This window comes from Paenarthrobacter sp. A20, assembly GCF_024168825.1.
Taxonomy (GTDB): domain Bacteria; phylum Actinomycetota; class Actinomycetes; order Actinomycetales; family Micrococcaceae; genus Arthrobacter.
In genome coordinates, this window is sequence record NZ_JALJWH010000001.1 from 3,948,586 (window position 1) to 4,178,017 (window position 229,432).

The 229,432-nt window shown below is 62.7% G+C and carries 213 protein-coding genes, 8 tRNA genes, 1 other RNA gene and 1 riboswitch (2 of these 223 running past the window's edge); of the genes, 69 read left to right on the forward strand and 153 right to left on the reverse strand.

Annotated elements, in window-relative coordinates; translation table 11 throughout:
• A protein-coding gene (locus tag J3D46_RS18305; RefSeq protein WP_253468406.1) for a DUF6270 domain-containing protein crosses the window boundary here: on the forward strand, positions 1-268 show its final stretch. It extends 455 nt beyond the left edge of the window; 268 of the gene's 723 nt are visible here — the last part of the coding sequence; the start codon falls outside the window, past its left edge; it ends in the stop codon at positions 266-268.
• 10 nt (positions 269-278) lie between these two features.
• Here J3D46_RS18305 and J3D46_RS18310 read toward each other — a convergent pair whose 3' ends face one another.
• Both J3D46_RS18310 and J3D46_RS18315 read right to left on the reverse strand, forming a co-directional pair.
• Positions 279-1,013 carry a hypothetical protein gene (locus J3D46_RS18310; RefSeq protein WP_253468408.1) on the reverse strand — a complete coding sequence of 245 codons (735 nt, stop codon included), beginning with the start codon at positions 1,011-1,013 and terminating at the stop codon, positions 279-281.
• On the reverse strand, positions 1,010-1,162 hold the full coding sequence (locus tag J3D46_RS18315) for a hypothetical protein (RefSeq protein WP_253468409.1): 153 nt from the start codon (positions 1,160-1,162) through the stop codon (positions 1,010-1,012). The genes J3D46_RS18310 and J3D46_RS18315 overlap by 4 nt, the downstream gene beginning before the upstream one ends.
• A 32-nt stretch (positions 1,163-1,194) precedes the next feature.
• On the opposite strand from J3D46_RS18315, the gene J3D46_RS18320 reads away from it, so the two are divergent.
• Positions 1,195-1,581: a hypothetical protein gene (locus J3D46_RS18320; protein ID WP_253468411.1), complete on the forward strand. Its 387-nt coding sequence runs from the start codon at positions 1,195-1,197 to the stop codon at positions 1,579-1,581.
• A 90-nt stretch (positions 1,582-1,671) separates the two neighbouring features.
• On the opposite strand, the gene J3D46_RS18325 is transcribed toward J3D46_RS18320, so the two are convergent.
• Positions 1,672-1,744, reverse strand: a tRNA-Arg gene (locus J3D46_RS18325).
• Between the two features lie 220 nt (positions 1,745-1,964).
• On the opposite strand from J3D46_RS18325, the gene ssb reads away from it, so the two are divergent.
• Together ssb and J3D46_RS18335 are read left to right on the forward strand one after the other, a co-directional pair.
• On the forward strand, positions 1,965-2,534 hold the full coding sequence (ssb, locus tag J3D46_RS18330) for a single-stranded DNA-binding protein (protein WP_231343369.1): 570 nt from the start codon (positions 1,965-1,967) through the stop codon (positions 2,532-2,534).
• Between the two features lie 63 nt (positions 2,535-2,597).
• Positions 2,598-3,203, forward strand: coding sequence for a GNAT family N-acetyltransferase (locus J3D46_RS18335; protein ID WP_231343370.1), 606 nt, complete (start codon positions 2,598-2,600; stop codon positions 3,201-3,203).
• Here the strand turns inward: J3D46_RS18335 and map are convergent.
• Positions 3,200-3,967 carry a type I methionyl aminopeptidase gene (gene map, locus J3D46_RS18340; RefSeq protein WP_231343371.1) on the reverse strand — a complete coding sequence of 256 codons (768 nt, stop codon included), beginning with the start codon at positions 3,965-3,967 and terminating at the stop codon, positions 3,200-3,202. The two genes, J3D46_RS18335 and map, sit on opposite strands and share 4 nt — an antisense overlap.
• 158 nt (positions 3,968-4,125) lie before the next feature.
• Here map and J3D46_RS18345 point away from each other — a divergent pair, with 158 nt between their 5' ends.
• Positions 4,126-4,809: a DNA alkylation repair protein gene (locus J3D46_RS18345; RefSeq protein WP_231343373.1), complete on the forward strand. Its 684-nt coding sequence runs from the start codon at positions 4,126-4,128 to the stop codon at positions 4,807-4,809.
• Between the two features lie 6 nt (positions 4,810-4,815).
• On the opposite strand, the gene mptB is transcribed toward J3D46_RS18345, so the two are convergent.
• A complete protein-coding gene (gene mptB / locus J3D46_RS18350; RefSeq protein ID WP_231343375.1) occupies positions 4,816-6,372 on the reverse strand; it encodes a polyprenol phosphomannose-dependent alpha 1,6 mannosyltransferase MptB in 1,557 nt (518 codons plus the stop codon).
• 147 nt (positions 6,373-6,519) lie between these two features.
• Here mptB and orn point away from each other — a divergent pair, with 147 nt between their 5' ends.
• The 4 genes from orn to J3D46_RS18370 all read left to right on the forward strand — a co-directional run bounded on the left by orn (position 6,520) and on the right by J3D46_RS18370 (position 8,904).
• Positions 6,520-7,155, forward strand: a complete 636-nt coding sequence (orn, locus tag J3D46_RS18355) for an oligoribonuclease (RefSeq protein WP_308102757.1) — start codon at positions 6,520-6,522, stop codon at positions 7,153-7,155.
• A gap of 132 nt (positions 7,156-7,287) precedes the next feature.
• Positions 7,288-7,363: transfer RNA gene (locus J3D46_RS18360), tRNA-His, on the forward strand.
• Positions 7,364-7,489: 126 nt separating this feature from the next.
• Positions 7,490-8,062: a peptide deformylase gene (def, locus tag J3D46_RS18365; protein ID WP_231342737.1), complete on the forward strand. Its 573-nt coding sequence runs from the start codon at positions 7,490-7,492 to the stop codon at positions 8,060-8,062.
• Positions 8,063-8,064: 2 nt separating this feature from the next.
• Complete coding sequence (locus tag J3D46_RS18370) at positions 8,065-8,904, forward strand: acyltransferase domain-containing protein (protein ID WP_253468413.1); 840 nt, start codon at positions 8,065-8,067, stop codon at positions 8,902-8,904.
• Here the strand turns inward: J3D46_RS18370 and J3D46_RS18375 are convergent.
• From J3D46_RS18375 to rnpB, 4 genes are all read right to left on the reverse strand, one after another.
• On the reverse strand, positions 8,889-9,689 hold the full coding sequence (locus tag J3D46_RS18375) for an HNH endonuclease family protein (protein ID WP_253468415.1): 801 nt from the start codon (positions 9,687-9,689) through the stop codon (positions 8,889-8,891). The genes J3D46_RS18370 and J3D46_RS18375 overlap by 16 nt on opposite strands.
• 120 nt (positions 9,690-9,809) lie before the next feature.
• Positions 9,810-10,019, reverse strand: a complete 210-nt coding sequence (locus tag J3D46_RS18380) for a hypothetical protein (RefSeq protein ID WP_159708846.1) — start codon at positions 10,017-10,019, stop codon at positions 9,810-9,812.
• A 73-nt stretch (positions 10,020-10,092) separates the two neighbouring features.
• On the reverse strand, positions 10,093-11,580 hold the full coding sequence (locus J3D46_RS18385; RefSeq protein ID WP_308292031.1) for a glyceraldehyde-3-phosphate dehydrogenase: 1,488 nt from the start codon (positions 11,578-11,580) through the stop codon (positions 10,093-10,095).
• 264 nt (positions 11,581-11,844) lie between these two features.
• An RNA gene (gene rnpB / locus J3D46_RS18390) (RNase P RNA component class A) lies at positions 11,845-12,236 on the reverse strand.
• 57 nt (positions 12,237-12,293) lie between these two features.
• Between rnpB and J3D46_RS18395 the strand changes: the two genes are divergently transcribed.
• Positions 12,294-13,058 carry a YaaA family protein gene (locus J3D46_RS18395; RefSeq protein WP_231342745.1) on the forward strand — a complete coding sequence of 255 codons (765 nt, stop codon included), beginning with the start codon at positions 12,294-12,296 and terminating at the stop codon, positions 13,056-13,058.
• A gap of 12 nt (positions 13,059-13,070) precedes the next feature.
• On the opposite strand, the gene J3D46_RS18400 is transcribed toward J3D46_RS18395, so the two are convergent.
• Together J3D46_RS18400 and J3D46_RS18405 are read right to left on the reverse strand one after the other, a co-directional pair.
• On the reverse strand, positions 13,071-13,808 hold the full coding sequence (locus J3D46_RS18400; RefSeq protein ID WP_253468417.1) for a zinc ribbon domain-containing protein: 738 nt from the start codon (positions 13,806-13,808) through the stop codon (positions 13,071-13,073).
• Between the two features lie 89 nt (positions 13,809-13,897).
• Positions 13,898-14,809 (reverse strand): Nif3-like dinuclear metal center hexameric protein, encoded by a 912-nt coding sequence (locus J3D46_RS18405; protein WP_231342751.1) that lies wholly within the window; start codon positions 14,807-14,809, stop codon positions 13,898-13,900.
• Between the two features lie 115 nt (positions 14,810-14,924).
• Here J3D46_RS18405 and msrA point away from each other — a divergent pair, with 115 nt between their 5' ends.
• From msrA to epsC, 3 genes are all read left to right on the forward strand, one after another.
• Positions 14,925-15,449, forward strand: coding sequence for a peptide-methionine (S)-S-oxide reductase MsrA (gene msrA, locus J3D46_RS18410; RefSeq protein ID WP_231342758.1), 525 nt, complete (start codon positions 14,925-14,927; stop codon positions 15,447-15,449).
• A gap of 66 nt (positions 15,450-15,515) precedes the next feature.
• On the forward strand, positions 15,516-16,451 hold the full coding sequence (gene cysK / locus J3D46_RS18415; RefSeq protein WP_231342759.1) for a cysteine synthase A: 936 nt from the start codon (positions 15,516-15,518) through the stop codon (positions 16,449-16,451).
• Between the two features lie 40 nt (positions 16,452-16,491).
• On the forward strand, positions 16,492-17,076 hold the full coding sequence (epsC, locus tag J3D46_RS18420; RefSeq protein ID WP_231342761.1) for a serine O-acetyltransferase EpsC: 585 nt from the start codon (positions 16,492-16,494) through the stop codon (positions 17,074-17,076).
• On the opposite strand, the gene J3D46_RS18425 is transcribed toward epsC, so the two are convergent.
• Positions 17,073-17,912: an oxidoreductase gene (locus tag J3D46_RS18425; protein ID WP_253468419.1), complete on the reverse strand. Its 840-nt coding sequence runs from the start codon at positions 17,910-17,912 to the stop codon at positions 17,073-17,075. The two genes, epsC and J3D46_RS18425, sit on opposite strands and share 4 nt — an antisense overlap.
• Positions 17,913-18,018: 106 nt before the next feature.
• Positions 18,019-19,455, reverse strand: coding sequence for an NADP-dependent phosphogluconate dehydrogenase (gndA, locus tag J3D46_RS18430; RefSeq protein ID WP_159708828.1), 1,437 nt, complete (start codon positions 19,453-19,455; stop codon positions 18,019-18,021).
• A gap of 253 nt (positions 19,456-19,708) precedes the next feature.
• Between gndA and J3D46_RS18435 the strand changes: the two genes are divergently transcribed.
• Positions 19,709-20,437, forward strand: a complete 729-nt coding sequence (locus J3D46_RS18435; RefSeq protein WP_231342765.1) for a FadR/GntR family transcriptional regulator — start codon at positions 19,709-19,711, stop codon at positions 20,435-20,437.
• 3 nt (positions 20,438-20,440) lie between these two features.
• Here J3D46_RS18435 and J3D46_RS18440 read toward each other — a convergent pair whose 3' ends face one another.
• From J3D46_RS18440 to J3D46_RS18450, 3 genes are read right to left on the reverse strand one after another with little or no spacing between them, the layout of a single operon-like run.
• Positions 20,441-21,487, reverse strand: coding sequence for an L-idonate 5-dehydrogenase (locus tag J3D46_RS18440; RefSeq protein ID WP_253468421.1), 1,047 nt, complete (start codon positions 21,485-21,487; stop codon positions 20,441-20,443).
• Positions 21,487-22,257 (reverse strand): SDR family oxidoreductase, encoded by a 771-nt coding sequence (locus J3D46_RS18445; RefSeq protein ID WP_231342768.1) that lies wholly within the window; start codon positions 22,255-22,257, stop codon positions 21,487-21,489. Before J3D46_RS18445 ends, J3D46_RS18440 begins: the two co-directional genes overlap by 1 nt.
• A 35-nt stretch (positions 22,258-22,292) precedes the next feature.
• Positions 22,293-23,204: an NAD(P)-dependent oxidoreductase gene (locus J3D46_RS18450; RefSeq protein WP_231342769.1), complete on the reverse strand. Its 912-nt coding sequence runs from the start codon at positions 23,202-23,204 to the stop codon at positions 22,293-22,295.
• Between the two features lie 70 nt (positions 23,205-23,274).
• Between J3D46_RS18450 and J3D46_RS18455 the strand changes: the two genes are divergently transcribed.
• Together J3D46_RS18455 and J3D46_RS18460 are read left to right on the forward strand one after the other, a co-directional pair.
• Positions 23,275-24,342 (forward strand): D-2-hydroxyacid dehydrogenase, encoded by a 1,068-nt coding sequence (locus J3D46_RS18455; protein WP_253468423.1) that lies wholly within the window; start codon positions 23,275-23,277, stop codon positions 24,340-24,342.
• A 94-nt stretch (positions 24,343-24,436) separates the two neighbouring features.
• On the forward strand, positions 24,437-24,940 hold the full coding sequence (locus tag J3D46_RS18460; RefSeq protein ID WP_253468425.1) for a hypothetical protein: 504 nt from the start codon (positions 24,437-24,439) through the stop codon (positions 24,938-24,940).
• A 99-nt stretch (positions 24,941-25,039) separates the two neighbouring features.
• Here J3D46_RS18460 and J3D46_RS18465 read toward each other — a convergent pair whose 3' ends face one another.
• The 7 genes from J3D46_RS18465 to J3D46_RS18495 form a co-directional block, all read right to left on the reverse strand.
• Entirely contained in the window at positions 25,040-26,398 is a 1,359-nt protein-coding gene (locus J3D46_RS18465; RefSeq protein ID WP_253468427.1) for an MFS transporter, read from the reverse strand.
• A 158-nt stretch (positions 26,399-26,556) separates the two neighbouring features.
• Positions 26,557-27,351 (reverse strand): IclR family transcriptional regulator, encoded by a 795-nt coding sequence (locus J3D46_RS18470; protein WP_231343456.1) that lies wholly within the window; start codon positions 27,349-27,351, stop codon positions 26,557-26,559.
• A 232-nt stretch (positions 27,352-27,583) separates the two neighbouring features.
• Positions 27,584-27,874 carry a hypothetical protein gene (locus J3D46_RS18475; RefSeq protein WP_231343457.1) on the reverse strand — a complete coding sequence of 97 codons (291 nt, stop codon included), beginning with the start codon at positions 27,872-27,874 and terminating at the stop codon, positions 27,584-27,586.
• A 117-nt stretch (positions 27,875-27,991) separates the two neighbouring features.
• A tRNA-Val gene (locus J3D46_RS18480) sits at positions 27,992-28,067 on the reverse strand.
• A gap of 52 nt (positions 28,068-28,119) precedes the next feature.
• Positions 28,120-29,079, reverse strand: a complete 960-nt coding sequence (locus J3D46_RS18485) for a Sir2 family NAD-dependent protein deacetylase (protein WP_253468429.1) — start codon at positions 29,077-29,079, stop codon at positions 28,120-28,122.
• Between the two features lie 2 nt (positions 29,080-29,081).
• Entirely contained in the window at positions 29,082-29,579 is a 498-nt protein-coding gene (locus J3D46_RS18490) for a peroxiredoxin (protein WP_253468430.1), read from the reverse strand.
• Positions 29,576-29,995 (reverse strand): DUF3052 domain-containing protein, encoded by a 420-nt coding sequence (locus J3D46_RS18495; protein WP_026542347.1) that lies wholly within the window; start codon positions 29,993-29,995, stop codon positions 29,576-29,578. Before J3D46_RS18495 ends, J3D46_RS18490 begins: the two co-directional genes overlap by 4 nt.
• 381 nt (positions 29,996-30,376) lie before the next feature.
• Between J3D46_RS18495 and aceE the strand changes: the two genes are divergently transcribed.
• The 6 genes from aceE to J3D46_RS18525 all read left to right on the forward strand — a co-directional run bounded on the left by aceE (position 30,377) and on the right by J3D46_RS18525 (position 38,426).
• Entirely contained in the window at positions 30,377-33,178 is a 2,802-nt protein-coding gene (gene aceE, locus J3D46_RS18500) for a pyruvate dehydrogenase (acetyl-transferring), homodimeric type (RefSeq protein WP_253468432.1), read from the forward strand.
• Between the two features lie 196 nt (positions 33,179-33,374).
• Positions 33,375-34,619 carry a CdaR family transcriptional regulator gene (locus J3D46_RS18505; protein ID WP_231343251.1) on the forward strand — a complete coding sequence of 415 codons (1,245 nt, stop codon included), beginning with the start codon at positions 33,375-33,377 and terminating at the stop codon, positions 34,617-34,619.
• An 88-nt stretch (positions 34,620-34,707) separates the two neighbouring features.
• A complete protein-coding gene (locus J3D46_RS18510) occupies positions 34,708-35,637 on the forward strand; it encodes an ACP S-malonyltransferase (RefSeq protein WP_231343253.1) in 930 nt (309 codons plus the stop codon).
• Complete coding sequence (locus J3D46_RS18515) at positions 35,634-36,695, forward strand: beta-ketoacyl-ACP synthase III (RefSeq protein ID WP_253468434.1); 1,062 nt, start codon at positions 35,634-35,636, stop codon at positions 36,693-36,695. The genes J3D46_RS18510 and J3D46_RS18515 overlap by 4 nt, the downstream gene beginning before the upstream one ends.
• A gap of 115 nt (positions 36,696-36,810) precedes the next feature.
• Complete coding sequence (locus J3D46_RS18520; protein WP_011692310.1) at positions 36,811-37,056, forward strand: acyl carrier protein; 246 nt, start codon at positions 36,811-36,813, stop codon at positions 37,054-37,056.
• 134 nt (positions 37,057-37,190) lie between these two features.
• Complete coding sequence (locus tag J3D46_RS18525) at positions 37,191-38,426, forward strand: beta-ketoacyl synthase (RefSeq protein WP_231343257.1); 1,236 nt, start codon at positions 37,191-37,193, stop codon at positions 38,424-38,426.
• Positions 38,427-38,521: 95 nt separating this feature from the next.
• Here the strand turns inward: J3D46_RS18525 and J3D46_RS18530 are convergent, their stop codons facing one another.
• The 17 genes from J3D46_RS18530 to J3D46_RS18610 all read right to left on the reverse strand — a co-directional run bounded on the left by J3D46_RS18530 (position 38,522) and on the right by J3D46_RS18610 (position 51,900).
• Positions 38,522-39,025 (reverse strand): DUF3145 domain-containing protein, encoded by a 504-nt coding sequence (locus J3D46_RS18530; protein WP_026005636.1) that lies wholly within the window; start codon positions 39,023-39,025, stop codon positions 38,522-38,524.
• Between the two features lie 237 nt (positions 39,026-39,262).
• On the reverse strand, positions 39,263-40,162 hold the full coding sequence (locus J3D46_RS18535) for a tyrosine recombinase XerC (RefSeq protein WP_256492582.1): 900 nt from the start codon (positions 40,160-40,162) through the stop codon (positions 39,263-39,265).
• Between the two features lie 88 nt (positions 40,163-40,250).
• Positions 40,251-41,483, reverse strand: a complete 1,233-nt coding sequence (gene dprA, locus J3D46_RS18540; protein ID WP_253468436.1) for a DNA-processing protein DprA — start codon at positions 41,481-41,483, stop codon at positions 40,251-40,253.
• On the reverse strand, positions 41,480-43,021 hold the full coding sequence (locus tag J3D46_RS18545) for a YifB family Mg chelatase-like AAA ATPase (protein WP_231343160.1): 1,542 nt from the start codon (positions 43,019-43,021) through the stop codon (positions 41,480-41,482). Before J3D46_RS18545 ends, dprA begins: the two co-directional genes overlap by 4 nt.
• On the reverse strand, positions 43,022-43,387 hold the full coding sequence (locus J3D46_RS18550; RefSeq protein WP_253468438.1) for a YraN family protein: 366 nt from the start codon (positions 43,385-43,387) through the stop codon (positions 43,022-43,024).
• Between the two features lie 103 nt (positions 43,388-43,490).
• Positions 43,491-43,835, reverse strand: coding sequence for a DUF2469 domain-containing protein (locus tag J3D46_RS18555; protein ID WP_090818960.1), 345 nt, complete (start codon positions 43,833-43,835; stop codon positions 43,491-43,493).
• A 78-nt stretch (positions 43,836-43,913) separates the two neighbouring features.
• Entirely contained in the window at positions 43,914-44,684 is a 771-nt protein-coding gene (locus J3D46_RS18560; RefSeq protein ID WP_253468439.1) for a ribonuclease HII, read from the reverse strand.
• Positions 44,684-45,562: a signal peptidase I gene (gene lepB, locus J3D46_RS18565; RefSeq protein WP_253468441.1), complete on the reverse strand. Its 879-nt coding sequence runs from the start codon at positions 45,560-45,562 to the stop codon at positions 44,684-44,686. The genes J3D46_RS18560 and lepB (J3D46_RS18565) overlap by 1 nt, the downstream gene beginning before the upstream one ends.
• Positions 45,563-46,237, reverse strand: a complete 675-nt coding sequence (gene lepB, locus J3D46_RS18570) for a signal peptidase I (protein WP_231343169.1) — start codon at positions 46,235-46,237, stop codon at positions 45,563-45,565.
• An 80-nt stretch (positions 46,238-46,317) separates the two neighbouring features.
• Entirely contained in the window at positions 46,318-46,671 is a 354-nt protein-coding gene (rplS, locus tag J3D46_RS18575) for a 50S ribosomal protein L19 (protein ID WP_090818948.1), read from the reverse strand.
• 265 nt (positions 46,672-46,936) lie between these two features.
• Positions 46,937-47,737, reverse strand: a complete 801-nt coding sequence (gene trmD / locus J3D46_RS18580; protein WP_253468444.1) for a tRNA (guanosine(37)-N1)-methyltransferase TrmD — start codon at positions 47,735-47,737, stop codon at positions 46,937-46,939.
• Positions 47,738-48,292: a ribosome maturation factor RimM gene (rimM, locus tag J3D46_RS18585; RefSeq protein ID WP_231343175.1), complete on the reverse strand. Its 555-nt coding sequence runs from the start codon at positions 48,290-48,292 to the stop codon at positions 47,738-47,740.
• Between the two features lie 129 nt (positions 48,293-48,421).
• Positions 48,422-48,664 (reverse strand): RNA-binding protein, encoded by a 243-nt coding sequence (locus J3D46_RS18590; protein WP_011775119.1) that lies wholly within the window; start codon positions 48,662-48,664, stop codon positions 48,422-48,424.
• Between the two features lies 1 nt (position 48,665).
• Positions 48,666-49,085: a 30S ribosomal protein S16 gene (rpsP, locus tag J3D46_RS18595; protein ID WP_017199647.1), complete on the reverse strand. Its 420-nt coding sequence runs from the start codon at positions 49,083-49,085 to the stop codon at positions 48,666-48,668.
• A 237-nt stretch (positions 49,086-49,322) separates the two neighbouring features.
• The gene (locus J3D46_RS18600; protein ID WP_253468446.1) at positions 49,323-49,760 is read right to left on the reverse strand and encodes a hypothetical protein; all 438 of its coding nucleotides are present in this window, start codon (positions 49,758-49,760) and stop codon (positions 49,323-49,325) included.
• A 107-nt stretch (positions 49,761-49,867) separates the two neighbouring features.
• Positions 49,868-50,740, reverse strand: coding sequence for a VOC family protein (locus J3D46_RS18605; RefSeq protein ID WP_253468448.1), 873 nt, complete (start codon positions 50,738-50,740; stop codon positions 49,868-49,870).
• A gap of 77 nt (positions 50,741-50,817) precedes the next feature.
• Complete coding sequence (locus J3D46_RS18610) at positions 50,818-51,900, reverse strand: amidohydrolase family protein (protein WP_253468450.1); 1,083 nt, start codon at positions 51,898-51,900, stop codon at positions 50,818-50,820.
• Between the two features lie 84 nt (positions 51,901-51,984).
• A riboswitch (TPP riboswitch) is annotated at positions 51,985-52,092 on the forward strand.
• On the opposite strand from J3D46_RS18610, the gene thiC reads away from it, so the two are divergent.
• Positions 52,088-53,977 carry a phosphomethylpyrimidine synthase ThiC gene (gene thiC, locus J3D46_RS18615; protein ID WP_253468451.1) on the forward strand — a complete coding sequence of 630 codons (1,890 nt, stop codon included), beginning with the start codon at positions 52,088-52,090 and terminating at the stop codon, positions 53,975-53,977. Its footprint overlaps the riboswitch before it by 5 nt.
• Here thiC and J3D46_RS18620 read toward each other — a convergent pair.
• Both J3D46_RS18620 and ffh read right to left on the reverse strand, forming a co-directional pair.
• A complete protein-coding gene (locus tag J3D46_RS18620) occupies positions 53,960-54,682 on the reverse strand; it encodes an alpha/beta fold hydrolase (RefSeq protein WP_231343444.1) in 723 nt (240 codons plus the stop codon). The two genes, thiC and J3D46_RS18620, sit on opposite strands and share 18 nt — an antisense overlap.
• Before the next feature lie 69 nt (positions 54,683-54,751).
• Positions 54,752-56,332, reverse strand: a complete 1,581-nt coding sequence (gene ffh / locus J3D46_RS18625; protein WP_231343445.1) for a signal recognition particle protein — start codon at positions 56,330-56,332, stop codon at positions 54,752-54,754.
• A 30-nt stretch (positions 56,333-56,362) separates the two neighbouring features.
• On the opposite strand from ffh, the gene J3D46_RS18630 reads away from it, so the two are divergent.
• The gene (locus J3D46_RS18630) at positions 56,363-57,883 is read left to right on the forward strand and encodes a glucose-6-phosphate dehydrogenase (RefSeq protein ID WP_231343446.1); all 1,521 of its coding nucleotides are present in this window, start codon (positions 56,363-56,365) and stop codon (positions 57,881-57,883) included.
• A 137-nt stretch (positions 57,884-58,020) separates the two neighbouring features.
• Here J3D46_RS18630 and J3D46_RS18635 read toward each other — a convergent pair whose 3' ends face one another.
• Both J3D46_RS18635 and J3D46_RS18640 read right to left on the reverse strand, forming a co-directional pair.
• A complete protein-coding gene (locus J3D46_RS18635; RefSeq protein WP_017199639.1) occupies positions 58,021-58,359 on the reverse strand; it encodes a P-II family nitrogen regulator in 339 nt (112 codons plus the stop codon).
• Positions 58,356-59,684, reverse strand: coding sequence for an ammonium transporter (locus J3D46_RS18640; RefSeq protein ID WP_253468452.1), 1,329 nt, complete (start codon positions 59,682-59,684; stop codon positions 58,356-58,358). Before J3D46_RS18640 ends, J3D46_RS18635 begins: the two co-directional genes overlap by 4 nt.
• Positions 59,685-59,936: 252 nt before the next feature.
• On the opposite strand from J3D46_RS18640, the gene J3D46_RS18645 reads away from it, so the two are divergent.
• On the forward strand, positions 59,937-61,157 hold the full coding sequence (locus J3D46_RS18645) for an MFS transporter (RefSeq protein ID WP_253468453.1): 1,221 nt from the start codon (positions 59,937-59,939) through the stop codon (positions 61,155-61,157).
• A gap of 66 nt (positions 61,158-61,223) precedes the next feature.
• Here the strand turns inward: J3D46_RS18645 and ftsY are convergent, their stop codons facing one another.
• Both ftsY and smc read right to left on the reverse strand, forming a co-directional pair.
• Positions 61,224-62,429, reverse strand: a complete 1,206-nt coding sequence (gene ftsY / locus J3D46_RS18650; protein WP_159702305.1) for a signal recognition particle-docking protein FtsY — start codon at positions 62,427-62,429, stop codon at positions 61,224-61,226.
• Between the two features lie 20 nt (positions 62,430-62,449).
• A complete protein-coding gene (gene smc, locus J3D46_RS18655) occupies positions 62,450-66,028 on the reverse strand; it encodes a chromosome segregation protein SMC (RefSeq protein WP_253468454.1) in 3,579 nt (1,192 codons plus the stop codon).
• 358 nt (positions 66,029-66,386) lie between these two features.
• Between smc and J3D46_RS18660 the strand changes: the two genes are divergently transcribed.
• The gene (locus J3D46_RS18660; protein WP_253468455.1) at positions 66,387-71,294 is read left to right on the forward strand and encodes a DUF4082 domain-containing protein; all 4,908 of its coding nucleotides are present in this window, start codon (positions 66,387-66,389) and stop codon (positions 71,292-71,294) included.
• 44 nt (positions 71,295-71,338) lie between these two features.
• On the opposite strand, the gene J3D46_RS18665 is transcribed toward J3D46_RS18660, so the two are convergent.
• The 8 genes from J3D46_RS18665 to coaD form a co-directional block, all read right to left on the reverse strand.
• Positions 71,339-72,367, reverse strand: coding sequence for a hypothetical protein (locus tag J3D46_RS18665; protein ID WP_253468457.1), 1,029 nt, complete (start codon positions 72,365-72,367; stop codon positions 71,339-71,341).
• A complete protein-coding gene (locus J3D46_RS18670; protein ID WP_253469258.1) occupies positions 72,364-73,587 on the reverse strand; it encodes an MFS transporter in 1,224 nt (407 codons plus the stop codon). The genes J3D46_RS18665 and J3D46_RS18670 overlap by 4 nt, the downstream gene beginning before the upstream one ends.
• 86 nt (positions 73,588-73,673) lie before the next feature.
• Positions 73,674-74,390 (reverse strand): hypothetical protein, encoded by a 717-nt coding sequence (locus J3D46_RS18675; protein WP_253468459.1) that lies wholly within the window; start codon positions 74,388-74,390, stop codon positions 73,674-73,676.
• Positions 74,391-74,564: 174 nt separating this feature from the next.
• Positions 74,565-75,524, reverse strand: coding sequence for a bifunctional DNA-formamidopyrimidine glycosylase/DNA-(apurinic or apyrimidinic site) lyase (gene mutM, locus J3D46_RS18680; protein WP_253468460.1), 960 nt, complete (start codon positions 75,522-75,524; stop codon positions 74,565-74,567).
• A gap of 6 nt (positions 75,525-75,530) precedes the next feature.
• Positions 75,531-76,241 carry a ribonuclease III gene (gene rnc, locus J3D46_RS18685; RefSeq protein ID WP_159702290.1) on the reverse strand — a complete coding sequence of 237 codons (711 nt, stop codon included), beginning with the start codon at positions 76,239-76,241 and terminating at the stop codon, positions 75,531-75,533.
• A 23-nt stretch (positions 76,242-76,264) separates the two neighbouring features.
• Positions 76,265-76,468: a 50S ribosomal protein L32 gene (rpmF, locus tag J3D46_RS18690; RefSeq protein ID WP_011775139.1), complete on the reverse strand. Its 204-nt coding sequence runs from the start codon at positions 76,466-76,468 to the stop codon at positions 76,265-76,267.
• A gap of 33 nt (positions 76,469-76,501) precedes the next feature.
• Positions 76,502-77,029, reverse strand: a complete 528-nt coding sequence (locus tag J3D46_RS18695; RefSeq protein WP_231339933.1) for a DUF177 domain-containing protein — start codon at positions 77,027-77,029, stop codon at positions 76,502-76,504.
• A 165-nt stretch (positions 77,030-77,194) separates the two neighbouring features.
• Positions 77,195-77,695, reverse strand: coding sequence for a pantetheine-phosphate adenylyltransferase (coaD, locus tag J3D46_RS18700; RefSeq protein ID WP_231339934.1), 501 nt, complete (start codon positions 77,693-77,695; stop codon positions 77,195-77,197).
• 35 nt (positions 77,696-77,730) lie between these two features.
• Between coaD and J3D46_RS18705 the strand changes: the two genes are divergently transcribed.
• Positions 77,731-78,996: an aminotransferase class I/II-fold pyridoxal phosphate-dependent enzyme gene (locus J3D46_RS18705; RefSeq protein ID WP_253468462.1), complete on the forward strand. Its 1,266-nt coding sequence runs from the start codon at positions 77,731-77,733 to the stop codon at positions 78,994-78,996.
• Between the two features lie 131 nt (positions 78,997-79,127).
• Positions 79,128-79,787 (forward strand): spermidine synthase, encoded by a 660-nt coding sequence (locus J3D46_RS18710; protein WP_253468464.1) that lies wholly within the window; start codon positions 79,128-79,130, stop codon positions 79,785-79,787.
• A 17-nt stretch (positions 79,788-79,804) separates the two neighbouring features.
• On the opposite strand, the gene rsmD is transcribed toward J3D46_RS18710, so the two are convergent.
• From rsmD to J3D46_RS18730, 4 genes are read right to left on the reverse strand one after another with little or no spacing between them, the layout of a single operon-like run.
• Positions 79,805-80,371, reverse strand: coding sequence for a 16S rRNA (guanine(966)-N(2))-methyltransferase RsmD (gene rsmD, locus J3D46_RS18715; protein ID WP_231339937.1), 567 nt, complete (start codon positions 80,369-80,371; stop codon positions 79,805-79,807).
• Between the two features lie 51 nt (positions 80,372-80,422).
• Positions 80,423-82,678, reverse strand: coding sequence for an ATP-dependent DNA helicase RecG (locus tag J3D46_RS18720; RefSeq protein WP_253468466.1), 2,256 nt, complete (start codon positions 82,676-82,678; stop codon positions 80,423-80,425).
• Positions 82,668-83,723, reverse strand: a complete 1,056-nt coding sequence (locus tag J3D46_RS18725; protein WP_253468468.1) for a DAK2 domain-containing protein — start codon at positions 83,721-83,723, stop codon at positions 82,668-82,670. Before J3D46_RS18725 ends, J3D46_RS18720 begins: the two co-directional genes overlap by 11 nt.
• A 22-nt stretch (positions 83,724-83,745) precedes the next feature.
• Positions 83,746-84,783 (reverse strand): thiamine-phosphate kinase, encoded by a 1,038-nt coding sequence (locus J3D46_RS18730; RefSeq protein WP_231339940.1) that lies wholly within the window; start codon positions 84,781-84,783, stop codon positions 83,746-83,748.
• 124 nt (positions 84,784-84,907) lie between these two features.
• On the opposite strand from J3D46_RS18730, the gene J3D46_RS18735 reads away from it, so the two are divergent.
• Complete coding sequence (locus J3D46_RS18735; RefSeq protein WP_231339941.1) at positions 84,908-85,417, forward strand: DUF3515 domain-containing protein; 510 nt, start codon at positions 84,908-84,910, stop codon at positions 85,415-85,417.
• A gap of 26 nt (positions 85,418-85,443) precedes the next feature.
• On the opposite strand, the gene J3D46_RS18740 is transcribed toward J3D46_RS18735, so the two are convergent.
• The 6 genes from J3D46_RS18740 to leuC form a co-directional block, all read right to left on the reverse strand.
• Positions 85,444-86,577, reverse strand: a complete 1,134-nt coding sequence (locus J3D46_RS18740; protein WP_231339942.1) for a D-alanine--D-alanine ligase family protein — start codon at positions 86,575-86,577, stop codon at positions 85,444-85,446.
• On the reverse strand, positions 86,577-87,629 hold the full coding sequence (locus tag J3D46_RS18745; protein WP_231339943.1) for an NAD(P)H-dependent glycerol-3-phosphate dehydrogenase: 1,053 nt from the start codon (positions 87,627-87,629) through the stop codon (positions 86,577-86,579). The genes J3D46_RS18740 and J3D46_RS18745 overlap by 1 nt, the downstream gene beginning before the upstream one ends.
• Positions 87,626-88,396, reverse strand: a complete 771-nt coding sequence (locus tag J3D46_RS18750) for a 1-acyl-sn-glycerol-3-phosphate acyltransferase (protein WP_253468470.1) — start codon at positions 88,394-88,396, stop codon at positions 87,626-87,628. Before J3D46_RS18750 ends, J3D46_RS18745 begins: the two co-directional genes overlap by 4 nt.
• A gap of 11 nt (positions 88,397-88,407) precedes the next feature.
• Complete coding sequence (gene murA, locus J3D46_RS18755; protein WP_159702251.1) at positions 88,408-89,733, reverse strand: UDP-N-acetylglucosamine 1-carboxyvinyltransferase; 1,326 nt, start codon at positions 89,731-89,733, stop codon at positions 88,408-88,410.
• Between the two features lie 209 nt (positions 89,734-89,942).
• Positions 89,943-90,551 carry a 3-isopropylmalate dehydratase small subunit gene (gene leuD, locus J3D46_RS18760; RefSeq protein WP_231339945.1) on the reverse strand — a complete coding sequence of 203 codons (609 nt, stop codon included), beginning with the start codon at positions 90,549-90,551 and terminating at the stop codon, positions 89,943-89,945.
• A gap of 10 nt (positions 90,552-90,561) precedes the next feature.
• A complete protein-coding gene (gene leuC / locus J3D46_RS18765; protein WP_231339946.1) occupies positions 90,562-92,013 on the reverse strand; it encodes a 3-isopropylmalate dehydratase large subunit in 1,452 nt (483 codons plus the stop codon).
• Between the two features lie 134 nt (positions 92,014-92,147).
• On the opposite strand from leuC, the gene J3D46_RS18770 reads away from it, so the two are divergent.
• On the forward strand, positions 92,148-92,867 hold the full coding sequence (locus J3D46_RS18770; protein WP_014922101.1) for an IclR family transcriptional regulator: 720 nt from the start codon (positions 92,148-92,150) through the stop codon (positions 92,865-92,867).
• Positions 92,868-92,874: 7 nt separating this feature from the next.
• Positions 92,875-93,411 (forward strand): DUF1697 domain-containing protein, encoded by a 537-nt coding sequence (locus J3D46_RS18775; RefSeq protein WP_231339947.1) that lies wholly within the window; start codon positions 92,875-92,877, stop codon positions 93,409-93,411.
• On the opposite strand, the gene J3D46_RS18780 is transcribed toward J3D46_RS18775, so the two are convergent.
• The 10 genes from J3D46_RS18780 to J3D46_RS18825 all read right to left on the reverse strand — a co-directional run bounded on the left by J3D46_RS18780 (position 93,408) and on the right by J3D46_RS18825 (position 103,873).
• A complete protein-coding gene (locus J3D46_RS18780; protein ID WP_231339948.1) occupies positions 93,408-95,027 on the reverse strand; it encodes a GTPase in 1,620 nt (539 codons plus the stop codon). The genes J3D46_RS18775 and J3D46_RS18780 overlap by 4 nt on opposite strands.
• Positions 95,024-96,805, reverse strand: a complete 1,782-nt coding sequence (locus J3D46_RS18785; protein WP_231339949.1) for a dynamin family protein — start codon at positions 96,803-96,805, stop codon at positions 95,024-95,026. The genes J3D46_RS18780 and J3D46_RS18785 overlap by 4 nt, the downstream gene beginning before the upstream one ends.
• 106 nt (positions 96,806-96,911) lie before the next feature.
• Positions 96,912-96,987 (reverse strand) — tRNA-Glu (locus tag J3D46_RS18790).
• Positions 96,988-97,114: 127 nt separating this feature from the next.
• A tRNA-Gln gene (locus tag J3D46_RS18795) sits at positions 97,115-97,186 on the reverse strand.
• A 137-nt stretch (positions 97,187-97,323) separates the two neighbouring features.
• Positions 97,324-98,052, reverse strand: a complete 729-nt coding sequence (locus J3D46_RS18800; protein ID WP_231339950.1) for an HAD family hydrolase — start codon at positions 98,050-98,052, stop codon at positions 97,324-97,326.
• Positions 98,053-98,065: 13 nt separating this feature from the next.
• A complete protein-coding gene (gene gltX / locus J3D46_RS18805) occupies positions 98,066-99,586 on the reverse strand; it encodes a glutamate--tRNA ligase (protein ID WP_253468472.1) in 1,521 nt (506 codons plus the stop codon).
• A 131-nt stretch (positions 99,587-99,717) separates the two neighbouring features.
• Positions 99,718-100,494, reverse strand: coding sequence for a fumarylacetoacetate hydrolase family protein (locus J3D46_RS18810; RefSeq protein WP_090818840.1), 777 nt, complete (start codon positions 100,492-100,494; stop codon positions 99,718-99,720).
• Between the two features lie 23 nt (positions 100,495-100,517).
• Positions 100,518-101,315 carry an MBL fold metallo-hydrolase gene (locus J3D46_RS18815; RefSeq protein WP_253468474.1) on the reverse strand — a complete coding sequence of 266 codons (798 nt, stop codon included), beginning with the start codon at positions 101,313-101,315 and terminating at the stop codon, positions 100,518-100,520.
• 275 nt (positions 101,316-101,590) lie between these two features.
• The gene (locus J3D46_RS18820; protein WP_231339953.1) at positions 101,591-102,703 is read right to left on the reverse strand and encodes a branched-chain amino acid aminotransferase; all 1,113 of its coding nucleotides are present in this window, start codon (positions 102,701-102,703) and stop codon (positions 101,591-101,593) included.
• Between the two features lie 117 nt (positions 102,704-102,820).
• Positions 102,821-103,873 (reverse strand): 3-isopropylmalate dehydrogenase, encoded by a 1,053-nt coding sequence (locus tag J3D46_RS18825; protein ID WP_231339954.1) that lies wholly within the window; start codon positions 103,871-103,873, stop codon positions 102,821-102,823.
• 123 nt (positions 103,874-103,996) lie between these two features.
• Here J3D46_RS18825 and J3D46_RS18830 point away from each other — a divergent pair, with 123 nt between their 5' ends.
• The 5 genes from J3D46_RS18830 (at position 103,997) to J3D46_RS18850 (ending at position 110,740) form a co-directional block, all read left to right on the forward strand.
• Positions 103,997-105,181 carry a sensor histidine kinase gene (locus tag J3D46_RS18830; RefSeq protein WP_231339955.1) on the forward strand — a complete coding sequence of 395 codons (1,185 nt, stop codon included), beginning with the start codon at positions 103,997-103,999 and terminating at the stop codon, positions 105,179-105,181.
• Between the two features lie 3 nt (positions 105,182-105,184).
• A complete protein-coding gene (locus J3D46_RS18835) occupies positions 105,185-105,898 on the forward strand; it encodes a response regulator transcription factor (protein WP_231339956.1) in 714 nt (237 codons plus the stop codon).
• Positions 105,899-105,986: 88 nt separating this feature from the next.
• Entirely contained in the window at positions 105,987-106,781 is a 795-nt protein-coding gene (locus J3D46_RS18840; RefSeq protein ID WP_231339957.1) for an ABC transporter ATP-binding protein, read from the forward strand.
• A 27-nt stretch (positions 106,782-106,808) separates the two neighbouring features.
• Positions 106,809-109,253 (forward strand): ABC transporter permease, encoded by a 2,445-nt coding sequence (locus J3D46_RS18845; protein ID WP_253468476.1) that lies wholly within the window; start codon positions 106,809-106,811, stop codon positions 109,251-109,253.
• Between the two features lie 287 nt (positions 109,254-109,540).
• Positions 109,541-110,740 carry an IS110 family transposase gene (locus J3D46_RS18850; protein ID WP_231339521.1) on the forward strand — a complete coding sequence of 400 codons (1,200 nt, stop codon included), beginning with the start codon at positions 109,541-109,543 and terminating at the stop codon, positions 110,738-110,740.
• A gap of 100 nt (positions 110,741-110,840) precedes the next feature.
• Here J3D46_RS18850 and metG read toward each other — a convergent pair whose 3' ends face one another.
• The 9 genes from metG to J3D46_RS18895 form a co-directional block, all read right to left on the reverse strand.
• Entirely contained in the window at positions 110,841-112,400 is a 1,560-nt protein-coding gene (metG, locus tag J3D46_RS18855) for a methionine--tRNA ligase (protein ID WP_231339959.1), read from the reverse strand.
• A gap of 35 nt (positions 112,401-112,435) precedes the next feature.
• Positions 112,436-113,191, reverse strand: a complete 756-nt coding sequence (locus tag J3D46_RS18860; protein ID WP_159702203.1) for an ABC transporter ATP-binding protein — start codon at positions 113,189-113,191, stop codon at positions 112,436-112,438.
• Positions 113,188-115,998: an FtsX-like permease family protein gene (locus tag J3D46_RS18865; RefSeq protein ID WP_231339960.1), complete on the reverse strand. Its 2,811-nt coding sequence runs from the start codon at positions 115,996-115,998 to the stop codon at positions 113,188-113,190. The genes J3D46_RS18860 and J3D46_RS18865 overlap by 4 nt, the downstream gene beginning before the upstream one ends.
• A 215-nt stretch (positions 115,999-116,213) precedes the next feature.
• The gene (gene serA, locus J3D46_RS18870; RefSeq protein WP_159702197.1) at positions 116,214-117,809 is read right to left on the reverse strand and encodes a phosphoglycerate dehydrogenase; all 1,596 of its coding nucleotides are present in this window, start codon (positions 117,807-117,809) and stop codon (positions 116,214-116,216) included.
• Positions 117,810-118,097: 288 nt separating this feature from the next.
• Positions 118,098-119,123, reverse strand: coding sequence for a ketol-acid reductoisomerase (ilvC, locus tag J3D46_RS18875; RefSeq protein WP_159702194.1), 1,026 nt, complete (start codon positions 119,121-119,123; stop codon positions 118,098-118,100).
• A gap of 67 nt (positions 119,124-119,190) precedes the next feature.
• Positions 119,191-119,703, reverse strand: coding sequence for an acetolactate synthase small subunit (gene ilvN, locus J3D46_RS18880; protein ID WP_021470923.1), 513 nt, complete (start codon positions 119,701-119,703; stop codon positions 119,191-119,193).
• A gap of 2 nt (positions 119,704-119,705) precedes the next feature.
• Positions 119,706-121,610: an acetolactate synthase large subunit gene (locus tag J3D46_RS18885; protein ID WP_231339961.1), complete on the reverse strand. Its 1,905-nt coding sequence runs from the start codon at positions 121,608-121,610 to the stop codon at positions 119,706-119,708.
• A 294-nt stretch (positions 121,611-121,904) separates the two neighbouring features.
• Entirely contained in the window at positions 121,905-123,626 is a 1,722-nt protein-coding gene (gene ilvD, locus J3D46_RS18890; protein ID WP_231339962.1) for a dihydroxy-acid dehydratase, read from the reverse strand.
• A 96-nt stretch (positions 123,627-123,722) separates the two neighbouring features.
• Positions 123,723-124,655 (reverse strand): LysR family transcriptional regulator, encoded by a 933-nt coding sequence (locus tag J3D46_RS18895; RefSeq protein ID WP_231339963.1) that lies wholly within the window; start codon positions 124,653-124,655, stop codon positions 123,723-123,725.
• 181 nt (positions 124,656-124,836) lie between these two features.
• On the opposite strand from J3D46_RS18895, the gene J3D46_RS18900 reads away from it, so the two are divergent.
• From J3D46_RS18900 to J3D46_RS18915, 4 genes are all read left to right on the forward strand, one after another.
• Positions 124,837-125,766, forward strand: a complete 930-nt coding sequence (locus J3D46_RS18900) for a hypothetical protein (protein ID WP_231339964.1) — start codon at positions 124,837-124,839, stop codon at positions 125,764-125,766.
• Between the two features lie 38 nt (positions 125,767-125,804).
• The gene (locus tag J3D46_RS18905; RefSeq protein ID WP_231339965.1) at positions 125,805-126,950 is read left to right on the forward strand and encodes a sorbosone dehydrogenase family protein; all 1,146 of its coding nucleotides are present in this window, start codon (positions 125,805-125,807) and stop codon (positions 126,948-126,950) included.
• 117 nt (positions 126,951-127,067) lie between these two features.
• Positions 127,068-127,143 (forward strand) — tRNA-Lys (locus J3D46_RS18910).
• Between the two features lie 193 nt (positions 127,144-127,336).
• A tRNA-Lys gene (locus J3D46_RS18915) sits at positions 127,337-127,412 on the forward strand.
• An 88-nt stretch (positions 127,413-127,500) separates the two neighbouring features.
• Here the strand turns inward: J3D46_RS18915 and J3D46_RS18920 are convergent.
• Positions 127,501-127,968, reverse strand: coding sequence for a MarR family winged helix-turn-helix transcriptional regulator (locus tag J3D46_RS18920; protein WP_231339966.1), 468 nt, complete (start codon positions 127,966-127,968; stop codon positions 127,501-127,503).
• An 85-nt stretch (positions 127,969-128,053) separates the two neighbouring features.
• On the opposite strand from J3D46_RS18920, the gene bcp reads away from it, so the two are divergent.
• The 7 genes from bcp (at position 128,054) to J3D46_RS18955 (ending at position 137,150) form a co-directional block, all read left to right on the forward strand.
• Positions 128,054-128,527, forward strand: a complete 474-nt coding sequence (gene bcp / locus J3D46_RS18925; protein ID WP_231339967.1) for a thioredoxin-dependent thiol peroxidase — start codon at positions 128,054-128,056, stop codon at positions 128,525-128,527.
• Positions 128,528-128,590: 63 nt separating this feature from the next.
• Positions 128,591-128,672 (forward strand) — tRNA-Leu (locus J3D46_RS18930).
• Positions 128,673-128,893: 221 nt separating this feature from the next.
• The gene (locus tag J3D46_RS18935) at positions 128,894-130,546 is read left to right on the forward strand and encodes an ABC transporter substrate-binding protein (protein ID WP_231339989.1); all 1,653 of its coding nucleotides are present in this window, start codon (positions 128,894-128,896) and stop codon (positions 130,544-130,546) included.
• Between the two features lie 79 nt (positions 130,547-130,625).
• Positions 130,626-132,131: a malate:quinone oxidoreductase gene (locus J3D46_RS18940; protein ID WP_231339968.1), complete on the forward strand. Its 1,506-nt coding sequence runs from the start codon at positions 130,626-130,628 to the stop codon at positions 132,129-132,131.
• A gap of 67 nt (positions 132,132-132,198) precedes the next feature.
• A complete protein-coding gene (locus J3D46_RS18945; RefSeq protein ID WP_253468478.1) occupies positions 132,199-135,414 on the forward strand; it encodes an efflux RND transporter permease subunit in 3,216 nt (1,071 codons plus the stop codon).
• A 150-nt stretch (positions 135,415-135,564) separates the two neighbouring features.
• Positions 135,565-136,689 carry an LLM class flavin-dependent oxidoreductase gene (locus J3D46_RS18950; RefSeq protein ID WP_253468480.1) on the forward strand — a complete coding sequence of 375 codons (1,125 nt, stop codon included), beginning with the start codon at positions 135,565-135,567 and terminating at the stop codon, positions 136,687-136,689.
• Positions 136,689-137,150, forward strand: a complete 462-nt coding sequence (locus tag J3D46_RS18955; RefSeq protein WP_231339971.1) for a MarR family winged helix-turn-helix transcriptional regulator — start codon at positions 136,689-136,691, stop codon at positions 137,148-137,150. The genes J3D46_RS18950 and J3D46_RS18955 overlap by 1 nt, the downstream gene beginning before the upstream one ends.
• Here the strand turns inward: J3D46_RS18955 and J3D46_RS18960 are convergent.
• Both J3D46_RS18960 and J3D46_RS18965 read right to left on the reverse strand, forming a co-directional pair.
• Positions 137,147-137,953, reverse strand: a complete 807-nt coding sequence (locus J3D46_RS18960) for a transglutaminase family protein (protein WP_253468483.1) — start codon at positions 137,951-137,953, stop codon at positions 137,147-137,149. The two genes, J3D46_RS18955 and J3D46_RS18960, sit on opposite strands and share 4 nt — an antisense overlap.
• 70 nt (positions 137,954-138,023) lie before the next feature.
• Positions 138,024-138,887, reverse strand: coding sequence for a hypothetical protein (locus J3D46_RS18965; protein ID WP_253468485.1), 864 nt, complete (start codon positions 138,885-138,887; stop codon positions 138,024-138,026).
• A 54-nt stretch (positions 138,888-138,941) separates the two neighbouring features.
• Between J3D46_RS18965 and J3D46_RS18970 the strand changes: the two genes are divergently transcribed.
• Complete coding sequence (locus J3D46_RS18970) at positions 138,942-139,610, forward strand: DUF1684 domain-containing protein (RefSeq protein WP_253468487.1); 669 nt, start codon at positions 138,942-138,944, stop codon at positions 139,608-139,610.
• Here the strand turns inward: J3D46_RS18970 and J3D46_RS18975 are convergent.
• Positions 139,607-140,803, reverse strand: a complete 1,197-nt coding sequence (locus J3D46_RS18975; protein WP_231339975.1) for an SLC13 family permease — start codon at positions 140,801-140,803, stop codon at positions 139,607-139,609. The two genes, J3D46_RS18970 and J3D46_RS18975, sit on opposite strands and share 4 nt — an antisense overlap.
• 117 nt (positions 140,804-140,920) lie before the next feature.
• Between J3D46_RS18975 and J3D46_RS18980 the strand changes: the two genes are divergently transcribed.
• The 3 genes from J3D46_RS18980 to J3D46_RS18990 all read left to right on the forward strand — a co-directional run bounded on the left by J3D46_RS18980 (position 140,921) and on the right by J3D46_RS18990 (position 142,946).
• Complete coding sequence (locus J3D46_RS18980) at positions 140,921-141,478, forward strand: DM13 domain-containing protein (protein WP_253468490.1); 558 nt, start codon at positions 140,921-140,923, stop codon at positions 141,476-141,478.
• Positions 141,479-141,579: 101 nt separating this feature from the next.
• Positions 141,580-142,443 carry a fumarylacetoacetate hydrolase family protein gene (locus J3D46_RS18985; protein WP_231339977.1) on the forward strand — a complete coding sequence of 288 codons (864 nt, stop codon included), beginning with the start codon at positions 141,580-141,582 and terminating at the stop codon, positions 142,441-142,443.
• Between the two features lie 17 nt (positions 142,444-142,460).
• Entirely contained in the window at positions 142,461-142,946 is a 486-nt protein-coding gene (locus J3D46_RS18990) for a GtrA family protein (protein WP_231339978.1), read from the forward strand.
• Here J3D46_RS18990 and J3D46_RS18995 read toward each other — a convergent pair whose 3' ends face one another.
• The 6 genes from J3D46_RS18995 to J3D46_RS19020 all read right to left on the reverse strand — a co-directional run bounded on the left by J3D46_RS18995 (position 142,947) and on the right by J3D46_RS19020 (position 149,379).
• Complete coding sequence (locus J3D46_RS18995) at positions 142,947-144,113, reverse strand: cysteine desulfurase family protein (RefSeq protein ID WP_253468491.1); 1,167 nt, start codon at positions 144,111-144,113, stop codon at positions 142,947-142,949.
• A 7-nt stretch (positions 144,114-144,120) separates the two neighbouring features.
• The gene (gene nadC, locus J3D46_RS19000) at positions 144,121-144,993 is read right to left on the reverse strand and encodes a carboxylating nicotinate-nucleotide diphosphorylase (RefSeq protein WP_231339980.1); all 873 of its coding nucleotides are present in this window, start codon (positions 144,991-144,993) and stop codon (positions 144,121-144,123) included.
• A complete protein-coding gene (locus J3D46_RS19005) occupies positions 144,986-146,725 on the reverse strand; it encodes an L-aspartate oxidase (protein ID WP_253468494.1) in 1,740 nt (579 codons plus the stop codon). Before J3D46_RS19005 ends, nadC begins: the two co-directional genes overlap by 8 nt.
• A 43-nt stretch (positions 146,726-146,768) precedes the next feature.
• Positions 146,769-148,076: a quinolinate synthase NadA gene (gene nadA, locus J3D46_RS19010; protein WP_253468496.1), complete on the reverse strand. Its 1,308-nt coding sequence runs from the start codon at positions 148,074-148,076 to the stop codon at positions 146,769-146,771.
• Positions 148,073-148,792 (reverse strand): NUDIX domain-containing protein, encoded by a 720-nt coding sequence (locus J3D46_RS19015; RefSeq protein ID WP_089595490.1) that lies wholly within the window; start codon positions 148,790-148,792, stop codon positions 148,073-148,075. Before J3D46_RS19015 ends, nadA begins: the two co-directional genes overlap by 4 nt.
• A gap of 113 nt (positions 148,793-148,905) precedes the next feature.
• Entirely contained in the window at positions 148,906-149,379 is a 474-nt protein-coding gene (locus tag J3D46_RS19020; protein WP_231339983.1) for an Lrp/AsnC family transcriptional regulator, read from the reverse strand.
• A 174-nt stretch (positions 149,380-149,553) separates the two neighbouring features.
• Here J3D46_RS19020 and J3D46_RS19025 point away from each other — a divergent pair, with 174 nt between their 5' ends.
• From J3D46_RS19025 to J3D46_RS19045, 5 genes are all read left to right on the forward strand, one after another.
• The gene (locus tag J3D46_RS19025; protein ID WP_253468497.1) at positions 149,554-150,939 is read left to right on the forward strand and encodes an amino acid permease; all 1,386 of its coding nucleotides are present in this window, start codon (positions 149,554-149,556) and stop codon (positions 150,937-150,939) included.
• Between the two features lie 138 nt (positions 150,940-151,077).
• A complete protein-coding gene (locus J3D46_RS19030; protein WP_253468499.1) occupies positions 151,078-152,124 on the forward strand; it encodes a thiamine pyrophosphate-dependent enzyme in 1,047 nt (348 codons plus the stop codon).
• On the forward strand, positions 152,117-153,199 hold the full coding sequence (locus J3D46_RS19035; RefSeq protein WP_253468501.1) for an alpha-ketoacid dehydrogenase subunit beta: 1,083 nt from the start codon (positions 152,117-152,119) through the stop codon (positions 153,197-153,199). Before J3D46_RS19030 ends, J3D46_RS19035 begins: the two co-directional genes overlap by 8 nt.
• Positions 153,192-153,521: a biotin/lipoyl-containing protein gene (locus J3D46_RS19040; RefSeq protein ID WP_017200407.1), complete on the forward strand. Its 330-nt coding sequence runs from the start codon at positions 153,192-153,194 to the stop codon at positions 153,519-153,521. Before J3D46_RS19035 ends, J3D46_RS19040 begins: the two co-directional genes overlap by 8 nt.
• A 1-nt stretch (position 153,522) precedes the next feature.
• Positions 153,523-154,353, forward strand: coding sequence for an alpha/beta fold hydrolase (locus tag J3D46_RS19045; protein WP_231339987.1), 831 nt, complete (start codon positions 153,523-153,525; stop codon positions 154,351-154,353).
• A gap of 56 nt (positions 154,354-154,409) precedes the next feature.
• Here J3D46_RS19045 and J3D46_RS19050 read toward each other — a convergent pair whose 3' ends face one another.
• Positions 154,410-154,823 (reverse strand): MarR family transcriptional regulator, encoded by a 414-nt coding sequence (locus J3D46_RS19050; RefSeq protein ID WP_253468503.1) that lies wholly within the window; start codon positions 154,821-154,823, stop codon positions 154,410-154,412.
• An 86-nt stretch (positions 154,824-154,909) separates the two neighbouring features.
• Between J3D46_RS19050 and J3D46_RS19055 the strand changes: the two genes are divergently transcribed.
• Positions 154,910-155,578 (forward strand): phosphoribosyltransferase, encoded by a 669-nt coding sequence (locus J3D46_RS19055; protein WP_253468505.1) that lies wholly within the window; start codon positions 154,910-154,912, stop codon positions 155,576-155,578.
• Positions 155,579-155,650: 72 nt separating this feature from the next.
• Here the strand turns inward: J3D46_RS19055 and J3D46_RS19060 are convergent, their stop codons facing one another.
• Positions 155,651-156,985 (reverse strand): MFS transporter, encoded by a 1,335-nt coding sequence (locus J3D46_RS19060; RefSeq protein WP_231343467.1) that lies wholly within the window; start codon positions 156,983-156,985, stop codon positions 155,651-155,653.
• A gap of 130 nt (positions 156,986-157,115) precedes the next feature.
• Here J3D46_RS19060 and J3D46_RS19065 point away from each other — a divergent pair, with 130 nt between their 5' ends.
• Both J3D46_RS19065 and J3D46_RS19070 read left to right on the forward strand, forming a co-directional pair.
• Positions 157,116-157,862 (forward strand): IclR family transcriptional regulator, encoded by a 747-nt coding sequence (locus tag J3D46_RS19065; RefSeq protein ID WP_374110806.1) that lies wholly within the window; start codon positions 157,116-157,118, stop codon positions 157,860-157,862.
• Between the two features lie 119 nt (positions 157,863-157,981).
• Positions 157,982-158,773 (forward strand): MoaF C-terminal domain-containing protein, encoded by a 792-nt coding sequence (locus J3D46_RS19070; RefSeq protein ID WP_253468506.1) that lies wholly within the window; start codon positions 157,982-157,984, stop codon positions 158,771-158,773.
• Positions 158,774-158,844: 71 nt separating this feature from the next.
• Here J3D46_RS19070 and J3D46_RS19075 read toward each other — a convergent pair whose 3' ends face one another.
• Positions 158,845-160,320 (reverse strand): APC family permease, encoded by a 1,476-nt coding sequence (locus J3D46_RS19075; RefSeq protein WP_253468507.1) that lies wholly within the window; start codon positions 160,318-160,320, stop codon positions 158,845-158,847.
• 248 nt (positions 160,321-160,568) lie between these two features.
• Between J3D46_RS19075 and J3D46_RS19080 the strand changes: the two genes are divergently transcribed.
• Entirely contained in the window at positions 160,569-161,528 is a 960-nt protein-coding gene (locus J3D46_RS19080; RefSeq protein WP_253468508.1) for a helix-turn-helix domain-containing protein, read from the forward strand.
• 40 nt (positions 161,529-161,568) lie between these two features.
• On the opposite strand, the gene J3D46_RS19085 is transcribed toward J3D46_RS19080, so the two are convergent.
• The 6 genes from J3D46_RS19085 to J3D46_RS19110 are packed head-to-tail and all read right to left on the reverse strand — an operon-like array spanning position 161,569 to position 168,339.
• Positions 161,569-163,179 (reverse strand): sulfatase-like hydrolase/transferase, encoded by a 1,611-nt coding sequence (locus tag J3D46_RS19085; protein ID WP_253468509.1) that lies wholly within the window; start codon positions 163,177-163,179, stop codon positions 161,569-161,571.
• Positions 163,176-164,030 carry an ABC transporter ATP-binding protein gene (locus J3D46_RS19090; protein WP_374110807.1) on the reverse strand — a complete coding sequence of 285 codons (855 nt, stop codon included), beginning with the start codon at positions 164,028-164,030 and terminating at the stop codon, positions 163,176-163,178. The genes J3D46_RS19085 and J3D46_RS19090 overlap by 4 nt, the downstream gene beginning before the upstream one ends.
• Positions 164,027-164,806, reverse strand: a complete 780-nt coding sequence (locus tag J3D46_RS19095; protein ID WP_253468510.1) for an ABC transporter permease — start codon at positions 164,804-164,806, stop codon at positions 164,027-164,029. The genes J3D46_RS19090 and J3D46_RS19095 overlap by 4 nt, the downstream gene beginning before the upstream one ends.
• On the reverse strand, positions 164,806-165,579 hold the full coding sequence (locus tag J3D46_RS19100; RefSeq protein ID WP_253468511.1) for an ABC transporter permease: 774 nt from the start codon (positions 165,577-165,579) through the stop codon (positions 164,806-164,808). Before J3D46_RS19100 ends, J3D46_RS19095 begins: the two co-directional genes overlap by 1 nt.
• A 27-nt stretch (positions 165,580-165,606) precedes the next feature.
• Entirely contained in the window at positions 165,607-166,599 is a 993-nt protein-coding gene (locus tag J3D46_RS19105; RefSeq protein WP_253468512.1) for an ABC transporter substrate-binding protein, read from the reverse strand.
• Between the two features lie 45 nt (positions 166,600-166,644).
• Positions 166,645-168,339, reverse strand: coding sequence for an amidohydrolase (locus J3D46_RS19110; RefSeq protein ID WP_253468513.1), 1,695 nt, complete (start codon positions 168,337-168,339; stop codon positions 166,645-166,647).
• 230 nt (positions 168,340-168,569) lie between these two features.
• Here J3D46_RS19110 and J3D46_RS19115 point away from each other — a divergent pair, with 230 nt between their 5' ends.
• Positions 168,570-169,175 carry a TetR/AcrR family transcriptional regulator gene (locus J3D46_RS19115; RefSeq protein WP_231340895.1) on the forward strand — a complete coding sequence of 202 codons (606 nt, stop codon included), beginning with the start codon at positions 168,570-168,572 and terminating at the stop codon, positions 169,173-169,175.
• Here the strand turns inward: J3D46_RS19115 and J3D46_RS19120 are convergent.
• From J3D46_RS19120 to J3D46_RS19145, 6 genes are all read right to left on the reverse strand, one after another.
• On the reverse strand, positions 169,172-170,536 hold the full coding sequence (locus J3D46_RS19120; RefSeq protein WP_231340896.1) for an MFS transporter: 1,365 nt from the start codon (positions 170,534-170,536) through the stop codon (positions 169,172-169,174). The genes J3D46_RS19115 and J3D46_RS19120 overlap by 4 nt on opposite strands.
• Before the next feature lie 86 nt (positions 170,537-170,622).
• Positions 170,623-173,691, reverse strand: a complete 3,069-nt coding sequence (locus J3D46_RS19125) for an AAA family ATPase (RefSeq protein ID WP_253468515.1) — start codon at positions 173,689-173,691, stop codon at positions 170,623-170,625.
• The gene (locus J3D46_RS19130) at positions 173,688-174,878 is read right to left on the reverse strand and encodes an exonuclease SbcCD subunit D (RefSeq protein ID WP_253468517.1); all 1,191 of its coding nucleotides are present in this window, start codon (positions 174,876-174,878) and stop codon (positions 173,688-173,690) included. The genes J3D46_RS19125 and J3D46_RS19130 overlap by 4 nt, the downstream gene beginning before the upstream one ends.
• Positions 174,879-174,949: 71 nt before the next feature.
• Entirely contained in the window at positions 174,950-175,900 is a 951-nt protein-coding gene (locus J3D46_RS19135) for an aquaporin (RefSeq protein ID WP_253468519.1), read from the reverse strand.
• A 158-nt stretch (positions 175,901-176,058) separates the two neighbouring features.
• Positions 176,059-176,403, reverse strand: coding sequence for a DUF202 domain-containing protein (locus J3D46_RS19140; protein ID WP_253468521.1), 345 nt, complete (start codon positions 176,401-176,403; stop codon positions 176,059-176,061).
• A gap of 19 nt (positions 176,404-176,422) precedes the next feature.
• Complete coding sequence (locus J3D46_RS19145; RefSeq protein ID WP_175538584.1) at positions 176,423-176,779, reverse strand: YidH family protein; 357 nt, start codon at positions 176,777-176,779, stop codon at positions 176,423-176,425.
• 82 nt (positions 176,780-176,861) lie between these two features.
• Here J3D46_RS19145 and J3D46_RS19150 point away from each other — a divergent pair, with 82 nt between their 5' ends.
• Positions 176,862-177,932: an ADP-ribosylglycohydrolase family protein gene (locus J3D46_RS19150; RefSeq protein WP_231340901.1), complete on the forward strand. Its 1,071-nt coding sequence runs from the start codon at positions 176,862-176,864 to the stop codon at positions 177,930-177,932.
• On the opposite strand, the gene J3D46_RS19155 is transcribed toward J3D46_RS19150, so the two are convergent.
• The 5 genes from J3D46_RS19155 to J3D46_RS19175 form a co-directional block, all read right to left on the reverse strand.
• Positions 177,933-178,490, reverse strand: coding sequence for a DUF4395 domain-containing protein (locus J3D46_RS19155; protein ID WP_253468523.1), 558 nt, complete (start codon positions 178,488-178,490; stop codon positions 177,933-177,935). It abuts the gene before it with no gap.
• A 77-nt stretch (positions 178,491-178,567) separates the two neighbouring features.
• Positions 178,568-179,578 (reverse strand): exonuclease domain-containing protein, encoded by a 1,011-nt coding sequence (locus tag J3D46_RS19160; protein WP_231340903.1) that lies wholly within the window; start codon positions 179,576-179,578, stop codon positions 178,568-178,570.
• A gap of 95 nt (positions 179,579-179,673) precedes the next feature.
• Positions 179,674-180,360 carry a hypothetical protein gene (locus J3D46_RS19165; RefSeq protein WP_253468525.1) on the reverse strand — a complete coding sequence of 229 codons (687 nt, stop codon included), beginning with the start codon at positions 180,358-180,360 and terminating at the stop codon, positions 179,674-179,676.
• A complete protein-coding gene (locus tag J3D46_RS19170; RefSeq protein WP_253468528.1) occupies positions 180,357-181,304 on the reverse strand; it encodes an ABC transporter ATP-binding protein in 948 nt (315 codons plus the stop codon). The genes J3D46_RS19165 and J3D46_RS19170 overlap by 4 nt, the downstream gene beginning before the upstream one ends.
• Positions 181,301-181,702 (reverse strand): GntR family transcriptional regulator, encoded by a 402-nt coding sequence (locus J3D46_RS19175; RefSeq protein WP_231340906.1) that lies wholly within the window; start codon positions 181,700-181,702, stop codon positions 181,301-181,303. Before J3D46_RS19175 ends, J3D46_RS19170 begins: the two co-directional genes overlap by 4 nt.
• A gap of 129 nt (positions 181,703-181,831) precedes the next feature.
• Between J3D46_RS19175 and J3D46_RS19180 the strand changes: the two genes are divergently transcribed.
• A complete protein-coding gene (locus J3D46_RS19180) occupies positions 181,832-182,596 on the forward strand; it encodes a DedA family protein (protein WP_231340927.1) in 765 nt (254 codons plus the stop codon).
• A gap of 74 nt (positions 182,597-182,670) precedes the next feature.
• On the opposite strand, the gene rdgB is transcribed toward J3D46_RS19180, so the two are convergent.
• The 6 genes from rdgB to clpS all read right to left on the reverse strand — a co-directional run bounded on the left by rdgB (position 182,671) and on the right by clpS (position 186,985).
• Positions 182,671-183,333: an RdgB/HAM1 family non-canonical purine NTP pyrophosphatase gene (gene rdgB / locus J3D46_RS19185; protein WP_253468530.1), complete on the reverse strand. Its 663-nt coding sequence runs from the start codon at positions 183,331-183,333 to the stop codon at positions 182,671-182,673.
• On the reverse strand, positions 183,330-184,088 hold the full coding sequence (gene rph / locus J3D46_RS19190) for a ribonuclease PH (protein ID WP_256491571.1): 759 nt from the start codon (positions 184,086-184,088) through the stop codon (positions 183,330-183,332). The genes rdgB and rph overlap by 4 nt, the downstream gene beginning before the upstream one ends.
• Positions 184,089-184,134: 46 nt before the next feature.
• A complete protein-coding gene (locus J3D46_RS19195; RefSeq protein ID WP_159702039.1) occupies positions 184,135-184,932 on the reverse strand; it encodes an MBL fold metallo-hydrolase in 798 nt (265 codons plus the stop codon).
• Complete coding sequence (gene murI, locus J3D46_RS19200) at positions 184,929-185,999, reverse strand: glutamate racemase (protein ID WP_253468532.1); 1,071 nt, start codon at positions 185,997-185,999, stop codon at positions 184,929-184,931. The genes J3D46_RS19195 and murI overlap by 4 nt, the downstream gene beginning before the upstream one ends.
• A gap of 64 nt (positions 186,000-186,063) precedes the next feature.
• Complete coding sequence (locus J3D46_RS19205; protein ID WP_231340909.1) at positions 186,064-186,630, reverse strand: DUF2017 domain-containing protein; 567 nt, start codon at positions 186,628-186,630, stop codon at positions 186,064-186,066.
• On the reverse strand, positions 186,623-186,985 hold the full coding sequence (gene clpS / locus J3D46_RS19210; protein WP_231340910.1) for an ATP-dependent Clp protease adapter ClpS: 363 nt from the start codon (positions 186,983-186,985) through the stop codon (positions 186,623-186,625). Before clpS ends, J3D46_RS19205 begins: the two co-directional genes overlap by 8 nt.
• A gap of 37 nt (positions 186,986-187,022) precedes the next feature.
• On the opposite strand from clpS, the gene J3D46_RS19215 reads away from it, so the two are divergent.
• Entirely contained in the window at positions 187,023-188,351 is a 1,329-nt protein-coding gene (locus tag J3D46_RS19215; RefSeq protein WP_253468534.1) for a nicotinate phosphoribosyltransferase, read from the forward strand.
• The gene (locus tag J3D46_RS19220; protein ID WP_253468536.1) at positions 188,351-188,977 is read left to right on the forward strand and encodes an isochorismatase family protein; all 627 of its coding nucleotides are present in this window, start codon (positions 188,351-188,353) and stop codon (positions 188,975-188,977) included. The genes J3D46_RS19215 and J3D46_RS19220 overlap by 1 nt, the downstream gene beginning before the upstream one ends.
• Before the next feature lie 72 nt (positions 188,978-189,049).
• Here J3D46_RS19220 and J3D46_RS19225 read toward each other — a convergent pair whose 3' ends face one another.
• The 8 genes from J3D46_RS19225 to J3D46_RS19260 all read right to left on the reverse strand — a co-directional run bounded on the left by J3D46_RS19225 (position 189,050) and on the right by J3D46_RS19260 (position 198,519).
• Positions 189,050-190,825 (reverse strand): DEAD/DEAH box helicase, encoded by a 1,776-nt coding sequence (locus J3D46_RS19225; protein ID WP_231340913.1) that lies wholly within the window; start codon positions 190,823-190,825, stop codon positions 189,050-189,052.
• Between the two features lie 112 nt (positions 190,826-190,937).
• Positions 190,938-191,276, reverse strand: a complete 339-nt coding sequence (locus tag J3D46_RS19230; RefSeq protein ID WP_089595519.1) for a DUF3039 domain-containing protein — start codon at positions 191,274-191,276, stop codon at positions 190,938-190,940.
• Positions 191,277-191,284: 8 nt separating this feature from the next.
• Entirely contained in the window at positions 191,285-192,067 is a 783-nt protein-coding gene (nagB, locus tag J3D46_RS19235) for a glucosamine-6-phosphate deaminase (RefSeq protein ID WP_159702380.1), read from the reverse strand.
• 86 nt (positions 192,068-192,153) lie between these two features.
• Positions 192,154-193,725 carry a transporter gene (locus tag J3D46_RS19240; RefSeq protein WP_231340914.1) on the reverse strand — a complete coding sequence of 524 codons (1,572 nt, stop codon included), beginning with the start codon at positions 193,723-193,725 and terminating at the stop codon, positions 192,154-192,156.
• Positions 193,707-194,597, reverse strand: coding sequence for an ABC transporter ATP-binding protein (locus J3D46_RS19245; RefSeq protein ID WP_231340915.1), 891 nt, complete (start codon positions 194,595-194,597; stop codon positions 193,707-193,709). Before J3D46_RS19245 ends, J3D46_RS19240 begins: the two co-directional genes overlap by 19 nt.
• A 40-nt stretch (positions 194,598-194,637) precedes the next feature.
• Positions 194,638-195,738 (reverse strand): NADH:flavin oxidoreductase/NADH oxidase, encoded by a 1,101-nt coding sequence (locus tag J3D46_RS19250; RefSeq protein ID WP_253468538.1) that lies wholly within the window; start codon positions 195,736-195,738, stop codon positions 194,638-194,640.
• Positions 195,738-196,724: a tetratricopeptide repeat protein gene (locus tag J3D46_RS19255; RefSeq protein ID WP_253468540.1), complete on the reverse strand. Its 987-nt coding sequence runs from the start codon at positions 196,722-196,724 to the stop codon at positions 195,738-195,740. Before J3D46_RS19255 ends, J3D46_RS19250 begins: the two co-directional genes overlap by 1 nt.
• 37 nt (positions 196,725-196,761) lie before the next feature.
• Entirely contained in the window at positions 196,762-198,519 is a 1,758-nt protein-coding gene (locus J3D46_RS19260; RefSeq protein ID WP_253468542.1) for a hypothetical protein, read from the reverse strand.
• A gap of 202 nt (positions 198,520-198,721) precedes the next feature.
• Between J3D46_RS19260 and J3D46_RS19265 the strand changes: the two genes are divergently transcribed.
• On the forward strand, positions 198,722-200,014 hold the full coding sequence (locus J3D46_RS19265; protein WP_253468544.1) for an AI-2E family transporter: 1,293 nt from the start codon (positions 198,722-198,724) through the stop codon (positions 200,012-200,014).
• 90 nt (positions 200,015-200,104) lie between these two features.
• Here J3D46_RS19265 and J3D46_RS19270 read toward each other — a convergent pair whose 3' ends face one another.
• Positions 200,105-200,899 carry an alpha/beta hydrolase gene (locus tag J3D46_RS19270; protein ID WP_253468545.1) on the reverse strand — a complete coding sequence of 265 codons (795 nt, stop codon included), beginning with the start codon at positions 200,897-200,899 and terminating at the stop codon, positions 200,105-200,107.
• Between the two features lie 18 nt (positions 200,900-200,917).
• The gene (locus tag J3D46_RS19275) at positions 200,918-201,262 is read right to left on the reverse strand and encodes an ATP/GTP-binding protein (RefSeq protein ID WP_231340921.1); all 345 of its coding nucleotides are present in this window, start codon (positions 201,260-201,262) and stop codon (positions 200,918-200,920) included.
• A gap of 57 nt (positions 201,263-201,319) precedes the next feature.
• On the opposite strand from J3D46_RS19275, the gene nucS reads away from it, so the two are divergent.
• From nucS to J3D46_RS19290, 3 genes are all read left to right on the forward strand, one after another.
• The gene (gene nucS / locus J3D46_RS19280) at positions 201,320-202,015 is read left to right on the forward strand and encodes an endonuclease NucS (protein ID WP_090818602.1); all 696 of its coding nucleotides are present in this window, start codon (positions 201,320-201,322) and stop codon (positions 202,013-202,015) included.
• A gap of 44 nt (positions 202,016-202,059) precedes the next feature.
• A complete protein-coding gene (gene nagA / locus J3D46_RS19285; RefSeq protein WP_253468546.1) occupies positions 202,060-203,307 on the forward strand; it encodes an N-acetylglucosamine-6-phosphate deacetylase in 1,248 nt (415 codons plus the stop codon).
• Positions 203,308-203,572: 265 nt separating this feature from the next.
• Positions 203,573-203,776 (forward strand): cold-shock protein, encoded by a 204-nt coding sequence (locus J3D46_RS19290; RefSeq protein WP_018776337.1) that lies wholly within the window; start codon positions 203,573-203,575, stop codon positions 203,774-203,776.
• A 164-nt stretch (positions 203,777-203,940) separates the two neighbouring features.
• Here J3D46_RS19290 and J3D46_RS19295 read toward each other — a convergent pair whose 3' ends face one another.
• From J3D46_RS19295 to lysA, 24 genes are all read right to left on the reverse strand, one after another.
• A complete protein-coding gene (locus J3D46_RS19295) occupies positions 203,941-206,457 on the reverse strand; it encodes a bifunctional lysylphosphatidylglycerol flippase/synthetase MprF (RefSeq protein ID WP_253468547.1) in 2,517 nt (838 codons plus the stop codon).
• Positions 206,439-207,737, reverse strand: coding sequence for an alpha/beta hydrolase family protein (locus tag J3D46_RS19300; RefSeq protein WP_253468548.1), 1,299 nt, complete (start codon positions 207,735-207,737; stop codon positions 206,439-206,441). Before J3D46_RS19300 ends, J3D46_RS19295 begins: the two co-directional genes overlap by 19 nt.
• Positions 207,738-207,742: 5 nt before the next feature.
• Entirely contained in the window at positions 207,743-208,174 is a 432-nt protein-coding gene (locus J3D46_RS19305) for a DUF2550 domain-containing protein (RefSeq protein ID WP_231340925.1), read from the reverse strand.
• Positions 208,175-208,184: 10 nt separating this feature from the next.
• Positions 208,185-208,469, reverse strand: a complete 285-nt coding sequence (locus J3D46_RS19310; protein WP_014922172.1) for a F0F1 ATP synthase subunit epsilon — start codon at positions 208,467-208,469, stop codon at positions 208,185-208,187.
• Between the two features lies 1 nt (position 208,470).
• Positions 208,471-209,922 (reverse strand): F0F1 ATP synthase subunit beta, encoded by a 1,452-nt coding sequence (atpD, locus tag J3D46_RS19315; protein ID WP_231340926.1) that lies wholly within the window; start codon positions 209,920-209,922, stop codon positions 208,471-208,473.
• An 84-nt stretch (positions 209,923-210,006) separates the two neighbouring features.
• The gene (locus J3D46_RS19320; RefSeq protein ID WP_011775258.1) at positions 210,007-210,897 is read right to left on the reverse strand and encodes a F0F1 ATP synthase subunit gamma; all 891 of its coding nucleotides are present in this window, start codon (positions 210,895-210,897) and stop codon (positions 210,007-210,009) included.
• A 76-nt stretch (positions 210,898-210,973) separates the two neighbouring features.
• Entirely contained in the window at positions 210,974-212,611 is a 1,638-nt protein-coding gene (gene atpA / locus J3D46_RS19325) for a F0F1 ATP synthase subunit alpha (protein WP_231343299.1), read from the reverse strand.
• An 85-nt stretch (positions 212,612-212,696) separates the two neighbouring features.
• On the reverse strand, positions 212,697-213,524 hold the full coding sequence (locus J3D46_RS19330; protein WP_231343288.1) for a F0F1 ATP synthase subunit delta: 828 nt from the start codon (positions 213,522-213,524) through the stop codon (positions 212,697-212,699).
• Complete coding sequence (locus tag J3D46_RS19335; protein ID WP_144649789.1) at positions 213,524-214,078, reverse strand: F0F1 ATP synthase subunit B; 555 nt, start codon at positions 214,076-214,078, stop codon at positions 213,524-213,526. Before J3D46_RS19335 ends, J3D46_RS19330 begins: the two co-directional genes overlap by 1 nt.
• Before the next feature lie 56 nt (positions 214,079-214,134).
• On the reverse strand, positions 214,135-214,338 hold the full coding sequence (gene atpE / locus J3D46_RS19340) for an ATP synthase F0 subunit C (RefSeq protein ID WP_009356484.1): 204 nt from the start codon (positions 214,336-214,338) through the stop codon (positions 214,135-214,137).
• Between the two features lie 77 nt (positions 214,339-214,415).
• Positions 214,416-215,216 (reverse strand): F0F1 ATP synthase subunit A, encoded by an 801-nt coding sequence (gene atpB / locus J3D46_RS19345; protein ID WP_017199729.1) that lies wholly within the window; start codon positions 215,214-215,216, stop codon positions 214,416-214,418.
• A gap of 81 nt (positions 215,217-215,297) precedes the next feature.
• Entirely contained in the window at positions 215,298-215,633 is a 336-nt protein-coding gene (locus J3D46_RS19350; RefSeq protein WP_231343289.1) for a hypothetical protein, read from the reverse strand.
• Positions 215,620-216,111, reverse strand: coding sequence for a hypothetical protein (locus J3D46_RS19355; protein WP_231343290.1), 492 nt, complete (start codon positions 216,109-216,111; stop codon positions 215,620-215,622). Before J3D46_RS19355 ends, J3D46_RS19350 begins: the two co-directional genes overlap by 14 nt.
• Positions 216,112-216,230: 119 nt before the next feature.
• Positions 216,231-217,343: an MraY family glycosyltransferase gene (locus tag J3D46_RS19360; protein ID WP_253468549.1), complete on the reverse strand. Its 1,113-nt coding sequence runs from the start codon at positions 217,341-217,343 to the stop codon at positions 216,231-216,233.
• A 282-nt stretch (positions 217,344-217,625) separates the two neighbouring features.
• On the reverse strand, positions 217,626-218,582 hold the full coding sequence (locus tag J3D46_RS19365) for a glycosyltransferase (RefSeq protein ID WP_253468551.1): 957 nt from the start codon (positions 218,580-218,582) through the stop codon (positions 217,626-217,628).
• Positions 218,583-219,368 (reverse strand): WecB/TagA/CpsF family glycosyltransferase, encoded by a 786-nt coding sequence (locus tag J3D46_RS19370; RefSeq protein WP_231343294.1) that lies wholly within the window; start codon positions 219,366-219,368, stop codon positions 218,583-218,585.
• Positions 219,365-220,201 carry an L-threonylcarbamoyladenylate synthase gene (locus J3D46_RS19375; protein WP_231343296.1) on the reverse strand — a complete coding sequence of 279 codons (837 nt, stop codon included), beginning with the start codon at positions 220,199-220,201 and terminating at the stop codon, positions 219,365-219,367. Before J3D46_RS19375 ends, J3D46_RS19370 begins: the two co-directional genes overlap by 4 nt.
• 12 nt (positions 220,202-220,213) lie before the next feature.
• Positions 220,214-221,086 (reverse strand): peptide chain release factor N(5)-glutamine methyltransferase, encoded by an 873-nt coding sequence (gene prmC, locus J3D46_RS19380; RefSeq protein ID WP_231343298.1) that lies wholly within the window; start codon positions 221,084-221,086, stop codon positions 220,214-220,216.
• Between the two features lie 32 nt (positions 221,087-221,118).
• Entirely contained in the window at positions 221,119-222,192 is a 1,074-nt protein-coding gene (gene prfA, locus J3D46_RS19385) for a peptide chain release factor 1 (RefSeq protein WP_014922181.1), read from the reverse strand.
• Between the two features lie 252 nt (positions 222,193-222,444).
• Positions 222,445-224,625, reverse strand: a complete 2,181-nt coding sequence (gene rho / locus J3D46_RS19390) for a transcription termination factor Rho (RefSeq protein ID WP_253468553.1) — start codon at positions 224,623-224,625, stop codon at positions 222,445-222,447.
• 305 nt (positions 224,626-224,930) lie between these two features.
• Positions 224,931-225,905: a homoserine kinase gene (gene thrB, locus J3D46_RS19395; RefSeq protein WP_253468555.1), complete on the reverse strand. Its 975-nt coding sequence runs from the start codon at positions 225,903-225,905 to the stop codon at positions 224,931-224,933.
• 2 nt (positions 225,906-225,907) lie between these two features.
• The gene (thrC, locus tag J3D46_RS19400; protein ID WP_253468557.1) at positions 225,908-227,011 is read right to left on the reverse strand and encodes a threonine synthase; all 1,104 of its coding nucleotides are present in this window, start codon (positions 227,009-227,011) and stop codon (positions 225,908-225,910) included.
• Positions 227,012-228,328 carry a homoserine dehydrogenase gene (locus J3D46_RS19405; protein ID WP_231341872.1) on the reverse strand — a complete coding sequence of 439 codons (1,317 nt, stop codon included), beginning with the start codon at positions 228,326-228,328 and terminating at the stop codon, positions 227,012-227,014. It abuts the gene before it with no gap.
• Positions 228,321-229,432: the 3' portion of a diaminopimelate decarboxylase gene (gene lysA, locus J3D46_RS19410; protein WP_253468558.1), read on the reverse strand. The gene runs 361 nt beyond the window's last position; the window shows 1,112 of its 1,473 coding nt (coding positions 362-1,473); the start codon falls outside the window, past its right edge — the gene reads right to left on this strand; the stop codon is at positions 228,321-228,323. The genes J3D46_RS19405 and lysA overlap by 8 nt, the downstream gene beginning before the upstream one ends.

Here is a 229,432-nt window from a genome sequence, read left to right on the forward strand (position 1 = left end):
CCTAGTGCTGGGGCCTGAGTGGTCAGAGAAGGCTGATGACGGCCAAGCTCCACTGATGTACCGGGGCAAGACGTCTGCAGCCTACAACGACTTGTACCGCCGCTACTACGAGCACCTGCGCAGTCTGGGCGTCACTGTGCTCTCCATCGGACAGGACACTGTTATGGCGTCAGTTAAGCACCAGTGGGGCTTGGCGCCGTACCACTACGTCAAACCGGTCTACGAGCAAATGCGTGACGCGATCACAGGCGCGGCGAAGCACGCATGAACCGGTCCCCTCAGAAAGCCCGCCTCTGGTACCGGACTGGATCCGGAATCTCCAACGGGGTGAGCGTATCCCTTCGGCGTGCGGAGTCCTCCAAGGCGGCCGCCGCGAAATGACTCAAGGATTTTCGTTGGAGCTGGGTTAGCCAGCGTTTGGCGCGGATGTCCGCGTCATCGACTGCGTCAAACAATGGTTGCAGGGCTAGGGACCGGTCAAGTACGGACACTTCGTTCGTCTGGTTGTCCACGAACCTAAGCTGAGGCACTGGGTCCCTGCCATTCCTCATACCACTCCGAGGACCTACGTTCATGTCCCCTGCGATGGTGGGTTTGGTTCCTGCCCGAACTTCCATGAGGAATTGGTCAAGATACTCTTCGAAGTGCTCAAAGGCGTTGCGAACGTCGCGGTCTCCCAAGGGTGAAGTGTCTTTGTCAGGGTTGCCGAGGACTTCACGCAACTGCTCCGAACGTTGAACAGACCATGCATGGCGAAGCTTCTGTTTGGCGTTTGCACGCTTCGAGATGCCGCCTGGCCACAGCAGCCTGTTGATAGCCATAGCCGCGTTGATGACCGACTGGGCCGCTACGATGATGTTCTCGGCACTCCTGGCAGCTTCGAGTTCGGTTTTGTATTGATATCCGGCTAGCCTGACGCTTCGCGCTTGCAGGGTCACCTCTTTGACGTAATAGGAAAGCTCTTCGTCTGTCAGAACAAACTCCGGAAGCTCGTCTTCTGGCAATGAAATCATGAGCTCTCCTTGGTCCTGATGACGATTGCTTTGCAGCCTTCGGGGATCAGCTCCCGTGCTGCTTCATAAGCAGCTGCATAGTCCCTGCCTGCGGCGGACACACTGCCCCGTTCGCCGTTTGCGTCTTCAATGGTCAAGGTAACATCCACCGGACAATCCTATGGCTTGGGATGATGAGTGAATGACAGGATACGACGCAGCCAAGTTCGAAGCTAACGCACTGGCCGGAGACTGGAAGGCAGCTTCTGCGGTCCTGTCCCGCGCCACTGTGAGGCCAGAAGTCCTCCAAGCACTCATGACCCCGGATGCTCACTTGGAGGTCGTCCTGGGCGTACTGGGCCGCCAGAGCGTGACCGTCGAGCACTTGGCGTGGGCGGCCACTTTCGACAATGCTCAGATTCTTGGGCGCGTGGTTTCGAATCCGAAGACTCCGACGTCGCTGGTCCGGGAGATCCGTGACCGCGTGGCTGACCGGGAGGCTGACATTTGGGTGCTGCTGCGGGAGTACGCGGACAGGGTGATTGCTCGTGAAGCCCGTGAGTCCGGTCTTCATGGCGGCCTCCTATAGGTGTCGTTCCAAAGTGTTGAGTAAGTGTTGAGTCAGGACTCTGAAAATGAGGAATCCCCCGGAACTTATTGAAAGTTCCGGGGGATTCTGTGCCCCAGGAGGGAATCGAACCCCCGACCGGCGGATTAGAAGGCCGCTGCTCTATCCCCTGAGCTACTGGGGCGCACTGGCGCCATCACCGACGTGGGTCGCTGGCGCCACAAAGAGTTTACAGTGCCGCGCGCCGGATGCTTGCCATCCCCCCGCCGGTTCTCTCTACTCCTCCACAGCGGCCATTAGCCGGGTTTTATTCACATAGCCGGATGCGACACTCCCTTCCCTGTCTCCGCTGGATGAAGCTGAAGGAGCCGGACAGGCACTTCCCTACATCGAGAAGGACCACAATGAATGACATGATCACCGTCCGGGGCTTCGTGGCCTCGGAGGTCAAGAGTTCCACAACTACGCGGGGTACGGCCACAGCTTCCTTTCGCTTGGGAACCACGGAGCGCCGCTATGACCGCGCCACCAACACCTGGGTGGATGGCAACACCAATTGGTATACGGTGCAGTCGTTCCGCTACCTTGCTGGGCACGTGGGATGCAGCGTGAAAAAGGGACAGCGCGTCCTGGTCGCCGGAAAGCTCAGATTGCGGCAGTGGGAGCATGAAGGCCGCGTTTATCACGTAGCGGAAATCGATGCCGAATCCGTCGGCCATGACCTCATGTGGGGGTCAGCCAACTTCACCCGTATGAACGCCGCCTCGGCTCCTGCCGACTCTGTCTCCGGAGATGCGGCTCCGGCCCATGAGGCGCCCGGCAATCCTGGTGGCAGCAGCGAATGGGATGCCGACGACGAGGAGCAAGCTCCCCCGGAAGACCAGTCTGTAGCATCCGGGGTGGATGATCCTGAGGGTAATGGCCCGTTGATGGTGAACACCACAACGGGAGAACTGGTGGGTGCCGGCGTTTGAACCCTGAGCCAGGTTCTCCGGACACGCAGGACCAGCCCTGCGTGTGAGGCCTATTGTGGGTCCATGGCACAGTACGATGCAGCCTCCACGCTTGATACCGCTCCTGCCTCATGGGCAGCTGTTGAGGAATTGTTCGGAACCAAGGGCGAGCCATCACGGTGTTGGTGCCGCTGGTTCGCCCTTTCCGGCAAGGAGTGGACAACCACGACTCCGGATCATCGCAAGGAATTACTGAAATCGGCCTTCCATGCAGGTCCTGCGCCGGGCGTCCTGGCGTTCAGGGATGGTCATCCAGTTGGCTGGTGCGCCGTGGAACCCCGGGCACGTTACCCGCGGCTGAAGCGGTCACGTGTCCTCGGGACAGAACGTCAGGAGTGCCCGGGCGACCACGGCCTTTGGGCGGTTGGTTGTTTCGTCGTCGCGCCGGGCCATCGGCGTACGGGAGTGTCCTCAGCCTTGTTGGCAGCAGCCGTAAGCCACGCCTTCAACCACGGCGCGGAAGTCATCGAGGCCTACCCCGTCGATACAGAATTGAGGACCAGGGCAACGGCATCGGATCTTTTTCACGGCACTCTTTCCCTTTTCGTTGCTGCCGGATTCAGCCCGGTGTCCGAGTCCGTTCCAGGCCGGCCAGTGGTGCAGCTCAAGAAGGGTCACACTCCCGACTAGGGCAACGTCAGAACCATGGGACCTTCTGCCGTGATCGCAACGGTGTGCTCGCTGTGGGCAGCCCTGCGCCCGTTCGCCGAACGAAGGGTCCACTCGTCCTCATCGTGGTAGTAGTCGTCTTTGCCGCCAAGAATCAACATGGGTTCTATGGCGATGACCAAACCCTCTTCGAGTTTCATACCCCGCCCTGGCCGTCCGATGTTGGGGACAGGTGGTTCTGCGTGCATGGTCCTGCCAATGCCGTGCCCGCCATGGTCGGCCAGCAAACCGTAGCCAGTACGTTTCGCCTCACCGCCGATAGCGTAGGCGAGGTCACCCATTTTGTTGCCCGTACGCGCAGCCTCGATCCCCCGGGCCAACGCGGCTTCCGTCGCGGCGATGAGTTCCAGGTCCAACGCATCGCCCTCCCCCACAACGAAGCTGATGGCCGCGTCGCCGCACCAGCCTTCCAGGAAGGCGCCACAGTCAACGCTGAGGAGGTCGCCGTCTTCAAGGACGTACCCGTTCGGGATTCCGTGCACCACGGCATCGTTGACGCTGGTACAGATCACGCCTGGAAACGGCACGGCCGCCCAGCGCGGGTGATAGTCAAGGAAGGCGGGCTTTGCACCGGCGTCGGAAATCACTGCCGCTGCGACGTCGTCCAGCTCTTTCAGCGAGACGCCCACAGCAGCGCGTTCCTTGACGGCTTCCAGTGCGTTGGCCACCACCCGGCCGGCCTCCCGCATGATTGCAATTTGAGCCGGGGATTTCAGCATTGACATCAGGGGTCCTCCGTTGGACTCGCGTTCAGGGGCGGCGTTGAGCTGGCGCAAGGAAATGCCGCCACCCTGCCCACTCTACGACGCCCCATCGACGCGTGGGAGGGCGTTTCGGCGACTCCTGTATCCCAGCTGCCAAGCAGCGGCCCTAAAGTTGTGGCATGCCCCAGGATCTCGTGCAGTCAATCCGTTCCACGCTCCGCTCGGCGGGGGACGCTGAAAGGGCCAAGGGCGCCCAGGCCTACATGAAGTCCGAGATGCCTTCACTCGGTGTCCGGGTTCCGGAGGTGCGCAGAATCGTCAAAGCCGCAGCAAAAGAGTTCCCGGTTTCATCTCCGGAGGAATTGCGGTATGCCGTCCTCGAGCTATGGCGACAGGCAGAGGCACGGGAGGAGCGATACGCAGCCATTGACCTGACGGGCTTGCGGTTGGTCAAGGAGGATCTGGACATGCTGCCCGTTTACGAGGAAATTATCCGCACGGGCGCGTGGTGGGACCTGGTTGACGGTGTCTCCCACCGGATCTGTGCGCTGCTGCTTGCGCACAGGACCATCATGACCCCCCTGCTGCTTCAGTGGGCCGAGGACAACGACATGTGGGTCCGGCGGGCTGCCATCACTGCCCAGCTTGGTGCTAAGTCCATGACCGACCACAGTTTGCTGGCAGCTGTCATCAAGCCCAACCTGTCGGATAAGGAATTCTTCATCCGCAAGGCCATCGGTTGGGCGCTGCGCGAATTCAGCAAGGCAGACCCTGAATGGGTCCGTTCTTATGCTGCCGACAATGCGACAGCGCTTAGTCCGTTGTCCACACGTGAGGCGACACGATTGTTATCGTCCCCCTGATGCAGCTCAGATGATGGGGCGAAGGCCGGGTTCGTCTCGCTTGCGGAACAAGCTCTTGGTCTTGGGATCGACGAAGATCAGGTACACGGCGAAGAGCAGGGCGATGATCGCGGCCGCATTCCGGGCCAGTGTGAGCGCGAGGCCCAGGTCTTCACTCTGAAGGTAGGGGAAGACATCCAGCTGGTCCGAGATCGCGTAGACCATGAAGAAAGAGACGACGAAGTAGACGGCCTTGACTTGCCAGTCATTGCGGATGCCTGTCACCGCAAAGAGCGGTATCAGCCACACCACGTACCAGGACTGGATCATCGGCGCCAGCAGGACAATGGCCGCAAACGCCAGGGTGAGGCGGCGCATCAGGCGGTCGTAATCGCCCCGGAAGACCTGCCAGGCGATGGCACCCACCATGAGGACCTTACCGGCGTCGTAAACCCACTTGGCCATGCCCCAGCCGTCCAGGCCAAAGACATTGAAAATGGAGGCCACAACCAGGCCGATCAGGCCGATGGGTGCGTACCAGATCCACACACTCCCGGGGGCGGACAGGCCGTTGATCCAACCGAACCCGAAGCCATTGACCATACCCATGGCATACAGCAGTCCAAAACTCAGCCCGGCCGTCAGGAACCAGAAGATGAACTTCCGGGGCCAGGAAGCTCCCTTGCCTGCCCACAAGAGTCCGATGAACGGAAGGAAAACGACAGTGATGGGCTTGACGGAGATGGACAGGGTCACCAACACAATTCCCAGGATCACACGCCTCGTTGCACAGTAGTACAAGCCTGCAAGGGCCAGCCCGATCATGAGTGCGTCATTGTGGACGCTGGCAATGAAGTTGGTCAGGAAGAGCGGGTTTGCAGCTGTCAGCCATAGGGCCCGGTGCGGATTGACTCCGTGAAGTTCCGCCAGCTTCGGCACGTAGATGATGCAGAGAACAATGCCCACGAGGGCTACCAGCCGGAAAAGCATGATGCTTGCTTCGGGTTGAACGTTCGTGACCCAGACGACGAACTGCTCAATCCACAGGAACAGCTGACCGTAGGGCACCGGCGCTTCGGTCCACATCTTGTCTGCGCCCAGTTGGAAGTAGTTGGGAAGTGCAGAGATCCCGTTCTCATAGGGATTGATGCCTTCGACCATTAATCGGCCCTGACCGATGTAGGCGTAAACATCCCTGCTGAAGAGGGGAACCGTGAACATCATGGGCAGCCCCCAAGCCACCACCGCCTGAAGCGTTGCCTTGCGTGCTTCCAGTCCCCACACCCGGACACGCTGGCCTAGACGGAGCCAGGCCCGGACGAGCAGCATGCCTCCTACGGCCAGCAGGACAATCGACACTGCCACGCCAACGCCTTCGGTACGCATCCAGATAAAGAGGGGCAGCCGCCGAAGTTCGGAAACCGGGGCGAGCCAGCCGACACCCAAAGAGCCGAACATCATGAACATTGATCCGATAAAACCGGCGATCAATGGCGAACGTGCGTTATCTACCTCGCTGGCTGCAGCATCCGCCGTCGGCGCTGCTGTCCCTGCCTTCTGGGCGGCGGGTACTGGCACCGTCATGTGGTCGTCATCCAATCGTTCGCCCGGGTGTGTTCGGGACAAATTCAGCGTCTTTGGGGCTTTCCGCAGCAGGAAGAAACGACACTGCCGCGCTCAAAAATCGTACCATCGGAGTACTTGGAAGCGCCTGAAGGATAGGCTGGGCGCGTGCCTATTACTAATGAACGCATCGTGTGGATCGACTGCGAAATGACCGGCTTGGACCTCAAGAACGACGCCCTCATCGAGGTTGCGGCGCTGGTGACGGATTCCGAGCTCAACATCCTGGGTGACGGAGTCGACGTCGTCATCAAGCCGGACGATGCCGCACTGGAACAAATGAACGACTTTGTGCGGGACATGCATACACGCTCCAAGCTCCTTGACGAACTTCCCCAAGGGAAGACCATGGCCGAGGCAGAAGCCCAGGTCCTTGAGTACATCGAGAAGTGGGTGCCGGATCCCCGCAAGGCCCCCCTGGGCGGCAACTCAGTGGGAACGGACCGGATGTTCCTTGCCAGGGACATGCCCAACATCGTCGAGCACCTCCACTACCGCGTGATAGACGTCAGCACCATCAAGGAACTCTCACGCCGCTGGTTCCCGCGCGCCTACTTCCAGTCGCCGGCCAAGCACGGCGGCCACCGCGCCCTGGGCGACATCAAGGACTCGATCGACGAACTTCGCTACTACCGGGAAGCTGTCTTCGTTGCCGCCCCCGGGCCGGACACCGCAACAGCACAGCGCATTTCCAAGGACATCATTGCCACCGCCGAGACCTTGGGATCCAACGAAAAGGTGTGATCTGCACCATTTTTCAAGGTTTTTTCGCCAAAACCGGCAAAAGTGGACTTTGCACCCCAAAACAGCAGGTAAGCTATTTGTCGTTGCCTTGAAGGAAAGCCGGTCAAACGGTTCAGCCCCAAAAGGCACATGGTGGGCTTAGCTCAGTTGGCAGAGCGCCTGGTTGTGGTCCAGGAGGTCGCGGGTTCAACCCCCGTAGCTCACCCCACCGAGATTGGCTCCAGAGCCGGTTTCCACAAAGGCCGCACCGGTTACCCGGTGCGGCCTTTGCTTTTAACCCGAATGCGGACCAACGCCGCTCCGGACTTCAGCGATCGACAAAGGAAGAACTGACATGACCGTCCTGCCAGTCACCATTTGGGGCGAACCTGTTTTGCACCGTCGGGCAAGTGAAGTCGAGGCTTTCGACGACGAACTCCGCACCCTGATCGCGGATATGTTCGAGACCAACGAGGCCGCGAACGGGGTGGGGCTCGCCGCCCCCCAGATCGGTGTGGGCAAGCGGCTCTTCGTCTACAAGTACGCCAATGATGACGACGTCCCGGAGCAGGGTGTCGTGGTCAACCCGATCCTGACTCTCTCCAAAGTCTCAGGAGCACTCCCGGACCCTGACGAGCATGTGGAAGGGTGCCTTTCCTTCCCTGGCGAGTACTACCCCTTGCAGCGGGCTGAATGGACCCGGGTTCAAGGCTTCGATGGCAATGGCAACCCAGTGGACTTTGAAGCGACCGGTTGGTTCGCCAGGATCCTGCAGCATGAGTTCGACCACCTGGATGGCAAGCTTTACGTCAACCGGCTCGTGGACAGGTATTCAAAGAAGGCACTCAAGCAAGCCAAGAAAAACGGTTGGGGTGTGCCCGGCCTGACGTGGATGCCCGGCGTCGACCCCGATCCTTTCGGACACTAAGCATGTCCGCCAACACGCACAGCGAACTTTTCGGGCTCTTGGACATCACTGGCGCCGATGCGGATGAATGCGCCCGCCTTCTGGCTACGCCGCCCGATGAATCCGTGCTGCGGTCCATGGCAGCCCTGCAGCAACGCCTCGGAACCTTTCCGCTGGAGAGCATTAGGGAAGACAACGCCAGCGAGACCGTATGGATCGAAGCACTGCTCCGCTTCGCCCCAGCCGTTTACTCCCACCATCTGGAACGTGGAATCAGTCCGGAGGTATCCGCGGCGTCCTTGGCCGACATGGGCCTGCAGCTCCGGATCAACCGCCGGGTCCACGGACGTTTTGGCCTTGATACCTGGGGTTGGCTGACCCTACACATGGCAGGGAATCTGTTCAGGCTGGGCCGGTTGCAGTTCCATCTGGTCCGCGGCCCGGAGGAAACCGCTCAAGCCGGTACTCCAGCGGAGGACCAGCGCTGGGTACTCGGCGTTCATATTCCCGAAGATGGCGGGCTCTCCCCCGCCTTGGTGGATGCCAGCCTGGCCGAGGCCCGCCTGTTCTTCGCCCGCTATTTCCCGGATAAACCAGCAGCTGTTGCCACCTGTGATTCATGGATGCTGGATCCCTACCTCGCGGACCGGCTCCCGGACAGCAATATTGCGTCCTTTGCCCGGCGCTTCACGCTGGATCGCTGCACGGACGCCCCAACAGATGCCGTGTACTTCACGTTCCGGCAACGCGGGCTACAGGACTTGGACAGGCTCCCCCGGGACACCTCACTCCAGCGTGTGGTCTTGGAGAGGATCGACGACGGCGGCACCTGGCAATTGGGGCACGGTCACCTGGCACTGTAGATGGTCTGCTGCTCCGGGCAGGAGGACAGGACGCCCTTCATGGCGTCCTTCTCTGCTGGTGTCACCCACAGCTTGTAGGCAGCCTTCACCGAAATCTGCCGGGCGACATAGTGGCACCGGAAGTTCTTATTAGCCGGCAGCCAGGTCGCGGCGTCTCCTGCGCCCTTTTTAACGTTCGCGGGGCCATCAGCGGCGATCAGGTTCAGGGGATCGTTTGCGAACATCTGCCGCTGCTGGACAGTAAGCTGCTGTGCACCTTTCTGCCATGCGTCTGCCAAGGCAACCACGTGATCGATTTGAACGGCTGAGCTGGTGTCCTGGCCTCTCCGGAAGGATACCTGCGCTCCGGTGTAGGGTTCGTGAAGGCTGCCGCCTGCTACCTTGCACGATGAGCCTTCCGTGAACTCGACGGCTTTGAGATCCCGACGCAGGATATCGTTCCGGGTATCGCACCCGTTCCTGTCGGCATCGGCCCAGGCCTGCCCGAAGGCAGCCCTGTCATAGTCCGTTTTCGCAGCCCTGCCCTTTACCTGCAGCCTATCCAAGGCCTCGGCCGCTTTTTCGGCAGCAACGGGAGCAGCGCCGCGGAGCGGCTTCATCCAGGCAGGGTCGAAAACCGGGGCTTCGCTTGGTCCCACGACCCACGAATCGGCAGCAGTGAATTGGCCTGTGGTGAAAAACCACGAAAGCCCAGCCACGAGGGTTGCGGCGGCCAGGCCAAGAATTGTCCATGCTTGTCGGGATCTGCGCCGAGCGCGTTTATAGGCAGACCAGGTGATGCTCAAGGGACTCCATCCAGTGGGGGCAGGCTTGTCCTACGAGCGTAGGACAAGGCCCCGACAGTCAGAGCCGGTATCCACAGTGTGGAGGAGAAGTCACACCATGGAGAAGGTCAATCTGTGAGGTTATTGCTCGCGCATCACGCGCTGGAGGTCCTCCGCTGCTACCGCGAGGAGCCCCCGCAGTTGCTCCACCCGTTGGTCAGTGACGTCGCCAGCGGAGTTGGCCGCAACGGCTTGATCCAAGAGCTTTTGAGCTTGCTTATGATTGGCGCGGGCCACGTCCAGCGCGTGTTCCAGCGTGGTCTCGTGTTCAAGCGTTGATTCATTTTCCATGAACCCATTTTGGTCAGGTTTCCCGGCTGATACCAGTGACACAGCCGGGAAACCCGAGAATACTTCCGGGTGCCTAGGCTCCGGCCGTTTCAAGCACTGCGATAGGAGCCACGACGTCCCGGGCCGGGAACGACGGCGGGTTGACGCCGGCCATTTCCTCCATGACGCGGACTACCTGGCAGGAGTAACCGAACTCGTTGTCGTACCAGACGTACAGTACGAGGTTCTTGTCATTGGAGATCGTGGCGAGGCCATCAACAATGCCCGCACGGCGTGAGCCAACGAAGTCCGTGGAAACAACATCGGGAGAATCGATGTAGTCGATCTGCTTGCGAAGATCCGAGTGCAGGGACATTTCGCGGAGGAAGTCGTTGACCTCATCCCGGGTAGTGCCCTTTTCAAGGTTGAGGTTCAGGATGGCCATGGAAACATCCGGCGTCGGAACGCGGATGGCGTTGCCGGTCAGCTTGCCCTGCAGTTCCGGGAGCGCCTTGGCTACAGCCTTTGCGGCGCCTGTCTCGGTGATGACCATATTCAACGCTGCGGAGCGGCCGCGGCGATCGCCCTTGTGGAAGTTGTCGATCAGGTTCTGGTCGTTCGTGAACGAGTGCACCGTTTCAACATGGCCGTGGATGATGCCGAACTTGTCGTTGATGGCCTTCAACACGGGTGTGATGGCATTGGTGGTGCAGGACGCGGCGGTGACGATCTTGTCCTCATCCGCGATGTCCTTGTGGTTGATGCCGTGAACGATGTTCTTGAGGTCGCCCTTGCCCGGCGCGGTGAGCAGGACGCGGGCAGCGCCCTTGCTCTGCAGGTGCTGGGAGAGGCCTTCGGCATCGCGCCAGCGGCCTGTGTTGTCTACGACCAGGGCATCCTTGATGCCGTAGGCCGTGTAGTCCACCGTGGCGGGGTTGTCCGAGTAGATGACCTGGACCTGCACGCCGTTGGCGGTGATGGTGTTGGCTTCCTCGTCCACGCGGATGGTGCCCTCGAAGGAACCATGCACGGAGTCGCGGCGCAGCAGGCTGGCACGCTTCACAAGATCGTTCTCAGCGCCCTTGCGCACCACGATGGCGCGGAGTCGCAGGCCGTGGCCACCGCCGGCCTTCTCAATGAGGATGCGGGCCAGGAGACGACCGATGCGGCCAAAGCCGTAAAGAACGACGTCGGTGCTGGTGCGGTCGTCAGCGCCGCGCTTTCCCACGATCTCAGCGAGCTCTGCTCGCAGGTACTCATCCAAGGAGGCGCCATTGCCTTCAGCCCGGAACTTCTCGGTCAAGCGTGCAATATCAATGGCTGCTGCGCCGAGTTCCAGCTCCGACAGGGCGTTCAGCAGGGGTGCGGTCTCTTCGAGCAGGAGCTCGTGGTTGCTCATCCGGCGGGCAAAGCGGTGCGCCTTAAGGATGTTCATGGTGGACTTGTTGATCAGGCTGCGGCCGTGGATGCTGGTGACCACGTTGTTTTCCCGGTACAACCGGCCGATCACCGGAATCATGGCCTCGGCGAGAGCCTCCCGGCCCATCCACTTATCAAGACAAGAATCTGACGTCTGGCTCACAGAACTACCTTCCTTGGGTCAACCACATACGTCCTCGTATGCAGATGGCAGCGGCCGCCCGGAGTAGTCCTGCGGCACATGCGCCAGCGGGCTTCGGTCCACCCACAGCGCCTTGAACGAGAGCAAAGAAAAATCCGCCGGCTGCGAACGCAGTCCCGGCGGCAGAACATCTACGTTCAGTAACCATTCTAAGGCGGAAGGAAGGAGCATAGGCCGCCCGAAGGCGTGAAATCACTCACACGCCGGTTTTGCAGCAGTCATAAATGGATGGGTCGACCGATACGCCGGGTTCTGTCATCCCCTGCCGTTACCGGCAGAGGAGTGGCGGCCATCCATCTACGAACGCCGTTGCCGACGCCCTCCAGCAGCCTACCCGGACACTCGGGCGAGCAGCCCTCAAGCGTGTCCTGTCTGGCCTTGCTCCGGGTGGGGTTTACCTAGCCTCCCCGGTCACCCAGGGAGCTGGTGGTCTCTTACACCACCGTTTCACCCTTACCTGCTGCCGCGTGATGCAAACACCATGCGGCGCAGGCGGTCTGTTCTCTGTGGCACTGGCCTGCGGGTTACCCCGAGTGGGCGTTACCCACCACCCTGCCCTGCGGAGCCCGGACGTTCCTCGAGCCACTTTCGTGACGCGCGACCGCCTGGTCGACCCATCCGCCGTCCAGTCTACCGGCGTTGGGACCGGCCAAAGTCCCCGGTAATATCGACTGGTGCTGATTCTGCTGCCGCCTTCCGAAGGCAAGACCCCCGCTCCCAAAGGTCCCGCCATCGATTGGGAGTCGCTCAGCTTTCCGGAACTGAATCCATATCGGGCAAAGGTACTGGAAGCTTTGGGTAGCGTGAGCGCGCACGAGGACGCACTCGCGTTGCTGGGCGTCGGTGCATCGCTGCGCGACGACGTCGAACGCAATACCCGACTCCATGCGGAACCGGCAGCGCCGGCACACCAGGTCTATTCCGGGGTTCTCTACGATGCCCTGGGCTACAACACCATGACGCCAACACAGCGCCGTAAGGCGACCGAGTCGATCCTTGTGGTCTCCGCCCTCTGGGGCGCCATCGGCTTTGGTGACCATGTACCCGCCTACCGGCTGTCCATGGGAACTGCGCTGCCCGACGTCGGACGCCTCGCCTCCTATTGGAAGCCGCAACTTAGCGCAGCCCTCGCCTCACGTGCCGAGGGCCATCTCCTGGTGGATTGCCGCTCCAGCACCTACGCCGCAGCATGGGCTCCCCCTACGGCGCAGACCGTCAACGTCAATGTGTTCAATGAAGCAAACGGCGAACGGACCGTTGTGAGCCACTTCGCCAAGCACACGCGTGGCGAGCTGGCGCGGCACTTGCTGACAAGGCGCGGCAAAGCTCCTGCAACTCCGGATCAGCTCCTGAAGGCCGCCGGCGAAGTCTGGACTGCGGAGCTTGTTGAGGGCACGGCCCGGAAGCCGCACGCGCTCAACATCATCCTGTCCAGCTGATGTAGGGGCCGGTCAGTTCCACTCGGCCGAACGGACCAGGATGACACCGGAATCCGGGCAGAAGACGATGTCGTCTTCAGCAGCGGCCTTGACTTCGGCCAAGTCGCCAGGGCTGAGCATCATGCCCGACCCCTCGGACTTCCCATGGAACAGCCGGGCGGCACCGACGCCACGCTTGGCGATGGTCTTCTCGTAGACGGCGAGCACTCCCCCGTCCAGGGAATCGGCGAACGCTGCCCGCTGTCCACGAACCACGGTTTCTTCAGCCGCGATTTCAGCAATGGCTTCATCGAGTTCGGCACGGATGCTGCCGAAGGAGCCTTGGATATCGTCAACGATCGCCTGCTGGGCTGCTTGCCGCTCACGCAGCGTGTCCAGTCGCTCCAGGATTTCGAGCTCAACATCCTCAAGGTCCGAGCGGCGTTTGTTGAGCGATGCAATGTCATTCTGCAACGCCACCAGGTCCTTGGACAGGCCGGTGCCGCTGTTGAGCCTGGTCTCGTCGCGTTCAATGCGGGTGGCAACCTGCTCCACGTCAGCTTCCGCCCGGCGAAGTTCGGACTCGGCATCGTGTACTGCGACCTTGGCGGCTCCCAGCTCACCATTGGCGACGCTAAGGGCATCTGTGAGGTCCGTGATGCGGGGGTCCGTTTCCAAAACCTTCCGGCGGCCTGCCAACGACTTCAGCTTGGCGTCCAGCCCCTGCAGTTCAAGCAATTTCAATTGTTCTGCCGGTGCTGCTTTCGCCACGCTTACCTCCGCTTGTCGCCGCCGGAACCGGGTATCAGTCACGGCCGGACGGCCTCTATCTGTTGAGGCTGTCCATGTCCTTCTAGACTCTAGTCCCCGCCGGGAGTGAGTATGAAGTCCCAAGGATCACTGTTGGTGCTGCTGACACGGATTTCGACGTCGTAGCCTTGGTCCGCAAGCACGTTGCCCAGTGCTTCGGAGGCGGCAGGCAGCCACAACCATTCGCTGGCAAAATGTGAAACGTCAATCAGGTAAGGCCGGCCGTTGCTTGCACCTTCGCGGGCTTCGGATGCCGGATGGTGGCGCATGTCTGCTGTGACGTACACATCGGCATGGCTGGCCCGGACGGCGTCGAACAAGCTATCTCCGGCACCACCACAGACGGCGACGCGCCGCACCAATCCATCTTTGTCGCCGGCCACACGGACTCCACCGGCCACCGCGGGCAACATTTCAAAGACGCGCGCCGCGAAATCACCGAGCGTGACCAGGTCAGGTAGGTCACCGACCCGGCCGATGCCCTCTTCCGGCAAGCCGTTGGCTGCAGCAGTGAGGGGAACCACGTTGTCCAAGCCGAAGGCGTCGGCGAGAACGTCGGACACTCCTCCGACGGCTGAGTCGCCGTTGGTGTGAACGGTCAGGAGGCCAGTACCAGACTCAATCAAACGGTGGACGGCAAGGCCCTTGGCCGACGTCGCGGCGACGGAATTCACGCCTTTGAGGAGCAAAGGATGGTGGGTAATCAGGAGTTCAGCGCCCCACTCAATGGCTTCGTCAATCACGGCCAACGTGGGATCTACGGCAAAGAGCACCTTGGTGATCGGAGCATTGGGCCTACCGACAACAAGGCCAACTTCGTCCCAGTCCTCGGCCAAGGACTCCGGCCAGAGTTCCTCGACAGCCAACAACACCTGACCCAGCGTTGGATCGCCGCCGGCTTCAACTGTTTCGTCCTCTTCGACGGAATCCGCATCAGAAATGTCAGTGTTTACTGCTTCCATATCCTTATTCTTCCCTACGGCGCTGGATCAGGCTGATTCTGCACATGCCAGTCCCCGTAATTCTCCCGTAAGGTGAAGCGGGAATCATCAAGCCCTCCGATCCATTGAAGAGAACATGAAAACTTTCGTACTTGGCGGTGGCTGCTTCTGGTGCCTGGACGCCGTTTACCAGAAAACCCGCGGCGTCAGCTCCGTAGTCTCCGGCTACACCGGCGGCCACGTCCGCAATCCTGATTACTACGACGTCTGCTCAGGAACCACAGGTCATGCGGAAGTCGTTGCCGTGACCTTCGACGAAACCGTTGTACCGGAGACGGTCATCCTGGACATGTTCTTCGCCCTTCACGACCCCACTACCTTGAACCGGCAGGGTTACGACGTCGGCACCCAGTACCGGTCATCGATGTTTTATACAACCACGGATGAAAAAGTGCTGTTCGAGGAAGCCATCGAACGCGCCCAGGCCCTGTGGTCCGATCCGATTGTGACCGAGGTCAGCCGCCTTCCGGAGTTCCATGAGGCCGAGGAAGTACACCAGAATTACTATGCCAAGTTCCCCTACCAGGGGTATTGCCAGGTGATCATTAATCCGAAACTGGCCAAGGCCCGGAAATATTACTCTGCATGGCTTACTGCTTAGCAGGGTTTCGATCCGGCTGGTTAGGCTGACCTCAGCATTCCCTCTTCAGAGATAGGCGTAATTTTCATGGCAAGGATCTACGACGACGTCACGCAGCTGGTTGGCCGCACTCCACTGGTTCGTTTGAACCGGCTGACAGAAGGCCTCGACGCCACCGTTGCAGTCAAGCTCGAGTTCTACAACCCGGCCAACAGCGTAAAAGACCGCATCGGCGTGGCGATCATCGATGCCGCTGAGAAGTCCGGCGCTTTGCAGCCGGGCGGAACCATCGTCGAAGGTACCTCCGGCAACACAGGCATCGCCTTGGCACTGGTGGGCGCAGCCCGCGGCTACAAGGTCATCCTGACGATGCCTGAGACCATGTCCACCGAACGTCGCGTCATGTTGCGCGCTTACGGTGCCGAGATTGTCCTGACGCCCGGTTCCGAAGGCATGCGCGGTGCCGTCGAGAAGGCCCAGGAAATCGTCGCCAACACTGAGAACTCCATCTGGGCCCAGCAGTTCGCCAATGAGGCCAACCCTGCGATCCACCGCGCCACTACTGCCGAGGAAGTCTGGGATGACACCGACGGCGAAGTCGACATCTTTGTTGCAGGCGTGGGTACCGGCGGCACCATCACCGGCGTTGGCCAGGTCCTCAAGGAACGCAAGCCGGGCGTGCAGATCGTAGCTGTCGAGCCCAAGGACTCCGCAATCCTCAACGGTGGAGCCCCGGGCCCCCACAAGATCCAGGGAATCGGCGCCAACTTTGTTCCGGAAATCCTAGACACCAACGTTTACGACGAAGTCCTGGATGCCACGCTGGAAGATTCAGTCCGCGTTGCCCGTGAACTCGGTGCCCGCGAAGGCATCCTCGGCGGCATTTCCTCCGGCGCCATCGTTTGGGCGGCCCTTGAGCTGGCCAAGCGTCCCGAGAATGCAGGCAAGCTGATCGTTGCCGTCGTCTGTGACTTTGGAGAGCGTTACATCTCCACTGTGCTGTTCGACGACATCCGCGGCTAAGACTTGGCCCGCACGCCTTCATTTCTGTAGAAAGGTCTTTGTGAGCTTCTTCGCAAGGCTTAAGGAAGACCTCGACGCCGCCCGGTCGCATGACCCGGCGGCTCGAGGCTCTTTTGAGAACTTTTTCGCATACTCCGGCCTGCACGCCATCTGGGCGCATCGTCTGACGCACCGGCTGTGGCAGAACCCGGCGCTCCGTTTTCCGGCGCGCCTGATCTCACAGCTGGCCAGGTTCCTGACGGGCATCGAGATCCATCCCGGCGCCACCATTGGCCGCCGGTTCTTCATCGACCATGGTATGGGTGTGGTGATCGGCGAGACCTCCGAGATCGGCGAGGACGTGATGATCTATCACGGCGTGACGCTCGGAGGCCGCTCTTTGGCCAAGGTCAAGCGGCACCCGACCATCGGTGACCGCGTCACGATCGGCGCTGGCGCCAAAGTCCTGGGGCCCATCACCATCGGCGCGGACAGCGCCGTCGGCGCCAACGCCGTGGTGGTCAAGGATGCTCCACCGGAATCGATCATCACAGGAATTCCCGCAACGTGGCGTCATCGCGATGCGAGGTCCGAAACCAAGCCCGCCGTGGATCCGGCAGAGTATTACATCGAGTACCGGATCTAGCCCGCGAGTCTTTTGTAGAAATTCCAGAAGACCGCGTCGAAGGCGCGGTCCGGAAGAATTCTTCGCATTGCCAGGACGCTCCAGGCTCCCCTACCCACCGGGTAGCGGGTCCTGGGGCGTCTTGCTGTTGCAGCTCGAACTATCGCTTTTGCAACGACCCTGGCCGGAGTGGACAGCACGTGACCGGCTCCGGAAGTGGATGCCAGTGCGGCAGCGACGACGTGGGCCTGTTCGCTGTAGGGCCCGCCACCGGAGGCGACCAACAAACCCTCGCCAGCTATGGTGCCCCATTCCGTGTTTGTCCCTGATGGCTCAATAATGACGACGTCGATGCCGTGCGGTTTCAGCTCCAGGCGCAGGGAATCGCTCATCCCCTCCACTGCGAATTTTGTGCCGTGGTACCAGGCACCCAGGGGCTCGTAAATTTTTCCGCCGATGGACGTGACGTTGATGATCCGGCCTAAGCGTGCAGCCCGCATCCCGGGAATGACGAGTTGCGTCATCCTGGCCAGGCCCATGACATTGACTTCGAACTGGCGCCGGCCCTCGGCCAACGGAACTTCCTCAAGGGATCCGTACGAACCGTAGCCGGCATTGTTGACAAGGACATCGATGTGTCCGTGGGCCGCTTCCACCAGAGCCACTGCAGACGCCATGGATTCCTCCGACGTGACATCCAAGGACATGACCGTGATGCCGTGACGCTTCAGGGGCTCCATCTTCGCCCGACGGCGTGCACCGGCATATACAGTGAACCCTGCCGCCTTGAGGGCGATGGCCGTGTCGAAGCCGATTCCCGTGGAAGCCCCGGTGACAAGCGCGATGCGGGATGCCATGGCAGTTCTCCTTCATTTCAGGTACGGCAAGTTCACTTCAGGTACGGCAAAGGCCGGCCCTCCCCAGCGTAACTGGGAGGGACCGGCCTCTTGCGGGAAGCTGACGCTAGTGGGTGTCGACTGCCGAGATCTCGGACTTGTCTTCGCCCCACAGGGTGTGGAACGTACCCTCGGTGTCGACGCGACCATAGGTGTGTGCACCGAAGAGGTCGCGCTGGCCCTGGATCAGGGCAGCGGCAACACGCTTGCGGCGCAGGCCGTCGTAGTACGCCAAGGAGGAGGAGAACACCGGTACCGGGATGCCCAGCTGAACAGCGGTTGCCACAACGCGGCGCCAGGCCGGGAGTGCCTCGGCGATGGCCTTGGTGAAGGCAGGCGCGAACAGCAAGTTGGCGGGCTTTTCTTCGGCGGCGTAGGCCTTGGTGATGTCCTTGAGCAGTTCTGCACGGATAATGCAGCCTGCACGCCACAGGGAAGCGATCTCGTCCAGCTTGAGGTCCCAGCCGTACTCCTTCGCGGCCGAGGTCAGCATGTCAAGGCCCTGGGCGTAGGAGACCAGCTTGGAGGCGTAGAGAGCCTGGCGGACGTCCTCGACGAAGGTCTCGGGGATTTCCACGGAGGCTTCTTCGCCGGCCAACAGTTCCTGGCCAAGCTTGCGCTGCTCGGTCTGGGAGGACAGCGCGCGGGCGAAAACGGATTCGGCGATGCCGGAGACCGGCGAGCCGAGTTCCAGGGCGGAGATGACCGTCCAGCGGCCCGTGCCCTTCTGTCCTGCGGCATCGACCACGACGTCCACGAACGGCTTGCCCGTCTTCGCGTCAACGTGTCCCAGGACCTCAGCAGAGATCTCGATCAGGAAGGAGGACAGATCGCCCTTGTTCCACTCAGCGAAGATCTTGGACTGCTCAGCGGGCTCGATGCCGGCGCCGGAGCGGAGGAGGTCGAATGCTTCACCGATGACCTGCATGTCGGCGTACTCGATGCCGTTGTGGACCATCTTGACGAAGTGGCCCGCACCATCGGTGCCTACCCAAGCGCAGCAGGGCTCGCCGTCCACCTTTGCGGAAATCTTCTCCAGCAACGGGCCAAGGGCGTCGTAGGATTCCTTGGAACCACCGGGCATGATGGACGGACCGTTGAGCGCGCCCTCTTCGCCACCGGAAACACCGACGCCGACGAAGTGCAGGTCTTTCTTGGCCAAGGCCGCTTCGCGGCGGCGGGTGTCCTCATAGTGCGAGTTACCGGCGTCGATGATGATGTCGCCGGCCTCGAGCAGCGGTTCGAGCTGCTCGATCACGTTGTCAACGGGAGCGCCTGCCTTGACCATGATCAGGACGCGGCGGGGCTTTTCGAGGGAGTCGACGAGTTCCTGCAGCGTTTCCGTGCGGATGAAGTCGCCGTCCGTGCCGTGCTTTTCGAGCAGGGCGTCAGTCTTTTCCACGGAGCGGTTGTGGAGAGCCACGGTGAAGCCGTTGCGGGCGAGGTTGCGGGCCAGGTTGGCGCCCATCACCGCAAGGCCGGTGACACCGATGTGTGCTGACATCAAAACTCCAATTCGTTCGTGTACAAACAGTCCCGACGTACCCATAGGGGATACGCAGGAAGCGATTTCAAAACCAGGGGCTGTAATAAACCATACGTATTAAAACCTTGGGCGGGAAAGCGGTGCCCACGTTTTGGAAGGGGCCCGCGTCATAAACAGTCTATGATGGGCGCCCGGTTCCACTGACGCGCTGCCAGGCATGTGATACCGGGTCCGGCACGCAGGCGTCCTCTGCGCCACTATGCTTACCTCTATGTCAACCAGCCTCCACCACCGCGCCGTTGAGCATTTGGGAACCCGGATTGTGGGCGGCGCCCTCCCTACCGGCCATGTCATGTTGGCGGAGCACCTGGAAGACGAACTCAACGTATCCCGCTCCGTGGTCCGCGAGGCCGTTCGCGTTCTGCAATCGCTGGGCCTCGTCGAGACCATCAAGCGGGTAGGCATCCGTGTCCTTCCTGCGCACCGCTGGAATCCGTTCGATCCCTTGGTCATTCGTTGGCGGCTTGCCGGCGAGGGGCGGGGCGCCCAGCTGAGGTCGCTCGCTGAGCTGCGTTCCGCCGTCGAGCCCGTTGCCGCCGAACTTGCCGCAGGCAATGCCCCGGAAAGCCTCAGGCAAGAGCTGGTGGGCATTTCCCTCGCCATGAAGGAGGCCGGCGATGCCGGAGACATGGCCAGGTTCCTTGACCTTGATATCCGGTTCCACGCACTGGTGTTGTCCGGATCGGGCAACGAAATGTTCGCCAACCTCATTGGTCAGGTCACCGAGACCCTCACCGGTCGTACCGTGCACGGGCTCATGCCGGAGCACCCCCAAAAGCAGGCACTCCAGTGGCATATGGACGTCGCTCACGCCATCGACGCCGGGGATGGTTCCCTCGCGCGTGACGCGGCAGCGAAGATCATGCGGCAGACCATCGCGGAGCTGGCGCCCAGTTGGGACGACCAGCCCCGCGTGTTCGTCCCCGTGTCCAGGAACTAGCTACTACCGGAAGTTCAACAGAACCTTTCCGGACTCCGCCGAATTCCTGGCCACCTCAAAGGCCTCCAAACCATGGGCGAGGTCGAATTCATGGGTCACAACCGGGTCAACAAACAGCGAGCCGTCAGCCAGCGCTGCGATGACATCGTCGATTTCGTTGTTGAAGCGGAAGGACCCCAGCAGTTCCAGTTCGCGCGTGATGGCCAGGGAGATGAAGACCGGCTGCGGCCCTGACGGCAGAAGTCCCACCATCACTACTTTGCCGCCGCGGGTGGCACCCTTGATGGCCGATGCGAGGCCGTAGTGGCTGCCTGAGGATTCAATGACTACATCGGCGTCCACTGCAGCTATTGCATCCGCTTCATCGCCCTTGAGGACTTCATCCGCGCCAACGGCGCGGGCGATTTCCAGCGGCTTGTCATGCATGTCGACGGCGACAATCCTGGCCGCGCCGGCACGCTTCAGGACGGCGACGGCGAGCGCACCGATAGGACCGCTGCCGATGACAAGGGCCGTCTTTCCTCTGACATCGCCGGCCCGGGCAACGGCGTGCCAGGCAACACTGGCCGGTTCTACAAGCGCAGCCGTGCGAAGGTCCAGGCTTTCCGGCAGTGGTCGCAGCATCCTGGATGGAAGGTTGGCGTAACGGCTGAAAGCACCGTCTGTGTGCGGGTGCCGGGCAGCACTGCCCAGATAAGTGCATCCCGGGGAGAGATTCGGCCGGTCCTGCGGGAATCGGACATCACCGGGAGCAGGAGTGGCTGGATGGACAGCAACGGGCGTTCCAACCACGGGGCCACTGCCGTCAGCAGCCTGCTGGGCCACGACGCCTACAATCTCGTGGCCGAGGACCATTGGCTCCTTGAGGATTGACTCCCCTGCCGCGCCGTGCAACCAGTAGTGAAGGTCGGAACCACAGATCCCGCCATACGCTATCTCCACAATCGCCTCATCGGACGCGGGAGCGGTCAGTGGGATGTCTTCAATCCGGAGATCGCCCTTTCCATGGGCAACCACTGCGGGGCCGGAAACAGGAAGGGTGATACCCATCAGACCACCACCGTCATTCCGCCGTCGACGAAGATTGTCTGGCCGTTGACGAAGTTGGACGCCTGCGACGAAAGCCACACCACGGGCCCTGCGAGATCGGCTACGGTCCCCCACCGGTTGGCCGGGGTGCGGCCAAGGATCCAGGAGTTGAAGTCAGCGTCGTCCACCAGGTTCTGGGTCATTTCCGTGTGGATGTACCCGGGGGCGATTCCGTTGATCTGCAAGCCTGACGCGGCCCACTCTGCCGTCATGGCCCGGGTCAGGTTGCGGAGTCCGCCCTTCGCTGCCACATACGGTGCGATGGTGGGGCGGGCAAGGTCTGTCTGGACCGAACAGATGTTGATGATCTTGCCCTGGCCCCGCGGGATCATGTGCCTGGCTGCTTCCCTCCCTACCAGGAAAGCGCTGGTCAGGTCCGTGGTGATCACGCGGTCCCAATCCTTGACGTCCAGGTCCAGCATGGGCACACGGTGTTGGATCCCGGCATTGTTCACCAGGATGTCCAGCGGTCCGACGTTCTGCTCGACCCAGGCCACCCCTTCTGCGGCGGACGTGGCATCGGTAACGTCGAAGGCGCGACTGTGCACCCGCCCGTCCGGGTAGTCAGCTGCCATGGCCTGATGCGCTGCCTGGAGCCGGTCCGCGTTGATGCCGTTGAGCACTACCGTTGCTCCGGCGTCGGCGAGGCCCCTGGCGAGGGCGTTGCCGATCCCCCTGCTTGAACCTGTAACCAAGGCAACCCGCCCGGCCAGATCGAAAAGTCCACTCATAGTTTGTTCTTCATTCCTTCTACGGTTGCGCCGGTTCAGTTGCTGTTCGTCGAAGCAGCGTGCGTCCGGCTCAGGTTGGCGATGGTTTGACGGACCACGGCGAGGTCTTGATCGCCGAGTCCTTGTCGTTTCAGTTCTGCGTAAAGGTCAAGGGCCGCCGAGGCCATGGGTACGGCCGAGCCGGCAGCTTCAGCACTGGCAAGGACGAAGCCCAGGTCCTTATGCATGAACTTGGCAGGACCGGTGGGCGCATAATCCTTCGTGGCCAGACGAGGGCCGACATTGTCCAACACACGGCTTCCCGCCAGCCCTCCGGAAAGGACTTCGAAGAGGGCTGCCACGTCCATGCCGGAGCGTTCGGCGAGTTCGGCCGCTTCGGCGAGTGCCGCCGTCGTGGTTCCGACAATCAGTTGATTGCACGCTTTGGCGAGGGAGCCGGATCCCAGTGGCCCCAACCGCCGCACGGTGGTCCCCATGGAGCCCAGAAGCGGTTTCAGGTCGTCGAATTGGGATTCGGTGGCGCCGACCATAATGGCCAGCGTTCCGCCCTGCGCACCTGCCGTCCCGCCACTGACTGGCGCGTCCACCACACAGGCGTTGCCATTGCTTGCGTGGTGGACAGTTTCGCCGAACTGCCGTACCGCTGTTGGCGAGACACTGCTCATAATCACGACGGCGGTACCCGGCTTTGGTGGTGCGCTCCGCCAGGATTCGAGCAAACCCGAGGCAGCTTCTTCGATGAACGGCAGATCCGGAAGCATGAAGATGATGGCGTCCTCGTCCCGCAGTCCGGCGACGCTGGCTGCCCGTTGGACACCGGGGAGGCCATCGAAGGCGGCATCGGAACGGTTCCAGGCGGTGATGGCCCACCCGGTTTTCGCGATATTTGCGGCCATGGGTGCGCCCATGAGGCCCAGGCCCACGAAGCCCACACGTTGATTGGTCACGGCAGGAAACTCCTCACTTCGTTGTGGTCATCTTCAGGAATACTGTTCAATATCCTAGCCTCCATTCAGTATGATGAACACTATGACGACTGATGAACTTACCATCGCCATCGCTGTACCGCTCGAAGCAGAGCATGTAGAGCTGATCCGCGCTGTAGATCCTTCCGTAACGGTTCTCTACGATCCCGAGCTGCTACCCCCCGAGCGGTTCCCCGCCGACCATGCCGGCGACCCCGGCTTCAAGCGGACGCCAGAGCAGGAGGAACGCTACTGGGCCATGCTGAACCGGGCGCAGGTTCTCTACGGCTTCCCCAACGAGAGCCCGGCAGGACTGGCACGCATCGCCGCCAGCAACCCCCACCTGCAGTGGATCCACGCCATGGCCGCCGGCGCCGGCGGAGCAGTCAAGGCCTCCGGCCTGGACACCGAAACCTTGCAGAAGTTCCGCGTCACAACCTCGGCAGGCGTTCATGCCTTGCCACTGGCAGAGTTTTCCGCCTTCGGAATCCTCAACGGCTTCAAGCGCAGTGCGGAGATGGCGCAGGACCAGGCCGCCAAGCTCTGGCCCGAACTCCGCACCCCCACCAAGTTGGCCAACGGATCCAAGGTGGTCATCGCCGGCCTTGGTGAGATCGGCATGGAAACGGCCCGCATTGCACGCGCCCTTGGCATGAAGGTCAGCGGTACCAAGCGCAACGTCGAAGCCATCGAGGGCATCGATGAGGTCACCGGCAATGACGGTCTCCCCGGATTGCTCGCCGATGCCGACGCCGTGGTCAACACACTTCCGGGCACGCCATATACGGAGAAGCTGTTCAACAAAGAAGTCTTCGGTGCCATGAAGCCCGGGACTGTGTTCGTCAACGTGGGACGCGGAACCGTTGTCGATGAAGAAGCCTTGCTCGACGCCCTGGACAACGGCCAGGTCTCCTACGCCTGCCTGGACGTCTTCGCCGTGGAACCGCTTCCCCAGGACAGCCCCTTGTGGAGTCACCCCCGGGTGCTCGTATCCCCGCATACCTCCGCCCTGAGCTCGGCTGAGAACCGACTCATCGCCGAGCGGTTCTGCAGCAACCTGCGCACCTTCATGGCCGGCGGCGAACTGCCGCACTTGGTGGATCCAGTGCACTTCTACTAAGCCACCTTCTCAATAGCAGGTCCATGCAAGGGGCGCGGCCAGGGACAGACCCTGGCCGCGCCCCTTGCCGTGTTGCCTGCAGTAGCATCGGCACATGAACCGTTCAGAGGGCCCGCAGCGAAGCGTCGTCCGCCTATTTCCGGACTACGCGGATAGTGTGCTCTGGCTCGATGTTCCCATCAGCTATGAACTCACGGGGTTGACCGAAGGCCTGGTGCATGAGCTCCGGGACTGGGAGCAGTTCTACTACGAGTCCCTGACGCGTGATTTCACTTGGAAGTCAGCGGACCGGGCAGCCAACTACACAACTGAAGGTCATCGACTGGCGCAGCGAGTTGCTGATGAACTCGGCGACGGATACGAAGTCGAGTTCAGATCTTACGAAGAGAACGCCCGGACGCACCGGTTCCGCGGCACAAACGGCCCCAACCCCCGGGCCGTTGCTGCTTTCGATGTCCTTGTAGCTGTGGCGCGCGCGGAAAAGGACAGAATCACCCGCGCCCTGAAAGCCAGCCCGTCCGGAGAAGGTACTGGATGGTTCGCCACCTCGCCGATTTCGGGAAGCGTGTTCAAGCCGCCGCGGGAAGTGCAGGAATAGTCCGTCCGCACCCTTCAACAGCCTGGCCTCTGACAACAGCAGCGCGGCACCCTCCGCATGGAGAGTGCCGCGCTGGCGTGTTTGCGGTTAGCGCGGGAGTTACTTTGCGTCTTCCGTGCTGACGAGGTCTCGTCCGGCCGTCTCCGGCGTGAAGAAGGTGGTCACGAAGGAGATGAGGGCCAGGACCAGCGAGTAGATGGCCAAAACCAGCCACGAGTGGTTGGTGGCCGCCAGCATGAGAGCACCCAGCAGCGGAGCGAGTCCGCCGGCAAGGACGGCTGAGATTTCCCGGCTCATGGCAACGCCGGTGAAGCGGTACTGGGATCCGAACAATTCCGGCAGCAGCGGGCACTGGGGGCCCAGCATCGACTGGACGCCGATGGCGATGCCGACAGCCATGACACCCCACACGAGGGTGACGTTCCCCAAGGTGACCAGGTAGAAGGCAGGAACGGCAATGATCGCCTGGAACAATGCGCCGTAGCGGTACACCGGTACGCGGCCGTATTTGTCGGAGAGAGCACCGAATGTCACCACCAGGACGGCAGCGAATCCTGCGGCGATCAGCAGGCCCACAGGACCGATTGAGTTGTTTCCAGCAAAAACACCTGCCGGCATGCTCATAAACGAGACCAGCAGTGCCGAATAGATCGACGAGTTGCCGTTTTCGCCCATACGGAGACCGATACCCAGGAGCACGTTCTTCTTGGAGTGCTTCCACAGGGCACCAATGGGGTTCTTGACCACGTTCTTGTGCTTCTCAAGCTCCTGGAACGCAGGGGTTTCCTTCAGCTTGAGCCGGATGAAGATGGCCACCGCGATCAGGATAAAGCTGGCCAGGAACGGTACGCGCCACAGCCAGCCCTGCAGGACGGACTTGTCGGCCATGGCGATCAGGGCGAAGGTGCCTGCACCGAGGAGCGTACCCAACTGGATGCCGACGAACGGCAGTGATGCGTAGAAACCACGACGGCGGCGCGGAGCCACTTCCGAGATCAGCGTGGTGGCGCCTGCCTGCTCAGCGCCGGCGCCAAGGCCTTGGATGATCCGCAAGGTCACCAGCAGGACCGCCCCGAGCATTCCGGCCTGCTCGAAGGTGGGAAGCAATCCGATGGCAAAGCTTGCCGTTCCCATCAAGGCGATGGTGAGGATCAGGACCATTTTGCGGCCGAACCTGTCGCCGATGTAGCCAAAGATCAAACCGCCAAAGGGTCGGGCGGCGAAACCGACGCCATACGTGGCGAAGGAGGCGATCAAAGCACCGTCCGGGCCCAATGGGGAAAAGAACAATGGGCCAAAGATCAGCGCGGAAGCCAATCCATAGATGTAGAAATCGTAGTACTCCAAGGCTGAGCCCACGGAGCTTGCCAGTGTTGCCCGGCGTAGCTGTTCCGGCTCAACAACAGCGTCGTCAGCCTCAGCTGCGAGCCGTGCATTAGTACGAGTTATCACAAGCACTCCCTCAAAATCACCCCAGGCCCCCGTTGGCCCGGCGAGATAGCGATGGCATCACCGCCAAGATCACTATAATGAACAGCGTACAGCTTGTTGAACTCACTGCCAAGGTTGTAATCAGATTTATTCCGCGAGGTGTGAATGTGACGCCCGCCATCCCCTTAACCCATGGGGTTGCCGAGGGATCGTGCCAACTCCTTAAGTTCCTTGACCATAAGCGCGCCCTGCTCTTCCGAGTAGGTTGCCTTCAGGGCGGTCACAGAGAGGCCCAGGCTTGGGCCGTGGGCGCCATGAGTGGGTACGGGCACGGCAAGGCAAACGACACCAACCGTTGACTCTTCGTCCTCGAAGGCGAATCCCTGCTTGCGGATGGCCACCACCTGGGCCTTGAGTTCTTCAGCCGTGCGGAGGGAGTTGGCGGTCATCACAGGGAGTTCCATGCCGTCCGGGAACATGGACTCGATGTCGTGATCGTGCAGTTGCGCCAACAGCGCCTTACCGACGCTGCACAGCGAAACCGGCATCTTGTCGCCAATATTGGACGTCAGCCGCACTGCGGGATGCCCCTCGTAGCGGGCCAGGTAGATAACGTGATCGCCGTCGAGCATGGCAATGCGCACGGTCTCACCAGAGAGCGTTGGAGCCTGCTCGCAATATTTGTAGAACTCCTGCACCTCATCGAGGCGGCTGAGGTAGGCGGCACCAAGTTCCACCAGCTTCCTGCCCAGTGCAAAGTCTGCACCCTGCCTGGTGATGAGGCGTGCTTCCTCCAGCGCCAGCAACAAGTTCGACGTGGACGACTTGGGAATACCCAGTTCCCGCGAAAGATCACTCAGAGTGAGGCGGCCTGACGGAGATCCAGCAAGTGCCTCAAGAACTGCCGCTGCGCGGGTCACTGCAGGTGCAGGCGACGAAGCGCCCAGCCCTTCGGAACGGGTGGTGCGGGAATCGGCCATGATTCTCCTTCGTCGATACATTCTGCTTGTTCATTCAGCTGAACACTTCCCATCATAGTGGCAAGCGCTTAGCCCTATCGGGAGGTGATTCGACGCATTTCCGACATGTGGCAGGACCGAGGCTGGCTCCGCTTTTCAAAACCCAAGAGTTCGCTGTATATTCATCTTCGAGCTCTCCACCGCGGCATCCCCCAATAGTCGTGGTGGAGAGCTCATCCATTTCCCGGGAATTTCAGGCCGCAACGACTTCTTCGCCCCTGAGGCACCAGCCCCCGCCAATACCGTCCCGCACCAGCTCCCACGTCGCGATGCCGGACCGGTCATTGTTTCCCAAGCGAACCTGGACCTGCCAGACCTCCACGTCCACGCGGCCCTGTCCCCGGGGCATGCGCCGGGAATGCTCCCACCAGGAAACCCGCTCAAACCAGCGGACAGGGTCCACCACAATCTGCCACTCGCGGCTGCCCCTGACGACGGCGACCGGCGAGCCTTGCAGGCTGGTCCGGATGTAAATGTGCTCCATGGAGGAGACCCTACGAGCGGGCCCCGACAATTTGGGGCCGCCTCAAAAGTCCGACGCGTGGACAACAAAAAACCCCGCCGCTCCGAACCACAAGGCTTGGAGTGACGGGGTTTTGCTTGGTGGGTCCTACCGGGATCGAACCGATGACATCCACGGTGTAAACGTGGCGCTCTACCAGCTGAGCTAAAGACCCAAGTCGCAGTTTCAGTGCCTCAGCGCTTCAACCAACGAACAATGACTCTACATCATGATTCGAGAGAAACACCAATCGAGGCTTCAGGCCCGGAAAGATCAGGGAGATTTCGGGACAGATAGTCCAGCGCGCCACTGACGCCGAGCTCTAATTTCAGTTCGGCAAACCCGTCTCCACGCGTGGGTCCCCTGTTGATGATGATCACGGGTTTTGCGGCTTTCGCGGCGTGACGTACGAACCGAAGTCCGCTCTGCACCGTCAGGGACGAGCCTGCAACCAGGAGCGCACCCGCCTCATCAACCATGGCGTACGCGCGCTCGACCCGGTCCTTGGGTACGTTCTCGCCAAAATAGACAAAGTCAGGCTTGAGCGTCCCACCGCAGATGGGACAAACAGCCATAACGAATGAGGTAATGAGTTCTGGATCCTCAACTGTGGCATCAGCATCCGGGGCCATTTCCACCACTCCGGACTCCAGCGCATCAGCAAGGAACCCTGGATTGATTTCCTCAAGGATCGCCGCGATCAACCGCCGGCTGAAGATATGGCCGCTTTCCAGGCAGATCACCTGGTCAAATCGCCCGTGGAGATCCACCACGTTGACGCTGCCGGCATCCTCGTGGAGCCGGTCCACATTTTGGGTGATGAGGCCCGATAGTAGCCCCCTGCGCTCCATCAGCGCGACGGCGGCATGCCCGGCGTTGGGGTCGGCGTGCCTCAGGTGGGACCATCCCAAGTGATTCCGGGCCCAATAGCGGCGCCGGTTGGCCTCACTGCCAATGAACTCCTGGAAGGTCATTGGGTTACGGGGCGCAGAACCTGGCCCCCGGTAGTCGGGAATACCGGAATCTGTACTCAGCCCCGCTCCCGTAAGTACGGCCAGGCGCTTGCCGCTCAAGACTCCGAGTGCCTGTCCAACAGCATCAAGCTCGTGATGGTCAAGTTGCGGTGCGGGAGCCGGAGCCATGCTGGCAAAACCAGTCATGCCTACTCCGGGCCGGCCCTGGCTCATGACTACTGTTGCCCCAACGCCGTGAGCGCGCGACGATATTCAGTAAAGTCACGTGCCTGGCCGCGCGGATTGACCACGACGTACCGCACAACTCCAGAGGCATCGATGATGAAGGTTCCCCGCAATGCCATGCCGCTGACGTCGTCAAAAACACCGTAGGCCCGGGCTACCGCACCATGCGGCCAGAAATCGGCCAGCAGGTCAAAGCCGTAGCCTTCCTGTTGGGAGTAGGCCCTCAGTGTGAATTTGCTGTCCACAGAGACTGCAAGCACCACAGCGTCCGATTCCTCGAAAGCCGCGATATTGTCGCGAATCTCACACAACTCTCCAGTGCAAATACCGGAGAACGCAAAGGGATAGAACACGACCACCACATTGCGGCCCCGATAGTCGGAGAGGCGAACGGGTTCGCCAAACTGGTTCACCAACTCAAAGTCCGGCGCAGGCTGCCCCGGCTGCGGAACCACGCCGGGGGCCGGCGCCAGCCGAACATCGGTCACTTGTTCTTCTTCGGCACCAGTCGGGTGGCACTCCAGTCCTTCGATACCCCGGCAGAGGTAGTGAGGTGCAGCCCGGATGTAGGGGCCGCGTCCTGGATATCGGCGGGGGAAACGTAGTTATCGCGGCCGGACTTGGGCGTCAGAACCCAGACAACTCCGCCTTCCTTCAGCGTGGTGAGCGAATCCATGAGGGCATCAACAAGATCGCCGTCGCCATCCCGCCACCAAAAGACAACGGCATCTACTACGTCGTGGTCGTCTTCATCCAGCAGCTCAGAGCCTGTGACATCTTCAATGTCATCACGCAAGTCGAAGTCGACGTCGTCGTCGTAGCCGCGCTCCTGAATCAGATCCCCATCTTTGAAACCCATTCGTTCCGCCACATTTACCGATGTGGCGGCGTCGGCCTCGCTCACGTTTCCTCCTTTTGAAGTGACTTCCATTACTAACAGCCAACACCCTTTGGGCGTGTGCTTCAAGCCATTGTCCCTGCCACGGGCCACATTCCGCATTCCCCGGGGTGTTTCGAGGCTGTGACAGTCACGTGCTTTCCGTCACGCAGGCCAGCCAGGTGTGACATACAACGCCCCTCAGGGCCCACGGCTACGCATCGCAGCGCCGTGAAAGCTAGAGTGGCCATGAGCGCTCTGGCTGCAGGGCGATCGCCCCGCAGAATTCTACTGGGCAGCCAAGCGCTCACAAGACCTGCCCGGCGCATCCGACCGGGCTGTTGAAACCGAGATGTCGCACACGACGCGTTCACGACGGGCAGTTACCCTGCCAGACCTGAGGCGCCGATGCATGCGCCTAAAGGAAGGTTGGACGTGGCTGCAGGAGAAGAGACCTCACACATCCTCAGCGGGTTGACTGCCCAGCTGCCTGATCGTGATCCGGAAGAGACCGCGGAGTGGATTGAGTCCCTTGATGCGTTGATCGCGGAGCAGGGTACCGAGCGTGCCCAGTACATTATGCGTTCGTTGTTGCAGCGTGCTGGTGCCCGGTCGGTGGGTGTGCCGATGGTGACGACCACTGATTATGTGAACACGATCCCGGTGGACCAGGAAGCGCCGTTCCCGGGGAACGAGGAGTTCGAGCGCCGGTATCGTGCGTACATGCGGTGGAACGCTGCGGTGATGGTGCATCGTGCGCAGCGTTCCGATATTGGGGTGGGCGGGCATATTTCCACGTATGCCGGTGCCGCGACCCTGTACGAGGTGGGCTTCAACCACTTCTTCCGCGGTAAGGACCACCCCTCGGGTGGGGACCAGGTGTTCTTCCAGGGCCATGCCTCCCCGGGTATGTACGCCCGCGCGTTCATGGAAGGCCGCCTGACGGAGGAGGATTTGGACGGGTTCCGTCAGGAGAAGTCCAAAGAGGGCCACGCCCTGTCCTCGTACCCGCACCCGCGCCTGATGCCGGACTTCTGGGAATTCCCGACCGTGTCGATGGGTATCGGCCCGATGAACGCGATCTACCAGGCCCAGTCCAACCGGTACCTGCAGAACCGTGGCATCAAGGACACCTCCGACCAGCAGGTCTGGGCGTTCCTGGGTGACGGGGAAATGGACGAGCCCGAGTCCCGTGGCCTGCTCCAGCTCGCCGCGAACGAGAACCTGGACAACCTGAACTTCGTGATCAACTGCAACCTCCAGCGCCTGGACGGACCGGTCCGCGGCAACGGCAAGATCATGCAGGAACTCGAGGCGTTCTTCCGCGGTGCGGGCTGGAACGTGATCAAGGTCGTCTGGGGCCGGGAATGGGACTCCCTCCTGGAGAACGACGCCGACGGGGCGTTGGTGAAGATCATGAACGAAACCCCCGATGGTGACTACCAGACCTACAAGGCCGAGTCCGGCGGGTTCGTCCGTGAACACTTCTTCGGTAAGTCCCCGCAGACCAAGGACATGGTCGCGGATTTGGACGACGAGCAGATCTGGGGCCTCAAACGCGGCGGGCACGACTACCGCAAGGTCTACGCCGCGTACAAGGCAGCGACCGAATTCAAGGGCAAACCCACGGTCATCCTGGCCAAAACGGTCAAGGGCTACGGCCTGGGCCCGCACTTCGAGGGCCGCAACGCGACCCACCAGATGAAGAAACTGACCATGGAAGACCTCAAAGCCTTCCGTGACCACCTGCGCATCCCCATCAGCGATGACCAACTCGACGCGGACCTCTACCGGCCCCCGTACTACCACCCCGGCATGGACGCCCCGGAAATCAAATACCTCATGGACCGCCGGGCAGAACTGGGCGGGTTCGTCCCCGAACGCCGCCGCAAACACACCGACGTGGTCCTCCCGGACACGAAGTCCTACGACGTCGCCAAACGCGGGTCCGGGAAACAACAAGCCGCGACCACCATGGCCTTCGTCCGTTTGTTGAAGGACCTCATGCGGGACAAAAACTTCGGCGCCCGCTTCGTGCCCGTCGTCCCGGACGAATCCCGCACCTTCGGCATGGACGCGTTCTTCCCGACCGCGAAAATCTACAACCCCAAAGGCCAGAACTACCTCTCCGTGGACCGCGACCTCGTCCTGGCCTACAAAGAATCACCCGCAGGCCAACTGATCCACCCCGGCATCAACGAAGCCGGCGCCGTCGCAGCGTTCACCGCCGCCGGCACCGCCTACGCCACCCACGGCGAACCCCTGGTCCCGATCTACGTGTTCTACTCCATGTTCGGCTTCCAACGCACCGGGGATTCCTTCTGGGCCGCCGCGGACCAAATGACCCGCGGCTTCATCATCGGCGCCACCGCAGGACGGACCACCCTCACCGGCGAAGGACTCCAACACGCCGACGGACACTCCCCCATCCTGGCCTCCACCAACCCCGCCGTGAAAACCTACGACCCCGCCTACGGCTACGAAATCGGCCACATCATCCGCCACGGCCTCGAACAAATGTACGGACCCGACGCTGACGCGCAAGGAACCAGAACTGCGTCAGATAAAAACGTGATGTACTACCTCACCGTCTACAACGAACCCATCACCCAACCCGCCGAACCCGAAACCCTGGACATCAACGGACTCCTCAAAGGCATCTACCGCCTCGCCGAAGCCCCCACAGGAGACCCGAACCGCCCGACAGCGAACATCCTCGCCTCCGGCGTGTCCGTCCCCTGGGCCCTCGAAGCCGCCCGGATCCTCAACGACGACTGGAACGTCGCCGCCGACATCTGGTCCGTGACCTCCTGGAACGAACTCCGACGCGACGGACTCGCCGCCGAAGAACACGCCTTCCTCAACCCCGGCGAACCCGCCCGCACCCCGTTCATCACCGAACAACTCGCAGGCACCACCGGACCCGTCATCGCCGTGTCCGACTACATGAAAGCCGTCCCCGACCAAATCCGCCAATTCATCCCCAACGACTTCGCCTCCCTCGGAGCAGACGGCTTCGGCTTCTCCGACACCCGCCAAGCCGCCCGCCGCTACTTCAAAAACGATACCCACTCCATCGTCGCCAAAACCCTCCAACTGCTCGCCGCCAAGGGAGAAGTTGAAGAAGGCGCCCTGGAGAAGGCCATCGATAAGTACCGGCTTCTGGATGTGAACGCCGGCACCACAGGCGGAGCAGGCGGCGACGCCTAAGTATTGGTTGCCGGACGCTGTCCGGCAACGGAGCTAAGCCAGCGGTAAACGCGACGGCGGCTTCCACCGAAAGGTGGGGGCCGCCGTCGTGGTTTAACCAAGCGGGATGCCGTGTCCGACCATGTGACCAGCGACAACGCAAGTTGTAGCCTTCTCACAAATGGAGCTTGCGCGGGATGGCCCGTATGCTCATTCCATGGCAGAGCCAAGCAAAACAACTTCCAAGCGCAAGGCAGCAACCCAGGCGTTGTCGCCTGAAAAGGCCGAAACTCTGCGGCAACTCCGCGCCAACGTGGGCCAGCTGTCCACCAGCACCATGCGCCAACTCGAGAAGTCGCTGCCCTGGTACAGCCGTCTCAGCTCCGATGAGCGCTCCGCGCTGGGACTGGTAGCGCAGAATGGTATCGCCGCATTTGTGACGTGGTACGAACGGCCAAGTTCGCCGTCATGGATCCTGACTGACGTCTTCGGAAACGCCCCCACCGAGTTGACGCGCTCCATCAGCCTGCAAAAGGCCCTCCAGTTGATCCGAATCGTGGTGGAAGTCGTCGAGGACCAGGTTCCTGTCATCGCGCCGGAATCAGACCAACCTTCGTTGCGGGAGGCCGTCCTGCGCTATTCGCGTGAAGTGGCTTTCGCAGCTGCCGACGTATACGCCAGGGCCGCCGAATCCCGCGGTTCCTGGGACACCCGCCTTGAAGCGCTGATCGTTGACGCCATCCTGCGCGGCGAGAACACGGACGCGCTCAGGTCACGGATCGCCGCCCTCGGCTGGAAGGCACAGGAGCGCTTCACAGTAATGGTGGGCAATTCGCCGTCGGAGCCCAGCGCCAGCTACGTCAGCGAACTGCGCCGAACCGCCGGGCGTTTCGCTGAGGATGCCTTGGTGGGAATCCAAGGCGACCGGCTGATCCTGATCCTTGGTGGTGTGCAGGACCGCGACACCGCGTACGTCAAGCTCAGTGAGCTTTTCGCCCCCGGTGCCGTTGTTTACGGGCCGGAGGCGGGGTCGCTCCTTGAAGCGAGCAGTTCCGCGCAGGCGGCATTCGCTGGGCTCACGGCGGCCCGCGCGTGGCCCTCGGCACCGCGGCCCGTTGCAGCCGACGACCTGCTTCCTGAGCGGGTTGTCTCCGGAGACGACGCTGCACGCAGGTCGCTGATCAAGAACATCTACCGGCCATTGTTGGCCGCCTCGAATGGCTTGGTGGAGACCCTTGGCACCTATCTCGAACTGGGCCACTCCCTGGAAGCCACAGCCCGTGAACTGTTCGTCCATGCCAATACTGTGCGCTACCGTTTGAAGCGTGTCTGCGACGTCACAGGCTGGGATCCGCTTCTTCCAAGGGAGGCTTTTGTGCTGCAAACCGCCTTGGTAGTCGGCAGGCTTTCGGCCCAACCAAAAGCCGCCCCCGAACGTCACGCGTCGCGTTCACAGAACTGAACCGTTGTAGACTTCCTACAAACTGACCCAGTGAGCTTGGTGTACCGAAACACCAGTGGATCACGTGGCAATTTGGAAAGCTGGATACGTGCTTGCAATCGTCTGCCCTGGACAGGGCTCCCAGACCCCCGGATTTTTAGCCCCTTGGCTGGAACTCCCTTCCGTCGAAGGCCAATTGGCCTCCCTGAGCGAGATCGCAGGCATTGACCTCAAGGCCCACGGAACCACCTCGGACGAAGAGACCATCAAAGACACTGCGGTGGCTCAGCCGCTGATTGTTGCAGCCGGCCTCGTAGCCGCCAAGTCTTTGTTCGACGTCGAACTCAGCACCCTTCCTGTCATCCTCGCCGGGCACTCCGTTGGCGAGATCACGGCTTCGGCCCTGGCAGGCGTCCTCACCGAGGCCGAAGCCATGACCTTCGTCCGGGAACGCGCCAACAGCATGGCCGCGGCAGCCGCAGTGACCCCCACCGGGATGAGCGCTGTCGTCGGAGGCGACCCCGCCGAGGTCCTGGCGGCCATCGAGGCATCCGGCGCAACTCCCGCGAACGTCAACGGCGCAGGCCAGACAGTTGCCGCCGGTACCTTCGACCAGCTCAAAGTCCTCGCAGACAACCCCCCGGCGAAGGCACGCGTGATCCCCCTCAAGGTCGCGGGCGCATTCCACACCTCGCACATGGCTCCGGCCGTCAGCGCGCTCGAATCCCTCAAGCCGTCGCTGTCTCCTCAGAATCCGGCTGTACCGCTGCTGTCGAACTACGACGGCCAGGAGGTCACCGGAGGACCTGCCGCTGTAGACAGCCTGATCGCCCAGGTCTCCCGCCCTGTCCGTTGGGACAAGTGCATGGAAACGCTGGTTGCGCGCGGCGTCACCGGGGTCATCGAACTTGCCCCCGCCGGCACCCTCGCCGGCTTGGCCAAGCGCGGAATGCCCGGCGTCAAGACAGTTGCCGTCAAGACCCCGGATGACCTGTCCGCGGCTCTCGCACTCTTCGCCGAATTGGAGGGACAAGCATGAGCACTCCCGTATTGAACAAGGCTGCCGTCAACGAGAACGCCCGCATCCTGGGTATCGGCGCCTACCGCCCCGACGTCATCGTCACCAACGACGACGTCTGCCAGTGGATCGACTCTTCGGACGAATGGATCCGCCAACGCACCGGAATCATCACACGCCACCGCGCAACAGCTGACGTCAGCGTCATCGACATGGCCGAAGGCGCCGCACGCGAGGCGCTCCAGCAGGCGGGTATCGAAGCATCCCAACTCGGTGCCGTGATTGTGTCCACTGTGACGCACCCGTACGCGACGCCGTCAGCTGCCGCTGCACTCACTGATCGTTTGGGCGCGACGCCGGCACCCGCCTACGACATCTCGGCCGCCTGCGCAGGGTATTGCTATGGCGTGGCCCAGGCCGACGCCCTGGTCCGTTCCGGCGCAGCCGAGTACGTTTTGGTCGTGGGCGCGGAGAAACTCTCCGATGTCATCGACAACCACGAACGCACCATTTCCTTCCTCCTCGGCGACGGCGCCGGCGCTGTCGTAGTGGGCCCATCCGACACCCCGGGAATCGGGCCTTCGGTGTGGGGCTCGGACGGCAGCAAGTGGGACGCCATTGGCATGACCCACTCCCTTGAAGACGTCAAGAAGCTGGGCGAATCGGCCCGCCACTCCGACGAAATCGACGACCCCGCCATTCTCTCGGCAACCCAGGACGTCTGGCCGACACTGCGCCAGGACGGCCAGACTGTGTTCCGCTGGGCAGTTTGGGAAATGGCAAAGGTAGCCCAGCAGGCCTTGGACGCCGCCGGCATCGAGGCCACCGATCTCGCCGCGTTTGTACCGCATCAGGCAAACATGCGAATCATCGACGAGATGGTCAAGAAGCTCAAGCTTCCCGAATCCGTTGTCATCGGCCGCGACATCGCCCAGGCGGGCAATACGTCCGCGGCTTCCATCCCGCTGGCAACGCACCGCTTGCTTCAGGAAAACCCTGAGTTGAGCGGCGGCCTGGCCCTGCAGATCGGGTTCGGCGCGGGACTGGTCTTCGGCGCCCAGGTAGTAGTTCTGCCGTAGACCTGGATTGGCCTGCAGCCTCCAGCCAACTGAATACGACTTACAAACCCAAACCGCAACCCGCGGTTTGCCCCCTTTCCGGCAGTAGCCGGTACAACAAGAAAAGGAGCCAACAATGGCTAGCAACGAAGAAATCCTGGCCGGCCTGGCTGAAATCGTCAACGAAGAGACGGGCCTCGCCACCGAAGCCGTGGAGCTGGACAAGTCCTTCACCGAGGACCTGGACATCGACTCCATCTCCATGATGACGATCGTTGTCAACGCTGAAGAGAAGTTCGGCGTTCGCATCCCCGACGAAGAGGTCAAGAACCTCAAGACCGTCGGCGACGCCGTCAGCTTCATCGCCAACGCACAGGCCTAGTCCTGACACCAGCTGTGCCGGGCCGGGATTCCTATCCTTGCGCCCGGCACAGCCGCAGTAACGCCCAAAGATTTTGTAGCCTTCCCCTGTGAATCCCTGCAGGCGGAACGGCTGATCCGACAGAGAGTGATCGCATGGCACGCAAAGTAGTCATAACCGGTCTGGGGGCCACCACTCCCATCGGCGGCGACGTACCCACAATGTGGCAGAACGCGCTGAAAGGGGTCTCCGGCGCCCGCACGCTCGAAGACGAGTGGGTGGCCAAGTACGACCTCCCCGTCCACTTTGCTGCCCGGTGCTCGACGCCGGCCCTTGAGGTCCTGAGCCGGGTTGAGGCCAAGCGTATGGACCCATCCACCCAGTTTGGCGTCATCGCAGCACGTGAAGCCTGGGCCGACTCCGGGATCGAGGACCTCGACCACGACCGCCTGGCTGTTGCTTTTGCCACCGGCATCGGCGGCGTCTGGACCCTTCTGGATGCCTGGGACACCCTCAGGGACAGGGGCCCCCGCCGGGTCCTGCCCATGACCGTTCCCATGCTCATGCCCAATGGCGTAGCGGCGGCGGTCAGCCTCGACCTCGGCGCCCGCGCTGGAGCGCACACTCCCGTCTCAGCCTGTGCATCAGGCACGGAAGCCCTCCATCTCGGCCTGGAGCTCATCCGTTCAGGCAAGGCCGACGTCGTAGTGTGCGGTGGCGCGGAAGCTGCCATCCACCCGATGCCCTTGGCCGCTTTCTCCTCCATGCAGGCGCTCTCCCGTCGCAACGACGAGCCGGAACGCGCGTCCCGCCCTTACGACATCGACCGTGACGGCTTCGTCATGGGCGAAGGTGCCGGCGCTTTGGTTCTCGAAGCCGAAGAGCACGCAATCGCCCGTGGAGCGCGCATCTACGCCGAACTCGCTGGCACATCGGTAACTGCGGATGCCTACCACATCACGGCACCGGACCCCGAGGGCCTGGGTGCAACGCGTGCCCTGAAGGCCGCCATGTTTGATGGCCGGATCCAGGCTGAGGACGTAGTCCACGTCAACGCGCATGCCACGTCCACCCCGGTTGGCGACAAGCCCGAGTACACGGCCCTGCGTGCCGCGTTGGGGACCCATGTGGACAATGTCGCGGTCTCCGCCACCAAGTCCCAGATGGGCCACCTCCTGGGCGCTTCAGGCGCCGTTGAGGCTGTCCTGACAGTGCTGGCCGTCTATGAGCGCAAGGCACCGGTCACCATCAACCTTGAGAACCAGGATCCGGAGATCCCGCTTGACGTCGTGACATCGGTCCGGGACTTGCCTGCCGGCGATATCGTCGCGTTGAGCAACTCCTTCGGTTTCGGCGGACACAACGCCGTCATCGCGGTCAGGAACGTCTAAGCCCGGTTCGCTGCCGATGAGATGAGACATGAAGAGGGCCCCACCAACCGGTGGGGCCCTCTTCGTTGCTATGGGGTGTCCGTTGCCTCGTCGTGCTAGCCGACCTGGTGCAACCAGCGCACGGGGGCACCTTCAGCTGCGTGACGGAAGGGCTCAAGCTCTTCATCCCAGGCCTCGCCGAGGGCCAGTGAGAGCTCGTGGTAAACGGCTGAGGGATCTCCAGCACCGGACTCGTACGCGTATCGGATTCGGTCTTCGGTCACCATGATGTTGCCGTGGACATCAGTGACGGCATGGAAAATACCCAGCTCCGGGGTGTGGGACCATCGTGCCCCATCCACTCCCTGGCTTGGTTCCTCGGTGACCTCGTAGCGCAGGTGCGCCCAGCCCCGAAGGGCCGAGGCCAACTGCGCCCCAGTACCGGGCGTTCCCGTCCATGACAATTCGGCCCGGAACATCCCGGGAGCGGCGGGTTGAGGGGTCCACTCAAGATCGGTCCGCTTGTCAACGACCGATCCGATGGCCCACTCAACATGCGGGCAAAGTGCCGTCGGGGCCGAGTGCACAAACAGGACACCGCGGGTTGTTGCAACAGACATTCCATCCTCCATAGCTGTAGGTACGTCTTCCCCAACGACCTCTGCCTGGATGTTTGCTGTTGCTGCCGGATGCCCTTGGAAGAGGCGGACCCTGACAGGCTATTCAGTTGTGCGAAGTGCTACTGACGATCTTGGCACAGATGTAACCCTCAACTGTGAATCGAAGGTTTCCCCATGGTGCTCTTATTTTGCCGCACGCTGCCCGTTTCCGCCAGTGCGGCTCTTGGGAGGACTTGTTCACGCCCGTGGGTGTGCCTGCTGATAGCTCTTGCGGAGTCGGTCAACGGAGACGTGGGTATAGATCTGCGTGGTTGCCAGGCTGCTGTGACCGAGAATCTCCTGGACGGCGCGTAAATCGGCACCGCCGTCCAGCAGGTGGGTGGCGGCGCTGTGCCTCAGTGCATGGGGGCCCGTCGCAGAGGTATCCCCCAAAGCCTGCAGCAGTTCGTTCACTACGGACCGGATCTGACGGGGATCAACCCTGTTGCCCCGTGCGCCGAGGAACAGGGCGGGTCCGCTGGTGGCCGTCAGCAGAGCGGGACGACCTCGCCTGAGCCAGTCGTCTACTGCAACAGCTGCCGGAACACCGTATGGCACAGTACGCTCCTTGTTGCCCTTACCCAGGACGCGCAATGTCCGTCGGTCGGGGTCCAGGTCATCCATATCCAGGCCGGCAAGCTCGCCGACCCGGACGCCCGTGGCATAAAGCAGTTCCACCATGGCGCGATTCCGCACGGCCATGGGACCACCGTCTACAGCCGCAGTGTTCAGATCATCCACGATCCGGTTTACCTGTTTCTGTTGCAGGACGCCCGGCAGAGATTTGTCGCGCTTGGGCGCCTGCAGCCGGACGGCCGGGTCGATGGAAATGAGTTCCTCCCTCAGAGCCCATCCCGTGAAGGACCTGGCGGTCGCCGCACGACGTGCCAGGGTTGCCCGGGCCATGCCCGCCTCGCTCTGCGCGCCGAGCCAACGCCGTAGGGAACCGAGCTCCAATTGCCCCAGTTCCTCCACACCCTCCTGCACGGCAAATCCGAGGAGACTTTCCACATCAGCGAGGTATGCGCGGACCGTGTGCGCAGATCTGGCGCGTTCACCCTCAAGATAGCGCCGAAAGCCTTCTACTGCGCTTTGCATCGATGCGGGAAGTGATTGTCCGTCCACGGATACAACTGTGCCAGCATCCGGCAAGAACAAGGCGTATCAACATGATCTTCCGGACCGCCTATGTGTTCTTGTCCCTTTTCCAGGCGCCTCGTTCCGATCGGGCCAACCCCATCAGTCCCAGTCGGCCGAGGCCCGCGCGCACGGCATCCACGCTGAGGCCTGCCACCACTGCCAGTTTCTCCACCGAGCTCGTGGAACGGACCGGCAAAGCGTCGAGGAGGAGAAGGTCCTCCAGGGCCAGGCCGTCATGCACTGCCGCATCAGTACTCCTTTCCTCACTGGTGGATTCGCCCATTCCGCCGGCAAGCTCCGCGATCTCGCCTACGTCCGTGACACAAACAGCGCCACCATCCCGGAGCAGGCGGTGGCAGCCTGCGGAGTTGGCGCTGTGAATGGACCCCGGAACTGTTGCAACAACCCTGCCGATGGATTCAGCATGATTGGCTGTATTGAGGGCGCCGGAACGCCAGCGCGCCTCCACCACCACGGTGACTGACGCCAAGGCAGCGATGATCCGATTTCTTTGCAGGAACCTGTAGCGGGTTGGCGCGGACCCGGGGGGAACCTCTGAGATCACAGCCCCTTGGGTGGAGACCGCCCTGAGGAGGTCGTCGTTGCCCGAAGGATAGAATCGGTCCACTCCCCCGGCCATGACGGCTATGGTGGGCAGGTCTGAGGCCCCTCCGCTGAGCGCCCCGCGATGTGCATGGGCGTCGATGCCATAAGCTCCGCCCGAGACCACCGTGTAACCACGCTGCGCCAATCCATAGGCGAAGTCTCCAGTGACGGAGGCCCCGTAGCTTGTGCTGTCCCTCGATCCCACGAGGGCGATCATTCGACGGGCAGCGGGCAGGGGTTGCTCCTGGCCCCTCCACCACAGGCAAAGCGGCTCCTGGAGCCCAAGGTCCCCTAATTGCTCCGGCCACAGCCCATCTCCCGGAACGATCAACCGGCCACCGAGCCGGCGCATGGTTTCAAGGTCACGGTCCGGGGCAAGGTCGCTGACACGTGGCGCCCATCGCCGGAGGCTGGCTGGAAGCCCTGCCCACGAGGCCGGACCTCCTTCGTCAACGAGCAGGGCGGATATCTCCTGCTCCAGACGCGGACCTGCTGCCAGCTCCCCGGTTGCCACCCCCAAGGCGTCGATGGGCCCAACGGCCCGCACCAGTGCGAGCCCCACGGAGTCCTGGGGCTCCATGAGGCGCGCAAGGGCTGCCCTGGCAATCCTTTCCTTGTCCTGCTTCTCCACTGCGGCCACTTCCATCGTTCCCTTCGTGTCGCTATTGCTCATGGTGCGGCCGCCGCCTGGCGGAGCCCGAGGGCTTGGCCAATGTGGTCAATATCCGGAGTCTCGCTGTGTCCCAGGTCTGCCAGTGTCCATGCCAGCCTGAGCACGCGATCGTAGCCTCGAGCGGTCAGGGCGCCCCGTTCCAGCGCGGTGTCCAGAATGCGCGTTGTTCCGGCAGGTAGCCGCAAGTCACCCCTCAAGGTCCGTCCCGGTACCTGCGAGTTGGTTTCCAGCCCCAAAGGCTGCAGTCGCTCGTACTGTCGCAACCTGGCAGCCAGAACCCGGGCGGCCACGGTGCCGGTATCCTCTTCCGTGCCTGCATTCCCGAAATCAGCCAAGGAAACCCGTTCAACCTGTAGCTGGATGTCCACGCGATCCAACAGGGGACCCGAAATCCGACCGAAGTACCGGCGGCGCATCATGGCAGTGCAGGTGCAATCCATGCCTTTGCCGGATGCCTTGCCGCACGGGCAGGGGTTGGCTGCCAGGACGAGCTGAAAACGTGCCGGGTATGCTGCCGTTCCCGCCGAACGATGAATGACCAGTTCCCCGCTCTCCAAGGGCTGCCGTAAGGCATCGAGGACCCGGCGCTCATACTCCGGGGCCTCATCAAGGAACAACACGCCGCGATGCGCCCGCGAAGCTGCCCCCGGCCGGGGAAGCCCTGACCCACCTCCGATGATTGCTGCTGCGGTGGCACTGTGATGTGGATTCTCGAAAGGAGGCCTGCGTACCAAGCGGACGGCCGAGGACTGCACCGCAGCCAAGGAGCGGATGGCCGTGACTTCCATTGCAGCCGTGTCTGCCAGGTTCGGGAGCAACCCTGGCAAACGCTCGGCCAGCATTGTCTTTCCGGCCCCGGGCGGCCCGGTCAGAAGCATGTGGTGTCCACCCGCGGCCGCTACCTCAAGTGCGCGGCGTGCCTCGCCTTGCCCGGATACGTCGCAAAGATCCGGGACGATGCACGCGGCGTCGGTCTCCTCATCCGGGGCATCCACGTTCGGAGGGTCGTACTCGAGCGCGAGCTCCTTGGGGTCTGCGCCGAAGTCGAAGGCGAGGCGGGCAAGCGTCTTGTAGCCGCGAACCTTGGCACCGGGGACCAGTGACGCCTCAGCGGCGTTGGACTCTGCCACTACGACATCCGGGTAGCCGGCCTGGACGGCCGCCATTACCGCGGGAAGGATGCCCCTGACCGGCCTTAGCCTGCCATCCAAACCCAGCTCCGCAATGAAGACAGTCCCTCCAATGGAGCGGATATCGTTCGCCGCGCAAAGAACTGACATAGCGATGGCGAGGTCAAAGCCCGACCCCCGTTTTGGAAGGGACGCCGGTATCAGGTTGGCTGTGATCTTGCGCCGGCTCAGGGGTATCCCGGAGTTTTGGGCTGCAGATCGGATTCGCTCCTTGGCCTCGTTGAGGGCTGCGTCCGGTAGCCCCAGGATCACGAAATTCGGCAGGGTCTGGCCTATATCGGCTTCTACCTCCACGATGTAGCCGTTGAGGCCAACCAAGGCAACACAGTAGCTGCGTCCCACCCCCATTCAGCCCACGCCCCGCAGGTGTTCAAGCTCAGGCTCGCCCACGCCGTTATCTATGACCGACACGACGTCGACCCGCCTGCGCGGCGCACTTAGCTCGTGTTCCCGGCACCACGACGATGCCAGCCGGTGGAGCCGGGCCAGCTTGGCAGTCCCCACCGCTTCAAACGGATGCCCATAGTCCAGGCTCCGGCGGGTCTTGACTTCGGCCACCACCAAGGTGTCGCCATCGATCGCAACGATGTCGATCTCACCCTCTGCGCATCGCCAGTTCCTATCAACGATCCGCATCCCCTGGTTCTCCAGGAATCCGGCCGCCAGCGCCTCGCCGTTTCGGCCCAGCAAGTCTTTTGCTCTCATGAGAATCACCTCCGCTGACCAGTTTTCAGGCTGGTGCAGGCGGGCGGCAGGGCCTCACGATGCTATGTGGGTAACCCGGTGGGATCAGTACTGTGGAGGAACAGTGGTGGAGCTAGTTGCCAAGATCTCCGAGGTCGCCGAGGCCGCCATCCTTCGGCAGCGACAACTCTTCGCTACGGGGCAGCTCTTCGACATTGACATCCTTGAAGGTGATCACCCGGACGTTTTTCACGAAACGGGCCGAACGGTATACATCCCACACCCAGGCGTCCTGCAGAGTCAGGTCGAAGTAGACTTCGCCGTCCGCGCTGCGGGCCTGAAGGTCCACATGATTGGCCAGGTAGAACCGCCGCTCGGTTTCCACGACGTAGCTGAACAGACCGACAACATCCCTGTATTCGCGGTAGAGCTGCAGCTCCATGTCGGTTTCATAGTTCTCAAGGTCCTCGGCGCTCATAGTTCCATCTTGCACTATCTGCAGGGCAGCCCGCGCCACCAAGGACGCCGGAGGAGCACGGCACTGTCCAGGCTGACGTCAGTCGGCTTGTGGCCCGGTCAGGTTCCAGCTGGTCCGGTGGTAGGCGCTGGGCCCTTGGAGCCGGATCACGTCCCTGTGCCCGGACGTGGCATAGCCTTTGTTTTCATTCCACCCGTAGGCGGGAACCTCCGAATGGAGATCCACCATGATGCGGTCACGGGCCACTTTGGCCAGGACACTGGCTGCGGCAACGCTGAGGCAACTCATGTCCGCTTTGACACGGGTATGTACCGGCGCCTCGCACCAAGGTCCAGTAGCGGGCGCATCAAAAAGGGAGGCTTGAAGGTCCGGCGAAAGCCAATTATGGCTGCCGTCCAGCAACACCACATCGGGAGTGATTCCGCCTGCCAGGATCTCAAACCACGCTCGTGTTCCCGCCAGCCGCAATGCAGCGATGATGCCGATCTCGTCAATTTCCCGCGAGGACGCATGCCCCACGGCCGAGGCCACAGCCCAGTCGCGGACCAGGGGTTCGAGCCTGTCCCGGTCTTCGGGCTTGAGCAGCTTGCTGTCCTTGACGTCGGCCAACAAGCCGTGGTCCTCAAGGTTGACCACAGCTATCCCCACGCTGACCGGACCTGCCAAGGCGCCACGGCCTACCTCGTCAACGCCGGCAAGCAAGCGTACTCCCGGCGAGAGGAAGGACCTTTCGATGTCAAGGGTGGGAAAGCCAACAGGGCTTTTGGCCTTTGTGGCCGGTTTGCTCTTCTTCTTGGCGAGGACCTTGACCTGCGTCTTGCCCTTGGGACCGGTAGCCGTTGTTGCCATTACTTTGCCGGGGTGCTCTCAGGGACGTCGCGGAAAACGTCCTGGTAATTGTCAAGAATTGTCCAGCGGTTGACCGGCCAGGCAATGACTGTGGCCTTGCCCTCGACGTCCTCGATGTTGACGAAGCCGCCGTTGGTTTCCTGGTGCGCCCTGGAATCTGCCGAATGGTTTCGGTTATCGCCCATCACCCAGACTTTGCCCTCCGGAACCACGATGTCGAACGGATTGGGCTGTGGTACTTCGGCCGGGTTGATATACGTTTCGTCCAAAGGCACACCATTGATGCTGACGCGTCCCTGGGCGTCACAGCACGAAACACGATCTCCGGGAAGTCCGATCACGCGCTTGACGAGGTGCTGTTCATTGTCATCGGCAGCCAAGCCCACAAACTCGAGGGCATCCCCCACCCAATCCAGCGGGCCTGCCGGCTTTTTGGCAACGGGGGTCAGCCAGTTCTGCGAGTCTTTGAAAACAACAACATCGCCATGCTGCAGAGCGAAGGGTTCTGGAACAAGGAGGTTGATGAAAATGCGGTCGTTGACATCCAACGTGCTTTCCATGGATTCCGATGGAATGTAGAAAGCCCGGAACAGGAATGTCTTCAAGAGGAAGGACAACACCAACGCGATAGCCACCACCGTGACGATCTCCTTGACCCAAACAAGCACCGGGTTCCTGCGAGGCCTCTCCACTGCATGGGCGCCGCCATTGGACACACGGGCCCCAGGATCGCCGCTGTCTCCACTGTTGCCGGGCGCGCTGGACGCGGCGTCGTCGGCCTGGCGGGGTTCCACCACACCGGCCGAGCTCGCCGTTCCGTCCGAGACCCGGGCGTCGTCGTCGTACCGCTCGGGGTTCTCTGGAGCCTTGTCCGGCATCTATTGTCCGTTCTTCGATGTTTCGGCCTGCGTAGAGCGAGGCATCTCTGCAAATCTATCAAGTGGCCAGATGATCTGGACGGGTCGGCCGATCACCCGTTCCACGGGAACCATCCCGCCACCCGGTGCGCCCAGCAACCCTCGGGAGTCGGCGGAACGCGAGCGGTGGTCGCCCATCAGCCATAGGCGTCCCTCAGGCACCACGACGTCGAACTTCTGCTTGCTGGGTTCATCTCCGGGATAGACATAGGGTTCCTCAACCGGCTGACCGTTGACTGTGAGAAGGCCGTTCGAATCGCAGCACTGAACGTGGTCCCCCGGCGTTCCGATCACCCGCTTGACGTAGATCGTTTCGCTTCCGGTCAGTCCGAACCATTGGCTGGCGGCCGATACTGCGTCGACAAACGGGCCCTTTCCGCTGCTCAGCGGGGCGAAGGAACCGCGGCCGTCGAATACCACGATGTCGCCGCGGCGTATCGGTTCGGTATTGAAGGCCGTCCGCGAGACCAGGATCCTGTCCCCTGTACCGAGCAGGGGTTCCATGGATTCAGAGGGAATGAAGTAGACATCCAGCCACAGGGAGCGGACCAACCCACTGATCGCGACCGCAAGCACCAGTGCGAGCAAAACAAAACGCCAGCCCTGTTTCCGGGGCTGGCGTTCTGTTGTGTCCATGACTCGTATCCCTGTTGCGTTGCGGATTGCTCCGGAACAACCGGGCACGAATCCTGGACCCGTTGCGTAAGTCGCAGGACCTACTTGGCGAAGTCGCGCTTTTCCTTGATCTTCGCAGCCTTACCGCGCAGTGCACGCATGTAGTAAAGCTTGGCGCGGCGGACGTCACCCTTGGTGACGACCTCGATCTTGTCGATGATCGGGGAGTGTACCGGGAAGGTACGCTCTACGCCGACACCGAAGGAAACCTTGCGCACGGTGAAGGTTTCGCGAACGCCGTCGCCCTGGCGGCCCAGGACGAAGCCCTGGAATACCTGGACACGGGAGTTCTTGCCTTCGATGATGTTGACGTGAACCTTGAGGGTGTCGCCCGCGCGGAACTCCGGAACATCGCTACGCAGCGAGGCTGCATCTACGCTATCGAGGATATGCATTAATCCACTCCTGGTGAACGCCACAGGTCATTCACTTTGGGTTACGGCGAACAAGCCCGGGGCACGAATGCCAGCCGGAAATTTCCGCCGAAGTTTCTTTGTGTCCGGCTCCACCACTGATTGGTGTCGCCGGGTTGTCCGACTGTTGGCTGAACTCCCCCTGTGGCAGGTGTCAGCCCAGCAGACACAAGGGTTAATTCTGCCACATGCGCACGCATCCGGCCAACTGCCGGACTCCCGGAATGTTCGACGCCGGCAGGCACCTTTAGTTTTCGGCGTCGCCACCAGGCCGGGCGCGCAGGCGGCCGTCAACAACCGCGTACCCGAGGTCCGCGAGGGCGTTGCGGTCAGCGCGGCTCAGCGTACCGGCGTCGAACCCTTCCAGAAGGTCAGGCCGGCGTTCCGCGGTGCGACGGAACTGTTCGTGGCGTCGCCACTGGGCAATCTTGCCGTGGTTGCCGCTGAGAAGGATGGCAGGGACCTCATGGTCCCGCCACGCTGATGGCTTTGTGTAGACGGGGTACTCCAACAAACCGTCGGAGTGGGATTCCTCAACCAATGATTCGGGATTGCCGACCACTCCCGGAAGGAGGCGTCCAACGGCCTCCACCATGGCCAGGACGGCTACTTCGCCGCCGTTGAGCACGTAGTCGCCCAAGCTGACCGGACGTACCGTGAAGTGATCATGAGCCCAATCAATAACGCGCTCATCGATGCCTTCGTAGCGACCACAGGCGAACACGAGATGGTCCTGCTCGGCGAGTTCATACGCCAGCGCCTGGTTGAACCGCTCGCCTGCCGGTGAAGGAACGATCAGAACGGGCTTGGAACCTTCACGGACAGTGGCAACCGATTCAAGGGCCTGCGCCCACGGTTCCGGCTTCATGACCATCCCGGCGCCACCGCCGTACGGGGTATCGTCAACCGTCCGATGCTTGTCCGTTGTAAAGGCGCGGAGGTCATGGACGTTCAGTTCCAGCAGGCCATCCTGGCGGGCCTTGCCTATGAGAGAGAGCTCAAGCGGGGCAAGGTAATCGGGGAAAATACTGACGACATCAATCCTCATTCAGGCATCATCCCCTGCGCCATCCTGGGGCTCCGATGTCGTTTCGTCGTTGACCTCAAAGAGGCCGGCCGGCGGCGTGATGAGGATGAATCCGTCCTCAATGTTGACCTCGGGCACGATTTCCTCCACGAACGGAACAAGGATTTCCTTGCCGTCGCCGGTCTTGACCATCAGCAAGTCCTGGACGGGCATGGTGTTCAGCGCGGCAACCTTGCCCACGACCTGCGAGCCAACCCGGGCTTCCAAGCCAACCAGTTCGTGCTCGTACCAGCCTTCGTCGTCGTCCTCGTCGTCGAGTTCTTCTGTTTCGATAAAGAGCTTCGCGCCACGGATGGCCTCGGCAGCATTGCGGTCGGCTATTTCCTCAAAGCCAAGAAGCAGGATGTCCTTGTTCCACCGGGCACTGCGGATGGTCAGCGGGCCGGCCGAGACCGGCTCCACGACGAATTCGGTTCCTGCGACAAATCGTTCCGAAGGCGCGTCGGTGAGTACCTGCACCGTGACCTCGCCGCGAATGCCGTGGGGTTTGCCGATCCGGGCCACCTGGAGCTGCATGGATTCCTCTGAATTCTTGTGTACCGTGCCGCCGGGCAGCCACGGTGATGAAATGGTGGATAAAGCAATCCGGCCCCTCCACCATATTCGGTGAAGGGGCCGGATCTAAGACAAGTAGTGCTGAGCGCGTTACCGGCGGCGGTCGGTGTCGACGACGTCGACCCTGACCTGCTCGCCACCTGCCAAGGCTGCAACCACAGTGCGCAATGCACGTGCGGTGCGTCCCTGACGGCCGATCACCCGTCCGAGGTCCTCCTGGTGAACACGCACCTCGAGGGATTCCCCGCGGCGGTTGTTCTTGGCACTGACCTTGACATCCTCAGGGCTGTCAACGATCCCGCGAACCAGGTGCTCGAGCGCTTCTGCCAGCAACTTACTCAGCCTCGGTGGTCTCTGCTTCAGCCTCGGCCGGAGCTTCGGCTTCGTCCTTCTTGGCCTTCTTGGTGATAGCTTCCGGGATGATGACGGAACCCTTCTCCGGGGCTACGAAGGCTTCCTTCGGAGCTTTGGTCTTCAGGGTGCCTTCCTGGCCCGGCAGGCCCTTGAACTTCTGCCAGTCACCGGTGATCTTGAGGATCGCGGCAACCTGCTCGGTCGGCTGGGCGCCAACGGAAAGCCAGTACTGGGCGCGCTCGGAAGCGACCTCGATGTACGACGGCTCTTCGGTGGGGTGGTACTTGCCGATTTCTTCGATGGCACGGCCGTCGCGCTTGGCGCGGGCATCCATGACGACAATGCGGTAGTACGGTGCGCGCATCTTACCGAAGCGCTTAAGGCGAATCTTTACGGCCACTTTTGTGGTCACTCCTGTTTCTGAAACGAGGTGAACCCGACGTTCTGCACCCGTGGGGCGGGCCATACTGGACGGTTCGAAGGACAAGATACGAGCACGGAGAGAGGGGCCGCACCGATCGAGTACCTGTCTATTGTGCCAGATGCCCGCAGTAAATACGACTTACGCCACGTGGTGCGGTGTGTTGTTGCTCACTCGCAGGATTGGAACGCTGCGTGCGACGTGGACTCGATGCCGCTATTCGGACCAGACGTACAGCCCGGTGCGCTCCACCTTTTCGACGTCCGTGGCCAAGGCGGCCAATTGCTGGACGTACTGGCGTGATTGGGCAGCGTCGAACGGCATGTCGTCCTGCGCAGCCCAGGCGGCAGCTACGTCGTCGAGAACATTGGCGTCACCTTCGCTCTCGTACGTCAACAGTTCGGCAAGCGCCCGCACCATGGCTTCAGGGACACCCAGGAGCGCATCACTGGTGACATCGACCAAGGCAAGCTCATAGTCAGCTCCGGCGGCATGGACCGCCTGGCCGGCCAAGTCACCCAGCTGCTCGACTTCAAAATCCGTGATGCCATCGATCCTGACGGCAGGACCCACCACATCCGCGCCCTTATCCAGGGCAGCTGCCCGCTTGAGTGCTTCGTCGTGGGTGGCTACAAAAATTTCGGCAAAGCCCATGGAAAGTACTCTCATTCCTTCGTGCTGACGGGGCGGCGGCACGCGAACCGAGTGGCTCCGCGCCGCCACTGACCAGCCTAGTGCAGCGGGGAGCCGCCAGTGGCGCCTCAGCGCACGGCGACGCGCAGCTTGTTGCTCCAGGGGTCGTCAAAGCGAAGCTCGGAACCGGTGTGATAATGCGCCACGCCTGCTACCTTGAGGCGATCCCCCAAGGCCGCCACGTCTTCCGCGGCGGGGACCTCGATCAGGACTTCGCCCAGGCCGAGCGTATCTTTCCGGGGGCCGGCGCCACGGCTGTTCCAAACGTTCATGGCCATGTGGTGGTGATAGCCGCCGGCTGAGACGAACAGCGCCTGGCCATGCCATCCAGCGGTGCGCTCGAAGCCCAGGGTCCCGACGTAGAACTGTTGCGCAGTCCCAACATCACCTACCTGCAGGTGCACATGCCCGATGTCGGCAGCCGCCTCGCGCTGTCCGGTCACGGCAGCTTCACTCAGGTGCTGCTGCAGGAACCGCTGGGGCGGGAGGGCAACATTGTCCATGACCACATTCTTGCCATCCCACTGCCACAGTTCGCGGGGCTTGTCGTAGTAGAGCTCAATGCCATTGCCCTCGGGGTCGGTGAAGTAGAACGCCTCGCTGACGAGGTGGTCGGCACTGCCCGCAAAGGCGCGGGGCTCATACTCGGCCGCGGTGGCGATGGTCGCCGCCAGCGAAGGCTGGTCCTGGAACAGGATGGCCGTGTGGAACAGGCCGGCTTCGCCGCGCCCGGGAATCTGCAGGCCGGAGGCCGGAGCCAGATGGACCACAGGCTTTCCGACACGCCCCAGATACAGTCCGCCATCCTGTTCGGCAACCACCTCCAGGCCCAGGGCGCGCTGGTAGTAGTCGCTCATGACCTTCATGTCGCCCACCTTGAGCATGACGGTGCCCATGGTGAGTTCGGCAGGCAGAAGATCCTGGCTGATTGGTCTGGTCATGTGAAGCTCCCGTTTCTGAGGTTGCCGCGCATCGGCACCTTCTACTTCTATAAATTACTTGAAGCTTCAATTTATTCCTAACGGACAGTGATGCCCCGGAGGACGATGTGCTTGAGTTCCGATACAGTCTCCGGATGGCGCCTGGGATCGGCACTGCACAGGACGACGTCGGCACCCGCCCCCTCGCTGATCCCCTCCACCCCCAGCCACTTCCGGGCACCCCACGCCGCAGCGTTCAGGACTGCCGCCGGCGGCAGGCCGGCGTCGTGCAGTTCCCGCATTTCATCCGCAATCCGGCCGTGCTTGATCACGCTGCCCGCATCTGTTCCCGCATAGATGGAGACCCCCGCCTCAAAGGCCTCCAGCACACGCTCGCGCCTACGCTCCCACAGGCGCATCATATGGTCCGCGTACTCCGGAAACTTTGGCGCTGCCTGCGCGGCGATATCCGGGAAGGTGGCGATGTTGACCAGGGTGGGCACGATGGGCACCGACTGTTCCACCAAACGCGGAATGTGCCGCGGCAAGAGGCCAGTGGCGTGTTCGATGCAGTCGATGCCGGCATCGAGCATGTCATCGATCGTGTTCTCGGCGAAGCAATGGGCCGTCACCCGGGCACCTTCGTCGTGGGCAGCTGAGATGGCATCCTTGACGATCTTTGCCGGAAAGGACGCGGCGAGGTCGCCGACGCCGCGATCGATCCAGTCGCCCACAAGTTTCACCCAGCCGTCGCCGTCGCGCGCTTCCTTGCGCACGGTCTCCACGAGCTGCTCCGGTTCAATTTCGTGGCCCAGGCCACGGAGGTAGCGCCGGCTCCTGGCAATGTGCCGTCCTGCCCTGATCAGGCGGGGCAAGTCTGTCCGCTGCTGAACCCAGCGGGTGTCGCCGGGTGATCCACAATCACGGATCAGCAGCGTTCCGGCGTCGAGGTCGGCCTGCGCCTGCGCCAAGGTTGCCTGCTCGTCAACCGCGCCGCCTGCGCCGAGCCCGATGTGGCAGTGGGCATCAACGAAGCCCGGCAGGACCCAGCCATCCAGTACCCGGTCCGGAGGGGCCGTGGGGCGTTCGAAGGAAAGGACTCCGTCAACAGACCACATCCCTTGGCGCTCTTCGTCCGCCGAGACGAGTACAGGTCCGCTGAATTCGATGATGTTGGCCATTGCAAAAGCCTAGTCCGCCGCACTGCTTTCGGAGCTGGTGCGTTCATGTGACTGGGTGCCCGTTGGGAGCTGTGGTAGCTTCGTCTACGACCACACGGGGGCCCCTGCAGGGGCTGAGATCGGACTGACGCAGTCTGCGACCGTTGAACCTGTCCGGGTAATGCCGGCGAAGGAAGTGAGTAATCCTTTGAGCACCACCGAAACACAGCACAGCCCTGTCCAAAATCGTTCCAACGCAGGCCAAAATCGTTCCAACGCAGGCCAGAACCAGGCCGGTAACGGCTTGGAATCAGCGGAACCCGTCACGCAATCGCTGAAGTCCCATTCATTGGCGTGGCTGGAAGATCCCGACAACGGGATCCGCGTGCCGATAACCGAGATTTCGCTGGAGCCCTCCCCCAGTGGGCAGGCAAATACGCCGTTGCAGGTGTACCGAACCGCGGGTCCGGGCAGCGATCCTGTGGTGGGACTGGAGCCGTTCCGCGCACCATGGATCCAAGGCCGGGCAGACACCGAACCATACTCCGGGCGCGAACGGAACCTGCTCGACGACGGCAAGTCCGCGGTCCGGCGCGGTGCGGCGTCAGCGGAGTGGAAGGGCGCGCAACCGGTGCCCCGCCGCGCCGTCGAGGGCAAGACCGTCACCCAAATGCACTACGCGAAAAAGGGCGTTGTGACGCCGGAGATGCAGTTCGTCGCGCTGCGGGAGAACTGCGATGTTGAACTGGTCCGCGGCGAGGTCGCCGCAGGCCGGGCCATCATCCCCAACAACATCAACCACCCTGAATCCGAACCGATGATCATCGGCAAGGCCTTCCTGGTCAAGATCAACGCAAACATCGGAAACTCGGCCGTGACCAGCTCCATCGCCGAAGAAGTGGACAAGCTGCAATGGGCCGCCCAATGGGGCGCTGATACCGTCATGGACCTCTCCACGGGAGATGACATCCACACCACCCGCGAATGGATCATCCGCAACTCCCCTGTTCCGATCGGCACAGTCCCGATCTACCAGGCGCTCGAAAAGGTCAACGGCGAGGCCAACAAACTGACATGGGAAATCTTCCGCGACACAGTGATCGAGCAATGCGAGCAGGGCGTGGACTACATGACCATCCATGCAGGGGTGCTCCTGCGGTATGTGCCACTCACAGCCAACAGGGTCACAGGCATCGTTTCGCGCGGCGGTTCGATCATGGCCGGCTGGTGCCTGGCACACCATCAGGAAAACTTCCTCTACACCCACTTTGACGAGTTGTGCGAAATCTTCGCCCAGTACGACGTCTCGTTCTCGTTGGGCGACGGCCTGCGCCCCGGATCCATTGCCGACGCAAACGACGCCGCCCAGTTTGCAGAACTGGACACGCTCGCGGAGCTGACGCAACGCGCGTGGGAGTTCGACGTCCAGGTCATGGTGGAAGGCCCCGGCCACGTTCCATTCCACCTGGTCCGCGAGAATGTGGAGCGGCAACAGGAACTCTGCAAGGGTGCCCCGTTCTACACGCTCGGCCCCCTGGTCACCGACATCGCCCCCGGCTACGACCACATCACCTCGGCGATCGGTGCGACCGAAATCGCCCGGTACGGCACAGCCATGCTCTGTTACGTGACCCCAAAAGAGCACCTCGGCCTGCCAAACAAGGACGACGTCAAGACCGGGGTTATCACCTACAAGATCGCCGCCCACGCAGCCGACCTCGCCAAGGGCCACCCTGGTGCGCATGAACGCGACGATGCCCTGTCCAAGGCACGCTTCGAGTTCCGCTGGCGGGACCAGTTTGCCCTTTCCCTGGACCCTGTGACGGCCGAAGCCTTCCACGACGAAACATTGCCGGCCGAACCGGCAAAGACAGCGCACTTCTGCTCGATGTGCGGCCCCAAGTTCTGCTCCATGCGCATCAGCCAGGACATCCGGGACGAATACGGTTCAGCCGAGTCCCAGGCGGCAATCGCAGGCATGTACGACGGCATGCGCGAGAAGAGCCAGGAGTTCCTGGCTTCGGGCGGGAAGGTGTACTTGCCGGAACTCCAGGTCCCTGCAAGCCAAGGCACCACCAGCTCAGGAAGCCTGAACTGACATAGCCCTTCCGACGTCCGCGATAAAGGAGCGGATGGCCCGGTCCCCTTCAGGTGAATCCTGGGGCCGGTGTCCTCCCGCTGCCACGCGGCGGAGGGCACCGGTGTCCTGCAGGTATGCCGCGATTTCCTCGTAGAGGGGTTCCCACCCACCGGTGAGGACCAACGTGGGAACGCCCGGAACGATGTGGAGCGGCGCCTCCCATGGAGGCGCTTGCAGCCTCAGCCGGCGGGCGGAGCGGCGGGCTTCGGGACTGTCCAAACCTCCGGTTTCGGCAGAGAACGCCCGGCGGTAGAACTCACGCTGGTAGTCGGCGTCGTTGAGCTGGTTCCTGACGTCGAACAGCGGTTCCATCAGTGCCCGATGGGATCCCGTCGCCGGAAGTTCGGCCGTCAACGACAAACAGGCGGGCTCCACCAGGGTGAGCGAGTGCACCAGATCAGGGCGTTCGATGGCTGCGAGCATGGCGGAGATGGCACCTTGCTCGTGAGCCACGATGTGGCCGCCGCCCGAATCATCCAGTGCGTTGATCACAATTGCGACGTCGGCCGCCACACTGGATTCCACGGGTTCGGCATTGGCATCAAAGCCGTGGCGCCGAAGGAACAGTGCGTCATAGGCCAGGGCCATGCCATGTTGCCTCGGCCATGCCGCAGCGCCGAACGTGCCCAGGCCGTGAACGAAGACTACGCGCTGCTTCTGCATTGGTTCAGCCTATTCCACGGCTCCGACATCCCAAGGGGCCGGAAATCCCGGCTCCTTGGGAAGCAATATCTACTTTCCGAGGAACTTGTCGAAGCCCTTGGGAAGATTCAGCGACGCCGGGTCGAAGTCCGCGGCGCCCTGTCCGAAAGCGGCACCCGTGGGTGCGGCCGAAGCGGCATTGGCCCGTTTGGCCTCGGCATCACGCAGTTCCTGCGCTGCCTTTGCAGGGTTGCCGGAACGGGCCTTCTTCTTGGGGGCGTTCTTACCGTTCTTGCGGCCGCCGCCGGGGCCACCCAACCCGGGCATTCCCGGCATGCCTGGCATGCCGCCGCCTTGAGCCAGTTTTTTCATCATCTTCTGGGCCTGGGCGAAACGCTCCAGCAGTCCGTTGACCTCTGAAACGTGGACGCCTGAACCCCTGGCGATTCGGGCGCGGCGTGAGCCGTTGATGATCTTGGGAGCAACACGCTCGTGCGGAGTCATGGAGCGGACGATTGCCTCGACGCGGTCGATCTCTTTTTCGTCGAAATTCTCAAGCTGCTGACGGATGTTCTGCGCACCCGGCATCATCATGAGCATCTTCTTCATGGAGCCCATGTTGCGGATCTGCTGCATCTGGGCGAGGAAGTCGTCCAGGGTGAAGTCTTCCTGGTCGGCGAACTTCTTCGCCATCCTGGCCGCTTCGTCCTTGTCCCAGGCCTTTTCAGCCTGTTCGATCAGGGTGAGGACGTCACCCATGTCCAGGATGCGCGAAGCCATACGGTCCGGGTGGAAGAGCTCAAAGTCGTCGAGGCCTTCACCGGTGGACGCAAACATGACCGGCTTACCGGTAACGGATGCAACCGACAGCGCGGCACCGCCGCGGGCGTCGCCGTCGAGCTTGGACAACACGATGCCCGTGAAATTGACGCCTTCGTCGAAGGCCATCGCCGTGTTGACGGCATCCTGGCCGATCATGGAGTCGATCACGAAGAGGACTTCGTTGGGGATGATCGCCTGACGGATGCGTCGGGCCTGGTCCATCATTTCGGCGTCGACGCCGAGACGGCCGGCTGTATCGACGATGACGACGTCGTGCAGCTTCTGGCGGGCTTCCTCGACGCCGGCCTTGGCTACGGCCACCGGATCGCCGGCGGGGTGCTCAAGTTCGGAGGTTGCGCCCGGGTGCGGAGCGAACACCGGGACACCGGCGCGCTGGCCAACAACCTGGAGCTGCGTGACAGCGTTGGGGCGCTGGAGGTCGCAAGCTACCAGCAGGGGGCTGTGGCCCTGCGCCTTGAGCCACTTGGACAGCTTGCCGGCGAGGGTGGTCTTACCGGCACCTTGGAGGCCTGCGAGCATGATGATGGTGGGCCCGGTCTTGGCCAGGCGGATACGTCGTGTCTCGCCGCCGAGGATCTCCTTGAGTTCCTCGTTGACGATCTTCACGATCTGCTGGCTCGGGTTCAACGCTCCCGAGACCTCGGCGCCCAGGGCGCGTTCGCGGATACGGCCGGTGAACTCGCGGACCACGGACACCGCAACATCCGCGTCCAGCAGGGCGCGGCGAATCTCCCGGACAGTGGCATCGACATCAGCCTCGGTGAGGCGGCCCTTGCCACGGAGGTTCTTGAAGGTTGCTGTCAACCGGTCAGAGAGTGAATTGAACACGCGCCGTGCACTTCTTTCGATGGTCTACGAATGGCGGCCAATGCGGCACACCAGAGTCTTGACGATTCTTGCCCCGGCAAATACGACTCAACTACGGGACTCGACTATCTAGGGTACCAAGTCGCACCTGCAAGATGGCATGCTGGCACAGTGACCAGCAAAACAACTGTAAAAACGTTGCTCATCCTCGGCGCGTCCGGGGACCTCACCGGCAGGCTGCTCCTGCCTGGACTGGCCGGACTGTTGGCTTCAGGGCGGGCTCCAGGTCTCCGTTTGGTGGGCGCGGGATCCGATCCCTGGTCTCCGGAGCAATGGAGGCAAAGGGTTAACGGCGCCTTCGAGGCCGCATCAAAAACAGCCGACACCGCCGGGCGTGCCGCTTTGGCCGCCGTTGCCGAAGGCACCGAATACCAGCAGGTTGATGTCACGGCCGACGGTCCATTGGCCGATCTGCTGGCACGCCTTCAGGGTCCGGTTGCCATCTACTTCGCTTTGCCACCGCATGTCAGCCAGAAAGCCTGCGAGGTACTCCATCCCGAACAAATGCCAGCCGGGACGCGGTTGGTCATGGAGAAGCCATTCGGGTCGGGTACCGAATCCGCACACGAGCTGAACAGGACCTTGGCCGCATTGGTCCCCGAGGACCACATCCACCGCGTGGACCACTTCCTGGGCAAGGCAACGGTGCTCAACATCCTGGGCCTTCGCTTCGCCAACAGGTTCCTTGAGCCGGTCTGGAACCGCGAACACATCGAGAAGGTGGAGGTCATTTTCGACGAGGACCTCGCCCTTGAGGGCAGGGCCCGATACTACGACACAGCCGGGGCTCTTCGGGACATGATCCAGAGCCACCTCCTCCACATCATGGCGTTCCTCGCCATTGATGCTCCCGCCACCATCGAGGAACGGGACCTTCGTGACGCAGTGGCCACCGTCTTGCGGGCAAGCAGCGTCAAGGCCCCGTACGTCGATTCCACGCGACGAGCCCGCTACACAGCGGGAACACTCGGCGAAAGGACCGTGCCGGACTACGCTGCCGAGGAGGGCGTGGACCCGTCACGAAACACCGAAACCCTTGCAGAAGTGCGCGTGGACATCGACAACTGGCGTTGGAAGGGCGTCCCCTTCATCCTGCGCTCCGGCAAGGCCATGGGGCGCAGGCGCAAGGAGGCCGTTATCACCTTCCGCCCTGTCCCCCACCTTCCCAAGGGCTTCTCGGGCGTGGACTCTCCCAACCAACTGCGGATCGGCTTTGGTCCGGACCTGCTGCAGCTCGACGTCGATGTGAACGGCCCCGGCGACATTTTCACGCTGGACCGAACCACCCTGGTGGCCGAACTCAACGAACCCGGAATGCTGCCCTACGGAGAAGTCCTCGAAGGCATCCTGACCGGCGACCCCCTCCTGTCAGTTCGGGGCGACACTGCCGAGGATTGCTGGAGGATCGTCGAGCCGGTCCTCCGCGCCTGGGAAAGCGGCGACGTCCCTCTGGACGAGTACGACGCCGGCAGCGAGGGGCCCGCGGACTGGCCCACCGCCGTCGTGGACTAAAGACAGTCCTGGACTAACGACGATTGGTGACCAGCGAGGGCTGGTGACTGAGCACAGCGGCGACACAACAGCGGGCCGGGTACCTTAACTGGTACCCGGCCCGCTGTGCTGTGTCGGAAATAAGATCCGGTCAGAACCTAGATCGCGGCTGCGCCGCGCTCACCGGTCCGGACCCGTACTGCTTCGTAGACATCCACGGTCCACACCTTGCCGTCACCGGCGCGGCCAGTGTTGGAGCTGGCGATGAGGACATCCAGGATGTCGTCTGCCTGCTCATCCGTGGCGAGGACCTCGATGCGGATCTTGGGCAGCAGATCCACGTTGTATTCTGCTCCGCGATACACCTCGGTGTATCCGCGCTGGCGGCCGTAGCCGCTGGCCGCGCTGACCGTCAGGCCCTGGACCCCGTATGCTTCGAGGCCTTCCCGGACCGCTTCAAGCTTCTCGGGACGGACGATCGCTGTGATGAGCTTCATGCCTGGACACTCTCCTTGCCTTCTGCGGGGGCCTTGGCTGCTGCTGTCTCCGACTTTCCAGTCATGGCCTCGTGCAGCGGCTGGAAGCTGCCACCGTGACCGTTGACTCCGAATTCGTAGGCCGTCTCAGCGTGGAGGCTGAGGTCGACGCCAACGTTCTCCTGCTCCGTGGAGACCCGGAAGCCCATGGTCTTGTGGATGGCGAAGGCGATGATGGCCGTCATGATGGCCGAGAAAGCGATGGCGATGCCTGCTGCTGCGAGCTGGGCCCACATCTGGGTCATGCCGCCGCCGTAGAAGAGGCCGCCGCCCACACCGTCGGTGGGAAGGGCGATGAAGCCCAGTGCCACGGTGCCGATGATGCCGGATACCAGGTGGACGCCTACAACATCCAGGGAGTCATCGAAGCCCCAGCGGAACTTGAGGCCGACTGCCAGGGCCGAGGCTACACCGGCAACCACGCCGAGGCCCAGGGCGCCGACAGGGCTGACGTTGGCACAAGCGGGGGTGATGGCCACGAGGCCGGCAACCACACCGGATGCTGCGCCGAGGGAGGTCGGGTGTCCGTCACGGATGCGTTCAGTGATGAGCCAGCCGATCATGGCCGCTGCGGGAGCTGCGAGGGTGTTGATCCAGATCAGGCCGCCCTGTTCGGCGGTGGTTGCTGCACCACCGTTGAAGCCGAACCAGCCGAACCACAGGATTGCTGCGCCGAGCATGACGAACGGGATGTTGTGCGGGCGGTGGTTCGGGTCCTTGCCGAAGCCACGGCGGTTGCCGATGATGAGAACCAGGACGAGTGCCGCCACACCGGCGTTGATGTGCACTACAGTGCCGCCGGCGAAGTCGATGGCCGGGCCGAGGGCCTTGCCGATTGCACCTTCAGGACCGAACAGTCCGCCGCCCCAAACCATGTAGGCCAGCGGGCAGTAGACGAGGGTGACCCAGACCGGAACAAAGATGCTCCAGGCGCCGAACTTGGCGCGGTCGGCGATTGCGCCACTGATCAGCGCAACCGTGATGATGGCGAAGGTGGCCGCGTAGCCAACCTTGATGAGGCCATCAGGAGTATTGATGCCTTCGAGGCCGAAGGTGGCGAACGGGTTGCCCACGATTTCCATGAAGCCTTCGCCGGAGCTCATTGACGCGCCCCACAGCACCCAGACAACGCCGACGATGCCGATGGAGATGAAGCTCATCATCATCATGTTCAGGGCTGCCTTGGCGCGTGTCATGCCGCCGTAGAAGAATGCCAGACCGGGTGTCATGAACAGCACAAGCGCGGCTGCCACCATGACCCATACGTGACCTGCGGTAAGTTCCATGGTGCACGTTCCTCTCTTGCTAGATCTGCGGTTCAACCGCTGTCCTGACGCCGTTTGCGTCCTGCTTAAGAGTTTTGTGCCGCCGTGTTTCACCTGCGCGGGTTTTATATTGCGCGCCGGTTACAACAACCTCCCCAACGTAAATGGTGCATATCTGCGATGTTACGGATATGTTTCAGGCGTCAGACTTCACCGGAAATACCCAGCTTTTGACCAGATGAGCCCCGAACCACCTTGAAGGACCAACCCCGTATGACCCAGTCGCCCAGATCCGTCAAAGCTCCAAGGGTCCGGCAGGAGAAAACACCCTTGCCCCGCGATATCAAGGTGATGTTGGCTGCGGCGTTCCTGATCGCGCTGGGCTTTGGCCTCGTGGCGCCGGTCCTGCCGCAATTCGCCACGACGTTCGACGTCGGCGCTACCGCCGCCGCCGTGATCGTCAGCATCTTCGCCTTCATGAGGCTCGTGTTTGCCCCGGCGGGAGGAGCCCTGATAGGACGGTTCGGCGAGCGGAATGTCTACGTTTCAGGCCTGCTGATCGTAGCGGTGTCTACTGCGGCATGCGCCTTCGCCCAGGACTACTGGCAGCTGCTGATCTTCCGCGGCCTCGGTGGCGCCGGCTCCGTCATGTTTACGGTTGCTGCCATGGGCTTGCTCATCCGGTTGGCTCCCCCGGAGCGGCGCGGGAGGGTCTCCGGTGCCTACGCTTCGGCTTTCCTGATCGGGAGCGTGCTGGGACCGGTAGTAGGCGGTTTGCTGGCAGGCTTCGGCCTCCGCGTGCCTTTCCTTGCCTACGCCGGCGCCCTGCTGGTGGCAGCCTTGGTGGTCCGGACCATGCTGAGCGGCGAGGGCAATGCGGCCGAAGATGCTGCGACGGCACCAGCCATGACCTTGAAGGAAGCACTGACCGACTCTGCCTACCGGGCCGCGGTGTTCTCGAGTTTCGGCAACGGCTGGGTAACCTTCGGCGTCCGCATGGCCACGATCCCGCTGTTCGCAGTGGCCGTCCTGCAGTCGAAGCCGGAAACTGCCGCGTGGGCATTGGCCATCTTTGCCGTGGGCAACGCCACTGCCCTGACCTTTTCCGGGCGTTTGGCTGATGCCTGGGGACGCAAGCCCCTGCTCATCCCTGGCCTGGTCATCACCGGCCTGGCCACCGGCGTCATTGGCTTGACCACGGATTTGCCGGCATTCCTCATTGCGTCCGCAGTGGCAGGATTCGGCTCAGGTTTGTTGGGTCCGGCGCAGCAGGCCGCCGTCGCCGATGTCATTGGCCGGGGACGCTCCGGGGGCAAGGTGCTGGCGGTCTTCCAGATGGCGGCGGACACCGGGGCCATCATTGGCCCCGTCGTGGCAGGCCTGCTTGCCGACCGCCTGGGCTATGGCTGGGCCTTCGGCATCACAGGCGGCGTACTCCTCCTCACGGCAGCAGGCTGGTCGCTGGCACGCGAACCCCTTAAACCCAAAAACTGACTGGCATTTGTGGTTGCTTCGAGGACTCAGGACAACCACAAATGCCAGCCAGTTTTGTGCGGAGTGCTAGTTGAGCAGCGCGTCCACAAAGGCTTCGGCGTCGAACGGCGCGAGGTCATCCGGGCCTTCGCCCAAGCCGATCAGCTTAACAGGGACACCCAACGACTTCTGGATGGCGACAACGATGCCGCCCTTGGCTGTGCCATCAAGCTTGGTCAGCACGATGCCCGTGATATTGACAACCTCAGCGAACACACGGGCCTGGTTGAGGCCGTTCTGCCCTGTGGTGGCGTCCAGGACCAGCAGAACCTCATCCACTTCAGCCAGTTTCTCGATCACGCGCTTGACCTTGCCGAGCTCGTCCATCAGGCCGGTCTTGTTCTGCAGGCGCCCTGCAGTGTCCACCATGACCACATCGACTTCCTGGTCGATGCCGGCCTTCACGGCTTCGTAGGCAACCGAGGCGGGGTCGGCGCCGTCGATGTCCGACTTCACGGTGGGCACTCCAACGCGTTGTCCCCATGTGGCCAACTGCTCGGCGGCCGCGGCGCGGAAGGTGTCGGCTGCGCCCAACAGCACATCCTTGTCTTCGGCCACCAGGACGCGGGCAAGCTTGCCGACGGTGGTGGTCTTGCCGACGCCGTTGACACCGACAACAAGCACGACGGCGGGCCGGTCGCCCTTGCGTTCGACATTCAAGGAGCGATCCATATCGGGATCCACCAGCTTGATGAGTTCTTCGCGGAGCATGGCCTTGACGTCCTCGGGGCTACGGGTGCCGAGCACCTTGACACGCTCCCGCAAGGCCTCGACCAACTGCATGGTTGGTTCGGTGCCAAGGTCCGCCAGCAAGAGGGTTTCTTCAACCTCGTCCCACACGTTTTCGTCGATCTTGTCGCCGGACAACAAAGCCAGCAGCCCCTTGCCCAGGATGCTGTTGGATTTGACCAGGCGGGCGCGCAGGCGGGTCAGGCGACCCTCCACCGGTGCCGGCGTGTCAATGGCGATGGTTTCGAGCCCTGCGACGTCGTCAGGCACGTCAGTGCCTTCGACGGTTCCGTCAAACGTCGGCGCCGGCGCCTTGACCGAGTCCGGGCGGTCCTCCACCAGGGTTCCGCCGCTTGCTGCCGACGACTGCAGGGGATCGTTCGCATCCCGCGTCCCGGGGTACTTTGCCCCGGACTTCCGGGCCTTCAGCAGCACCGGCACGAGTCCGCCGACCACCACGAGCGCAGCGAGAATGGACAGAATTATGGGTAGGAAATCGTTCACACCCCTACCTTCTCATAAAGCTATGCCCCGGCACCGAGCCTCTGGCTGATGACGGTGGAGACGCCGTCGCCCCTCATCGTCACACCGTAGAGGGCGTCAGCCACTTCCATGGTGCGCTTCTGGTGGGTAATCACGATCAATTGGCTGGACTCCCGCAGTTCCTCGAAAATGGTGATGAGGCGCCCCAGGTTGGTATCGTCCAAGGCCGCTTCCACTTCATCCATGACGTAGAACGGCGAGGGCCGGGCTTTGAAGATCGCCACCAACAGGGCCACTGCCGTCAGGGAACGCTCACCGCCGGAGAGCAAAGAAAGCCTCTTGATTTTCTTGCCGGCCGGACGGGCTTCCACCTCGATTCCCGTGGTCAGCATGTCGTCAGGGTCCGTGAGCACCAGCTTGCCCTCGCCGCCGGGGAAGAGACGGGCAAAGACGTGGTCGAACTGGGCCGACGTGTCGGCGAAGGCCTCGGTAAAGACCTGCTGAACCCTCGCGTCCACCTCTTTGATGATGTCCAGCAGGTCCTTGCGGCTGGACTTGAGGTCTTCGAGCTGCGAGCTGAGGAACTGATGCCTTTCTTCCAAGGCGGCAAATTCCTCCAGGGCGAGCGGGTTCACTTTGCCCAGTGCGGCCAGCTCCCGTTCCGCTTTCTTGAGTCTTTTTTCCTGCTCCGCCCGGGCGAACGGAATACCTTCAACGATTTCGTCGCCGTTCTCGTCCACGGGGGCACGGAGTTCGGCCCACTTGTCGGTGGTGGTACCGGCAGGCACTGGCACAGGCAGGTGGGGGCCAAAATCAGCAACGAGTTGCTCCGCGGAAAGGCCAAGTTCCTCGATGGAGCGCGTTTCCAGGGCTTCGATACGCAGACGCTGCTGGGTCCGCGCCATCTCGTCCCGGTGTACGGAGTCCGTCAGTTCGGCAAGCTCCTTGGCCAGGGCATCGTTACCGGACCGGACGTCGGAGAGCTCCTTCTCAAGTTGTTCCCGTGTCTGCTCGGCGAGGTCACGCTCCCAGCCCGCCACCTCCACTGAGACATCGATGAACCGCAGTGCCTGCTCCACCGCAGACGCAACGGCCGAAGCACGCTGCGCCTGTGCCCGGCGCCGCTGTGCCCTCCGGGCCGCCTCTTCACGGGCGCGGCGTTCTGTGGCCGCAGCCCGCTCGAGCGAGGCTGCCCGGTTGCTGATGGCGCCCAACTGCTCTTCCGCAGTCCTCAGCGCCAGCCTGGCTTCCGTTTCAAGGGAACGGGCAGTCCTGGCTTGCGCGGCGAGTTCGTCACGCTGATCCGTGGACGGTTCCTCGTCCGGCGCTTCCTGGGCGGCGGCGAGCCGTTCCGCGGCGACTTCGAGGTCCAGTTCGGCGGCAGCGATGTTGGCGTCCGCCTTGGCCATTGATGCGGCGAGCCGATCACTTTCACCCACGGCACTGCGAAGAACGGAATTGAGGTGGCCAAGGCGCTCGGCCACTGCGGCGAGCCGGGCATCGGATTCGTGCAGGCGCTCCAAGGCGGCATCGGCCCTGTCCTGTGCCTCGGCGCGGCGGGACTGGGCGCCGGCCAGGGCGAACCGGCCACGCTCCAAGCGGGACGTGACCTCCTGGAGCCTGGCTGCGGCGTCGTCCACTGCTGCCTGGACTTCCAGCAGGGACGGCGCAGTTGCCGAGCCGCCAGTAACAGTCAAGGCCGTAAAGACGTCGCCCTCGCGCGTGACCGCTTTAAGCGCCGGTTGTTCAGAGACGAGCGCTGCCGCAGTGTGAATGTCATCGACGACGACGGTTCCCGCCAGCAGCGCCAAGGCACCTTGGGCTGCGGGGTCGGAGATTTTCACGACGTCGGAGGCCCAGCGGCTGCCGGGGGGAAGCAACGCGTCGGCTGGGGCTTGGTCATCGCCGGCAAAACTGCCGGCCAGGAGCAAGGCCGCACGGCCGGCGTCGTCATCCTTCAAGGACATGATTGCTGCTGCTGCGCTGTGCGCATCTGCAACCACCAAGGCGTCCGAAGCACTTCCCAGAGCGGCAGCGATGGCGGGCTCGAACCCAGGCTCGATGGCAACCACGGCGGCCAAGGGGCCAAGGATGCCTTCGGCCTCCAAGAGACTTCCGGAACCATCCTTGCGGTTGAGCCCGAGCTGCAGCGCATCGCGTCGTGCAGTCAGGGCATCCCTCTCGCGGACGGCCTCCCGTTCGGTGGCTTTCAATTCTTCGATCTCGGCGAGGACAGCGTCCAGGACCTCATTCGCATTTTCATAGTCGGCGTCGAGGCTTTCCTCGCCGTCCTCAACCCCGGCCACCTGGGATTCAAGGGCAGTGAACTCGCTTTGGGCCTTGCGACGCCGTTCATCACCGGACGCGAGGGATTCCCGGAGCCGGCCGCGCTCAGCCTCGGCAGCTTCCGCCTTGGACCGGGCGGCGGCCACTTGGCCTGCAAGCCTTGCGAGCCCTTCCCTGCGGTCAGCGGCAGCGCGCAGCATGGCCGTCAATCGTTTGTCCTCGGCCGCCGACAGCGACTCAGCGGCATCCTTTGCCACCGTGGCTTCAAGGAGCGCTGCTTGTTTGGCCAGGATGTCGTGTTCCAAGGCCGACTCTTCCTCACGGACACGGGCCGCTTGGCGTTCAAGCTGCTCCGGGTCCCGCCCCGACTCAGCGGTGGCTTCCGAGGACCCCAGGAGCCTGCGGCGTTCAGAAGCGAGGGAACCCAGGGAACGCAGGCGCTCCCGTCCGGCGGAGAGCTGGTACCAATGGTCGCGGGCGGCATTGAGCTTCGGGGTTGCTTCGGCGGCCTGCTGCTCCAGCGCGGCCTGGCGTCGCCGTCCAAGTCCCAGCCCCGCCTCCACCACCTGGCGGCGCTCCTTGAGCGCGGCTTCGTCGGCAACATCCTGTTCAAGGCTGGTTGTCAGCTGGACCAGGTCGTCCGCCAGGAGGCGGGACCTGGCGTCCCGGACATCGAACTGGACTGTTTGGGCGCGGCGGGCGATTTCTGCCTGCTTTCCCAACGGAGTGAGCTGCCGCCGGATTTCGGCAGTGAGGTCACCGAGCCGCGCCAGGTTGGCCTGCATGGCCTCGAGTTTGCGGACGGTTTTTTCCTTGCGGCGGCGATGCTTGAGGATGCCCGCGGCTTCCTCGATGAAGCCGCGGCGGTCTTCAGGAGTGGCGTGCAGGACGCGGTCCAATTGGCCCTGACCCACAATGACGTGCATTTCACGGCCCAGGCCTGAGTCCGACAGGAGTTCCTGGATGTCAAGGAGCCGGCACGGAGCGCCATTGATGGCGTACTCGGATCCGCCTGTCCTGAAGAGCGTCCGGGAGATGGTCACTTCGCTGTACTCGATGGGAAGATTGTTGTCCGCATTGTCGATGGTCAGGGACACATGCGCGCGGCCAAGGGGTGGCCGGCCCGAGGTGCCCGCGAAGATGACATCTTCCATCTTGCCGCCACGCAGGGTCTTGGCACCCTGCTCCCCCATGACCCAAGCCAGGGCATCCACAACATTGGATTTGCCCGAGCCATTGGGCCCTACGACGGCAGTGACGCCGGGCTCAAAGTCGAACGTCGTGGCCGACGCGAACGACTTGAATCCTCGGACAGTCAAACTTTTCAGGTGCAAGGCGCTTCGGTTCTCCTGGGTGGCCCGGGTGGTTGTACCCCCTAAATCTACTGCCGATTCTGCGAAATCTACGGATCTGTTGCCGGAACGCCTTGTGGTCGGCAGGCCACACCCCTACACTCCTGCCAAGGGCAACTTGGCCTGTTCGTTCCGGTGATCCGGTGACGGCATGAACTTCAGTTCAGCCGCTGCCGGATCCGGTCCCGATCTTCGGAACGACCATCCAAGTGCAAAAACCCTGAGTTCCATAACTGAAGATCTTGGTTTGACCCTGGCTGGGGAGCGGCAAGCAGGGACCGTGCCTGAAATCGCGGACCCGTATTCGCATTTTCGGCGCGCCACCCCCCCAGGAGTTCTGATGCCCGGTACTTCAGCCAACCGACCCCAGCGAGTCCTCAAGGGTTTCTTAGTGCCCATGGTGATCGCGATGGTGGCGGCCCTCTTGCCCCTCACTGCACCAGCGGCGGTGGCTGCGGGTCCCTGTGACCCCGTGGTGAACCTTGTGGCCTGCGAGAACTCCAAGACCGGAAGTCCGCCCTCCGAGTGGGATATCAACGGTGCCGGTGATGACAGCATCCAGGGCTTTTCCACCGAGATCAGCGTCAACGCAGGCCAACCCATACGTTTCAAGGTGGATACGAACGCTCCCAGCTACACCATAGGGATCTACCGGACGGGCTGGTATGCGGGCAACGGAGCACGCAAGATCGCCGATGTGACGCCGTCGGTCCTGCGCCAGAGCCAACCGGCCTGCCGCAGCGACCTCACCACGGAACTCTATGACTGTGGCACCTGGGCAGTATCTGCGACGTGGCAGGTCCCGGCCACGGCTGTGTCCGGCGTCTATATTGCGCTCCTCACCCGCCCTGACACCGGGGCAAAAAGCCACATCACGTTCATCGTCCGAAACGACGGCAACCGCTCCGCAGTGGTCTTCCAGACGTCGGACCAGACCTGGCAGGCCTACAACACCTACGGAGGCTCGGACTTCTACCAAGGCGCGGCCAACGGCCGGTCCTACAAGGTCAGCTACAACCGGCCGATGGCAACCAGGGACGGTCCCGGCGGCAGGGACTTCTACTTCTCCAACGAATACCCCATGGTGCGCTTCCTGGAACAGAACGGCTATGACGTCAGCTATATCAGCGGCCTTGATACGGACCGCAACGGCGCCGAGCTGCTGAACCACAAGGTCTTCCTGTCCGTTGGTCACGACGAATACTGGTCGGGCCCACAACGGGCCAATGTCACAGCCGCGAGGGACGCCGGTGTGAACCTTCAGTTCCTATCGGGCAACGAAATGTACTGGCGCACCAGGTTTGAGCCCTCGACGGTTGACGGTGCAGCCAACCGCACTCTTACCTGCTACAAGGAAACCTGGGGTAATGCCAAGATCGATCCCAGCGCACAGTGGACGGGCACGTGGCGTGACCCGCGCTTCGCTTCCCAGGCCAACGGCGGAGGCCTGCCCGAAAATGCTGTGACCGGGACGATCTATATGTCCAATCACTCTGACCTGCCGGTCACGGTGAAAGCGGACGAAGGCAAGACCCGGCTCTGGCGGAACACCACCCTGGCGTCTCTGCCTGCAGGTTCCTCGGCCGCCCTCGCGCCGCACACCGTCGGTTATGAATCCAATGAGGACCTGGACAACGGGTTCCGGCCGGCGGGACTCATCCGGCTGTCCACCACTGTGGGCAGCGTTCCCGAGTACCTTCAGGACTTCGGTAATACCGTCGCCCCGGGAAGCACCACGCACAACGTGACCCTCTACCGCGCAGCCAGTGGCGCGTTGGTCTTCTCTGCCGGCAGCGTCCAGTGGACCTGGGGCTTGGACCAGGAGCACGACGGCGACGGCGCGGCTGCCGATGTCCGCATGAGGCAGGCGCAGGTCAACATCCTCGCGGACATGGGCGCGCAGCCGGCCACAAGGGCTGCCGGACTGGTTGCCGCCGTGGCGAGCACTGACACCACCAAACCAACAGTGGCCATCTCGACTCCCGCCACCGGAGCCACCGTGGCACACGGCAGCAGCGTTACCGTGACCGGAACAGCCGCCGATGTGGGCGGTGTGGTGGCCGGCGTCGAAGTCTCTACCGACGGCGGTGCAAGCTGGCACCCTGCCCAAGGAAAGCAGAGCTGGACCTACACGTACATCCAGAAGGGCATGACCACGGCCACCATCCAGGCACGGGCCATCGATGACAGTGCCAACATCGGCGCGGCCGTGACCAGGAGTATCACCCTGAGCGGCCCTTACAGCGTCTTCGGCCAGACGGTACCGGTGGTCAAGGATTCCGGTGACGGCGGTGCCTACGAAATGGGCCTGCGTTTCACCCCTTCAGTGGACGGCTTCATCACCGGCGTCCGTTTCTACAAGAGCACGGCCAACACCGGAACCCACACGGGCTCCCTGTGGAGCTCCACCGGCGAGCGCCTGGCGACGGCCACGTTCACCAATGAAACGACCTCCGGCTGGCAAACTGCCCTGTTCAGCCAAGCCGTGCCTGTTGCGGCCGGCCAGAAATATACGGTGTCCTATTGGGCACCCAATGGCCACTACGCCACCAAGGACCACCAATGGGCGAGCTTCGGTTCCACGGACGCCCCGTTGAAGGTGGCCGGTGGTTTCGGCGCTGAACCGGCAGGCGTGTACAGCACGTCCCAGGGCTTCCCCACCACCAGTTACAACGGTGGCAACTACTTCGCGGATGCGCTCTTCAGCACTGTTGACAGCTCCCCCATGACGGTATCGGGCCACACGCCCATCCCGTCGTCGTCGAGCGTGTCCGTGAATACCAAGGTAAGCGCCGTATTCTCCAAGCCCGTCACGGCGGCCAGCGTCCAGCTGACGTTGCAGTCGCCGTCGGGTCCAGTGGCAGGATCTACGGCGTACGACGCCGCGACGCGGCGGGCGACCTTCACGCCGTCGAGCGCGTTGGCGTTCAACACCCAATTCACGGCTACGTTGTCCGGCACCGATTCGATCGGCGGTCCAGTGACTGCCGGTGGAACCTGGTCCTTTACGACAGCGGCAACGCTGCCGGTTCCCGGTGCCTGCCCTTGCAGCCTCTTCGATGACTCCGTCACGCCGGGGATCGCCGAGCTGCGTGAAGGCGTGCCGGTGACCTTGGGCGTACGGTTCTCGAGCGTTTCTGCCGGCGAGGTGCTGGGTGTTCGTTTCTACAAGTCCGCAGGAAACACCGGCACCCACAATGGCGCCCTGTACACGGCCGCAGGGCAGCAACTGGCAACAGTGGCGTTCACCAACGAGAGTGCGTCCGGGTGGCAGACTGCCATGTTCAGCCAGCCGGTCCAGATGGCTGCGAACACCGACTACATCGTGTCCTACAAATCCCTGACCGGAACGTATTCGGCAACTGCCAACGGATTCGGTTCCGGGCTGAGCGTCGGACCGCTCCGGGCAGCGTCTGACGCTGGCGCCTACACGTACAGCGGCGACTTTGCGTCGTCGCGGTCCACAGCCAGTTACCTGGTGGACGTAGTGGTGACGGTGCCCAACACGCCGTTCACCGTTGGTTCGCATTCACCGCTGCCCAGTGCCTCCAGCGTTCCGCTGAACACTGCAGTCAGCGCAGTGCTGTCCGAGGCTGCAGTAGCGTCCAGCGTCAGCATGGCAGTGAAAGTGACCAGCGGCGCTGCAGTCGCCGGTACATCGGCCTACGACTCCGCAACCCGTAAGGTCACGTTTACGCCGACGGCTCCGTTGGCGGCAGGGACCTCGTACACGGCGACGGTGACAGCTACGTCTGTCTCCGGTCAGCCGATGTCCGCTGGTGGTACGTGGACCTTCACCACGGTTCCTGCACCGCGCACGCCGGGCGTCTGCCCGTGCACGCTGTACCAGGACACTGTGACACCCACAACGCCCGACGCCGACGACGGCGTTCCGTTGTCCCTCGGTGTCAGGTTCGCCAGCGACACTGCGGGCCAGATCACCGGCGTGCGTTTCTACAAGGCGGCCGGCAACACGGGAACACACACCGGATCGCTCTACACGGCCACGGGACAACTCCTGGCAACTGTCACGTTCACCAACGAGTCAAGTACGGGCTGGCAGACCGCAACGTTCAGCCAGCCGGTGACCATCGAGGCCGACACTGAGTACGTGGCCGCGTACAAGGCTCCCACCGGCAAGTACTCCTACACGGCCGGCGGATTTGGTGCAGGATTGACCAGTGGACCACTGCGCACGGCCGCTGACTCGGGCGCTTTTGGCTACAACAGTGACTTCCCGGGTTCATCGTCCACCGCCAGTTACCTGGTGGATGTGGTGTTCGCTACGCCAACGCAGGCGCTGACAGTGTCCGAACAGGTACCGGCCCCGGGCGCCACAGGCATTCCGACAGACGTGAAGCCTTCCATCACCTTCTCGTCCGCCATTAATCCAGGAGCATCGTTCACCCTGACCGCGAACGGCAATCCGGTAGCCGGTTCAGCTGCCCTTTCTGCGGACAGCAGGACCGTTACCTTCACACCGACCGCGGCATTGCCCAACAGCACCGTGATATCCGCCAGCGTGGCCAACGTCGTCTCCCAACAAGGGCAGGCTTTCCCCACCACCAACTGGCAATTCACCACCGCCGCCCCCACCGTCCAGGTGTCCACGATCTTCGGCTCGCTGACGCCCCAAACGGTCTCGGCGCCGGACATCCTATCGGTCGAGCTGGGGACAGCCTTCACCGTTTCCCAGGCGGGGAACGTGACAGGCATACGTTTCTACAAGGGGGCCGGCAACACCGGAACCCACGTGGGATCGCTCTGGAACTCGGCAGGCACCCGCCTGGCACAGGTGACGTTCACCAACGAGACGGCCACGGGCTGGCAAACAGCTACGTTGGCTGCGCCGGTGGCGCTCGTGACAGGCCAAACCTATGTGGTCTCGTACAGGGCACCCAACGGCCGGTACTCCTACACCTCGGCGTTCTTCAACCAGACCTATACCAGCGGTGTGTTCACAGCCAGTGGCCCGAACAACGGCCGGTACCGGTACGGCTCCGGCGGAGTCATGCCGGCCAGCTCCTGGAACGCGACCAACTACTTTGTGGATGTGGTGTACTCCACCACCGCTCCCCAACAGTTGGTTGCACCGTCACCATCGCCCACAGCTACTCCGACGGCCACGGCTACTCCCACACCGTCACCCACGGCGACGTCCACTGCCTCACCGAGTCCTTCACCGAGCCCCTCGCCAAGTCCAACGCAGTCCGGCGGGTTGCTCTGCGGGTTGCTCGGGCTCTGCTGAGGCTACCGGACGGCCAGCAACTGCTTTCAACCGGACAACTGCCTTCAGCGGACTACGCTGGGTGACCACGCATGGGCAATGAACATAGCCGGTTGGTCACCCGGAGTGGTGCCCAGCTGCCAGATGTTGCTGTCCCCTTCCACGGCCTCGTCTGCCAAACCGTAAAGGAGGTTCTGGTTGTCCAGCCATTCAATCTGGTCATCCACGCTGCGCTTCTCGGAAAGGACCACTTCCTGTCCCGTAGCGAGGTCAAGCACAGCGACTTTCCAATGGGCAGCCAGTGCCCCGCCGTCGTTCTTCTTGTAAGCGATCCGCGTGCCGTCGGGCGAGATCGATGGGCATTCCACGTTGTCGTGGATGGCAGTCAGGGTCTTGGCGGACAGGCTCCCCCGGACCAGCCAGATTCGACCCGATGATGCAGCGGTGGCATAGAAGACGTCGTTTTCGCCCGGCGCGAAGGTCACCCCCCAGATGTTCCTGTCCGTTGCCACCAATCGCTCACCGTTGACCATCAGTGCGAAGTCCTCAAGGTTCCCTGAGCTCCCACCCGGCAGGCTGATCTCGGTGGCCGTGGAAAAGCCGGCCGTCGCATAGGAGTGCCCGGTGACAAAGACCGTCGTGGCGATCATGGCGCCGTCAGGGCTGATCCTTGTCCTGCTCGGAATACCAGGGACGGGCCACGAACGCTGCACCTGCCAGTCGCGGTCCAGGACGGCCGCTTCGAAGGTGGTCACCAGCCCACGGTTTGTCTTGAGGCACACCACGGTTTCGGCTGTCCCATAGACCCTGTCGCACTCTTGTTCACTCACGGCCCGTGTACCCCCGGGGGCGGACAGCGGAACTGTTGCCGCGTTGCCATACCCCTGGCCCGATGCCGTGTTCCGGAAGAGGACGAAGGGAGCATTGGGAAGCGGCTGGCCCGCCGTGACACCCACTGATGAAGCTGCGGTCCGGCTCTCTTCAAAACGCTGGTAAGCCCCAAAGGCGTAGATTCCTGCCCCCACCAGGACAATGACGGTGACAGTGAGGAGAATGCCCCATCGCATCTTTCCTCCGGCCAGCGCTCCGCTCATGCGCGGCCGCCCGTGTCCGCGCCAACTTGGGGCCGGGCACTTCTCAAGACAAAGACGACAGCCACCACTGCACAAGCCAACAAGCCCCCTGCCACCACCATGGCCGTCGGTGCCCCCACGGCATACCAGAGCACTCCAAAGCCTGCAGAAGCAGTCATCCTGCTCAGGGCCACCACCGTTTGTGCCGACGCAATGCCGGTGGCAAGTCTGCCCGCAGGCGTGAGTTGGCTGGCCAAGGCAGCCAGTACGCCATCGGTCGCGGCGTAGAACGCTCCCAGCAGGACCAAGCAGCCCAAGGTTCCCCACAACCCTCCAAAGGGTGCGGCGGCGAGGAGGTACGTAGCGAGCAACGCGATGTGTCCGCCGACGAAAACCGGCACCTTGCCGACCCGGTCAGCCAGCCTCCCCAACGGAATCGCGAGAGCCAGGAAAACCACATTGGTGCCTACAAACAACAACGGAAACCACTGGACAGCGAACGAGTCCCTGGCTTGGAGCACCAGGTAGATGAAGCCGTCGCCGACGGTCACCAAGCCCAAAAGGCCGGCAGAGATCAGAAGTTTGCCGAGCCCAGGTTCCTTCAAATGACTCCACGAAAAGGCGAAGAGCCGCCTGCCCTCCCGCCCGTCCGCGCTTTTCAGGCCATGGGCCCGGATATCCGGTACAACCAAGGCCAGGACGGCAACCCCGATCACTGCGAACGCCAGGGACACCACAAAGACGGTGCTGAATCCATTGGGAATCATCAAGAGGACAAAGAATGCGATGAGCGGCCCCGCTGCGGCCCCAATGTTGTCCAGCATTCTGTGGACGCCGAAGGACCTGGCCAAGTGTTCGGGCTGGGCGGACACCGAGATCAGCGCGTCCCTGGGGGCCGTGCGAATGCCTTTGCCAATCCGGTCGCCGGTCACAATGGCCGCGATTGCCCAGAACCCTCCAGCGAAAAGGAATCCAACCCTGGCAAGCATCGACAAGCCATAGCCGGCCAAAGCTATCCGTTTTGGATGGCCGCTGCGATCGGCTGCCCAACCGGCCGCGATCCTGACGATCGCACTGGCACCCTGGTTGATGCCGTCAATAAAGCCAAAGGCGATGGTTGACAGTCCGAGGAACCCCGTCACATACAAGGGAAGTACCGCCGTGACGGATTCAGAGGAAACATCGGTCACCATGCTCACGATGCCCAACCACAAGATGACCGGAGACAAACGGAACGGCACCTCTGCTTTCAGTGCCGTTCCGTTGCCCTGTGATTTGTCCCGTTTACCGCCGCTGCGATCTGAGAGCGAAATGTACATGGGTTCCCCTACTCCGCCGTTGTGTGCAGGCTGCCCAACAGCTGGAAGCGTGAGCTCCCTGTCCCCGTCGTCGACACAGAAACAGTCACCGTGTCTGTGCCTCTGACGAACCGTGCGGCCACGGCACCGTCCGCCGCCGGGGCTTCCTCTGACCAGAAGCCGTGGGAGACCAGCGATTGGCGGAAGGAATCCAGGACCTCGGCCCGCGGCTTGGCAATGATGCCGTCCGCTGTCAGTTGGAGGATGTTGCCCGATGTTGAAACAGACGTGGACCCGATGGTGGTCCCGGATGGCAGCGAAAGGACACCGTCCGGCCAACCGTCCACCAGTTCACCGTCCGCGCTGCCAGGTGCCGGGAGTGCCCCGGTAATAAGGGGCGCCGGTGTGGTCGGTTCAGGCAATCCAGTAGGAGTAGCGGTCACTGGCGGCAGGACCTCGAGTGGCTTTGAGGTGGGTGCGCTGGCATTACCATCGGCGCCGCCGGACCCAGTGCCGCCAGCCCCGCTGCCGCTGCCCTCGGTTCCGCCGTTCGCAACCCCCGACGGCGTACTACCGGGGGTGGGCGTGGCGGCACCGGTGGAACCCGTGCCGGGGCTTGAACTGGACGATGACGGCCCTTGCGCGGAGGTGGATCCTGGCTTTGCCATTTGGTCCAGCACAATGGCCACGGCGGCAATGAGCACAGCCAGGCAGAGACCAGCTATGACCAGCCGCCGCGCCATCATGGCGTACCTGGACTGCGAAGAGGTCGACCGGTCCGGGATTCAAAAACGGCTGCAGGTAGAACTGACGCCACCCACTTTGTGGTGGCGTTGATCCTTGCGATGGCGATTCGAAGCGCCAAGCTGTTCATGGGGACAGTCTGCCATTGTGATCCCGATTCCGGAACAGTTTTGGCGCTACCAACGTCCGTTCCGTGGCCGGGGTTGGCACACCGGGCATGTATAGGAGGAACGGTTCATGAACTGTTCCCTTTTCATGATGCTGTGCAGGCCGATTGCCTCGCAGCGGCCGCACAATTCGCCCGCACGCCCATAGGCATTGAGCGACCGGGCGAAGTACCCGGAATCGCCGTTGACATTCACATAGAGGGAATCGAAACTTGTCCCGCCTGCAGCCAACGCAGCGTTCATCACGTCCCTCACCGCCTCTACGAGCCGCTCTGCATCGGCACGGCGCATGGTGTCCGTGGCCCTGGCGTAGTGGAGGCGGGCGCGCCACAAGGCTTCATCCGCATATATGTTGCCAATGCCCGAAATGACGGACTGGTCCAGCAGCGCCCTCTTGATGCCAGTCTTGCGGTTCCTGATCTTTCGATGGAACGCGTCGAACGAAAAGAACGGGTCAAGCGGATCCCTGGCAATGTGGGATGCTTCCTCCGCGATCTCAGGCAAGGGCGTTTCGCCCAAGCCGCCGGGGCCGCCGTCGGACGTCGGTACCAGGGACGTCACGAACAGGCCGCCAAAAATCCTTTGGTCCACGAACCGCAGCTGCTCCGGCATGTCATCCAACGGGCTGAGAGTGAGCCTGACCTTGAGATGCTTTTCGTCCGGCACGGCCGGGTCCTGCATCAGCAACTGGCCGCTCATTCCCAGATGCGCCATCAGCGCCACTTTGGGGAGCTCTGCGGCTGTGGCTTCGTGTGGAGTGTTCATGGCAAGGGGCATCCAAAGGAACTTTCCCCGGCGAACGACGTCCAGCACAGTGGCGTGCTCAAGGTTTCCGATGAAGTCTTCCGTGCCCAGGGCATGCCGCCTGATGGAACGCGGATCGAGGACCTCGACGGCGGTAATGGAACGTCCACGGACCCAACGGGCCAGGCCGCGACGCACTACCTCTACTTCGGGAAGCTCAGGCATGGGCGTTCAGGCAGACGCAGGGCCGGCTGGCGTCGGGTCCAAGGCGGTCAAGGCGCGCCAGGCATCAGCGGCTGCTTCCTGTTCCGCTTCCTTTTTGGAATGGCCTGAACCGCGGCCGTAAGGAGTGCCGCCGATGTTCAGTACTGCCTCAAAAGTGCGGGCATGGTCCGGCCCCGAACCTTCCACTGCGTAGTGGATGGCACCAAGTTGCCGGCTGGCAGTCAATTCCTGGATGCTCGTCTTCCAGTCGGTCCCGGCACCAAGGGCCCCGGCGTCCTTGAGGAGCGGACCCACCAAGCGCATGACCAACTGGCGTGCGGTTTCCATGTCATTTGACAGGTATGTGGCGCCAATCAAGGCTTCCATGGTGTCAGCCAGGATGGAGGCTTTGTTCTTACCGTCGGTCAGCTTCTCGCCTTGCCCGAGGTAAATGAACTCACCAACACCGATTTCGCGGCCGATTCCGGCCAGCGCACGCGTGCTGACGACGGCGGAGCGCCGTTTGGCGAGCTCGCCTTCGGGCAGCGTGGGGTTCTCACGGTAGAGAGAATCGGTGACGGAGAAGCCCAGGATGGAGTCGCCGAGGAACTCGAGGCGCTCGTTGGTGGGAATCCCGCCGTTCTCATACGCGTATGAGCGATGTGTCAGAGCAAGACGAAGCGTCTCGGTGTCAATCGAGACACCGAGACGCTTCAGAAGCTCTTCAGTTGAAGACATCCTTTGTCAGCCTGTACGGCAGATTAGGCGTCTGCGACCTTGCGGCCCTTGTATTCAAGGAACAGCGCGGTGCCGGCAGAGTCAGTAACGACCTTTGCCTGGTGCGGCAGGCTGTAGGTAACCTGACCGTTTTCGATGGTCTTGACCAAGTTGGGGGCAGTTGCCTTCCACTGGGCACGGCGGGCGCGTGTATTTGCGCGAGACATTTTCCGCTTGGGAACAGCCACGGCTATCTCATTTCTCTCTTAGACGAACACTTACTAATCGGTTTGCCGGTCAGTCTTAGCCAGATCAGCTAGGGCAGCCCAGCGAGGGTCAATGACCTCGTGGTGGTGCCCCGGCTCGTCTTCCAGGCGCGCTCCGCATTCGGAACACAGACCCTGGCAGTCTTCCCGGCACACCGGCTGGAACGGCAGCATAGTGACAACTGCGTCCCGCAACACCGGCTCAAGATCGATCAGATCGTACTCGACTCGACGTTGCTCTTCATCGTCTCCTTCACCCGAAAGCTCAACGCCTTCGTAGAAGAAAAGTTCTTGCACATTGACCTCAAGGTCATACGCAAGGGGATCCAGGCATCGACCGCATTCGCCAGTTACTTCGACGTCCACGGTTCCAGATACCAGAATTCCTTCGTGTACGGCCTCAAGACGAAGATCCAGCTCGATATCCGAGCCTTCCTTTACGCCAATGAGCGCCACACCAAGGTCACTTGGCGCAGGTACATGCTCGTTGAGTGTCCGCATGGTCCCTGGACTGCGTCCAAGGTCCTTGACTACCAGCGCCAAGGGCGAACTTGCATCTCGCTTAATGAGAACTCCTGTAGAACATATGACCGACGTACCATCTTAGCCTGATCACGCTTGAGGACTCAAACCGACGCCGGGCGCGCGCAAATGCACGTGGTTTCAGCTTGGGGCACTCCGCATAAGGGCGCGAGGTACCCGTCAAGCTTACCCTTTGCGCGGGTGTTCCGTTGGCGGCTCGCCAGCGAGCAGCCGCTTCAGCACGGATTTGGGGACAAAATCAGAGATATCCCCTCCCAGAACGTTGACCTCTTTGATGAGGGTGGAGGACAGGTGGACGTAGTGTGCTTCCGCCGGGAGGAAGACGGTCTCCACTCCGGCCAACTGGCGGTTCATCGTGGCCATCGGCAACTCGTAGTCGAAATCCGAGGACGAACGGAGGCCCTTGACGATGGCCGAGACGCCCCTGTGCCGGCAGTATTCCGCCAACAGTCCTTCACCCATCGGCTCGACGATTATCCCGCGAAGCGAGGCCAGCGTTTCGCGGGCCATCTCCATCCGGTCTTCGAGGCTGAACCGGTACTTCTTGGCGTAATTGGTGGACACGGCCACAATGACTTCGTCAAACAAGCCCGCGGCCCGGGCAATGACTTCGAGGTGTCCATTGTGGATAGGGTCAAAGGATCCAGGGCAAACCGCGCGTCTCATGAGACGAACCTACCCCATAGCTTCACCGGGATACCATGGCTGACATGGCATCCGCAGGCAGCAGCCCCTCCCTAGATATCAGCGCAGGCACCACCCCGGACGCCGGTCCAGCACCCTGGCAACGGGCTGCCATCGGAGCCAACCTGCTCTCGCCTGAGGGAGGGCTGGGAGTGACCATCTTCGAGGAGATGACCACGCTGGCACTCTCCACCGGCGCCATCAACCTGGGCCAAGGCTTCCCCGATGAAGACGGACCCGCCGAGATCAAGGCAGCAGCCCGGACTGCCATTGAATCCGGGGCAAACCAGTACGCACCCGGCAAAGGCGTTCCCGCCCTCAGGGAGGCCATCGCGGCACACCAGCAGCGCTTTTACGGGCTGACCCCGGATCCGGACACTGAAGTCCTTGTCACCACCGGCGCCACGGAAGCGATCGCCGCCACGCTGCTAGCCTTCGTCCAGCCTGGCGACGAAGTACTGACCTTCGAACCCTTCTACGACTCCTACGGGGCCATTATCGGTATGGCAGGTGCCACCCACGTCACCGCTCCCCTTCTGGCCCCGGATTTCCTTCCTGACCTTCCGGCATTGGAAAGCGCCTTCAGCAGCCGCACCAAAATCGTCCTGCTGAACAACCCGCATAACCCCACAGGTGCCGTTTTCCCCGAAGGCGTCCTGTCCAGGATCGTGGAACTGGCTGCCAAATACGGCGCCATCATTGTCAGCGATGAAGTCTACGAGCACCTGACGTTTGGCGTGGCCCACATCCCCATTGCGTCCCTGCCGGGGGCATCGGAACGGACCATCACCATCTCCTCCGCCGGAAAGACCTTCTCCTTCACGGGCTGGAAAATAGGCTGGCTCAGCGGACCGGAACACCTGGTCTCGGCCGTACGTACCGTGAAGCAATTCCTGACTTACAGCTCCGGCACGCCGTTCCAGAGCGCCATTGCCGTGGGCCTCGGCCTTCCCGATGAGTTCTACACGGGTATCGCCACGACGCTCCACCACAAACGCGACATCCTGGCCGAAGGGCTGCGCGCAGCAGGGTTCGGTGTGTACACCCCCAGCGGTACCTACTTCATCAACGTGGACACAGCACCGCTGGGCATCCGTGATTCCGTGGACCTGGCACGGCGCCTGCCGGGACTTGTTGGCGTGGCAGCCATTCCCGTTCCCGTCTTCTGCCACCCTGAAGGAGCCGAGCGGACACGGAGCCTGCTCCGGTTTGCCTTCTGCAAGAAGACTGATGTCCTGGAAGAAGCCGCCAGCCGCCTGGCAACGCTCAAGGACCGGCTCTGAATCCCGCAGGCTCCGGCCAGCACTACGCCAGGCGCTTCCTCCGGACGACGGGGCAACACGCCACCATCGAACCTGACTCCCTCATTGAGGGCAGCTTCGTCCTCAGCATCGGCGGCGCCGAGCAATCACACGTGAATCTCACGGAACCAAGCGAGGTCTTCTACGAGTACTTGCGGAGGATCGGCCATGTGGTGGACCTGGCCGCTGAACCAGGAACATCCATCAGAGCCCTGCATTTGGGCGCAGGCGCGCTCACACTTGCCCGCTATATCGAGGCCACGCGCCCGGGCTCTGAACAGTACGCGGTTGAACTCGAACGCGAACTCCTGGACTTCGTGCTGCAAAAACTGCCCATGCCTGAGGGCACCACACTGCACACCCATATTGGCGACGCACGCGATGCCTTGGCGGAGCTTCCCGCCAAGGTGCTGTTCGACGTCGTGATTCTCGACATCTTTTCCGGGCCTGAGGCCCCGGCGCACATTGCCTGCAGGGAGTTCTACGAAGAAGCTGCGGCGCGGCTGCAGCCCCATGGGGTGTTGATCATCAACGTGGGCGATGAACCTGCGCTGACACTGGTACGCAGCCAGGTGGCGGCCATGCGCGAATCCATGCCTGACGTCGCCGCCTTTGCTGAAACGGGAATGTTCGCAGGCCGTTATCCGGGCAACATCATCCTGGTAGGCACCCGCGGGCAGTGGCCGCCGGAGTGGACAACAGAGCTTCTGGCGCGGGGTCCGCATCCAGCCACCGTCCTCACCGGCATGGACCTGGACCGGATAACCGGCTAGCGGGGTTGCTTGGCCTGTCAGGCCGGTTCAGCGAACCAGAGTTTGGTCTCGCCATACTTCTTGTCCGCGAAGCATTCCAAGGACTCAGGCCACTCTGGTTCGGGGCTGCGTGAACTTCGTTCCACCACAATGACGGCGCCCTCATCCACGTGGGGCGCCAATTTTGCGAGCACCGCGCTCAGGGCCGGTTCGTCCAAGGGGTAGGGCGGATCAAGGAAGACCAGATCCCACACGTCAGCGTCCCCCGCGCGTTCCAGGAAGGATTCCACCTTGGAGCGATGGACCGAGACCTTCCTGCCGCCCAAAAGCTGGTTGACCAAATCGGCATTGCGCTGGCACACGTCGCTTGCCTTGGCATCGAACTCCACGAGATCCACGGTGCGGGCACCCCGGCTGGCGCTTTCAATCCCCAAGGCACCCGAGCCCGCATAAAGGTCCAGGACCCGGGCGTCGTCAATGGCCGCCAAGGATTCCAAACGCGAAAACAGCGCTTCCTTCACCCTGTCCGTGGTGGGCCGGGTAGCGGTTCCGGGGACGCTGGTGAGCGGGTTTCCGCCGCCCACCCCGGCAATGATCCGGCTCACAGGCACACTCCATGAATGGGCTCCACGTGGCTGTGGACGGCCCTTGGATGACTAACCGCGTTCAAGGAACGCCTCCTTTTCGGGGTTCAAGTATTCGTCGATTGCCGCAGCAAGTGCCGGCTGGTGTTGCAGGGCAGGGTCCTCTGCCACAAGGCTTTGGGCATCCGAACGCGCGCGGGCAATGATGTCCTCGTGGTCAAGGACTCGGAGCAACTTAAGCGTGGAGCGCCCACCGGATTGCGAAGCACCCAGGATGTCGCCTTCGCGGCGGAGCTTCAAGTCTTCCTGTGAGAGTTCAAAGCCGTCAGTGGTCGAGGCAACTGCTTCAAGCCGCCGGCGGCTCGGGTGTCCGGGTTCCAGCGTGGTCACCAACAGGCAGGTACCCGGCAGCCCTCCGCGGCCCACCCGGCCGCGGAGCTGGTGAAGTTGCGAAATTCCAAAGCGATCGGCGTCCAGGATCACCATCAAAGTGGCGTTATGCACATCCACACCCACCTCAATGACAGTGGTGGAAACGAGCACCTTGGTCTGGTTGGCTGCGAACGATGCCATGGTCTCGGACTTCAGTTGCGGGTCCTGCCGGCCATGGAGCGGCGCCACTGGAACACCCGCCAGTGCCGGCTCCTGCAGCAAACTTTCGACGACGGCCGTCACCGACGCCAGCTCCCGCGCCGACCCTTCGTCTGCGAGGTCGGCGTCGCTGGGTTCCGCTTCGCCCGGGCTGAAGTCACCGTCGTCGTCGTCTCCGATTTTGGGACACACCACGTACACCTGGTGGCCCGATTCGACTTCTTCGCGCGACCGCTTCCAAATGCGGTCCACCCACCCGGGATTCTCCACGAGTCCCACCACGTGCGTGGAAATGGGTGCGCGCCCGGCAGGAAGCTCATCGAGGATGGAGGTCTCAAGGTCACCGAAAACCGTCATCGCCACCGTGCGCGGAATAGGGGTGGCAGTCATGACCAGCAGGTGGGGTGGCCTCTGCGCTTTGGCCCGGAGGGCATCACGTTGCTCCACGCCGAAACGGTGTTGTTCATCAACCACGATCAAACCGAGGTCCTGGAAGCTCGTCTTATCGCTCAGCAACGCGTGGGTGCCGATCACGATTCCGGCATTTCCGGAGGCCGCATCCAACATTGCCTGCTTGCGCGCCGCAGTGGGCATGGAGCCCGTCAAGAGTGTCACTTGCACGGAGTCCGGCGACGAGTCCCCGCCGAGCATCCCTGCGCCACCGAAAACATGATCGCCCGCCAACGACCCCAAAGTCCTGCGGATGGACTGGAAGTGTTGGGCCGCCAACACCTCCGTAGGCGCCAGGAGCGCAGCCTGGCCGCCTGCGTCAACCACCTGCAACATGGCGCGCAAAGCAACAATGGTCTTGCCGGAACCCACTTCGCCCTGCAGCAGCCGGTTCATGGGTGCGTCCCGGGCAAGTTCTTCAGCAAGCGTCTTTCCGACGGCGGATTGGCCGGCGGTCAGCGTAAAGGGCAGGTTCTGATCAAACTTGCTGAGCAAACCACCCACTCTGGGCCGGCGTGCGGTGGCTTCCTCCGCTGCAAGCTGAGCGCGGCGGCGGGCCAGGGCCGTTTGCAGCACGAGGGCTTCCTGGTACCGAAAGCGCTCCTGGGCCCGTTGCCAATCCTTGGAGGTCTCAGGTGAATGGATCAAGCGGTACGCCTCAGCGACGCTGAGCAACCCGTCCCTCTGGACGATGCTCGAAGGAAGAGGGTCCGCCAATGCATCAAGGTCCACAGTCTGGAGCAAGGCAGTAATCACTTTGTGGATGGACCAACTGGTCAGCTTGGCCGTTGCCGGATAGACCGGAATGGGCATCGCAGCAAGCTTTTCGGGGTCCACGGAGCCATCCGCCGCCGGATCCTCGTCCAGCAGCAGGAAGTCCGGGTTGGTCAGGCCGAGCGCTCCGCCATAGCGGCTTACCTTGCCCGAGAACATTGCGCGTCGGCCGGGAAGGAGTTCTGCCTTGGCCCGGAATCCATTGAAGAAGCTGACCTTCAAAGTGCCAGGAACGCCGCTTCCCCCGGCCTCGTCCGTCACCACCACGTCCGTGATGGAACCACGGCGGGCCCGCATCTGGCGCGTGCTGTTGGACAGGACACGTGCAATGAGGGTGACTTCTTCATCCAGCGGCAGATTGCTGATAGGGGTCAGCTCACCGCGGCTCAGATACCGGCGCGGAAAGTAGTTCAGCAGGGCACCTGTGGTCTTGAGGTCCAGGTGCTTTTCGATGACCGCTGCCGAACGCTTGCCGATTCTCCGCTCGAGGGGTAGTTCCAGCTCAGTAATCATGCCGTGACTGGCCTGTAATGCTGGGCTCGTGATCCTCGGCTGGATCCTGTGCAGCCGAATCCTGCGCGTTGCCGCGGGCCAGGGCCAACTGGCTGACGGCGATGTCCGTGGGCTCGCCCAGCGAGCGGATAAGGGCTACTGCCGGCTCCGGGTCAGGGACGTGGACATGGACCCTCCACCGGTAGCTGACTTCCACCGTCGATTCGTCGTCGTCATCCTGGTTTTGGGCACCTCCCACCTGGCTCATGATGACCGAATCGCCCATCTCATCCAACCGCTGCCGCAAAATAGCTGCATTCAACGGAGAGAGGTTGATGGTACACATGACTTCCACGCCGTCATCGGCCGGCATGTGCTCATGGATGTGGGGATCCTGCAGTTTGTAGCCATGGAGGCCGTCCAGGAGTTCGTCCTGGAGCTCCTCACCCAGGACCGCTGACCGGAGGCAGTCCAGGACAAGCAGCATGCCAACGCCGCCAGCGTCAACGACGTGGGCTTCGTGCAGTTGTGCGAGCTCGTCCTCAGTGCGAACCACGGCCTGGAAGGCAGCTTCCACTACGGCATCGAGTGCCAGGCCCAGTGCATGGTTGCTGTCGTCGGCGTTGTGGGATGCGTCCACGGCCTGTGCAGCATGGGCAGCTGCCTCCAGGACCGAGAGCATGGTCCCGGCTACAGGTTCGCTCAACGCGGACCAGGCCCGGATCTGGGCCCTGTTCAGGGCAGTTGCGAGAAGCGGCGCGCTAAGGCGTGATTTGCCAGCCAACGGCTCAGCGGCGGCACACAGGAAGACAGCAAAGAGAGTGCCCGAGTTTCCCCGGGCCTGCTCCATGGCTGCCTGCCCGGCACGCGACAAAACCGCGCCGACGTCGTGTCCGGTTTCGCTCGTTTCCGGCCCATCGCCGTCAAGGGCGGATACAGCCGCCCGAACCGTGAGATACAGGTTGGTGCCGGTATCACCGTCAGCCACCGGAAAGATGTTGATCGCATTGAGGCGGTCGCTGTGGTTGCCAAGAACCACCTCCGCCTTGCCGAGCCAACGTTTCATGGCGTGCGCATTCGCGGCGATCTTAGTCTGCAAAGTGATCCCATCCAACGGTGTCAGCAGCTTGCCCGGCAACCCGGACGCCGCTGCCTGGCGGCCCGACAACGGCTTGAACTGAGCCTATCGCAGTGAACCCCTGCGGCAGCTGAATTCCTGCTGGGAACGTAGCGAGCAATCCGTGGTCCTCTCCCCCGCCGAGGACCCAAGGCATGGCGTCCCGGCCCAGCAATGCTGCTGCCGGTTCCAAGGGCAGCGCGTGGATCCTTAAGGCCTCCGGATCAAAATCCAGGACCACCTGACTTGCCGCAGCCAACCTGCTGCCGTCGCGGAGAAGGCCGTCTGAAATATCCAACATTGCGGTGGCACCGCCCTGCGCAGCCAGTGGTCCGGCGGCAAGTGGTGGCTGCGGACGGCACTGGTTGTCCACCAATCCGCGCAGCTCCGGCGTCAGGCTTTCCAAGGGGACATTACTTTCCAGCAGCGCCCAGCCGGCCCCTGCACGTCCCAACGTCCCTGCGACCGCGACGACGTCACCCGGCGTGGCCCCGGACCTCAGCACCGGTGCCATTCCGCCCAGTGTTCCCATGACGGCTACAGTCACCGTAAGTTCACGCCCCCTTCCGAGGTCTCCCCCGGCGACAGAGCAGTCAGGAGCGCCCAAGCCGATAATCGCCGCCGTGAGGCCATCGGCGAACGCCTCCACCCATTCCACCGGCGTCGATGGTGGCATGGTCAGGCTCACTACCAGGGACGTAGCCCGGCCGCCCATGGCATTGATGTCACTGAGGTTTTGCGCTGCAGCCTTCCAGCCGACGTCGAACCCGGTGGTCCGGTAACCGTTGTTCCACTCCAGCCTGAAGTCCTGGTCCTGGGTTTGGGTATCGATGGAGATCAGCGTTCGGCCGTCCGGGGCCGCGATCAGGGCAGCATCGTCTCCCGGACCCAACAAGACGCCGGGACTACGGTTCAGGCGCGGAAAAATCCTGGCAAGGAGCTCGGATTCCGAAAGGTCTTGGACGGTCAACTGTTCTGCGGGCACTGCACTCAACTGTTCTGCGGGCACTGCACTACGCTATCGCGATCCGCTGACAGAATAACGCCGCGCCCCCATCTCCAGGGGAGGATCTTCAATGTGACCACGGATACACGAAATCCGGTGGACAGTGCCCGCGGGATAGGCTGGATGGATGCATCAAATGACCCTCCGCCGGACTGCGCTGGCTGTTTCCGTGGCCTCAGCTTCCGTCCTCGCTTTGTCGGCTTGTTCACCCGCAGTTGACGTCACGGCTGCTACAGACGCCGCCAATCCTGCCTGTGCCCCCATGATGGTCGCCCTGCCGGACCAGATCGGGGATGCAGCACTCCGCAAGACCAACAGCCAGGCCACCGCGGCATGGGGTGACCCTTCGCAGGTCATCCTCCGGTGCGGCGTGAACGTACCGGGTCCCACCACAGACCGTTGCGTCAGTGTCAATGACATCGACTGGGTCATCAAGGAAGGCGATCCGGTCTACACCCTGACCACTTTCGGCCGCGAGCCCGCCACCGAGATCCTGATTGATCCGGCCAAGTTGGAGACCGCCAACATCAGCTCCGCAACAGTCCTGACCGAACTCGCAGCAGCCGTCGGCAAGATCAAGGCCACGGGAAAGTGCGTAGGCCAGGAAGACCTGCAGAACCTGCCCACCAGCAAGTAGCAGCAGTTCCGCAGGCCGCCTGGCTGCTAGCGAAGACCCGTCTTGCGGGTCAGTGCCAGATAAATCAGTTCATCGATCAACTCGCCGTAGGCGAGGCCTGATGCCGCCCACATTTGCGGGTACATGCTCTTGGGTGTGAAGCCCGGCATGGTATTGATCTCATTGATGATCAGTTCACCGGCAGGGGTGTAGAAGAAGTCCACCCGGCTGAGGCCCTCGGCTCCCACGGCGTCGAAAGCCACGGCGGCAAGTTCGCGCACACGGCTGATCGCTTCGTCCGGCATGTCGGCCGGGCAGCTCAGCGCAGCGGCGCCGTCCTCCACGTACTTGGCCGCGAAGTCATAGAACTGGTGCTCGCCGGCGGCCACCGCAATTTCACCGGGCATTGACGTCCGGGGTGCCTCCGTGCCGCGTCCTTGCAGGACTGCGCATTCGATCTCGCGGCCAACAATTCCGGCTTCGATGACCAGCTTCAGGTCATGGCGGCGGGCTTCTTCAATGGCGGAGTCGAGACCCTCCATCGAATCGACCTTGGAGATTCCCATGGACGACCCCGCCCGGGCCGGCTTGACGAAGACAGGGAATCCGAGCTTGTCGACGCGCTTCCGGACGGCCTCCGCATCCGTCAGCCATTCACGGTCCGTGACGGCAATGTACGGTCCAACGCCCAGTCCGGCAGATTCGAACACCACCTTCATGAAGTGCTTGTCCATGCCAACAGCCGACGCCAGGACACCTGCGCCCACATAGCGGGTATCGGAGAGTTCCAGGAGGCCTTGGATGGTCCCGTCTTCTCCCCAGGGCCCGTGAAGAAGGGGAAACACAACGTCCACGGAACCCAATTCCTGCGGAACGGCATTGGGCTCGGTCACGATGAGCTGGTGTTCGCCACCAACTTCGGCCAAGGTGACGGTCTTGCCCGAAGGCGCCACCTCGGGAAGCGCTGTGGAACTCAACGACCATTGGCTGGTATCTCCCGAAGCAAGGACCCATTGTCCCGACTTGGCGATTCCAATGGGTATGACCTCGTATTTGTCCTTGTCGATGGCCCCCATGACACCGGCCGCGGTGACGCAGCTGACGGCGTGTTCGCTGGAGCGCCCGCCAAAGAGAATTGCTACGCGGGGGCGGCCCGCAGGGGTGGAGTTATCTGTCACCATCAGTAGTCGCCTTCGGACTTCAGGGCCCGGGCCAGCAAGCGTGGTCCCAGGTCGTCAACGGACATTCTGCCTTCCAGCACCGCTACCACGGCCGCTGTGATGGGCATTTCAACGTTCAGTTTGCCAGCCAGCTCGTGCACGGCCGGGCCGGATTTGATGCCTTCGGCAGTCTGCGTCATCTGCTCGGCCACCTGCTCCAGGCTGAGACCCTCGCCGAGCAAACGGCCAGCGGTGTGGTTGCGTGACAGGGCCGAAGAACATGTTGCCACCAAATCGCCAAGCCCGGCCAGTCCGGCCATGGTGTGGGCTTCTCCGCCAAGGGCCAGCGCAAGCCGGGAGGTCTCAGCGAGTCCTCGCGTAATCACCGAAGCCTTGGTGTTGTCACCCATTTGCCGGCCCTCGCAAATGCCCACGGCAAGCGCGATCACATTCTTGACGATCCCGCCGATCTCAACACCCACCACGTCGGTGCTGGTGTATGGACGGAAATAGGGAGCGGTGCAGCACAGGGCAATCGCAGCGGCCGTATCGGCGTCGCTGCAGGCAACCACGGACGCTGTGGGTTGCTCCCGGGCGATCTCCATCGCGAGGTTGGGGCCTGAAACCACTGCCACCCTGGAGGCAGGAAGCCCCAGCTCCTGGGCAATGACTTCACTCATCCGGGCGTCAGTGCCCAGTTCCAAACCCTTCATCAGGGATACGACCACGGCATCTGGGGCCAGCAACGGCTTCCACTCACCCAGTTGCGGGCGCAGTGATTGGGCCGGCACCGCCAGGACCACCAGGGTGGCGCCTTTGAGGACCTCGGCCACATCCGTGGATGCGGAGACGGAGCCTGGAAGCTCGATGTCTTTCAAGTACTGCTCGTTGCGATGCAGGGAATTGATCTGCTCCACGACTTCTGGGCGACGGCCCCAGATCCGGATGCTTCGTTCGGTACCCGTGGCTGCTGCAGCGTCCGCCAGGATCTTGGCAAACGTGGTGCCCCATGATCCGGCACCCAAAACCGCCACAACGTCCGGCGCTTGGACAGTGCCTTGGAGAATGGTCATTTACCTTCCTCAGGTTCCGGCGCCTCTGATCCACGTTCAACGAAGCGGCCGTGCTTGGACTGTTTGTGGACAGCCGGATCCCAGCGTTCAGCTGGGGCGGCCTCGTTGCGCAGTGTGGCCAGAAGTCCAGTGATGGCTGCCATGATGACTTCTGTGGCCTCGGTCAGGGTGGCGCGGTCCATCGGCCGGTCGCTGAAGGCGCTGAGGTCCACCGGCTTCCCGATCAGGACACGTACGGTTTTGCGCGGGAGAATGTGAAAACGCTTGGCATAGCGCGGGAAGACTTCGTGGGCACCCCAGTGCGCCATAGGCACCACAGGGGCACCTGTTTGCAGGGCAAGCCGGGCAGCCCCGGTGTGTCCCTTCATAGGCCAAAGGTCGGGGTCGCGGGTCAGGGTTCCCTCGGGATAGATGATGATGGCACCGCCGGCATCCACCACCTCTTTGGCAACTTGAAGCGAACGGTTCGCTCCCGCCGTCGAGCGTTCAACCGGAATCTGCCGGGTGGCATGCAGCAGGGCTCCCAGGACAGGGACCTTGAAGAGGCCGGTCTTCGCCAGGAAGTGCGGCGGACGCTTCTGGTTGTACACCATGTGTCCGATCACGATGGGATCGATCTCGGTGCAGTGGTTCGGCACAGCGATGAAACCACCCCGTGGAAGGTTCTCGATTCCCTCCCACTTCTTGGCCATCAGGATGTTCATCAACGGACGCGCGAGGCCAGCCAGAATAATGAACGTGGCACGGCTCTTGGCCGATTCCTTCAAAGGATCCCCCGCTACTTGGTGGTGGTGATATCGAAATCGGCGCCGAGGCCGGCCAGCTTCTCGGTAAAACGCTCGTAACCGCGGTTGATGATGTCGATGCCTGTGACCCTGGAGGTTCCGGTGGCGGCAAGAGCCGCTATGAGGTGGCTGAAACCGCCGCGAAGATCCGGGATGTCGATGTCGGTGCCACGGAGGGGTGTGGGGCCCGAGATCACGGCTGAGTGAAGGAAGTTCCGCTGCCCGAAGCGGCAGGGCACGCTGCCCAAGCACTCACGGTGCACCTGGATGTTGGCACCCATCCGGGCCAGGGCATCAGTAAATCCGAAGCGGTTCTCATAAACGGTCTCGTGGACGATCGACACACCCTCGGCCTGCGTCAAGGCCACCACCAGGGGCTGCTGCCAGTCCGTCATGAAGCCGGGGTGAACATCCGTCTCAAGGACGAGCGGGGAGAGCTTGCCGCCTTGATGGTAGAAGCGGATGCCGTCGTCGCCGATGTCCATCCCGCCGCCTACTTTGCGGTACGTGTTCAAGAACGTCATCATGTCGCGCTGGGACGCACCTTCGACGAAGATGTCACCCCGGGTGACCAAGGCAGCTGATGCCCAGGAAGCGGACTCATTGCGGTCCGGGAGTGCGCGGTGGTTGTACCCGCGCAGGTCCTTGACGCCCTCAATCCTGATGGTCCGGTCAGTCTGGACGCTGATGATGGCGCCCATTTTCTGCAGGACCGCAATGAGGTCGATGATCTCGGGCTCAGTGGCGGCCCCAATGAGTTCGGTAATGCCCTCCGCGCGCGTTGCGCTGAGCAGGACCTGTTCGGTGGCGCCAACCGAGGGATACGGCAGGGAGATCTTGGCTCCGTGCAGACCATGCGGGGCGGAGATGTGGATACCACCAGGGCGCTTTTCCACTACTGCACCGAACTGGCGCAGAACATTCAAGTGGTAGTCAATGGGCCGGTCGCCAATCTTGCAGCCACCCAGATCCGGGATGAAGGCCTCGCCAATGGCGTGGATCAGGGGTCCACACAACAGGATGGGAATCCTGGAATCGCCGGCATGGGCATCAATGGCTGTGCTGGAGGCCGTCTTGGCATCCTTTGGATCCAAGGTGAGATCACCCGTTACCGGGTCCTTCGCGACGGTCACGCCGTGCAACTGCAGCAGGCTGGTGACAACCTCTACATCCTTGATTTCCGGCACGTTCCTCAGCACCGATGGTTCACTGCCCAGCAACGCCGCCACCATGGCCTTGGGCACCAGGTTCTTGGCACCGCGAACGGTCACTCGTCCTGTTAACGGGACGCCACCGCGGATTGTCAGAACACTACTCATCTATACCGGTTTCCTCACGACTACTCGCCCCCCAAACTTACAAAGGCTCCAGCTAAGCATAGAAGCTCGCGTTACCGAACCGAAATGGACGCACCCTGCGGCAAAGGTCTCAGGTATCAGTTGAACGTTGACGAAAAAGGACCGGCGGGCAGTCCCCAAGGGTGCCCACCGGTCCGATAGCCACAGAGCTGCGGCCTCACAACAACAAGCTATCCAGCGTCAACCTTCGCGGGAAGCGTCTTCGGCTTGAAGGAAGGACGCGTGGCCTCGTAGGCGGTGATGTCCTCTTCGTGCTGCAGCGTCAGGCCGATGTCGTCGAGGCCTTCCAGGAGGCGCCAACGGGTGTAGTCATCGATGTCGAACGGCGCCACAATGTTGCCGCACTCCACGGTCTTGCTGACCAAGTCAACCTTGACCTCTGTGCCCGGATGATTTTCCAGGACCTTCCAGATCAGTTCGACGTCGTCCTGTGCCACCTGGGCTGCGAGGAGCCCCTGCTTTCCGGAGTTACCCCGGAAAATATCGGCGAAACGGGAGGACAGGACGGCTTTGAAGCCATAGTCCTTCAGGGCCCAGACCGCGTGCTCGCGGGACGATCCCGTGCCGAAATCGGGTCCGGCCACCAGCACGGAGCCGGCGTTGAACGGAGCTTGGTTGAGGATGAAGGACTCGTCCTTGCGCCACGCGGCAAACAGGGCGTCTTCGAAGCCTGTGCGCGTGATGCGCTTGAGGTAGACGGCGGGGATGATCTGGTCGGTGTCCACGTTGCTCTGGCGCAGCGGAACTCCGATGCCGGTGTGGGTAGTGAATGCTTCCATGATGATCCTCCTAGACTGCGATTCCGGTCAGGGTGCCTGCAGCAGCGGACTCAAGGTCCGACGGCGAGCTCAGCGTGCCACGGACGGCCGTGGCTGCGGCCACTACAGGAGAGACCAGGTGGGTTCGGCCACCCTTGCCCTGGCGACCCTCAAAGTTGCGGTTGGACGTTGATGCGCACCGTTCACCCGGCTCAAGCTGGTCAGGGTTCATGCCCAGGCACATGGAGCAGCCGGCAAAGCGCCATTCAGCACCGAATTCCTTGAAGACCTTGTCCAGGCCTTCAGCTTCGGCTTCCAGGCGGACACGGGCTGAGCCGGGAACAACCAGCATGCGGATGTTGGGGTCCTTTTCACGGCCGCGGATGATGTCCGCGGCAACGCGGAGGTCCTCAATCCGGGAGTTGGTGCAGGACCCCAGGAAGACCGTGTCCACACGGATGTCCTTCATGGGAGTGCCGGCTTCCAGGCCCATGTACTGGAGTGCGCGCTCGGCGGCGGCCTTGGCGTTCTCGTCACCGAAATCTTCCGGGGAGGGAACCTTCGCTGAAAGGGAGACGCCCTGGCCGGGGTTGGTACCCCAGGTCACGAATGGCTCCAGTGTGTCCGCGTCCAGGTCCACCTCAACATCAAAGGTGGCGTCGGCGTCGGTGTGGAGCGTGTTCCAATACTCGACGGCTGCATCCCAATCAGCGCCTTCGGGCGCATGCGGGCGGCCCTGCATGTAGTCGTACGTGGTCTGGTCCGGAGCCACCATACCGGCGCGGGCACCGGCTTCGATGGACATGTTGCAGATGGTCATGCGGGCATCCATGGACAGCGCCCGAATGGCGGAGCCACGGTATTCGAGCACGTACCCCTGGCCACCACCGGTGCCGATCTTGGCGATGACGGCAAGGATGATGTCCTTGGCCGTGACCCCGGGACGCAGGGTGCCTTCAACGTTGATGGCCATGGTCTTGAACGGCTTCAAGGACAGTGTCTGCGTGGCCATGACGTGCTCCACCTCGGAGGTGCCAATACCCATGGCCAGCGCACCAAAGGCGCCGTGGGTAGAGGTGTGGGAATCGCCACATACCACCGTCATGCCCGGCTGGGTCAGTCCCAGCTGCGGGCCCACGACGTGCACAATGCCCTGTTCCTTGTCACCCAGGGAGTGGAGGCGGACGCCGAATTCCTTGCAGTTGGCGCGCAGGGTTTCAATCTGGGTGCGGCTGGTCAGATCGGCAATGGGCTTATCGATATCCAGCGTGGGAGTGTTGTGGTCCTCAGTGGCAATGGTGAGGTCAACGCGGCGTAAGGGCCGGCCTGCCAGCCGGAGGCCTTCAAATGCCTGCGGGGACGTCACTTCATGGACGAGGTGCAGGTCGATGAAGAGAAGGTCGGGCTGGGCATTGGCTCCTTCGCCCTCGCCTTTGCGCACGACGTGCGCATCCCAGACTTTCTCGGCCAGTGTCTTTCCCACGGCCTTGCTCCCTTCACTGCGGTTGGATGGAGGCCATCCACTTGAACTGTTCTTCATCTACTGAAGCAGCAGGCTCGTGAAATAGGCCAGTGAAACAACTTGCATCTCAGATAATGAGACGGCAATATCATTACATGGACAATTCTAGTGGAGTCGGTGTCATTGATAAAGCGGCCCAGGTACTCGATGCACTCGAGGCCGGGCCCACGACACTCGCGCAACTTGTAGCGGCCACGGGCCTTGCCCGTCCCACGGTTCACCGGCTCGCGCTGGCACTGGTTCATCACCGGCTGGTGAGCCGCGACATCCAGGGACGTTTTGTCCTCGGCAGCCGTCTGGTGGAGCTCGCATCCGCCGCCGGTGAAGACCGCCTCATCGCCTCGGCAGGCCCGGTCCTCATCCAGCTGCGTGACGCAACCGGTGAAAGCGCCCAGATCTTCCGCCGGCAGGGCGACTGGCGTGTTTGCGTGGCCTCGGCAGAACGCCCCATCGGCCTGCGCGACACCATTCCGGTAGGCACCCAACTCTCCATGAAGGCCGGCTCCGCCGCCCAGGTACTGCTGGCCTGGGAAGATCACGACCGCCTCCTGGAGGGGCTGCAGAACGCCCGCTTTACGCCCACCGTCCTGGCAGGAGTACGACGCCGGGGCTGGGGTCAGAGCCTCGGCGAACGCGAGCCTGGGGTCGCCTCGGTTTCCGCTCCCGTTCGAGGCCCGTCCGGCAGGGTCATCGCGGCCGTGTCCATTTCAGGTCCGATCGAGCGCCTCACCCGCCAGCCGGGCCGACTGCATGCCGAAGTGGTCTGTAACGCCGCCCGGGTGCTGACCGAGGCCCTCCGAAAGAACAACGACTAGGTTCACCATGAACAGCTACGCGGTGTTCCTTCGCGGCATTAATGTGGGCGGCATCAACATCAAGATGGCTGACCTCAGGACAGCGCTTAATGACTATCCGTTTGCCAAGGTCAAAACCCTGCTGGCCAGCGGAAACGTTGTGCTGCAGAGTGCTCTCAGCGCCGAGGACGTCAAGGCCCGGTTCGAAGAGTGCCTCCGGAAGACGTTCGGCTACGACGCATGGGTGGTGGTGCTCACGGCCGCCAGGGTTGCCGAACTGGTCCACGCCTGCCCCTACCCTGCCGACGACAAATCCACGCATAGCTACGTCACACTTGCTTCCGATACCGCAATGCTTGACGACCTTTTCGAGGCCGGCGCGGCCCTTGGCGGGGTGGAACAAGTGCGCCTGGGCCCCGAAGCCTCCGCCTGGCTGGCACCGGCAGGCGGAACCTTGGACAGCCCGTTCAGCAAGCTCTCCGCCAAGGCACGCTACAAAGCCAGCACCACTACCAGGAACCTTCGCACGCTCATCAAAGTCCGGGACGCCGCAGCAGCACTCTAGGCCGAACGTGCCGCTTTCAACGCCGCATTGAAGGCCTTCAAGCGCGTGATCTCCACGTCGACAGGCTCCACAATGCGCTGCTCGGCAACACGTGCCACTGCGGACTTCAAACGTTTCGCTGCCCCTGATGCCCGCGCCCTCGCAGCCCAACCGCCTACGATGCGGCCAGCAATGGCCAGCACAATGCCCAGCAGTACTCCCCCGGCCACCATCAATGTCGGCCAGGGCCAGCCCTCCGTCCGTGGCACCTCCGGCACAGGCATCTGGAAGTACCCAAGGGCAGCCAGGACGCCGAGCCAGCCCAGCCCGCCAACGGCGAGGAGTAGTGCCAGCCATTGGAGGGTATTGAACAGCACCCACCATAAGGGACGCTTCATCGCTTTCAGGTCCGTTCCGGCAATGGCCTGATCCAAAGCATCAGACAGTTGTTCCCTGCCATCACGTGCCACACTCCGAATGGCTGCCCGCCAGGGTCCCGGCGCTCCGGTGGATGCCTCGTCCACAAAATCCCGGACAGCCGCATCCGTCCGCGCGCGCTCCGGTGCGCCGGCAGGCGGTAATGAGGTCCGGCTGAGCTCAGGCCTGGTATCCGGCTTGCCCAGGTTCAGTCGCCGAAGCGGGTCCGGTCGAAAGCGCAACAGCCACCGGGTCACAGGCCAACCCGTCCTGCGGGCCGATTCCCTCCGGAACGACCGCTGCACGGCGTCCACCACGACAGGTACGTTGGCCGCCGTCGCCAGTTCAGATGCGAGCCGGGATTTTGCCCGTCCGTTGATGCCCCGGGCTTCACCTTCGCCGGAGGCACGAGCGAGTTCCGCGGCGGCCTTGGCTACATCGGCTGCAAGGCGCTGGGTTGTTGCCTCCCGCTGTACTACGACGTTCCTGATGGCCCCGCGGACGGCCGGGACGCCGTCGCCAGTTACGGCCGACGCGCCCAGAACGCGGACCTTTCCCAGTCCATCACGCTGAAGGATTCCCTCCAGTGACTCCATGACGGCGGAGGCGTCGGCGGCGCTGAGCTTGTCCACCTGGTTCAGGACAACCAAGGTAACGGCGCCGTGGGAGGCCATGGGCCGAAGGAAGTCATTGTGCACGGCGGCGTCGGCGTACTTTTGCGGATCCAGGACCCAAACCAGGACATCCACCATGCCAACCATGCGTTCGGTGATCTCACGGTTTTCCACCCGGGTGGAGTCGAAGTCGGGCAGGTCCAGGAGCACCAGGCCAGTGCCCTCATCAGCCAACCCCGGAACCGGCGGCAGTGTGTGGCGTTCCTTGACGTCCAACCAATCGAGCAGCGGCCCGCTGCCGTCTTCACCCCAGATTCCTGCCAACGGCGCGGATGTCGTGGGTCGTCGGGCCGTCGCGGTGGCGAGCCCGCTTCCAGACACGGCGTTGAACAAGGACGATTTTCCGCTGCCGGTTGCACCGAAAAAGCCCACCACAGTGTGTCCGGCGGACAATGACCGCCGCGCCGTTGCCCGATCCAGGACGTCATAGACAGACTGCAGGTCCGCGTCCGGGAGCACGCCTTCGGCGAGTTCGCGGGCTGTGTTCAGCGATTCGAGGCGGCGCTGCAACTGGGAAGATTCACGGACCTGGCTGTGGCGGCTCATGCGGCTCCCGCCAGGCGGCCGAGTGCCTTGGCGTGCCGGGCCAGGTCATTACCGGAGCTTGGATGGGCGGCCTCAAGCCTGTTCAGGAACCGCTGTTTCTCATCGTCCAGAAGCCTTTGGCACTGCGTGTGCAGGTCATCCCGTGCCTGTTGGGCAAGGCGCCGCACCGCGTCCTCGCCGAACACTGCCTCCAACAGCTTCTGGCCAACCACAGCCGTTCCACCTGCGATGCCGATCTCCAAACCACTCAGGCCGGCCGTCATGGAGAACACCACCACCATCAGCGCTGCGCCAAGCCCGTTGACGCCAAAGGACAACCACCGGGCTTGGGTTCGCTTTCCTTGGCCCTGTGTACGGATCATCTCCATCAGACCCACCTGCCAGGACCGGATCGCAGCAGCAGCCTTTGCATCAAAGTCGTCGCTGGTTCCGGACAGGTCATGGGCGCCGAGGAGTTGTCGGCCTGCGGGGTCCGAACGCCATCGCCTGTCCACGTTCTCTGCTGCGTTGGCAGCTTCATCCAGGATGACGGCCTGCAGCCCGGTTTCGATGGCGGTCTCAACCTTCACCGCCGGGGCGGGTTCGCCGCGGAAGAAAGCCCCCACACGGTCCCGGAAGCGGCCAATGTTCTGCTCGACAGCCCTAAAGAACTCGCCGGTGCCTACGAAATCCTGCCACCTGGCCAGCACTTCCCCGCGCAGCAATGCTCCATCCTTGGTCGCATCAAGAATGCGCAAAAGTGCCTGCTCATACTCCGCGGTGCACACTGTCTGGAGTTCATGCGCAGCGGCATCCTGTTCCGCGGCAGCGTTGGCAATTCCTTCCAAACGGACGCTGACTGCCTTGACGGCACCGTTGAATGTCCTGCGGGCCACGTCCGCCCTTCCCGCCGCATTGGCGGCGAGGGCGGCCAACCACTGCCCCAGTGGCGCCACCGATTCCGTGGGGAGCATCCCGAGCCCGTCCAGGTCGCTTTCCGGAACGACGAAGAGCTTCGCTGCCCCGAGCCCCTGCCGGTCAAGCATTGACTGAAGGTCGGCCTTGACTTCGTCTTCAGCGGCAGCCGGCACCCGGTCCAGCACCACGGCTACGGTGATATCCCGCGAAGCCGCGTCCAGGAGCAGGCGCCAGGGTACGGCGTCGGCGTAGCGGTTCGCTGTGGTGACGAAAACCCAGAGGTCAGCGGCAGCAAGCAGCTGTCCAGCCAGCCTGCGGTTGTCATCGGAAATCGAGTCGACGTCAGGCGCGTCCAGGAGGGCGATTCCCTGGGGCACCGCAGCATGGGCGACCAGCACCAACGACGTGATGGCCTGCGCATCGGGGGCGGCACCTGCCTGGTTTGCCGGCAAAGGACTCGTTGAGACAGTGCCCTTGATGCGGTCCAGGCTCGGAAGAATCCTGTGGCCTTCAAACCACCCCGCATCCCCGGGATGGTGGAGCAAGATGGGCTGGCGCGTGGTTGGCCTGATGGCGCCCGCCCGGGTCACCGGGTAACCCACCAGCGCGTTGACCAACGTGGATTTGCCCGCACCCGTTGAACCTCCGACGACGGCCAACAGCGGAGCCTCCAGGCTTCTGTAGCGGGGAATCACGTAGTCGTCGAGCTGCGCAAGGGACTCGCGAATCCATTGGCGGGCTTCCTCGGCTTCCGGCACGGCGAGCGGAAGGGTGGTGGCCGCCAGTTCAGCACGGGCCGACTCCAAAGTTTCGACGGCGGCCGCCGCACCTTGGGCTACGGATTGGTGCCGGCTCGATGCCGGGTCTTGGTTTGCGGTCACAGCATCATCATGCCAGCCGGATCCACCTTGCAAGCGCGAGGCTGGCACAGCAGGTGGAAAACGGGCAAAAAGAAATCCCCCGGAACGTGAGTTCCGGGGGATTCGGTGGTGACCCCAGCGGGATTCGAACCCGCGTTACCGCCGTGAGAGGGCGGCGTACTAGGCCGCTATACGATGGGGCCTTGCACTTTTTATCACCGTTTCCGGCGATCAAGCTGAATGAGTATTTCATACTTTCAGCCTCGCTCCAAATCGCTTCAGCGGCTTGGAGGTTCCGAATTTCCAGCGTGTTGACGCGGATTTTCAGAGCTGGGATACCAGGACTCGAACCTAGAATGACGGTACCAGAAACCGTAGTGTTGCCAATTACACCATATCCCAAAGTGACTTTCGGACCGGAGTTCCGCGCTTCGGTTTCCCTGAGCTTTTCCCTCCGTGCCCCTCAGCACGAGTAATGACTCTACCGGAGTCTTGCCACCTGCACAAATCGAGAAGCCGTTACCTGCATCACATGAATCTCACGCCGCAGTAGGGGCTTTAGCGAGCAGCCGCGACAGTGAGTCCACCTGGCGTCCTGTGAACTCTTCCACCACTTCCCCGGTCCTGTTGAGCCAGACGCCAATGAGTCCGGCCGCCGTCGCACCATCGGCGTCGAGCAGCCTGTTGTCACCGACGTAGAGGGTCTCCTCCGCGGCGGTACCCAGCAGGCGGACACCCTCAAGGTAGATGGCAGGCTCCGGCTTGGCCGCGCCCACAGTGTCTGTGCCCACGAGGACCTTGATCCTGGAAAGGCCCGCACCGTCCAGCTTGGCGCGCTGGTAGTCATGAACGTTGTTGCTGACGGCTCCATAGGGAATGCCGGCGGCATCGAGTGCGTCCAGGACCTGTTCGACGTCGTCGAAAGCCCTCACGTACGCCGTCTGGCGTTGGTGGTACTCGCTCACCCACGCCTGTGATTCGTCACCATCGCCAAGCTCCACGCCAAAATGGCCAAGGGCAGCCCGGCCGCGAAGCAGTCGCTGCTCGTTGAAGGTCAGCTCGCCAGCCAGGTAACGGTCGTAGAAGTGCGTGGTTTCGTGGGTGAAAATGCGCCCGAACTTCACCCACCCGGCCTGGTCGAGGCCGGGCAGGAGATGTTCACTGACATCACGCAACGCTGTCGTCATGGCGTACTCAAGGTCCACCAAGGTGTCGTCGATGTCGAAGAGGACACCGCGGATGGTGCCGAATGAGCTTGCAATAGCCATGACGTGGCTGCTCTTAGCCGCGGAACGCGCGAACGCGGCCCAGGGACGAGTCCTTACCCAGGATCACCATGGACTCAAACAACGGCGGGGAAATGCGGCGGCCCGAGATGGCGGTGCGGACAGGCCCGAACGCTGCACGCGGCTTGATGCCCAGGTCCTCGACCAGCGCCTGCTTCAGGGCGCTCTGGATGTTCTCGGCCGTCCATTCTTCGATGGGCTCCAGGGCCGCCAGGGCAGCGTCAAGGACTTCCTCAAGGTTGGCCGGCAGGCCCTTACGCGCGTCATCGGCAACGTCGATCGCGTCGTCGGCCTTGAACAGGAAGGCCAGCATCTCGGGAGCCTCGCCCAGAAGGGTGATGCGTTCCTGGACCAGCGGGGCTGCCTCTGCGAGGATCTCTTCCTGCCGCGGAGTGAGGATCTCACCTACGAAACCTGCTGTACGAAGGTACGGGACCAACCGCTCTTTGAAGTCTTCCGGCGCGAGCATCCGGACGTGGGTTCCATTGATGGCTTCGGCCTTCTTGATGTCGAAGCGGGCAGGGTTGCCCAGGACATCGTGGATGTCGAAGTTCGCCACGAGCTGCTCCACCGTGAAGATGTCCTCATCCGCGCTCAGGGACCAGCCCAGCAGCGAGAGGTAATTGAGCAGGCCCTCGGGAATGAACCCACGTTCGCGGTGCAGGAACAGGCTGGACTCCGGGTCACGCTTGGAAAGCTTCTTGTTGCCCTGGCCCATGACATACGGCAGGTGGCCGAACTCCGGCATGTACTCGGCCACACCGATGGCGTAGAGCGCGCGGTACAGTGCGATCTGGCGCGGGGTGGAGCTCAGCAGGTCCTCGCCGCGCAGGACGTGGGTGATACCCATCAACGCGTCATCCACCGGGTTCACCAGGGTGTAGAGCGGGGCACCGTTTGCGCGGACCACGGCAAAGTCGGGGACGGAGCCGGCTTTGAAGGTGATCTCGCCGCGGACGAGGTCGTTGAACGTGAGGTCCTCGTCCGGCATGCGCAGACGCAGGACGGCCTCGCGGCCTTCGGCCTTGAACTGTGCCAGCAGCTCCTCCGTCAGGTGGCGGTCGAAGCCGTCGTAGCCCAGCTTCGGGTCGCGGCCGGCAGCCTTGTGGCGGGCTTCGATCTCATCAGGCGTGGAGTAGGACTCGTAAACGTGTCCTCCGGCCTTGAGCTTGGCGATGACGTCCTGGTAGATGTCGCCCCGCTGCGACTGGCGGTAAGGCTCGTGCGGTCCGCCAACCTCCACGCCCTCATCCCAGTTGATGCCGAGCCACTTGAGCGCATCCAGAAGCTGGTGGTAGCTCTCCTCGCTGTCACGGGCAGAGTCCGTGTCCTCGATGCGGAAGATCAACTTTCCACCGGTGTGGCGCGCATAGGCCCAGTTGAACAGGGCGGTGCGGATCAGGCCAACGTGCGGTGTTCCCGTCGGTGACGGGCAAAAACGGACGCGGACCGGAGTCTCGGCGTTAACGGCAGGGATGGCGCTGGGGGCAGCGTTCGACGCAGAAGCAGTAGTCATAGTGGTTCCAACTTTACCGCTTGGCGTAGCTTGGGTTTCCCGGTCGAAAGTGCTCGACGGCGGCACTTACCTTTCGTGTGAAAGGCGCGTGCCGCCGTCGGCGTTTGGCATTTTGAGGTTTAGCCGGGAGCCTAGCGGCGAACCACCGGGTTGGAGAGGCGGCCGATGCCCTCAATCTCCACTTCGAAGCGGTCGCCCTCGCTGACCAGGCCAACACCGGCCGGGGTGCCGGTCATGATGACGTCACCCGGAAGGAGGGTGAAGGCATGCGAAACGATCGAGACGAGTTCGCGTACGCCTCGGATCATCTGGTTGGTGCTGCCGTCCTGGCGGAGTTCACCGTTGAGGCGGCCTTGGATGGAGAGGTCCTCGTGGTCGAGTTCGGTTTCGATCCACGGACCCAGCGGCGCAGAGGTGTCGAAGCCCTTGGCACGGGCCCATTGAAGGTCCGTTTTCTGCACATCGCGGGCAGTGAGGTCATTGCCACAGGTATAGCCGAAGATGACGTCGTCCGCCCGTTCTTCGGGGACGTCCTTGCAGATGCGGCCAATGACCACGCACAGCTCGGCTTCGAAGGAGACTTCCTCCGAGAACTCGGGAAGGATGATGGGGTCGTTCGGCCCGATCACCGAAGTATTGGGCTTCAGGAACAACAACGGCTGCTGGGGAACTTCATTTCCCAGTTCCGCTGCGTGCTCGGCGAAGTTCCGGCCGACACCAATCACCTTGCTGCGGGGAATGATGGGCGCCAGGAGCCGCACGTCCTCGAGCTTGTGCTTCACATGGGTACGTTCGACGCCGTTGAAGAACGGGTCACCATTGATGACAGTGATTTCCTCACTGCCGGGCTCACCTTCGACAACGCCGTAAAGGGGATCAGAATCAACTACAAACCGGGCGATACGCATGGGCTCAAGCCTACCGTCCGGGCTTAGCTCCGGAGGTAATCCACTTGGGCCGCAACCGAAGTCTCAGCGGCCCACCTGACGGAGGGGTCGACGTCGGGATAGACGGCATCGGTGACCGCAGGGATCGAGGCGTCCGCGCCCAACTGGTTCAGTGCCGCCCTGATTTGATCAAGCCGTTGTTCCCGGTGTTCGCGGTATTCACGGCATTTCGCGTCCAGGGCTGGAAGCACGGGTCCATGGGCTGGGAGGAGCGTTGCGGGGCCGAGCGCTTCCAAGCGGTCCAAGCTGGCAAGGTAGTCGCCCAGCCTGCCGTCCGGGTAGTCCAGCACCGTGGTGCCGCGGCCCAGGATGGTGTCCCCCGTCAGTACTGAGCCATGGGGACCGTCGGCGGGGAGATGGAAGCACACTGAGTCGGAGGTGTGGCCCGGGGTTGCCACGACGCGGATTTCGATGCCGCCTGCGTTCAGGACTTCGCCATCGTGGAGGGGCTCGCCGCCATGGCAGTGTTCCGGGGATACAGCCCGGACCGGGGCTCCCGTTAGTTCGTGGAAGCGCGCGGAGGCTTCCGTGTGGTCTGCGTGCCGGTGCGTGATGAGCACGACGTCCACTGCGCCGGCCGCCGCCAACTCCGCCAGGTGCTGTTCGTCTTCCGGACCCGGGTCAACTACAGCCACGTGGCCCGATCCCGGGGCTCCGATGACGTAGGAATTGGTGCCGTCCAGGCTCATCGGTCCTGGGTTCGGGGCCAAACGGAAGCGGGTGAGGTCACTGCTGCGCTGCAGGGAAGAGTCGTTGGAGGTCGCTATTGATTCAGAAGTCACTGTCCCATCTTGGCACCGATGCGATGCTCTCTCACCAATCACCCCCATCCAGCCATCCCCCTCTCAGCAACCACCCTCAAAAGGCCCGACGCCGTCACCCGGCTGTAGTGCCGCCGTCGCCGATTAGAGCGCCTCCGACAGGAGGTGAGAGAGCGGTCACAAGAAAGCCGCGAGAGGTGAGAGCGCATCCCGACGCAGAACGGCGGCCCTTCCGCTTGCCACCAAGGGAAAGGACCGCCGTCGTGCGTTTCGGTTGTGGCAGGAAATACTGAGACTTAGACCAGGCGCGTCAGCCAGCCGTGTCGGTCCTCGACGGTTCCGGTCTGGATGCCCAGGAGCTGCTCGCGGATAGCCATGGTGGTCTCGCCCGCCTTGGCGTCTTCGGAGCCGATGAATTCCGTTGCGTCCTTGAGGACACCGATCGGTGTGATCACAGCCGCGGTGCCGCAAGCGAAGACCTCGGTGATCTCGCCGGAGGCAACGCCATCACGCCACTCATCAAGGGTGATCTTGCGCTCGGTGACTTCGCGGCCCATGTCCTTGGCCACCTGGATGACGGACATCCGGGTAACGCCTTCCAGGATGGTGCCGCTGAGCGCGGGAGTGACAAGCGAGCCGTCCTTCATGACGAAGAAGACGTTCATGCCGCCGAGTTCTTCCACGGCGTCGTCGTTGAAGTGGTCCAGGAACAAGACCTGCTTGCAACCGTTCGCTTCGGCTTCCTGCTGTGCGATCAAGGAGGCTGCGTAGTTGCCACCGCACTTCGCTGCGCCCGTACCGCCGCGGCCCGCGCGTGCGTATTCACGGGAGATCCAGATGGAGACCGGCTTGAGTTCGCCGCCGAAGTAGTTGCCGGCGGGAGAAGCGATGACGCGGAAGGATACTTCGCGGGCGGCACGCACACCCAGGAACGCCTCGGTAGCGATCATGAACGGACGCAGGTAAAGGGCTTCGCCGTCGCCGGAAGGAACCCATCCCTTGTCAGCCTGCACGAGTTCGCGGATGGCGCCGAGGAAGTACTCCTCCGGAAGTTCCGGAAGGGCAAGGCGGCGGGCCGACTTGTTCAGGCGCGCAGCGTTGGCTTCGGGGCGGAACGTCCAGACGGAGCCGTCAGCGTGGCGGTAGGCCTTGAGGCCCTCGAAGATTTCCTGGCCGTAATGCAGGACAGCAGCCGAGGGGTCCAGGGAAATGGGTCCGTAAGGCTCGATCCGGGCATTCTGCCAACCGCCATTGCCATCGGCGTCAACTTTGTAGTCGACGACGGCGGTGTGGTCGGTGAAGTAGTCGCCGAAGCCTGGGTTCGCCAGGACGGCTGCACGCTCCTCAGCAGATTTCGGTGTTTCCGAAAGCTGCTGGCTGAATTCGACGCCATGGGCAGTCTGAGTCATGTTTCCTCCACAGTCAGCTACCTGGCAGGGTGAACCGGGTCCCAAAGGGTGTGGTTCAGCGATGGACCAGGGAAGCAGGTAAATAATTCAAGACAAGCTTACGCCTGAGAATTGGGCCTAAAGTGCGGCCGCGATAGCGTCGCCAATGGCAGCTGTGCTGCGTGGCTCGCCGGTGCGGCTCTCGACGTCGGCGATCACTGCCGCCTCGATCTTGCGGGCCGCCGTGGTGTAGCCAAGGTGGTCCAGGAGAAGCACTGCGGAGAGGATGGCCGCGGTGGGATCGGCTTTCTGCTGACCGGCGATGTCCGGAGCGGAGCCGTGGACGGGTTCAAACATGGACGGCGCTGTGCGGTCCATGTTGATATTGCCCGATGCCGCCAGGCCGATGCCACCGGTAATGGCAGCAGCGAGGTCGGTAAGGATGTCGCCGAACAGGTTGTCGGTGACGATGACATCAAAGCGGGAGGGGTCGGTCACCATGAAAATGGTGGCAGCATCGATGTGCAGGTAATCGTGGGTGACCTCGGGGAATTCCTGGGCCACGGCCTCGACGGTCCGCTTCCACAGGTGCCCGGCGTAAACCAGGACATTGTGCTTATGGACGAGTGTGACGTGCTTGCGCGGACGCTCGCTGGCGCGGCGGAACGCATCGCGCACCACGCGCTCAACGCCATGGGCGGTATTGAGCGAAACCTCGGTTGCGACCTCGTGCGGGGTGCCGCCACGCAGCGTGCCGCCGTTGCCGACATAAGGACCCTCGGTACCTTCGCGGACCACGATGAAGTCGATGGTGCCGGGGTTCGCCAAAGGGCTGCCGACTGTTCCGTACAGACGGGACGGGCGCAGGTTCACGTAGTGGTCCAGGCTGAAGCGGAGCTTGAGCAGCATCTCGCGTTCGATGATGCCGGAGGGGATTCGCGTATCGCCGGGGGCCGCACCCACTGCGCCGAAAAGAATGGCGTCGCGCGTGCGCAGGTCCGCCAGGACCTCGTCCGGAAGGGTCTCGCCGGTCTCCAACCAGTGCTGGGCACCGAGCTTGTAGTTGGTCAGCTCAAGGGCGACGCCCTCCACGGCGACAGCCTTTTCGAGGACCTTGACGGCTTCGGCGATGACCTCTGGGCCAATGCCGTCGCCAGGGATGACAGCGAGATTGATGGACGTTGCACTCATAGCTCTATCTAGCCAAGCAATCCACATGCTGGTCAAAATCGTCTCATTCTGCGAACACGCAACAGCGCGAAGTCAGACCACGGCATGATGTCCGGGCAGGGAACAAGCGCATAGAGTCTAAGCGTGGATAGAAGGCACGCAGTTTACGAATGGTTCCGCATCAACCGCTTCACAGTGGATATGACGGCCACCTCGCTGCTGATACTCCTTTTCGGTCCGGTCTACCTGCTCGCCTCCCGGCCCGGGCTCTTTGTCCTTTCGTGCAGCCTCCTGCTTCCGCTGGCCTGGCGGCGGACGCGCCCGGCTGTGGCGGCCGGCGTCGTCATTCTTGTATGCCTTATTCAGTGGGCAGTAGGCGCCGAACCGGTGGCGGGCCAGATCGCAGTCCCGCTTGTCATCTATGCAACCGCAGCCTACGGGCCGGCCTGGGCGAGCCGCACGGTGCTGGTGGCCGGCATGCTGGGTGGCATCATGCTGACTACTCGCGAATACTCCAGTACTGCCGAGTCGGGGATCATGGGGCTCACCATCGGAGCGCTCTACACGGTCCTGATTTGGATGCTGGTCCTGGTGAGCTGGACCCTGGGCGATCTGACCCGGGTACGCCGGCTCCAACTTCAGGCCCTCGAGGACCGGACACGGCGGATGGAAGTGGAACAGGTCCAGGAGCGGAAACTGGCCGCCGCCGACGAACGCTCCCATATCGCCCGGGAAATGCACGACATCGTGGCCCACTCACTCTCAGTGATCATCACCCAGGCGGACGGCGCCCGTTATGCAGCCGCCGCGAAGCCCGAGCTCGCTACCGAAGCGCTGGCAACCATTGCCGCGACAGGCAGGGACTCGCTGGGTGAGATGCGACGGCTCCTGGGGGTCCTCCGCTCCGATGACGACTCCCCCACGCGCCCGCAACCCCGGCTGTCCGACCTGGACGAACTGCTCCTCGGCTTCCGAGCCGCTACCTTGCAGGTGGCTTTCGAACAGAGTGGTGTCCCCCGCCGGGCCCTCCCCGCTGGCGCGGAACTCACTGCCTACCGGATCATCCAGGAAGCCCTCACCAACGTCATGAAGCATGCTGGACCAAGGGCGACGGCGGGCGTCACCCTGACATGGCAGGCACGTGGACTTCAACTGGATATCGTCGACGACGGCCGCGGCGCCGCTGCGGATCCGCCAGCAGCCGGTGGCGGCAACGGTTTGCGGGGAATGGGAGAGCGGGTCTCCCTCTACGATGGTTCCTTGACCGCAGGTCCGGAACAGGGCGGCGGTTTCCGTGTGTCCGCTTTTATCCCCTACTCGGAGGCCTAAGCCATGCCAGAAGTTCCTGCGCCCATCAGGGTCGCACTCGTTGATGACCAGCATTTGGTCCGTTCGGGCTTTGGCATGCTGATCAATTCACAGCCCGACCTTGAAGTGGTCGCCGAGGCGGGAAACGGGATCGAGGCTGTCCAGGCCCTTGCCGCCACCGCTGCCGATGTGGTCCTAATGGATGTTCGTATGCCCGGGATGGATGGCATCGAGGCAACCCGCCGCATCCTGGAACAGGCAGCGGCGCAACCTTCTGGATCCCAACGCGCGGACATCAAAATCGTCGTCCTGACCACGTTCGATCTCGATGAGTACGCCCTGGCTGCTATCCAGGCCGGCGCCAGCGGATTCCTCCTGAAGGATGCGCCACCCGAAGAACTCCTTGAAGCAATCCGGACCGTTTACCGTGGGGACGCCGTGATCGCTCCCTCCACCACCCGGCGTTTGCTTGACCATGTGGCGCCGCTGCTGCGGACGCAGACCCCTGAACAGAGCGAGCACGCCGCTGCCGTAGAGCGGCTGACGACCCGCGAGCGTGAAGTGTTCCAACTGATCGCGCAGGGACAGTCGAATCCCGAGATTGCGGCGGGCCTTTTCCTATCCGAGGCAACAGTGAAGACCCATGTGGGCCACATCCTGGCCAAGCTTGGCGCCCGGGACCGTGTGCAGGTAGTGGTGATTGCGTACGAGACAGGGATTGTGGCGCCGGGGATCTGAGAGCTCAGACCACGGTATGAGCACCCCTGCCAGATAATGGACCCCAGGCCCGATCCCGGTGTGACGCACCAAAACATAGCGTGGAACCATGACAACATTCACGCCTCTCCCCCATCCGTCAGGAACCGACCACCCCACGGGATCGGACGCCGACCAGGCGCGTCCCGCCGTCGAGGCCTTCACCCTGTCCAAGAGTTACGGACGGGCCGATACCCGCGTGACGGCCCTGAACGAAGTGTCGGTGAGCTTCGATGCCGGGAAGTTCACCGCGATCATGGGGCCCTCCGGTTCGGGAAAGTCCACCCTGATGCATTGCCTCGCCGGGCTTGATACCGCGGATTCCGGACGGATTGTGCTGGGCGGCACGGATTTGACGGGGCTGAACGATCGCCAGCTCACCGCCCTTCGCCGGGAGCGGATCGGCTTCGTCTTCCAGGCGTTCAACTTGGTGCCCACCTTGACGGCCGAGCAGAACATCACGCTTCCGCTTGCCTTGGCGGGAACCACCGCCGACGCCGGATGGCTGGATACCGTTGTCAGTACCCTCGGCCTGAAGGACCGCCTGAAGCACCGACCCCATGAGCTTTCCGGGGGTCAGCAGCAGCGCGTGGCCGTAGCCCGCGCGCTGCTGACGCGTCCCGACGTCGTGTTTGGCGATGAGCCCACCGGCAACCTCGATTCCAAGGCCGGCGGCGAAGTCCTTGCGCTGCTCCGTCGAAGCAGCCAGGAAATGGGCCAAACCATCATCATGGTCACCCACGATCCCGTGGCCGCCAGCTACGCCGACCGCGTGGTGTTGATGAGCGACGGCGGCCTGGTGGGCGAGATTCACGATCCCACGGCAGATTCCGTCCTGGCCGCCCTCGGCAAGCTGGGGGCCTGAGGCATGTTGCGTGTTGCCCTTTCCCAAGTGACGACGCATTTCCGGCGGTTCGTCGCCATCGGACTGGCTGTGATGCTGTCCGTGATGTTCCTCTCCGCCACGCTGATGGTGGGTGCAAGCACGAATGCGTCCCTGGGCGCCAGCATAGGAGAGGCCTATCGCAACGCTGACCTCGTTGCTACGTCAAAGAACGGTGAAGCGTTCACCCAGGCCGCAGTGGATGCAGCCGTGTCCTCCCCCGCAGTGGATGATAGCTACGCCGAACGTTCCACTTATGTCACGTTCGAGGCCGGCGGCGGCGAGCAATACGGGCGGCTGCGAAATGCAGCCCCCGCGTCGCTTGAAGGCGCGGTCCTGTCGTCCGGATCCATGCCGGTCAAGGCTTCGGAGGCTGTTATTGACGTCAAGACGGCTGAACATCTGGGCCTCGCCGTTGGGAGCACACTCGAGCTGCACGGGCCCGGACCTGTCAAGAATGCCACAGTGACCATCACGGGCCTGACCCAGGCCACGAATGACCCCTTCTCGTCATCGGCGGCGCAGTTGGTAGCGTCCGAATCGGTCCTCAACGCGGTCCAGGATGCCGGGGCCGGGTTCACCGGGGTGCAGTTCTCGCTCAAGTCCGGGGAGGATGTCGCCGCCGCCAAGGAGTACATCACCCATCGAATGGAAGCTGCGGGGGCCGTTGAGCCCGTGCTGGAAACGGCACAGGAGAAGGTTACGTCCACGGTGGCCATGCTCAGCGCAGGACAGGACCAACTGACCGTGGTGCTGCTTGCGTTCGCCGGCGTAGCCATCCTTGTCTCGACGTTGGTGGTGGCCAATACTTTCTCCGTGCTGGTGGCCCAACGGACCAGGGAGCTGGCACTCCTGCGGTGCCTCGGCGCCGGCCGGGCACAGATCCGCGGATCAGTCATGCTTGAGGCCCTGGTGGTCGGCTTCCTTTCCTCGGTGCTGGGCGTCCTTGCCGCGACCGGCCTGATGACCGGGTTGATTGCATGGGCAAGGTCCCAGCCTGAGCAGGCCTTCGCGACGTTGGCTGTACCGCCGTCGGCTATTGTTGCCGGCCTTGTTGCCGGAACATTGTTGACCGTAGTCGCTGCGCTGGTGCCCGCCAAGGCGGCCACCGCCGTCGCACCCCTTGCCGCCTTGCGGCCCAGCGATGACGCCTCCGTCCGGAACAAACGCGGCAAGGTCCGGCTGGTCCTGGGCCTGGTGGCCTTGGCCGGAGGAACCGCGCTGCTGGTGTACGGCAGCGTGAACGTGTCACTGGGGGTGGCACTGCTGGGTGGTGCCGCCTCGTTCGTAGGGATCCTGCTCTGCTCCACCCTGTTCATCCCCACAGTCGTTGCAGTGGCCGGTCGCCTGGCCGCTCCGGCTGGCGTCCCGGGCAAGCTTGCCGCCGTCAACGCCGCCCGCAACCCCGCTCGGACCTCGGCTACCGCGGCTGCGCTTCTGATCGGCGTCACGCTTGTGTCCCTGATGATGACCGGCGCAGCGACCTCGAGGCAGGCGTTCAACGACACCTTGGCAGAGAACTATCCCGTGGACCTGTCCACGCAGTCAGCAGTGGACGGCCCGGGCGAGCCCAACCAGGCTTTGGAAAGGATCAGGACCCTCGACGGCGTCAGCGCCGCGGTCCTGCTCCAGCCTGTGGGAACACTGAGCGACACCACCACCCCTGACGGCGGCACGACGATCTACGGCCTCTCCGCCGCTGATGCTGCATCCGTGCTCCGCGACAACAACCTGAAGCCGGCCCCGGGCACCGTGTACCTTCCTGAAGATTCTCCGAAGGGGCCCGCCACGATCACGACGGCGGCCGGCAGCGTTTCACTCGACGCGAAGGTTTTGCGGACCCGCCACGTCCCGGCCTTCGTAGAAAGCACCAGCATCTCCGCCGCCCCGTTGCCGGAAACCCCTGCCATGGTGTGGGTGAAACTGGACGATTCTGTGTCCACGGACCGGGTGCAGGCTATCCAGAAGGAAGTCGCAGCAGCCTTGGGCGTTCAGGAGCGTACTGTCAGCGGGGCCGCGATCGAGCGGGTGACGTTCAACAGCATCATTGACGTGCTCCTGCTGGTGGTCACCGGGCTGCTTGGTGTCGCGGTGGTGATCGCGTTGATCGGCGTGGCCAACACGTTATCGCTTTCGGTCCTTGAACGGACCAGGGAGAACTCGCTCCTCAGGGCGCTGGGACTCACCAAGGGCCAGCTGCGCGGAATGCTGGCCATCGAGGCAGTGCTCGTAGCAGGCGTGGCCGCCATCATGGGTGCGGGCATGGGCGTCGTCTACGGATGGCTGGGGGCGCAGGCAACCCTGGGCGGCGTGGCGACAGTTGTGCCCGCCGTGCCGTGGCTGCAGCTGGCGGCGGTCTTTGGGGTGGCCGTGGTGGCCGGACTCCTCGCATCCGTGATCCCGGCCCGACGCGCTGCACGTCTGTCTCCGGTTGAGGGGTTGGCCACCGCGTAGGGCCCGCACGCCCTCCCACCTCATCCGGCTTAAAGAGAAACGCTCGTTACCTTTTTCGTAGCCTGTTTCCTGGTGCAGGATATGGGTGTGCTGGCCTGCTGATCCCGGCATGATTGTGACGCTCTGTCAGTCGATGATCTTGAGAGTGTTGTCACCGGGGTTGGTAGGTGCCGGGAGACCGCTGATAGGGGCAGGACAGTTCGGGAACGTCGTGCGTAACGTGGGTGCCGGGTCCTGACACCGATGGTGGGCCAGTGGAGGTAGTTGACTACGACTGGAGGTGCCAGATGATCACGAACCACGACGGTGTCGAGGTGTTTATTGGGCTGGATGTTGGCAAGGGCGTCCATCATGCCGTTGCCGTGGATCGGGCCGGCAGGAAATTACTGGACCGGGCGCTGCCCAACGATGAAGCCAAAATCCGGGAAATCATCGCCGAACTTGTGGACGCCGGACGTGTGTTGCTGGTCGTTGACCAGCCAGCGACTATCGGCGCGTTGCCGGTAGCGGTTGCCCAGGCCGCCGGGGTGCTGGTCGGCTACCTGCCGGGGCTGGCGATGCGCCGGATCGCGGATCTTCACCCCGGAGAGGCGAAGACCGATGCCCGGGACGCGTTCATCATCGCCGAGGCCGCCAGGACCATGCCGCATGCCCTGCGCTCGGTTCAGTTGGTCGATGAGCAGCTCGCTGAGCTGAGCATGCTTTGCGGGTTCGACGAGGATCTGGCCAAGCAGGCCACGGCGACTTCGAACCGGATCCGTGGGCTGCTCACCCAGATCCACCCAGCTCTGGAAAGGGTGCTGGGACCCTACATGGACCACCCGGCGGTGCATGACCTGCTGCGGACCTGGCCTACCCCTGAAGCGCTCCGTCACGCGGGCCGGCGCCGGATCGGGACCCGGCTGAGCAAACTCGCGCCGCGGATGGGTGAACGTCTTGCCGATGACATCATCGAGGCCTTGGGCCGGCAAACAGTCACTGTCGTAGGAACGAACGCCGCGACCATCGTGCTGCCCCAGCTCGCGGCCATGCTCGCCGGGCTCCACGAAAGCCGCGCCACGGTCCTCACCCAGGTCGAAGCTCTCGTGGAGGCCCACCCTCTTCACCCGGTCCTGATGTCTCTGCCGGCCGTGGGCATCAGGACCGCCGCACGAATCCTCACCGAAGTCGCCGGGAAAGAGTTCCCCACCGCCGGGCACCTGGCCTCTTACGCCGGGCTGGCCCCCGTCACCTGGCGATCCGGGTCCTCCATCCGCGGCGACCATTCCTCAAGAAAAGGCAACAAAGTCCTCAAACGAACCCTGTTCCTCTCCGCATTCGCTGCGCTCCACGACCCACCGTCCCGGGCATACTACGAACGCAAACGAGCCGAAGGAAAACGCCACAACCAAGCACTCATCGCCCTCGCACGACGACGCTGCGACACCCTCTACGCCATGCTCCGCGACGGCACCCTCTACCAACCCCCAACACCCAAAACCGCTTGACGAAAAACATAGGGACACTCTCACTTCCAACGGTCATACGGCCGGGAAGTGAGAGAGCGTTTCGCGTTTGACTGCAGGCAGTGAGAGAGCGCCCTGAGCCTTAAGCTTCGACGGGTTCCTCGTACCTCGGGAAGACCGGCGCGGGGGCCGGCAACTGCGTTCCCGCCACGATCGGAGTCGCGATGGCGGCGAACTGCCGGGCTTCGCCTTCGGACTGGCCCAGGACTCCAAGCAGCTTGGCCGACGACGACGGCATGACCGGCTGGGCGAGGATCGCCACAATCCGGACTACTTCCAACGTGACGTAAAGGACCGTGTTCATGCGCTCGACGTCGGTCTTGCGAAGCACCCATGGCGCCTGATCGGCGAAGTACGCATTCGTGTCACCCAGCACTGTCCAGATGGCCTCAAGGGCACGGCTGAACTCCTGCTTGTCGAACGCGGCACGGGCAGTCGTCAGCAACTCCCCTGCCTGCGCCAGCAATGCCTTGTCTTCTGCCGTGAACTCCCCGGGCACTGGAACTGTTCCCTCGCAGTTCTTCGCCACCATGGACAACGAACGTTGGGCAAGATTGCCGAAGTTGTTGGCCAGGTCCGAGTTCATGCGGCCCACGATGGCTTCATGGTTGTAGTTGCCGTCCGCGCCGAAGGGGACTTCGCGGAGGAAGAAGTAGCGGCACTGGTCCAAACCATACTGGGCAACGAAATCCTGCGGTGCCACCACGTTGCCCAAGGACTTGGACATCTTCACACCGTTGTTGGTGAGGAAGCCGTGGATCATGACGCGCTGGGGCAATTCAAGGCCGGCGCTCATGAGGAACGCGGGCCAGTAGATCGCGTGGAAGCGTGAAATATCCTTGCCAATGACGTGAACGTCGGCCGGCCAGAATTTCTTGAAGGACTCAGACTCAACGTCCGGGTAACCCACGCCCGTCAGGTAGTTGGTCAGGGCGTCAACCCACACATACATGACGTGCTTCTCATCGCCCGGAACCGGAACACCCCAGTCGAAAGTGGTGCGGCTGATGGACAGGTCCTCGAGCCCGCGCTTGACGAAGCTGATGACCTCGTTGAAGCGGGACTGCGGCGCACCGAACTCAGGCTGTTCTTCGTACAGGGCAAGGAGCTTGTCCTGGTAGTTGGAGAGCCGGAAGAAGTAGCTTTCCTCAGCCGTCCAGGTCACCAAGGTGTCCGTCTCCTTGGAGTAACGGAGACCGTCTTCCTTCACTACGGTGTCGTCCTCGACGTAGTACGCCTCGTCACGGACGGAGTACCAGCCCTCGTACTTGGACAGGTAGATGTCGCCGTTGGCTTCCATCTTCTTCCAAATGGCCTGCGAGGCGGCGTAGTGGTCCTGGTCGGTGGTGCGGATAAAGCGGTCGTGTGAGATCCCCAGGTCCTGGCTCATCTGCTTGAACGCAGCCGAGTTGCGGTCCGCGAGTTGCTTGGCAGTGATGCCTTCCTTCTCGGCCGACTGCTGCATCTTGAGTCCGTGCTCGTCCGTCCCGGTCATGAAGAACACTTCATGACCGTCCAGGCGCTTGAAGCGCGCCATCGCATCAGTCGCAATGACCTCGTAGGCGTGGCCGATGTGCGGTACGCCATTGGGGTAGCTGATTGCGGTGGTGATGTAGAACGGGGATTTCTCTGGAGACGTCACTCTAAGAAGTTACCTTTTTTTGGGATGAAATAGCTTTAGTTAAGTTCGGTCAGCGTATCGCTGAGCCGTACCAGCTCGTGGTCGTGGGAGGCCACCAGGACAGCGATGCCATCGCTGGTGGTGTCCTTCAGGATTCCGATGATGCGGTTGGCTGCGGCCCGGTCGAGGCTCGCAGTGGGCTCATCCACTACCAGCACGCGGGTACCAAGGATCAGGGCGCGGGCAATGGCCACACGCTGGCGCTCACCGCCGGAGAGCTGGGCGGGACGGTGACGCATGCGTCGCCCGAGGCCCACCAGGTCCAGGAGGTCCTTGGCCATCTCCGTCCGCTGTTCCACTTCCCCATCCGGCACGGCGGGAAGCAAGACGTTTTCCAGGGCACTCATGCCGTCGATCAAAGCGCCACCCTGGTCCACGTAGCCGATGAGTGCACGGCGACGGTCTGCGATCTCGTCGTCACCCATGGTGTCCAGCGGCAGGCCTTCCCAAAAGACCTTGCCCGACGTCGGAAGCGTCAATCCGGCGCTCACGGTCAGGATGCTGGTCTTTCCGGAGCCGCTTCGGCCGGCGATGCAGTGCATCTCGCCGGCGTGCAGCGTGAGGTTGAAGTCATCGACGACGTCGACTTCCTCAGCACCGCCCTTGTCGCCACCGTAGTGGATGGTGACCCGGCTCAGTTCCAAGGGAGTAGCGTGGTCCGCGGCCTTCACAATGGTGTTGGCGCGGGTTTGCAGCGACTCGTCCGTGGACTCCGGGGTGGCCGTCAGCTCGGGGTTGAGGTTGTCAGTCATTTGACTACTTTCGTTGCAATCGGAATCCAGCAAATTACGGCCAGCAGACCGGCCAGTCCGGCCCAGAGAGCCGCGTAGGGTGCCAGGAGCAGTCCCAGCCCGAGGGCGCCCAGGACACCCAGGGGAAGAGCCACGGTGCCTACCAGTGCGTTTTCAAAGAAGCGGACCTGTCCAAGCATGTCCGGGTTCCAGCCCATGGCCCGCAGGGTACCGAGGTATTCCCGCTTGGCGTGGAGTTCGAAACGCCCGGTGACCAGCGTCAGCAGCAAGCCGACAACCACGCCGAAGATGGCCAGGATGACGCTCGGCAGGGCAATGCTCGCAGCGGCCAGCCCACTCAAGGCACTGGCTCCTGCTGCCCGGGGGATGTCGATCAGCAAGGCGATCAACGCACCCACTGCAGCACCGAACACGCCCACTGCCACTGCCAGCGAAATCGAGTTGAACCTGTTGGTGGTCAGTTGCCTGTTGGCGAATGTCAGCGGCGAGTCCACTGTCACGAGGCGGTCATCGAGCTGCGGTTCCTGATCAATCACCACGCGATGACGCAACTGCTGGGCGGCCAGCAGCGCTGCACCGACGTAGATGACCAGCATGGTCACTGACACGATGACCGTGGCGAGGTTCCAGCTCAGCAGGCTGAGAATGACGCCTGCTGCAGCAAGGGCTGCGGCACCGACGGCAAACTCCTCAAGGACCCAGGATCGGATGCGTTTCTGCGTCCAACCCATCGCCCGGAGAATTCCGGCTTCGCTCCGGCGCTGCCGGATGTAGCTCACTGTGGACGCGCCTGTCAGGAGCGTCGCGCCAAGAAGCGTCAGGAAGAGCAAAGTGATGTTGGTACCGGTCAGGGAACCGGAAACTGCGTCGGCCGCATCCTGGCGGACCCACGACTGCTGGACAGTACCCAGCGGCGACTCCTTGCCGGCGTCGTCCTTGCTGTACCCGGGGACGAAGATGTTGGCGTCTTCACGTGCGGAACCGGCCACGACAGTGGCTTCGAGGCCGAGCTCGCGGATTTGCGTCGCAAGCTTCTCCACCTCCGGCTGCGCCGTCTTCCAGTTGCCGGTGGCGGATGCCTTGACCCGGATGGCGTCAATGACGTCGGCGTTGGTGTCGTAACCCCGCGCTGCTGCGAGACCGTAGTAATCGGTGATGGCACCGGCGGACTGGCTGACCAGGCCTGTTGCACTCAGGGAGGGCTTCAGTTCCGTGCCTTCGACGTCTTTACCTTCAGCGTCCTTGCTGAGCGTCATGGGAGTGGGATCGTAGCCGCCAAGGGGCAACTTGTTGACGTCCCCGGCTGCGGACTGGACATCGGCCGGGTCGAAGGTGCCGTACACCATGGGCAGCGGCGCGGCCGGCTTCTTGCCCGTTTCCAGGTCTTCCCGGTAGGAACGCTCGTCAACCGGCTTGCGTTGGGTCTGGTCCACAGCCGCGCCGAAGGACGACTTCTCGGGCAAGCGGTTGACAGTGACCCAGTCCCCCGGCGTCGCGCTCTTCTCAGATGCTCCGTTGGAGGCCTCGTCGCCTTCCTTGTACTGGGGCGCCGCAGCAAATGCCGTGCTCCACGTAGCCGGGTTGTACAGTCCCTGGCTGAAGGAGGCTGTGCTCCCCAGAAGCTTGCTGTGGTCCGTGGATCCCGGCCATTCGAGGGCGAACGGGGACTTGGAGACGAACGGAAGGTAGTCCTTGTCCAAGGAGCGCGTTACGGTGCCTACCTCGTTGACCACCTTGCCGCTTGCGTCAAGTTCCTCGATTTTCACCGAGTACTGCAGGTCAAGGGATGTGCCCGAGCGGACAATCAGCGGAATGGCCTGGGAATCATCGGTCAGCAAACCGTCACGTTTGGCCTGCTGGTACTGCGTCATCAGCGGCGCCCAGTACTTGAGCTTGACGCCCAGGAAGTCCGGTCCTTCTTCCAGCTGGTCCATGCTCAGGCCTGTAGTGAACAGGCTCTCGAAGTGGCGCCCGATGGCACCCGCATCACGGGCATCGGCCGGCGGAGCCTTCTCAAGCGGAGCCAGGAAGTCGCCTGCGGAGCCCAGCAGCGCCCTCTCAGCGGCCGGGTCCACTGCGACGACGGACTCAGTCACCTCAGGGGCCAGGGGCAGTGCCACGGAGAGATTGAAGAGGTTGTGCTCAGAGCCAAGGGCTGGAGCGGGGAACTTGATGCCGGTCTCGCCATCAGCGCCGGCAATCCTGACGTTGGTGCCGCCCGCAGCCTGCTCCTGGACCAAGCGGCCCTTGCCCAAGGTGCCCTCGGCGCTGGTCTTGAACAGCGTCTGCTGGTTAACTCCGTCAGAGCTCGTAGCCGAGGCGGTCAAACGGTACTTCTTGGGGCTATCGGACAACACCGATTCCGCAGCAGGCCACTTGCTGGAATCCATGGCGGAAGGATCCCCTGCTGTCACAGCTCCGGCAAGGCCGGCGTTGTACCCGAGGTAGTCCATGGCATTGAGGCGGGGAGCCTCCAGGTTCTGCGATACGCGGGAGACGAGGCTGATGGGTGCGGCCACGGCTGTCTGGCCCATGGTCCGGATCTTCTCCAGCTGCTCAAAGCTGATGCCGCCCTGGCCGTTGGCGATTTCCGGCTGGATCAGGGCACCGCCGTCGCCGTCTTGGGCCTGGTCAGGCTTGGCCTGGACCAGGATGTCGTAGAGACCCCGCGAGTTCTCGTCCACTGTCCGGTTCAAAGCAGCCTGCGACTGGCTTTGGACGAGGACTGACAAGCACATAGCGACGATCAAAATGGCCGCGGTCAGCAGCAGCACACGGCTTCTGATGAACCTTTGGACGGCGTTCATTGGGCTCCCTGAGACCTTGATTGCGGGCGCGCACACAGAGTCCGTGTTTCCTCAAAAGACACAAGGGAATACCGGGCTGTATGTGCAAAAGTTGTGGCCGGCCTGCTGCCGGGTCCGAATCACGGACTCAGCCATTGTAAGCAGACCGGCCACTCCTGCGTGCCAAAGGTGTGTCGCCGGCACGCGAACTTAGCGGGTGGAAATCAGATCCAGTCCTAGTCCTCCAGGTCCACTTCCCGGACCATGTCTGCGCCGATACCGGCCTTGATGGCCTCCAGGACCTGCTGCGGGACTGAACTGTCGATGGTCAGGAGCGCAAGAACCTGGCCGCCTTCAGTCTGGCGGGCCACCTGCATGCCGCCGATGTTGATGTTGTTCATGCCCAGGATGTGTCCGATGGTACCGATCACGCCGGGACGGTCTGCGTAGGCCACAACAACCAAGTGCTCGCTGATGGGGATTTCGACGTCGTATCCGTTGACGCCCACCAGCTTCTCCACCTGCTTGGGACCCGTAAGGGTACCGGCAACAGAGATCTGGGAACCATCGCTGAGTGCGCCACGGATGGTCAGGACGTTGCGGTAGTCCTCAGCGTCGGGAGTGGTGATGAGGCGGGTGTTGATGCCGCGCTGTTCGGCGATGACCGGAGCGTTCACGTAGGAGACCTGCTCGGTGACGACGTCGGCGAATACGCCCTTCAGTGCGGCCAGTTCAAGAACCTTGACGTCCAGTGCCGCAATTTCGCCAGCGACCTCGACGTCGATCTGCGTCAAGGATGCGTGGGTCAGCGCAGTGAAGATCCGGCCCAGCTTTTCGATCAGCGGGATGCCCGGGCGCACGTCGGGGGCGATGACGCCGCCGGCAACGTTGACTGCGTCCGGAACAAGTTCGCCGGCAAGCGCCAGGCGGACCGACTTGGCAACAGAGACGCCAGCCTTCTCCTGGGCTTCGTCGGTGGACGCTCCAAGGTGCGGGGTGACAATGACGTTGTCCAGCTCGAAGAACGGGAGGTCGGTGCTCGGCTCCTTGACGAAGACATCCACGCCGGCACCGGCAATCTGGCCTTCCTTCAGCGCAACATAGAGAGCCTCTTCGTCCACCAAACCGCCACGGGCAACGTTGATGACGTACGCAGATTCCTTCATCTTGCGGAATGCGTCAGCGCCCAGCATGCCCACCGTCTCCGGCGTCTTGGGCATATGGATGGTGATGAAGTCGGAATTCTGCAGAAGTTCATCCAGCGTTACCAGCTTGACGCCCAACTGGGCCGCGCGGGCCGCCGTGATGTAGGGGTCGTAGGCAAGAATCTCGGTTTCGAAGCCCTGCAGGCGCGCTGCCACCAAGGCGCCGATGCGGCCCAGGCCGATGATGCCGATCTTCTTCTCGAAGAGCTCGATGCCGGTGTACTTGGAGCGCTTCCACTCGCCGTTCTTCAGCGCGGAGCTGGCCTGCGGGATGTGGCGGGCCAGGCTCAGGATGTGGCCCACGGTGAGTTCTGCGGCCGAGACGATGTTGGACGTGGGGGCGTTGACCACCATGACGCCGGCCTGCGTGGCGGACTTGATGTCCACGTTGTCCAGTCCGACGCCTGCACGGGCGATGACCTTGAGGTTCTTGGCCGCAGCAATGGCTTCGGCGTCCACCTGCGTGGCCGAACGAACCAGGATGGCATCGACGTCGGCGATTGCGGACAGCAGCTGGGAACGGTCGGCGCCGTCGGTCTGTCGGATTTCAAAGTCCGGGCCCAATGCCTCGACTGTGGCGGGCGAAAGTTCCTCTGCGAGGAGGACGACGGGTTTGCTGGCTGACACGGGGTGGCACCTTACTTTGGACAACTTTGGGACAGAACTGGACAAGGAGCGGATGCGTGGCCCGGGCACGGCGCCGGGACCAGCCCAGAATATCGAATCCGGGCGGGGATTCCGTTGCCGGCGAGGGATGTTACGGCCGGACCGGTAGCTGTTGTGAAGAAGTTCACAGCCAGGGTGGCTGGGCTATTCGGTGGAGAAACGACGGGTAAAACGGCGACGCCCGCCCGGCTGTGTTGGCCGGACGGGCGTCGTGCAGGGCATGCGCCACTGGGCTCATGCTCCCAAGGATCAGCGGGCTGCGGAACCTTCAACGTAGTCGGCGTCCTGCTGCTGCCAGGAGAAGAGGGAGCGCAGTTCGCGGCCGACCTCTTCGATGGGGTGCTGCTCTGCCTTGGCACGCAGTTCCTTGAACTCGGCGCCGCCGTTGTCCTGATCGTCGATGAAGCGCTTGGCGAACGCGCCGCTCTGGATGTCCGCGAGGACAGCCTTCATGTTTTCCTTCACCTCGGGGGTGATGACGCGCGGGCCGGAGACGTAGTCGCCGTACTCAGCGGTGTCGGAAACGCTCCAGCGCTGCTTGGCGATGCCACCCTCCCACATGAGGTCCACAATGAGCTTGAGCTCGTGGAGAACCTCGAAGTAGGCGATCTGCGGCTGGTAGCCGGCTTCGGTCAGGGTTTCGAAGCCGTACTGGACGAGCTGGGAAACGCCGCCGCAAAGGACGGACTGCTCGCCGAAGAGGTCGGTTTCGGTCTCTTCGGTGAAGGTGGTCTTGATGACGCCGGCGCGGGTGCCGCCGATGGCCTTGGCGTAGGACTTCGCCAGGTCCCATGCGGAACCGGAAGCGTCCTGCTCAACAGCGATGATGTCCGGGATACCGCGGCCGGCTTCGAATTCGCGGCGCACGGTGTGGCCCGGAGCCTTCGGAGCGATCAGGATGACGTCAACGCCGGCCGGAGCCTCGATGTAGCCGAAGCGGATGTTGAAGCCGTGTGCAAAGGCAAGCGCCTTGCCCTCGGTCAGCTTGTCCTTGATGGAATCGTTGAAGATCGAGCGCTGGTGCTGGTCCGGTGCCAGGATCATGATGACGTCTGCCCATTCGGCAGCGTCCGCAACGTTCTTGACCGTGAAGCCTGCATCCTCTGCCTTGGCGGCCGACTTGGAGCCGTCCTTCAGTGCGATAACAACCTCGACGCCGGAATCGCGCAGGTTGAGCGCGTGGGCGTGGCCCTGGGAACCGTAGCCAACGATGGCTACCTTGCGGCCCTGGATGATCGACAGGTCTGCGTCGTCGTCATAGAACATTTCAGTCACTTGCGTAACTCCTCTTGAGTGGTTTTCTTAGATATTGATTGTGGTGCTGCGGTACTGGACGCACTGCTCACGCGGAGCGGAGCGCCCTGTCACTCATGGAGCGGGATCCCCGTCCAACGGCCAAGGTGCCGGACTGCACGATTTCACGGATGCCGAACGGCTCGAGCACTGAGAGCAGTGCAGCGAGCTTCTCGGGGGTACCGGTTGCCTCAATCACCAACGAGTCGGTGGACACGTCGACGACGGCGGCACGGAACAAGTCTGCAGCTTGGGTAACCTGCAGGCGTGTCGCGGCATCCGCACGTACCTTGACCAGGATGTGGTCGCGTTGTACGGAAGATTCTGAAGTCAGCTCCACAATCTTGATCACGTTGACCAACTTGTTGAGCTGCTTGGTGACCTGCTCAATGAGGTCGCCGTCGGCGTCGACGACAACCGTCATGCGGGACATGCCGGGGACTTCGGTGGGTCCCACAGCCAGGGAATTGATATTGAATGCGCGCCGGGCGAAGAGGCTGGCCACGCGGGTCAGCACGCCGGGCTTGTCTTCTACCAGAACGGACAGTGTGTGGCGGGTCATGCCTAGTCCTCCTCTTCCCATTCCGGGGTCATGTTGCGGGCAACCTGGATCTGGTCATTGCTGACGCCCGAAGGCACCATGGGCCACACCATCGAGTTGGGGCTGACGACGAAGTCGATGACCACCGGGCGGTCATTGATCTCGAGGGCCTTCTGGATGGTGGCGTCGATGTCTTCGTCACGCTCACACCGCAGTGCGGCGCAACCGTAGGCATCGGCCAGTTTCACGAAGTCCGGAATCCGGATGGTGTCATGGCCTGTGTTCAGGTCCGTGTTCGAGTAGCGGCCCTCGTAGAACAACGTCTGCCATTGGCGGACCATGCCCAGCGAGGAGTTATTGATGATGGCCACCTTGATGGGGATGTTGTTGATGGCACAGGTGGCCAGTTCCTGATTGGTCATCTGGAAGCAGCCGTCACCGTCGATGGCCCAGACCACGCGGTCCGGTTCGCCGACTTTGGCACCCATGGCTGCCGGAACCGAGTATCCCATGGTTCCTGCGCCACCTGAATTCAGCCAGGCGTGGGGCCGTTCGTACTTGATGAACTGGGCGGCCCACATCTGGTGCTGGCCGACGCCGGCAACGTAGATGCCTTCGGGACCGGTGAGCTCACCGATGCGCTTGATCACGCGCTGCGGAGCCGTGAGCCCGTCTTCAGGCTCCGTCCAACCCAGCGGATATGTGTCCCGCAGGTTGCCCAGGAAGGCCCACCAGGAATCCAGGTCCGGGGTCCCGCTGAGTTCAAACTGCGTTTTTACGGCTTCGGTGAGCTCCGGAATGATTTCCTTGACCGAGCCAACAATCGGGACATCGGCTGTACGGTTCTTGGAAATTTCCGCGGGATCAATATCTGCGTGGATGACCTTGGCGAAGGGGGCGAAGGTCTTCAATACACCCGTGACCCGGTCATCAAACCGGGCACCAAGGGTGATCAGCAAGTCGGCCTGCTGCAAGGCAGTCACGGCGGATACTGAGCCGTGCATGCCGGGCATGCCAACGTGCTGGGGATGGGAATCAGGGAATGCGCCACGTGCCATCAACGTGGTGACCACAGGGGCGCCGGTAGCCAGCGCGAGTTCCATCAGCTCGGCCGAGGCGTGGCCCTTGACTACGCCGCCGCCCACGTACAGGACCGGCTTGCTTGCTGCGGCGATCAACTTGGCAGCTTCGCGGACCTGCTTATTGTGGCCGCGGACCACTGGACGGTAGCCCGGCAGGTCAACCTTCGGCGGCCAGGAGAACGTCATCTGGCCCACCTGGGCGTCCTTGGCAATGTCTACCAGCACAGGACCGGGACGGCCCGTGGATGCGAGGTGGAAAGCTTCTGCCATGACGTGCGGAATGTCGTTGGGGTCCGTCACGAGGAAAGAGTGCTTGGTGATGGGCATCGTGATACCCACGATGTCCGCTTCCTGGAAGGCATCGGTACCGATGACTCCGCTGGAGACCTGGCCGGTAATGGCCACCATCGGCACGGAGTCCATGTGGGCGTCCATGATGGCGGTAACGAGGTTGGTGGCACCGGGGCCCGAGGTAGCGATGCAAACGCCAACCCGTCCAGTGACCATGGCGTAGCCTTGCGCGGCGTGGCCGGCTCCCTGTTCGTGACGGACCAGGATGTGATTCATGCTGGAAGCCATCAAGGGGTCGTAGGTGGGCAGGATCGCGCCACCGGGCAAACCGAAAATATCGTCCACGCCGAGTTCTTCGAGCGAGCGGACAATTGCTTGCGAGCCGGACATCACCGTTGGGGGTACAACGGTGTTCGGCCCAAGTACAGGAGAGAGAGGCGCAACAGCGTCGACGACGACGGCCTCAGCCGTACGGTCGACCTTTTCCGGAGCTTTGTGGGCTCCAGCGGACTTTGCAGCCATCAGCGAGGGGCTGATCGGCGATCCTTTGCTCATCGGACTCTTCCTTAGTGGATCTTCAATAGATGGGTCTTGCTTAGGGGAATAAAAAAACCCCTCAGCCTTCCGGCTCTTCGAGGGGTTTGCGCGTGACAGTTCGTTACCGGTCGGACTAAGCCACGCGCTTGGTAAGGACGACGACGCCGACGGTAACGAATGTGATCATGCGTTCAGTGTTCCCTCAAAGTGAGATACGTGTCAATTGACCACTACCGTATCTCACTATTTGGACAGCGATGTCCGCCCACCGGACTCCGACTGTCTCATGGCAGCCGGAGTCCACGGTAGGAACTATCCGCAGTACGCCCCAGTGGAGGCACTGTGGACCAACTTGGCGTACTTGGCCAGGACACCCTTGGTGAACTTGGCCGGCAGCGGCTCCCAGCCCACCTTGCGGGCTTCAAGCTCGGCTTCGTCAACCAGGAGGTCGAACGATCGGGCCGCGATGTCTACGCGGATCCGGTCGCCATCCTGCACGAAGGCGATGGGACCGCCGTCGACCGCTTCCGGCGCAACGTGGCCGATGCACAGGCCCGTGGTACCACCCGAGAAACGGCCGTCCGTGAGCAGGAGGACATCCTTGCCCAGGCCCGCGCCCTTGATGGCTCCTGTGATGGCCAGCATCTCCCGCATGCCGGGTCCACCCTTGGGTCCTTCATAGCGGATGACCACAACATCACCCTTATGGATTTCGCCATTGTCCAGCGCGTTCAGTGCGCCTTGCTCACGCTCGAACACACGCGCGGTGCCTTCGAAGACATCGGCGTCGAAACCGGCGCTCTTCACCACGGCTCCTTCCGGGGCCATGGTGCCGTGGAGGATGGTGATGCCGCCGGTCTTGTGGATGGGGTTGTCCAAGGCGCGAAGGATCTTGCCGTCAAGGTCCGGCGGGTTGATCGAGGCGAGGTTTTCGGCAAGGGTCTTGCCGGTGACGGTGAGGCAGTCACCGTGCAGCAGGCCGGCGTCGAGCAGCGCCTTCATGATGACGGGCACGCCGCCGATCTTATCCACGTCAGTCATGACGTACCGGCCGAATGGCTTGAGGTCCCCGAGGTGCGGGATCTTGTCGCCGATGCGGTTGAAGTCATCCAGCGTCAGCTCAACTTCCGCCTCGCGGGCAATGGCCAGGAGGTGCAGCACGGCATTGGTGGAACCACCGAATGCCATGGTGACGGCAATGGCATTTTCGAAGGCCTTCTTGGTCATGATGTCGCGGGCCGTGATGCCCAGGCGCAGCAGGTTGACTACCGCTTCACCGGACTTCCGGGCGAAGTCATCACGACGGCGGTCTGCCGAGGGTGGGGCGGCCGACCCCGGAAGGGACATGCCCAGGGCCTCGCCGATGCATGCCATGGTGTTGGCCGTGTACATGCCGCCGCAGGCGCCCTCGCCGGGACAAATGGCCTTTTCGATCCGGGTAAGGTCCTCCATGCTCATCTTGCCCGCGGCGCAGGCGCCGACGGCTTCGAAAGCGTCGATGAGGGTAACTTCCTTCTCCGAGCCGTCCTCAAGCTTGACCCACCCCGGCATGATGGAGCCGGCGTAGAGGAAGACCGAGGCGAGGTCCAGGCGGGCCGCGGCCATGAGCATGCCGGGAAGCGACTTGTCGCAACCGGCCAGGAGAACCGAGCCGTCGATGCGCTCGGCCTGCATCACGGTTTCCACGGAGTCGGCAATGACCTCGCGGGAAACGAGCGAGAAGTGCATGCCCTCATGGCCCATGGAAATGCCGTCTGAAACGGAAATGGTGCCGAACTGCATCGGGAAGCCACCGCCGGCGTGGACGCCTTCCTTGGCACCCTGCGCGAGGCGGTTGAGGGAGAGGTTGCAGGGGGTGATCTCATTCCATGAACTGGCGACACCAATCTGGGGTTTGGCAAAGTCGTCGTCGCCCATGCCGACCGCGCGGAACATCCCGCGGGCGGGTGCCGCGTGAATGCCGTCGGTCACGACCCGGCTGCGGGGCTTGATGTCCGGCGTGTTGTCTGTCGCAATCTGGGTGGTGTCACTCATGAGCAAAGTCTATGGGTACCTTGGGGCCGCCAGTACTGTTCCCCACCGGTTTATGCATGATCAGCCGAATATTGCGGTCATAACCTGATCCGGACTTTATGTGTCGTGGTGGGAATCGTGGAGTTCCCTGCCGATTGCGGCAGCCTCGTCCTTGAGTATGTCCACGACAAGGGAGATGGTGGCCCGCGCGGCAACCTCCTGGCGCAACAAGGCAACGATGCTCCTGCTGGCTTTCACCTCCGTGAGTGGTCGAAGGACCAAACCTCGTCTGGCACTGGCCCGGGCCGTATAACGCGGGAGAAGGCAGATTCCGTGGCCGGCACCCACGAGGGCCTCAAGCACCCTCAGGTCCGGATACCGTTGACCCCTCGAAGCCTGCCTGCCGGCGTTCAGTTCAATCTGCCGAAGGACGGTGTCAAAAGGGAACCCCTCCGGAACGCCGATCCAGGGGTAGTCAACGACGTCCTCGGGACTTAGCACGGCCTTGGCCGACAGGGGGTGGCCGGCCGGCATCGCGACGTCCAGGGCCTCTTCCAGCAACGGCACCACCATCAGTCCCTGACGAGCGAAAACCTCCGGCCCATCCACGCTGTGGGCAAGGACGATGTCGTAATCCGCCACCAAAGGTGCGAAATGGGCTGTACCCGGGTCCTCGAAATGGGCGTCAAAGGTGAGGCCGTCCACAGCCGCGACCCGATGCAACACACCTGGCAACAGCATCTCGGCGGCGCTGGGGAAGAAGGCCGCCGAAACGCGCGCCTGCCAGCCCTTCCGATAGGTGTCGATGGTGGATTCCGCCCTTGCCATGGCGGTGGCGATGTCTGCAGCAGCGGCGGCCATGGCGTGCCCGGCCTCCGTGAGCTGAACACCCCTGCCCACCTTCTCAACGAGCACAACACCGATTTCCGCCTGCAGGGTTTTCAATTGCTGGGAAACAGCAGAAGCAGTGACATTCATGGCATCAGCCGTTGCGCCAACGCTTTGCCGGTCTGCCAACTCGCGCAGAATCTGCAGCCTTTTGAAGTCCATTCAGCCAGCCTAGGCGACCCGCCGGAATTCCTTTCCACAGCATTTTCCGACCCCCGCACATTCCTAAGCAAACTGATTAAGTTCCGTGGAACAGCAGGTCAAACGCTGGACAGCCCATTAGGAGGCACGTAACGTCAGGAACACCACGAACTGCACCGCTGTGAGCAGAAGGGCATCCACCATGGACTGGTTAATTTGGGTCATTGTCATTGTGTTGGTCATTGCTATTGTCTGGTGGCTGATGAACCGCAACAAAGCACGTAATTCGGTCTCAACCCACGCTCCCGCCGCAATGGAGCCCAGCAACACCTCTCCCCTTCCGGATGCAGCCGCCGCGACAGCAGGTCTAGCCGGCCTGGCCGGAGTAACGAATTTGGGCAAGGCTGCCGCCGAGGGCAGCGGCCCCGCAGGGGAAGAATCAATCAGCGACGAAGCAAGCGACATCAAAGCCAGCAGGGAAGAAGGGGCCAACAGCGCCTCCTCCATCGGCGACGTTGACGACGCGCCGGAGACCCCCTCCCCCGAACCCCACCCGGTGGAAACTCCGGGCTTGACGGTGGAAGAACCTGTCATCGCCGCACCTGTCATTGAGGAGCCGGTGATCGAGGAGCCGGTGGTGGATGAACCCGAAGTGGACACCGACGCGAAGCTGCATGCCGCCGACGCCGGCGACGTTGACGACTGGGATGCAGGTGCTTCACAACCAGCCGCCGCAGCAGACGCAGTCGATGCAGCAGACGCAGTTGATGCAGCAGACGCAGTTGATGCGGCAGACAAGGCCGAATGGGAATCGTCATGGACCGATGAGAGCGGCGCCCCGGTCCATCACCATGAGTACACCGACGCCCACTCCCCCACGCTGCCGGGCGCAGAGTCTGCCGCGGCCGAGGATTCCGCAAGTTCCGGACACCTTGCGGCCGAGCACCCTTATGGAACCGGGTCCTCCAGCGCTTCGGGAGACGGCTACCCCGTAAAGGCCAACGCCGCCGCCATGACCTACCACGATGAAGACGCGGCAGGGTACGACGACGTCACCGCGGACGTTTGGTTCGAGTCGGCCGCACATGCGGAAGCTGCCGGCTTCAGGCCGCCCAGGCGCAACAGGCACTGAAGCGGCAGAATCCGCAGGCATAGGCAACGGACGCAGGCATGGGCAGGCACGCAGTGGCACGGCGCATCTCGCTCATGCCTGCTTCGGCATTCGCCCTGATCCTGGCCCTGGCTTCATGCACTGGCAGTCCATCGTCGCCGGGATCCGCAGCGACCCCGGGGGCGACAGCCCCCTCCTCAACTGCCAGTGCTGGAGGCGGTCAGGGGACGGTGGGCCCCCAGCCCGCCACTGACCTCCTGGGGAAGCTCGACGTCGGGTTGGAGCTCCCTTGGTCCGTCGTCTTCCTGCCGAACGGCACAGCGGTGGTATCCGAGCGCGATTCGGCCCAGGTCAAGGGCATTCGCGATGGCCGGGCCACAACCATAGGTGAGGTTCCCGGCGTCGACCCCGGAGGCGAAGGTGGCCTGCTGGGCCTTGCCGTGTCGCCGACTTACCCCACAGACCGTTGGCTGTATGCCTATTTCACTTCTGCGAGCGACAACCGTATTGCGCGGATGCGGCTCGACGAGGACGCAGGCGGGAGGCTGTCACTCGGCGACCCGGAAGTCATCTTCTCCGGCATATCCAAGGCATCAACCCACAACGGCGGCCGGATCCGCTTTGGCCCCGATGGATTCCTTTACGTAGGCACAGGCGACTCCCAGCGCAGGGAACAGCCGCAGGATACCAATGCCTTGGGCGGCAAGATCCTGCGCCTTACTCCGGAAGGACGTGCCGCCCCGGGAAATCCGTTCGGTGAAAATCCCGTCTACAGCTACGGTCATCGCAACGTCCAGGGCTTGGCATGGGACAGCGAAGGAAGGTTATGGGCCAGCGAGTTTGGTCCGGACGTGGATGACGAACTGAACCTCATAACGCCGGGGGGCAACTATGGATGGCCTGCAGTGACCGGCGCACCCGGCAGGGCCGGACTGATCGACGCCAAGGTCGTGTGGCCTTCAACTTCCGAGGCGTCCCCGAGCGGACTCGAAATCGTGGACGGCGTGGCCTACACAGGCGCCCTGCGAGGTCAACGGCTCTGGGCAGTCCCGCTCAACGCCGGGACGGCTGGTGAACCTGTGGCCTATTTCACAGGTGAATATGGGCGGTTGCGGGATGTGGCCAGAGCTCCGGACGGCACGCTGTGGGTCCTGAGCAACAACAAAAACCCCGACTTCGCGCTGATCCTGCGGGGCTCATCCTGAGGTCCGCAGTCGGTTGGGAGTCGATTTCACACTTCGGTGGAAGTCGTGTAGAGTTACATGTCGTTGCGGAGATCGCCGGGGAATGAAAAGCCCCTGGGTTGATCGAATACAACAGCTGCACCTCTAGCTCAACTGGCAGAGCAATTGACTCTTAATCAATGGGTTCCGGGTTCGAGTCCCGGGGGGTGCACCAAAGAAAGGCCTTGGAGCGAATATTGCTCCAAGGCCTTTTTGCTTTCCCGGGAAACCCCGGAAAGCAATGACATGGCATGCATCACGCTGGCCCCCCAATGGTCATTAGCCCGCAAAAAGTGGTGTAGAGTTATTTGTCGTTGCGGAGCTCGCCGAGGAATGCGAATTACCCGAAGCACCCCCAACGAAATGCTGCACCTCTAGCTCAACTGGCAGAGCAATTGACTCTTAATCAATGGGTTCCGGGTTCGAGTCCCGGGGGGTGCACCAAGAAAAAAGGCTCCGGATCGTCTTCCACGATCCGGAGCCTTTTTTGCTTCTCCGCCAGGGCTTCCCAAGAGGGAAACCATGGCCTTCCTCAGACTTTGGGTACGTCGGTGCCAGTCTCCGGGGACTCCGTTTCCGGAGCCGGCAGCCCCGCCAACCCCCGGACTACTATCCTGAGTTCCTCCCGCAACCGTGCGGTATCAACGGCTACGGGGGACAAGACATCCTGCTCAAGCTTTACAGCTTCCGCGAGGGCTGCGCTCCCGGCCTCGGTAAGGGTGACCACGTGGCTCCTGCGGTCGGAGTCGCTGCGTTGGCGGGTGATGTGCCCATGCAACTCCAGCCGCGCGAGGGTAGTGCCCATTGTCTGGGCCTTGACCCGCGCAACTTCGGCCAGCGCCGCCTGCGTAATTGCACCTTTGGCGGCAAGCACCTGCATGGCAATGACTCCGGCGTGGGTAAGGCCGATGGACTTAAGTTTTTCGTTCCACGAGATTTCCACCAGGCGCGCAGCTGTCGAAAGCAATCGGGTGGTGGGCCATCTCTCCATATCTGGCATGCCGACAGTATATGCGCGGAGGGGGATGAGACGCGGCTTCTGCGCACTAAACTGGGAAATCGCGATCGAAAGCAAGGAGCATATTGTGGCAGAACGACTTATCCCGGGCGACGTCGCCCCGGACTTCACCCTTCCGGACGAATCAGGCAATAGCGTCAGCCTCTCGGACTTCCGTGGGCGAAAAACCATCGTCTATTTCTACCCGGCAGCGTCCACGCCCGGCTGCACCAAGGAAGCGTGCGACTTCCGCGACACTCTTGGTTCCCTGCAGGCCGCCGGCTACGACGTCGTAGGCATCTCCCCCGATCCCGCCAAGGCGCTGGCAAAGTTCTCGGCCGAGGAACAACTGACATTCCCACTCCTCTCCGACGAAGACCACGCCGTCGCGGACGCCTACGCGGCATGGGGCGAGAAGAAGAACTACGGCAAGACCTACATGGGATTGATCCGTTCCACGATCGTTGTCGACCCCGACGGAAAAGTGTCCCTGGCGCAGTACAACGTTCGCGCCACGGGCCACGTTGCCAAGCTGCGCCGGGACCTCAAGCTGGACAAGTAGCGGGTACACTGTAGTCCGGTATATGGCAGGGTCCGCCCAACAGGGCGGCACGCCTGCCGGCCAGCGCGAGTGGTGAAATTGGCAGACACGCAGGATTTAGGTTCCTGTGCCTTCGGGCGTGGGGGTTCAAGTCCCCCCTTGCGCACAGTGTGAAGAAGCACAGTGGTTTTGGGCCACACGGTACACCCCCGGTTGCGGAACTCTGCAGAACCGGGGGTGTCTTTTTCCTCAAGCAGTGGGGATGGTTTCCTGAAAATGCGCTGGGAAGCGCACTCAGGACGTTCAACTAGACTGGAATGCGGTCTGGCCGAAGCCGGCCACAGCACTTCCAACCGGCTTGAGGGGACAAGAGTGGCAAGCATCAAAATGCGGCGCCTGACCGTACAGTTCGGAGCTGCCGTAGCGGTTTTGGGACTGGCAGCGTGCACCGGATCCCCCGGGCCGGCACCGTCTTCGTCAGCAAGCAGTTCCGCCCCCGCGGAGCCCGCGGCCATCTTCAACTTCGGCACGGCCTCCATGCCCTTGGGGTTGGACCCCGCCATGACGGCCGATTCCGAGTCCTACCGGATCACCCGCCAGGTCCTTGAAGGACTGGTCGGCGTCGATGGCGCGACAGGCGAGACCACCCCCCTCCTTGCCACGGAGTGGAAGGACAGCAACAACGGGCTCAGCTACGATTTCACGCTTCGCTCCGAAGTAACATTCCACGACGGCACGCCCTTGGACGCTGCCGCTGTCTGCGCCAACTTCAACCGCTGGTTCACCTTCCCTGCGGACCTCCGAAAGCAAGCACCCGGGATTTCTTTCCAAGGTGTTTTCAAGGCCTACTCCGACGAACCAGTGTTCTCCATCTTCAAAGATTGCAAGGTGGTCTCGGCCAACGATGTCCAAATCAACCTGACCCGGCCCTTCACCGGTTTCCTGCAGGCGTTGACCCTCCCCGCCTTCGCCATCTCCTCCCCGGCGGCCCTTGAAGCACAAAAGGCCAACGTCCTGGACCAAGCCCGCAATGGCCAGGCCGTGTCCGCCTATGCCTCCCATCCCGTAGGAACGGGGCCCTATGAGTTCAGCGCCTGGGACGAGAACAAAGTGTCACTCTCCAGCTATAAGGGTTACTGGGGAAACAGGGGCCAGATAGCCACCATCAACTTCATCCCCTACGATCGCGCTGAAACGCGGCAGCAGGCCCTCCTGGACGGCAAGATCGACGCCTACGACCTCGTGACGTCGGGGACCTTCGACCAGTTGGTCAAAAAGGGTGTCCAGATCATCCAACGCGACCCCTTCTCCGTGATGTACCTCGGCATCAACCAGGCAGTGGCGCCCCTGGAAAAGCTGGAAGTCCGCCAGGCAATCGAAATGGCAGTCGACAAGGAAACGCTGATCCGTCGGTTCTTCATCGACAACACGGCGCAGGCATCACAGTTCGTGCCGCCCAAGCTCAGTGGCTTCAATAACAATGCCCCCTCGCTGGGCTACAACCCGGAGAAGGCCAAGGAGCTGCTGGAAAAGGCGGGCTACAAGGGCGAGGAAATCAAGTTCTACTACCCCTTGAACGCCACCCGCGCCTACATGCCCACTCCCGAGAAGATTTACGCCGAGATCAGCCGGCAATTGGTTGCAGTGGGCTTCAACATCAAGCCCGTGCCGGTGGACTGGGAGGACGGTTACCTGCAACGGGTTCAGTCGGCGGGCGACCGCGGCCTGCACCTTCTGGGCTGGAACGGCTCCTACGCCGACGCCGACAACTTCCTCGGGCCCCTGTTCGGTGAGACCCGGGCTGAGTTCGGATACTCGGACTCGGAAGTCTTCCACAAGATCGAGCGGGCACGTGCCATGCCCAACGGCGACGACCGAAACGCCCAGTACCAGGCAATCAACGCAGAGATCGCGGCGTCGGTCCCTGCCGTCCCGATTGCCTTCCCCATCTCCGCGTTGGCGTTGTCCAACAAGGTGGAAAGCTACCCGGCTTCACCAGTCCTCAACGAAGTTTTCACAAACGTCCGCCTAAAGCCTTGACGATTCCCCGCAATTTCAGTATTGAGTCTGCGCGGGGATATTCTGTGACAGCCAGTGCCGCCGCTAACGGAGATTGATCGTGACCTTCATTTCCAAGACTCAACATGCCGACGTCGTCCTTATTGGCGGCGGAATCATGAGTGCCACCCTCGGTGCGTTCATCAAGCAACTTGAACCCACCTGGACCATCTCGCTGTTCGAACGACTCGACGAAGCGGGGCTTGAGAGCTCCGGGCCGTGGAACAATGCGGGCACCGGGCATGCCGCGCTGTGTGAGCTTAATTACTCCCCCGCAGCCAAAGATGGTTCCGTTGACCCTTCCAAGGCCCTCCACATCAACGAGCAGTTCCAGCTCTCACGCCAGTTCTGGTCCCACTTGGTGGACAGCAATGTCATCGGCTCGCCCAAGGGCTTCATCAACACCGTTCCGCACATGAGCTTCGTCATTGGCGATGACCACTCGAACTTCCTCAAGACCCGGTACGAGGCCCTCAAGCCCAACACGCTGTTCCGCAGCATGGAATACACCGAGGACCAGGACCAGATCGCCAAGTGGGCCCCGTTGATCGTCAAGGGACGGGACCGCAAACAGCGCGTTGCCGCCACCCGCGCAGCTGAAGGTACCGACGTCGACTTCGGCGCCCTGACACGGGAATTGACCACCTACTTGCAGGACGGCGGCGCAGAGGTCAACTACGGCCACGACGTCACCAACATCAGCCGCGCAGCAGGTGGCGGATGGGACTTGTCCATCAAGCACACCAAGTCCGGCGAACACGGCCGTATCCACGCGAAGTTCGTCTTTGTCGGAGCCGGCGGCGGCGCCCTGCACCTGCTTCAGGCCTCCGGCATTCCCGAAAGCAAGGGCTACGGCGGTTTCCCCGTGTCCGGACAGTTCTTCCGCTGCACGGATGATGCCATCACATCCCAGCACAGCGCCAAGGTCTACGGCCAGGCGTCCGTGGGTGCTCCTCCCATGTCGGTCCCCCACCTGGACACCCGGTACGTGGATGGCAAGCGCTCCCTCCTCTTCGGCCCGTACGCCGGCTTCTCCACCAACTTCCTGAAAACGTCCAGCTATCTTGACCTCCCCTTGTCCATCCGTCCGGGAAACATCATCCCGATGCTGGCAGTGGCCAAGGACAACATGGACCTCACGGCATACCTCATCAAGGAGGTCGCCAAGCGTCACGAGGCCAAGGTGGAGGCCCTTCGGGAGTACTACCCCGAGGCCGCCGGCGCCAATTGGGAATTGATCACCGCAGGCCAGCGCGTGCAAATCATCAAGAAGCACCCCCAGAAGGGTGGCGTCCTGCAGTTCGGCACCGAGGTCATCGCTTCCCGCGATGGTTCCATCGGCGCACTGCTTGGGGCTTCCCCGGGAGCATCCACCGCCGTGCCCATCATGATCGAACTGCTGCAGAAGTCCTTCCCCAAGAACTTCAAGGGTTGGCAGTCCAAGCTCAAGGACATGATGCCGGGCTACGGCGTCAAGCTCAACGAGAACGCGGACCTCGCCGCCGAACTGGAAGCAAGCACCGCCCGGTCCTTGCAACTGGAAGTGGCCAGCGCCGTCCAAAGCTAGGCCATACCCGGGGCTGCGGCCGGTTCCCGTCAGACGAATCGTTACGTAGACCCTGGGAGTCAATGCAATGTTCCGCCTGGCCAAGCTTTCTCTGGGAAACCGGGCCCTGATCGCGCTGATCACCGTCTTTGCGGCGGTGTTCGGCGTGATCACCATGGGGTCCCTCAAGCAGGAACTTATTCCGTCCATCGAGTTCCCGCAGATCACTGTGGTCACTTCCATGCCTGGCGCTTCGCCTGAGGTCGTGGACAAGCAATTGAGCCAGCCACTGGAAACAGCACTGAACAGTGTTGAAGGCCTGGAATCCACCACGTCAACGTCCCGCAGCGGCGTATCGCAGATCACCATGGTGTTCACGTACGGATCCAACCTGGACCGGGCCCGAAACCAGATCGACCGGGCCATCTCGAACGCCAAGCGGGTGCTGCCCGCCGACGTCGAACCCCAGTCCATTGCCGGGAACATCAGCGACTTCCCTATCGTCTACCTGGCGGTGTCCTCGGACAAACCGCTCAGCGAGCTCAACGCCGACCTCCTGCGGCTGAGCGTTCCCCGCCTCCAGAAGATCGACGGCGTCCGCGGCGCCGATGTGACAGGCGGGTCCAGCCAGCACATCCTGATCCAGCCCCGTCCAACGGACCTGGCAAGCAGTGGCGCTTCCATCCAGGCCATCAGCAACGCCTTGAAGAACAACGGCACTTTGGTTCCCGTGGGCACCATCGAGGACCAGGGCAAGACGTTGTCCCTCCAACTAGGCAGTCCGGTCGATTCCCTGGACATCATCAAAGGGCTTCCCCTGGCGGGGGCGAAGGGCGCTGCCACCATCGGGGCGGTGGCCGACGTCAGCATTGAGGACGACGCCGCCACCTCCATCACGCGCACCAATGGCAAACCGACCCTGGCGCTGTCCGTCACCAAAAAGCCGGAGGGCGATACCGTCGCGATCTCGCACGCGGTGCGTGACGCGATCGGGCCGATGCAGGACGAACTGGGCAACAACGCCACGTTCACACCTGTCTTCGACCAGGCCCCGTTCATCGAGAAATCAATCAAGGACCTCACGACGGAAGGGCTCCTCGGCCTGGGCTTCGCCGTGGCCGTCATCCTGGTATTCCTGATGTCCGTGCGGTCCACCCTGGTCACGGCCGTCTCCATTCCACTCTCACTGCTGATCACGTTCATCGGCATCTCCGCTACCGGATATTCGCTCAACATCCTCACTTTGGGGGCGCTGACCATTGCGATCGGGCGTGTGGTTGACGACTCCATCGTGGTGATTGAGAACATCAAGAGGCACCTCAGTTACGGCGAACACAAGCTCACCGCCATCCTGACCTCCATCCGGGAAGTCGCCGGAGCCATCACGGCGTCCACCCTGACCACGGTGGCGGTCTTCCTGCCCATCGCGTTCGTGGGCGACCTCGCCGGGGAACTGTTCCGGCCCTTCGCCCTGACCGTGACCATCGCGCTTCTGTCGTCGCTGTTGGTGTCCCTCACGATCGTTCCCGTGCTGGCCTACTGGTTCCTCTCCTCCACGCCCAAGGGCGCTGAGGCTGCAGCGTCCGCCCAGGCAGCGGCAGAGAAGGCCCGTGAGGCCGAGCAGCGTAGCCGGCTCCAGCGCGGATACCTACCCATCCTGGCGAAAACCCAGAAACACCCGGTCATCACGTTGTCCGCCGCGGCTTTGGTCCTCGTGGCGACCATTGCCGTGTCTCCGCTCCTGGCCACAGACCTGCTGGGCCGCTCAGGTGAGAACAGCATGACCGTGCGCCAGGTCCTGCCAGCAGGCACAAGCCTGCAGGCAACCAGCGATGAAGCCGCAAAGATCGAGGACGCCCTCAAGGGCATTGAGGGCATCAAGGATGTGCAAGTCACCTCCGGAAATGCGCAGACGGGCTTCGCAGCCCTGACATCCACCGGTTCATCCAACTCCACGTTCACGATTGTCACCGACGAGAAAGTGAACCAGACCAAACTCCAGGACGAGGTCCGTTCCAAGCTTGAGGGGGCCGCGGGGAAGGTCACCGTAGGGTCCCAGCAAGGCGGATTCGGAACATCCTCCACCGTGGACATCACCATCCGGGCCGCGAACTCCGCCGATCTCCAAACTGCCAGCGATGCCCTGGTCAAAGCCATGGACGGAGTGCCAGGCAGTTCCGAGGTGGCCACCAACCTGGCCTCCACGCAATCGGTGGTGCAGGTTCGGGTTGACCGGGCCAAGGCCGTGGCCGCCGGCCTGACGGAGGAGCAGGTGGGAGCCTTCCTTGCCTCCACTGTCAGCCCCATCCCTGCCGGCACCGTCAGGATCGACACCAACGACTACCCTGTGCAGATCGGTGAGGGTACGCGCTTTACGAGCATTGCCTCGGTGCGGGCGCTGCAGCTGCCGACCGCACGCGGTTCGGTGGCGCTGGAGTCCATCGCCGCCGTCGAACAGGTGGACGCTCCCGTATCCATCACCAGCAGCAACGGGCAGCGGACCGCGCGGGTAACAGTGACGCCGTCGGGTTCCAACCTGGGCAGCGTTAGCACCGCGGTGCAGGAGCGCCTGGCCAACGTGGAACTGCCGGCAGGGGTTACTGCCACCATCGGTGGGGCAACGACCCAACAGGCGGAGTCGTTCCGGCAGTTGGGGCTGGCACTGCTGGCCGCCATCGCGATCGTCTACGTCATTATGGTCGCGGCCTTCAAATCGCTGATACAGCCGCTGATCCTGCTGGTCTCGGTCCCCTTCGCCGCCACGGGCGCTGTTGGCTTGCTGCTGTTAACCGGAGTTCCGCTGGGCCTCCCCTCACTGATCGGCATGCTGATGCTTGTGGGCATCGTCGTGACCAACGCGATCGTCCTGATCGACCTCATCAACCAGTACCGCAGGCCGCACGACGGCAGCCCGGGCATGAACGTGGCGGACGCCATTACCCACGGCGCCCGCCAACGTCTCCGCCCTATCCTGATGACGGCGCTGGCCACCGTGTTTGCGCTGACCCCCATGGCACTTGGACTTACGGGCGGCGGTGGGTTCATCTCACAGCCTCTGGCCATCGTGGTGATCGGCGGGCTGGTGTCCTCTACGGCGTTGACGCTGGTCCTGGTCCCTGTCCTCTACAAGTTGGTGGAGGGCCGCAGGGAGAAGAAAGACCTGCAGAAAGCCTTGAAGGACAAGCCGGAGCCCACGTCGGGCAACGGCTCTGCCGGGGATCCATCGGATGAGTTCCAGGACTGGACCACGGGCATGATCCCCCGGGTCAAGGGCCGCCGGGCGGCCCACAATCCCGGAGAATAGCGGGCACCCAACAGATTGACCCCTTGACAGGCAGGGCCGGGAACAATTCCCGGCCCTGCCCTGTTACAGACATCGATACATGCAAATGCATCTAGTTTGGGTTACACTGTTTATAGAGCCCGGGACCACGGGCAGGGAGAAAGGCACATCATGCAGATCGGCGTATTCAGCGTCAGTGACATCACCACTGACCCCACCACGGGCCGCACCCCCACGGAAAACGAGCGCATCAAGGCGTCCGTTGAGATCGCCAGGAAGGTCGAAGAAATCGGCATGGATGTCTACGCCTTGGGCGAGCACCACAACCGGCCGTTCTTCTCCTCCTCCCCCACCACGACGCTGGCGTACATCGCCGCGCAGACCGAACGCATCACCCTCTCCACCGCCACGACACTGATCACCACCAACGACCCTGTCAAGATTGCCGAAGACTTCGCGATGCTGCAGCACCTGTCCGACGGCCGCGTGGACCTGGTCCTTGGCCGCGGCAACACCGCACCGGTCTACCCCTGGTTCGGCAAGAACATCCAGGACGGCGTGGAACTCGCCATCGAAAACTACAGCCTGCTCCGCAAGCTGTGGGACGAGGACACGGTCAACTGGTCCGGCAAGTTCCGCACGCCGCTGCAGAACTTCACGTCCACACCACGCCCGCTCGACGGCGTCGCTCCCTTCGTCTGGCACGGTTCCATCCGCACGCCGCAAATCGCCGAAGTGGCGGCATACTTCGGCGACGGCTTCTTTGCCAACAACATTTTCTGGCCCAAGGAGCACTACCAGCAGCTGATCGGCCTCTACCGTGAGCGCTACGAACACTACGGGCACGGCAAGGCAGACCAGGCAATCGTGGGCCTCGGCGGCCAGTTCTTCATGAGGAAGAACTCCCAGGATGCAGTGAAGGAATTCCGTCCGTATTTCGACAACGCTCCGGTCTACGGCCACGGACCGTCCCTGGAGGACTTCACCTCACAGACGCCCCTGACCGTGGGAAGCCCCCAGGAAGTCATCGAAAAAACCTTGACGTTCCGTGAGGCTTTTGGCGACTACCAGCGCCAACTGTTCCTGATCGACCACGCGGGTCTCCCCCTGAAGACCGTCCTTGAGCAGTTGGACCTCTTCGGCGAGGAAGTCCTTCCCGTCCTGCGCAAGGAGTACGCTGCCCTGAAACCGGCCCACGTACCCGATGCACCGACGCATGCATCCCGCGTTGCCGAAGCACTGGAAGCCAAGGTCAGCGAGTCCGCAACCGCAGGCGCCACGGGGCAGGACGCCTGATGTCCAGCCCGTCGGCGTCCTCCGCCGTTCGCCTCGCCGCCGAGACCTGGGAGTCATTGTTCCGCTCCCAGGTGGCGGTGATGCGGAAGCTCCAGTCGGGACCGGCGTTCAAAACCCTCCCCGTCAAGGAATACGACGTCCTGTTCACGCTCTCCAAGTGCCCTTCCGGGCAGCTCCGGCTCAATGAAATCAACGACAAAGTGCTGCTGAGCCAGTCCAGCTTGAGCCGTTTGGTGGACCGGCTGGAGAAACGCGGATTGGTGGAGCGGACAACAGCCCCCGACGACGGCCGCGGAGTATTGCTGTCACTCACCGAAGCAGGCAGTGAGCTTCAAAAGACCATCGGCCGGGAGCATGTCCGCGACATCGCCCACTTGGTGGCACCGGCGCTCACCGCCGAGGAACAAAAGGAGCTCCTCCGCCTGACGGAAAAACTCCGTGCTTCCGTGGCGGGACACTAACGCAGGCTGATGAGCTCCCGGGGGTCGTCCACCGGGAGCTCACCGTTGACCGAGGCGCCCACCTTGAGGGTCTTGAGCGACAGGCTGCCACCCACAGTGGACAGGAACGCCGTGTCCGAGGAGTCACGTCCTGCAGTGATCCTGAGCATGGACCTCCGCGGTGCCAAACCTGTGGGATCGATGATGTGCCAGGCACCGTCAATATATGCCTCGGCTACCGCATGGAAATCCATGGGACTCAAGCCCGGCGCGTAGACCGCCGCGAGTCGGGCGGGTATATCTTTCGCCCTCAACAGCGCAATGGCGAGGTGGGCAAAGTCGCGGCACACACCCTTACGGTGAAGCAGCGTTTCCACGGCCCCGTCCGTACCCCGCGAAGAACCGCTGACGTAGCGGAGCTCCCCATTGACCCAGTTGCGGACAGCGTGGAGCAGCTCGGCTCCCTGCAGGCCGCCGAACTCGGCGTATGCGGTGGGCAGGAGCCGATCAGACTCGGCATACCGGCTGGGACGTACGTACCGGATCAGTTCCATGGGAGAGGACTCATCAGGGACGCCAAAGCCATGGACGGTGGCACGGTACTCCACCGACACTTCGCTCGGTTCACTGAACTCCATGTAGTGGAAACGGCCTCCGTGGTGGTCGCTGAGTTCGGCGAAAGGAACGTCCATCCCGGCCGTGGTGATGGACAGGGTTTCCGTCACTGACCCGTAGCCAGGGTTCCCGGCCACGGCAATGGCCATGGCCACCTTTGTGTTGGCTGCGGTCTTGAAAACGAGCGTGGCAGCAACGTTGCGTTCCATTGATCTCCGGGGTGGGTTGCGGCGGGAAGCCCCCATCGCCGCCATATGTGTGAACCAGCCAATCGCAGGACTACAGATTGACCTTCAGAGACAGTAGCATCCGCTGGACATCGGCGAATTCAGAACCATGGACCGCGTACTTCGCTGCCAGGTCCAAAGTGTCGAAAGCCTTGGCCGGCGCCACCTTCTCGTCAGTGGCGTAGGAATGGATTGCCGGCACGTCACCGAAGGAATAGTCGCCCTTCCCTGAAGGCCCCTGCACTCGGTTTCGGAGTTCGCAGGACTGCCCATCCGCCCCCGCCACCATGTTGGTGATGCCGTAGGAGCCGAAGAACTTGTAGCCCTGGATCACCCTGAAGACCACCCTCGGATCAATGGTGTCCGGGCCGTCGGAGTGCGGGATGTCCAAGGGCACGCTGCTGATGACTACGTAAGGGCGCCCCTGTCCGGCAGGGCAGGCAACGGGAGTGGATGGTGGGAGCCCGGTTTGCAGGGTGGCAATATATCTTCCTGTCGCATCCTTGACTTCCACCTTCACGGCTCCGGCCAAGGATCCGGCTTCGGGTGCTGCCGACTGGGCAATCCAGTCCCGGGGAAGATCGAAACTGACGGTTTTGGCAGCGTCCGTGTAGGTCTTCCATGACACCGCGGTTGCCGGCGCGCTGGGGCTGGCAGTGGCTTGAGCCGTGGACGTCCCATCCGAACCGGGCGTCACGGACGGTGAGCTGCCCGCGCTCCCAGGTTCCGGCGTCGTGCTCTCTGTTGGCTTTCCTGTTCCGGACTCCGAACTGTTCGGCTTTGACGTGGACGTGGACGTTACTTGTGGTCCCTTGTTTTCGGCGGAGCAGGCTGTCGTCGCCGCGAGCACTGTACCCGCCAACGCCAGGGCAGCAAGCTTCGCTGGAACGCACTTCCGGTTCATGATGCCCTTCATGACCACAGCCTATCGGCGGCGGTGCCGCGACACGCACAGGACTAGGCTGGGGGTATGGCTCCCGATCAGCAGGACTATTTCGAGGACGACATCCCCACCATGTCAGCGGTTGATATAGCTGACTGGCGCCTGCGGACGTTCGCTCTCTACGACAAGGTGCGGCAGCTTGCAGCCACCAATCCGTTCGATGCGCACGTTTTCTGGCGCCAGGAGCGGGACCTGCTGTTCGCCACCCATCCCGCATCGGCGCTGACGGCGGACATGAAATCTTCCTTCTCAGGTCTGCGCACAGCCGGATATGACCCTGCTTTCCGCCGATACGCGGCCTTATCGCCTGACAGTGCCGGACAGGAAATGAACGTTGAGACCGGCACTGACGGTGTGGTGCCTTTTGTTCGCATCGGCACTTTCGAGCTGCCCGGACTGGGCTCCTTGGCCGCATGGAGACTGCGGAGCTATGGCGGCGGTATCTTCGTACCCTTCCGCGACGCAACGGCCGGGAAGGACGGCGGCAGCTACGGAGCCGGACGATACCTGCTGGACACGGTCAAGGGCTCCTTCCACGGGACCAGGGGCGCTGCAGGAGAACAGGAATTCATCCTCGACTTCAATTTTGCCTACAACCCCTCGTGCGCCTACAACGAAGCGTGGGCCTGCCCCTTGGCAGGCCCGGACAACCGGCTGACCACGGAGATTCCCGTGGGTGAGCTGTACTTGGGCTAGCCAAGCAGCCCTCCGGGGCCAACAGCTGCGAGCGCCGCGATGGCCGTCACGATGGTCAGGGGTGCCACGATCAGGCCGAACACCGCATAACCCTTCCACTTGATCAGCACGTTCATCCGGACCAATCGGTCATGCCACAGCAAGGTGGCCAGGGAAGCCCACGGCGCGATCAGGGGTCCCGCATTCACTCCGACCAGCAGTGCGGCCATTCGCTCCGGACTTCCGGCCAAGGGTTCCGCCAGTAGGTAGGCGGGCAGGTTGTTGACCACGTTGGAGCCGAGCGCGCCCGTCATGGCCAGCCTGAGCAGTTCAACGAACCCGCTTCCCTGGCCTGCCACCTGTCCCAGCAGTACTGAGGCGCCGAGGTATTGGGTGGCCTCAACCACCAGGAAAAGTCCGCAGGTGAAGAGCAACAACGACCACGGAATCAGGGCCACCCTGAGCACCTTGGGGCGTCGGATGGCGAACGTGCCGGCGAGGATGGCGGCCGCCACCGTGGCAGGAATCCAAATGGCAACCCCGGACACCAGGGACGGCAACAGCAGCACCAGGACCACCGCGCTGACCACGAGCAAGACTTTGTCGGAGGCAGCGGTGGACGAAGGTGCTTGAGCAGGACGGGCGGAATCGAGGGCATAGGTCTTGCGAAGTTCACGTCGGAATACCAGCGCGATGAAGGCCAACGGAACTAGGACTGCCGCCAGCGACGGTGCCCACATCAGCTGGGCAAACTGTGCGGGACTGATGCCGCCCAGGTTGTGCTGCGCCAGAAGGTTGGTCAGGTTGGAAATGGGAAGCAACAAGCTGGCGGTATTCGCCAGCCACACGGTCGTCAACGCGAAGGGCAGGACCGGCAGTCCGGCCTGGCGGGCCACCGTGACCACCACGGGGGTCAGGAGCACCGCCGTTGTGTCCAGTGACAGGAACACGGTGCTCAGGGTGGCGAACAGCGCCACAAGCAACCACAGCAGGACACTGCGCCCACGCCCCCACCCGCGCAAATGGCGCGCGATCCACTGGAACGCGCCGGCTTCGCTGACGAGCTCCGTCACCACGGTCATGGCAACGACGAAGGCCAGGATGGGTGCTACCCGGTCCACCAGGACCGCCACTTCCTGCCACGGCAGGACACCCGTGGCGACGGTTACCCCACCCGCCACGAGGAGAACCAATCCGATGATCGCCAGCCGCATGAATCGGAGTCTAAGCCCCGACCCTGTGGATCTTCCGGCGACACATCCTGAATCAGCGTCACCGTACTGTAAGCAATGAAGCCCCTGCAGCATGGCTGGGAAGCCTAGCCTTGAACCATGAACCGATTGCGGAGTTCGATCCGGGCCCACAGGACCCTCGCTGCGGTGGCAGGCCTGGTACTCCTATCCCTGGTGGTGGTCGGGGCTGCCCTCTTCCAACCATGGCGGCTCTTCACCAGCAGCAGCCTGGACGAAGCACTGCCGGCCGCCCCGGTGTCCACGAGCGTGCCGCCAGAGGTTAAGGCCGCAGAGGTTGAAACCCCGGCGGCGGACGGACCCGTGGTTGTCAGCTCGGGCACCTTCGGATCGCAGGAACATGAGACAACCGGCGCAGCCCAGTTGCTGAAGCTCCCGGATGGAAGCCATCTGCTCCGCCTGGAGAATCTGGCCAGCAGCGATGGGCCTGATGTCAAAGTTTGGCTCAGCAGCCTGGAGGCCGGGGGCGACTGGTTCAAGTACCGCTCCGGCCGCTATGTGGACCTCGGTGCCATCAAAGCCACGCACGGCAACCACAATTACGCCATTCCTGCAGGAACCGACGTTGCAGGGCTGACGTCTGTGGTGCTCTGGTGCGACCGCTTCAGTGTTGCGTTCGGGTCGGCCCCGCTCACCTGATGCGTTGCGTGGCCTGCTCTGCATGCCAAGCGAACGTCTTAAGGCGTAAACCGGGCCTCGCAACACTCGGGCACCACGCGCGGAGGACGTAGGATGTCATCATGACTTCACCCCTTCCCCGTCGCATCGCCCGTGTCCGGCCTGCAGCTGCCCCGCCCATGGCCGGTCAACCCCAAGACGAGCAATTCTTCGTGGCCAATGATGCTGAAGACTTCGACACGCACGCGGGCAAGGTATGGATCGTCATCGACTCTCCATTCCCGGCTTCACGGGCCAACGCAAGCAGCCCTTCCCGTCCCGGTTGGGAAACCGGCGCAACAGTCAGTGAAGACGCTTTTACCTTCCTGGCCCCATCAGTCCCCGTCAACGTCTTCGGCATGGCCCACAACACCGGGCAGCCGGGCCGGGACCTGCCGCCACAGGCTTTCCACAAAGCGGCCTCGAGCGTCATCGGCCCCGGTGAGGCGATCCAGCTGAGCTCCACCGTTGGCTATGTGGACCCGGAAGCCGAACTGACCGTCGTCGTCGGCAGTACCGCCCGTGGCTTGACGCTGGAAACAGCGCGTTCGGCAATCCTTGGCTACACCATCGGCAACGACGTCTCGGCAAGGGACCTTCAAAAGACGGACGAACTCTGGATCAGCGCCAAAAGCCAGGACACGTTCACGCCCACGGGTCCGTGGATGGTCACGGACCTGGATGACGCGAACCTGGAGATCGGGATCGTCCACAACGGCACCGAACTGAAAACCGCCAGTTCAGCGGACCTCGGCTGGAAAGTGGACGAAATCATGGTGTACCTGACCTCGTTCATGACGCTTCAGCCAGGCGATCTGGTGCTCACAGGCTTCCCCGCCGAGTGCGCCCGCATCCAACCAGGCGACACTGTTGTATGCCGGGTTGAAGGAATCGGTGAGCTCCGGAACCCCGTCACGGGCGCTTCCTGGGAGGTCACGCCGGCATAGTGTGTCAGGCTTAACCCATGGAGACAGCCGCGGATGCCACTGAGCTACGGCCGTCTCCCCCACAGAAACCACCGCGCCGACGACACCGCGGAGTCCTCAAGTACCCGGTGGTGCGGCAACTGATCCGCTTCACCGGCGTCGGAATTGTGTGTACTGCCAGTTCGCTGGCCATCTATGCGTTGCTGCGTCCCTGGATTGATCCACAGTTGGCGAATGCCGTGGCCCTGATCGTCACCTCATTGATGAACACGGCGCTGAACCGCCGCTTGACCTTCAAGATCACCGGTAGGAAGAAACGCGTCCAGGATCACCTGAGTGGGGTCATGGTGATCGCCATTGCCCTGGTGATCACCGGAGGCAGCCTCGGCATACTGCATCTCTTCCGTCCGGAAGCTACTGTCACCGAGGAACTGTGGACCACCACGTTGTCCGGGTTCGTCGCCACCGCGGTCCGGTTTACCCTGCTGCGGCACTGGATCTTCCGGCGCGCACGGCACGTGTAGCTAACCCGCTTGCGGGGACGCCAGATTCCGGACACGCCCGACGGCGGTTTCCACGGCAGCGGCGGCCTCGTTCAGTTCAGCGTCGGTCACTGTTGAGGTGAAGCTGAAGCGGACGGCCGTCTGGGCCGTTTCAGGGGCGATGCCAAGTGCCACCAACACTGGCGAGGGCGCGTCGGATCCTGCGGCGCATGCGGAGCCACTGGAGCACACCACGCCAAGGCGCTCCAGTTCAAGCAACACCGACTCGCCGCTGGTGCCCGGAAAGCAGAACGACGCCACTGAGGGCAGACGCTGGCTGCGGTGCCCCGTCAGCAAGGCATCAGGTACGGTGGCGAGGACCTGGTCGATGAACTGGTCCCTCAAATCCGAAACCCGTGCTGCCTGCTCCGGCTGCTCAGCATGGGACAACCCCAGCGCCGTGGACAGCGCCACAGCTCCGGCCACGTTCTCCGTACCTGAGCGCCTTGCTCGTTCCTGGCCCCCACCGTGGACCAAAGGCTCCACCCCCAAACGGCCCTTGGTGAACAAGACACCGGATCCCTTGGGCGCGCCAAGTTTATGTCCGGAAATACTCAAGGCGTCCACGCCCAGCGCCTTGACGTCCAGTGGCAACCACCCGGCAGCCTGGACCGCATCCGTATGGAACGGGACGCCGTGTTCCCGCGCCACGGACGCCAGGGATGCGATTGGCTGGACGGTTCCGATCTCATTGTTCGCATACATGATGCTCACCAACGCTGTTTCGGGCCGCATTACGGCCCGCAAGCCGTCCACCGAAACCAAGCCCTCCCGATCCACCGGCAGCACGTCCACAGCGAAGCCGTGCACACGTTCGAGGTAGCGGGCCGACTCCTCCACCGCGGGATGCTCGATGGCGCTGATCACCACCCGGTTCAACGAGGGGTCAGCCAACTGCCGGGCCAGGGCAATGCCCTTAACGGCAAGGTTGTCCGCTTCCGTGCCTCCGGAAGTGAACGTCACCTCGCTGGCCCGACAACCCAGGACCTTCGCGACGCCGGAACGCGCCCCTGCGAGCGCAACTGCTGCCGCTTCGCCCAGGCTGTGGTGGCTGGAGGGGTTGCCGAACTCACCGCTCAGGTACGGCCACATCGCCTCAAGGGCCTCGCGGCGTACTGGAGTGGTGGCTGCGGCGTCGAGGAAGATCATGGGGGCGTCAGGCCGCCTTCAAGACGACATCGAGGCCCAGGTCCAGGGCGCTCACGCTGTGGGTCAGTCCTCCAACGGAGATGACGTCAACACCGGCGGCAGCGATTTCGGTGACTGTGCTGATGTTCACGTTGCCGCTGGCTTCCACGATGGCCCGCCCGTCCACCTGCTTGACCCCGGCCCTGAGCTCCTCAAGGGAGAAGTTGTCCAGCATGATGGTGTCCACACCGGCCGCCAGCACGGGTTCGATCTGCTCGGCCCTGTCCACTTCCACTTCGAAGTGCGTGGTGTGGCCAAGCTGGGCCTTGGCGGCAACCAGCAGCCCGGTCAGCTTGGTGGAGTCGCCCCCGGTCATGACAGCCAAGTGGTTGTCCTTGGCCAGGACCGCGTCAGAGAGGCTGTAGCGGTGGTTCGCTCCCCCACCACAACGGACTGCATAGCGTTCCAGGACACGAAGGCCTGGCGTGGTCTTGCGGGTGTCGGTGATCCGGGCCCGGGTCCCTTCGACAAGCCTCACGAATTCGGCCGTCTTGGTGGCGATGGCGCTCATCCGTTGCACCAGGTTCAGGCCGACCCTTTCGGCGAGCAACACCGACCGGGCCCTTCCGCTGACCCGGGCGAGGTGGGTTCCGGCGTCGAACGCTTCGCCGTCGGCGAGGAGCAGTTCCACCTCGGTCTCAGGGTCCACCAGCTTCATGGCGTCGCGGAACACGGTGCCTCCGCTGAAGACGCCGGCGACGCGCGCATTCAGCACGGCGGTTGCCCGGGCGTCGGCGGGGATCAGCAGCTGCGAGGTGATGTCGCCGCTGGGTGCGTCCTCAGCAAATGCCCGTTCCAGGATGTCCCGGACAGGGGCTGCGGGGAGGGTCAGGTTAGTCATGGACGAGGCTCACTTTCCGGCTCAGGGTGTAACGCTTGTCAAAGTCGTCGACGGCGGCTGGTTCCGCCACGCTGTCGCTGCGGTAATGCGCCCCCAGCGACGCCTTCCGTTCCCGCGCCGCATGAACGAGCAGTTGCGCCGCCAGCAGCACATTGGAATCCTCATGCTCCCGGACATCCAAGGACTCCGGCTCGTTCAACGGCAGGACATCCCCCGCCCAAGCAGCCAACGTCACGCCGGCTTCACGAAGCAAAGGGCCGTCACGCAGAACCCCGGCCTTGGCTGTCATCAACCGCCGCAGAGCTTCCCGCGAAAACGCGCCCGCCTGCGCAAATGGAGCCTCAAGGGCACCCGGCCCCGGCAAAGACTCAAACTCCCAGGAAACCGGCTTTGGGACAACGTCGTGCCCTCGGGCGAGCGCAGGTGCGAGCGCAGGCGCCAAGGGAACTGTGGAACTGCGCCCAAGGAACCCCTCCACAGCCCGCCGCCCAAACACCAGGCCTTCAAGGAGGGAGTTGCTCGCCAAGCGGTTGGCCCCTTGCACCCCGGTACAGGCCACTTCACCGGCCGCCAGCAGCCCTGGAACGGACGTCCGGCCGTAGAGGTCGGTGACCACTCCGCCCATCCAGTAATGAGCCGCGGGCGCAACGGGAACGACGTCCCGGGTCCAGTCGACTCCGGCTTGGCGGGTCCGTTTGCTCAGGGTTGGGAAGCGCTTGGCCAGGAATCCTCCGCCCCGCTGTTCTTCGATCACGGCGGCATCAAGGAACACGTGGCCGTTGGGGTCGCCGAGTTTTGCCAAGTGCAGTGCGATGCTGCGGGAGACGACGTCCCGGGGTGCCAGTTCTGCATCAGGGTGGTAGTCGGGCATGAAGCGATGCCCTTTGGCGTCCAGGAGGATGGCGCCCTCGCCCCGCACTGCTTCTGAAATCAGCAGGGGGTCGTTATTGCCTTCTGCTTCCCGGGCCTCGTCCGGGAGCACCATGCAGGTTGGGTGGAACTGGAAGAATTCCAGGTCAGCAACGGCGGCTCCGACACGCCATGCGAGCGCCAGGCCATCCGCTGTGGCCACTGCGGGGTTGGTGGTTTGGGCGAAAAGCTGCCCGGCTCCCCCTGTAGCAAGCAGGACGGAGTCGCCGTGGACGCCGAGGTGGCGTCCGTCGTGGAGGAAATTCGCTCCCACCACACGGCCACCTTGCTCTCTGCCCAGCGAGAGCGATGTCACCTGGGCATGCCCGATGACATGGATCTTGCCTGCCGCCTGGAAGTCCAGGACTGTCTTTATCAGCGCGGCCGCCACACCGGCACCAGTAGCGTCGCCGCCGGCATGCAGGATTCGCGGGGCGGAGTGTGCCGCCTCGAGGCCCAAGGCGGGGTCTCCGTCGTCGTCGAGGTCGAAGCGGACGCCGAACCGCCCCAGCCCGGCGATATCCAACCGCGCCTCGGTGCACAACACCCTTACTGCTTCTTCGTTGCAGTGCCCCGCACCGGCTTTGAGGGTGTCCGCGATGTGTGCGGCCACCGTGTCACCGGGGGCCGGCTCGTCCAGGACGGCCGAAATGCCGCCCTGGGCGTAGTAGGTGTTGCTGTCCGCGAGCGCACCCTTGGTCAGCAGCACAACGTCCGCACCGGCGTCCGCGGCAAGAAGCGCAGCGTAAAGTCCCGCGATGCCGCTTCCGACGACGATCAGACGTTGGGGGGCAGGCCCTCCAACCACGCTCGCTGTAGTCATGTGACGCTCGATTCGGCTAGTCCGCTGTGATGTGCCGGTTTGGTTAGGCCGGCTTGGCTGCCAGCATGCGCTCCAGCGCAATCTTGGCGTTGTCCTGCACGGAGTCATCCACGGTGATGCGGTTGACGACACGTCCTTCCACGAGTTCCTCCAGGACCCAGGCGAGGTAGCCGGGGTGGATGCGGTACATGGTGGAGCACGGGCAGATGACGGGATCCAGGCAGAAGATGGTGTGCTGCGGGTTTTCGGCGGCCAGACGGTTCACCATGTTGATCTCGGTACCGATGGCGAACGTGGTGGGTTCGGTGGCGGCCGCGATCGCCTTCTTGATGAAGTCGGTGGACCCGGCGGAGTCAGCAGCGTCCACGACCTCCATGGGGCATTCGGGGTGGACGATCACGTTGACGCCCGGGAAGTCCTGGCGGGCTTTCTCGATCTGGCCTACGTTGAAGCGCTTGTGGACCGAGCAGAATCCGTGCCACAGGATGACCCGGGAGTCGAGCAGTTGCTGTTCGTCGTTGCCGCCCAGTTCCTTGCGCGGGTTCCACATGGGCATCTGCTCCAGCGGAACGCCGAGTGCTTTTGCGGTGTTGCGGCCCAAGTGCTGGTCGGGGAAGAACAGAACACGCTGGCCACGCTCGAAGGCCCACTCCAGGACCACCTTGGCGTTGGACGAGGTGCAGACTATGCCGCCGTTGCGACCACAGAAAGCCTTGAGCGCGGCGGACGAGTTCATGTAGGTGACAGGAATGACCGGTACGCGGCCCTTGGCGTCCGGTTCGGTGCCAAAGATCTCCTCGAGCTGCTCCCAGCACTCCTCGACGGAGTCTTCGTCTGCCATGTCTGCCATGGAGCAACCGGCGGCCAGGTTGGGCAGGATGACTGCTTGCTCCGGAGTGGAGAGGATGTCAGCGGTTTCCGCCATGAAGTGGACACCGCAGAAGATGATCGCTTCGGCGTCCGGCTTGGTCAGGGCCGCGTTGGCCAGCTGAAAGGAATCACCCACGAAGTCCGCGTACTGGATGACTTCGTCGCGCTGGTAAAAGTGCCCCAGGATGACGGCACGGTCCCCGAGCGTCGCTTTGGCCGCCCGAGTGCGGGAATCGAGTTCGGCGTCGCTGGCCTTCTTGTACTCCTCAGGCAACTGGCCCTGCCGAGGAGTAGCCATGGGTGCGACGTCAGCGCTGGACGCCCCGGGCCCATACGCGGGGGCGCCGGCAACAGCTTCGGCGAGGTCATACTCCCATGGGCCCTTGGCCAGGGCCGGGCTGCACGTGGACCCCGCGCGGGAGAGGCCCTTCTCGGCTTCTTCGCGGGTGATCAGCTGGACGGCAGTGTTGACGCTGCTCATGGTGTACTCCTGTTATCTGGCCCGAGGCCGGGCGTGCCGGTGAAGCGGTAGAGGCGTGGTGGACGGTGTTTCCCGCCCTGGAGGTATTCACCGGTCTCTTCGATTTCCGGTGTTGCCTTGACGTGTCGGCGGAAGTTCGCGGGATCGAGCTGGCGGTCCAGCACGGCCTCGTAGACTTCGCGGACCTGGGCGAGGGTGAAGAACTCTCCCAGCAGGTGGTAGGCGATGGACCCGTAGGCCATCTTGTTGCGGAGCCGCCACAGGGCGTAGTCCACGATTGCGTTGTGGTCGAAAGCGAGTTCGCCCAGCCGGTCTGCACGGAACCACCGCACATTTTCCGACTCATCAGCCAAAGCAGCTTCCGTGGGCTGCACCAGTGCCCAGTACACGATGGAGACAACACGCTGGGTGGGTGACCTGTGGAGGCCGCCAAATGCGTAGAGCTGCTCGAGGTAATGCGGCGTCAGCCCAGTGGTCTCGCGGAGGTTCCTGGAAGCCGCATCCTGGAGCGATTCGTCGTGGGCCAACGGACCGCCGGGGAGGGCCCACATGTCTTTGTACGGTTCCCGGATCCTCCGGACCAACGGCAGCCACAGCGTGGGGCGGCCGGACTTTTCACTGGGGCGAAGAGCGAAGATCACCGTTGAAATTGCCAACGACGGCGGTGCGAGCCGCCTCTCGGCGACATTGGCTGAGTTGGTGTTCACGGCGTTCACCTCGCTTCATCGCCGTCCGGAGCACTCCCCATTAAGGACTGGAGCACTAGTTAAAGTCATCTTGACTAGAACTAATGGTACGACTCTCCGGGCACTTGGCAAAATGCTTTACGTCACAAGGGCTTCGCCGCAGCTTCCATCAGCGGCAGTGTCCGGCCTTGGATGTGGCTGTTCAGGACAATCACCGACGAACACCGAACCACGGACTTCGTGGCGATCATGGCATCGAGCACCCGCTGCATGTCCGGGTTGGAACGCGCCGCAATCCGCACCATGAGGTCAGAGTTCCCTGTGACCGTGTGGACCTCGATGATTTCCGGGATGGCGCCCAGGCTTTCGATAATGGCGTCATGTCCAATCTCCTGGGTGATGGTGACCGAACAGAACGCCACTACCGGGAACCCAAAATTGGCCGGATCGGGCTGCGGAACCCACGAACCAATGACTCCGTTTTCAATCATTCGGTCAATCCGGGACTGCACGGTAGCCCGGGCAACCCTGAGTACCCGGGATGCCTCCAGCACTGAGGATCGCGGTGAATCCGTGAAGAAACGTACAATTTTTGCATCAAGCGCATCGACCAGCATCAAAGTTCCTGTCCCCGGGGATCCTTACCCATCACATCGCTACAGCAAAAAGTGATGTATCTTACAAACTGCGAGAATTATTCCACGGCTCTTGCTGCGTCGTCGACGCCCGCTTGCCAGGCCCATGAGGCCGGCACGCCACACCAGCATGTAATCCATAGAAGGTAGACACGTATGACAACGAAGTCCATCGCGGCTCCTGCGCCAACATCCGGCCTCGGCCATTCGCTGAAACCCCGCCAGCTGACCATGATGGGACTTGGCAGCGCGATTGGCGCCGGCCTCTTCCTCGGCTCCGGCGCGGGCGTACAGGCCGCCGGCCCGGCAGTCCTTATCTCCTACCTCGTTGCCGGCACGCTGATCATCCTGGTCATGTGGGCCCTTGGCGAGATGGCAGCCGCCAACCCCAACAGCGGCGCCTTCTCCGTGTACGCAGAGAAGGCCCTGGGCAAGACGGCCGGCGGTACCATCGGCTGGCTGTGGTGGCTTCAGCTGGTGGTGGTCATCGCGGCCGAAGCCATTGGAGCGGCCGGCCTGCTGTTCTCCATCTGGCCAGTCATCCCCGTATGGGTCCTTGCCCTGGTGTTCATGGTGGTCTTCACGGGCATCAACCTTGTGGGCGTCCGCAACTTCGGCGAGTTCGAGTTCTGGTTCGCCATCCTGAAGGTGGCAGCAATTGTCATCTTCCTGCTCATCGGCGCCGCCCTGCTCTTTGGCTGGTTGCCGAATGTCCCCTCCCCCGGATTCTCGGCCTTCGGCGATTTTGCCCCCAACGGCATTGGTGGCATCGCCGCTGCACTGTTCGTGGTGATCTTCGCCTTTGGCGGAACCGAGATCGTCAGCGTCGCGGCCGCCGAAACCGAGAACCCGGCCCATAGCGTCGGCAAGGCCATCCGCACGGTTGTCTGGCGCATCCTGGTCTTTTACATCGGCTCCGTCTTCGTCATCGCAGCCGTCCTTCCCGTTGGTTCCGAAGGCCTGAAGTCTCCGTTTGCCGGAGTCCTGGACCTGGCCGGAATCCCCGGCGCCGGCGCAGCCATCACCCTGGTAGCCGTCGTCGCCCTGCTCTCTGCACTCAACGCCAACCTGTACGGCGCCTCCAGGATGGTCTTCTCCCTCTCGGAGCGCGGGGAAGCTCCCCGCTTCCTGTCCCGCCTCAGCGGCTCCAAGGTTCCCGTTGCCGCCGTCGGAATTTCGGTTGCCTTCGGCTTCATCGCCACCGTCCTTGAATTGCTGTTCCCGGAGAAAATCCTGCCGGCACTCCTGAACCTGGTGGGCTCTACCTGCCTGGTGGTCTGGGGCACCGCGCTGGTGTCGCAGTTCATTCTCCGCCGCAGGGCTGACAAAGAGGGCACGGAACTGCCCCTGCGCATGAAGGGCTTCCCCTTCCTCACCATCCTTGGCCTCATCCTGCTGGGCCTGATCCTGGTGGTCGGCTTTGCGAACCCCGAAAGCGCCGGGCAGCTGATTGGCACCTTCATCCTGATCCTCGCCATCGCCGCCGGGTGCTTCATCAACGCCAAGGCCAAGGCCTCCAGGCAGTCCATGCCCGTGGAGTAACTGCCTGCTCACCACCCATGGAAAGCCCTGCACAGTTTGTACCGTGCAGGGCTTTCTTTTATGTCCAAATTGTACAAAGTGTTCCGTTCCAACTGAGCTGATTGCGCATGGCAGGATCCGGTGACTAGGGTCACACTCATGACTACAGAACCCGTGCTGGCCGCCGTCGATGATGACGCGGCCCCGCTCACCCACCATCAACTCCGTGAGTTGTACACGCTGATGGCAGCAGTCCGGCACCTGGACTCCTCGGCCGTCGCCTGGCAGCGTCAGGGCATCATCCCTGGCTATGCGCCGGAGCTCGGCCAGGAAGCCGCGCAAGTAGGCAGCGGCTATGCCGTCGACCGAACCCGCGACTTCGTGTTTCCCACCTACCGGGAAATGGGCGTTGCCCGGGCGATGGGCCTGGACATGGTGGGCTATATGTCTACTCACAAGGCCACGTGGCACGGCGGCATGTACAACCCGCTTGAGTCCAGGTTCGCTCCCATCCAGGCGGTGGTGGCCGGTTCCGTTTTGCACGCTGTGGGCTGGGCCCATGGACAGACCCTCTCCGGGGCGCCGGAGATGGGCGTCGCCATGACGTACTTCGGTGACGGCGCTTCCTCCCAGGGTGACGTTCACGAAGCCATGAACTTCGCCGCGGTCATGAAAGCCCCCGTGGTCTTCTTCATCCAGAACAACGGCTGGGCCATCTCGGTCCCCACCGAACGCCAGGTTGCGGGCGGCTCTGTGGCCGCACGAGCAGCCGGTTACGGAATCCCCTCCCTGCAGATCGATGGCAACGACGTGGTCGCTGTCTTCGAAGCCACACGTTCCGCTTTCGCGCATTGCCGCGCAGGGAACGGCCCCGTGGTGATAGAAGCGATGACCTACCGTCGTGGCCCACACTCCACCGCCGACGATCCCGGCCGCTACCGCACCCTGGAGGAGGAACGCCTCGACGGCGGCGAGGATCCGCTGGAGCGCTTCAAACAGCGGCTTCTCGCAGAAGGCGTAGCGGATGCAGCCTTCTTCGCGGAGGCGCAGCGCGCGGCCGAAGATGAAGAGGAAGCCATCCGTGCCGGCATCGCCGACCTCGGCCCGCGCCCCGGCGCCGAGATGTTCAGCCTGGTCTTCCAGGAACCAACACCAGCCCTTCAATCCCAGGCCACCTCGTGGCGCGAGGAGTCCGAACATGCCTGAGACCATCACCACTGATCGCAGCAGTGGAAACAGCACTGATACGGGCGCCGCAAACGTCCAGCACATGTCCATGCAGCAGGCCCTCAACCGCGCCCTCGACGAGGTTTTGGCCGAAAACCCCAAGACCGTCATCTTCGGGGAGGACTGCGGCCGGCTGGGTGGCGTCTTCCGTATCACCGATGGCCTGCAGGCAAAGCATGGCGAGGAACGCGTTTTTGACACCCCGCTTGCTGAATCCGGCATCCTGGGCATGTCGGTTGGCCTCGCAATGGCCGGCTTCCACCCCATTCCCGAGGTCCAGTTCGACGGCTTCGCCTACCCGGCCATCAACCAGATCGTTTGCCAGATCGCCCGGATGAACTACCGCAGCCGCGGAACCCTGCCCATGCCCATCACATTGCGGGTCCCCAGCTTCGGCGGCATCCGCGCCCCTGAACACCATGGCGAGAGCCTGGAAGCGCTCTTCGCCCACGTCCCGGGCCTCAAAGTTGTCTCTCCATCAAACCCGCACGACGCCTACCATCTGCTCAAGTACGCTGCCACCAGGCCGGACCCGGTGATCTTCATGGAGCCGAAATCGCGCTATTGGCAGAAGGGACCCGTGGACGTCGCCAGTGCCGCCCAACGCCCAACGCACGACGCCGGAGTAGACGACGGCGGCAGCCTCACCGGCGCCCGCGTGGTGAGGGAAGGCCGCCACCTCACTCTGGTGGCATGGGGGGCCATGGTCTCCCGCTGCTTGCAGGTTGCCGAACTCGCAGCCGAGGACGGCATCGACGTCGAGGTCCTGGATCTGCGCTGGCTGAAGCCAATTGATGCCGATGCGTTGGCGAGGTCCGTTGGGAAGACGCGGCGCGCCGTCGTCGTCCATGAGGCGCCCCTGACCTCCGGACTTGGTGCCGAAGTCGCCCAACTCATCACACAAAGCTGCTTCGCAACCCTGAAGGCGCCCGTGGAGCGGGTGACCGGATTCGACGTTCCCTACCCCTCCGGCGACCTGGAGGACGAATACATCCCCAACATCGACCGCATCCTCTTTGGGATCCAACGCGTACTGGAGTACCGCCGTGGCTGAAATTTCCTTCCCCCTTCCCGACTTGGGCGAAGGCCTGATCGAGGCGACAGTGCTGGATTGGCTGGTGGAACCTGGCCAGCAGGTGGAACGCAACCAGCCGATAGTGGAGCTTGAAACCACCAAGTCGGCCCTCGAATTGCCCAGCCCGCAGGCGGGTAAAGTGGTGCGTATCCACGGGGCGCCAGGTGACACCATCAACGTTGGCGAACCGCTGATCGTGTTCGAGGTTCCGGATGATACTGCCGGTATCGTGGGCACTGTTCCAAAGGACGAAGCACCCAAGCGCCGGGTCCGCCTGAGCGCCGTACTCGATGAGGACTGACATGATGACCGGCAGGCACACCATGGAACAGCACAGGCACACAGTAGAGGGCACGGACCCCGGGCTGTCCGTGGAAGTCCATGAGCCATCCACGGACGCCGGCCTGCGGCCCGTCCTGCTGATCCACGGCTTTTCTTCCTCCACGAAACTGAACTGGGTGGATAGCGGCTGGATCACCACCCTTCAGGATGCAGGCCGTCGCGTGATCACCGTAGACCTGCCAGGCCATGGCAGGAGCCACTCCCCCGAGGACCTGGATTCGTACACGCCCAGCCGCATACGCGCTGACCTCCTCCAGATAGTGACCGACGCCGGAGCCCGGCCACTGCGCGATGGTGACCCGTCCACGGGACTGGACGTCATTGGCTACTCGCTCGGCTCGAGGCTGGCTTGGGAGTTCGGCGCCACCCAGCCGGACCTTGTCCACCGCATCGTCCTGGGTGGACCCAGCTCAGCGGATCCGTTGGCAGCTTTCGACCTCGTCGCTGCGCAACGGCACTTGGCCGACGGCACGCCCATTGAGGACGCGTCCACGGCCGGATTGCTGAAGATGGCACAGATGCTTCCCAGCAACAACCTCTTCTCCATGTTGTCGCTCATTGAGGCCATCAAGGGGGAACCTTTCGATCCTGCCGAAGCTGCCCCGCATATGCCCGTCCTGCTCGTTGCCGGCGAAAAGGATGAAAGGGCAGCCACCATGCCGGAGCTCGCCTCGATTGCGGGCAGGCATGGCGGTTTGGTGGAAACGTTGGTCATTCCAGGGCGCACCCACACCAACGTCATCACCAGCCGGGCGTTCAAGGAAGCTGCTGTCGAATTCCTTGGGGTGTAGGGCCCCCGTTCCCTGGGAGGGCTCAGTGGGGCGCGGCTGGTTTTGCCGGCTGGAAGTCAGCGGGCCAGCCGCTCCGCGTTGAGGCTCATTCGTTCCAACACGCTCAGGGCCATGGCGTACTCATCGATGCCGATGCCCATGGAAAGGTCCTGACGCGCCGCTTCCACCAACCGCTGGGCTTCGTGGTATTTTTCCCGTCCACGGTCACTCAGGACCAGCCGGTCATCAATCATGGTGATCATTCCGCGGCCCACGAGGGCTGCCAGTTCCCTCTCCCGCATCCGGATGTCGTTTCCCCACAACGGCTGCAAAGACTCCTCGAGCTGGTCCGGGAGCATGGCGCCCTCGGACAGGACACTGAGGGTATGCCATTGGCGCCGGCTGAGCTTGATCTTGGCAAGGATGGTGTCCAGTTGGGCTTCCAGTGCGGCGTCGAGCCTCTTGATCCAGTATCCGATGGGCTTGTTCACACGCCCATGCTTTCAGCGGAGACGCTACCGGGCAAGGTCTGGACGGTAGGCTTGGAACTGCAACGACTTACGTGGAAGTGGAGCAGATGGGCATGCGTTTCAAGGACCGTGCGGAAGCCGGTCGACGCCTGGCTGAAGCCCTCCCGCAACTCAGGGAAAAGCCGGACACCATCGTCTTGGGCCTGGCACGTGGAGGAGTCCCCGTGGCCGCCGCGGCAGCGGCCGAACTGTACCTGCCCTTCGGCGCGGTCCTGGTCCGCAAGCTCGGCATTCCGGGTCGCGACGAGACGGCTTTTGGGGCACTGGCATGGTCTCAGGGCGACGTCCTCCGGATCGTCAACAAGCCACTGAGGGACCTCGTCCTCGCCCACGGCATCTCCCAATCCGCGCTCGATGCCGTGGAAGCACACGAACGTTCCGAGCTCCTCCGGCGCGCGCAGAACTACCCGGGCACCAGGCATGACCTCCGTGGGAAGACCGTAGTGCTGGCGGATGACGGACTTGCCACTGGTGCCACCATGCGGGCCGCCGTGGAAGCAGTTCGTTCTGCCGGCGCACGCACCGTAATAGCCGCAGTACCGGTTGCCTCGCTGGAAGCCTCGACGTCGCTGGCACGGGTGAGCGATTTCGTCATGGCCCTGCACACGCCGGGTAAGTTCCATGCCGTGGGCGCCTTCTACGAACACTTCGGTCAATTGTCCGATGCCGACGTGGTGAGCCAGTTGGAAGGCGCCACAGCCGGCGGGCGCAAGTAAGCGCCGTCGTTCTCCAACGCAAAGGCGGGTGCGGTCCGCTGTGGACCGCACCCGCCTTTCCTATGCCCCGATCTAGTGATGGACGCTGTAGCCCAGGGGCCGGCCGCGGGTCTCCTTGGCGAGGATCACGCCAATTGCGGAGATTACGCAGAGGACCATGATGTAGATGCCAACAGAGCCTGACCACTTGGTGGTGTCCAGGAGCGCCTGGGCGATGAGCGGTGCGAAGGCGCCGCCCAGGATTGCTCCCAAGGCGTACCCAATGGAGATTCCGGAGTAGCGGACCTGGGCGGGGAACATCTCCGCATACATCGCGGACATAGGGCCGTAGGACAGGCCCAGGCCGATCGTCAGGACGAACAGGGCGGTTCCGTAGAGCACGATGTCCTTGGAATCGATCAGTACGAACATGGGAATCATCCAGGCGAAGACCAAGCCGTACCCGATCAGGAACGTCTTGACGCGCCCGATCTTGTCGGAGAGCCAGCCGCCCACCATGGTGAAAATGAGCCAGCCAAATGAGGCGACGGTCGTGGCCAGCAGCACCTGCGGAGTGGGCATCTTCAATGTCCTGGTGGCGTAGGAGATGAAGAAGGCAATCAGCAGGTAACCGGCTGCGTTGTTGGCGATGAAGATCAGTGCAGCGAGGACAACTTCCTTCTTATTCTTGCGGAAGAGGTCTCCAAGGGGCGCCTTGCTTTCGGCCTTGCGCAGGGCAATTTCCTTGAACACAGGGCTTTCGCCAACGGCACGCCGGATGAGGTAGCCCACCACAATAAGGACCACGGACAGCAGGAACGGCACCCGCCAGCCCCAAGCCGCAAAGTCTTCCTTGGACATGCCCGACTGGAGGAGGAACAGCAGGCCGGTGGCCAGGATCATGCCGATCGGCACACCGATCTGCGGGTAGGCGCCGAAGAGTCCGCGCTTCTTGATGGGCGCGTGCTCCACTGCCATGAGTGCGGCACCGCCCCACTCACCGCCCGCCGAGAAGCCCTGGACCACACGCAGGGTGATCAGCAGGACCGGAGCCCAAACACCGATGGTTGCGTACGTGGGCAGCAAGCCAATGAGCGCCGTAGCTGCGCCCATCATGACCAGCGTCATGACCAGGACGGCCTTGCGGCCCATCCTGTCGCCGAGGTGCCCGGCAACAAAGGCCCCGAGAGGACGGAACAAGAAGCTGATACCGATCGTGGCGAACGACAAGAGCTGCGCAACGCCCGGGTTGGACTTCTCCAAGGGAGATAGGAACAGCGGCGCCAAGAGCGTGGCCGTGAGCTGGGCAAAGATGAAGAAGTCGTACCACTCAATGGTGGTGCCCACCAGTGTCCCGGCCAGAACCCGGCGCTCTTCACGCTTGCTGCTGGGTCCTGACGGAGAGTCGACAGTGGAAGTTGCGGTCATTGGAACTCCATGGGGTGAGAGTGACTGGTCGGCGCTTGACGTGCATTAACCGACAGAACGGTCAGTTAGGAAATAATACTACAGCCTGTGACCCAAAGCACAGACCCTTGGAAGGTTCCTTCAACATAGAATGGTTCGCATGAATCCCCGCAGCGACGTCAAGGGTCCACCGGAACCAACAACCCAGGTGCCGCCGTCGCAAACGCTCTCACGGGGAATCCGCGCGCTGGAAATCCTCGCCGCGGCCGAGCGGCCCCTCACCATCGCAGAGCTCACGGAGGCGTTGGGGGTGCACAGGTCCGTCGCCTATCGGATCCTCAGGACCCTGGAGGACCACTCTCTGCTGGTGCGTGACGACTCCGGACGCGTGCAGCCCGGCCCCGGCCTGGCGGTCCTGGCCAGCGGCGTCTCACGGAACCTTCAAACCGCGGCCCTTCCCGAACTGACGCAACTTGCCAACACCCTCCACATGACGGCCTTCGTCGCCGTGTGGGACCACCAGGAATGCGTCACCCTGGTCACCGTCGAGCCACGGCACTCCGGCGCCGCCCTCGCCCAGCACCCCGGCAGCCGCCACCCAGTCAGTACCGGCGCTCCCGGAATAGCCATCCAGTCAACCATGACCGAGGAGCGCTGGCAGCAGGTGGGCGCCGGCAACCCTTACCGCCCCGAAGCCGACGAAGCCCGCCGCCTCGGCTACGCCACCAGCCATGACGAGGTCATCGCCGGACTGTCCTCCATTGCTGCCCCCATCAAGGTTCCGGGCGGACGGCCGGCAGCGATCGCCGTCGTCTATATCCGCCTGGACCAGGACGCCGACGCCGTAGGCAAGGCACTGGCTGCCAGCGCCGCCCGCATCGAAGGCCAGCTCGCCTAACCTTTCCTTACGGGTCAAACAACGTGCTTCACAACACAAGACCGGCAGCAACGGGAACTGAATACTCAAGTAAGGGCAGGACACCCGTCCTGTCCCTCTTCGAGTACGAGAAGGAACCCATGAGCCTGAATCTTCTTGACACCTCCAACTGGTTGCCCCTGGAAGGACTTGCGCCTGGCTTCGATGCCAACAAGGCCCCAACAGTGCACGACCTCGCGGGACAACAATTCCGGGTCCGCGGCGATGGCGGCCCCATGACGTTCAGCTTCGACGACGAAGAAGTGCAATGGGCAGCTGCCGGGCAGGCAGGAACAGCTCCCTACGAGGCTTTCCTCGTGGCCGGGCAGCTCTACTACGCCCAGTGGCACAGCGTCGTGGAGCAGGACCTCGCCATTTCCCTGGTCTTGGACCTCACGAATGGAACGGCGCTGTACATCGGCGCAACGCTTGGAAAGCCGACCCCGTCCCGCGTGGCAGTCCAGCACGATTTCCGGCCTGGCACCCTGGACGGTTTCGCCGCCGGAGCAGCCATTGCCGAGAGCACCGGACTCATTGGACGGCGTGTTGAGTGGGTTTACAGCGAGTCGCACGCCTACGAGCACATCTACCTCAGCCCCACCTGGTACACGTGGCAGTGCCTCGCCGGGCCTGAGCGGGGCCTGGCAGATACCGATTCAAACACTGTGTTCCAGGTCCGCCCGGGAATTTTCGTCTTCACCTGGCGCGAAAAGGTTATTCCATGCGGTTCCGTCACGATTGCCGACCACCGCGACGTCAATGCCATCCGTTCCCACGGCAGCTTGTTCGGCTGGGACGAGTCAGGCACGCAACCAGTGCACTTCACGTTCGGCGCCCACGGAAAGTTGATCAGCATGACCCACCACCGGCCGGAACTGGACCCGGCCCTCTAGCCCTGGAGCACGAAAGGCTGCCCCGGCGGACTCTCTGTCGAGTCCGCCGGGGCAGCCTTTTTCCTGAGGGCTCAGTCTTCCGAGCCGTGGCCGATCCGTGCGTACAGGGCCGGCTGCGAGCGCCGAAGCCGCAAACCCCAGACGACCCCCACCACTCCGGGCAGCAGCACCAGTGCAGGGAGAACGAACGATGCGGCGGTGGATTCAGTTTGTCCAAGCAGGACATTGAAGTTGGCCAGGATGAGCACGAAGACAATTGCCAGGAGGACGAATCCCAGGACAGGTGCAATGACCCTGACCCAGAGGCTGGCCCCGTGCTGGTTTCGGCGGAAGAAGCCGATGACAGCCACCGATACCACCGTCATCAGCAAGACCAGGCCCATGGCACCACTGTTGGTCAGCCAGGTGAACATCGTCAGTACGGGGTACAGCTCGCCGAGCTCGGAACCCGCCCCGGCAATGGCGAAGGCAACGGTCACGACGACGGCAATCACCGTCTGCGCGAGGGAACCGGCGAAGGGCGCACCGCTCCCCCGCCTGACCTTGGCAAGCACCGGGGGCAGGACCCGCTCGCGGCCCAGCGAGAAGAAGTACCGTGCCACCGCGTTGTGGAAGCTGACGAGTGCAGCAAAGAGGCTGGTGACGAAAAGGACCTGCGCGATGTCGCTGAGCAGCACTCCGCCGTTGGCGCCAAGGAATGCGAACATCATGTCCGGGCCGTTTGCGGCCGCTGAATCAATGACCGCCGAGGGCCCTGCGCCCACGGTCATGGCCCATGCGGAAACCGCATAGAACACGGCGATGATCCCCACGGCAGCGAACGTTGCCCGTGCGACCGTTCGCTGGGGATCCTTTGATTCCTCGCCGTAGATGGCTGCGGACTCGAAGCCCATGAAGGCAGCGATGCCAAAGGAGAGTACGGCACCGATTCCCGGCACGAACAAGCTCTCCGGGCTGAAGGCCACAGCACTGACCCCCTCGGGAGCGACAGCCAGGCTGATGACGTCGTAAACGATGACGACCAGGAACTCGAGGGCGACCAGGACGCCCAGTACCTTGGCAGACAGGTCCACCCGGTTCACGCCCAGCCACCCGACGATGGCGATGCATGCCAGGACGGGGATCCACCACGGAACAGTGACGCCGAGCCGCGCCGACAGGAGCGAGGACACCGTGAAACCGAACAAGCCGTAAATGCCAACCTGCATCAGGTTGTAGGCCATCAGGGCCACAAGGGAAGCGCCAACTCCAGCCGGCCTGGAAATGCCTTGCGCTATGTAGGCGTAGAAAGCTCCTGCGTTGGTGACATAGCGGCTCATGCCGGCATATCCCACAGCGAACAGCGCCAGGATCCCGCCCAACAGCAGGAAGGACAGGGGCACACCCATCACTCCAGTGACAGCGAACGTCGTAGTCACTCCGCCCGCCAGCACGGTCAGCGGCGCCGAGGCCGCGATAATCATGAAAGTCACAGCCGGTACCCCAAGAAGCCTCTTGGTGTTTGCGGGCCCGGCGGTCCTGCCCTTAACTGGGTTGTCCACGCTCATAGTGTGCTCCTGCCTCGGTGCCGCGGGAGATGTGCGCGGCACGGTGTCGGTCATTCCGCAATCTTCCACCGCGGAAGCACCGAGTGACTTGTCTCACACGGCAGGGTGTTTGTCGGTGGACGCACGCACGTCGCGGCACGGAGGCCCGGTGTAGAATCGTGGGCAAGCTCACGTCCTCTCCGATGGCCCACTGGTCGACAAATAAGTCGAAAGACATGAGGCGGCGCGGGCCATTGAAAGGGAGTTTAATGACTGTCGCGGCTGATACAGGCCCCACAACCGTGGAAACAATCGTGGCGGAGTCCTTTCAGGAATGGAGTCGGGCCATCTCCACCTCCTTCGTGCCACTGCTGGCAACGGGGCCCCGCGATTCAACATTCCACGGAACCATGCGGGCACGGGTGCTGGGACAAATTTCAGTCGTGGAGATCAAGGCCGGCCCCCACACCGTCCTCCGCACACCGGAGCTGATTGCAAAATCCACAGGACGCTTTTTCAAGCTCAGCATCCAGCTCAGCGGTTCCGGACGCTTGGTCCAGGATGAACGCGAAGCGGTGCTTCGGCCCGGTGACCTCTCCATCTATGACACCTCCCGTCCCTACCAACTCACGTTCGACGACGACTTCCGCACCTTGGTGCTGATGTTCCCCCACGTTCTGCTCGACTTGCCCGCCGAGGCCATGGGGCACGTGACGGCACTGCGGATTCCGGGAGACGAAGGCCTGGGCGAGCTCATCAGCCCCTTCCTGGTGAAGCTCGCTGACAACCTCGAAGCGCTCTCCGGAACCAACGGGCTCAGGCTGGTCCATAACGCATTGGACCTTGTCACCACGCTCTTCAATGGCGAACTGGACCAGCTCATCGACACTGGACGCGACCCGCACCTGCTGCTGCTGGGGCGGATCCACGACTACATAGAGGCCAACCTTGGCGACCCCGGGCTCTCCCCGGGAACCATCGCTTCAGCCCACTACATCTCCACGCGGCACCTCCACGATCTCTTCCAGGAAATCGGAACAACGGTGGCCTCCTCCATCCGGCAACGGCGACTGGAACGATGCCGCCGCGACCTCCGGGATCCCGTCCTGGCTGACCGACCAGTGACGGCGATCGCGGCACGGTGGGGGTTCACCGACGCCGCCCACTTCAGCAGAATCTTCAGGGCAGCGTTCGGGAACTCCCCCACGGGGTACCGCAACGAGGCTTAGCGGTTCCAGTGACGGAACGGCAGGATGCCGGCCTCGTGTCCTACGCGGCCGCCGTCGGCGCTGTTCCTTGGTCGGCCAGCGCGGCCATCTCCTCCAGCATTGCCCGCGTGAGGCGGTCCTCCAATCCTGTAAAAGCAGGATCACCCGCACGGTTATGGAGCTCTCCGGGATCGCTGCGGTGATCGTAGAGTTCACAGGTTTCCGTCCCGAAATACCGCGTCAGCCGGCCCTCGGCAGTGATGACGGTCCTTATCCTGACTGGACCGGGGAGTCCATCGAGGCCGAACGGCTGTTCTTCCTCCACCAATACAGCGTCCCTGTGATGCCCCGCGATCCCCCGGAGTACCGGCACAAGCGAGCGACCTTGGATACCCCGGTAGCCTTCGGATCCCGTGAGTTCGAGCAAGGTGGGTGCCAGGTCGGCGCTGGAAACCAGCGCATCGGTGCGGCACGGTGAACCACCGGGAACATGCAGTATCAACGGAACATTCGTCACGGCACGGTAGTGGACAAAGTGCTTGAGCATCAGGCCGTGGTCGCCAAAAAGGTCTCCATGGTCGCTGGTAAAGACCACGATGGTGTCTTCAGCCAGGCCCTGCCTGGCCAATTCGTCCAGTATGCGGCCTATGTGTTCATCCATCATGGTGATCAAGCCGTATTGGGCTGCCGCCGCGTACCTGTATTGTTCCTCGGTGGCCGCCCAGGTCATGGTCGGGTCGGGGTTCGGCTCGCCACGATGTTCGATCATGGCCCGGACATGCGGGGGCGATGCTGAATGGTCTTGTTCGAACCCGAGGGGCAGCGGCAACGCATCGGGATCGTAGAGGTCCGAATAGCCCGCTGGAGGTGAGAACGGATGGTGGGGGTCCGGGAAGGAGACAAACATGAAGAACGGTTGGTCCTGGCCCGCTGCGTCCTTCAGGTGCTCTATGGCCTTCTCGCTGATGTAGCTGGTGGGATGCACTTCGGCCGGAATCGCCGTCTGATATACCTGTTCCCAACCGACATATGGCCTGGAGGAGTTTTCCGCCCCGCCCAGCGTCCCGGGGTCAACGCCCCGCTCCCGTGCCCAATGCACGTAATGGCCCCCGGGACGGTCCCCATGCCCTATCACCAGGTCCACATGCTGATAGCCGTAGTAGTCGTTGGGGAGTCCAATAAAGCGCTTATCGTGGGCGTCACGGTTTTCCCATTGGTCCCAGCCGGGCGCGTGCCCCTGACGCCGGGCATCACCTGATTCCGGGTCCAGGAGCATGGGATCCGTTGCCCGGATCTCGTCGGCCTGATGCGGCTCGAACTCCCAGCCCATGTTTTGGTGGTGCAGTTTTCCGACGCCCACTGTGCGATAGCCACCGGCCGCCAAGGAACCGGGAACTGTCCGGGTATGGGGATCGAGGGTGATGCCGTTGCAACGGGTTCCATGCGCTGAAGGCCACCGGCCAGTCATCAAACTGGCGCGGTTGGGCATGCAAGTGGGGTTGGCGACCGTCGCATTGTCGAAGACAACACTTCTGGCTGCGAGCGCATCGAGGTTGGGCGTTTTTACGGTGTTGTTGCCAGCGAAACCCAGATGATCTGCCCGAAGTTGGTCGGCAATGAAGAACAGGACGTTTGGCCGGCGTTTGGCGCCTGCACGCATTCCGCCCGTCACGCCGGCCTCTTAATGAGTGACAGCACTTCGGTGCGTTGCCGGGCGAACTCCGGCAGCGATCGCGTACTGATCTGTTCACGCGGAGCCGGAAGGTCCACGTCAACCACCTTCAGGACCCGTGCCGGCCTGGATCCCAGCACCACAACGCGGTCTGCCAGGTACACGGCCTCGTCGATGTCGTGGGTAACCACCAGGATGGTCATGTTGAAGTCGCGCCTGATCTTGAGGCACAGGTCCTCGAGATCGAAGCGTGTCTGTGCGTCCACGGAGGCGAAGGGCTCGTCCATGATGAGGATCTCGGGACGGTAGGCCAGCGCGCGTGCGATCGCCACCCGCTGCTGCATGCCCCCTGACAACTGCCACGGGTACTGGTTGCCGGCGTGGGAAAGCCCGACGGCGGCCAGTGCACTGTCGCACCGTTCCTTCAATTCCGCTGCAGGGAGCCGGAGATGGCGCAGTGGCAGGATGAGGTTCTTCCGGACAGTCAGCCACGGCATGAGCGAGCGGTTGTAGTCCTGGAACACCAATGCCATCTCGGGAGGTGGACCGCTGATGGCCCGCCCGTCAATGGACGCCTGTCCGCTGCTTGCCGGATGGAGGCCCGCCAAGCACTTCAGGAGGGTCGTCTTGCCAACGCCGGAAGGGCCAACGATGCAGACAATCTCGCCCGCATTCACCGTAAAGGTGAGGTCTTCGATGACTGTGTGGGCTTTCTCTCCGCTGCCATAGGTTTTGGCGAGATGTGCCACGTCCAGCCGTGGCGTGGTGGTACTGATACGGGTTTCCGGTTGCTGTGCCATGGCGGACTTTCTTGGTCGAGGGGAAAGAGTCGGGAGTTGCCGGATGCTCATGCTGCACGCGCCATGCGCCGTGAGCCGATGTACCAGGACAGGACCCTGTGTTTGAGCAGGCCGAACAGGACGTTGACCAGGAACCCGATGACGCCCAAGAGCAGGATCCCCGCCCACATATCAGCGGTCATGAAGCTCTGCTGTGCGAGCAGCGTCATCGCGCCGATGCCCTGTGAACTGCCCAGCATCTCGCTGGCGATCATCACGATGAAGGCCACCTGGAGGCTCACCTGCAGCCCGGAAAAGATCTGGGGAGTGGCCGCGGGCAGGAGAACATTGAGCAATCGTTCCTTTCGGCTCAGCCGGTAGACCCTGGCGACGTCCATGAGGTCGTTGCTGACGCTCCGGATGCCGTCCACTGTGGCGATCATGGTGGGAAACAAGGCCGCCAGCGCGATGCTGGCCACGCGCATCTCCGGACCGAACCCAATAAGCGAGATGAAGATCGGTACCAAGGCAACGGGAGGAATTCCACGGAGGAAATGGATCAATGGGTCCACCATCCAACGGACCGTGGGAACCAGGGCAGTCGCAAAACCGATCCCAACACCCGCCACCGCTGCGATCGCAAAGCCCACGAACAGGTTGCCCAGGCTCAACAAGACGTCGGACTGGAAGTGTTCAAAGAGCCACAGCTCCTGGAAGCGGACCAGGATAGTCCGCAACGGGGGGAAGAACGGATCCGTGGAATTCTCCGACAAGAGCCACCATGCCGTCAGGAGCAGCACAGGTGTGCCGGCACCAATCAGCCAGTTTCGCGTTTTTACGTTCATCATCAGGGCACCACTTCCCGGTAGGACTCATGCCAGTGCAGAACCCGGCGCTCCGCGACCCGGGTGGCACCTTGGAACAACAGACCCAGCAGGCCAAGGACAATCACCAATCCATAGAGACCGGCGTAGTCACCGGCTGCTTGGGCCTGGTAGATGCTCTGGCCCAGGCCCGGACCACCCCCGAGGAGCCCGGCTACGACCGTGACCACCAAGGCTGCGGGCGCTGCAACGCGCAGGGCAGTGCCGATGTACGGCATGGCGCTGGGAAGCACTACGCGTGCCAGGATTTCGCCCTCCCCCATTCCGTATGACCGCGCCGTGTCCCGCGCTACGGGATCAGTACTCTGAACGCCGTCGACGGTCTGCATGACGATGGGCAGCAAGCAACCAAACACCACCAGGAAGAGCGCCATCTCAACTGTTGGACCCAGCACCAAAACGGCCAGAGGAAGAATGACGATGGGCGGTACCGGCTTGAGGAATTCCAGCACCGCCAACGTGGCGTAACGAACGGATTCGAAGCTGCCCACCAGCAGGCCAATCACTATCCCCGCCACGGCCGAAAGGGCCAGGGCAAGCAGTGCGATCCCAATGGTGGAAGCCAGCGAAGACCAAAACGAACCCAATCCCAGGGTTGTTGCCAGGTTGGCGAAGACAGTGGTGGCTGACGGCAAGGCATTTCCGGCCACCCTGGCTTCGGCAAGGACCTGCCAAATGACCAGGGCTGCCACGATCCCCAGGACGCTGAACGCCACCGGACGGATGGACGGTTTCATGATGACTCTCCCATGCCCGGTCCGCGCCTAGTTCCCGAAAACGAGGTCGCCGGGAAGCTTCACTGGTGCGCTCAGGAAACCAAGGTCGGCAAGGTTGTTGTTGGCTCGTTCAATGTCCTCGACGCGGACTTCCTCCGGCCAATAGTTCACGGCGCCGGATTTGACCACGTCGAGCGAAGTCTTGGTGATCTCGGCGCTGAGCTGCTGCGCTTCGTCGGTGTTGCCATTGGCGTAGGCGTTTGCCTTATAGATAGCGGTCTTGAAACCCTCCAACGCCTTCTGCTTCGACTTCACTGTGTTGGCGCCGGAGACCCAGAGCCCGATCGCACCTTGTTCAAAGAACTCGACGCCGGGTGAAGCCAGGAGCCGGTTTCCCTCCGCCACTGCCTTGGACGTGAACGGCGCGACAAGTGAGGCTGCGTCCACGCGTCCTGAATTCAATGATTGGAGTGCCGACGAAGGATCCAGGACCATCCAGTTCACTTTGGCGGGATCACCGCCGTCGTCCTTGATGAGTTTGCTGACTGTCACTTCCAGCTGGGCCTTCCGTGCCGGGACACTGACGTTCTTGCCCTCAAGGTCTTTCGGCCGGGAGATGGCGGACGCTTTCTGGACCAGCAGGCCCGTGTCATCGACGCGGTTGAGATCGGACTCTTCGCCGGCACCGTCTTTATAGCCGTCGGCAGCTGCCACGATCTTGAGGGGGACGTTCTGGTTCAGGGCATTCAAGAGTGGGATGGAAGGGGTGTAAGTGACATCGATCTGGCCGCTCTGTGCCGCTGCGATGCCGGCTGGAGGGTTGGCGATGACAGATATCTCGACGTTGAGGCCCTGTTCCTTGAAATAGCCCTTGTCGACGGCCAGCCGGATGCCGGCGTCGGACCCGATGCCGATGGTGCCTACCTTGAGGGTGGTGGTCCCGTCCGCGGCGGGAGTGGTTGCCGGGCTTGAACCGCCTCCGCAGGCTGCAAGGGTCATGGACAGGACTGCGGCCAGTGCCAAAGGAATACTGCGTCGCATGTGGTGCTCCTTGATGTACGAATGGTTGGAACGGGTGGGGAGGGTCTAGTTGGTTGTTCGATGGACTACCCGGCCGCCGCTCAGCGTGAGCGTGATGTCCAGGTCGAGAAGCTTTTCGATCTCTTCGTCTTCCGGCCACGGGCCTGAAAGCACACAAAGGTCAGCGGCCATCCCTGGTGCGAGTGCACCCTTGAGATGCTCGGCGTGGTCCTGCCAGGCAGCGTCGATGGTCATCGCAGCGAGGGCCTGAAGTCCGGCGATCCGTTCGGGATCGCCGGGGTCGCCCGGAGTTGAACGCGTACCTCGCCGAACTGCCGCCACCACCGTGCGACGCCAGTCCGAACTGGTGACGGGTGCGTCTGAGGCAAGGTTGAACCGCACACCGGCGTCGGCGGCCGAACGAAGGGGTTGGTGGACAGAGAACCGACCTTCGCCAAGTACCTGGCGCATCATGTCCCCTGCTTCGGCGCGGATCAGTGGATTGGTGCTGTAGCCAATGCCGTGCGCGGCCATGGTGGCCAAAGTGCTGGTATCGGTGAAGGCTCCATGGATGATGTAGTGGCGGTTCCCCGCACCCATGGCACCGCGGCCGACCGCCGTTGCGAGGATGGCCTCCACTGCTGCGGCAGTAGCGGCGTCACCCGTGGCGTGGATGCCGGCCTGCAACCCGGCATCCGTGATGAGTTCAAGGATCGTGTGGAGCTCGGCAACCCGTTCTGCGTCATCGGAGCCTTGGATCACAAGGCGGCCGTGGGTACACGCTTTGCCGTAGGGTTCGCTCATCCAGGCGGTACCGCTGCGAGGGATGCCGTCTGCAAAGATCTTTACGCCCGCGATCCGCAACTGCTGCGGATCGATGCCGCGGTTGGCAAAGGCCTCCGCCAGTCCGGTTCCCAGTCCCTCGCCAATTGCCGTGGCATTCGCGCCGCCAGTTCCGGCGAACAGCATCAGGACGTTCACGCGCAACGTCAGTTCCCCCGCTACGGCGAGGTCGCCCAGCAGCTCAAGTGCCGCCGTCGAACCTGCGCCATCCATGAGTCCGGCGCTGGCGGGACCCAATCCGGGATCGGTGAGTGATGTGATCCCCAGGGCATGCAGGTGCTCCTGGAATTTCAGCAGGGCCGGACGCAGCGTGGATACGGGCACGGGTGGCATTGCCCGCGAGAGGAGTTCCATGGCTCCGTCCTGGAAGAGGCCAGTTGGGGTGCCGTCCTCCGCCCTCGCTATGACACCGCCGTCGAGGTCTGCTGTTTCAGCGTTGATCCCTGCCCTCTTCAGCGCGTCCCGATTGGCCAGTAACTGGTGGCCGGTCGAGTCGAAGGCCACTACCGGAATGCCCGGGCGGCATTCGAGCAGGTTGTCCCATGCCGGACCCATGACGACTTCGTCCCAGCCATGGGCCCGGACCCAGCCATCCCCGCCCGCAGGGGCTGCGTTGATGACGTCGACGACGGCCGCCCAGTCCGGCGCGATGCCCGGGTCCACGCGGACGTATCCGAAGGCCGACATTGCTGCCGAGACAAAATGCAGGTGGGCGTCGTTGATTCCGGGAATGACCGCGCCACCGGCGGCATCCACGATTTTGGTATGTGGTCCAATCGCCCGGCGGACATCCTTCCGGCCAAGGGCAGCGATGCGGCCGCCCTTGACTGCAACTGCGTCGGTCATACGGTGTGGCCGTGCCGGGTCCATGGTGTGGACCGAGGCATTGACGATCACTAGATCGGCGAATTCCTGCATCGGTTCTCCTCAGGTCACTGCACACGAATGTGATGCAGACAACGTTCCTGAAAGAAGTATGTCGCTTGACTGGGTCACTTGACTAGGTTTTGGCGTAAAATTTCTTGAAAGGTCTTTTCCGGGCCCACACGGCACGGCCAAGGCAAGTCCCGAACGGATACCGCCTACGATCAATGGGACCGCCGGTCGGTGACCCGATCACGGGAATACAAAACAGAAGGGGTGTACGGATGGCCAGGGTTCCCGCTGAAGAACGGCGGCTCCAGTTCGTGGAAGCTGCGGCGAGGGTGATTGCCCAGGACGGCCTCGCCTCGGCAACAACACGGCGCATCGCCAGTGAAGCCGACGCCCCGTTGGCCGCGCTGCACTACTGCTTCCGCAGCAAGGACGAACTCCTTGAAGAGGTGTACAACTTCCTCAGCAGGGACTACGCGAAGGCGCTCGAACCCGTTGCCGATCCTGGCATGGGGCTGCGCCATATGATTGGCGCCCACGCCCGCCGCATCTGGATGCGCATGCTGGAGAACCCCCACGAACAGGTCACCACGTTTGAACTGCTGCTGCGCCGGTTCCGGGTAGAGGCTGACGACCAGCCACAAGCCCAGCTCATGAACCGCTCCATGTACGACGGCTGGGTCAGCTCTACCTTAAAGCTGTTCCGGGAAGCGGCTGATGCAGCAAACGAGCCCGTTCCCGACAACCTCGAAGACATCACGCGGCTGTTCATCTCGGGCATCGACGGCATCAGCATGCAGCATCTGGCAGACCCCGACGAAGAACGGTCATCGCGGCTGGTGGAACTTATGGCCCGCTCGCTGGCCGCCGGACTGGACTAACCCTGGGGCTGGCGCTTCATGACCAACGAGGTGAGGACGCCCAGCAGCAACAGACCGGCAGCGGCCGCCATGGAAACCACGAATGCAGCGCCGGGGCCCTGCGCTTCGGCAAGCTGACCCGCCAGGTAGGCGCCCAACGCCGTGCCCGCGACGATGCCGCTGGCAAGAGCCGTCATCACCGTAGCCATGCGGCCTGCCGGGGCCACCACGCCGCCGATGCTGAAGACGGTGACCATGACCGGCCCCACGGGAATACCCAGTACCAGCAGGACAAAGATCATCGGCCAAATACCGGCCGGCAATAGCAGCAAGAGCGACAATCCGGACATCGCCAAGGCCGCCGCAACCCACCGCGAAGCCAAGCTGAAGCGCTGCGGCCAGAACGCGACGGACAATGCGGCTACGGCTGAACTAAGGCCCATCACCGCGTAGAGGAGCCCCGCGATCTCGGCCGTGGCATACTCCGCGGAAAAGGCACTCAACGCGTTTTGCGTTGCACCAAAGAAGGTACCCATGCAGACCATCGCCACTACGGGGACGGCCACCACTGCGCCCGCCCAACGCTTGGCGCGTTGCGGACCCGCCTGAGGGCCTTGCCCGCCGGCAGGTACGACGCCGGCGCTCACGTTCCGGGGTTCCGGCACCACGGCCTGTTGGCTGGGGTGAACTGCGAACGCGGGCACCAGCGTGATCGTCATGACGGCCGCCAGTGCCAGCGGCAACCACGGCGCCACCATGCTGGCGAGGACACCGACCAATGCAGGCCCAAGGACAAAAGTGATCTCGTCCGCGGTGCCCTCATAGGACAACGCGGTATCGAGGTCGGCGCGGTTGGCAGCGACGCTTTTGCTGCCGCTGGCTGTGGCAGGGGAAAGATTGCGGGTCGTCAAGGCCATCCAGCGAACCCTGGCCATCGGGCCAACCTGGGGGCAGCTGGCCCCGGCGAGGAACGCGGTGATGAGCACGGCGAGAGCGTCGTTCACTGACCCGTAGCCCGGAGTGAAGTAGGCCGCCGCAAGGAGTCCCAGCACAGCAAGGGTATTGATGACCGACGCGACCAGGAGAACGATGCGTTGCCCGGCACGATCTGCCAACGAGCCCAGCACGGGGGCACCCAGGGCCGAACCGATACCAACGGCGCCGGCGGCCATACCGCCGATTGCGTACGACTGGCTGACCGCCGTCACGAGCGTCAAAGTCCCGACGGTCAGCATGGCAAGGGGAAGCCTGGCGAAAAGGCCCAACGGGAGGAACCCGGGCCCCGCCAGTTCGGGAAGCCGCGCGAAACGGCCTGGTAGTCGCGAGGGGCGGCGTGCGGGCGCCGATGACAAGGCCTGGGAGGCCACTGAAGAGTTTTCCATTAATCCGGGTTCGCTAAAGTATGCGCATCGTCCCTCCTCCCGATGCGCGCGACCCGGTGTAACGGGTTAAGTCTATCGGATATGTCTCAGACCGGAACTGCTTCGGCAATTCGCACGTTTGATCCGTGGCGTCCCTTGACCACCTGAAGCTGGCTGGTAATGCGCTGCTTCATCTCCCCAACGTGGCTGACAAGGCCAACCACCCTGCCGCCGTCGCGAAGTCCTTCCAGGGCGTCCATCACCTGCTCCAGCGCCTGCTCGTCGAGGCTGCCGAAGCCTTCGTCGACGAAAAGCGTCTCGATGTCCACGCCGCCGGCCTCTTGTTGAACGACGTCCGCGAGACCGAGGGCCAGGGACAACGACGCCATGAAGGACTCGCCGCCGGAAAGGGTGGATGTGTCGCGCCGCTGGCCCGTCCATTCGTCCACTACCTCGAGCCCGAGCCCTGACTTTGCCCCGCGCGCTGCCTTGGCATCTGTATGTTGCAAGGTATAGCGGCCGTCGCTCATGGCGACGAGCCTTTCCGAGGCGGCTATGGCGACTTGCTCCAGGCGTGCTGCCAGAACATAGGTATTCAGGCTCATGCGATAGCTGTTTTCACCGGAGCCCCTTGCTGTGTCCGCCAAATCAGCCAACAGGCGGGCCTTGTTTCGTGGCTCCATCCCGGCCGCTGCAAGGTCCTGGTACTCCTTCCGGCAGCGAGCAATGGCTTCCACCGAATTAGCAGCCAGCCCTGACTGCAAGGATGCGGCCCGGGCACTGTCCGTTGCACCAGCAGCAGCGAGCTTCGCTTCGGCAAGTTCGGCCTCAAGCAACGGCATTTCGCCAATACTGGCTTCCTTGGCCGCCAGCACCAGGTCCTCGCTGGCAAACAACTCGTCCAAGCGGGACGATTCGGCGTCGAAATCGGCCAAGTCCTTTTCAAGGCCCACAACATCAGCCGGCGGGAGGATTTCCCCACGTGCTTCCTCGGCCGACTCGAATCCGGATTCCGGCAGGACCTTTCCCAGGGACGCGACAGCGTCATCCCGGGCCTGTCCGGCAACTTCCAGTTGTTGGCCGGCATCGGTGGCTGCTTGCAGAAGTGCGCGCTCAGCCGAGAGCGCCTCCAACCGTTCACGCAGGCTCGTGAAGCCGCCCCTTAAGCCAGCGAGATCCGCTTCAAGGGAAACGTATTGCTCCTGCAGCAGCAGCACAGCCGAGGACGCCTGTGCTTCTGCGCTTACTGACCCGGTAAGTTCTTCCTGTACGCGGACGATGCGTTGGGTGAGGGCATCATGCTCGACGCGAAGCTTCTCCAGCGAACCTGCTGCCTTGCGTGCCACCGAGGCGGCCGCTTGGGCAGAAGCACGCTTGGAATCGGCTTCGGCGGCGTCCGTTGAGCCTCCCTGCGCCACCAATCCGGCAAGAACCTGGGCTGCCGAGGAGACCTGCCCGGCGAGGAGTCCCGCAGCTTCCTCGCTTACATCAAAGCGCTCCTTCGCTTCCTCCTCTTCCTGGGCGAGGGAAAGCGCCGATCGCACGGCTGCGGCAGGATGAGGGTGGTCTTCGCTGCCGCAAACGGCGCAGGGCTTCCCGTTTTCCAACGACGCCGCCAGCTCCCCTGCCGCGTTGGCAAGGCGGAGCTCACGGATATCGAGCCACCGCTGCCTGAGGTCCTGCGATGCCGACCGGGCGTGGAGATGCTTCGAGGTGATCTCATCCAACCCGTCAGCGGCAGCAGAGTGGCGTGCCACTATTCCCACCAGTTCGACGGCCGCCGCAGCATCGCGTTCCAGTTCTGCCAACTGTTCAGCCAGGGGCTCAAGGGGCTCAATCTGTGACTCCACGGTGGCCACATCGTCACGAAGCTGCTCAAGTGCGGTACCGGCCGCTTGCGCAGCAGCTTGATGTTCAGCCAGTTCATCGCGTTTGGCGGCCAGCCGGGCCGCGATCCCGTCCATACGCTGTTCGTCCGGGAGACGGGCCTCAAGAACCGCGCAGCTTGCTTTGACACCTTCAAGGAGAGCAGCCGGGTCTTCTGCGTTCATTCCCGCCGAAACCAGCTTTTCCCGAAGGTTTGATGCCAGCGCTGCTGCGTCCTGGACCTTGCGCACGGCCGAATCAACGGCCTGGAGTTGGCCACTGAGAACGGCAGCACGGCGGTGCTTTCCCAGTGTTTCCTTGTTCTCAAGCGCCCGCGGTGCTGCCAGTTCAAGGAGGACACGCCTCTGCATCGCGGCCCCGAGCCGTCCGTGCCGTATCGACTTCTCCTGGGCCGCCTGGAAATTTTCCGCAAGGCGGGCAGCCATCGATTCAGCCTCAGCGGCCTCATCCCGACGCCGCTCCCACTCCTTGTTCGCTTGGGCTTCCACTCCGGCAAGCCACGCCTCGGGCTCTTGCCCGGCGGCTGGGGCGTCGGCGGTATCTCCGGCAGTCCTGGAATCCCCGGATCCGAAATCCCCAGGCCCGAAGTCCTCAGACCCGTCAGGATGAAGACCAAGCTGCCGGCTCTCTGAGGCAACCTTGTCCAGAAGCACCTTGAGTTCGGCAGAGTTCTCCTGCACTGCGCGTGCGGCCACTGCTGCTTGTTGGGCGAGCTGGCGTTCAACGGCTTCAAAACGGTGGGTGCCGAACAGCTTCTGGAGGAGATCCAGACGGTCGCTGGCCTTGGATCTGAGGAACGCGGCAAAGTCGCCCTGCGGCAGCATGACCACCCTGGTGAACTGGTCCCGGTCCATCCCAAGGACGTCGGAAAGCTCGGCCCCTACCTCGTCATTCCTGGACGACTTCTCTTCCCAGCTCCCGCCTACGCGTTCCCGAAGGAGGGTTTTGGCCTGCTGCGTCGTGAATCCATTGCGGCCCCGGGCACTGGGGCGATCCCATGCCGGTGACCTGGTGACTTCAAAACGCCGTCCGCGTGCAGAGAACTCACACACCACTCGCGGTTCCGCACTGGGTGCCGCGTGGTCGCTCCGAAGCCGCTTACTTTCCTGGCGTGCGCCAGGGACGGATCCGTACAAGGCGAAACAGATGGCATCCAAAATGCTGGTCTTGCCTGCCCCGGTGGCGCCGTTGAGGAGGAACAAGCCCTGCGCGCTCAATTGGTCGAAATCTATGTGCTGGGGCGTCGCAAATGGACCGAATGCTTCGATGTCCAAGCGATGGATTCTCACAGCTCCCCCTCCTCCAACCGGACTGCTTCAAGGGCTTCCCGCAAGGCGGCCTCTTCGGCATCGCCTGACCTCCGGTCCCGAACATGTTCCAGGAATCCGCAGCAGACCTCGAGGTCGTCTTTAGCCTCGGCCAGCCGGTTGCTGTAACTGGTCCTGGTCCGGACCTCGGCTCCCTGAGGATCGAACGAGAGAACCAAAGTGTCGGGGAATCGGGTGCGCACTTTCTCCATCGCCTGTGCAGGCCGCTGCGCATCCGTCAAAGTGACCTGGCAGTAGGCACCTTCCGCCCATGCGTGGTCCGGCGATCCCAGGAGGTCATCCAACTGCCCACGCAACGTGGCAAGGGCCCTGGGTGCGTCCCAACGGACTTCCTCAATTTCAACTGCCCCGCTGGCGTCAATGTCCACCAGCCAGGCGCCCTTATGGTGCATGGCTTCCGAGAATGAATAAGCAAGGGGTGAGCCGGAGTATCGGACATTCGGGGCCAATTCCTGACGCCCATGAAGGTGGCCCAGTGCGGTATAGGCAAAGTCCTCAAAGAGATCCAGCGGCACTGCACCCAATCCGCCGATGCTCAGGTCCCGTTCGCTGTCGGAAGTAATACCTCCGCTGGCAAAAGTGTGCGCCAACACCACAGGGTGGACCGGTCCGGATTCCCTGCGGCGCTGGACATCACTCCGGATCCGATCCACCGCCGCCAATGTGACATCGAAGTGGTTGGCGCTCGCGGCGCCGAGTCGTTCGGCGACGAGCCTGGGTTCGAGATACGGAATGCCGTAGATGGCGACCTCGCCGGCGCTGTTCTTGTCCCCCGTGTTGGCGTCCGTTTCCAACGGGAACACCACTGGTACGTCCAACTCCTCCACCCGTGTCCGCAGGTGTACTCCCCCACGCTCCAGCAGGCGGGAGGCAAATCCCAACCTGATGGCGGAGTCGTGGTTGCCACTGGTCAAGACGACAGAGGCACCAGCGTGCGTGATACGCACAAGCGCGTCATCGAGAAGCTTGACCACGTCCAGCCCAGGCAACGCGCGATCGTAGACGTCGCCTGCTATCAAAACGACATCAACGGCCCTTGCTTCGACGAGGAACACAAGCTGGTCCACAAAGTCGCGCTGGGCATCAAGCATGCCAACGCCGTGGAATGACCGGCCAAGGTGCCAATCGGAGGTATGGAGTAACCGCATATTCCCAAGTTAACCGGGGGCACCGACAATAAAGCGCAGGCAAGCCGCCCGCCGTCGATGCTGTCCGGCTTTTAGCCCTTTTTCCCGTCAAAGAAGTCCCGTGCGTCATCGCCGGCAGGAGCCTGTGGAGACGGTCGCGAAGATGCTGCGTCCGTTGTTGCCGGAGCCGGCACGCTGTTGTCGGCCGCGCTTTCAGCAGCGTCCTCCGTGAGGTCATGGTCAGCGTCGAACGCGTCGTTGACTCCGGTATCGGTGCTTGCCTGGAAATCGCCAGCCTCGGCAGTGTTACCACCCGAGAGTCCCTGGAAGCCACGGAACACGAGTCCGGCAAGGGCCGCGCCCATCAGTGGCGCCACCCAGAAGAGCCACAATCCTTCAATGGCCCATGATGAGCTGAAGAACGCCTGGGCCGTTGCGCGTGCAGGGTTGAAGGGAAGGTTGCCCAGGACCTGGCCGAGCTGAAGCAGCACAGCCATCGCAAGGCCCACGGCGAAGGGAGTCATCGCAGGAACAGCCCGGCGACCGGCCGACGCCCCCAGGAATACTGCAACCAGCAGGGCGGAACCAAGGATTTCGACCAGCAGGACTCCGGCCATCTGCGTTTGTGCCGCAGCATGCTCGCCATACCCCGGCGCCACCACATCGAAGGCAGCTCGGGCGTCCGTCAGCACAGGCACAGTGGTCACCACAAAGTAGATCAGCGCAGCACCAACAACGCTTCCAATGAGCTGCGCGGCCAGGTAAGCGACGGCGGCGACGGCCCGGATCCGGCCGGCAATCACGTTGCCCAACGTGATGACCGGGTTGAAGTGTCCGCCGGAGACGTGCCCGAAGGCCAGCATGGCCACAGTCACCGTGAGGCCGGTGGCCAAGGCGACGGGCACGGGTGCCCCGCTGGGATTCGAAAAGATTCCCACGCCTACCGCTACGACCACGACGAACATCGATCCCAACGCTTCAGCCGACAGCCGGGCAAGAAGCCCCGGCTGGTCTTCGGGAGTTGCCTGTACAGGAGAGGTCATGTCGAGTGTGTCCTTACGGTTGGTATGGAAGCCGGCGTGGGCGGCAGGCAGCGCACTGCACGATGATGTGGACGGCGTAGTTCTCCGACGCAAAGTGGTGGAGCCCTAGTGCATCTTGCCAGCCGAGTCTGGGCAGTTGCTGAATCCCGCCTCCGAGCCTAGCCGCCCAATGCTATGGCAGCGATGGCCGTACCACCAAGGCCCACCACGGCCAGCGTGCTGACCAGGACCAGCCGGGCCGATGCTGCCCCGTTACCAAGGTGCAGCTGGCGTGAGCGAATCCACACGACGGAGGCCAGGACGATGGTGGCCGCAGCCGCCATGAGCGCACAGATCCCCTGGTAATCAAGTCCGGGAAGGCCGGCGACGAGGTTGCCCGCGGAGGGCTCGGACGTCAGCCAACTCCGCCAAATGAACAGGTCAACGACCACAAGGGAGATCAGGGTCCGCCGCCATGCCAAGGTAGTGCGCTCGGGCTGGAGGCCGGGATCGCGGGTTTCCATGCTTACGGGGCAACCCTTTTCATCGGGCCACCAGGATCAGCACCGCAAAGGCGAATGCCGCCACGGCCACCACGATCGTCATGAACAGCATGACGCGGGAGAAAGGCAGTGCCTGGTCGTTGCGCATGGCCGCTTCCATCTGGCCCCACCTGCGATAGGACAAGGCGGCCAAGCCAGCCCCAACCAAAGCCAAAAGTACGCAAAGGACCAGCCGGACGGGCGTCGGCGCGATATTCGGGGCAAGCTGGTCAACGGCAACCGCACCGGCGAGCAAGGCCAGGGAGGTGCGGATCCATGCGAGGAAAGTGCGTTCGTTGGCAAGCGAAAACCTGTAGTCAGGTGTCTTGCCTGTCCGTCGCCAAGCAGGTTCGCGCACGTTGTCTCTCCAAGGTTTCATAGGTGCCGGGCAGCTTCCCCACCATACCAGCGGGGGTTCCCGGGCACGGTAAGTTACTGGCATGAGTGTTGAACCTTCCTCCGCCGCCGCGCCGTCCTTCGAATCCCGTGTCCATGGCTCACTCTTGGGTGGCGCGCTGGGTGATTCCCTTGGCTACGCAGTGGAGTTCGATTCCGTTGCCGCTATTCGCGGGCGCTATGGTTCTGCCGGTCTTACCACTTTTGCGCAGCTCGAGGGCGCAAGCCACTTTTCGGACGACACCCAGATGACGCTCTACACGGTTGACGGACTGGTGGAAGCCCTCGAATGGGCGAACGACGGCGTTGCGGCCGACGAAATCGCCTGCCTGTGGCTCGCGTACCTGCGGTGGCTCAACACCCAGGATGTCGTTGCTGCAGCCTCCGCTCCCGTCCCGCAGCCGCGATGGATCGACGCCCAGGAAGTCCTGCGGCACCGCCGCGCACCGGGCAACGCCTGCCTCAGCGGCTTGGCAACCGGCGCCATGGGTACTGTGGCGCGGCCCGTCAATCCCGATTCCAAGGGTTGCGGAACAGTGATGCGCTCGGCACCCTTCGGGCTCATCCCCCACATTTCCCGGGAGGCCGTTTACAAACTCAGTTCCGACGCCGCCTCGCTCACGCACGGTCACCCCTCGGCTCGACTCAGTGCAGCTGCCTTCAGCCTGCTCATCCATAACATCGTGGCCGGCAGCGATGTCCGCGACGCTGCCAACGAGGCACTCGACTACGTGAACGGGGTTCCCACAAAGGCCCCCGAACTGGGGGAAAGGCTTGAAGTTGCACTGCAGTTGTCACTTCGGCCAACGGTGGTGAGTCCCGAAGAACTGACCACAGCGCTGGGCGAGGGGTGGATAGCCGAGGAAGCACTCGCCGTCGGGCTCTATGCGGTGCTGGCCACCAGCGGCACCTCACCGGCGGAGCATTTCCGCAACGCCATTGCCCTTGCCATCAACCACAGCGGCGACAGTGACTCGACAGGATCCGTCGCGGGCAACATCCTCGGGGCCCACTACGGCGAAGAATGCCTGCCCGGCGACTGGCTGGAGGCTTTGGAGGCACCGGAGGTCATCCGCGGCATGGCAGACAGGCTGCTCGCCGTCACCACCGGCTAGTCAGGCCGACGTCCGGCGAAGCGCGATGTTGTTGCACGCTTCGCAAATATCAGCCGGAATGAGGCCACGGCGCTGCAGGAAGCCGAAAATCGCGCACCCGAGGCAGAAACCAACAAATGCTTCCAACGAGGCAGCCACAATGAGGAGCGCCAGCAGGACCCAGGCCGCCGGCTGGTAGCCGATGAAGAAGAGCACGACGGCGGCACTCGTCAAGGCAGCACCCATGCCTTGGGCGAAGCGCTTCGGAGGTCCGGCCACCAACTTGGCGTGCCCAATCCTGGGCGCCAGCACCTTGACCGAAAGCAGCGCGAGCGGGGATATCCGGGGACCAAAAAGCACACGAAGCCAGAAGCCGACCGCAAGGACCACCAAACCCCAGCCCCAGCCGGTCAGCAGCGTTGCGACAGCCAGCACCACGACCAGTCCCGCAGTGATCCGGGCGGCGTATTCGTTCACGGGGTTGGGGAAAGCGAAAACAGCCCGCCAATCCACCCCGCCGATTGTGGCGGCGCTGGCAGGCCGGCGCTCGGCTGGTGCGGAAAGGGTTGGTTTGGTCATGCCCCAAGGCTAGGAGCGCTGCTGTTGAAGCGGGAAGCATTGTTGCGCAGTATGACCATCTCAGCTGCTGGTTGCAGCTAGGCCCCGCCCACCATTTGCAGGAACTCGCCCTCGGAGACCACTTCGATCTGTTGGCCCTTGGCGTGAAGTTCCAGGACCCGTTTGGCCTTGCCCGTGAGTCGTCCGGCGCGAAGGTCCCCTGCCACGAACCCGTCGCCCACAATGAGCACAGTGGTCCGTGCGGTCACCCGGCTTTCGGGCCGTGCCCCCATGTCGGCCGCCCGTGATTTTGCTTCCGGGCGCGTGATCGCGAGGTCGCCCGTGAACACCACAGTCTGCCCAAAGAGCGGATGTCCAGGCTCCGCCGCGGGGTTGGGCAAAGGGTTGGGGCCTTCCTCCGGCCAGGCAGACCAACCGCTGGGGCCACCGAGGGCTCGTTCGAGGGAGGGTTCGGCAGTGCTTCCAGTCCTGGCCGCGAGCGCCGACATTGTCGCTTTGGAGAGGCCCTGCGCGGGATCGAAGGCCGGCTGCTGGGGCAGGTTCAGGCCAAGGGACAAATAGAGTTCGGCGATGCTGTTGGCGTTGTTCCGCCGGGCGATGTCCACCAAAATACCGGCGCAGGCACGGGCGTCCTCTGCGGCGTCGTGGTGGTTGACCAGGGGTACGCCGGCCTCTTCCGCCGCGTAAGGCAAGGAGTTGGACACCAGTGAGTAGCAGCGGCGGGACAGCATCACCGTGCACACATAGTCATAGGCGGGTCCGGCAAGCCCTGATACTTCCAAGCCTGACCGGATGACGCCGAGGTCGAAGGCTGCGTTGTGTGCGGCGAGTACGTCGCCCCCGATGAAGGCGCCGATCTCAGGGAAGAGTTCACCGAACCGCGGGCGACCTGCAACGTCTTCGGCCCGGATGCCATGGATACGCGTGTTGTGGAATTCGAAGTGGTCATGGTTCTCCGGTGGCCGCATGAGCCAGGAGGCTTCTTCCACCACAACACCGCCGCGGACTTTGCTGAGGCCCACCGAACACGGCGACCCCCGGAAGCCGTTGGCTGTTTCAAAGTCGATCGCCGTAAAGTCCAATGCCACTGGACAAGATTACAGCCGGAAAAGGCCGCCCCAGCCGATTTCCCCGGCGGGGCGGCCCTTCCGGCCTGCTTTGTGGTGAACACTACATTCGAGGCTTACGGCGTCGCCCTGCGAAGGGTTGTGTAGGATCCGGCTGCGAGCACAACGCACAGCAGGGCTGCCCATCCACTGACGCTCAACGGGGTCTGTTGGGCGAACCAGCTTCCAACGTGTCCCCACCATTCGAGCCAGGTGGCGAGGGCGGCAAGGCCGATCAGGGCCACTGCCGATCCCAGTGTGGAGACCAACGTGCCGCTTGTCCCCCAGCGCTTGAAAATGGTGGCGAACCAGAATCCGATGATGAACATGAACATCATCACAACGAAGAAGAACGCTGCGGTGGAGTACCAAGGCCCGTCTGTTACCCACGGGATCTTGAAGAAGTAGCCGTAGACACCCCACCCGTTGGTCGCCCCTTCAATCACACCGCCCAACAGGTAAAGGCCCGTCATGCCGAGTGCGATCAGGGAGAACAGTCCCAGGGTGCCGAGATAGAACGCCCTGCGGCTGATGCTCAGGCCCTGCGAGAACGGGAAGACCAGGGTCATGCTCTGGATTCCGAGGACCAGGAAGTACCACATTGGCGCCTGGCTGCCCCCTCCGTACTTGCCTTCCTGCACGGGGATCAGGGCGAAGATGGCGAGCGACATCAAGAAGGACGCCGCCAGGATGGTCAGGGGCCATCCAATGTATGTCCACTTGTTGATCAGCTGCATCCGGGCAACTGCCATAGTCCTGCTCATCGCTTTGCCTCCAACGTGTCATCGGCGAATTCGCCGGGGGTGGGTCCTGGGCCGGCAGCTCCATCACCGCCTGCCCGGATCATGGTTTTACGGACCACCAACTGCTGCAGGGAAACGGGCGACAATTCAAGGCCCAGCTCCTGCGCCTCGGCTCGCTCACTGCCTCCGAGGACCTCGTCCACTGTCACCGATGCCAGCGACCCGAGAGTCTCACGGTGGAGAATCTTCTTGCCCGCCAGGAAGGCATCCACCTTGTCAGCGGAACCGGAGACTGTGACGGCAGAACCCCGGATGTCCTCGGCATCTGCGTCCATGATGATCCGCCCCCTGTCGATCACCACCACGTGTTCCAACAGGTTGGCCACTTCATCTATCAGGTGCGAGGACAGGATGATGGTGCGCGGGTGTTCCGCATAGTCCTCAACGAGGCGGTCGTAGAACAATTGGCGGGCAACGGCGTCGAGTCCCAAATATGGTTCGTCAAAGAAGGTCAGCTCGGCCCGTGAGGCGAGGCCAATGATGACTCCGACGGCGGAGAGCTGGCCCCGGGAGAGTTTCTTGATACGCCGTTTGACGGGGAGCTGGAAGTCTTCAGCCAGACGGTCGGCGAACTCCTGGTCCCAGTTCTTGTAGAACAGCGCTGCGGATCGGAAAGCGTGGCGCGGCTGGAAGTCGTCAGGGTATTTCTGCGATTCCCGGATGAAGCAGATCCGCGACAGCACGGCCTCGTTTTCATAGGCGCTGGCGCCGAAGACAAGGGCTTGGCCGGATGTGGCGAAGGCCTGTGCGGTCAGGATGGACATCAACGTGGTCTTGCCTGCGCCGTTTCGCCCGAGCAGCCCGTAGATGCGGTTCGCGGAGAGGCTCAGGTTGACGTTGTCCAGTGCGTTGACGTCTTTGTAGTGCTTGATCAGGTTACGGGCCTCGACGATGGTTTCGTTCACAGGGCCGCGCTCCTTTCCTTGTCTGTCCCGGGTTCCGGGGCAAGCCCGGAGCTGCGTTCAATCATGGTGTTCAGCTGCTCTGCCGAGATGCCCAGCTTCCGGGCCTCCAGTGCCAGCGGCTTGACGTACTGTTCGAAGAATTCCTCGGTCCGACGCGCTATCAACTGGGCACGCGCTCCCGTTGCAACGAACATCCCTATCCCCCTGCGTTTGTAGAGAATCCCTGAGTCCACCAGCACATTGACGCCTTTGGCAGCCGTTGCCGGGTTGATGCGGTGGAAGGCTGCGAACTCATTGGTGGAGGGCACTTGGGATTCCTCGGCCATGCTGCCGTCCACAATTCCGTTCTCGATGAGTTCGGCGATCTGCATGAAGATCGGCTTGCTGTCATCGATCATGAGCACCACCGCCTCACTGGTTCATTACTCATGTAACTAACCATACAAGCAACGAGGCAACTGTCAAGGCTTCTACGGAAAATCGCGACGACGGCCGTCAAGTAGGCTTGTTGGGTGATCTTTTCTGCGATAAGCGACCTTGCCGTATCCACTTTCGGGGGCGCGGGACCGGTGCAGCCTTCCATGGCTTCGTTCCTGCCGGACTGGTTGAACCCCCAGATCTTCCTGGCCGACCCCGCCCTGGCACCTTGGGTTGTGCTGCTGGTGTGCGGCATTGTCTTTGCGGAGACCGGCTTGCTGGTGGGCTTCTTCCTGCCCGGCGACTCCATGCTGTTCACGGCGGGCCTACTGGTTGCCACAGACACGATCAAATTCAACGTCTGGGCGTTGGCAGGCCTGATCATCGTCTCGGCAATCATCGGGAACCAGACCGGCTACCTCATCGGCTCCAAGGCCGGCCCAGCCATCTTCAACCGCCCCGACTCAAAGCTCTTCAAGAAAGAGAACGTCGAGAGCGCCCACGCCTTCTTTGAAAAGCATGGCGGCAAGGCGTTGATCCTGGCGAGGTTCGTGCCCATCATCCGTACCTTTGTGCCGGTAATCGTCGGCGTTGCCCAGATGGACAAGCGGAAATTCTTCCTCTTCAACGTCATTGGAGCCGTCCTCTGGGGCGGCGGAGTTACCCTGCTGGGCTACGTCCTCGGCGATCGTGTTCCGTGGGTCAGCGACAACCTGGACATCATTTTCATCGTCATTGTCCTGATCTCCGTTATCCCGGTCATTATTGAGGTTGCCCGGGGTTTCATGGCCAAGCGCAAGGCTGCAGCCCAGGGCACCGATCCCGTGGAGGAATTCATCGAGGAACACGAGGGCGGCAAGCACAGCGAGCCCTGAGGCTCCTCCAACGCTCACCTCAGATGAAAAAGGCACCCCGCATGGCGGGGTGCCTTTTTGCTTGCAGTCAGAGGCTACGGGGCTTTGGCCCCGGTCAGCGCAGACACGATCGCGGGAAGCAGGGCACGGAACGCCTGGCCACGATGGCTGATGGCATTCTTCTCCTCGGAGCTCAGCTCCGCACAGCTGCGGTCCATCCCTGCCGGCTGAAGCACGGGGTCATAGCCGAAGCCACCATCACCGCGGGGTTCACGCAGGAGTGTTCCTTCCAGCTGGCCATACTCCACGGTCTCGTGGGCGATGCCCTCGGTACCGGGCACAGCCAAGGCCGCAGCACAGACAAACGCTGCTCCCCGGAACGAATCGGGTACATCGGAGAGCTGGGCCAACAGCAGCCTCAAGTTGGCAGCGTCGTCGCCGTGGGTTCCTGCCCATCGGGCGGAGAAAATGCCCGGAGCCCCACCCAGGACATCCACAGCCAAGCCGGAGTCATCCGCGATGGCCACCAAGCCCGTCGCCTCTGCCACAGCGCGGGCTTTGAGGAGCGAGTTCTCGGCAAACGTCACGCCAGTTTCCGCAACGTCCGGGCCGCCTGCCGCAGCGGCATCCACTACTTGGGTGTCGACGTCGAGCCCTGGGACCTGGCCCCGCAGCAGCTCGCGGAGTTCCTTTAGCTTCCCCTTGTTGTGAGTGGCAAGGACGAGGCGGGGAGCCCCGGATTCCAGTGCGCCGCTCACGGGGCTTCGGCCAAGGTCTCGCGCTGGATAGCGGACAATTGGCTGGTGCCCAGGAGGGCAAGGTCCAGCAATGCGTTCAGTTCGTCCCGGTCGAACGGTGCGCCCTCTGCGGTTCCCTGGACTTCGACGAACTTGCCGGAACCGGTGACCACCACGTTCATGTCCGTCTCCGCACGGACATCCTCCACGTACGGCAGGTCAAGCATGGGGACCCCGTCGATGATGCCAACGGAGACAGCTGCAATCGTGTCGACGAGCGGCTCGGCGTTGCGGGCGATGAGCTTGTTTTCCCGAGCGAAACGGATTGCTTCTGCCAGCGCCACGTAGGCGCCGGTGATCGCAGCCGTGCGGGTACCGCCGTCGGCTTGCAGGACATCGCAGTCAAGGACGATGGTGTTTTCACCGAGCGCCTTGGTGTCGATGATCGAGCGCAGCGAGCGGCCGATCAGGCGCGAGATCTCATGCGTGCGTCCGCCGATCTTGCCCTTGACGGACTCGCGGTCCGAACGGGTGTTGGTGGCACGGGGAAGCATCGCGTACTCGGCAGTGACCCAGCCGCGGCCTTCGCCCTTGAGCCAGCGCGGCACACCCTCGGTCAGAGAAGCCGTGCACAGGACCCGGGTGTTGCCGAACTCGATCAGCGCCGATCCTTCGGCCTGCTTGGACCAGCCGCGGGTAATGCTGATGGGTCGCAGTTGGTCGGGTGTACGGCCGTCAGCACGAATGACGGGTGTGGCTGTAGCTTCAGAAGTCATGGTTCAAGCTTAGCCAAGCTGATGGCACTGCCCGACGCCGGTAAAGCTAGATCGTGTAGTGGACTCCGGCCACGGCAACGGCGACATCGCCGGCGAACACTGGTTTGGCCTCGGAGAGCACCTTGGTTTGTGATGTCCACACAGGGATGTGGGTGAGGAGGAGGCGCCTTGCCCCCGCGTTCGTTGCGGCCTCGCCAGCGCGCTTGCCGGTCAGGTGGACGTCCTTGATGTCGTCGTCCCTGCCTTCCTCGAAGGCCGCCTCGCAGAGGAACAAATCGGATCCCTTGGCCGCGTCTTCGAGCCCTTGGCAGGAATCGGTGTCGCCCGAGTACGTCAGGATCTTGGTCACCGGGACGCCGTCCTTCCCGGGCTCCGTAGCCGTCACGCGCAGAGCGTAAGCCTCTTCAACAGGGTGATTAACGGCGTAGGGAGTCACAGTGAACGGACCCACGGTGACAGGCTTGAGTTCGGCCCAGTTGGTGAAGTCGAATTCCTCGTGCATGCCGGGATCCAGTTCCAAGCCATAGGCGGTGGCCATCCGGTCCGCTGTTGCAGCAGGGCCCCACACCGGCAGCCTGTCCCGGCCCCATCCCCCGGGCTTCCAGCGAACAGCCACGTGGAGCCCGCACAGGTCCATGCAGTGATCCGGGTGCAGGTGGGTGAGGAAGATCGCATCGATGTCCTCGAGGTCGGTGTAGCGCTGGATCGCTCCCAAGGCTCCGCTGCCCAGGTCCATGACGATCTTCCACTCGCGCTCACCGTCGTGCGCTGTTACCAAATAGCACGACGCCGGTGATCCGGGGCCTGGGAAGGAACCGGTGCACCCAACAATGGTCAGTTTCACAGTCCACGCCCCAAGGTTGCGCCCGCTCCGGCGTTGAGGGTGTCGCCGGGTTGCACGAAATACGAACGGCGGGACAGGCCGGAACCCGAACGTGCCGCTTCCAGCATCTCGGGAGTAATGCGGGCGAGGCTGCCTGTCGGGTACTGGGCAGCTACGTGATCCACGTGCTTCACGGAGAGGACTTCAGGTCCCAGGAAGCGCCGGGCCAGGGTCTCGAACTGGTCGGCATCGCCGGTGGCGATGAATTCGTGGCTGGGCGTGCTGGACTCTGTCCGCTGGATCCCATGGTTGGCCAAAGCCCGGTAGACGTCCTTGGCGGTCTCCTCGGCGCTGGAAACGAGCGTGACGTCCTCTCCCATGACGAAGGAGATAACACCTGTCAGCAGCGGGTAGTGCGTACATCCCAGGACAACGGTGTCCACACCGGCGCGTTTGAGCGGCTCCAGGTACTCATGTGCAGCGGCGAGCAGGTCCGGGCCGGTAGTGATTCCGGCCTCCACAAAGTTCACGAAGGCGGGGCACGCCACAGATGTGATGGTGAGGTCCGGAGCGGCCGCAAAGGTGTCCTCGTAGGCACGCGATCCCACGGTGGCCGACGTTCCGATGACCCCGATCTTGCCCGAGCGCGTAGCGGAGACCGCACGACGCACTGCCGGCTGGATGACCTCGATGACCGGAATGCCATAGCGGGCCGTATAGCGTTCGCGGGCGTCCCGCAGCACGGCCGCTGACGCCGAATTACACGCAATGGTCAGCAATTTCACGCCCGAGTCCACCAACTCGTCCATCACGCCCAAGGCATTGGCACGCACTTCGGCGATGGGAAGCGGACCGTAGGGGCCGTTGGCGGTGTCGCCGACGTAGAGGATTGATTCATTGGGGAGTTGATCGATGATGGACCGCGCTACGGTCAATCCGCCCACGCCGGAGTCGAAAATGCCGATCGGGCGGGCGCTTACCAGTTCCCCCGCGCTGATGGAGGCCCCACTGTCCGGCGCGCTGCCTGGTGAACCCGATGCTGAAGTCATAATTATTCGAGAATAAGGCTTCCCATGGTGTGCGGCCATTACCTGTGGTCTCCGCCTCGTGTCTGATTTGTCACAGGGCAGGAGCACCAACGGGCCGTCGTGATCAGGATTTCCCCTGCCTTGCGGCCATCATGGCTTGAACCAAGGACTCCTGGAGCCACGTAGTGAAGTTGTAGACCAAGGCCAGGTAACTCTCTACGTCCTCCGCCTGGCTCCAGTCCTGCATGCTGTGAATGTGCTCGGCGTCCGCTTCGTCCCGGATATCCAGTCGTTCAGCCAGGACCAGCCGGACGTCGTTCAGCGCCATGGACCAACGAGTAGCATCTTCCGGCGACAGGACGAGGTCGTCCTTGTCCAGTCCCAAGGCGGCAGCCTTCAAGGCCCCGATCTTGTTTTCCCGCACGGAGCGTTCGGTGAGTTGCCGGAACTCCAGCGAGCCGCCGTCGTCGTCCTTCATGACGTTGGGCAAGAGCCGCAGGAGGGCGCGGTCGCTCGGCTGCTTGACGTCCATGTCCAGGCCGATGAGCGCCGCCAGTGGGTCCTCGTTCTCCCGCACGTCCTGCTCCAGCATGGAGATGACGTCGTCCAGCAATCCGCGCAGGAGATCGCGTTCGGCGGGTTCGAGGTATCCGGAGATGCCCTTGAGTCCGTACTTAAATGCCTTAGCCACGCTGCCGGCCGCCCTTTCCGGGTGTTTCATTGCCGCTTGCAGCTTTCTCCACAGTGGCCCACAGACCAAAACCGTGCATGGCCACCGCGTGCTGCTCCACTTGTTCCTTGCTGCCGTGCGCCACAATCGAGCGGCCCTTCTTGTGGACCTCCATCATGAGCTTGTGCGCTTTGGAGTCGGAATAACCGAAGTAACTCTGGAAAACAAAGCTCACATAGCTCATGAGATTCACGGGATCATTCCAGATCACAAGGTTCCACGGGATATCAGGGGCTGTCAGGACATCGGTGGAGGACTGCTCCGCGGCTTTGGTCCGCTCATCGATGTCCGTGCCATACGCAACGCTAGGGCTCATCTGTCCATTCTATGGCGGCTCGCACTAGAGTGAATTCGTGAGTAGAGCCACGTCCTGGGACCATCCCGCAACTTCCTTGTATACAGACCACTATGAACTGACGATGCTTCAGGCCGCCTTGCACTCGGGTGCAGCGCATCGCCGGTCGGTGTTCGAAGCCTTTGCCCGGCGTTTGCCCGATGGCCGGCGTTATGGCGTGGTGGGGGGCACCGGGCGCCTCTTGGAAGGCATCGCCGACTTCCGGTTCGGCGATGCTGAACTGGCATTCCTTGAACAGAACAAGGTGGTCAACCAGGAGACCTTGGACTTCCTTGCCGGCTACAAGTTCAGCGGCGACATCTGGGGCTACGCCGAAGGTGACGCCTATTTCCCCAACTCCCCCATCCTCATCGTGGAATCCACGTTTGCCGAGGCCTGCATCCTGGAAACCTTCATCCTGTCAGTCCTCAACCATGACAGCGCCATAGCATCCGCTGCCTCGCGGATGACCTCCGCGGCCGGCACCCGCCCCTGCATCGAGATGGGCTCCCGGCGCACCCAGGAGGAATCGGCGACGGCGGCAGCCCGCGCCGCCGTGATTGCCGGCTTCGCCAGCACCTCCAACCTGGAGGCCGGGCGGCGCTACGGCATCAAGACCGTCGGTACGGCCGCCCACTCCTTCACGCTGCTCCATGACACCGAGCGCGAAGCGTTCGAAGCACAGATCGCGGCCTTCGGACCCGGGACGTCGCTGCTGGTGGACACCTACGACGTCGAAACCGCTGTGCGCACCGCCGTCGAACTAGCCGGCGACAAACTCGGGGCAGTCCGCCTCGATTCCGGCGATCTGATTGCGCAGGCACAGTGGGTCCGCCAATTGCTCGATGACCTTGGCAACGTCAACACCCGCATCGTGGTGACATCGGACCTCGACGAGTTCGCGATCGCGGCCCTGCAGTCCGCCCCGGTGGACTCCTATGGTGTTGGCACATCGCTGGTCACCGGTTCCGGTGCCCCGACCGCCAGCATGGTCTACAAGCTGGTCAGCCGCACCAACGACGCCGGGGAATTCATCTCGGTGGCCAAGGCCGCCAAGAACAAGGCGAGTGTTGGCGGACGCAAATACGCCCTTCGCAAACTCAATGACCGAGGCCGGGCCACCCAGGAAGTCGTGGGGATCGGCCACCCTCCCGAAGACGACGGCAACGACCGTGCCCTGCTTCACCAGTTCGTGAAGAACGGCGAGGTATTGCCGGGCTGGACAGGGCCCGAAGGCGTGGTTCGCGCCAAGGAGAGGCACGCCGCAACCATGGCCGAGCTTCCCGCCGTCGTCAATCGGCTGCAGCGCGGCGAGGCCGCCATTCCCACAATCTACGAGGAGAACTGATGTCCCGCGCCCTGATCATCGTCGACGTCCAAAACGACTTCTGCGAGGGCGGCACCCTGGCCGTCGAAGGTGGTGCGGCCATCGCCGGAGCCATCACGGAATATGTAGACGCCAACCAGCAACACTTCGACCACATCGTGGCAACCCAGGATTGGCACATCGAACCGGGCGACCATTTTTCCGATGACCCCGACATGGTGGATTCCTGGCCTCCGCACTGCCGGGCCCGGACCAAAGGCGCGGAGCTGCACGAGGACCTGGACCCCGAGTACATCCAGGCATATTTCCGCAAGGGCCAGTACACGGCGGCCTACTCCGGATTCGAGGGTGTCCTGGCGCCCGAGGATGACGTTCCGTCAGGAGACATCAAGGCAGGTGCAGCCTTAGCCGAAGTCTTCGACGAAGACGCTATTGGCCTGGACGACTGGCTGCAAAGCCACGACGTCGAGGAGGTCGTCGTCGTAGGCCTGACGACGGACTACTGCGTCAAGTCGACAGCGCTCGACGCAGTCCAGGCCGGATATGGCACGACGGTCATTGCCGGGCTTACCGCAGGAATCGCAGAGGACCTCGATGGGGTGTTCGACGAAATGGAAGCGGCCGGCGTCGAAGTTGAACGCGACTGAGACAGCGTAATGACAGCAAAGGGCGCCGCAACCGCGGCGCCCTTTGGCGTATCTGACTGGGTCTGGAGGCGGCTATTTCCGGCCGATGAACCAGTCCTGGAGCTTGCGCAGGCGGGCCTGCAATTGCTCCTCATTGGCTTGGGCGACTGCCGGGCCGCCACACACTTCACGAAGTTTGGTGTGCACAACTCCGTGCGGGGTGCCGGTACGGGCAGCCCAGGCAGCGACGTTCTTGGCCAGCTCGTTCCGAAGATCCATAAGCATCCGGTGGTCAGGCACAGCCGGTGCGGCCGCAGCCGCCAGCGGTGACTGGCGTTTCTTGCGCGACTGCTGATCGTGCTGGCGTTGACGCAGCAGCGTCCCCACCTGCTCGGCGTCGAGGAGCCCGGGAATGCCCAGGAAGTCCAGTTCATCATCGGAACCGATGTCCGCTCCCGTGCCGAACTCGCCACCATCAAAGAGGACGCGGTCAAACGACGCTTGGGAGTCCAGTGCTTCGAACTTGCCCTTGGTGAGCTCGTCCGATGCTTTGTCCTCCCGGTTGGCCTCTGCCATGAGGTTCTCTTCGGGATTGAAGAGGCCGTCCTCGTCCTTCTCCGGGCGGTCCAAAGCGTGGTCGCGCTCTGCCTCCATGGTGTTGGCGAGAATCATCAACGGCGGCACGGACGGCAGAAAGACCGACGCCGTCTCGCCCCTCTTGCGGGCACGCACAAAACGTCCCACGGCCTGGGCGAAGAACAACGGCGTGGAGGTGGAGGTGGCATAGACGCCGACAGAAAGGCGCGGCACGTCAACACCTTCGGACACCATCCGGACAGCCACCATCCAGCGCTGTTCACCCGCGGAGAAGTCCTCGATCTTGCTCGAGGCCTTGGAGTCGTCCGAAAGGATCACCGTGGGCGACTGCCCCGTGATTTTCTTCAGCTGGCCCGCATAGGCGCGGGCGTCGTCGTGGTCCGTGGCAATGACCAGCCCACCGGCGTCCGGTACCGTCCGCCGGACCTCGCTGAGGCGCTTGTCCGCCGCTGCAAGGACAGCGGGGATCCACTCGCCGGTGGGATTCAACGCCGTGCGCCACGCCTGTGAGGTGATGTCCTTGGTGACGGCAGCTTCACCCAGCGAGGCAGCCATTTCGTCACCGGCGCTGGTACGCCACCGCATCTGCCCCGAATAAGCCATGAAGAGCACGGGGCGGACCACGTGGTCCCGCAGCGCATTGCCGTAACCGTAGGTGTAATCGGCTTTCGAACGCCGGATACCGTCACGGTCCTCGGCGTATTCGACGAACGGAATAGGCGAGGTATCCGAACGGAACGGGGTACCTGTCAGGGACAAGCGCCTCGCAGCCGGATCAAATGCCTCACGCAGGCCGTCTCCCCAGGACAGGGCTTCGCCGCCGTGGTGGATTTCGTCCAGGATCACCAAGGTGCGCGCCGCTTCAGTCTTGGCGCGGTGCAGCATTGGCTTGCTGGCTACCTGCGCATAGGTGACGGCCACGCCCACGAAACCGCGACCGTGCTGGCCATCGGAGTTCTTGAAGTTGGGATCTATCGCGATCCCGACCTTGGCTGCGGCATCTGCCCATTGCCTCTTCAAGTGGTCCGTGGGAGCAACGATGGTAATCCGGTTGACCACGCCGCTGTCCAGCAGCGTGGTGGCGATACGCAGGGCGAAGGTGGTCTTACCGGCGCCCGGCGTTGCCACGGCGAGGAAGTCCTTCGGGTTGCGGGTCATGTAGAGGTCAAGGGCCTCCTGCTGCCAAGCGCGAAGCTTGGGTGCGGTGCCCCAGGCGGCCCGTTCAGGGTACGCCGGAGGCAGGGATGGACCACCAAAAAGTGTCTCTGTCATGCTGACTCCCCCGGCCTGATGGCAACGACCATTAACCCCGGCTCCTTGGGCACACCAAAGCGCACAATAAAGCGGTGACGATCAGAAGGGACCCGTGTTCTCTTCCCACCCACTACTTGGAGTTGCCCGGGCCGCCGTTTTTTCCACCGTCGTTGCCGGGGCGGAGGCCTTCGTAGATCTCCTTGCACTCCGGGCAGACAGGGAACTTCTGCGGATCGCGGCCCGGCGTCCAGACCTTGCCGCACAAGGCAATGACGGGCTCGCCGGTCAAAGCCGACTCCATGATCTTTTCCTTGCGGACATAGTGGGAAAACCGCTCACGGTCGCCGGGTTCCACTTCCTGGCGCGTTTCCTCGCGCTCAATGGTGGCAGTGGACGTTCCGGCTCCGGAAAGCTCGCGCATGGGGTCGTTTTCGAATGGATCCGGAGGAAGCGTAGTCATGCCAAACATCTTACCGTCTACAGCCCCTGCCACTCCGGCTTGTTGTCGTAGGTGTGCCGATAGTAATCAGCCAGTTTCAGCGAGGACGCGGCTGCCTCGTCCACCAAAATAGTGGCGTGGGGGTGCATCTGGAGGACGGAGGCGGCGCAAATGGCGGCTACCGGCCCCTCTACGAAGTCGCGCACAGCCTGCGCCTTTTGGGCGCCCGTTGCGACCAGGACCACATGGCGGGCATCCATGATGGTCCCCAGGCCCTGCGTCACCACGTGGTGGGGAACGTCGTCAATGGTGTCGAAGAAACGGGCATTGTCCTTGCGCGTCTGCTCAATCAAGGTCTTGATGCGCGTCCGGGAGGCAAGGGAAGAACCGGGTTCGTTGAAGCCGATGTGCCCGTCGGTCCCGACACCCAGGATCTGGAGATCCACGCCGCCCACGGCCTTGATGGCGTCCTCATAGGCCTGGCATGCAGCCTCAAGGTCCTCGGCCGCACCGTCCGGCCCGTGGACATTCTCCGGCTTGATGTTCACGCGATTGGTAAATTCGCGCCGGATCACCTCGCGGTAGGACTCCGGGTGACCGGCTTCAAGGCCTACGTACTCGTCCAAGGCGAAGCCGTGGGCTTCACTGAAGTCCAGTCCCCCGGCGTCGTAACGGCGTGCCAGTTCGTCGTAGACAGGCAGCGGAGAGGATCCCGTAGCCAAGCCCAGCACTGCATTCGGCTTGCGGCGCACCAACGCTTCAATGGCATCGGCTGCAAGTGCACCGATCTGCTTGGTGCCAGGGAGAATGACAACTTCCATCGTCACGGCCTTTCTAAGTAGGGTCTAAGAGCTTTCTGACACAGACGTTATCCCATGTCCCACCTATGGGCATGGTTGTTACGGAGCTAGCGGTTCACGCTGAGCTGGGCGAACATTTCCGGACCCCGCGCATCCAACCATTTTCCCCCGAGACGGACGCCGACGACGAACAGGATGACGCCCAACAACGGACCTGCCACCAGGTTGATCCAGCCGGCTTGAGTACCCCCAGTGAAAGCCTGGACGGCCACCAATGCAAGTTCCGGCACCAACAGGAGGGCCAGGACGCCCATGCCCACAAACTGAACGGCCAAGGTCTGGGCGACGTTGCCCGGCGGTTTCTTGAAAGGGCTGTCGCCCGGCAGTGGTACGGCGATGTTGTAGCGGGCCGAAATGACCGATGAAAGTCCCAACCCGGTGAACAGGGTTCCGATGGACAACCCCAGCAGGTTGGGCAGCCACTGCCAATCGCCGGTGACAAACAGCGGCCCCACGGTGAAGATCAACACTATTGGAAGCGATATGGCCAAGCAGGCCAAGGCGCGGCCCAACCTGTCGTCGACTCCCCGAACCCCCGCAGCGAGGTGGAGGGCGAACGCGGTGTTGTCGTAGGAGACATCAGCGCAAATGGACCAGGCCATGACGAAAGCCGTCAGGGGTCCCAGAATCATCAGCAAGCCATAATTACCGCTCTGGGAGCCGCTGAAAAAGAAGAGCACCGGGAACAAAGGAACAATCACCAAGGACGCGGCGTACCTGGGATCCTTCAACCAGTAGATCAATGCCCTGGCGGCAACAGCCCCGGACGGCGTTCCGGGAAGCAGGCCGAACAGACCGAGTTTCCCGCCCTTCCGGGCAGATCCGCCGGAGTACGGCGGGGTCACCAAGGCCCGCTTCAGAAGCACATGCCAGCACAGGAGCAGACCGGCAATTGTGGCCACCGAGATGAGGAGCTTCAACCCCGCTGCGGCCACGCTGCCTGAGTCAAGGTCGCCACCGAGGGACCATGCAGCACCAAGGGGTGTCCACGATACTGTCCTGGCAAGCACCGGAAGGTAATCGGCACTGCCACGCACGCCGTCCACAACTCCCAGCATGATGGGACCCAGCAAGACCAAGGGTATGAAGACGATGATGCTGCTGACATCCTTGAAGCGGCGTGACGCTGCCAAGCCGGCTGTCGCCGTCGTCACCACTTTGGACAACACTATGCACGTCAGCGCGCCAAGGATTGCACCCAGCAAAGCGCCGGCCACGGCCGGAACACTCCGCCACCAGGTTCCTACTGTCCCCAGGGCGGCCAGCAAGGTGGCCATGCCGGGGATGCCGATGAACCCTGCAAGGGCCAGGCCGGTCAGGAGTTGTTTGGCCGGTATGGCGAACGTGGTGAACCTCGCGGGGTCCAAGGTCATGTCCGCTGCGGAAGCAACGAGCGGGATGATCGCCCAGCCCAGGACCGTGGCTGCTCCACCCAATACCACCACGGTGTGGGCGATCTCCGGATCAGCCCACCGCAGCGCTATGAGGCCTCCAATCAGGAGCACCAGCAATCCCAACGCGTAAAGCAGTCCTAAAGCCATGCCAACCAACTGCCACGGACTGCGTTTGAATCCATTAAGCAGCAGACGCCACTTCAGGCTCAGAAGGTGCGCAACCATTCCAATCCCTCCGTCCGGTGTCCGCCGCCTACCAACTGAACGAAGCGGTCTTCCAGGGTTGAACCGTTGCGGACCTCGTCAACCGATCCCGCTGCCAGAACCCGGCCACCGGCCACAACCGCCACGTGACTGCACATGCGCTGGACCAGGTCCATGACGTGGCTGGACACGATGACAGTACCTCCGGATGACACATAGCCCTCCAGAATTCCCCGGATATTGGCAGCCGAGACAGGGTCGACGGACTCAAAAGGCTCATCAAGAACAAGGAGACGGGGCGCATGGATCAGTGCAGAGGCCAGGGCGATCTTCTTGGTCATGCCGGCGGAGTAATCAACCACCAACGAACCGGCATCGGCCTCAAGGTCCAGGGCGGCCAGCAACTCAGGAACCCGCGAACCAACAACGTCGCGGTCCATGCCGCGGAGAAGTCCGGAGTAGGTCACCAATTGCTCGCCCGTCAGCCTGTCAAAAAGGCGCACACCATCAGGCAGGACGCCCATGAGCTTCTTGGCCTCCAACGGCCGCGCCCATACGTCGACGCCGTGGATCAAGGCCGTGCCGAAATCCGGTCGAAGAAGACCTGTAGCCATGGACAATGTTGTGGTCTTGCCAGCGCCGTTGGGGCCGACCATTCCGTAGAAGGAACCCGCAGGCACTTCGAGGCTCACACCATCCACGGCGATCTTGTCGCCGAAGCGCTTGGCCAGGCCCCGGATGGACAGCGCGGCCAGCGGCGCACCCTCGCCGGAAGCCTCAGGAGGCAAGGGCGCACCAGTTGGCTGTGGCGGTAGTGCTGCAGGGGCTTGTGGCGGCGCGGAGCCTTGTGGCGGCGCGGACGTGGGCGTGGGTTCATGGCGTGATTCCGTCATGTGACCAGCCTAACCTCGCTCACGGAACCCGAACCCGGTTCTAGAAGCCGTGGCGGGGGACGGCACGTTGGTACTGGGGAACCCAGGGGATGTCGTGGCCCAGCTCATAGGCTGCCCTCAGCCACCAGTGGGGATCGCGCAAGGCCGCCCGGGCCATGAACACGGCATCCGCCCTGCCATTGGCAACAATGTCCTCGGCCTGGGTTGCACTCGTCAGCAGCCCCACCGCTCCGGTGGGGACGCCGGCGTCGCGCTTTACCAGTTCCGCAAACCCTGCCTGGTAGCCGGGCACCGCCCGGATCTTCTGGTGCGCAACGGCGCCGCCGCTGGAGACATCCACCAGGTCAACACCGCGCTCAGCCGCAGAACGGGCCCGACGGACTGACGCCTCACCATCCACTCCCCCGTCAGCCCAGTCCGAAGCCGAGATCCTCAGCAGGAGGGGCATGGAATCAGGAATGACTTCCCGCACAGCTTCCACCACGCTGAGCATGAGCTTGTTACGCCCCTCCTCGCTTCCACCCCAAGTGTCGGTTCGAGTGTTGATGAGCGGGCTTTGGAACTGGTGAAGCAGGTACCCGTGGGCGCCGTGGATCTCCACGGTGTCAAACCCCGAGGCAACGGCGCGGGAGGCAGCTGCCGCAAAGTCGGCCACAACGCCCTGGATGTCTTCCTCGCTCATTGCTGCAGGCGCTGCATAGCCGTCGAACGGCAGGTTCGTCGGCCCAACGGTGACCCATCCGCCGTCGGACGCCGGAACGGAACCAGAGCGGCCGGAAAAGGGCCAATAGGTTGAGGCCTTGCGCCCGGCATGGGCCAACTGGGCCCCGATCTTACAATCCACGGCCCCATGCCGGTGGACGAAGTCAACAACGCGTTCCCAGCCGGCAGCCTGCTCATCGGAGTACAGGCCGGCGTCCAAGGGGCTGATTCGCCCAACGGGGTTTACTGCTGCGGCCTCGCTCATGATCAGCGCGGCACCACCGGTCGCGAACGAGCCCAGGTGCATCAAGTGCCAGTCGTTGGGGACGCCTTCGCCGGTCTCAGGGTGGCAACTGTATTGGCACATCGGCGAAACCCACCCGCGGTGCGGGATGGTGAGTGATCGCAGCTGAAGCGGAGAGAACAGCGCGGACGGCACTAGAAGAGAACCCTCGCGAGTCCCTGGCGGGCCTTGGCCACCCTTTCGTCCTGGGTTCCAACGACCTCGAAAAGCTCAAGAAGCCGCACACGCGCAGTCTCGCGCTCCGGGCCGAAATTCCTGCCAATGAACGTGATGATGCGGTTGAAGGCGTCCTCGATGTGCCCGCCGGACACGTCGAGGTCTGCAACACCCAGCTGCGCGTCGATATCATCCGGTTGCTGGGCGGCAAGGTCGCGGAGGTTTTCTGCCTCGGGAGCAGAGAGGTTCTCCAACCTGGCCATCAATTCAACCTGGGCCAGGCCGGCTTTGGCGTCAGCGTCAGCCGGCTGCTCAAGGAGGGCTTGCTTGTACGACGCTGCTGCTCCGGAGTAGTCACCGGCCTCGATCGCGTCAATGGCAGCCTGGTGCAGTGGCGGAAGGGGCTCCGGTTCGGCTTCTTCACCCTGCGCAGCGGCGTCACCGATGCTCCCGGTGACCCCGTTCGCGGCAGCTACTTTCAGGAGTTCCTCCACCAGGTCCCTGATCTGCGCGTCATCTGCGGGACCTTGGAAAAGGGGAACGGGCTGGCCCTTGACCACGGCAACGGCCGTGGGGACTGCCTGCACCTGGAAGGCCTGCGCCAACTGCGGGAAGGCGTCAACGTCGGCGGCCGCGAGAACCAGCCGTCCGCCGTAGCTTTCAACCACCCGTTCAGCAGCATCCAGGACTGCGGGAGATTCCGGCGCGTAACGCGACCAGAGAAGGAAAAGCACCGGAATCTGCGCAGACAGCTGCACCAGATCCTGGAAATTCGTTTCGGTGGCATCCACACGAAGGGGCGCCGTGCCGGCGTCGCCGTTGGGCGTTCCACCGCCATCCGCCGACGCGGCGGCCGGAGGCGCCTGGGGCGCGGCTGGACGGCGCAGAGACGAGAGGTCTACGGCGCCGCGAAGGTTGAGCTGGCTGGCAGCGGCTGGAGTGGGTCGGTATCCGGGCGAACTCATACCGTCCACTCTAGCCGCTGCCCTGCTGCGGCAATGCCTACTTGAAGCTGGCTCCCACCAGGCCGCGGGTAGCCGCAACGAGCTTCATGGGGTCGGCCGATCCTGCCGGCGGAATGTAGACGGCAACGGATTCGGCGAAGTTCAGGACCATGCCCGTGGTGGTTTCCTTGCCCCCGGCGAAGACGGCGGAGTCGTCTTCAAGCAAGAGCTTGTCGCCCGCTGCCTTGGGCGTGCCCTCGAAAGCGAAGTCCAGCCGCCCAACCACCAGCGCGCCGCCGTCGGCTGTACGCAGCACCACGGTCTGGTTGGTCACGGGAGTGTGGGTGAACTTGAAGTTGGCGCTGGTCCCGTTCTTCACGGTGTCCGCCTGGTAGGTGAGGGCACCTGCGATGTACGGCGATGCCTGGCCATCGGCAAGCTTGCTCCGGTTCGGGGAGTCAGGCGTGGTCAACATTTCGGCCAGGATGCCCAGTGCCTCGTTGCCGCTGTAGGCCAAGCCGGTGTTGTCGCCGGCCGGCACAGGTTCGGTCCCCTCGCGGGGAACCGGGAACGACGGGAAGTTGGTGCCTGGCTGCAGCGGCGCGCTGCCCCAGAGCTTGTAGTTCTCGCGGGGCGACAGCTGGACCAGCGTGAGGACCTGCGGGACCACGTTGCCCTCGCCCTGGGTCAGGGCGAAGACCGTACGGGGCCACTCGCGCTTGGTGCTGATGACACTGCTCTGAAGCTTCGTGGCCCGGACAGGCATACGCGCTTCGTAGGCGGACACAGCAGTGCGGATCTTGTAGTTCTGCGTACGGATCTGCAGTTCCATCTTGTCCACGCGGGGAGCCAGTTTGGCCGCATCCTTGGCGGCATCAGCGGCGTCGACGGTGCTGGCGACCTGTTCAAGGATCCGCTGCAACTGGGATTCCAGCAGGACGGGAGTGCCACCTTCACCTTCGGCAGGAGCTGCGGCGGAAGAAGTGGATGTTGCCTCGGGTGTTGTGGTTGCCTGTGCAGCCACGGCCGTACCGCCGACCATGACCGCCGCGAGTGCCGCAGCAATTGCCGTAACCCGGAGCGCTGGACCTTCCGTTTCGGAACCACGACGCCGACCCGCGTCACCCGAAGGTGACTGGACGGGCAAGGTAGTGGTTTCCCCGCCGTCATGCGGTCCCTCATCCTGGCCGTCCTTGCGGCGGTTGCTGAGGGCCTTGGCGATGAACGGCAGGGCCGCTCCTGCGAGGATGATGATGATGCCCAGAACAATCAGCGGCACAGCCCAGGGGGTGGTGGCGTTGTTCGGGAAAGTCATGGAAATCGACGACGGCGCAGGCTTGGTTCCGTCGCTGGCCACCAGCAGGGACCACTCGCCATCGGCAGGAGGGTTCCAGGTGTAATCCAGCTCGCCGCTGGCGTCTTCAGTGCTGACCCACAGATCGGATCCGGCCGGTGATGGCGCGGTGGCTTCACCATCGGCAGAGGTCACCTCCAGAGACTTCTGGTCTGCCGACACGCCCGTCAGCGTAGTGTGGGCAGTTTCACCCACCCAGGCTTCGACGTCGTCCGGGCGTCCAGTAGCAACCATGAAGTTGCCTTCACCTTGGATCTTGATCTTCACCGGCCCGTCGTGGAGGGCAATCAACTTTTGGTCGATCACGGTCAGCGGGGCAGCTTTGGTATCGCCGGGAACCGAGGCGGTCACGGTCTCGGCGGGGGCCCAGAATGTCAGCTGGCCAATGCCGGCCAGCATCGTCAGCAGGCCCAGCAGCACCAGCACGGCTGCAGTCTTCAAACGCACAGGATCACCTATCATCAGCGGTCGTTGAACTTCAAGGGTAACCGTTTTGTTATCAGAGAGTCAGATCGAGGTGATCTCGCCAACATCCGGAAAACCCCGCCATCGCGCCGCCAAGGCGGCATTCCACGCTCCTGATAGTGTGGCGATGATCATGATATACGGGCCGTTCTGCGCCTGAATCAGCCCTTTACCTCTACTGAAAAGGCAGCAAAACCGCGTGAAAGACCACTTGGAGCCCCGCCCCGCCGATGAGCCCGGGTCAAGTGCGGTGGATGCCCCGTCAGACGGCGCCGCCGCAACGGTTCCTGTACGTACCGGACGCCTGGCCGCCCTTGGCCGGAGGTTAAGGCAGCCCATTCCGGGAGCCCGCACCCGCGTCCGCTTCGAGATGCCCCCGGAAGACGAAACAGACGAAGTAACTGCAGGGCTCCGGCCTGAAGACGACCACGGCTTCGGCGCCCCGGGCCCGCGCATGTCATCCCAGCACCCCCTCTATGTCGGTTTCATGGGGACAGCCGGCGTCGGCATTGCCCTTGCAGTGTTCTATATCGCCAGCAACACCACCCAGCTCATCCTGTGGATCGTTGCAGCCCTCTTCATTGCCCTCGGGCTCGATCCCGTGGTCCGCTGGCTCGAGTCCCGCAAGGTCCCCAGGCCGGCCGGCATCCTGATCTCCGTCTCTGCCCTGGTCCTGGCCGTGGCCGGGTTCTTCGCAACGTTGATTCCCACCATCGTTGAACAGGTATCGGAAATCGTGCGCCAAGCTCCGGAATGGATCCGCGGCTTCCTCGACTCGGACTTCTTCCGCAACGCAGACAGCCAGTTTGGCGTCCGGGACCGAATCACCACCGAACTGGATAAGTTCGTCAAGGATCCCGAGGCCATGGGCGGGATCTTCGGTGGTGTGGTCGGTTTCGGCTCCACGGTGGCCAATGGCCTCTTCGGTTCCCTGATCGTGCTGGTGCTCAGCCTTTACTTCCTGGCGGCCTTGCCGTCGATGAAGAAATGGGCCTACCGCCTGGCTCCCCGATCCCGCCGGCCCCGTGTTGAGGCCCTCTCCGAAGCGATCACCGATTCCGTCGGTAACTACGTGATAGGCCAGGTCTGCGTAGCGCTCCTGAACGCAATCTTTGCTTTCATCCTGATGACCATCCTGGGTATCCCGTTCAGCGTTCTACTGGCTTTCGTCGTTGCCTTGCTGGCGTTCATCCCGCTGGTGGGCGGCATGATTGCCGCGGTCGTGGTCATCCTGGTGGCCCTTACCGCCGGCTGGCAGACCGCCGTGATCTACGCGATTGCCTACTTCGCCTACCTGCAATTCGAGGCGTACTTCATCTCCCCGCGCATTATGCAGCGCGCGGTGGCGGTCCCGGGTGCCGTAGCGGTGATCTCGGTGATTGCGGGCGGCAGCCTTCTCGGAGTCCTGGGCGCGCTGATCGCCATTCCTACAGCGGCCGCCATCATGCTCCTGATCAAGGAAGTCTTCATCATGCGCCAGGACCGGCACTGACCTCGTCCCCTGCCGGGTTTTTGTACAGATAATGCCCCTTAACCACGAGGTTAAGGGGCATTATCTGTACAAAAACCCTTCGCTACCGGACTATCCGTTCGCTACCGACCCCGCCCACTCGCGGGGCAGGCCCTCAACGCCGGCACCTGCGGGAGTGACGTCGTCGACGATTTCATTCAGGACGCGCGCCGCGTACTTCTCGCCCACCCACAGGTGCTTGGCACCGTCGACGCCGACCAGCCGGGCCTGCGGCACCAGGCTGAACCGCTGGGCTGCTTCGGCAGGCTGCAGGTAGTCGTCGTGCTCCGGTACCAGGACCGTGAGCGGCTTGGCGGAGGCGGCCCACTCCTTGAGGTGCACGTCCGTGGCCCTGTGCAGCGGCGGAGACAGCAACACGGCCCCTTCGATCTCCGAGGCCACCGGCTCCACAGCGCCGTACATCAAGGCGAGCTCAGTGCCGAAGGACCAGCCCACCAGCCAGCGGTTCGGCAGTCCGCGGTCCACGGCGAACCGCACAGCGGCCTCGACGTCGTAACGCTCACCGATGCCTTCCTCGAACTGGCCCTCGCTGGTTCCCCGCGGAGACTGCGTGCCGCGCGTGTTGAACCTCAGCACGGCAACTCCGGCAAGCGCAGGAAGCCTGTACGACGCCTTGCGGTAGACGTGCGAATCCATGAACCCCCCGTGCGTCGGCAGCGGATGGAGGGTGATCAGCGTAGCGGTAATCTCCCCCGATTCCGGCAGGGCCAACTCACCCAGCAACACCTTGCCGTCTTCGGTGGTGAACTCCACATTCTCGCGGCGGGCCGGGAGGACCGTGGAAGCACGGATCTCCGCAGGCGCATCCTGCGGGGTGAACACGAACGAGGCGGGGTCGAAAGTCATGGTTCCAAGCCTAGCGAATCAGCGGTATCGGTACGTCCGGCCCGTCCAGCAGTTGGTGTGCCAGTGCCTGCGTTCGGCCAGCCCGGCGGCCTGCCCGAACAAGTGGCTGTCGGACCACACCACCAGGTGGGCGATGCCCGGGACGATCGCGGTGGAGCAGCCGGGACAGATGTACTGTTTTTCCGCTTTTTTGGCCGTCATGGTCCGGACCATCCAGTCGCCGTCCGGCGCGCTCTCACGCCGGGCAATCCCGCCGCGCGCACGCTCAAGGTCAAGCTCGGGCGCCGGTTCCGTCCATTTGCCGCCGGCGCTGCCGGTGCGTGTGCTGGACGCGTTGCGACGAGGGCGGTTGGAGCGGGGCATGCTTCCATTCTGCCTCAGCCACTCTGTTGTAGATGGTGAGACGGTAATGTGGGGCGGGTGCGACTCGTCATAGCCCGTTGTTCTGTTGATTACGTTGGCCGCCTCAAGGCCCATCTCCCCCTCGCCACCCGGCTGCTGCTGGTCAAGGCTGATGGCTCGGTGCTGGTGCATTCGGACGGTGGCTCCTACAAGCCGCTGAACTGGATGAGCCCTCCGGCCACGCTGCGGGTTACCACTCCGGAGGAGACCGAAGTGGAGGAAGGCGTGGTGGAACAGTGGACGGTCCAGTCCGCTAAGACCGATGACCGCCTCATCATCAATATCTACGAGCAACTGCACGACACGTCACACGATCTCGGTACCGATCCAGGCCTGATCAAGGACGGCGTGGAAGCGGACCTGCAACGGCTCCTTGCAGAGCAGATTGAAACTCTTGGAACCGGCTACTCCCTTATCCGGCGTGAATACTTCACGGCCATCGGCCCGGTGGACATCCTGGCCAGGGATGCCAGCGGCGCCACGGTGGCTGTCGAGCTGAAGCGCCGTGGCGATATCGACGGCGTCGAGCAGCTGACGCGCTACTTGGAACTACTCAACCGTGATCCCTTGCTGGCGCCGGTGCGCGGCATTTTCGCCGCCCAGCAAATCAAGCCACAGGCGAAGGTTCTTGCCAACGATCGCGGTATCGACTGCGTCACGCTGGATTATGACGCCATGCGAGGCGTGGATGACAGTGAGTCGCGGCTCTTCTAGGCCCTCCCCCAACGCGTGTGCCGCAGGCCACTAGAATCAAAATCATGACTGCCGCAGATCGTTTCCCCAGTTCTCCCGCGCCCAGCCACCAGATCCTCAAAGGAACACTGGTCAGTGACGGCGAGGTGGTTGAGGACGGCCTGGTGGCCATCGATGGCGACCGGATCGCCTATGCCGGCCCGGCCGGCGGTTTTGATGCCCAGGAATTCGAGGGCTTCCAAAGCGCCATCCGCCTGGGGGTGCCCAGTGGCAGCTACCTCATTCCCGGCCTGGTGGACGTTCACTGCCACGGCGGCAACGGCGGCGATTTCCCTGGCGGGGAAGAAGCTTCGGCCCGCAAGGCTGTCGACTTCCTCCACCGTTCAGGGACCACGACATTCCTGGCCAGCATGGTCACCGCTCCCCGGGAGGACCTCCTCCGCGGCATTGAGCTCTACGTGAAGCTCGCCGACGAAGGATTGGTAGCCGGAATCCACCTTGAAGGCCCGTTCCTGTCCCATGCCCGCTGTGGAGCCCAGAACCCGGACTACCTGCTGGAGCCCGACCTGGACCTCATGGACGAACTTGTGGGCGCCGCAGCCGGCAAACTCGCCACGATGACCTACGCCCCCGAGCTTCCGGGCGCCGCAGCACTGGTGGATCTCATGACCTCCCACGGCGTCACGCCCTCCTTGGGGCACACGGACTGCGACGACGCAACGGCAGCCGCGTCGCTTGCCGCCGCCCGCGAGGGACTTGAGTCCGCAGGGTTCGACGGCGTCAGTTCGCTTCCTACCGTCACTCACCTCTTCAATGGGATGCCACCGATGCATCACCGCGCTCCTGGCCCCGTCGCGGCCTGCCTCCGGATGGCCCAGGAGGGCAAAGCGGTTGTGGAGCTCATCGCCGACGGCACCCACCTGGATCCGAGCACAGTTGCCACCGTCTTCCAGCTTGTAGGCGCCGCCAACATCGTCCTGGTGACTGATTCCATGGCCGCTGCCGGCCTATCCGACGGAAGCTACATGCTCGGCCCCTCCCCCGTGACGGTCAGCGACGGCGTGGCCACTCTTGATGCGACAGGCTCCATCGCGGGTGGCACCGCCACCCTTCTGGAGGTCGTCCGTAAAACCGTGGCGGCCGGCGTCGCACTTCCCGATGCCCTTTGTTCTGCAACAGCGGTACCTGCAGCCGTACTCGGACTTTCCGATGAGATAGGCGGGCTTCGCCGCGGCTTGAGGGCCGATCTCGTTGTGACAAACGAGGACCTGGAACTAACAGGCGTCATGCGTAACGGCCAGTGGTTGTCCTAGCGTGAATTGAATGGGCCCGCGTTACCTTCTTTTTACCGAAAATTTTCCCGAATTGCCCAAAAGACCGTTGACCTCCGGCAGGGCACATGAAAGTGTTGTAGCAGTCTTTGTGTAGGTGGTTTTCATGCTCGCAAGACGAGTTGCGAGCGTGAAGCTCCTGCGAAACCAACCGGGCCTTGCCTGGACGGAATCCAAGGTCTTCTCGCGGAGTAACAAAGCCGGTACGAGGTGTATCGGACTGATGTTCCACAATGAGGAGAAATACATGGCACTGGGAACCGTCAAGTGGTTCAACGCTGAAAAGGGCTTCGGCTTCATCACCCCGGACGACTCGGATGGGGACGTTTTCGTTCACTACTCCGAGATCCAGACCGGTGGCTTCAAGACCCTCGACGAGAACCAGCGTGTTCAGTTCGAGATCGGTCAGGGCGCCAAGGGCCCCCAGGCAACCGGCGTTACGGTCGTCTAGCCTTACCCGTTGAATTCTGCTTGTTGCAGTTTCAACAAACACGTTGACCCCGGCTTTTGGCCGGGGTCAACGTGTTTAAGGGCGGTTATGTCTGATATTTCGACAACAACTGTTACTAACCGTGAAGAAAGGCGAAATCCCCGTTGTGAATGGGCGTTGACAATTCAAGCAACCAAGGTCCGGAGCAGCCGAGCCGAATGCCGTACCGACAATCCAGGAAGATAGGCGCGGCTGAGTGCACGTCCCATTGCAGGAAGGTGCAGGGGGTCTTGGTAATACATGTACAACGTTCGGTACTCCGGCTGGAATCTCGACTTAAAAGAAGCCAGGGACCTGAATCCATAAACGGGTTCCAAGGCTTGACCTACGGCGTCAAGAATTCCGGCCAGGCCTTCGGCACGCTGTTCGATTTCGCCCCTCTCCCGGGCCAAGGGAGAGCCTGACAGGGAGATGACCTCCACGGAGCTGCGCAGGTGCAGGATGGCTGAGGCAACCAGGAACTCCATGACACCCGGGAAGGTATCGCCACGCCGCCTCATGAAGTCCAACGTCCAGCTGACGACCCGCCCCTCTTCATAGACCGGCAACCAGCTGGTGACTCCGTAGACGAACCCCGCTTCATCCACGGCGACGCAGCAGAGGACGTCGTCGTCCTCCAGTTCGTCCAGGCCGCCCAGGGTGAAGCCCATCTCAGGAATCTTCTTTTGGGCTGCCCACTCCTCCGAGACCTCCGTGACCTGGGAGCGCACGCCGTGGGAGAACTCAGAGTAGCGGCCCCAACTGGCCGTTATTCCCAGCTTCGTGGCCCGGTTCAACGACGTCCTGACGTTCTGCCACTCCTTGCCGCGGAATTCCAGGTCCCTTATCCGGAGGCGGGTTTCCTGGGCAACAGCCACCCGGCGGAACCCGCGCGCCTGCAGGATGGGCCACAGTTCGTCGGTGCAGGAATAGAAGCACGGGATCAGCGCCTGTTGGGAACAATACTCAAGGAAGCCAGTGGCAGTGTCCAAGTGGTGTCTGCTGGCGCCAAACGGGCCAGCCAGCGTCAACGCCACGTGTCCGTGCTGTTGGTAGGCCACTCCCCCGGTTCCTCCGGCGCTGAACCAATACTTGTTGGGTTCCCAGAGCGCCATCCAGGACAAGGAGTCGCCGCCGGACCTGACCAGCGCGCGCGCCCTCTCGCGGGCCTGGTGGTCGAGCCCTCCGGAGTGGTGTCCACGGATGAGCAGGATCCATACGCCCACCAACGCCACCAACCAGAAGACCGTGCCGGAGTAGGAGAAGAGGAACACCTCCACCACATCACGTTCGGCGAAGACTTTCCGGTAAACGCCCGGAAGTGGAACGGGGAGGTACTGCCTGGCCAGCTCAGCGGCCAGGCCCAGCAAACCGCCGTCGCGATCCATACCGCCGGAGGCCAGCCACACCACGATGTATCCGAGGCTTAGCCCTGCCCCGGTCATACCCACCAACCAGAAGATCCTGCGCCGTAGACGATCCGAAGACACCACCCGAAAGTGACCACGGTACGCAAAAAGGAGTACAGCAAGGATAAGCGGCACCAAGACCAAGGGGATGAGATGGACTACCGCCGAGTTCAACATGGACACGTGGGGACGTCCCTGGAGCCTGGGCATTCCGGCAAAGAGGCCAAGGTAGATCGCCGACAATGCCACCACCACCAGCTGGACACCGATCGCGATCCCCAAAGCCAGCCTGCGTCCACGCCTCATACCGTCGGCGCAAATGAGGAGCAGAACCACGGGCACCACGGCCAGCGCTAAACCGAACGGGCCCGTGTAGCCCTTGCGACCTACTTCCAGACAGGCAACGTCAATGGTTCCCCCGCACGTGCTCTCCAATTGGCTGAGCGTGGGCAAAGGATTCAGGATGACGTCCCTCAGCAGGGCCAATGGCCCGGACGGGCTCTTCGCGGCCGCAGTCACGATGGGTCCCACTGCGAAGATTGCCATCGTCAACGACAGGAGGTTCCGCACTTCCCTGCCCGTGGACCGATGCAGGTGAAGATGTCCCTGGCTGCTTTGCATCCACCACCCCGCGGCCAATCCAATCAGCGCGCCAAGGAATCCCACCACTGTCTCGGCGTGGCCAACGTACAACACCAGGAGCAACGACACCGAAAGGGCAACTGTGCGCAATCGTCGTTGCCACAGTGTGGGAAGCAGTGCACTGGCAGCCAAGGTAGTGGCTAAAACTGCACCGTAGGGGCCGATCAGCCGGGTGTCTGCCATCCGGGAAAGCCAGCCGTCATCGGAATGCTGTGCCACCTGGGTGACCAAGAGGAACGCTGACACGCAAGCGAACTGGCTGCCCAGGAGGACCGCGGCCGTTGTGAGCGAACCCAACTGTCGTTCAGCAAGGCCCAAGAGGAACAGGATCATCAGGATGGCCGTGGCATAAGCCAACGGGTTGGTGGTGAAGAACAGCGACGTCCAGATGGACCACCACTCGCCGGACTTCAAGCCATCCAGGGATACGCCGGCAAGGGAAAGCCACGGCTCCGGCGGACCGGACAGGATGCTGCCAGATACCAAGGACACGCCCACGAACAGGACCAGCATCAACGAGGTGAACGGCGTGGCCCGCACGTGCCTGCCCGCGTGCAGCAGTGCCGGCTTGATCACACCCTTGAGGGCAATACTCACTGCGTCAACCCCCACCGCGCAGCCAGGAAGCCCATGCCACCGGGCATTCCCCTGACCACTGCGTCCCAGGAGTGCCCAGCATGCTGGATGGAGTGTTCTTCGGTGTGGAAGCCCGCATCCCTCGCGGCATTGGCGAGCTCATGCATGTAGTCGATGAACTCGTGGTCGGTTTCGCCAGCAGTTAAATAGACGCCGCTTCCTGGGTACTTGCGTTGCTGCATCAAGACCAAAGGCGTCCTGGACTCGAAAGCCTCCACGTCGCCGTCGAACGAGTCTTGAATGGTCTTGTTCCGATCCTTGGCAAGCGCGGGTTCGCGTTCTGCCGAGAACGCAAGCACCGAGGGAAAGAGCTCCGGGTGGGCTGTACCCATTTGCATGGCACACGTTCCGCCGAACGAGAAGCCGCCCACCGCCCACAACCGGGGGTCGTTGGAAACATCCAACGTCGACTTGATCCAGGCAGGAACATCTTGGGAGAGATATGTATCCGCTGGGGCAATCCTGCTGTCCATACACATGGTGTTGGCGCTGGCTGAACCATTCGGATCCACCACCACCGTCACCGGAGCGAGGCCATGGTGCGCTTGGGCAAAGCGGTCAAGTTGTAAGCGGAGCTGGCCACCGGTCAGCCAGTCTGCAGGCCCGCCTGGCTGACCGGAGAACAGTACGAGAACAGGCAGGCTCGGACGGAGCTCCGTCTGATAGGCGGGAGGAAGATAGATGTACGCTTCGCGTGCCGTGAAACCGGAGACGGTTCCGGGGATGTCAGCTTTGCGCAGGATTCCGTTTCCGGGCATGGACTCCGGGGCTTTCCACCCTTCGAGGGGCAGAGAGGGCTTGCCGTCCGGGTTCCGTTTCAGGCCGGCCTCCAACGGTTGAATCCTGGCTATCGCGGTTCCCAGCAAGTCGGCTACAGAGTTGTTCAGGCCGAAGTAGATATTAACCTGGACCGCGCTGAGAAGGACGACGCCGAACATCGCCAGGACGCTGAGTGAGCGCCCCTTGGCGGAACTGCGGGGAAAGCGCGCCGCGCAAAGGAGGATGGCTGCCACGGCCGGCACAGACCAGGCCAACGTCTCAAAGGGCAGGTTCTCCGAGAATGTGGCCATGAGATCCACCAGGAACCAATGAACCAATGCCACAATGCCAGCGGACAGAGCCAGCGAGGCCACAACGACCAGCGGCCAGGAACGTCGAAGCCGCCAGAGGAGGTACGCCCCACCGGCAGCACCGCAAGCGATGCTGAACCAGAGGAACGGACCACCAACCAGGCTGACGTCGGAAAGAAAATCCATAACGCCTAACGCCAGGTACCGACGCCGATGACCGGACCGGCCTCCAGCCAGGAAGACAGCCCTGCATAGGCGTCAAAGTTCATGGCAAGCATGAACTTCTTACCTTCGTACTGCAACTCAACCACCACGACGCCGGGCTGCACCTTCACGAGTTCATCTTCCGTGGGTTTGCGGCGACCCAGAAGTTCCAGCGAGCTGCGCGTAAATCTATGCTTGGGGATCACGCTCAGGGACATTAAGCGGAACCACTCCAGCTCATTGTCCTGATAACGACAAACCCCCATCTGCCAGCTGTTTCCAGCCGTGCAAATGGAGGCGTCTACCGTGCCCAGGGCACGCCGCAGGTTGAAGCGGCGCACCCCGAACAGGCACAGTGAAATGATCAGCAACGTGAACGCTGTTGCCAAAGCGATGAACGGAATAAGGGAATCGTCCATCAAGGTCGTGCTATCGGATCCCCGCTGTAGCCGCTTCGCCCAATTTGGCGTTGTCAGCAACAATGACCACGCGATCGTTGTCGACGGAGAAGAATCCGCCGTCCACAACTACCGCAATGCGATCACCGGAAACCGGCTGGATTGCCAGCTCGCCCGCAGCCATGATGGCCAGAAGGGGCGAGTGGCCCGGCAGGATTCCGATTTCACCATCGCTGGTGCGGGCCTTCACCATCTTGGCCGCACCGGACCACACGAAGTGGTCCGCTGCGACAATCTCAACCTCGAGCTCAGCCATACTACTTGGTCTGTTCCTGGATCTTGGCCCAGTTACGCTCGACGTCATCCAGGCCGCCGACGTTGAAGAACGCCTGCTCTGCGATGTGGTCCAGCTCGCCGTCGCAGATGGCCGTGAAGCCTTCAACCGTGTCCTTGATGGAGACGGTGGAGCCCTCTACGCCGGTGAACTGCTTGGCGGTGTAGGTGTTCTGCGAGAGGAACTGCTGGATGCGGCGTGCACGCGACACGACGATCTTGTCCTCTTCAGAAAGTTCGTCAACACCGAGGATGGCGATGATGTCCTGGAGTTCCTTGTTCTTCTGCAGGATCTGCTTAACACGGACAGCCGTGTTGTAGTGGTCCTTGCCGATGTACTGGGGATCCAGAATACGGGAGGTCGACGTCAGCGGGTCAACGGCCGGGTACAGACCACGGGATGCGATTTCACGGGAAAGTTCCGTGGTCGCGTCGAGGTGTGCGAAGGTCGTTGCCGGAGCCGGGTCGGTGTAGTCATCAGCCGGCACGTAGATGGCCTGCATCGACGTGATGGAGTGACCCTTGGTGGAGGTGATGCGCTCCTGGAGCAGACCCATCTCGTCAGCAAGGTTCGGCTGGTAACCCACAGCGGACGGCATACGGCCGAGCAGCGTGGAAACTTCCGAGCCTGCCTGCGTGAAGCGGAAGATGTTGTCGATGAAGAGCAACACGTCCTGGTTCTGGACATCGCGGAAGTACTCCGCCATGGTCAGAGCGGACAGGGCCACGCGCAGACGCGTTCCCGGCGGCTCATCCATCTGGCCGAAGACAAGGGCGGTGTCCTTGAGAACGCCGGCCTCTTCCATTTCAACCCAGAGGTCGTTGCCCTCACGGGTACGCTCGCCAACACCGGCGAATACGGAAGTACCACCGAAGTTGCGGGCAACACGGGTGATCATTTCCTGGATCAGAACGGTCTTGCCAACGCCGGCGCCGCCGAACAGGCCGATCTTTCCACCCTTGATGTACGGGGTGAGAAGGTCGATGACCTTGATGCCGGTCTCGAGCATCTCCGTGGAGCCCTCGAGCGAAGCGAAGGCCGGAGCCTTGCGGTGGATCGGCCAGTAGGCGTCAGCCTTGATCTCCGACTCGTCAACATCCAGCGGCTTGCCGAGGACGTTGAAGATGTGGCCCTTGACGCCGTCGCCGACGGGCACGGAGATCGGAGCGCCGGAGTCCTGCACGGTGGTACCGCGGACGAGGCCGTCGGTTGCCTGCAGGGAGATGGCGCGAACGAGGTTGTCACCCAGGTGCTGGGAGGTCTCGAACGTGATGGTCTTCGTCTGGCCGTTGAGAGTGATCTCAGTGGTCAGAGCGTTGTAAATCGAGGGGATTGCGTCAGCCGGGAATTCGACGTCGACAACCGGACCAATAACACGGGCAATGCGGCCGGTGGCACCGGCCGTTGCTACGTGTTCGGTAGCAGTGGCAGTCATCTCTCTCACTTCACTCAGTAGATGGCGTGGGGTTAAGTTTATCTGTTTGTTGCAGGTGCGGCTTCGAGCCGAATCCGATGCAGGCTAGGACGCGAGGGCGTCGGCGCCGGCAACGATTTCGGAAAGCTCCTGCGTAATCTCGGCCTGGCGGGCCGTGTTGCGAAGGCGCGTGTACTTCTTGATCAAATCCGTAGCGTTGTCACCGGCCGACTTCATGGCACGCTGGCGGGCTGCGAGCTCGGAAGCAGCGGCCTGCAGCATGGCTGCGAAGATGCGGGACTCGATGTAACGCGGAAGCAGTGCGTCGAGCACCTGCTCTGTTTCCGGTTCAAACTCGTACAACGGCAACAGCTCGGATTCCGAGGCTGCTTCCTCTTCGACGACCTCCAGCGGGAGCAAACGGATGACCGTGGGCTCCTGCGTCACCATGGACTTGAAGCGGGTGTAAACAACGTGGATTTCATCCACGCCACCCTCTTCGAAGTCAGTGGAGAAGTCTTCAAGAAGTGCAGCTCCGACTTCCTGCGCGGTTTCGAATTCCGGTGCGTCCGTGCCGCCGGTCCATACGCGGGCGTATGACCGGTTGCGGAAATCGAAGTACGCCTGCGCCTTGCGGCCAACCAGGTACGCCTTGACTTCCTTGCCTTCTGCGTGAAGAAGCTCGGTGAGACCTTCAGCCTGCTTAAGCACGCTCGCGGAGTACGATCCTGCAAGGCCACGGTCCGATGTAATGATCAGGACTGCGGCGCGGCGGATCTGCTCCGGCTCGGTGGTCAGCGGGTGGTCGATTTCGCTCTGAGTTGCGACAGCAGAAACGGCGCGGGTAATCGCGTTCGCGTAGGGCAGTGAAGCTGCTACGCGGGCGCGGGCCTTACCGATGCGCGAGGTAGCGATCAGTTCCATCGCCTTGAAGATCTTGCGCATCGACGTCGTCGAGCTGATCTTCTGACGGTAGACCCGAATCTGGGCTCCCATACTTATCCTTTCCTAAGTTCCCGATGTGCTGCCCTGCCGGGGTCCTTGCGGACCCCGGCAGGGCAGGTCATCGAAACTAGCGCTTCTGCTTGACGATCTTTTCCTGGTCGACGTCGCCGCCGGAGATCGCTGCGTGCTCTTCGTGGCCGGCGCCAACCAAGTGGTTGTCGCCTTCGCCGAAGAAGCCCTTCTTGAAGGAAATGATCGCTTCCTTCAAGGCTGCAGCGGTGTCGTCATCCAGGACGTTGGTCTGAGCCAGCGTGGTCAGGATGGAGGACTTGTGCGTGAGGTGCTCCAGGAACTCGGACTCGAAGCGGCTGATGTCCTCAACCGGAACGTCGTCCAAGTAACCGTTGGTGCCGGCCCAGATGGACACAACCTGGTTCTCAACCGGGAACGGTGAGTACTGGCCCTGCTTCAGCAGTTCCATCAGGCGTGCGCCACGGGTCAGCTGCTGGCGGGAAGCAGCGTCAAGGTCAGAGGCGAACATGGCGAATGCCTGCATGTCGCGGTACTGGGCCAGGTCCAGCTTCAAAGTACCGGAGACCTTCTTCATGGACTTGACCTGTGCAGCGCCACCAACGCGGGACACGGACACACCAACGTCAACAGCAGGACGCTGGTTGGCGTTGAAGAGGTCCGACTGGAGGAAGATCTGGCCATCGGTAATGGAGATCACGTTGGTCGGGATGTAGGCAGAGACGTCGTTTGCCTTGGTTTCGACGATCGGAAGACCGGTCATCGAACCTGCACCGAGCTCGTCGGAGAGCTTGGCACAACGCTCCAGCAAGCGGGAGTGCAAGTAGAAGACATCGCCCGGGTAAGCTTCGCGTCCCGGCGGACGGCGAAGGAGCAGGGACACGGCGCGGTAAGCTTCGGCCTGCTTGGACAGGTCGTCGAAGATCACCAGAACGTGCTTGCCGCCGTACATCCAGTGCTGGCCAATGGCCGAGCCTGCGTACGGTGCCAGGTACTTGAAGCCAGCGGGGTCGGATGCCGGGGACGCCACAATGGTGGTGTACTCCAGTGCGCCGTGGTCCTCAAGGGTCTGACGGACGGCCGCGATGGTGGAAGCCTTCTGGCCAACACCGACGTAGACGCAGCGAACCTGCTTCTTGACATCGCCCGAAGCCCAGTTGGCCTTCTGGTTGATGATGGTGTCCACGGCAATTGCGGTCTTACCGGTCTGGCGGTCACCAATGATCAGCTGACGCTGGCCACGGCCGATCGGGATCATGGCGTCGATAGCCTTGAGGCCGGTCTGCATCGGTTCGTGAACTGACTTGCGTTCGGTAACGCCCGGAGCCTGGAGTTCCAGTGCGCGGGTGCCCTCGGCCTTGATTTCGCCGAGGTCGTCGATCGGCTGGCCCAGCGGGTCAACAACGCGACCCAGGAAGGCGTCGCCAACCGGAACGGACAGGATCTCACCGGTACGGTGAACTTCCTGGCCTTCTTCGATGCCGGTGAAGTCACCGAGGATAATGACACCGATCTCGCGGACGTCAAGGTTCTGGGCCAGGCCCAGCGTGCCATCTTCGAAGCGAAGCAGCTCGTTCGCCATGACCGAGGGAAGACCCTCAACACGGGCGATGCCGTCACTTGCGGTGGTCACACGACCAACCTCTACGCGCTCTGCGTTACCGGGTTCGTAGGACGCCGCGAACTCGTTCAACGCATTACGGACGTCGTCGGCGTTGATGGTCAATTCGGCCATCTGCAGTCCCTGCTCTCCTGTTTTCGTGATCATCGTTGCTCACGATGACCGGGTTTTATATCAGTTAAGTTGTGCTTTGTCTTCGCTAGCCAGCGAGCTGACGGCGGAGTTCGCTCAAGCGGGCGACAACCGAAGCGTCAAGCACTTCGTCACCCACCTGGACACGGATTCCACCGATAAGGGCGGGGTCAACGTTGAGGTTGACCTTCAGTTCGCGGCCATACAGGGCATCAAGCCCGGCCTGCAGACGGCTGGCCTGCGTTTCCGTCAACGGACGGGTAACGCTGACAGTTGCAATCCAGCGCTGCTGACGCTTGGCTGCAAGCTTGGCGAAGGACTCGACGAGCTTGCTCGGCTTGACACCGCGCGGCTGTGTAACTGCCTGGCTGATGAGAACCTTTGCTTCCTCGCTGCTGCCAGGAACAAGCTTCTCGGCCAGTGCAATCTTTGCCGCAGGGGATCCCTGCGGCTCAGACAGAGCACGTTGTACTTCGTGGCTGGAGGCGACGATCTGGTTGAAGGCAAACAGATCGTTTTCCAGCTCTTCCAGCCCCGTGATACCGGAGGCAGAAACGGCCGACTTGTTTTCAGCTACGGCAATGACAACCGTGGCGGCAAGCGTCTCGAGTGCATCGCCGATATCGCGTGCCGATGCCCAGCGTGAGCTGGCCAGTCCGCCCGCAATTTCAGCAGCATCAGCGGAGACTTTTCCGCCAACGAGCTGCTTGACCAGCGCCGACTTTTCGTCTCCACTACGGGACGGGTCAGTCAGGGCGCGGCGCAAGCCAGCCGAGCTGTCCACCGTTCCCAGGATTCCGAAGAGGTCCTTAGCCAACTGCAGCGAGGCGAAAGGAAGCTTGGCTTCCAACTGCGCCAGTGCTGTGGTCAGCGATTCGCTCGATATACCTGCCATTACTTAGCTGCACCTGCGCTCTGGGTCTCCAGATCTGCAAGGAAGCGGTCCACAACGCGTGCGGCGCGCTGATCGTCAGTGAGTGCTTCACCAACGATGCGGCCGGCCAGCGTGGTGGCCAGGGTGCCTACCTCGGAACGAAGCGAGACAACAGCTGCCTGGCGCTCCGATTCGATGGCAGCGTGCGCCTGCTCGGTGATCCGAGCGGACTCTGCAGCTGCCTTGGCCTTCAGGTCCGCGAGGATCTGGGCGCCTTCGGCGCGTGCTTCTTCGCGGATGCGGTTGGCTTCGGCGCGGGCGTCGGTGAGCTGCTGCTTGTACTCTTCAAGAGCTGCAGAAGCTTCCGCCTGGGCCGCTTCGGCCTTTGCAATGCCACCTTCAATTGCTTCGGCGCGCTCTGCGAAGGTCTTCTCGAACATCGGGACAATGAACTTGACCACGATGTACAGGAGGACCGCAAAGCCGACGAGGACGACGCCCATTTCCCAGACATTGGGAACGAGAGGGTTGGCGGCCTCGCCTTCAGTGGCGGCTGAGATGATCAGCTGATTCATATTTCACCCGTCCTATCTACTCGGTTGCGGAATTCGCTTCGTTCTAAATCCGAAGACTAGAGAACGAACGCGAAGACGAGTCCGAGGATGGCGAGAGCTTCGGTCAGTGCCAGACCAAGGAACGCGATCGGCTGCAGCACGCGCTGAGCTTCCGGCTGACGAGCAACACCGTTGATGTAAGCCGCGAATACGAGACCCACACCGATACCACCGCCGATTGCGGACAGACCGTAACCTACGAGGTTGAGATTGCCTTCCATTTTTTTCCTTTCAAGATGCCACCCATGTGGCAGGTTGTTTGGTTTACTTCAATCCCCATCAGGGGAAGATTTTGTGCCTAGTGGCTGTCGGCGTGCAGGGCGCCTTCGATGTAGATCGCGGTCAGCAAGGTGAACACGTAGGCCTGCAGGGCCATGATCAGTGCCTCGAGCATGTACATGGCGATAGCGCCGACGAGGACCAGAACCGAGGTGCCCTTCAAGAGGACGTTTTCCTGCATGACCAAGTACTCGATGCCGGAACCGGCGAGCATGACGATCAAGTGGCCGGCCAACATGGTCGCGAACAGACGGAGGCTGTGCGTGACGGGGCGGACCAGGAAGTTGGAGATGATTTCGATCGGTACCACGATCGGGAGGATGTACCACGGAACACCTGAAGGAACGGTGGCAAGCTTGAAGTACTTCAGGCCGTTCTTCTTGATGCCGATGATGATCCAGGTGAAGTACACGATGCCGGCCAGCACATAAGCTCCACCGACGTGGGAGAAGCTCGGGAGCTGAATGACGGGAATCGCGCCGTAGATGTTGTTCACCAGAATGAAGAAGAACAAGCTGAACAGCAGCGGGACGTACTTGATGAAGTCCTTGCCGCCGATGATGTCCTTGGCGATGCTGTTGCGGACGAAGCCGTAGGCCATCTCGCCTGCGAACTGCAGCTTGCCGGGAACCAGCTGCTGCTTACGTGCAGCGAGGATGAAGAATGTAGCGATAATGACGACCGAAAGGATTACCAGCAGCATCTGCTTGGAGAATCCGTCGTGCGCACCCCAAGGCAGGATTGCCGGCAGGTGCATTTCGTCGATTCCGGGTGGGGTGAATGACCCCGAATCCTGGGCGGGGAGCGCAAGCGCGATCAACGCGTTTCCTCTCTGCTGTGTCCATCATTGGGCATTGGTTGGAATCCGGTCGCGTTGGACGCATCCGTGTTCCATGTGAAATTATTTGGCATTACTGTCCCCGTCCGTGGACGGACCGCTGTCTGCGTTGCTCTCGCCAGAAGAGGAGCTTTGCCTGGTGAGGCCGTGCATATGGGAAAGATAGAACCCTCCTGCGGCTCCCAGCAGAGCGCCAAGGAGCACAATCCAGCGGGTCCCCCACAGATTATCCAGACCCCAGCCTATCAAACTCCAGACAATGATCCCGCCAACGATGTAGCTGAAGACGGCGATGCCGGCGTTGTATCCGCCGTCGTTTCCGGCTTCCGCGGTCTCACTGGCTTTTCCAGGTTGCTGGGCTTGTGCGGCCGGGCGTGAATATCGCTTACGCGGAGACATCCGGGCCACCCTTCTGTTCTTCAGGATCGTTATAGATCTGGAGGCGGGCCTTGCTGAAACCATAGATTTCTGCTGCCTGCCAGAAGACAACGGTGACCACGGCGCCAATCAGGAACCAGCGGTGGTGGAGCCAATCCGGCGCACCGAGCACAAACAGTACTACGGCGAAGCCGACCACTTTGATGAAATATGTAGCAACAAAGAGGCCAACAGCACCGGAAGGGTTGTTGCGGCCCACATAGTGGCCTATCAAAAGGCTGATGCCAAAGAAGAGCATGACCAGCGCGGCACCGAACGCTGCTGAGAGCGCACCCTGTCCGCCGTTCAACACGGCCGCGATCACGCAGGTGACTGCAGTGGCCGCGGCTGCAGCCGAGGCGCTCAGAAGAAGCAACCGCAGCCAGAGGTTCGACGTCTCTCCGGAGACTCCAACACCACGTTTACCGGACGGGCGTCCGGTTTCGGCGTTGGATGTCATGGGGATACCAATCCTCGTGGCACAGGTGCCATATTCTCAAAGTGGGGTTACGGGCGAGTGACTGTCCGCAGAAAGAATTCTACATGAGATAGAACTGTGACGATAACCAGCCGTCACATCTACTCCCCCTGCCGAGTCGAGTTCCGGGTGAAGTAGGGCCACGCCGTCACGGCGGCCATGATGAGCGCTGCGGCGATGATCACGATGAGCACAATTTGCCACGGGAAAACAGCGAAGGCGACACCGCCGAAAGCCAGGATGCACGTCCAGACGTACAGCATGACGACGGCGGTGCGGTGCGAGTAGCCAAGGTCCACCAGCTTGTGGTGGAGGTGGCCGCGGTCAGCGGACCACGGTGATTGGCCCCTGGCTGTCCGTCTGACAACTGCCATCCCCAGATCGAGAAGGGGCAGGGACAGGACGGCGAACGGCAGCAAAATCGGAACGATCGTAGGAATACCGTTGGCGCGGTCGTAGAGGCCGGAACCAATTTGCCCCGTGGCCACCACACCGGCGGAAGCCATGAGCAAGCCAATAAGCATGGCCCCGGAGTCGCCCATGAAGATTTTGGCAGGGAACCAGTTGTGCGGCAGGAACCCGATGCAGCTTCCCACCAGGATGGCCATGAGGAGTGTTGCGAGGTCTGAGTTGTCGGTGGACGGGTTGTTCCGGTGAACCCAGTACGCCGTAAGGAAGAAGGCCCCGCCACCTATGATGGCGACCCCGGCCGCTAGTCCATCCAGGCCGTCAATGAAGTTCACTGCGTTCATGGTGGTGACAATCAGACCAGCCGTGAGCACAATCTGAAGGACTTCAGACTCAAGGAATATCGGTTCCGGGATGAACGGGACCACTGACATCCGCACGCCCCAAATTGCGACGATGAAAGCAGCCGCGCCTTGTCCCAACAGCTTGATCCACCATCGGATGTCCAGGATGTCGTCGGCCACTCCAACGGCGACAATCACGACTGCGCCGGCCAGGATCCCCCACGGAGCATCGTTGTGCCTGAAGATGTCCTTGACGAAGAAAGAGTTGCTGGCAACCACCAAAGCCACGAAGAAGCCGGTAAAGATGCCCAATCCCCCGAGTTTGGAAATCAGTGCCGAATGCATGTCCCTGCTGCGGATCGGACGGTACAGGCGCAGTCTGTTTCCGGCGACGCGGGCACCCCACGTTCCCGCGTAGGACACCACGGCAGCCGTGAGTGCCATCAGCAGATACATGATCATGATGCGGCTCCCGGGAGCGGCCCGCCCGCTGTTCCGGAAACGGTGACCAGCGGACGCAGCCGGCGCGTCGCGTGTAAGCCGGTGGTTTCCGGGCACCTTGAGGGGTGGAATTCTGTCTTTGGATAAATGGAACTACTCCGTCGCCATGCCTGCACCGGCTGTGCCGAATGTTGCGGGATTTCTGTGGACTCTAGTCACGATACTAATGCCAACGGCCGTGACCACCCTGTGACGCAGCCGCAAAGCCCCCGCCTGTTGAGCAGGGCCTAAGCTGCGAAGTTGTCAGCTCACCGGCTCTTTGACGTTCCGCAATGGGTAGATTCCCTCAAGCACCTTCTCGTTGGAACGCGGCGCCTTCAAACTGTGGCGCAGGCCCTTGAAGAGCCCGTCAATCAGCACTTTGCGGTTGGACGATGCCGCGATGGTGCGGGTCCAGTTACGCAATGAGGCGCCGGTAAAGAGTATCTTCTCCCACGGTGCAAGTGCGCTGGAACGGGTGTACACCCAGAGCTTGTTCCGCACTTCGTAGTAAAAGCGCGGTCCGGGATCCGCGCCCGCGTCACCAAATACTTTGGTGTGATGGTTCGCCACCGATGCGTCGGTACTCAGGGCCGTCCCCCGGCGCGAGACCCGGGCGGTGTACTCGAGGTCGTCATTCCAAATGAAGTAGTCCGCAATGGGCAGGCCGTACTTCCGGATCTCTTCGGCACGGATCAGAACCGACACGAACGAAGCACTGCGGATCTGCGTGGCACCAACCCGCGCTGCAGCGTTGCGTGCTTCTTCGGTGGCACCCATCCGGGGCCGCATGCGGTTCATGGGGTGGTCCCGGCCATCGGTCCACACGACGCGGCTCGCGATGAACGCCGGAACATCTCCGGTTTCCTGCAGGTAGGCGTTGGAAACGTCCAACGCTTCGCCCAGCGCCCCCGATTGGGGTTCCGTGTCATCGTCCATGATCCAGACGTGGTCCGCACCGTGGTCCAGTAGGGCCCGCTCCATGCCAACCACAAATCCACCGGCGCCGCCCACGTTGGTATTCAGCGTCACCACGTCGGTGGTCAGCGGCCCTTGGTAGCCCTGCAGGAATTCTGCGGTTCCGTCCGTGGAAGCGTTGTCCACGACGACGACGGCGTCCGGCACCCGGGTGCCGGAGGCGATGCCCGCCAATGTGGTTTGGAGGAGCTCATGCCGGTTATAGGTCACCACGACAGCGACCACGACAGCTTGGGATGTCATTTACTTGCCTTTGGTCTTGGGTGATTGAAAACGGCGCCGAATCAGCAGGCCGGCCAGCTTCCAAGGTTCAACGAAAACTCTGTACGCAACCCGGCCCGGATGAAGGACCAAGCGCCACGCCCATTCAAGCCCTAAACGTCCAAGCCAGCGCGGAGCCAGCTTCTGGATACCCGCGACTTGCTCGATGGCCCCGCCAACGGCGCAATAAGTAGCAGGCGGCAGTTGCCCAAGACGGCGGTTCAAGACGTGTTCCTGAAGCGGCATGCCCAGCCCAAGCAACACCAGCTGGGGCCGGAACGTGCTGAGCCAGCCAACCACGGCATCTTCAAGCGCATCGTCCCAGCCTTCGCCGGGCATGCCGTCTACTGTGGCTCCGGGAAGGATGGAGCGCAGGCGGACGACCGCTTCGGTATTGGCCTCACGTCCGGCACCGATGACAGCAACCCGGTGCAGCCCGGGAACCTTGCCGAGTTCCGGGATCCAGTCCATGGAACCCAAACGGTAGGCCATGGCTCCTTCGCCCAGGGGCGGAAGCTGCCGTTTGCGAGCAAGTCCCCACAACAGTGTCGCCGGGGCTCCGTCCAAGAGGACTATCGAGCTTTCCTCATAGAGTGCCCGAACGTCGGGACATGAATGAAACAACGTGATGCTGTGCAGGTTATGTCCGAGCACAGTGCTCGTGGTCCCGGCAGCAATGAGTCCACCCATCGCATCAATAAGTTCGTCGACGCGCAACGGAGTAGCGTCGACGTCAAGGACGGGGACGCGCTGGCGGTCCGGAATCATTCGGGCTTGGCTTCTCGTGCAGCCTGCGGTTCCACATGGTCGTCAGGGGTCGACTCACCCTCCGGCGTCGATTCCTCGACGACGGCGGCTTGGGTCACTTCAGCCGTTTCTGCACCAGCTTCCTCTTCGAGGGCGACCTCATCTGCTGGAGCCGGCGTCTCTACGGGCACGGTCTCGCCAAAGCCGAGGATTGTCGGAACGATGCTGCGGAGGCTCTCCAGCGAGATGGCTCCTTGGCGCACTACACGGAACGGGGCAGCAGTTGCGTCCACAATCGTGGACGGCAGAGCGGCGGTGCCCTCCACCGGCCGGAATCCACCCTCCAGGTAGACCTCAACGGACTCCGCCAGTTGCATGCGCGCTTCCGAAGCGGTCTGCGCTGCTTCCTGACCTGTGCGGTTGGCCGACGATACGGCCAGCGGCCCCGTGAGCCCGAGGAGCTCCAAAGCAATCTCGTCGTCCGGCATACGGAGTGCAACGGTGCCCTTGGTATCGCCCAGATCCCAATCCAGGGAAGGCTGGGCATGAAGGATCAGAGTCAACCCGCCGGGCCAAAATGCCTGCGCCAGCGCCCGGGCATCGGCCGGCACGTCGGTGGCCAGGCCGTCCAAGGCATTGATTCTGGGAATCAGGACCGGAGGAGGCATCTGCCGGCTGCGGCCCTTGGAGGCCAGCAACATGGTCACAGCCAAGGGAGAGAAGGCGTCGGCGGCAATGCCGTACACAGTGTCCGTCGGCAGCACGATGCACTTCTTTTCACTGATGGCACGCTGTGCGTGCTGAAGTCCTTCAGCCCGTTGGTCATCGGAAGTGCAGTTGTAGGTTGTGGTCACAGCGCTATTCTTTCACTCATCAAGGGCGGTGCTTGCCAGCATCGCGCTGGTGGCACGTTCCTTACCGTTCAGGTCGAAATGCGTGGTGACGTCGTTCCAACGTCCCGTGCGTCGCAGCATCCCGGCGATCCAGCCGGCTTGGACTTCTGCGTGTTCCATCACGAAGTAGCCGCCAGGCTTCAGAAGCCGGGCGGCGGAAGCAGCTGCCGCCGTCGGGAGTTCCATGCCGTCCGCTCCCCCACCGTACAGTGCTTCGGGAGGATCGTGGAGCGCGACTTCCGGTTCTGTGGGTATCGCTTCTGCCGGGATATATGGCGGGTTGGATACGACGACGTCGAAGGTTCCGTTGTGTTCGGGCAGCGCATCCCGGAGGTCGCCCTGAATGAGGACGACGCCGAGTGGCTCAAGGTTCTTCGCAGCCCAGGCATGCGCAAAAGTACTGAATTCCACAGCGTGGACTTCTGCCCCCGGCACCTCATGGGCGATCGAGCCGGCGATGGCACCTGATCCGGTGCCGAGGTCCACCACTTTGGGGTTCGTTATTCCAGCCACGTGGTCAATGACCAGTTGGACCACCGATTCGGTTTCCGGGCGGGGTATGAAGACGCCCGGACCCACGCGCAATTCCAAGTAGCGGAAATATGCGACGCCGGTGATGTGCTGGAGGGGGACGCGGCCCGCCCTCTCCTGGACGAGCTCTTCGTACCCTTCAGGTGCGGGAGCATCACCCAACAGCATGGCCCGCAGGCGTCCGAGCCCCACCCCCAGCAAGTGATCGGCGAGCAATTCCGCGTCCACGCGCGGTGTGGGGACGCCGGCGTCGGCGAGAACGGCAGCAGCCTCGCGAACAGCGTCCGCGAGGCTCTGGCCTTGGTAAAACGTCATGGATCTACTCTGCTGATGGTAGGAGGCAGGAGCTATTCGCCGATGGCGTCCAAGCGCGCCTGCTCGTCCGCCTCAATCGCCGATTGGATGACGGGCTCAAGGTCGCCGTTCATGACGGCGTCAAGGTTGTAGGCCTTATAACCGGTGCGGTGGTCCGCAATACGGTTTTCCGGGAAGTTGTACGTGCGGATACGCTCCGAACGGTCCATGGTTCGGATCTGCGACTTGCGCTGTTCCGAGTTGGCGGCGTCGATTTGTTCCTGCTGGTGGGCCAGGAGGCGGGCACGGAGCACGCGCATGCCGGCTTCGCGGTTCTGCAGCTGCGATTTTTCGTTCTGCATGGCCACCACGATGCCTGTAGGCAAGTGGGTGATACGGACTGCGGAGTCGGTGGTGTTCACGGACTGGCCACCCGGACCTGATGAACGGTAGACGTCGATCTTGAGGTCATTCTGGTTGATCTCAAGTTCTTCGGGCTCGTCCACTTCGGGAAGCACCAGCACGCCGGCAGCCGACGTGTGGATCCGTCCCTGGGATTCCGTCACGGGAACACGCTGCACACGGTGCACGCCACCCTCAAACTTCAAACGCGCAAAAACACCCTGCGCGGGATCGTTCGAGTTGCCCTTGATGGCGACTGCGACATCCTTGTACCCGCCAAGGTCCGATTCCGTGGCCGAGATCATTTCGGTCTTCCAGCCACGCGATTCTGCGTAGCGCATGTACATCCGCAGAAGGTCGCCGGCGAACAAAGCGGCTTCGTCGCCACCTTCGCCACCCTTGACTTCAAGGATGACGTTGCGGGCATCGTCCGGGTCGCGTGGGATCAGCAAACGGCGCAACCGCTCCTGTGCCGCCGGAATCTGCTCTTCCAACTGCACAACTTCGGCAGCGAATTCGGGATCTTCGTCAGCCATTTCCTTGGCAGCTTCCAGATCGTCATTGAGCCCGCGCCACTTGTTGTACGCCTCCACAATGCCCTGAAGCTGAGCAGACCGCCGCCCCAACTTCCGGGCCGCAGACTGATCGGCATAAACAGCAGGATCGCTCAACTGCGCCTGGATAGCAGCATGCTCATCAAGCAATCCCTGTACGGACTCAAACATTTTCAAACCTCTTTCGACTTCTACAAGTCTAATAACTGCATCGTGGGGTCACGCACAGCCCATCTGGGGCCCACTGGGCCGTTTCTGACCTCACGTGGTGTCGGGCCAAGGATTCCTTAAACAAAGACCGCTCAAAATATGCCGGCCAGGGAGTGGCTTCGGGCCTGCCGGAGCCGGGTAGCTTCCGATCGCAGATCGGAAGCTACCCGGCGTAGGGGCGGGGCCGGCATATTTTGAGCGGTTACAGCACAGCTATTTGTCGTTGTCCGACTTCGCTCCGAGCGTCGTCTTCTGTACCTGCATGAGGAACTCGACGTTGCTTTGCGTCTCCCGGATCTTGTTGGTCAGCAGCTCAAGGCTCTGCTGCTGCTCCAGGCCGGAAAGGACGCGGCGCAGCTTCCACATGATCTTGACTTCTTCAGGTGAGAGCAGGTTCTCTTCGCGGCGCGTGCCGGACGCGTTGACGTCCACGGCCGGGAAGATGCGCTTGTCTGCCAGCTGGCGGGACAGGCGGAGCTCCATGTTGCCGGTGCCCTTGAACTCTTCGAAGATGACTTCGTCCATCTTGGAGCCGGTCTCAACGAGAGCCGTTGCCAGGATTGTCAGCGAGCCACCGTTTTCGATGTTGCGGGCTGCACCAAAGAACCGCTTGGGCGGGTAAAGGGCCGCGGAGTCCACGCCACCAGACAGAATGCGGCCGGAAGCCGGTGCTGCCAGGTTGTAGGCGCGGCCCAGACGCGTCATGGAGTCCAGGAGGACCACCACGTCCATCCCCATTTCCACGAGGCGCTTGGCGCGTTCGATGGAAAGTTCGGCAACCGTGGTGTGGTCGTCGGCGGGACGGTCGAAGGTGGAGGCAATGACCTCACCCTTGACGGTGCGCTGCATGTCCGTGACTTCTTCGGGACGTTCGTCAACCAGCACCATCATGAGGTGGACCTCAGGGTTGTTGGTGGTGATTGCGTTCGCGATGGACTGCAGGATGAGCGTCTTACCGGCCTTCGGCGGCGAGACGATCAGGCCACGCTGGCCCTTGCCGATCGGAGCCACGAGGTCGATGACACGCGGACCGATCTTCTTGGGGTCCGTCTCGAGGCGCAGGCGCTCGGACGGGTACAGCGGCACAAGCTTGGCGAACTCGACGCGGTCCTTGAGTTCCTCCGGCGTCTTGCCGTTGACGGAAGTGACACGGACCAGTGCGTTGAACTTCTGGCGTGCGGACTGCTGGCTGCGGTCTTCGCCATCACGCGGTGCACGGATGGCACCGACCACGGCGTCGCCCTTGCGGAGGTTGTACTTCTTGACCTGAGCCAGGGAAACGTAAACGTCGTTCGCACCGGGAAGGTAGCCGGACGTACGGATGAACGCGTAGTTCTCCAGGACGTCCAGAATGCCGGCTACGGGAAGCAGGACGTCGTCCTCGGTAACCTCGACGTCGTCGACGTCCGGTCCCTGCGCACGGCCACGACGACGCTCGTTACGGTCACGGAAGCGGTCGCTGCGGGTGTTTCCGTCCCGGCTGTCCTGCCCCCCACGACGGTCGTTCCGGTCGTTCTGGTCGTTGCGGTCGCGACGGTTGCGTCGGTTACGGCGGTTGCCGGTGTCCTCGCCGTCGTTGTTGTCTTCACGGCGTCCGCGGGTGTTGTCGCGGCGTTCGCGCTGGTCGCCCGAATCGGCCTGTTCGCGCTGTTCGGTGCGCTGTTCACGCTGTTCGGTGCGCTCAGCCCGCTGCTCACGCTGTTCCGTGCGCTCAGCCCGCTGCTCACGCTGTTCCGTGCGCTCAGCCCGCTGCTCACGCTGTTCGGTGCGCTCAGCACGCTGCTCGGCGGCCGGTGCTTCTGCTGCCTCAGCAGGAGCTGCGGCAGCTTCGCCGCGACGGCGGTTGCGGGTGCGCGGCTGGCGGCGCTCGGTGCCGGACTCGCCGGCTTCGGCCGATGCAGGAGCTTCAGCAACCGGGGCAGTCGCGGTTTCAACAGGTGCTGCGGCTGTTTCCGGAGCAGCTACGACACCATCGCTGGTAGCGCGGCGGCTGCGGCCACGACCACGGCCGCGGGGAGCTTCCTGGGCCGGGGCCTCGGACGCTGAATCAGCAACGGAACCGTTGTCGGCGGCTTTTGCTTTCGGCTCCACAGCTGCCTTGGGCTCCGCTGCCGGGGCTTCCTTGGCCGCGGTTGTGGCGCCCTTGGCCGAGGCGGTGGCCTTGGCCGGTGCCTTGGTAGTGGACGTGCCGGCACGGTGGGCGGAAATGGCGGTGACCAAATCCCCCTTGCGCATACGCGATCCCCCGGAGATGCCCAGCTGGCTCGCGAGAGCCTGAAGCTGGGCGAGCTTAAGGCCTGCAAGGCCGCTGCTCTTGGTGGTTGCTGCCGTTGACGGCTCAGCAGCAGAAGATGATGTGTCCACAGCTGAAGCCAGCTCAGTGGTTTCTGTCACGAAGGATCCTTCCCCCTCGACGGCGTCCAGAGCGAGAGCTGGACGCGATGATTTGTTCTGGGCTGCAGTTCAGATCTGCAGCCGGTGATTTCGGCCGTGCCTGATGGATTGTGGCCAACAGGGCCGGTTACTGATCGTCATCACTAAATCCGGTGACCCGGACAGCCGGCTGAAAGTTCAGGGAACAGAGAGAATTCTCGGCACCTGAGACAGGCCGGAAAGAGACGACACCACCAACGTTGGCACAGTTGACGAAAGGTACGGCGAAACCACCGAGATCCAAAATCAGGGAACTGCCCGCGGCTTTACCGGCGGTGCACTTCCACTCTAGCACCTTGAACGTCCACAGCCAGCGTCATCACGCGCCAACCAATGTCGGGTGTGTTGGCCGCCGTGTAGGACCCAATGAAGTCAGCAACCGCCGCGGCTTCGGTTTCCCCGTTGGCGAGCACCATCACGGTGGGACCGGCACCGGAAACAACGGCCGCATGGCCCGCGGACCGAAGCGCTGCGATGAGGTCGGCGCTCGGTCGCATGGCCTGGGCACGGTAGCTCTGGTGCAGGTAGTCCTCGGTGGCAGGCAACAGGAAAGCTGGTTGCGCTGTGAGTGCGTGAATCAGTAGGGCCGCGCGTCCAGAGTTCATTGCTGCCGCGTGATGGCCAACGGAGGCCGGCAATAAACCGCGTGCTGTTTCCGTTGACAACTCGAAGTCCGGCACCGCTACTACCGGGATGACCGAAGGAACGACGTCGGCGTGCGTGCTGCTGTACTGCTCGCTGTCCTGCCAGGACAGCGCCAGTCCGCCGAAAATCGCGGGTGCGACGTTGTCTGGATGGCCTTCGAGCTCGCTGGTCAGCTGCAGTATCCAGTCACGGTCCTGCCGTGACTCCTCCGGCACCAACGCATTGGCGGCAGTGACAGCAGCAACCACGGCCGACGCTGAAGAGCCGAGGCCCCGACCGTGCGGGTTGACGTTGTCTGCGGAGATTTTCAGGCCTGAACGCTGGTAGCCGAGGCGGTCCAGTGCGAGGTCGATGGCACGCACCACCAGATGGCTGGCATCGCGTGGGAGGGTATCGGCGCCCTCACCGGAGAGCTCAAACTCCAGCTCTCCGGTGCTGAGCGTTTCCACAGTCAAGGTGTCGTAAATGGACAGGGCCAAGCCGAGGCTGTCGTAGCCGGGGCCCAGGTTGGCACTCGTACCGGGGACCTTGACTGTCAGCCGCTGGCCTGCCGCGACGAGTGCACGATCGGTCGCGGTGGGCTGCGTTGATTCCACTCTTAGTTTTCTTCCAGTCCCAGTTCTGCGGCGACGGTTACGACGTCGTTTGGCACCTTGACAGGCTGGACATCGCTGCCGTCCTCGGTACGGAGGGCCCACTGCGGGTCCTTAAGTCCGTGCCCGGTAACGGTGATCACGATGGTCTTGCCTGCCGGCACCTCGCCTGCGGCATGTTTCTTGATCAAACCCGCGACGCCGGCAGCTGAGCCGGGCTCGACGAAAACGCCTTCCTTCGCAGACAGCCAGCGGTGGGCGGCCAGGATCTCGTCATCCGTGACTGCTTCGATGAGTCCGCCTGATTCGTCACGCGCTGCAACGGCGGTGTCCCAGGACGCCGGGTTGCCGATGCGGATGGCGGTGGCGATGGTATCGGGCTCCGTGATGGGGTGTCCGGCGACGAACGGCGCAGCACCTGCAGCCTGGAATCCCCACATGATGGGGGTCTTCGTTGAAACGGCAGGAAGCGTTCCGTTAGCGGCCTCGAAGGGCGCGGAGTACTCCTTGTAGCCCTTCCAGTACGCACTGATGTTACCGGCGTTGCCAACGGGCAGCACGTGGATGTCCGGGGCATCGCCCAGCGAGTCCACGACTTCGAAGGCACCGGTCTTCTGCCCCTGGATGCGCGCGGGGTTGACCGAGTTGACCAGGAAGACCGGGTAGGCTTCGCCGAGCTTGCGTGCGATGTCCAGGCAGTTGTCGAAGTTGCCGTCCACCTGGAGCAACGTCGCGCCGTGCGCAATTGCCTGGCTCAGCTTGCCCATGGAGATCTTGCCCTCGGGAACCAGCACAGCGCACTTGAGGCCAGCGGCCGTGGCATAGGCTGCAGCGGAAGCGGACGTGTTGCCCGTGGAGGCGCACACTACGGCCTTTGCACCGGCTTCCACAGCCGCCGTCATGGCCATGGTCATGCCACGGTCCTTGAAGGAACCCGTGGGATTCATGCCTTCAACCTTGAGGTAGACCTCTGAGCCGGTCAACTCGGAGAGCTTCTGCGCGTGGACGAGCGGGGTGCCGCCCTCGCCGAGGGTAATGACCTTCGTGGCTTCCGTTACAGGCAAACGATCAGCGTATTCGCGGATTACTCCGCGCCATTGGTGAGCCACTTAGACCCCTTCTACCCGCAGTACGGATGTCACAGAATTGATGACGTCCAGGCCCTTGACGGCCTCGACGGTTGCTGCGAGTGCAGCTTCGGACGCACGGTGGGTCACGATCTTCAGCTCAGCCGATTCAACGTTCGACTCAGAGTCGCGGTGGATCGTTTGACGCATGATCTCGATCGAGACACCGTTTTCCGCAAAGATGTGTGCGATCCTCGCCAGAACGCCGGCCTGGTCAGCTACGTCCAAACCGATGTAGTAACTGGTATCGGAGGCGTCGATGGTCAGTGCCGGGACATGCCCCGTGGTGGTTTCCGTTCGACCCGGGCCTCCCAGGACCAGGCGCCGTGCCGCGGAGACGAGGTCGCCCATGACGGCAGAGGCCGTCGGTGTTCCGCCTGCGCCCTGGCCGTAGAACATCAGCTCGCCGGCGTTCTCCGCTTCAATGAATACGGCGTTGAACGCACCACGAACTGCGGCCAGCGGGTGTTCGCGCGGCAGGAGCGTGGGGTGGACCCGCACCGAAATGCCGCTTCCGTTCTCTGATGAGTCGATCTTCTCGGCAATCGCGAGCAGCTTGATGACAAAGCCGGCTTCCTTGGCGGACGCGATATCCGCAGCGGAGACCTTGGTGATGCCTTCGCAGTAGACATCGTCCAGGGAGAAGCGGGTGTGGAAGGACAGTGACGCGAGGATGGCGGCCTTCGCCGCGGCGTCATGTCCTTCAACGTCGGCCGTGGGGTCCGCTTCGGCGTATCCAAGGCGCTGGGCTTCGGCAAGGGCGTCGGAGAACTGCGCACCGGTGGTGTCCATCTGGTCAAGGATGAAGTTGGTGGTGCCGTTGACGATGCCCAGGACGCGCGTGATGCGGTCGCCGGACAGGCTGTCGCGGATGGGGCGCAGGATGGGGATGGCACCGGCTACCGCGGCCTCATAGGACAATTGGACACCGGCCTTGTCAGCCTCTTCATAGAGGGTGGGGCCGTCCTGCGCGAGCAGTGCCTTATTGCCCGTGACAACGCACGCGCCGTTCTGGATGGCCGTCAGGATCAGCGACCGGGCGGGCTCTATGCCACCCATAAGCTCGATGACCAGGTCTGCATCCTTGACGAGGGTATCGGCATCCGTGGTGAAAAGTTCACGGGGCAATTCGACATCACGCGGGGTGTCGATGGTGCGGACGGCGATGCCGGACAGCTCAAGGCGGGCGCCGCTGCGGGCAGCAAGGGTCCCGGCGTCGTCAATCAAGATCCGCGCGACCTGGGCCCCCACGTTGCCACAGCCCAGCAGGGCCACCTTCAAGGTTCGCACTTCAGACATTCGCCACTCCCATGTCGCGGTTCAAGAGATCTTCTTCGGTTTCCCCGCGGACAATGAGCCGGGCAGCTCCGTCGCGTACAGCGACAACGCCAGGCCGGGCCAGGTAGTTGTAGTTGCTGGAGAGGGCCCAGCAGTAGGCGCCGGTACCCGGTACTGCGAGCAAATCACCGGCTGCCACGTCCGCGGGCAGATATACATCTCTAACAACTATGTCGCCGCTCTCGCAATGTTTGCCCACTACGCGGGACAGCTGCGGAGCCGCCGAGGAGTCACGGGAAGCCAAAATCGCCGAATAATCCGCGTCGTACAGCACCGGACGGGCGTTGTCGCTCATACCGCCGTCCACCGACACATAGCGGCGCGGATACGTAACGTTCTTCAGTCCTTCTTCACCCTCAGGGGCGTCGACCCGGACGGTTTTGAGGGTGCCGACTTCGTACAGTGTGAACGTGGTGCTGCCTACGATGGCGCGTCCGGGCTCGATGGAGATGCGCGGCGGCGTGATGTCCAGCTCAGCGCACTTGGAACGCACGACGGCGGCCATCGCCTGCGCAATCTCGGCTGGCGGGCGGGGGGTGTCCACCGGGGTGTAGGCGATGCCGTAGCCACCACCCAGGTCCAGTTCCGGCAGGAGAATCGAGTACTTGGCCTGCATGGCGGCAAGGAAGCCCAGGAGCTTCTCTGCTGCCACGGTGAATCCGTCCGGCTCAAAGATCTGCGAACCGATGTGGCAGTGCAGGCCGAGCAACTCGATGCTGGCGTACGAGGTGGCAACTGCCACAGCTTCTTCTGCTGCCGAGAGACCGGCTTCCTCTGTGGAGTCACCTGCCATGGAAAGACCAAACTTCTGGTCCTCGTGGGCAGTGGCAATGAACTCGTGGGTGTGCGCATGCACGCCCGGGGTCAGGCGCAGCATGACCTTGGCAACTTCGCCGCGGCTGGAAGCTATCTTGGCAACACGTTCGAGCTCATCGAGGCTGTCCACCACGATCCTGCCAAGCTTCATGTCCAGGGCGCGGTTGATCTCGGCGTCCGACTTGTTGTTGCCGTGCAACCCAAGGTTGGAGCCTTCGATTCCTGCTCGTGCAGCAACAGCGAGTTCGC

Coding starts and splice junctions, on each gene's coding strand:
- J3D46_RS18660 (WP_253468455.1), top strand. CDS start 66,387: ATGCCCGGTACTTCAGCCAACCGACCCCAGCGAGTCCTCAAGGGTTTC.
- J3D46_RS18665 (WP_253468457.1), bottom strand. CDS start 72,367: ATGAGCGGAGCGCTGGCCGGAGGAAAGATGCGATGGGGCATTCTCCTC.
- J3D46_RS18860 (WP_159702203.1), bottom strand. CDS start 113,191: ATGACTGACAACCTCAACCCCGAGCTGACGGCCACCCCGGAGTCCACG.
- rph (WP_256491571.1), bottom strand. CDS start 184,088: ATGACTTCTGAAGCTACAGCCACACCCGTCATTCGTGCTGACGGCCGT.
- J3D46_RS18310 (WP_253468408.1), bottom strand. CDS start 1,013: ATGATTTCATTGCCAGAAGACGAGCTTCCGGAGTTTGTTCTGACAGAC.
- J3D46_RS18735 (WP_231339941.1), top strand. CDS start 84,908: ATGCATCAAATGACCCTCCGCCGGACTGCGCTGGCTGTTTCCGTGGCC.
- J3D46_RS19155 (WP_253468523.1), bottom strand. CDS start 178,490: ATGACCAAACCAACCCTTTCCGCACCAGCCGAGCGCCGGCCTGCCAGC.
- cysK (WP_231342759.1), top strand. CDS start 15,516: ATGGCAAGGATCTACGACGACGTCACGCAGCTGGTTGGCCGCACTCCA.
- J3D46_RS18920 (WP_231339966.1), bottom strand. CDS start 127,968: ATGCCAGATATGGAGAGATGGCCCACCACCCGATTGCTTTCGACAGCT.
- msrA (WP_231342758.1), top strand. CDS start 14,925: ATGAAAACTTTCGTACTTGGCGGTGGCTGCTTCTGGTGCCTGGACGCC.
- J3D46_RS18640 (WP_253468452.1), bottom strand. CDS start 59,684: ATGGAACTTACCGCAGGTCACGTATGGGTCATGGTGGCAGCCGCGCTT.
- J3D46_RS19135 (WP_253468519.1), bottom strand. CDS start 175,900: ATGACCTCTCCTGTACAGGCAACTCCCGAAGACCAGCCGGGGCTTCTT.
- J3D46_RS18440 (WP_253468421.1), bottom strand. CDS start 21,487: ATGGGTATCACCCTTCCTGTTTCCGGCCCCGCAGTGGTTGCCCATGGA.
- dprA (WP_253468436.1), bottom strand. CDS start 41,483: ATGAGCAATAGCGACACGAAGGGAACGATGGAAGTGGCCGCAGTGGAG.
- J3D46_RS18965 (WP_253468485.1), bottom strand. CDS start 138,887: ATGAAGGGCATCATGAACCGGAAGTGCGTTCCAGCGAAGCTTGCTGCC.
- J3D46_RS19225 (WP_231340913.1), bottom strand. CDS start 190,825: ATGACAGAGACACTTTTTGGTGGTCCATCCCTGCCTCCGGCGTACCCT.
- atpA (WP_231343299.1), bottom strand. CDS start 212,611: ATGGCCGAATTGACCATCAACGCCGACGACGTCCGTAATGCGTTGAAC.
- rimM (WP_231343175.1), bottom strand. CDS start 48,292: ATGCAGCTCCAGGTGGCCCGGATCGGCAAACCCCACGGCATTCGCGGC.
- gndA (WP_159708828.1), bottom strand. CDS start 19,455: ATGTCAGCACACATCGGTGTCACCGGCCTTGCGGTGATGGGCGCCAAC.
- lepB (WP_231343169.1), bottom strand. CDS start 46,237: ATGGACACAACAGAACGCCAGCCCCGGAAACAGGGCTGGCGTTTTGTT.
- J3D46_RS18705 (WP_253468462.1), top strand. CDS start 77,731: ATGGCTGACATGGCATCCGCAGGCAGCAGCCCCTCCCTAGATATCAGC.
- J3D46_RS18525 (WP_231343257.1), top strand. CDS start 37,191: ATGGCACGCAAAGTAGTCATAACCGGTCTGGGGGCCACCACTCCCATC.
- J3D46_RS19300 (WP_253468548.1), bottom strand. CDS start 207,737: ATGGATTTTCTTTCCGACGTCAGCCTGGTTGGTGGTCCGTTCCTCTGG.
- J3D46_RS18780 (WP_231339948.1), bottom strand. CDS start 95,027: ATGAGCCGCCACAGCCAGGTCCGTGAATCTTCCCAGTTGCAGCGCCGC.
- J3D46_RS19240 (WP_231340914.1), bottom strand. CDS start 193,725: ATGGTTGCGCACCTTCTGAGCCTGAAGTGGCGTCTGCTGCTTAATGGA.
- J3D46_RS18975 (WP_231339975.1), bottom strand. CDS start 140,803: ATGCGGCTGGCGATCATCGGATTGGTTCTCCTCGTGGCGGGTGGGGTA.
- ilvN (WP_021470923.1), bottom strand. CDS start 119,703: ATGACCCGCCACACACTGTCCGTTCTGGTAGAAGACAAGCCCGGCGTG.
- J3D46_RS18945 (WP_253468478.1), top strand. CDS start 132,199: ATGTTCCGCCTGGCCAAGCTTTCTCTGGGAAACCGGGCCCTGATCGCG.
- J3D46_RS18545 (WP_231343160.1), bottom strand. CDS start 43,021: ATGGGGGTGGGACGCAGCTACTGTGTTGCCTTGGTTGGCCTCAACGGC.
- J3D46_RS18840 (WP_231339957.1), top strand. CDS start 105,987: ATGACAACATTCACGCCTCTCCCCCATCCGTCAGGAACCGACCACCCC.
- J3D46_RS18405 (WP_231342751.1), bottom strand. CDS start 14,809: ATGGAAGCAGTAAACACTGACATTTCTGATGCGGATTCCGTCGAAGAG.
- J3D46_RS19335 (WP_144649789.1), bottom strand. CDS start 214,078: ATGAATCAGCTGATCATCTCAGCCGCCACTGAAGGCGAGGCCGCCAAC.
- J3D46_RS19310 (WP_014922172.1), bottom strand. CDS start 208,469: ATGGCTGAGCTCGAGGTTGAGATTGTCGCAGCGGACCACTTCGTGTGG.
- J3D46_RS19360 (WP_253468549.1), bottom strand. CDS start 217,343: ATGATCATGTATCTGCTGATGGCACTCACGGCTGCCGTGGTGTCCTAC.
- J3D46_RS18320 (WP_253468411.1), top strand. CDS start 1,195: ATGACAGGATACGACGCAGCCAAGTTCGAAGCTAACGCACTGGCCGGA.
- J3D46_RS18985 (WP_231339977.1), top strand. CDS start 141,580: ATGACTTCACCCCTTCCCCGTCGCATCGCCCGTGTCCGGCCTGCAGCT.
- murI (WP_253468532.1), bottom strand. CDS start 185,999: ATGGCCGCACACCATGGGAAGCCTTATTCTCGAATAATTATGACTTCA.
- J3D46_RS18560 (WP_253468439.1), bottom strand. CDS start 44,684: ATGGCAACAACGGCTACCGGTCCCAAGGGCAAGACGCAGGTCAAGGTC.
- J3D46_RS19260 (WP_253468542.1), bottom strand. CDS start 198,519: ATGATAGGTGATCCTGTGCGTTTGAAGACTGCAGCCGTGCTGGTGCTG.
- J3D46_RS19355 (WP_231343290.1), bottom strand. CDS start 216,111: ATGACATCCAACGCCGAAACCGGACGCCCGTCCGGTAAACGTGGTGTT.
- J3D46_RS18460 (WP_253468425.1), top strand. CDS start 24,437: ATGAACCGTTCAGAGGGCCCGCAGCGAAGCGTCGTCCGCCTATTTCCG.
- J3D46_RS18995 (WP_253468491.1), bottom strand. CDS start 144,113: ATGATCTTCCTCGACGCCGCAGCCACCACTCCAGTACGCCGCGAGGCC.
- J3D46_RS18775 (WP_231339947.1), top strand. CDS start 92,875: ATGAACAGCTACGCGGTGTTCCTTCGCGGCATTAATGTGGGCGGCATC.
- J3D46_RS19175 (WP_231340906.1), bottom strand. CDS start 181,702: ATGATCGATGACAGCAAGCCGATCTTCATGCAGATCGCCGAACTCATC.
- J3D46_RS19025 (WP_253468497.1), top strand. CDS start 149,554: ATGACAACGAAGTCCATCGCGGCTCCTGCGCCAACATCCGGCCTCGGC.
- J3D46_RS18895 (WP_231339963.1), bottom strand. CDS start 124,655: ATGGACTTCAAAAGGCTGCAGATTCTGCGCGAGTTGGCAGACCGGCAA.
- def (WP_231342737.1), top strand. CDS start 7,490: ATGACCGTCCTGCCAGTCACCATTTGGGGCGAACCTGTTTTGCACCGT.
- J3D46_RS18980 (WP_253468490.1), top strand. CDS start 140,921: ATGAACCGATTGCGGAGTTCGATCCGGGCCCACAGGACCCTCGCTGCG.
- J3D46_RS19150 (WP_231340901.1), top strand. CDS start 176,862: ATGAGTGTTGAACCTTCCTCCGCCGCCGCGCCGTCCTTCGAATCCCGT.
- J3D46_RS19100 (WP_253468511.1), bottom strand. CDS start 165,579: ATGAAACCGTCCATCCGTCCGGTGGCGTTCAGCGTCCTGGGGATCGTG.
- J3D46_RS19065 (WP_374110806.1), top strand. CDS start 157,116: ATGGTTCGCATGAATCCCCGCAGCGACGTCAAGGGTCCACCGGAACCA.
- J3D46_RS19165 (WP_253468525.1), bottom strand. CDS start 180,360: ATGAGCAGGACTATGGCAGTTGCCCGGATGCAGCTGATCAACAAGTGG.
- J3D46_RS19245 (WP_231340915.1), bottom strand. CDS start 194,597: ATGACGGAATCACGCCATGAACCCACGCCCACGTCCGCGCCGCCACAA.
- J3D46_RS19115 (WP_231340895.1), top strand. CDS start 168,570: ATGGCCAGGGTTCCCGCTGAAGAACGGCGGCTCCAGTTCGTGGAAGCT.
- J3D46_RS18635 (WP_017199639.1), bottom strand. CDS start 58,359: ATGAAGCTCATCACAGCGATCGTCCGTCCCGAGAAGCTTGAAGCGGTC.
- J3D46_RS19370 (WP_231343294.1), bottom strand. CDS start 219,368: ATGATTCCGGACCGCCAGCGCGTCCCCGTCCTTGACGTCGACGCTACT.
- J3D46_RS18600 (WP_253468446.1), bottom strand. CDS start 49,760: ATGGGCTTTGCCGAAATTTTTGTAGCCACCCACGACGAAGCACTCAAG.
- J3D46_RS18335 (WP_231343370.1), top strand. CDS start 2,598: ATGGCACAGTACGATGCAGCCTCCACGCTTGATACCGCTCCTGCCTCA.
- J3D46_RS18470 (WP_231343456.1), bottom strand. CDS start 27,351: ATGGCCGATTCCCGCACCACCCGTTCCGAAGGGCTGGGCGCTTCGTCG.
- J3D46_RS18835 (WP_231339956.1), top strand. CDS start 105,185: ATGCCAGAAGTTCCTGCGCCCATCAGGGTCGCACTCGTTGATGACCAG.
- J3D46_RS18610 (WP_253468450.1), bottom strand. CDS start 51,900: ATGGCCAACATCATCGAATTCAGCGGACCTGTACTCGTCTCGGCGGAC.
- map (WP_231343371.1), bottom strand. CDS start 3,967: ATGTCAATGCTGAAATCCCCGGCTCAAATTGCAATCATGCGGGAGGCC.
- J3D46_RS19080 (WP_253468508.1), top strand. CDS start 160,569: ATGACTGTCGCGGCTGATACAGGCCCCACAACCGTGGAAACAATCGTG.
- J3D46_RS18810 (WP_090818840.1), bottom strand. CDS start 100,494: ATGCGTATCGCCCGGTTTGTAGTTGATTCTGATCCCCTTTACGGCGTT.
- J3D46_RS18370 (WP_253468413.1), top strand. CDS start 8,065: ATGTCCGCCAACACGCACAGCGAACTTTTCGGGCTCTTGGACATCACT.
- J3D46_RS19110 (WP_253468513.1), bottom strand. CDS start 168,339: ATGCAGGAATTCGCCGATCTAGTGATCGTCAATGCCTCGGTCCACACC.
- rplS (WP_090818948.1), bottom strand. CDS start 46,671: ATGCATATCCTCGATAGCGTAGATGCAGCCTCGCTGCGTAGCGATGTT.
- J3D46_RS19350 (WP_231343289.1), bottom strand. CDS start 215,633: ATGTCTCCGCGTAAGCGATATTCACGCCCGGCCGCACAAGCCCAGCAA.
- J3D46_RS19220 (WP_253468536.1), top strand. CDS start 188,351: ATGTCCCGCGCCCTGATCATCGTCGACGTCCAAAACGACTTCTGCGAG.
- J3D46_RS19320 (WP_011775258.1), bottom strand. CDS start 210,897: ATGGGAGCCCAGATTCGGGTCTACCGTCAGAAGATCAGCTCGACGACG.
- J3D46_RS19255 (WP_253468540.1), bottom strand. CDS start 196,724: ATGAGTTCGCCCGGATACCGACCCACTCCAGCCGCTGCCAGCCAGCTC.
- J3D46_RS18960 (WP_253468483.1), bottom strand. CDS start 137,953: ATGGAACGCAACGTTGCTGCCACGCTCGTTTTCAAGACCGCAGCCAAC.
- J3D46_RS18865 (WP_231339960.1), bottom strand. CDS start 115,998: ATGAACGCCGTCCAAAGGTTCATCAGAAGCCGTGTGCTGCTGCTGACC.
- J3D46_RS19270 (WP_253468545.1), bottom strand. CDS start 200,899: ATGACTTTCGACCCCGCCTCGTTCGTGTTCACCCCGCAGGATGCGCCT.
- J3D46_RS18675 (WP_253468459.1), bottom strand. CDS start 74,390: ATGATGGCGCGGCGGCTGGTCATAGCTGGTCTCTGCCTGGCTGTGCTC.
- J3D46_RS18475 (WP_231343457.1), bottom strand. CDS start 27,874: ATGGAGCACATTTACATCCGGACCAGCCTGCAAGGCTCGCCGGTCGCC.
- J3D46_RS19365 (WP_253468551.1), bottom strand. CDS start 218,582: ATGACATCCCAAGCTGTCGTGGTCGCTGTCGTGGTGACCTATAACCGG.
- lepB (WP_253468441.1), bottom strand. CDS start 45,562: ATGCCGGACAAGGCTCCAGAGAACCCCGAGCGGTACGACGACGACGCC.
- J3D46_RS19060 (WP_231343467.1), bottom strand. CDS start 156,985: ATGACCGCAACTTCCACTGTCGACTCTCCGTCAGGACCCAGCAGCAAG.
- J3D46_RS18770 (WP_014922101.1), top strand. CDS start 92,148: ATGGACAATTCTAGTGGAGTCGGTGTCATTGATAAAGCGGCCCAGGTA.
- trmD (WP_253468444.1), bottom strand. CDS start 47,737: ATGAGGATTGATGTCGTCAGTATTTTCCCCGATTACCTTGCCCCGCTT.
- J3D46_RS19105 (WP_253468512.1), bottom strand. CDS start 166,599: ATGCGACGCAGTATTCCTTTGGCACTGGCCGCAGTCCTGTCCATGACC.
- J3D46_RS18505 (WP_231343251.1), top strand. CDS start 33,375: ATGGCAGAGCCAAGCAAAACAACTTCCAAGCGCAAGGCAGCAACCCAG.
- J3D46_RS18745 (WP_231339943.1), bottom strand. CDS start 87,629: ATGACCATTCTCCAAGGCACTGTCCAAGCGCCGGACGTTGTGGCGGTT.
- J3D46_RS18555 (WP_090818960.1), bottom strand. CDS start 43,835: ATGAGCGCCGAGGACCTTGAGAACTATGAAACCGACATGGAGCTGCAG.
- J3D46_RS19075 (WP_253468507.1), bottom strand. CDS start 160,320: ATGAGCGTGGACAACCCAGTTAAGGGCAGGACCGCCGGGCCCGCAAAC.
- rnc (WP_159702290.1), bottom strand. CDS start 76,241: ATGTCTTCAACTGAAGAGCTTCTGAAGCGTCTCGGTGTCTCGATTGAC.
- J3D46_RS18425 (WP_253468419.1), bottom strand. CDS start 17,912: ATGGCATCCCGCATCGCGCTTGTCACCGGGGCTTCCACGGGAATCGGC.
- J3D46_RS19120 (WP_231340896.1), bottom strand. CDS start 170,536: ATGGAAAACTCTTCAGTGGCCTCCCAGGCCTTGTCATCGGCGCCCGCA.
- mptB (WP_231343375.1), bottom strand. CDS start 6,372: ATGACGGTGCCAGTACCCGCCGCCCAGAAGGCAGGGACAGCAGCGCCG.
- J3D46_RS18345 (WP_231343373.1), top strand. CDS start 4,126: ATGCCCCAGGATCTCGTGCAGTCAATCCGTTCCACGCTCCGCTCGGCG.
- clpS (WP_231340910.1), bottom strand. CDS start 186,985: ATGAGCCCTAGCGTTGCGTATGGCACGGACATCGATGAGCGGACCAAA.
- J3D46_RS19330 (WP_231343288.1), bottom strand. CDS start 213,524: ATGGCAGGTATATCGAGCGAATCGCTGACCACAGCACTGGCGCAGTTG.
- ilvD (WP_231339962.1), bottom strand. CDS start 123,626: ATGAGTGACACCACCCAGATTGCGACAGACAACACGCCGGACATCAAG.
- J3D46_RS19090 (WP_374110807.1), bottom strand. CDS start 164,030: ATGAGCATCCGGCAACTCCCGACTCTTTCCCCTCGACCAAGAAAGTCC.
- J3D46_RS19140 (WP_253468521.1), bottom strand. CDS start 176,403: ATGGAAACCCGCGATCCCGGCCTCCAGCCCGAGCGCACTACCTTGGCA.
- J3D46_RS18935 (WP_231339989.1), top strand. CDS start 128,894: ATGCGGCGCCTGACCGTACAGTTCGGAGCTGCCGTAGCGGTTTTGGGA.
- J3D46_RS18990 (WP_231339978.1), top strand. CDS start 142,461: ATGGAGACAGCCGCGGATGCCACTGAGCTACGGCCGTCTCCCCCACAG.
- J3D46_RS18905 (WP_231339965.1), top strand. CDS start 125,805: ATGGGCAGGCACGCAGTGGCACGGCGCATCTCGCTCATGCCTGCTTCG.
- J3D46_RS19275 (WP_231340921.1), bottom strand. CDS start 201,262: ATGCCCCGCTCCAACCGCCCTCGTCGCAACGCGTCCAGCACACGCACC.
- J3D46_RS19055 (WP_253468505.1), top strand. CDS start 154,910: ATGGGCATGCGTTTCAAGGACCGTGCGGAAGCCGGTCGACGCCTGGCT.
- murA (WP_159702251.1), bottom strand. CDS start 89,733: ATGAGTAGTGTTCTGACAATCCGCGGTGGCGTCCCGTTAACAGGACGA.
- J3D46_RS18900 (WP_231339964.1), top strand. CDS start 124,837: ATGGACTGGTTAATTTGGGTCATTGTCATTGTGTTGGTCATTGCTATT.
- atpE (WP_009356484.1), bottom strand. CDS start 214,338: ATGGAAGGCAATCTCAACCTCGTAGGTTACGGTCTGTCCGCAATCGGC.
- prmC (WP_231343298.1), bottom strand. CDS start 221,086: ATGACGTTTTACCAAGGCCAGAGCCTCGCGGACGCTGTTCGCGAGGCT.
- J3D46_RS19030 (WP_253468499.1), top strand. CDS start 151,078: ATGACTACAGAACCCGTGCTGGCCGCCGTCGATGATGACGCGGCCCCG.
- J3D46_RS18725 (WP_253468468.1), bottom strand. CDS start 83,723: ATGAAACGTTGGCTCGGCAAGGCGGAGGTGGTTCTTGGCAACCACAGC.
- J3D46_RS18520 (WP_011692310.1), top strand. CDS start 36,811: ATGGCTAGCAACGAAGAAATCCTGGCCGGCCTGGCTGAAATCGTCAAC.
- J3D46_RS18485 (WP_253468429.1), bottom strand. CDS start 29,079: ATGAGCCAGGGCCGGCCCGGAGTAGGCATGACTGGTTTTGCCAGCATG.
- aceE (WP_253468432.1), top strand. CDS start 30,377: ATGCATGCGCCTAAAGGAAGGTTGGACGTGGCTGCAGGAGAAGAGACC.
- J3D46_RS18720 (WP_253468466.1), bottom strand. CDS start 82,678: ATGATTACTGAGCTGGAACTACCCCTCGAGCGGAGAATCGGCAAGCGT.
- J3D46_RS18535 (WP_256492582.1), bottom strand. CDS start 40,162: ATGCAAAGCGCAGTAGAAGGCTTTCGGCGCTATCTTGAGGGTGAACGC.
- leuD (WP_231339945.1), bottom strand. CDS start 90,551: ATGGAAGCATTCACTACCCACACCGGCATCGGAGTTCCGCTGCGCCAG.
- J3D46_RS19405 (WP_231341872.1), bottom strand. CDS start 228,328: ATGTCTGAAGTGCGAACCTTGAAGGTGGCCCTGCTGGGCTGTGGCAAC.
- J3D46_RS19130 (WP_253468517.1), bottom strand. CDS start 174,878: ATGCGGTTACTCCATACCTCCGATTGGCACCTTGGCCGGTCATTCCAC.
- J3D46_RS18740 (WP_231339942.1), bottom strand. CDS start 86,577: ATGGTGACAGATAACTCCACCCCTGCGGGCCGCCCCCGCGTAGCAATT.
- J3D46_RS19005 (WP_253468494.1), bottom strand. CDS start 146,725: ATGACTACAGCGAGCGTGGTTGGAGGGCCTGCCCCCCAACGTCTGATC.
- J3D46_RS18820 (WP_231339953.1), bottom strand. CDS start 102,703: ATGACTCAGACTGCCCATGGCGTCGAATTCAGCCAGCAGCTTTCGGAA.
- J3D46_RS18605 (WP_253468448.1), bottom strand. CDS start 50,740: ATGACCAGACCAATCAGCCAGGATCTTCTGCCTGCCGAACTCACCATG.
- J3D46_RS18850 (WP_231339521.1), top strand. CDS start 109,541: ATGATCACGAACCACGACGGTGTCGAGGTGTTTATTGGGCTGGATGTT.
- J3D46_RS19290 (WP_018776337.1), top strand. CDS start 203,573: ATGGCACTGGGAACCGTCAAGTGGTTCAACGCTGAAAAGGGCTTCGGC.
- nadC (WP_231339980.1), bottom strand. CDS start 144,993: ATGACTAACCTGACCCTCCCCGCAGCCCCTGTCCGGGACATCCTGGAA.
- J3D46_RS19070 (WP_253468506.1), top strand. CDS start 157,982: ATGAGCCTGAATCTTCTTGACACCTCCAACTGGTTGCCCCTGGAAGGA.
- J3D46_RS19095 (WP_253468510.1), bottom strand. CDS start 164,806: ATGATGAACGTAAAAACGCGAAACTGGCTGATTGGTGCCGGCACACCT.
- ssb (WP_231343369.1), top strand. CDS start 1,965: ATGAATGACATGATCACCGTCCGGGGCTTCGTGGCCTCGGAGGTCAAG.
- J3D46_RS18885 (WP_231339961.1), bottom strand. CDS start 121,610: ATGAGCAAAGGATCGCCGATCAGCCCCTCGCTGATGGCTGCAAAGTCC.
- nagB (WP_159702380.1), bottom strand. CDS start 192,067: ATGGAAGTTGTCATTCTCCCTGGCACCAAGCAGATCGGTGCACTTGCA.
- J3D46_RS19035 (WP_253468501.1), top strand. CDS start 152,117: ATGCCTGAGACCATCACCACTGATCGCAGCAGTGGAAACAGCACTGAT.
- J3D46_RS19230 (WP_089595519.1), bottom strand. CDS start 191,276: ATGTTTGGCATGACTACGCTTCCTCCGGATCCATTCGAAAACGACCCC.
- J3D46_RS18630 (WP_231343446.1), top strand. CDS start 56,363: ATGGCGGCCAATGCGGCACACCAGAGTCTTGACGATTCTTGCCCCGGC.
- J3D46_RS19045 (WP_231339987.1), top strand. CDS start 153,523: ATGATGACCGGCAGGCACACCATGGAACAGCACAGGCACACAGTAGAG.
- J3D46_RS18950 (WP_253468480.1), top strand. CDS start 135,565: ATGCAGATCGGCGTATTCAGCGTCAGTGACATCACCACTGACCCCACC.
- nadA (WP_253468496.1), bottom strand. CDS start 148,076: ATGAGCAGCGTCAACACTGCCGTCCAGCTGATCACCCGCGAAGAAGCC.
- J3D46_RS18955 (WP_231339971.1), top strand. CDS start 136,689: ATGTCCAGCCCGTCGGCGTCCTCCGCCGTTCGCCTCGCCGCCGAGACC.
- J3D46_RS19020 (WP_231339983.1), bottom strand. CDS start 149,379: ATGCTGGTCGATGCGCTTGATGCAAAAATTGTACGTTTCTTCACGGAT.
- J3D46_RS18800 (WP_231339950.1), bottom strand. CDS start 98,052: ATGGCTATTGCAAGCTCATTCGGCACCATCCGCGGTGTCCTCTTCGAC.
- mutM (WP_253468460.1), bottom strand. CDS start 75,524: ATGCCTGAGCTTCCCGAAGTAGAGGTAGTGCGTCGCGGCCTGGCCCGT.
- J3D46_RS19305 (WP_231340925.1), bottom strand. CDS start 208,174: ATGGACGATTCCCTTATTCCGTTCATCGCTTTGGCAACAGCGTTCACG.
- J3D46_RS18825 (WP_231339954.1), bottom strand. CDS start 103,873: ATGAGTGCAACGTCCATCAATCTCGCTGTCATCCCTGGCGACGGCATT.
- J3D46_RS18380 (WP_159708846.1), bottom strand. CDS start 10,019: ATGGAAAATGAATCAACGCTTGAACACGAGACCACGCTGGAACACGCG.
- J3D46_RS18455 (WP_253468423.1), top strand. CDS start 23,275: ATGATGAACACTATGACGACTGATGAACTTACCATCGCCATCGCTGTA.
- coaD (WP_231339934.1), bottom strand. CDS start 77,695: ATGAGACGCGCGGTTTGCCCTGGATCCTTTGACCCTATCCACAATGGA.
- J3D46_RS18645 (WP_253468453.1), top strand. CDS start 59,937: ATGACCCAGTCGCCCAGATCCGTCAAAGCTCCAAGGGTCCGGCAGGAG.
- prfA (WP_014922181.1), bottom strand. CDS start 222,192: ATGTTTGAGTCCGTACAGGGATTGCTTGATGAGCATGCTGCTATCCAG.
- nagA (WP_253468546.1), top strand. CDS start 202,060: ATGACTGCCGCAGATCGTTTCCCCAGTTCTCCCGCGCCCAGCCACCAG.
- J3D46_RS18445 (WP_231342768.1), bottom strand. CDS start 22,257: ATGAGTGGACTTTTCGATCTGGCCGGGCGGGTTGCCTTGGTTACAGGT.
- J3D46_RS18970 (WP_253468487.1), top strand. CDS start 138,942: ATGGCTCCCGATCAGCAGGACTATTTCGAGGACGACATCCCCACCATG.
- J3D46_RS18435 (WP_231342765.1), top strand. CDS start 19,709: ATGTCAACCAGCCTCCACCACCGCGCCGTTGAGCATTTGGGAACCCGG.
- gltX (WP_253468472.1), bottom strand. CDS start 99,586: ATGACTACTGCTTCTGCGTCGAACGCTGCCCCCAGCGCCATCCCTGCC.
- J3D46_RS18620 (WP_231343444.1), bottom strand. CDS start 54,682: ATGCAGAAGCAGCGCGTAGTCTTCGTTCACGGCCTGGGCACGTTCGGC.
- J3D46_RS18515 (WP_253468434.1), top strand. CDS start 35,634: ATGAGCACTCCCGTATTGAACAAGGCTGCCGTCAACGAGAACGCCCGC.
- atpD (WP_231340926.1), bottom strand. CDS start 209,922: ATGACTGCCACTGCTACCGAACACGTAGCAACGGCCGGTGCCACCGGC.
- J3D46_RS18530 (WP_026005636.1), bottom strand. CDS start 39,025: ATGTCTGTTGCAACAACCCGCGGTGTCCTGTTTGTGCACTCGGCCCCG.